Origin of the sequence: Conexibacter sp. W3-3-2 (assembly GCF_009707605.1) — a bacterium.
Classification (GTDB): Bacteria; Actinomycetota; Thermoleophilia; order Solirubrobacterales; family Solirubrobacteraceae; genus Paraconexibacter; species Paraconexibacter algicola.
Window position 1 is genome coordinate 449543 of sequence record NZ_WLYW01000001.1, and the last position, 224118, is coordinate 673660.

The following is a 224118-nucleotide window of genomic DNA, read 5'->3' on the forward strand; positions in this document are numbered from 1 at the left end:
CCGGGCGCTGCAGCTGTGCGGCCGCCACGCGGAGGCGCGACGGCCGCTGGCGCTCGCCGCCCAGCTGCGCCCGGAGCGCGCGGACTACCGCCGCTACCGCGACGCCGCCCGCCGTCACGCCGGGGACGACGCCCCGCCGTCCGCGGAGCCCGGCGCCGGCCCGGCGGCGTAGCGGGCCCAGGCGGCCTCCTCGACGAGCAGCCCGAGCAGCCGGTCGATCTCCGCCTCCTGGACGGCGACGGCGGGCAGGTCCCCGTGGATCCAGACGGCGCCCTCGCCGGTGTGGGCGAAGCGGACCAGGGAGCCGAGCCGGTTGCGGTGCAGCAGCGCCGACGGGTCGACGCGCCCGGGGCCGACGACCTCCGCCTGGGCGCGCAGCAGCCCGCCGCGCAGCGCGACGCCGACGTGCAGCGGCCAGCCGGCGCAGTCGACCGCCAGGCCCCACTCGCCGGGGGCGACGCGCCGCAACGGCACGCCCAGGTCGGTGAGCGTCTCGTGCACGATCGCGGTCAGCGTGGAGTCCATGCTGGTAGAGTCGCAGCACAGCTTTCCGTGCCGGCCCGGTGCCGGCGGCAGTTTCGGAACGTGGGCGCTCGCCCACGTTTTTTGTTTCCCAGGGAGGATCAGCCGGTGACCAAGGACATCCAGACGCAGGTGGAGACGACGCTCGCGTCGGCGATGCCCGACGTCGAGGTCCTGCTCGCCGAGGTCGTCGCCGGGGGGACGCTGCGGCTGTTCGTCGACCATCCCGACGGTGTGAGCCTCGCGCTCTGCGAGCAGGTCACCCGCGCCCTGGAGGACCTCCGCGAGCAGTACGCGCTGGAGGTGTCCTCGCCGGGCCGGGACCGGCCGCTGGTCAAGCCCGACCACTTCCGCCGCTTCCTCGGCCGCCGCGCCCGCGTGCGGACCCGTGAGGCGCGGGACGGCCACAAGAGCTTCACCGGCGAGCTGGTCGGCGCCGACGACCGAGAGGTCACGATCGCGGCCGAGACCGGCGTCGTCGCGATCCCGTACACCGAGATCCACCGATCGAACCTCGTGGAGGAGTAGCGAATGTCACGCGAGATCATCGAAGCCATCAAGGGCCTCGCCGCCGAGAAGAACATCTCGGACGAGAAGCTCATGGCCGCCCTGGAGGACGCGCTCCTCTCGGCGTACAAGAAGCTGCCGGGGGCGGCCCGCTATGCGCGCGTGGACGTCGACCCGGAGACGGGCGAGTTCATCGTGATGCGCTACCGCATCCCCAAGGACCTCGAGCAGGAGCTGCTCGTGCAGACGGTCGAGGAGGAGTCGTACATCGACCCCGAGACCGGCGAGCGCGTGGAGCCCGCCGACCCCGAGATCGACGCGGCGAAGTTCGAGCAGTACCGCGACCAGATCGAGGAGATCGACGACACGCCGGAGGACTTCGGCCGCATCGCCGCGCAGACCGCCAAGCAGGTCATCCTGCAGCGCATCCGCGAGGCCGAGCGCGACATGATGTTCGAGGAGTTCCGCGACCGCGTCGGCGAGCTCATCACCGGCGTCGTCCAGCAGAAGGACTCGCGCTACACGCTGATCCAGCTGCGCGACCGCGTCGAGGCGCTGCTCCCCAAGAGCGAGCAGGTCGACGGCGAGCGCTACGAGCACAACCAGCGCGTCAAGGCGGTCATCAAGGAGGTCTCGAACTCCACGAAGGGCCCGTCGATCATCGTCTCGCGTCGCGACGCGGACCTGATCAAGGCGCTGTTCGAGCTCGAGGTCCCCGAGATCGCCGACGGCCTCGTCGAGATCGCCGGCGTCGCGCGCGAGCCCGGCTACCGGTCGAAGATCGCGGTGGTCTCCTACGCCGACGGGGTCGACCCGGTCGGCGCCTGCGTCGGCCCGCGCGGCTCCCGCGTGCGCATGGTCGTGTCCGAGCTGCGCGGCGAGAAGATCGACATCATCCCCTACAACGACGAGCCTGCCCGCTTCGTCGCGAAGGCCCTGTCGCCCGCCCGCGTGCGCGAGGTCATCGTCGACGACGAGGCCCGTCAGGCCACCGTCATCGTCCCGGACGACCAGCTGTCGCTGGCGATCGGCCGCGAGGGCCAGAACGCGCGGCTCGCCGCGCGCCTGACCGGCTGGCGGATCGACATCAAGTCCGAGACCGACTTCGCGTCGACCGCGGACGACGAGGGCTTCGAGGAGCAGGTCCAGGACGGCGGCCGCTGCGCGGCGGTCCTGACCAACGGCCGTCGCTGCCCGAACGCGGCACTGGGCGGCTCCCCGTACTGCGGCCTGCAGCTGCACCAGGCGCTGAGCCGGTTCACGACCTCGTCGGTCGCGGTCCTCACGGGCCTGACCGACGCGGACGTCGCGTCGCTCGCCGACCCGGAGAAGTCGCAGGACGACGTGGCGGAGATCGTCGGGCGCGCCGAGGCGGCCTACGCCGAGGCAACCCCGGTCGAGCCCGTCGCGGACGACGAGCCGCTGCCGGACGAGGCGCCCGAGGGCGTCGCGGACGAGGCGCAGGCCGCCGAGGAGCCGCAGGAGGCCGCGGTCGCGGTCGCCGACGAGCCCGCCGCCGAGGAGTCCGCCCCCGAGGCGCAGGAGGAGCCGGCCGCCGAGGGCGAGGGATCGTCGTCGTAGCCCGGAGCCCGATCCGCACCTGCGTCGGCTGCCGGTCGACGCACCCACAGAACCAGCTCGTGCGCCTCGCGGCGCACGGGGGCCACGTCGTCCCCGATCCGGCCCGGGCCCTGCCCGGCCGGGGGGCGTACGTCTGCGGAGCGGCCTGCCTCGAGCAGGCCGTCAAGCGCCGCGCGTTGCCGCGCGCGTTCCGTCAGAAGGTGGCCATTCCCGTAGACCTCGTAGAATCGATTGGCTGATGGCTAAGAGACGTGTGTTCGAAATCGCGCAGGAGCGCGGGATGACCTCCAAGGAGGTCATCGAAGCGCTGTCCGGTGGCGGGATCGCCGTCCGGGCCGCCCAGTCGACGGTCGAGGACCGCCACGTCCTGCGGATCATGGGGCCGCCCCCGCCGCCGCCCGAGCCGGAGCCGGAGCCCGAGCCCACCCCGGAGCCCGAGCCCGAGCCCACTCCGGAGCCCGAGCCCACGCCGGAGCCCGCCGCCGCGGAGGTCGAGCCGACCCCGGAGCCGGTCGCGAAGACGCCCGAGCCGGAGCCGACCCCGGAGCCGGTGGCCGAGGCGCCCAAGCAGGCGCCCAAGCCCGAGCCGATCAAGGGCCCGAAGATCCTCTCGACGCCGGACGCCCCGAAGGCGCCCGCGCCGACCCCTGCGCCCGCCCCGACGCCGGCGCCCGCGGCGCAGACGCCGCCGCCGGCCGCGCCGACCCCGGCGCCCGCGACCCCGCAGGCGGCACCGCCCGCGGCCGCCCCCGCGCCGACGGCGCCGGTGACGCCCGCGCCGACCCCGGCGCCTCCGGCGGCGCCGGCGACCCCCGCCGTCGCGGCCTCGGCCCCGAGCGCGCCGGCCGCCCCGGCCGCGCAGCAGCCCGCCGCCCAGGCGCCCGCCACCGCGCAGCAGCCCGCCGCGCAGGCGCCCGCCGCCACGACGACCGAGGCGAAGGGCAAGCCGTCCGGCGAGGCCCCGACCCGCCCGGTGAAGACGCCGCGCGCGGACGTGCCGCAGCAGCCGGTCATCGGCGAGAAGCCCGCGCCCGGCGCCGGCCCGAAGATCCTGGCGCTCCCCGAGCCGCCGAAGAAGCCCAAGCGCGACGAGTCGAAGAACCTCCCGACGACCGGCCCCGGCGGCCGTCGCCGCGTGGTCATCGACTCGCAGGCCGCCCGTCGCGGTCCCGGTGGCCCCGGCGGTCCCGGTGGCCCCGGTCAGGGTCCGCCGCGCCGCCAGCGTCGCGGTCGCCGCCGTCGCGGGACCTACGACGACACCGTCCGCCCGCTGGACGAGGCCGCGCAGAAGCAGACCGACGTCTTCAAGATCAACTCGGGGTCCTCGGTCAAGGAGGTCGCGGAGTACCTCGGCGTGGCCGTGCCCGAGATCATCAAGAAGCTGATGACTCTCGGCGAGATGGCGACGCTCACGCAGACGCTGTCCGACGAGGCGATCCAGGTGATCGCCGACGAGTTCGAGAAGAAGATCGAGATCGTCCGCGCCGGTGACGCCGACGACGACATCCCGACCTTCGACGACGACGCCGCGGACCTCGAGGACCGCCCGCCGGTCGTCACGATCATGGGTCACGTCGACCACGGCAAGACGTCGCTGCTGGACGCGATCCGCAGCGCCGACATCGTCGGCGGCGAGGCCGGCGGCATCACCCAGCACATCGGCGCCTACCAGGTGCACCACGACGACAAGGTCGTCACGTTCCTGGACACCCCGGGTCACGAGGCGTTCACCGCCATGCGTGCCCGCGGCGCGAAGGTCACCGACATCGCGGTGATCGTCGTGGCGGCCGACGACGGCGTGAAGCCCCAGACGATCGAGGCGATCGACCACGCGCTGGCGGCCGAGGTGCCGATCATCGCGGCGGTCAACAAGATCGACAAGGAGGGGGCGGACCCCACGCGCGTCCGCACGGAGATGACCCAGCACGGGCTCCAGCCCGTCGAGTGGGGCGGCGAGATCGAGTTCGTCGACGTCTCCGCCAAGGCCCGCACCGGCCTCGAGGACCTCCTCGACACGATCCTGCTCACCGCCGAGGGCATGAACGAGGGCGATGGCCTGCAGGCCAACGCCGACACCGAGGCCTCCGGCGTCGTCGTCGAGTCCAAGCTCGACCCGGGCCGCGGCCCGGTCGCCACCGTGCTGCTGCAGCGCGGCACCCTGAAGGTCGGGGACGCCGTCGTGGCCGGCCCGGTCTGGGGCAAGGTCCGCGCGATGAACGACTACCACGGGCAGCGCATCAGCTCCGCGGGTCCCGGCGACCCGGTCGAGATCCTCGGGTTCGACGGCGTCCCGTCCGCGGGCGAGTACTGCCGCGTGGTCGACCACGAGCGGCAGGCGCGCAGCCTCGCCAACGAGCGCGCGGTGCGCCTGAAGGCCGAGGCGATCGCCCGGCGCTCGGGTCGCAAGCGCAGCCTCGACGACGTCTTCAAGGCGGCGCGCACGAGCGAGACGAAGGACCTCAACCTCATCCTCAAGGCGGACGTGTCCGGCTCGCTGGAGGCGTTCGAGGACGAGATCGCGAAGCTCCCGCACGAGGAGGTGCACGTCAACATCATCCTGTCGGGTGTCGGCGGCATCACCGAGTCGGACGTCATGCTCGCCGCGGCCTCCAACGCGATCATCTACGGCTTCAACGTCCGCCCGGTGGGCGACGCCCGGGCCGCGGCCGATCGCGAGGGCGTCGAGATCCGCAACTACGAGGTCATCTACCGGGCCCTCGACGAGCTGCGGGACGCGATGGAGGGCATGCTCGACGCGATGGACGTCGAGGAGACCGTCGGCACCGTCGAGGTCCGCGCGACGTTCAAGGCCTCCAAGGTCGGCACGATCGCCGGCTGCTACGTCACCGACGGCAAGGTCACCCGCGGCGGCCGCGTGCGGATCATCCGCGACGGCACCGTGGTGCACTCGACGACGGTCGACACGCTGCGGCGGTTCAACGACGACGTCCGCGAGGTCACGTCCGGGTACGAGTGCGGCATCGTGCTCACGAACTACCAGGACGTGCGCGAGGGCGACGAGCTCGAGGTCTACGAGACGCGCAAGGTCGAGCGGACGCTCGCGTAGCCGATGGGCGCGGGCCGCATGCGACGCGTGGACGAAGCGGTCCGCGAGGTCCTCTCGGACGCTCTCACCGGGGGTCTGAAGGACCCCCGGATCGGCTTCGTCACCGTCACCCAGGTGCAGACCAGCCCGGACCTGCGGCACGCGAAGGTGTTCGTCAGCGTGCTCGGGGACGAGACGGTGCGGTCGCAGACCATCGAGGGTCTGCGGTCCGCCCACGGCTACCTGCAGCGGCGTGTCTCCGCGCAGCTGCGGATCAAGAACACACCGCAGCTAGACTTCTTCCACGACGACACGCTCGACCGCGTGGAGCGCCTCAACGCGCTGATGCAGGACCCGCCGGAGCCGGCCGCGTGAGCGCCGAGCCCCAGCCCGTGGCGGCCGAGCCGACCGCGCGCGACCAGGCGCTCGCCGAGCTGCGCGACGCCGAGAAGTTCATCCTCGTCACGCACGAGAACCCCGACGGCGACGCCCTCGGCTCGCTCGTCGCGATGCACCGCGTGCTCGTGGCGCTCGGCAAGGACTCGGCGATGTTCATGGACGCCGACGAGTTCCCGCTGCCCTACGAGTACCGGTTCTTCCAGCTCGACGGGCTGATCTCCACGCCGCCGGACGACGTCGAGGAGCGTACGGTCGTGTTCCTGGACTGCGGCAACATCGACCGCAACCCGGCCGACGTGGTCAAGCGCGCCGACGCGCACATCCTCAACATCGACCACCACCACGACAACACGCGCTTCGGCACGGTCAACCTCGTGGTCGAGCAGGCGTCGTGCACCGCGGAGATCGTCTGGGACCTCATGCGCGCGCTCGGGGTGACCCCGACCCCGGACATCGCCGACGCCCTGTACGTCGGCCTCGTGACCGACACCGGCAAGTTCATGTACGAGAACACCGGGACGCGCGCGCACGTCATGGCCGCCGAGCTCATCGAGGCCGGGGTGGACGTCAACGCGATCTACCGGCGGCTCTACGAGGAGATGCCCTACGCGAAGCTCGAGCTGCTCGGGCGCGGCCTCGCGAACATCCAGCGCTTCGACGACGGGTCGCTGACCTTCACGCGCCTCAGCCGCGCCGACTACGAGGCGGCCGGGGCGGAGGAGAGCTACTCCGAGGGGGTCATCGACCACCTGCGCTGCGTGCAGGGCACCCGCGTCGCGGCCGTGGCGCGCGAGGTTCTGGCGCCCGACAACGTCCCGCCGCTGCGCAAGAAGGTGTCGCTGCGCTCCACCGACGGCACGGTCGACGTGTCCGTGATCGCGCGGGCGGGCGGCGGCGGCGGTCACCGGCAGGCGGCGGGCTTCACGACGACGATGTCCGACGACGAGCTGGTCGCGTTCCTGCGCGGGCAGGTCGCCGCGCAGCTCGCCTGACGTGCCGGCCCCGCCACCCGCCGACGGCGTCCTGCTGATCGACAAGCCCGCCGGGGTGACGAGCCACGACGTCGTCGCGCGCGTGCGCCGCTCCCGCGACCGGGCAAAGACCGGGCACGCCGGCACGCTCGACCCGTTCGCGACCGGCCTGCTGCTGGTCCTCGTCGGCCGGGCGACGCGCGCGCAGCAGTTCCTGATGGGGCTGCCGAAGTCCTACGAGACGGTCGCGCGGCTCGGCGCCACCTCGACCACCGGGGACCCGGAGGGGGAGATCGTGGAGACGGGCGCGGTCCCCCCGGACCCGCCGGAGCTCCCGGTGGGGCGTGTCGTGCAGACGCCGCCCGCGTACTCGGCGATCAAGATCGGCGGCGAGCGGGCCTACGCGAAGGCACGGCGCGGCGAGGTGGTCGAGGTCCCGCAGCGCACGGTCACCGTGACGCGGTTCGAGCAGCTCTGGCGCGAGGGGGACCGCGCCGCGTTCGCGATCGACTGCAGCTCGGGCACCTACGTGCGCTCCCTGGTCATGGACCTCGGCGACGCCTACTGCCTGGAGCTGCGGCGCACCGCGATCGGGCCGTTCTCGGTCCGGGACGCGGACCCCGAGCGGCTGCTGCCGCTCGGCGACGTGCTCGCGCGCGTCCTGCCGCAGGTGCCGCTGGACCCCGAGCGGGCGCGCCGCGCCGGCCACGGCGTCGCGGTGGAGGGCACGGCGCCGGACGGGGCGCCGCACGTGCTGCTGACCAACGAGGACGGCCCGATCGCCGTCGCGCAGCCACGTGACGGCGGTCTGCTCAAGCCCGTCGTAGGCTTCCGGGGATGAAGGTCACGCACCTGCCCGACGCGGAGCCCCGCGAGCGCCGGGTCGCGGTCGGCATGTTCGACGGCGTCCACCGCGGCCACCGCGAGGTCATCGCGGGCGCCGACACCGTCCTGACGTTCGACCCGCACCCGTCCTCGGTGGTCGCCCCGCACGCGGTCCCGCCGCTGTTGACGACCCTTGAGCGCAAGGCCGAGCTCGTCGGCGGGCTCGGCGTCCAGGAGCTCGTGGTGATCCCGTTCGACCGGGACTTCGCGTCCCGCAGCGCCGCGTCGTTCGTCGACGACGTGCTCGTCGGGGCGCTCGGCGCCACGCACGTCTCGGTCGGGGAGAACTTCGCCTACGGCCACAAGGCCCAGGGCACGACCGCGCAGCTGGAGGCCGACCCGCGGTTCGAGACCCGCGTGGTCCCGCTGCTGGAGGTCGGCGACGAGATCGTCAGCTCCAGCCACATCCGCGGCCTCATCCTCGGGGGCGCCGTGCGCTACGCCGACCAGCTGCTCGTGGAGCCGTTCGTGCTCGACGGGGAGGTCTCCCACGGCGAGAAGCGCGGGCGCACGCTCGGCTTCCCGACCGCGAACCTCGTGCCGCCCGACGGCTACGTCGTCCCCGGCCACGGCGTGTACGCGTGCCGCGTGCGGCTGCCGGACGGCAGCTGGCACGCCGCCGCGACGAACGTCGGCGTGCGCCCGCAGTTCGAGACCGGGCTCGGCGAGCTGATCGAGGCGTACCTCATCGACTTCGACGGCGACCTCTACGGCCAGCGGATCCGCGTCGAGTTCCTCGAGCGGCTGCGCGGCGAGAAGCGCTTCGACTCCGTCGAGACCCTCGTGGAGCAGATGCACGCGGACGTCGACCGGGCGCGGGACGTCGCCGCACAGCGCTCCTGACGCCCAGGCTGCTAGCCTCCCCCGTCGCATATGAGCACCCTGACCCCCGAGCGCAAGCAGCAGATCGTCGAGCAGTTCGGCGCGAACCCGCAGGACACGGGCAACACCCGCGTCCAGGTCGCGCTGCTGACGGAGCGCATCAACCTCCTCACGGAGCATCTGCGCACCCACAAGCACGATCACCACTCGCGCCGCGGGCTCCTCATGCTCGTCGGTCAGCGCCGCAACCTCCTGAACTACCTCGAGAAGAAGAACCTCGAGGGGTACCGCGCGCTCATCAAGGAGCTCGGCCTGCGCAAGTAGGCCGCGGCCGCCCGCCGGGCGGCCGTCCACCCGCCCGCTCCGCTAGGTTGCGGGCGTGTCCATCATCGCACCCGGAACCCCGGTCCCCGCCTTCACGCTCAAGCGTGGCGACGGCGGCGACTTCACGAACGCCGACCTCGAGGGGAAGACGACCGTCCTGGTCTTCTACCCGTTCGCCTTCAGCCCGGTCTGCAACGACCAGTTCCAGGTCTACGAGGAGGTCCTGGACGAGTTCACCGCCAAGGGCGCGACCCTCTACGGGGTCTCGACCGACGCGACGTGGTCGCAGGGCGCCTTCAAGGAGAAGCTCGGCGTCAGCATCGAGATGCTGTCGGACTTCGAGCCCAAGGGCGAGACGGCGAAGAAGCTCGGCGCCTACTTCGAGCCCGCCGGCATGACGAACCGCGCGCTCGTCGTGATCGGGCCGGACGGCGTGGTGGCCTGGTCGCACCTGGCCGACTCCCCGGGCGACCTGCCCGGCGCGAACCTCATCTTCGACGGCCTCGACGCCGTCTCCGCCTAGGCCGGGACCGCGGCGCGGCGGGCGATGTCCGCCGCGACCAGCGCCGGGGTGACGCGCGCGCGGTGCTCGAAGATCGCCTCGACGTCGCGGCGCACGAACAGCGTGTGCGCGAGGTCCCCGAGCGGGCCGAACCCGATCGCGTAGCGGACGGTGTCGGTCATCTCGGTGCGGTCGTCCCCGACCGGCTCGAAGGTGTGGGTGTGGTGCCACAGCGCGTACGGCCCGCGCAGCTGCGTGTCGACGAACGAGGGCGTGCGCGCGTCGGCGTCCCAGCGCTGGATCAGCGTCTGCCAGCGGATCGGCAGGCCGTGGATGCGCAGCCGGTACTCGATCAGGGTGCCGACGGCCATCTCGATCGGGGCCGGCGTGATGACCCGGAACCGCAGCAGCGGCGGGGTGATCGCCTCGAGGTTCGTGGCGTCGGCGAAGAACGGGAAGACCTCCGCCGGGGTCCCGTCGAGCACCTGGCGCCGCTGCAGGGTGTGGATGCGCATGCCCGCAGGCTACGGCCTCTAGGCTCTGGCCGATGACGGACCTGCGCAGCGCTCCCGCCCCGGGGCCGCGGGAGGACGACCACGTCCGGGGGCCCGCCGACGCACCGCTGGTGATCGCGTACGCCGACTTCTCCTGCCCGCGATGCGCGGTCGCCTGGGAGCGGCTGCGGGAGGCGGAGATCCGGCTCGTGTTCCGCCACTTCGCGCTGCGCACGAAGCACCCGCGCGCCGTCCCGCTGGCGCTCGCCGTGGAGGCGGCGGCCTGCCAGGGCCGCTTCTGGGAGCTGCACGACCGCCTGTACGCCGACCAGGGCCGCCAGGACGACCCGCACCTGTGGGCGCACGTGCAGGACCTCGGGCTCGACCTCGACCGCTTCGAGGCCGACCGCCGCTCCGACGCGGTGGCCGCCCGCGTCCGCGCGCACGTCACCGAGGCGCTGCGCGCCGGCGTGACCGCGACCCCGACGCTCGTGGTCGACGGCACGCTGCATCCCGGTGCTCCGGAACGCGCGTGGTTGCGCACGTTGCGCCGCCCGACCGACTACGCTTAAGCGGTTCGGATCCAAAGAGACGCAAAGACGCGGCCCGCCGACCGAAGGGCGAGGCCAGAAGGGACGTACCACATATGAGCAGCTTCGCTGCCACCACGGTCACCGTCGAGATCGGTGGTTCCACGATCTCGTTCGAGACGGGACGCCTGGCCAAGCAGGCCGGCGGCTCGGTCCTCGTGACCCAGGGCGACACGCTCGTCCTCTGCACCGCCACCGCCGGCGGTGAGCGCGACGTCGACTTCCTCCCGCTGACGGTCGAGGTCGAGGAGCGCCAGTACGCCGCGGGCAAGATCCCCGGCTCGTTCTTCAAGCGCGAGGGTCGCGCGGGCGAGAAGGCGATCCTCACCGCCCGCATGATCGACCGCCCGCTGCGCCCGCTCTTCCCCAAGGGCTGGCACCGGGAGACGCAGCTCGTCGCCGTGCCGATGAGCATCGACCACGAGCATCCCTACGACATCCTCGCGATGAACGGCGCGTCCGCCGCGCTGATGCTCTCGGACATCCCGATCCCGTTCCCGGTCGCCGCCGTGCGCATGGGCAAGATCGACGGCAACTTCGTCATCAACCCGCCCGAGGCGTCCCTCGAGGACGACGGCGACTCGACGCTCGACCTCATCGTGTCGGGCTCCGAGGACGCCATCCTCATGGTCGAGGCGGGCGCCGACCAGATCCCCGAGGCCGAGATCCTCGACGCGCTCGACATCGCCCACGACGCGATCAAGAAGATCTGCGCGGCGCAGCGCGAGCTGGCCGAGCAGTGCGGCAAGGAGAAGGTCGTCTTCGAGGCCAAGGGCGTCGACGAGGACCTCTACGCCAAGGTCAAGGCCGCGTACACCGACAAGCTCGACGCCGCGACCTCCATCGTCGACAAGATGGAGCGCCAGGACGCGTCGAAGGCCGTCATCGAGGAGATCGTCGCGGAGTTCGGCGGCGACGAGTCCGCCGACGACCACGCCGAGCGCAAGGCCGCCGCGAAGGCCGCGGCCGCGAAGCTCGAGAAGTCGATCATCCGCGAGCGCATCGCCGTCCACAAGAAGCGCCCCGACGGTCGCGGCGAGAAGGAGATCCGCCAGATCACGATCGAGGCGGGCCCGCTGCCGCGCACCCACGGCTCGGCGCTGTTCACGCGCGGCCAGACGCAGGCGATGTCCGTCGTCGCGCTCGGCACGCTCAAGGAGGAGATGCGGCTCGACACGCTCGGCCTCCAGACCAACAAGTACTACTGGCACCACTACAACTTCCCGCCCTTCTCGGTCGGGGAGGCGGGCCGCATGGGCGGCCCCAAGCGCCGCGACATCGGCCACGGGGCGCTCGCCGAGCGCGCGCTCGCCGCGGTCGTGCCGTCGATCGAGGAGTTCCCGTACACGATCCGCGTCGTGTCCGACATCCTCGAGTCCAACGGCTCCTCGTCGATGGCGTCGGTCTGCGGCTCCTCGCTGTCGCTGATGGACGCGGGCGTGCCGATCAAGGCGCCGGTCGCGGGCATCGCGATGGGCCTGATCAAGGAGGGCGACGACTACGTGGTCCTCACCGACATCGCCGGCGTCGAGGACCACCTCGGCGACATGGACTTCAAGGTCGCCGGCACCAAGGACGGCATCACCGCCCTGCAGATGGACATCAAGATCACGGGCGTGACCTTCGACATCCTGCGTGACGCGCTCGCCCAGGCCAAGGAGGCCCGCGAGGACATCCTCGGCCAGATGGCCGCCGTGATCGAGGCGCCCCGCGAGGAGCTCTCGCAGTTCGCGCCGCGCATCGAGAAGATCAAGATCGACCAGGACAAGATCGGTCTGCTCATCGGCAAGGGCGGCGAGACGATCCGCGGCCTCTGCGACGAGTTCGACTCGCAGATCACGGTCGAGGACGACGGCACCGTGCTGATCTACTCGGCCAACGGCGAGCTGGCCACCGCGCTCGTCGCGCGGATCCAGTCGATGACCAAGGAGGTCGAGATCGGCGACGAGTTCCCGACCGCGAAGGTCGTCAAGACGACGACGTTCGGCGCGTTCGTGGAGCTCGCCAAGGGCACCGACGGCCTGCTGCACATCAGCAACGTCTCCCCGGGCCAGCGCGTCGACACGGTCGAGGACGTCCTCAACAAGGGCGACGAGATCAGCGTCAAGGTCGTCGAGGTGGACCGCGAGCGCGGCCGCATCGGCCTGCGTCTCGCCGACGACCCGGAGATCGCCGGCAAGTCCAAGGAGGAGCTCGCCACGATCAAGGCCGAGCCCTCGCGCGGCGGCGGTGGCGGTGGGCGCGACCGCGGCGGCCGTGGCGGCCGTGACCGCGACCGCGGCGGCGACCGTGGCGGCGAGGGCCGGGGCTCCGGCCGCCCGCGCCACCGCAGCCGCGGCGACAGCGACCCGGACCGCGGCTGAGGCGGCGGACCCGGTCCCCGTGACCACGTTCGAGCACCGGCTCACCACGCTCGACTCCGGCGTGCGGATCGTGACCGAGGCCCTGCCCTCGGTCCGGTCCGCCGCCCTGGGGTTCTGGATCGGCACCGGCTCGTCGGGGGAGACCCACGACGAGGCGGGCCTGTCCCACCTCATCGAGCACATGCTGTTCCGCGGCAGCTCCCGCTACGAGTCGCTGGAGATCGACCAGATCTTCGACGGCTTCGGCGCCGAGCTGAACGCCGGGACGGGCAAGGAGACGACGTCCGTCTACACGCGGGTGCTCGACGAGCACTTCGGGACGGCGTTCGACGTCATGGCGGACATGGTCTGGCGCCCGCGCTTCGACGCGCAGGAGCTGGACGCCGAGCGCGAGATCGTGCTCGAGGAGATCGCCATGTACGAGGACGACCCGCAGGACAAGGTCTTCGACGTGCTCGGCGACGCCGTGTTCGGCGACCACCCGCTGGGCCGCGCGATCATCGGCCGGGCCGAGGTCGTCTCCGGCACGCCGGCGGAGGGCCTCGCGGCCTTCCACGCCGGTCGCTACACGCCCGGCAACGTCGTCGTGGCCGCCGCGGGTGCGGTCGACCACGACGCGATCGTCGAGCTCGTCCGCGCCGCCGAGGGTGGCGTGGCGGCGGGCGGGCCGGTGCCGTCCGCCCCGCCCGTGGGCGCGGCCGAGCAGCGGCTGCGCTTCCACGCCAAGGAGACCGAGCAGTACCACCTGTGTCTCGGCACGCACGGGATCGCCCGTGACGACGACCGCCGCTACGCGCTGCGGATCCTCGACACGATCCTCGGTGGCAGCTCGTCGTCGCGGCTGTTCGTCGAGGTCCGCGAGAAGCGCGGCCTCGCCTACTCGGTCTCGACGTTCTCCTCCGCGTACGCGCACGCAGGCCAGTTCGGCCTGTACGTCGGCACGCGGCCGGACAACGTCGAGAAGGCCCTGAAGGTCATCGGCGACGAGCTCTCGCGCGCGATCGAGGACCCGGCCACCGACGCCGAGCTGCAGCGCGCGAAGGAGAACGTGAAGGGCCGCATCGGCCTGTCGCTCGAGTCGACGACGGCCCGGATGAACCGGCTCGGCTCCGCGGTCCTGGCCGATATGCCGCTGCTGTCGCTCGACGAGATCATCGAGCGCCTCGACGCGGTCACCGTCGAGGACCTGCGTGCGCTCGCGGGCGAGCTCCTGGACCCGGCGCGGCTCAGCGCCGCCGGCGTCGGCGGCAGCGAGGGAGACGTTCCGCGCCGGCCTCGCGCACGTCTCCCCGAGCCTGGCGGAGGCGGCGTGACCGCTGCGGCCGACCCGATCCGCGTCGGCGTCGCCGGCGCGGCGGGACGCATGGGGGCGACCGTCGTCGCCGCCGTGCAGGGCGCGCCCGACATGGTGCTCGCCGGGCAGGCCGACCCGGCCCTCGGCGTGGCGCTCGAGGACATCCTCGGGGACGTCGACGTCGTCGTCGACTTCACCCAGCCGCACACCGCGACCGCCAACGCGCTCGCCTGCCTGCGGGCGGGCGTGCACATCGTCATCGGGACCAGCGGCTTCGACCTGCAGCCGCTCGTCGACCACGGTCGCCAGGAGGCCGCCAACGGGGTGACGCCCAACGCGCTGTTCTGCCCGAACTTCGCGATCGGCGCCGTGCTGATGATGCAGTTCGCCGCCGAGGCCGCGAAGCACATGGTCAAGGCGGAGATCGTCGAGCTGCACCACGACAAGAAGCTCGACGCCCCGTCGGGCACGGCGGCGCGGACCGCCGGGATGATGGCCGAGGCGACCGGGGGCCAGGCGCCGCCGATCCACTCGGTGCGCCTGCCCGGTCTCGTCGCCCACCAGGAGGTCCTGTTCGGCGGCGTCGGCGAGACGCTGACGATCCGTCACGACTCGCTGGACCGCTCCTCGTTCATGCCGGGCGTGCTGCTCGCGGTCCGGAAGGTCGGCGGGCTGACGAGCTCCCCGGTCGTCGGCCTCGAGCACGTCCTGTGACCGTCGCCCGCCCGCTCACCGTCGCCGACGCGCCGCACCTCGCGCGGATCCAGGTGCGTGCGTGGCACCACGCGTTCGGGGACGTCGTCCTGCCCGAGGAGACGCCGACGGTCGCCGACCAGACGGAGGCGTGGACGGTCGCGCTGACCGCCGACGTCGCCGGGTTCGCGGTGGACGTCGCCGACGTCGTCCGGGGCTTCGTCGCCTACGGCCTGGCGCGCGATCCGGACGCCCGCAACGACGGGCTGGGGGAGATCTACGCGCTGTTCGTCGACCCGACCGCTCAGGGCGCCGGGATCGGCGGGCTGCTGCTGCGCGAGGCGGTCGGCGCGCTGCGCTTCCGCGGCTTCGACGGCGCCGTGCTGTGGACGCTGGAGGCGGCGCTGGCCCGCGAGATGTACGAGCGCCACGGCTGGGTGCAGGACATCGAGGCGGTCCCGGACCACGGCGTCCTTCGCGTGCCGGAGGTCCGCTACCGGCTGGAGCCGCTGGCGTGACCCCGGCGCTCCCGCGGCCGGGGGCGGGCACACCGCTCGTCGCGGTGACCGACCACGCCGCGGAGCGCTTCCGCCAGCGCGTCGGCAGCCGCACCGGCGCGGTCGACGTCAAGCCCGAGGTCGTCGCGCGCGTCGCCCGCGCCTGGGCGGCAGGACGGGTCCTGGACCGTGCGCCCGCGGGCGCGACCGGGGCACGTGGGTCGCACTACGTCCGCGACGCCCGCGACCGCGGCGTGCTCTACGTCTGCCGCGACGCGGACGGCGAGCTGCTCGTCATCACGCTCTGGGAAGACCCGGACGCCGCGGGGCCCGCGGGCGGCCCGCGCGTGCCGCGCCGGTTCACCGACGCGCTGAAGGACACCGATCACGTGGTCGACGACCGTCGCCCCGAGGACCGCGGGCGGGGTCGTGGCCGCTGAGCCGCAGGTGCGGCTCGGGGCGCTGGCCCCGGAGTCGCTCGCCCCGGCCGTGCTCGCGCTCGTCCGCGCCGGGACGGCCCGCGAGCCCGCGCTCGCCCGCGACCTCAACGCGACGGTCGTGCTGCGCTTCCTCGAGGGGTTCCCGGCGGTGCGCCTGGAGTTCACCGGCGCGTCGGTCACGGTCGGCGACCACGAGATCCTCGGTGCTCCGCGGTCGGTCGACCTCACGGTCACGGGCCGCCTCCCGGACGTGCTGCTCCTCGTCTCCGTCCCGCAGACCGCGGGGCTGCCGCTGCCGTCCGGTCCGCGGGGTCGCGCCGCCGTCGCGCGGCTCGCCGACGGGCGCATCGAGCTCGACGGACCGCTGCGTCTCGGCCGCCGGCTGCTGACGCTGCTGGCGATCCCGGCCTGACCGGTCCGGGACCGGCCCGTCAGCCGACCTCGACGCCCGCGACGATCGACCGCTGCCCGGGGGTGGAGCAGCCCCACGCGTTCGCGCCGCTCATCACCGCGGTGGGACGGCAGCGCCAGCGCACGCCCCGGTAGCTGACCGTGACCGGGCGGGAGAACGCCGTCGTGCTCGAGCGCCAGTAGCGGCCGAGGACGGCGCGGGCCGTGCGGCAGGAGACGGAGCCCTTCGTCACCGAGACCGCGACGCGGGCGTCGGTGAACGGGCGCTTGACGGACCCGCAGGAGCGGTCCTGCGCGGCCGCGCCCGCCGGGGTGGCGAGGACCGCGGTCGCGACGGCGAGGAGCAGCAGGCGGCGCATGCCGCCGTCGTGCCCCTCCTCGCCGCGCCGCAAACGCCCGGCCGGGTCAGGCGCGCAGCTTGTAGCCGGACCGGAACAGGCGGTAGTTCACGGTCACGAGCGCCGCGACCGCGAGCGTCAGCAGCCCGAGCGACAGGGCGATGTTCGCCTCCGAGTAGCCGATGAACCCGTACCGGACGAGGTTGATCATGTAGTAGACCGGGTCGATGTGGGTGAGCGTCTGGAAGGGCTCGTCCAGCAGCGACGCGGAGTAGAACACCCCGCCGAGGAAGATCAGCGGCGTCAGCACGAACGTCTGGGCGAACGACACGTCGTCGAACTGCTCGGCACGCACGCCGACCAGGACGCCGAGCTGCGCGAAGAACATCCCGACCAGGAACAGCGACGGGATCAGCACGAGCGGGTGCTCGATCGGAATGCCGATGAGGATCGAGCTCGCCAGGAACGTCAGCGACGCGACGAGCATCCCGCGCAGGAAGCCCCCGAACGTGAACGCGAACAGGAGCTCCAGCGGGGAGGCGGGGGAGGAGAGCTGGTCGTCGATCGCGCCCTGCATCTTCTGCTGGAGGATCGACGACGAGTTGTTGGAGAAGGCGTTCATCGCCCAGGCCATCATGATCAGGCCGGGCACGATGAAGACGACGTAGTCGACGCCGTGCAGCTGGTCGATGCGCGACCCGAGCGCCGCACCGAACACGCTGATGTAGAGGAACGTCTCCAGCAGCGGGGCACCGAGCGTCTGGCGCTTGATCTTCATGAAGCGGTTGACCTCGCGCCGCAGCAGCGCGAAGAAGCGGATCTGCGCCGTGCTCATCGCAGCACCGCCTCGGCGCCCGCGCTGCGCGACAGCTCCTGCCGGCCGACGAGCTTCAGGTACGCGTCCTCCAGCGAGCTGGTCTCGTACTGCCGCGCGAGCTCCTGGTGGGTGCCCTCGGCGACGATCTCCCCGCCGTTGATGAAGGCGATGCGGTTGCACAGCTGCTCCGCCTCCTCGAGGTAGTGGGTCGTCAGGAGGATCGTCGTGCCCTCGGCGTTGATCTTCTGGACGTAGTGCCAGAGCTCCAGGCGCAGCTCGATGTCGACGCCCGCGGTGGGCTCGTCGAGGATCAGCAGCCTCGGGCGGTGCATCAGCGCCCGCGCGAGCACGAGCCGGCGCTTCATGCCGCCGGACAGCGTGCGGCTGCGGTCGTCCTTCTTCGCGGTGAGCGAGAACGCGTCGAGCAGCTCCTTCGTGCGCTCGCGACGGTCCTTCTTGCTCATCCCGAAGTAGCCGCCGTGGTAGTCGAGCGTCTCCTCGAGCGTCAAGAACCAGTCGATGTTCAGCTCCTGCGGGGAGAGGCCGACCGCGGCGCGCGCCTCGCGGTAGTCGTGGACCGCGTCGTGGCCGAAGACGCGGATGTCACCGGCGGTCGGCGTCGCGAGCCCGGTGGTGCAGTGGATGAGGGTGGACTTGCCGGCGCCGTTGGGACCCAGCAGCCCGAAGAACTCGCCGTCGGGGATCTCCAGGGAGACGCCCTTCAGCGCCTGGGTGCCGGTCTTGTACGTCTTGACCAGGTCGGTGATCCGCAGGGCGGGGGGAGGGGGAGCAGTCATTGCACGTACAACGGTACGCCCTCGAGTGCGCTCGAGGTCAAGCGGCGACGAGACCGGCGAGCCGCGTGTGCCGCGTCGTCGCGTCGCGCCGACCCGCCGCGATCTGCAGCGCCGACGGGTCGCCGACCAGGACGCACACCCGTTCGGCGCGGGTGATCGCCGTGTACAGCAGGTTGCGCGTGAGCATGATCGCGTGCCCGCGGAACAGCGGCACGACGACCGCCTTGGCCTGCGATCCCTGGGCCTTGTGGACGCTCGTGGCGTAGGCGAGCTTCAGCGTCCCGACCGACGCGACCGGCAGGCTCAGCGTGCGCCCGTCGTCGCCGCGCATGATCACCAGCGAGCGCTCGGTGTCGTTGTCGACGAGCACCCCGAGCTCGCCGTTCATCAGCTCGTGCTCGTGGTCGTTCTTCGTCTGCAGCACGCGGTCGCCGATCCGCAGCGCCGTCCCCGGGATCGCCTTGCCGTCCGGGTTCAGGCGGCGGCGCAGCTCCTCGTTGAACGCGTCGATCCCCAGCGGCCCCTTGTGCATCGGGGCGAGGATCTGCACGTCCCCGACCGGGTGCAGCTCGTAGTGGGACGGCAGCCGGGTGGCGGCGAGATCGCAGATCTCCGCGAACGCGGCCGCCGCCTGCGGTCGCTGGATGAGGAAGAAGTCGCGCAGGTCGCCCTCGCCCGGCACGGTCGGCAGCGGCTCCCCGTGGTTCATGGCGTGCGCCGCCCGGACGATGAGCGAGCGGGCGGCCTGCCGGAAGATCGCGGTCAGCCGCGTGGTCGGGACCACGCCGGAGTCGATGAGGTCCTCCAGGACGCGGCCCGGACCGACCGGGGCGAGCTGGTCGACGTCGCCGACGAGCAGCACGTGGGTGGCGGGGCCGACCGCGTCGAACAGCGCGCCCGCGAGCCGCACGTCGAGCATCGACGCCTCGTCGACGATCAGCACGTCGGCGCCCGGGATCGGATCCTCGTGGTCGCGCGTGAAGCCCTCGCCGGGCACGTACTCCAGCAGCCGGTGGATCGTCGTCGCGTCGACGCCCGCGACCTCGGCGAGCCGGCGCGCCGCCTTGCCGGTCGGCGCGCACAGGCGGACCTTCGCGGCGCCCTCGCGCAGGACGTCGACGAGCGCGCGCATCGCCGAGCTCTTGCCGGTGCCCGGCCCGCCGGTGAGGATCGACAGTCGGTGCGCGAGCGCGAGCTCGACGGCACCCCACTGCTCGTCGGTCGGCGTGAACGGCCCGCCGGTCGGCCGGACCGGCTCCTCGCGCAGCTCCAGGACGGGCTCGGCGGTCGCGAGCTCGTGCGCGTGCCGGGCGAGGCGCCGCTCGATCGCGGCGAGCCGCGCCTCGGCGACGCGGTCGTCCTCGTCGATCTCGATCAGGCCCTGCGCGGCGAGCACGTCGACGCGGGCGGCGGCGTCGACGTCCAGCAGCTCGGCGGCGCGCGCCAGCAGCGCGGCCCGCGGGAGGTAGCAGTGCCCGTCGAGCTCGGCGAGGTCGAGCGCGTGCAGCAGGCCGGCGTCCAGGCGCCCCTCGCTGTCGGCGGGCGTGCCGAGCGCGCGGGCCAGCGCGTCGGCGGTGCGGAAGCCGATGCCGTCCATCTGCGTGAGCGCGTAGGGATCGGCGCGCAGCTGCTCGATCGCGCCCGCGCCGAAGACCCGGTAGATCCGTGCCGCGACCGACGCGGGGACGCCGTGCGTCTCGAGGAACAGGCGCACCGCGCGCAGGGCCCCCTGGTCCTCCCAGGAGGCGACGGCCTCACGGACCTTCGCCCGCCCGATCCCGGGGACCTCCAGGAGCCGGGCGCGCGGGTCGGCGTCGACGACGGTGAGGACGTCGTCGCCGTGGCGCTCGTGCAGCCACAGCGCGCCCTTGGGACCGACGTGCTTGATCGCCCCGAGGTACGCGCGGATCGCCTGGCCGCTGACCGGCTCCTGCACGACGACGCGCCGGGCGTGGAACTGGCGGCCGTGCTTGGGGTGCTCCCGCCAGTCGCCGCCGAGCTCGACCGCCTCGCCCTCGTGCACGTGCCCGAGCGGCCCGGTGATCGTCGCCTGCTCCCCGTCGGGGGTGCGGCCGACGACGACCGCGAAGTCGCCGTCGTCGGCGCGCCAGCGGACCGCGACGATCTCGGCGGTGATCGTGTCGGGGGAGGGCGGCGCGACGGGGTCCGGCACCCGTCGAGGGTAGCGGCGGTCCCGGCGGGCTCAGGCCCGCCAGACGAACATGCCGCTGCGGACCTCGCCGTCGAGGCCGAGCCGCCGCACCGCGGCCGCGACGCCCGGGAACGCCGGGTTCTCGTAGTCGTGGAACACGACGAGCGCCCCGGGGGCCAGCCGCGGGCGCCACGCCCCGACCTCCTGCACCGTCGGCTCCTCCTCGTGGCTGGAGTCGACGAACAGCAGCTCGACCCGGGCCGGGGCCCGGGGATCGGCCGCCCCGTCGGCGCCCGCTGCCTGCACGAGCGTCAGTCGTGCGCGGGCGTTCGCGGGCAGGCAGCCCAGGTAGGCCGCGCGACCGTCCTGCTCGACGGGGTCGAACGACAGCACCCGCCGGGCGGGGTCGGCCGCCACCAGCGCCCCGGTCGTCCAGCCCGTGGCGGTCCCGAGCTCGACGACCTCCCGGCGGCCGTCGGCCAGTGCCAGCAGCGCGACGACGTCCTGCGCCGGGGTGCAGGACCGCAGGCTGAACCAGTCGCCGCGGCGCAACGCGCGCCCGTACACGCGCAGGAGGTAGAGCGCGGCCCGCGGCGGCGCGCCGCGGAGGGCCAGCGTGCGCCGCGCCAGCAGTCGCAGCTTGAGGGCGGGGGAGAGAGAGCGCTCGTCCACGCGCGGCAGGATGACGGATACGCTGGCGCCATGGGATTCCTCGACAAGGCCAAGGCGGTGGCCGAGCAGGCGCAGGCCAAGCTCGACGAGGCGCAGCGGAGCTTCAACGAGCAGCAAGCCGCGAAGGCGACGGCCCCGTCCGACGCGCCCGCGTTCCGCTACGACCAGCACGGCCGCAAGGTGCCCGTGGAGCCGGCGGGCACGGAGGCCGGCGCGCCCGTCCCGACGCCGCCCGCGACGGCTCCGGCGGAGGGGTTCGAGCCCGCCGCGAGCACCGCGCCGCCGCCCGCCGCCGAGCCGTCGCCCGCGCCGGCGCCGCCGGCCGCGGCCGCCCCGCCCACACCGGCGGCCCCGGCGCACGCCTCCGGCGACCCGCTGGCGCAGGGGCGCCCGGCCGTGCGCCCGCAGGACGTCCCGCCGGCCGTCACCGACGGCGACCCGCTCGGCCGCTAGACGGCCGGGGGCCGGTTCCCCGGTCAGGGTTGCGATACTGGGCGCATGGCCGGGCTCGGATCCATCCTCACCGCGATCGTCACCCCCTTCGCCGCCGACGGCAGCGTCGACGAGGACGCCTTCGTCGCCCTCATGGGTCACCTGGCGGACAACGGCTCCGACGGGGTCGTCGTCGCCGGGACCACCGGCGAGGCCGCGACGCTGAACGACGAGGAGCATCTCGCGCTCATCGGCCTCGCGGTCACCGAGCGGCCCCGGCCGGACTTCACGGTCGTCGGCGGCGTCGGCTCCAACGACACCCGGCACGCCATCCACCTCACCGAGCAGGCCTGCGCCCTCGGCGCGGACGCCCTGCTGAGCGTCAACCCGTACTACAACCGCCCCAACCGGGCCGGGATCGTCGCGCACTACCGCGAGGTCTCGCAGGCCGCCGACCGGCCGATCATCCTCTACAACATCCCGCAGCGCACGGGATCGGACATGCCCAACGATCTCCTCGCCGAGCTCGCGCAGCTCGACCACATCGAGGGCGTCAAGCAGGCCAACAACGACAACCTCGCGCTCGTCGACGGCCTCGAGCTGTACGCGGGCAACGACGACGTCCTCGCGCTCACCCTCGACCTCGGCGGCGCCGGCGGCATCCTCGTCGCCAGCCACGTCGTCGGACCCGAGATGCAGCGCATGGTCGCCGAGCCCGCCGAGCGCGCCGCCATCCACGCCTCGCTCGTCGAGGTCTTCGAGGCGCTCAGCGTGGCGCCCGCCGCGGTCTGCACCAAGGCCGCCCTCAACCTTCTCGGTCGCCCCGTCGGCGAGCCGCGCCTGCCCTACGTGGCCGCGAGCGCCGACGAGACCGCCACCATTCGCGCGATGCTCGAGCGTCGCAACCTCCTGGAGACCACATCCACATGAGCAGCACCCCTGTCCTTCGCGTCCTCCCGCTCGGCGGCCTGGGCGAGATCGGCAAGAACATGACCGTCGTCGAGTACGACGACCACATCGTCGTCGTCGACGTCGGCCTGCGGTTCCCGACCGCCGAGATGGTCGGCATCGACCTCGTCCTGCCGGACTTCAACTACCTCCGCGACCGCGTCGACGACATCGAGGCGATCGTCATCACCCACGGCCACGAGGACCACCTCGGCGCGCTCCCCTGGATGCTGCGCGAGCTCGGCGCCGACAACGCCCCGCCGATCTACGGCGGCCCGCTGACGATGGCGATGGCCCGCTCCAAGCTCGACGAGCACAAGCTCGGCAAGCTCGTGGAGTGCCACGACGTCAAGCCCGGGGAGGTCCTCGAGGTCGGCCCGTTCGACCTCGAGCTCGTGCACCTCACGCACTCGATCCCCGACATGCGCGCGGTCGCGCTGACCACCGACCTCGGCACCGTCCTCATCACCGGGGACTACAAGTTCGACCAGACCCCGGTCGACGGCAAGCCCGCCGACGTGCAGCGGCTCGCCGAGCTGGGCAAGCGCGGCGTCCTGCTGCTGTGCGGCGACTCCACCAACGCCGACCGGCCGGGCTTCAGCCCGTCGGAGTCGGTCGCCGGCCCGCACCTCACCGAGGTCTTCTCGCGCTGCGACGGCCGGATCGTCGTCACCTGCTTCGCGTCGAACATCCACCGCGTCCAGCAGGTCGTCGACGCTGCCAAGGCCAACGGCCGCAAGGTCTGCCTCATCGGCCGGTCGATGAAGAAGAACATCAACATCGGGCGGTCGCTCGGGCACATCCACGTGCCCGAGGGGATGCTCGTGCAGCCGCGCGAGATCGACGACTTCCCGGACGAGAAGATCGTCATCGTCTCGACCGGGTCCCAGGGCGAGCCGCTGAGCGCGCTGCGCCGCATGGCCTACCGCGACCACCACCAGATCGAGCTGCACGACGGCGACACCGTCGTCTTCAGCGCCACCCCGATCCCCGGCAACGAGCGCGCCGTCAACGACACGGTCGACCGGCTGTACCAGATCGGCTGCAGCGTCGTGACGACCGCGGACGCCCCGATCCACGCCTCCGGCCACGGCTACCAGGAGGAGATCAAGCTGATGCTCAACCTGACGAAGCCGACCTACGTGATGCCGTTCCACGGCGACCACAAGCGGATCAAGCTCCACGGCGAGCTGGCCCAGGCCGTCGGCGTCCCCGCGGAGAACGTGTTCCGCGGCCGCAACGGCCTGCCGCTGGAGATCGACGAGCAGGGCGCGCGCTTCGGCGAGCCCGAGAAGAGCGGCGTCATCTTCGTCGACGGCGTCGACCTCGGCGAGCCCGCCGACGCCGCGCTGCGCGACCGCCGCATGCTGTCGGCCGACGGCATCTTCGTCGTCGTCGCCACGATCAGCGAGCAGGACGGCACCTCGGTCGCCGACCCGGAGGTCATCTTCCGCGGCGTGCCGTTCAAGGACGAGGCCGACGAGCTCCTCGACGAGCTGCGCGACGTCGTCGACGACTCGCTCGAGAAGGCCGCCAAGGACCAGGTGCGCGAGATCGACCTGCTCCAGCAGCAGCTCCACGACGACCTCGCGGCGTTCGTCTTCCGCAAGCTCCGCCGGCGGCCGATGGTGCTGCCGGTCGTCGTCGAGGTCTAGCCCGCGGGCCGCACCGGGGGTCCGAGGAGCGAGGTCTCCCCGGGCTCCTCGTCCTGCTCGGGCGCCGCCGGCTCGACCGGCAGCGCCGGGAGCGTCACGACGAACCGGGTGCCGTGCGGCTCCCGGTCCTCCAGGCGCACGCCGCCGCCGTGCGCCTCGGAGACCGCCCGGACGATCGCCAGCCCCAGGCCCGTCGAGCCGCCGCGATCGCCCTCGCCCCGCACGAACCGCTCGAACAGCCGGCCCTGCACCGACGCGGGCACGCCCGGCCCGTCGTCCTGCACGACGAGCACGAGCCGCCCGGACGCGTCCCGCTCCACGATCGCGTCGATCCGCGTGCCGTCGGGCGTGTGCTTGACCGCGTTCTCCATGAGGTTGAGGACCAGGCGGTGCAGCTCGTCGCGGGCGCCCGACACCATCGCGCCCGCCGGGGCGTCGACGGCCAGCTCGTGCTCGCCGGCGACGGGCCCGAGCTCGGCCGCCGCCTCGACGACGACCTGGGAGAGGTCCAGCGGCACGTGCCGGACCTCCCGGCCCGCGTCGGCCCGGGCGAGCAGCAGCAGGTCGGCGACGAGCCGCCGCATCCGCTGCGAGGACCGCAGCGCCGACCGGGCCGCCTCGCCGCGCTCGCCGTCCAGCACCTCGGTGAGCAGCTCGAGGTTCGCCAGCACGCTCGTCAGCGGCGTGCGCAGCTCGTGCGAGGCGTCGGCGACGAACGCGCGCTGGCGCTGCAGCGTCTCCTCGGTCTCCGCGCGACTGGACTCGAGCGCCAGCAGCATCTCGTCGAGCGTGCGGGCGAGCTCGGCGACCTCGTCGGTGGCCTCCGGCACCTGCATGCGGCGGTTCGGGTCGCGGGTGCGCGCGATCTCCCGGGCGGTCTCGGTGAGCCGCCGGACGGGCCGCATCGCGTTCCCCGCGACGAGCAGGCCGGCCATCAGCGCGAACGCCGCGCCGCCCAGCACGCCCGTCAGGAGGAAGAACTTCACCCGGTCGATCGTCGCGTTGACCTCGGCGAGCTTGCGCGCGTACTGCACGAGGATGTAGCCGCCGCCCAGCAGCGGGAACGGGCGCGTCTCGACCCGGTAGCCGGCGACGTCGGTGCCGCCCTCGGGCTGCAGCCCGAAGTCCGGCGTGCGCCGCGGGAACGACTTCACGCGCGTGCCGTCCTGCGTCAGCACGCGGATCACCGCGTTGTCGGCGCTCGCGTAGAACTGCAGGTTCGGGCGCGAGAAGCGGACCGTCCCGGTCCCGAGGTCGTAGGTCGCCTCGATGCTGTTGCGCAGCTGGTCGGCCGCGCGCTCGGTCTGGTCGTCGAAGTCCGCGCGGATCCGCGTCGTCGTCAGGTGCCCGATCAGCACCGCGAACGACGTGAGGATCACGAGCGTGAGCACCGCGGAGCCGCCGGCCAGACGCCAGCGGATCGGGATCCGGTCGAGCCAGCCGAGCACGGGCACCTACGCGCGGAGCACGTACCCCGCGCCGCGGATCGTGTGCAGCAGCCGCGGCTCGCCGCCCGCCTCGAGCTTGCGCCGCAGGTTCGAGACGAACACCTCGATGGTGTTCGTCGTCGCGAACGGGTCGTAGCCCCAGACCTCCTCGAGCAGCCGCTGGCGCGGGACGACGATCCGCTCGTTGCGCATCAGGTACTCGAGCAGCTCGAACTCGCGCTGGGTCAGCTCGATCATGCGCTCACCGCGGGCGACCTCGTGCGTGTCCGGGTTGAGCGTCAGGTCCCCGGCGACCAGGGACGCGGACCCGCGCGGCGGGCGGCGGCGCAGCAGCGCCCGGATGCGCGCCAGCAGCTCCTGCCGCTCGAACGGCTTGACGAGGTAGTCGTCGGCGCCCGAGTCCAGGCCCTCGACGCGCGACTCGACCGCGTCCCGCGCGGTGAGGATCAGGATCGGCACGTCGTCGGCGCCACGCAGCCGCTTGGCGACCTCGATGCCGTCGAGCTTCGGCAGGCCGAGGTCGAGGATCACGACGTCCGGGACGTAGGCGCTCGCCGCGTCCAGGGCCGCCTCGCCGTCGGCCGCCGTGCGCACCTCGTAGCCCTCCATGCGCAGCGAGCGCTGGAGGACCTGGGCGATCTCCTCGTCGTCCTCGACGACGAGCACACGGGCCGGGCGGTCGGTCTCGGTCACCTCCCCATGGTAGATGGCCGGTCCTCGGAAACCCCGCGCTTTACGAGGATTTAGGCGCTCGCCGACGGCACGTCGCGGGCAGGGGACCCACCGCGCACGTCGAACCCACGACGCACGACCCATGGCCGCCACGAAGAATCCCAAGTCCCGCGCCGCGGGCGCGCGCACGTCCGCCGGCGCACGCTCCTCGGCGAAGTCCGGCGCCGCCGCGCGCCCGCGCGCCAAGAGCGGCGCGGCGAAGCCCCGCGCACGTCGCGCGGGCGGCCGCGCGCCGCGCGCGCCGATGCTCGAGCAGCACCACGTCGACCTGATCGGGCTCGCGCTCGTGGCCGCCGGCGTGTTCCTCGCCTTCCCGCTGTACCTGGAGTGGTACGGCGGCGCGGCGGGGGAGGCCGTCGTCGACGGGATCGAGCGGCTGGTCGGCCAGGTCTCCTACCTCGCGCCGGTCGCCGTCGCCGCCACCGGCATCGTGCTCGTGCTGCGCCCGGTGCTGCCGAGCGGCATGCGCCCGTTCAAGGCCGGGGCCGCCTGCCTGCTCCTGGCCACGACGCTGATGCTCGCGGCCGGCACGCTCGGGCTCGGCCCCGACGGCCCGAACGGCGACGTCTGGAACGCCGCGATCTACAGCGAGCGCGGCGGCATCCTCGGATCCGTGCTGTTCTGGGGCGCCTCCAGCGCGTTCTCCTCGATCGGCGCGCACATCATCGCGCTGTTCCTGCTGCTGGCCGGGATCCTGCTGCTCACGGGCGCCTCGGTCGCGGGCGTCGTGCAGGCCACCGCCAGCGGTGTCGCGGACACGACCCGCGCGCTGCGCACCACCCCGGCCCCGGCGCCTGCGCGGGACCGGACCTCCACCGGGACGGGCGCCACCCGGGGCGGCCGCGCAGGGAGCGCGCGCACGACCGCCGGCCGCGACCGCACGGTCGCCCCGATCGTGCCCCCGGAGCCCGAGGACAGCGAGCCCGCCGTGCGCGACGACCGCACCGGCCAGCTCGACGGAGCGCTGCGCTACCCCGACCTGTGGGGCGACGAGGACGCCCCGATCCGCGTCGAGCCGACCGTGGTCGACGAGCGCCCGCCCGCGCCGCCGGTCGACCTCGACGCCGACGTGGAGCCCGAGCTGCTCGCCGAGCTCGACCCCGAGCCCGAGCCCGCGCCGCCCGTGCCCGCCCCGCGCGCGCCCCGCGCGGCCGAGCCGGTCGTCGAGGAGGACGAGGACGTCGACGAGCTGCCCGTCGGCGAGCAGGCCGCGCTCGCGCTCGAGGACGGCCAGATCGAGTGGCACCGCCCGCGCGCGGCGATGCTCAAGCGCTCCAGCGCCCAGAGCCAGCGCCCCGACCACGCCGGCCAGGCGCAGACCGCCGAGGCGCTGATCGTCGCGCTGCAGCACCTCGGGATCGAGGCGAAGGTCGTCGGCACGGTCTCCGGCCCGCACATCACCCGCTACGAGCTGCGGCTCGCGCCCGGCGTGAAGATGAGCAAGGTCGCCAACCTCAAGGACGACCTCGCGTACGCGCTCGCCGCCACCGAGATCCGGATCCTCGCGCCGATCCCCGGCAAGACCGCGGTCGGCGTCGAGGTCCCCAACAAGCTCCGGCAGGTCGTCACGCTCGGTGACGTCTACGAGGACGCGCCCGACAGCTTCTCGCCGCTGACCGTGTGGCTCGGCAAGGACGTCTCCGGCAAGGCGATCCCCGCCGACCTGGCGAAGATGCCGCACCTGCTCGTGGCCGGCACCACCGGCGCGGGCAAGTCCGCCTGCGTCAACGGGATGCTCTCCTCGATCCTGCTGCGCGCGACCCCGGACGAGGTCCGGCTCGTGCTCGTCGACCCCAAGCAGGTCGAGCTCAACCACTACGAGTCGGTGCCGCACCTGCTGACGCCGGTGATCACGTCGCCGCGCAAGGCGGCCAACGCGCTCCAGAACCTCGTCAAGGAGATGGAGTGGCGCTACGGGATCATGGCGATGGCCAAGACCCGCTCACTGCCGGAGCTCAACAAGCACCGCCGTCACAACGGCGAGGCGCAGCTCCCGTACATCCTCTGCGTCATCGACGAGCTCGCCGACCTGATGATGGTCGCCCCGGGCGACGTCGAGGACTCGATCATCCGCATCGCGCAGAAGGCGCGCGCGGTCGGCATCCACCTGATCCTCGCGACGCAGAGCCCGCGCGTGGACGTCATCACCGGCATGATCAAGGCCAACGTGCCGTCGCGGATCGCGTTCGCGGTGTCCTCGCAGACCGACTCGCGCGTGATCCTCGACCAGAACGGCGCCGAGTCGCTGCTCGGGCAGGGCGACATGCTCTTCTCGCCGGTCGGCTCGAGCCGCCTGCAGCGCATCCAGGGCGCCTACATCGACGAGGCGCAGATCGAGAAGATCACCGGCTGGTGGGCCCGGCAGGGCGAGCCCGAGATCCGCGAGGACCTGCTCGAGGAGGTCGAGGAGGAGCCCAAGGAGGACGCCGGCGGTGCCGACGACGGGTTCGATCCCGACGAGGACCCGCTGCTCGGCGAGGCGATCCAGCTGGTCGTCGAGATGGGCACCGCGTCGACCTCGATGCTCCAGCGGCGCCTGCGGCTCGGCTACACGCGCGCGGGCCGGCTCATCGACATGCTCGAGCGGCGGGGGGTCATCAGCGGCTACGAGGGCTCCAAGCCCCGTCAGGTCCTCGTCACCGAGGGCGACCTGCCGCGCGTGCTCGCGGCGCTGGCCGAGCGCGGGGACGTCGCGGGGGCGCAGGAGACGCCCAGCGGACCGTCCCCGGCGGGCGGCGGACCCGACGTGGCGGAGATCCCGGACGCCGGCGAGATGCTCGGGGACTGAGCACCGGTAGCCTGCAGGGCCGATGGCGGACATCGGGGCCACCCTGCGAGAGGCGCGCATGCGCGCCCGGATCGACATCTCGGAGATCGAGGCCGAGACCAAGATCCGGGCGAAGTACCTGCGCGCGCTCGAGAACGAGGAGTGGGACCTGCTGCCGGGGCCGACGTTCGTCAAGACGTTCCTGCGCACCTACGCGGACGTCCTGGGCCTCGACTCCAAGCTCCTGGTGGAGGAGTACAAGCTCCGCCACGAGCGCCCGAACCTCACCGAGCTGCGGCCGATCGGGGCGCCGCAGCCCGGCCGCCGGCGCCCGCGCCCGCAGCCGACCGGCGTGCCCCGCGGCTACGTCGTCGGCCTCGTCGTCGTGCTGCTGCTCGGCACGCTGTACCTGCTCGGCCGCGGCGGCGGGGACGACGAGCCCGCGGTCGCCACGACGACGCAGCAGCGCACGACGACCGACGCGACGCGCCCCGCGGCCGACGCGACCCCCGCGCCCAGCGCGACCCCGGCGGCGACGGCGACCGCCACCCCGGCCGCGCGGACCGTCCGGCTGCGTGTGGTTCCGACCGGGCAGGTGTTCGTCTGCCTGACGGCCGCGGGCGGCCGCACGCTGATCGACGGGCAGATCCTCGACACCACGAGCCAGACCCGGACGTTCCGCTCCTCGCGGTTCCGGATCACGCTCGGCAACGCGGCCGCGCGGCTGCGGATCGACGGAAAGGACCGGGACGTGGCCGACAACGCCGAGGGCATCGGGTACGAGATCACGCCGGGCGGGAAGCGCCGCACGCTCTCGCCGGAGAACCGACCGGTCTGCGACGGCTGATGCCCCGCGCCGGCATCGTCGTCACCGGCACCGAGGTGCTGACCGGTCGCGTGGTCGACCGCAACGGCCCGTGGCTGGCCGAGCGCCTGCGCGACCTCGGGGTCGACCTCGCGCACATCGCGGTCGTCGGGGACCGCCCGGGGGACGTGGAGGCCGCCCTGCGGTTCTTCGCCGCCGAGGGCGTCGACGTCGTCTGCACGAGCGGCGGGCTCGGTCCCACCGAGGACGACCTCACCGCCCAGGTCGTCGGGGACTTCCAGGGCCGGCCGCTGGAGCATCAGCCCGCGCTCGAGGAGCGCGTCTGGGCGGTGGTCAGCGGCCTGCTCTCCCGCTGGCCGGGCCTCGACCAGGACGCGCTGCGCCAGTCCGCGCGCAAGCAGGCGATGGTGCCGCGCGGCGCAAACGTCCTCGACCCGGTCGGGACCGCGCCCGGGCTGGTCGTCCCGCCCCCGGACGGGGCCGCCGGCCCGACCGTCGTCGTGCTGCCGGGCCCGCCGCGCGAGCTGCAGCCGATGTGGCGCGACGCCGAGGCCGACCCGCTGTTCCGGGCGGCGATCGCGGGCGCGACGGTCTACGAGCAGCGGATGCTGCGCCTGTTCGGCATCCCGGAGTCGGAGATCGCCGAGACGATGCGGCAGGCGCGCGACGCGGGCGTCGACCTCGACGCGCTGGAGATCACGACGTGCCTGCGCCGCGGCGAGGTCGAGATCGTGACGCGCTACGAGCCGCAGGCCGCGGCGACGTATGCGGCGTTCGACGCGGCGGTCCGGGAACGGCACGCCGACACGCTGTTCTCCGACGACGGGACCTCGGTCGACCAGCAGGTCGCCGAGCTGCTGCGGTCCTCGGGACGCACGATCGCGACCGCGGAGTCGTGCACCGGCGGGCTGCTGCTCGGCCGGCTGACCGAGCTCGCGGGCTCGTCGGACTACGTGCTCGGCGGGGTCGTCGCGTACGCCAACGCGGTGAAGTCCGCGGTCGCCGGGGTGGACCCGGCGCTGATCGAGCGCGTCGGGGCGGTCTCGCAGGAGGTCGCCGAGGCGCTGGCCGACGGGGCGCGGAGCGTCACCGGCGCGGACGTCGGGGTGGGGATCACCGGGGTGGCCGGCCCGGGCGGCGGGACCGAGGAGAAGCCGGTGGGCCTGGTGTGGCTGTCGGTCGCCGTCGGCGACGGGCAGCGGCTGACGCGCAGCATCACGATCCCCGGCTCGCGCGCGGACGTCCGCGATCGCGCGACGACCGTGGGCCTGCATCTCGTGCGTCGCGCCCTCCTCGGCGAGTCCTGACGCGCCAGCTTTCTGCGCGCCCGCGTCCGCAGGATCGGCACGGAATCGATGCGAACACGTGTTTCCATGACACGTCCCGGTCCCTAGCCTCAGTTCCGTCCGAACCGAGGCCCATAGTCCCTCGGGCCCTACTGCGACGAGAGGTTTCACCGAGATGCCCGCAACTGCTGACGAGAAGGCCGCGAAGGCCCGCAACGACGCCCTCCAGGGCGCCCTCACCCAGATCGAGCGGCAGTTCGGCAAGGGCTCCGTCATGCGCATGGGGGACGAGGGCGCGCGCGTCCGCGTCGACGCGATCCCGACCGGCGCGCTGTCGCTGGACCTCGCGCTCGGCATCGGCGGCGTCCCGCGTGGCCGCATCGTCGAGGTGTTCGGTCCGGAGTCCTCCGGCAAGACGACGCTGATGTACCACGTCATCGCGGAGTGCCAGCGGATGGGCGGCGTCTGCGCGTTCATCGACGCCGAGCACGCGATGGACCCGCTGTACGCGCAGCGGATCGGCGTCGACATCGACGAGCTGCTCGTCTCGCAGCCCGACTACGGCGAGCAGGCGCTGGAGATCGCGGACATGCTCGTCCGCTCCGGTGCGGTCGACCTCATCGCGATCGACTCGGTCGCCGCGCTCACGCCGCGCGCCGAGCTCGAGGGCCAGATGGGCGACACGACCGTCGGCCTGCAGGCCCGCATGATGAGCCAGGCGATGCGCAAGCTCGCCGGCAACCTGAACCGGACGAACACGATCATCCTGTTCACCAACCAGATCCGCGAGAAGGTCGGCGTCATGTTCGGCTCGCCCGAGACGCAGCCGGGCGGTCGCGCGCTGAAGTTCTACTCGTCCCAGCGCCTGGACATCCGCCGCATCGAGACCCTCAAGGAGGGCACCGAGGCGGTCGGCAACCGGGTCCGCGTGAAGGTCGTCAAGAACAAGGTCGCGCCGCCGTTCCGCCAGGCGGAGTTCGACATCGAGTTCGGCAAGGGCATCTCGACCTCGGGCTGCATCCTCGACCTCGGCATCGAGAACGACATCGTCCAGAAGTCCGGCTCGTTCTTCTCCTACAACGGCGAGCGGCTCGGACAGGGCCGCAACAACGCCAAGGCGTTCCTCGACGAGCACCGCGAGATCGCGATGGAGATCGAGGCGAAGATCTACACGGCGCTCGGCATCGACCGGGACGGCAGCGGTGCGCCGCTCGACGAGCCGGTCGACGCCGGCCTGGCCGCCGAGGAGTCCGGCGTCCACGAGGGGCTCGAGGCGACCGCGAAGTAGTCCCGGGGCACCCGCGCACGTGACCCCCGAGCAGGAGCAGACCGCCGCCCGCGTGCTGGACCCGGCCGCCCGGTTCCAGCACGCGATCGACCTCGCGTACCGGTACCTCGGGTACCGGGACCGCACGGTGGTGGAGCTGCGCCGCCACCTCGAGTCCAAGCGGGTCGAGCCGCGCACGATCGACGAGGTCGTCGCGGAGCTGCAGGTCCAGGGCTACGTCGACGACGCGCGGTTCGCGGTCCGGTTCGCCGAGGACCGCCGCACGCTCGACGCGTGGGGCGCCGACCGGATCGAGCGCAAGCTCCTGCAGGCCGGCGTCTCGCCGGAGCACATCGCCGCGGCGCTCGCCGCGCAGGACGGGGAGGAGGAGCTCGACGCTGCCGTCGCGCTCCTGCGCCGCCGCTACCGCGACGCCCCCGAGACCGACCGCGAGCGCGAACGCGCGCTCGGCATGCTCGTCCGCAAGGGCTACGCGCTCGAGCTCGCCTACGACGCCGTGCGCGCCTTCGAGCGCGACCGACTCGTCGACTGACGCCGGGCCTGCAGGCGACCGCACAGCCGAGCGGGCGGGGTCGCACGCCGGCGGGCCAGGTTCGCGCGGTCGCGGGCGCGGCGGCGCCCGGCGGGTCGTGCGCCGCGATCAGGACGGGGCGGGGCGGGGCGGGGGCGTCATGAACGCGCGGCTTGCGCGGCGGCGAGGTCCTCGAGTGGACGGCTGATCCTTCCCGGAAGGACGAGGCGTCCACGGGCGCGGGGCGTGGCCGCGGCCAGCCCGCCGGATCCATGCCGCGGACGGCCACCATTGCCCGCGGTGGCGAGTGGGCCGCTGATCCTCCCCGGATGGATGAGGCGTCCACGACGCGGGCGCGATGCCACGCCCGTGCCCCGGCCGGTCGCGTACGTCGAGCCGCGCCCGTCCCGGCGGGGTGCGTCGGGCGGCGACCGAGGCCGTCCCGAGCCGCGTCGCCCGCGTGAGCGGGCCCCCGGGCCGGTCGCAGGCGGCACGCACGTGCGCGCCCGGGCCCGCGCCACACGGTGCCCGCCGGAACGCGTCGTGGACCGCGCACCCTTCCCGGAAGGACCAGGTGTCCACTCGGCGGAGACGAAACGCGCGTCCGGGCGACGGTTCGTCCAGCGGCGGGAGGCCGGGCGGTAGCATCGGCGGTGCGACGTACCGGACCGCCGGCGACCCGCCTGACCCACGCACCACCGCAGCACCCGACACCCGCAGGACCAGACACCCGAACCAGCCAGCGGCACCGCCGCCCGACCCCACCGACTCGCCCGGGCCCGAGGCCCGTCCGTCGCCTGAACGTCACACCGGAGACCGGCCACGCGACGTTCCCGCGAGGTCGGGGGAGGAACGGACATGGAACTCGTCATCGGCGCGATCGTCCTCGCGGCGGGTATCGTGGTCGGCGCATTCGTCGTCGGACGCGGACGCGGGCGCCCCGCCGCCACCGGCACGGAGCCAGCCGCGTCCAGCGCCGCCGTACAGGACACGCTCGTGCGCCGGCTCGACGAGCTCGACGCCCGCGAACGCGCGCTGCGCGAGCGCGAGGCCGCCCTCGACATCCAAGAGCGCGACGTGGAGAACCAGCTCGCCGCCGGACGCCGCGAGCTCGAGAACACGCTCGACACGCGCCAGCGCGAGCTCGAGAACGCGCTCGCCGCCCGCCGCCGCGAGCTCGACGACACGGTCGCCGCCCGCCAGCGCGACCTCGACGAGCTCGTCGCCCAGCGCGTCGCGGCCCTCGAGCGCCTGTCCGGGCTCACCGCCGGCCAGGCGCGGCAGGCGCTGCTCAAGGAGGTCGAGGACCAGGCCCGCCACGACCGCGCCCGCCTGCTGCGCCAGATCGAGGACGAGACCAAGCACGAGGCCGAGCGCCGCGTCCGCTCGATCCTCTCGGTCGCGATGCAGCGCCTCGCCGCCTCGCACGCCGCCGAGACGACCGTGTCGGTCGTGCAGCTCCCCGGCGACGAGATGAAGGGCCGCATCATCGGCCGCGAAGGCCGCAACATCCGCGCCCTGGAGAACCTCACCGGCGTCGACTTCATCATCGACGACACGCCCGGGGCGGTCGTGCTGAGCGCCTTCGACGGCGTCCGGCGCGAGGTCGCGCGCCTCACCCTGGAGAAGCTCCTGCAGGACGGCCGGATCCACCCGGCGCGCATCGAGGAGACCTACTACCAGGCCAAATCCGAGCTCGAGTCCCACATGCAGGAGGCGGGGGAGACTGCGGTCCTCGAAGCCGGCGTGCAGGGCCTCGACGTCGAGCTGACCCGCACGCTCGGCCGCCTGAAGTTCCGCACCAGCTACGGGCAGAACGTCCTCGCGCACTCCGTCGAGTGCGCGCAGCTCGCCGCGCTCATGGCCGACGAGCTCGGCGCCAGCGCCAAGACCGCTCGACGCGCCGCGCTGCTGCACGACATCGGCAAGGCCGTCAGCCACGAGATCGAGGGCCCGCACGCGCTCGTCGGCGGCGACCTCGCCCGCCGGCACGGGGAGCCCGAGGCCGTCGCGCACGCGATGGAGGCCCACCACAACGAGGTCGAGCCCCAGACCGTCGAGGCCGTCATCGTCCAGGCCGCCGACGCCCTCTCCGGCGCCCGTCCCGGCGCGCGCGGCGAATCGCTGGACCAGTACGTCAAGCGCCTGCGCGAGCTCGAGCAGCTCGCCGCCCGCCACGACGGCGTCGACAAGGTCTACGCGATGCAGGCCGGCCGCGAGGTCCGCGTGATCGTCGCGCCCGGCGCCATCACCGACCTCGATGCCACCGACCTCGCCCGCACCATCGCCCGCGAGATCGAGCAGGAGCTCGAGTACCCGGGCCAGATCAAGGTCACGGTGATCCGCGAGTCGCGCGCGGTCGACTACGCCCGCTGACCCCTCGCTACCCTGGGCGGGTGCAGAAGCGGTACCACGTGACCACCTTCGGGTGCCAGATGAACGAGCACGACTCCGAGCGGATGAAGGGCATGCTCGAGACGCTCGGGTACGCGGAGGTCGCTGAGCCCGACCAGGCCGACCTGATCCTGTTCAACACCTGCTCGATCCGCGAATCCGCGGACTCGCGCTTCATCGCGCACCTCGGGCACGCCAAGCGCCACAAGCGCAACAACCCCGACGTCCTCATCGGCGTCGGCGGCTGCTGGGCGCAGTCCGTCAAGGACGAGGTCTTCCAGCGCTTCCCGTTCGTCGACGTGGCGTTCGGTCCCGGCCAGATCCACAAGCTCGCCGAGTTCCTCACCAGCGACTCGCTCACCGCCCAGGGCTTCTTCGAGTTCGAGGACTTCCCCGCGCAGCTGCCGACCAAGCGCGCCCGCGACCTCCACGCGTGGCTGCAGATCAGCGTCGGCTGCAACATGAAGTGCTCGTACTGCATCGTGCCGAGCACCCGCGGCCGCGAGTCCTCCCGGCCCTTCGACGGGCTCGTGGAGGAGGTCACGCGCCTCGCCGCCGACGGCGTGCGCGAGGTCACGCTGCTCGGGCAGAACGTCAACGCCTACGGTCGCGACCTGCGGCCGCAGCGGCGCACGTTCGCGGAGCTCCTGCACGCCGTCGACGCCGTCGACGGGATCGAGCGCATCCGCTACACCAGCCCGCACCCGCAGGACATGAAGGAGGACGTGGTGCTCGCCCACCGCGACCTCGCCGGCGTCTGCCCGCACATGCACCTGCCGCTGCAGTCGGGCTCCAGCCGGATCCTCAAGGCGATGCGGCGCACCTACTCGCGCGAGCGCTACCTCGACCGCGTCGCGCTGATCCGCGAGCACGTCCCCGACACGTCGCTGACCACCGACATCATCGTCGGCTTCCCGGGGGAGACCGAGGAGGACTTCCAGCAGACGCTCGAGGTCTGCGAGGAGGTCGGCTACGACAGCGCGTTCACGTTCGTGTTCTCCCCGCGGCGCGGGACCGAGGCGGCCGAGATGACCGAGGGCCTCGTCCCGCACCCGGTGAAGATCGAGCGGATGGAACGGCTCGTCGAGGTCGTGCAGCGTCGCGCCACCGAGCGCGCGCAGCGGTTCGTCGGCCGGACCCTCGACGTGCTCGTGGAGGGCCCGTCGCGCAACGACCCCACGAAGCTCCGCGGCCGCTCCCCGCACAACAAGGTCGTGAACTTCACCGGGGTGGCCACGCCCGGCGACATCGTGCCCGTGCACATCACCGCGGCGACCAGCCAGACGCTCGCGGGCGAGGCCTCGCTGCTCGCGACCGCCTCGGCGCGCTGAGCATGGCCGAGCTACTGCTCGCCAGCTGCGCCGAGTTCCCGCGCCTGGACCCCGACAGCACGCCGCTGCTGCCGCTGCTGCACGATCGCGGCGTCGCCTGCCGCGTCGCGGCCTGGGACGACCCGCAGGTCGACTGGGCCGACGCCGACGCCGTCCTCGTCCGCTCCACCTGGGACTACGTCGACCGCCGCGACGCGTTCGTCGCCTGGGCGGACCGCCTCGAGGACGCCGGCGTGCGGCTGTGGCCCGGCGCCGACCTCGTCACGTGGATCACCGAGAAGTCCTACCTGCGCGGCCTCGAGGCCGGCGGGATCCGCACGCTCCCGACCGTCTGGGCGGGCCCGCAGGACGACCCCGTCGCGGCCGTCGCCGCGGTGCGCGACCGCGGCTGGGACGACGTCGTCGCCAAGCCCGTCGTCGGGGCGGGCGCATCGGGCCTGCGCCGCTTCACCGGGGTGCGCGACAGCCAGAGCGAGACGCTCGCGCTCATCGAGCACGTCCGGGAGCTCGCCCGCAGCACCGGAGGCGCGATGCTGCAGCCGTACCTGCCCGCGGTCGCCGGGGCGGGGGAGACGTCCGTCTTCTTCTGCGAGGGCGCCCTGACCCACGCGGTGCGCAAGACCGCGGCCGAGGGCGACTTCCGCGTCCAGGTCGAGCACGGCGGCACTGCGACCCGGGTCGAGCCGGGCCGCGACGAGCTCGACCTCGCGACGCTCGCCGTCGCCGCCGTCGCCGCGCGCGAGGGCACCGCACCGCTGATCGCGCGCGTCGACCTCGTCGGCGACCTCGACGGCCGCCCGGGCGTCATCGAGGTCGAGCTGATCGAGCCGTGCCTGTTCCTCGGCGTGGCGCCGGACGCGGCCGCGACGATCGCCGACGCGATCGCGCGCCGTCTCGGCGTGCGCTGACGGCCGCGCCCGCGCGCTCAGGCCGCCGCGACGTGCGGCGCCGCGGCCCCCGCCTCCTCGCCCGGAGCCGGCGGGGCGGGCTCCGGCGCGACGAGCGCCGCGGGCGGGGCGGGCCGCGCGGGCGCCGACAGGACCCGGACGTCGTCGGCGACGATCTCGGTCCGCGGGAAGATCCGGCCCTCGACCCCGTCGGTCCCGGCGATCCACTCCAGCCGTCCCTCGACGAGCACGGGCGCGCCCTCCTGCAGCTCCGCCACGCAGCGCTGCGCGAGCGCGCCCCAGACGAGCACGTCGAACTCGTTGCGCCGCCCGACCCAGGTCGGCTCCTCCTCCGGGTCCTTCGGCTTGACCTTCTGGACCGTCATCACGAGCAGGCGCAGGCGGCAGCGACCGTCCAGCGGCCGCGGGTCGGCGAGCAGCTCGCCCTCGAGCAGCACGCGGTTGATGTTCTTCGTTGCCATGGGACCTCCGTCGGTGGTGGGTGTCCCACCACTAGGTCCCGGGAGCGGGGATTCGCCCCCGGGTCAGCGCTTGTCGACCTGCCCGGCGGTCATCTCGCCCGCGATCTTCGACGCGCCCGCCAGCTCGCTGACGCGCGCCGCGGTCGCCGGGGCGATCCCCGCGACGAGCGTCCCGACGCGCATGCCCAGCGGGGCGACGTCGATCTCGCCGCGGTTGCGGACGATCGCGGTGACGACCGCGTCGGCGACCTCCTCCGGGCTGGACGTGCCGACGCCCCGCGGCAGCTCGACGCCCGCGTCGACGAACATGCCCGCGTCGCGGATGAACCCGGGGAAGACCACGGAGACCCCGATGTTCTTCGCCGCCATCTCGTGCCGCAGCCCCTGCCCGAAGCCACGCAGGCCGAACTTCGTCGCGTTGTACATCGACGAGTACGGGGAGCCGGTCTTGCCCGCGAGCGAGGAGATGAACACGAAGTGCCCGCCGCCGCGCGCCGCCAGCCGCTCCGTGTAGTGGCGGGTCATGAGGATCGGCACGCGGAGGTTCACGTCGAGCACGCGGTCGATCTCCTGCGGCGAGAACGAGGTGATCTCCCCGGTCCCCGGCAGCCCCGCGTTGGCGACGACGACGTCGACGTCCCCGGCCTCCTCCACGAGGCGCTCGGCGGCCGCGGGATCGGCGAGGTCGGCCGCGATCGCCCGCCCCCCGATCTCCTGCGCGAGCGGCTCGAGCACGTCGGTGCGGCGGCCCGTCAGCACGAGCGTGCCGCCCTCCCGGTGGAGGCGGCGCGCGATCGCATGGCCGATGCCGCCGGTCGCGCCGGTCAGCAGGACGGTCTTCCCGTGGAGGTTCACGGCGCCGATTCTGCCACGGCGGAATACTGCGTCCCGTGTCCCGGGAGCTGCTGGCGATCTTCGGTCCCACCGGGGTGGGGAAGACCGGGCTCGCGCTCGCGCTCGCCCGTCGTCTGCGGGACCGCGGCGAGCGGCCCGTCGCCGTCTCCGCCGACGCCCTGCAGCTGTACGCGGGCCTGCCGATCCTCACCGGGGCCGCCGACGCCGCCGAGCAGCAGCAGCTCGAGCACCGGCTCGTCGGGGTGCTCCCGGTGACCGAGACCTGCAGCGCCGCCCGCTACGCGCGGCTCGCGCACGCCGAGATCGACGCGATCCTCGCCGACGGCGGCACCCCGATCGTCGTGGGCGGCACCGGCCTCTACCTGCGCGCCGCGCTCGCCGACCTCGACCTCGCGCCCGCCCCGCCGCCCGGCCTGCGCGAGCGGCTGCTGGACCGCGTCGCCCGTGAGGGTCTCCCCGCCCTGCACGCCGAGCTGACCCGCGTGGCGCCCGAGCGCGCCGCGGCCGTGGACCCGCGGGACACCACGCGCGTCGTGCGGAGCCTCGAGCTGCACGCGATGGGCGCGCTGCCGCAGCGCACCGGGGAGAGCGAGCTCTGGACCGCGCGCACGCGGCACCCGACACGGCTCGTGGCGCTCGTGATGGAGCGCGAGGCGCTCTACGCGCAGATCGACGCGCGCGTCGACGCGATGGTCGCCGCCGGGGCCGCGCGGGAGGTCCGGGACGCCGACGCAGCCGGGGCGTCCGCCACCGCGCGCCGCGCGATCGGCTTCGACGCGCTGCTCGACGGGGACGTGGACCGGATGAAGGCCCAGACCCGCCGCTACGCCAAGCGGCAGCTCACCTGGCTGCGCAAGCTGCCCGGCACCGAGGTCGTCGACGTGACCGGCCGCGCCGCCGCGGACGTGGCCGCGCAGCTGCTCCCGTAGGGTCCGGGCATGCGCTTCGAGAAGTGGCAGGCCCTCGGCAACGACTACCTCATCGTCGAGGCGACCGACCTGCCGTGGCCGCTCACGCCGGAGCGCGTGCGGCGGCTGTGCGACCGGCACGTCGGGCTCGGCTCCGACGGCATCCTCGAGCTCTCCGCGCCGGACGAGCCCGGGTTCGTCGCCCGGCTGCGGATCTTCAACCCCGACGGCTCGGAGGCCGAGCTCTCCGGCAACGGGGCGCGCGAGGCGATCATGTACCTGCGCCGCCGCGGGTGGACGACCGCCGACCGGTTCTCGATCCAGACCGTCGCCGGCGAGATCCGCCCGACGATCACCGGCGAGACGACGTGCACGGTCGACATGGGCCGCGCGCACCTCACCTCCAAGGACTACCCGGACGGGCCCGCCGACGGCAGCGGCGAGGTGGCGGGCTTCGCCTTCCAGCACGTGTCGATCGGCAACCCGCAGTGCGCGATCCGCGTCGGGTCGGTCGCCGAGCTCGAGGCGCTCGACCTCCCCGCGATCGGGCCCGGGATCCAGCACGCGCCGATCTTCCCCAACCGCACGAACGTCTCGTGGTTCTGCGAGCTCGAGCCGGGCGTGATCCGGGCGCGGATCTACGAGCGCGGCGTCGGCGAGACGATGTCCTCGGGCACCGGGGCCAGCGGCGCCGCGGTCGCCTACGTGCTCCAGGGCGGCGACGAGGAGGTCACCGTGCACCTCGACGGCGGCGAGCTCACGGTCACCGTCTCCGAGGCGCTGCACGTCGACCTCGCCGGCTGGGCCGTCCCCGTCTACACCGGGGAGCTGAGCGGCGACCTGCTCGCCGAGCTCGCCGCGGGCTGAGCGGCCGACCGCCCGCGCGGTCAGACGACCTCGAGCCGTCCGCCACCCTCGGGGAACATCAGCGGCACCTCCGGGCGCGCACCGCGGATCGCGGCGAGGACCTCGCCGGGCTCGGCGTCGACGAGGTGCAGCGGGAAGCTCATCGCGTTCTTCGAGCGTCGCAGCATCCGGTGCAGGACGGGGTCGGCCACCCGCGCGCGGTCGACGAGGACCTCGAGACGATGCTGGAACTGGACCCGGTGGACCAGCACGCTCTCGACCGCGTCCCACGGCACCGTCGGCCACGCCCCGACCGTGAGCCCGCGGGGATCGATCGCGATCGCCACGGGGCTGCGCAGCTGCGGCACCAGCTTCCACACGATGAAGGCCCCGAGCGCCACCAGCGGCACGCCGAAGACGCTGCCGCCGAAGTTCGCGACGGGCACGAGCGCCACCCCGAGTGCGGTCAGCAGGAGGAAGCCGACGAGCTGGTAGATCTGGCGGTCGCGGCGCCACGCGAAGCTGCTCGTCGACGCGGCCCCGAGGCGGAGCTCCTGGACGATCTCCTGTCCGAGCGCGCGCTCGTCGTCGTCGGCACGGGCGGCCGCCCGGCGCGCGACCACCCGATCGGCGACCGACCACATCACCAGGCCACCCGCCAGCGGCACGAGATCCTGGGCGCCGTCGGACCCGAGACGCAGCCCGAGCAGCGCCTGGTTGACCGCGATGACCCACGTCGCCAGGCCGAGCACCGGCACGGTGCGGATGGCGACGAGGCGCCAGTATCCGACACGGCCCTCGAGCCCGACCGCGTCCACCGCAGGACGCCCGCGCTGCCACCGGTCCAGCAGCAGCCCGAGCGCCACCACGCCGAGCGTCACGCCGCCACTGCCCTCCGCGCTCGCGCCCGCGGCGTCGGCCAGGAGCCCCGCGGCGGTCGCCAGCAGCCCGATCCCGACGCAGACGACCACGTCGAGCGCGGTTCCGGAGCGGTTGTCGGCGGAGCGCATCACGGCCGGGTGTTCCCCGCGCGGGACCCTCGTACGCCTGCGCGCTGAGCTAGCCTGCCGGGTCGATGAGCACTGACACGCAGCAGAGCGCCTGGGGCGTCGGCCTCGCGACCCTGACGACCGACGGGCGCGTCCTGGACACCCTCTTCACGCGCTTCCACCTCGACGCCGGGTCCGCCGACGCGCAGGCCGCGGTCACGACCGCCAAGCACGAGGGCACCGGCACCAAGCCGCTGAACTTCGCGCAGGCGACGACGCTCGGTGGCGGCGGCCTGGCGGGCAGCATGGGGGAGGACGCGATCCGCGGCGTGCGGGTCGTCCCGGTCCTCACCGTGCTCCCGGACCTCGCCGCCGCACCCGCCGACGCCTACGACGCGTACCTGCGGCTGCACCTGCTCTCCGGCCGCCTCGTCGTCCCGCACGGCCTCAGCCTCGACGGCCAGTTCGGGCTGCTGACGAACGTCGCGTGGACGACGCTCGGCCCGGTCGATCCGGCCGAGATCGGCGCGGCGCGCCTGCGCGCCCGCGCGATGGGCGCCACCCTCACGGTCACGAGCATCGACAAGTTCCCGCGCATGACCGACTACGTGGTGCCGTCCGGCGTGCGGATCGCGGACGCCGACCGCGTGCGGCTCGGCGCGCACCTGGCGGAGGGCACGACCGTCATGCACGAGGGCTTCGTGAACTTCAACGCCGGGACGCTGGGCTCCTCGATGGTGGAGGGGCGCATCAGCGCCGGGGTCGTTGTCGGCGACGGCTCGGACATCGGCGGCGGCGCCTCGATCATGGGCACGCTGTCGGGCGGCGGCTCGACCGTCATCTCGATCGGGCAGCGCTGCCTGCTGGGCGCCAACTCGGGGCTGGGGATCAGCCTCGGCGACGAGTGCGTCGTGGAGGCGGGCACCTACGTGACCGGTGGCGCGCGCGTCACGACCCCGGACGGCGAGGTCGTCAAGGCGAAGGACCTCAGCGGCCGCGACGGCCTGCTGTTCCGTCGCAACAGCGAGTCGGGCGCGCTCGAGGTGCTGCCGCGCAGCGGCTCCTGGGGCGGCCTCAACGAGGCCCTGCACGCGAACTAGACGGGTCGGCCGCCGCGGCGCCGCAGGCGCTCGGCGGCCTCCGTGCACCGCTCGAGCGTGGGGACGAGCGCCACGCGCACGTACCCCTCGCCGGCGGGCCCGAAGTACGCGCCCGGCGTGACGACCAGGCCCGTCTCGTCCAGCAGCTCGGTCGCGAAGTCCTCCGAGCCCGTGACCCCCTGCGGCAGGGCCAGCCAGCGGAAGAACGTCGCCGGGCCGCCCGCGTCGCGCAGCCCGACGGCCTCGAGGCCCGGAGCGAGCACCGCGAGCTTGGCGCGGTACAGCGCGCGCACCGCGACGACGTGCTCCTCGTCGCCCCACGCGGCGACCGCCGCGCGCTGGACGAACTCCTGCGGCGCGACGCCGACGTTCGGCCGGTAGCGGCGCAGCGCCGCGACCAGGCGGGCGTCCCCGGCCGCGAACCCGGACCGGTAGCCCGGCATCGAGGACCGCTTGGAGAGCGTGTTGCAGACCAGCACGTTCTCGAGCGAGTCGAGCTGCAGGGCGCTGGCGGGCGGATCGCCGGTGAACCACAGCTCGCTGTACGCCTCGTCGCTGGCGAGCACGAAGCCGTGCTCGCGCGCGAGCGCCGCGGCGCGCTCGTAGAAGGCGAGCGGCGCGACGGCGGCGGTCGGGTTGTTCGGGTAGTTCAGCCACAGGATCGCGAGCCGTGATAGCTGCTCGGCGGTCAGCGCGTCCAGGTCGGGGAGGAAGTCACGCTCCGCGGTCAGCGGCAGCTCGAGGACCTCGCAGCCCGCGAACGCCGCCCCGCGCTCGGCGACCGGGTAGCCCGGGGAGGTCATCGCGACGAGGTCGCGGCCACCGCCCGCGCAGACCTCCGCGAGCGAGAAGACGAGCTCCTTGGAGCCGAGCGTCGGGACGATCTCGGTACCCGGGTCGACCGTGGCGCCGTAGCGCCGGTCGATCCACGCGGCGATCGCGTCGCGCAGCTCCGGCAGGCCGACGGCCAGCGGGTAGCCCGCGACGGGGTGGGCGCGGACCGCGTCGCAGAGCGCCTCGCGCAGGAACGCCGGGGTCTCCTCCCGCGGCTCGCCGACCCCGAGGTCGATGACGTCGACGCCCCGCGCGACCGCGGCGGCGCGCGCCTCGCCCAGGCGGACGAACGGATAGGTGCCCAGGCCGGTGAGGACCGGGTTCAGCGGCAGCGACGCGCTCACGGCCCGAACAGGAGCGCGTCGAGCGTCCGGTAGCAGCGCACGAGCGCCGCGACGGTCACGAGCTCGTCGCGGCGGTGCGCGTAGGACGGGTCACCGGGCCCGAAGTTCACGGCGTCCAGGCCGTGAAGCGCGAACTCCGCCACCGGGGTCCACGCCTGCTTGGGGTGGACCTCCAGGCCGCCGACCGCCACCAGGCGCTCGAGCAGCGGGTTGGCGTCGACCGCCACCACGGGCGCGGACGGGGCGTTGGAGAGGATCTCGAGCGTCTCGCCCTCGCCGCTGCACCAGGAGCGCAGCAGCGCGTCCGCGTCGGCGGCGCTGCGCCCGGGCGCGTAGCGCATGTTCACGTGCGCGTCGACGCGATCGGGGATGACGTTGTCGGCGATGCCGCCGGCGATCCGGACGACCGAGGCGACCTCGGTGAAGACGAGGCCGCCGAAGTCGTGGCGGATCGGGTCGACCGCGTCGAGACGCACGATCCCGCGGGCCGCCCGGGTCATCGCGCTGTCGGCCTGCCAGGGGCGGGCGGAGTGGCCGCTGCGCCCGTGGAAGGTCCAGGTGGCGTTGACGTTGCCCAGGCAGCCGGCGTGGATCTGGTTGTCCGTCGGCTCCATCATCAGCACGAGGTCCGCCTCGGCGAGGCCCGGCTCGCGCTCCAGTAGCGGCGTCAGCGCGCTCTCGCTGACGGGGAGCTCCTCGCGACCGAAGAACAGCAGCCGCACCCGGGCGCGCGCGGCGGCGGCGCGCGCCGGGTCGGCGGCGAGGTCGCGGCCGAGCTCGATCATCACCGCGAGCGCGCCGAGCATGTCGCTCGCGCCGAGCCCGTGGACGGCGGTGGCGTCGCGCCGGCCGGGCCGGTTGTCCTGCGCGGGAACGGTGTCGAGATGCCCGCCGAGCAGCAGCAGCGGCCCGTCCGCCGGGCCGGGCGGCTCGCCGATCACGCAGGTGTCCTGCGCGTCGCGGGCCGGGACGTCGCCCTCCTGGAGGACCGCGAGGACGTGGGCGGCGAGCGCGGCCTCGTCCCGGGACTCCGAGGGGATGTCGATGAGCTCGAGCAGCCGGGCGGCGAGACGCTCGCCGAGCTCGGCGTCGGACGAACCGTGGAGCACGACGCCACTCTATCGTTGGGGGTCGATGCGGTACTGCGGGATCGACGTGTCCGCCAAGCCCGGCAACCAGCAGCTCGTCACCCTGCACGAGCGGCGCGCCACCGACCGGACCGTCGAGCTCGTCACGACGTTCTACGCCCCGGGGGACGTCGACGCGGTCGTCCGCACCGTGCTGGGCTTCGGCCGCGGCGAGGTCGTCGTGGCGATCGACGCGCCCGTCGGGCCGCGCCTGGACCTGCTCGCCGCCGGCGAGCCGCTGCGCGAGCAGCTCGCCCTACCGACCGGTCGGTACGAGCGCTCCCGCGTGTGCGACGCGCTCCTGTTCCAGCGCAAGCTGCCGCTGTACCCGGTGCCCGCCGTCGGCCAGGCGCTCGCGCAGTGGGAGACGTGGATGACGCAGGGATTCGCCCTGTTCGACGCGCTCACCGACCTGGGGATCTACCGGCCGCCCGCGCACGGGCGGGTGATGGCGCCCGTCGGCGACGGCGCCGTGCAGCACGGCCGCGTGGTCGAGACCTACCCCGACGCGGTGTTCTGCGCCCTGCTCGGGCACCGCCCGTCGCCCAAGCGCACGCCCTGGGGGCTGCAGCAGCGCATCGCGGCGCTGAAGCTCCGCGGCGTCGTCGACGCCGACGGCGGCCTGTGGCACCGCACGCTGGACGAGCTCGACGCCTGCGCGGCCGCGTACGCGGCGTACACGCTGGCGACCGGTGCGGGCTCGTGGGTCGGGGACCCGCGGGAGGGCGTGATCCTGCTGCCGGTCCCGGAGCTCGCCGACAGCTACGAGAAGCTGCCGCCGCCCGAGCGCGCCGCGCTCGCCTGAGCGTGAGCGTGCCTCACCGCTCGACGACGACCGTCGTCGCCTTCACCACGGCGGACGCGGTCACGCCGGGCTCGAGGCCCAGGTCGTCCGCCGCCTCCCGCGACATCAGCGACACGATCCGGTAGGGGCCGCACGCCAGGTCCACCTGGGCCATCACGCCGTCGCGCTGCACGGAGATGACGACCCCGGTGAGGCGGTTGCGTGCGCTGGTGCGTCCCGCGGCGCCGGAGCGCTCCTTCAGCAGCCGGGCGAGCTCGGCGGAGGGGAGGACCCGCCGTCCGGCGGGGCCGCGCTCGAAGCGGACGCGACCCGCCTTCTCCCAGCGGCGCAGCGTGTCGATGCTGACCCCCAACGCCGTGGCGGCGGTGCCGATCGGGACGTGCTCGTCGAGGCTCATGGTGTCGGCTCCTGGGAAGCGGGGAACGCGTGGACGCTGTCGGCCGGGCCGTGCAGCGTGACGATCGTGCCACGCGCGGGGACCGCCTCGCCGGCCGGGACGAACGCGCTCAGCCCGCCGACGTGGACGCGGGTGCGGCCGCCGTCGTCGAGCGCGCTCTGCAGCGGACCCGTCACCCGCCAGGCGTCGTCGAGCCCGGCGCCGTCCCCGATGTGCAGCCGCAGGTTCCAGGGGTGCGCCCCGAGCGTGACGTCCCCCTGGTCGGACGGGCCCACGGGCGAGCGCCCCGTCCTGGAGCGCGACCGTGGTGCCGTCCACGCGGCCCTCGCAGACGTCGCCGCCGGTGAAGGTCACGACGAACGGGTGCTGCGGGGCGGCGACGAGCCGGGTGGCGGTGTCGACCTGGAGGACGTGCCCGCCGACGATCACCCCGATGCGGTCGGCCAGGGCGAGCGCATCGCGGTGGTCGTGCGTGACGAGGACGGTCGGCAGGCGCAGCGCGTCCAGCAGGTCGGCGAGCTCGCCGCGGACCCGCAGGCGGGTGTCGGTGTCCAGCGCGGAGAGCGGCTCGTCCAGCAGCAGCACGGCGGGCTCCCGGGCGAGCGCGCGGGCGAGCGCGACGCGCTGGCGCTCGCCGCCCGACAGCCGGCCGGGCCGCGCGCCGGCGAGATGGTCGATCCCGAAGCGCTGCAGCAGCTCGTCGGCGCGACCGGCCGCGCCGCCGCCGAACGCGACGTTCGCGCGCGCGGTCAGGTGCGGGAACAGCGCGTAGTCCTGGAACACGTAGCCGGTGCTGCGGCGCTCGGGCGCGAGATGCAGCCGCCGGGCCGCGTCCGCCCAGACCTCGTCGCCGAGGGCGACGCGTCCGTCGTCGATGCGTCGCAGGCCGGCGATCGCCCGCAGGATCGTCGACTTGCCGGCCCCGGACGGCCCGACGAGCGCGACGGTCTCGGCGTCGGCGTGCAGCCGCGCGGACACGCGCAGGTCCGGGAGGGTCACCGCGAAGTCGACGTCGAGCCCCGCCATGCGCCCACCCCCTTGTAGGCCAGCAGCACCACGGCGCTGAGGGTGACCAGCAGGACCCCGATCGCGAGCGCCGCGTCGAAGTTCGCGTCGAGCGTCTCGTAGACGGCGAGCGTCAGCGTCTGCGTCTCGCCGCGGACGCTGCCGGCGAACACGATCGTCGCCCCGAACTCGCCGACGCCCCGCGCGAAGCTCAGGACCCAGCCGGCGATCAGCCCGGAGATGGCCAGGGGGAGGGCGACCCGGGCGAACGTCCGGGCGGGCCCCGCGCCGAGCGTGCGGGCGGCGTCCAGCAGCGCCGGGTCGACGCCCTCGAAGGCGCTGATCGCCTGGCGCAGGTAGAACGGCGCGGCGACGAACGTGATCGCCAGCACGACCGCCCACTCCGTGAAGGGCAGCACGATCCCGGCCTGCTGGAGGTCGCCGCCGACCAGCCCGGTCGCCCCGAACGCGGCGAGCAGCGCGATCCCCGCGACCGCCGGGGGCAGCACCACGGGCAGCTCCAGCAGCGTGATCACCAGCGCGCGGCCGCGGAACCGGCGGGTGGCGAGCAGGTAGGCGGCCGGGGTGCCGAGCCCGAGGATCAGCGCGTTGCTGATCAGGTTCGTGCGGACGGTGACCCCGATCGCGTCCTTCACGAGCGGGTCGCCCAGCAGGGCGGGGACGCGACGCAGCGGCGCCTCGACCAGCAGTGCGACGACCGGGATCGTGACGAGCAGCGCGGCGGCGAGCAGGCAGACGCCGCAGACGATCGAGAACGCCGTGCGGCGTGCGAGCTGCGCGAGATCCACCGGGGCGGGAGCCTAGCCCCGCGCGGAGCGCTGCTTCGGCTTGGCCGGCACCCCGAAGCCCTCGGCGCGCAGGGAGCCGGCGTCCGCGGTCGGAGAGCACGCGGTTGACGAACGCCTGGGCGCCGCTCGTGTCGGCCCCCGGCCGGCGCACGATGCAGAGGTCGTAGCGGATCGGCGGCTGCGCGAACGTCGGCAGGTTGATCCGCTGGACGCGGTCGGCGGCGATGCGCGCGTCGGTGACGTAGGCGAGGCCGAGGTCGGCGGACCCGAGCGCGACCTTCGAGGTGATCCCGGTGACGCTCGACTCGCTGCTGACGCGGTTCTTCGCGAGGTCGTCGCTGAGCGCGAGTCGCTGCAGCATCCGGCGGGTGTAGGCGCCGATCGGCACGCCGGGCGTCCCGATCGCGACGCGCAGTCCACCGCGGGTGAGGTCGTAGATCGACCGGATCTTCGCCGGGTTGCCGCGCGGGACCATGATCACGAGCTTGTTGGTGGCGAAGGTACGCGGGGTGGAGCAGCGGCCCGCCCGGGCCAGCGCACGGGGCTCGCGCTGGCTCGCGGACGCGAAGACGTCGGCGGGCGCGCCGCGCTCGATCTGCAGCTGCAGCTGGTTGGAGCCGGCGAAGTTGAACCGGGGACGCCCGTCGATGCGGGGGAACGCCTCGCGCAGCGAGGCGGCGCCGTAGACGGTCACGGCGCCTGCGGCGGACGGCAGCGCGAGCGGCACCGAGCCGGTGACGAGGACGGCGGCGAGCGGGACGAGGTGGCGGCGGGACACGGGGACTCCTGCGTTGCGGTCAGCTGGGGACGGTCGAGACGAGGTAGGCGTCCAGGCGCGTTCCGGCGGCCTGGAGGTCGAGCGATGCGGGGAGCGCTCCGGCCCGGGGTGGCCGGCCACCGAGGCGCTGCAGGCCCGCGAGCTGCTCGGACTCCCCGGCGGCGATCCGGGCCAGCAGCAGCCGGGTGCCGGAGTCCTTGGCGAACGCGCTGCCGTCCAGCGCGGCGCCGACGACGAGCTGCTTGAGGGCGATCGCGGCGTCGGCGAACGCGCGACGCGACGCCAGCGCACCGCGGGGCAGGACGATCTCGAAGTCGTCCTTGCGCGGGGCCTCGTCCTGGAGGGGGTAGCGCAGCCGCTTGAGGTGCTCGGCGTCCGCCGCCCGCCAGGCCCGCAGGTGCGCGCGGTCGCGGCCGGTGAGGCCCGGGACGTCGGCGGCCCGGTCGAGCAGTGCGAGGTTGACCAGCTCGGCGGTGGCCAGCAGCTGGATCCAGGCGATGTCGTCGCCGACCGGGGCGGGCCCGAACCGGGCCGCGGCCGGGGTGGCGGCGAGGATCGGGGCGCCGGCGACGGCGGCCGCCCCGGCGCGCAGGAAGGAGAGGCGCGTGACCGCGCGAGTGCCTAGGTGATGCATAGGTGGATTGATCCTATCCCGCAGCGCCCGCGCGGTGTGCGACCCTTGGTGGAGATGGAACGCAGTCGCCACGGCCGGACGCAGCAGACCCAGAAGGCGGGGGGTGGGGCGGTCGCGGGCCAGCGGGCCAAGCAGCGCGCCTACTGCATCGCCGCGCTCGAGTCCGGGGACGACCTCTCCGAGCTGCGCGAGCTGCTGCGCACCGCCGGGGTCGCGGTCGTCGGGCAGACCGTCCAGCACCGCGAGGCGCCGCACCCCAACACCTATCTCGGGCCCGGCAAGCTCGAGGAGGTCAAGGCGCTCGCCAAGGCCGCCGACGCGAACGTGATCGTCTGCGACGACGAGCTCACCGCGCGGCAGGAGCGCAACCTCGAGGAGGCGATCGGCATCCCGATCGTCGACCGCACCGCGACGATCCTCGACATCTTCGCCTCGCACGCGAACTCGGCGGAGGGCAAGCTCCAGGTCGAGCTCGCGCAGCTGCAGTACAACATGGCGCGCATGCGGGGTCTGTGGACCCACCTGGAGCGCCTCGGCGGCGTGTCCAGCGGCGGGTTCGCGACCCGTGGCCCGGGCGAGTCCCAGATCGAGACCGACCGTCGGCTCGCCCGCACGCGCATGGCGGCGCTCAAGCGCCGGCTCGAGGAGGTCAAGGGCTCGCGCGCGACGATGCGCGCCGAGCGCGACCGCGCGCACCTGCCGCAGGTCGCCCTGGCCGGCTACACCAACGCGGGCAAGTCGACGCTGCTGAACCGGCTGACCGGGGCGGAGGTCGGCGTCCGCGACCGCCTCTTCCACACCCTCGACCCGACGACCCGCACGACGAAGCTCGGCGGTCGCCCGTACCTCTTCACCGACACCGTCGGGTTCATCCGCAAGCTGCCCCACCAGCTCGTCCAGGCGTTCGGCGCGACGCTCGAGGAGACCGTGCTGGCCGACCTGATCCTCCACGTCGTCGACGGGTCCGTCGAGGAGGAGGAGATGCTCGTCATGCTCGGGGCGGTCGAGGACGTGCTCGAGGAGATCGGGGCCGGGGAGCGCCCGCGCCTGCTCGTGCTGAACAAGGCGGACGCGACGAGCCCCGAGCGGCGCACCGAGCTCGCGCACACCCACCCGGACGCGGTGCTCGTCAGCGCCCGGACCGGCGAGGGCATCGAGGCGCTGACCGAGCGCGTCGCCGAGGAGTTCGAGCGCCGCCTGCGCGACGTCGAGCTGCTGCTGCCCTACAGCGAGGGCGCGCGCCTGGCGGAGCTGCACGAGATCGCCGGGGACCTCGCGCGCGAGGACACCGCCGAGGGCGTCCGCGTCCACGTCCGCCTGCCGGTGACGGTCGCCGAGCGCTACGGCCGCTGGGCCGTGGCGCCGTCCGCATGAACGACGGCGAGCTGCGGGTCCGCCGGCTCGACCCGCGCGCGCAGCTGCCCTCGCGCGCCCACGACGGGGACGCCGGCTACGACCTGCGGGCGCTCGACGCCGGCACGCTCGCCCCCGGCGAGCGGACGCTCGTGCGGACCGGGATCGCGATCGCGCTGCCCCGCGGCCACGCGGGGCTCGTGCTGCCGCGCAGCGGAACCGCGGTACGCCACGGGATCGCCCTGGTGAACGCGCCCGGCCTCGTCGACGAGGGCTACCGCGGCGAGCTGCAGGTGCTGCTGCTGAACACCGACCGCGTCGCCGCCTGGTCGTGGGAGGCGGGGGACCGGATCGCGCAGCTCGTCGTCACGCGCCCGGCCCTGCCGGAGGTCGTCGAGACCACGGAGCTCGACGACACCGCCCGCGGGGCGGGCGGGTTCGGCTCCAGCGGCCTGCGCTGAGACGGGCGAACCGCTACGCGGCGGGGACCGCCGTGACGATCACGTTGTCGCGGTAGTGGCCGCTCTGCTGGTCGAACGGGCCGCCGCAGGTGACGAGCACGAGCCGCTTGGGACCGCCGCGGGTGAAGATGCCGGTCGGCAGCGCCTCCTTGCGGACGGTCCGCACACCGGTGACGCGGTAGGTCCGCTCGCGGCGGTCCTCGGTGCGGACCACGATGCGGGTGCCGCGCCGCGCGCTGCGCAGCGGGTAGAAGGCGCCCGCGCCGCGCTTGGCGCTGTCCACGTGCCCGGCGATGAGGGTCGTGCCGGTCGCGTCACCGGGGGTCGCCCCGTCCCGCCACCAGCCGACCTTCGAGATGTCCTTCGGCACCGCGAGCGCGCCGCTGCCGGTGTCGATCGTCACCGGGCGCACCGCGGTGTCGACGCCGAGCGTGCGGATCGTGATGTGCGTGGGCTTGGGGAGGCTCTGCGCCGCCTTCCCGGTGACGAGGCGACCGGAGCTCGCGACGCGCGGGTCACCGCGGCCGGTGAGGATCAGCGGTGCGACGAGCGAGGTCTCGGCCTCCTCGCCGCAGCGGCCCTGCTCGGCGCTCATCAGCGGCGACGACGCGATCTTCTCGCGGTAGCTGTAGAAGCCGGCCTTCGTCACCTTCACCTTCTCGGAGGTGAACGACCCGTCACCGGGGACGTCGACGGTCCCCTTCCAGAACGGGGTGCCCTCGCAGCTGATCTCGCCGCGGGTCTCGAACGGCCCGAACAGCTCGAGCGTGATCTTCGCGGGCGTCTGGCCGAGCCCGGTGACCTTCAGCGTGTCGAAGATCGACGCGCCGGGCTTGACGACCGCGTTCGAGACGGTGGTCACGACCTCGGGCCTGGCCTTCGTGAGCGTCGTCTCGGCCGCCTCGCCGCAGGCGGTCAGGACGCCCTCGTAGGCCTCGGAGGCGACGATCGACTCGCGGTAGGTGTAGAGCCCGGCCCGCGGCAGCGTCACCGGGGCGGTCGTGTAGGTGCCGTCACCGGCGGCGGCGAACTGGCTCGTGTGGATCGGCGTGCCCGTGCACGTCATGTCCTCGCGCCGCTCGTACGGGCCCCAGAGCTCGACGTTGACGGTCGCGGCGAGCGCGCCGAGGCCGGTGATGACGACCTGGTCGGTGACCTGCGCGCCGGGCGCGGTCTCCTGCGCGCTGATCTGCGTGCGGATCGCGGGCCGGCCGCGCACGATCGTCGTCTCGGACACCTCGGCGCACGGGTGGTCGGCGGCGCGGGTGAACTCGGTGGCCGGGATCGTCTCGCGGTAGGTGTAGTAGCCGGGCTGGGTGAGCGTCACCGGGTCGGTGACGTACTCGCCGTCGGCGGCGGCCGGGAAGCTGCCCGTCCACACCGCGGGGCCGTCGCAGGTGATCTTGTCGCGGGACGGGAAGGGCCCGTAGAGCGCGGCGTTGACCGTGACGGCCTCGCCGGCGAGGCCCTCGACGACGACCGTGTCGGTCACCGCCGCACCGGGGTCGACGGCGGGCGCGGAGACCTGCGTGCGGACCCGCGGCTGGGTCTCGACCTTCACCGACTCCTCGGGCAGCGCGCACGGGGTCGTGAGCCCCTGCACGTCGGGCGTCGAGGGCACCGTCAGCTGGTAGCCGTACCAGCCCGGTCGGGTCAGCGTGGTGGGCGGGGTGGTGGAGTCCCCGTTGCCCGCCTCGTAGGTGTGCGTGGCGACGGGCAGGCCGTCGCAGCTGATCTCCGACTGCCTGCGGGCCGGGCCGTAGAGGCGCACCTCGACCTGCTGGCGCCACGAGGCGGGCGCGCCCGAGATCTTCACGGTGTCACGGCTCTGCTCGCCGACGAGCATCGTCGTCGGGGCGGCAGCCGTCGTGACCGCGACCTTCGCGGGGGCGACGCGCGCGGTGACCGCCCCCGCCACGGTCGCGGACTGGGCGGCGATGAGCCGCTGGCCGCTGCGCTGCGCGGCACCGCGCGTCGGCACGTAGAGCGCGGGGGTGGGGGCAGCGAGCTCCTCGGTGGTCGCGCGGATCTCGAGCTCGTCGGTCGCCTTCGCCGGCGTGAACGCGACGCGGACGTCGCCACGGCTGCCGGTGTCGACCGTGGCGGGCAGGCCGTCGACGCCACGCGTGGCGAGCCGGACGGTGACGCCCGGGACCGCGACCCCGGTGCCGGAGAGCACGCGGACGCGGAGCTTCGTGGCCTTGCCGACGGTCAGGCCGCCGGTGGGGAGCTCCGCCTTGACCGTGTACGGGCCGGCGTAGCGGCGTGCGTCGCGCGCGATCCGTTGCACCTGCCGCTCGACGGCGGGGCCGGCCGCGGCCGGCGAGGCCTCGCCGGGAGCGCCGTCGCCCATCTGCGCGTGGACGTAGAGCATGACCGCCGCCTGGTCGACGACGCTCTGCGTGCGCCCGTAGGCCCAGGTGGCGTACGAGAGGCGGCGCAGCGTCCCGCTGGTGACCGCGTCGCCCTCCCGGTTCTTCAGCCCGGCGGTCGAGCGCTTCTCGTAGCCGAACGCGGCCGACGGGTACCAGAACCGCAGGTCGATGCACCAGGTCGCGCCCTTGACGCCCGGGACGGCGCCGCGGTAGTCGCCGAACCACCGCAGGCCGTAGCGGTAGGTGTCGTACCTGCCGACCCCGAGCGTGTCGCAGACGTTGCGTCCGGCGCGGGAGCAGGGGTCATTCTGGTTGGGCGGCTCGGCCGCGCTGACCGTGGCCGGAACCGTGGCCAGGATCGCGCCGAGGAGCGCCAGGAGGGGGAGCAGGCGTCCGTGCATCACGCCGGGGGTTGTACACCCTTGTACAGACGGCACGCCGCGCCGGGCGAAAACCCCTGCTCAGACGGCGGTGCCTACGTCGGGTGACGTAGGCACCGCCGCGACGGCTACTGCAGGTAGCCGGCCTCGGTCAGGTACGCCTTGGCGACCGCCTCGGGCTTCTCCTTGTCGAGGTCCACGCGGGAGTTGAGCTCCTGCATGACCTCCGCGGTCAGGCCCTCCTGGACCTGCGTGATGACCTTCTCGAAGTCCGGCCCGGCGGCCTTCAGCGTCTCGTCCCGGACCACGAACGTCACGTTGTAGGGCGGGAAGAGGTTCTTGTCGTCCTCGAGCACGAGGAGGTCCTGCGCGGCGATCTGGCCGTCGGTCGTGAAGAGGATCGACGCGTCCGCCTGGCCCTTGGTGAGCACCTCGTGGCGCAGCGCGAGGTCGACCGGCAGGTACTTCTTGAACTTCGCGCCGTAGGTGCGCTCGAGCCCCAGGAGGCAGTCGGTGCGCTGGCGGCACTCGGGCGAGCCCGACATGGTCAGCTCCCCGCTCTTGGCGGCCAGCTGGCTGATCGTGGTGATGCCGAGCTCCTCGGCGCGCTTCTTCGTCATCCCGACCTCGTTGGCGTCGGTGAAGGGCGTCGGCGCCAGCGCGGTCAGGCCGTCCTCGGCGAAGCCCTTCTTCGTCTCCTCGTAGGCGGCCTGCTCGTCCTTGGGGATGTCGTCGGTCTTGACGTCGAAGAACGACGTGAGCGCCGTGCCGGTGTACTCGGGGTACGCGTCGACCTCGCCGCTCTTGACCGACTTGAACGCGATCTGCTCGGAGCCGAGGTTCAGCTCCTTCTTGACCTTGTAGCCCGCGGCCTGGAGCGCCTGCGCGTAGATCTCGCCGAGGATGAACTGCTCGGTGAAGTTCTTCGAGCCGACCGTGATCTCGGGCGTCGAGGCGTTCGCCGGGTTGGAGACGATCGCCTTCGCGGCGGTCGCGCTCTCGGTCGAGGTGGTCCCGCTGGAGGCGGGGGTGGAGCCGTCGTCCTCGTCGTCGCCGCACGCCGAGAACGCCAGGACGGCGACGAGGGCGAGCAGCGCCGCGAGGAGGCGACGCGTGGTGGACGTGTTCATGGGGTGACCGACACCTTCCTGCTGCTGGATGGACGGACCTGCGGCGCGCGGCGATCCGGACTGCGGATGCCGCGCGGGGTGACGCGACGCTGGAGCATCGCGAAGAGGAGCTCGGCGAGGACGGCGAGGACGGCGACCACGATGGCCGCGCCGAGCCGGCCGGCGTCGCCGTAGACCGAGGCGTTGATGATCGGGTCGCCGAGCGTCACGACGCCGGCGAGCGGCGCGATCGTGGCGGTCGCGACGACGTTGATCGCCGAGTTGCGGATGCCGCCGAACATCGTCGGGACGGCGAGGGGCAGCTCGACGCGACGCAGCACCTGCAGCTCGGTGAGGCCCATGCCGCGCGCGGCGTCGACGACGTCGGGCGAGACCTGCCGCACGCCGACGTAGGTGTTGCCGAGGATCGGCGGGATCGCGAGCAGCACGAGCGCGAGCGTGACGTTCGTGAAGCCGACGCCGACGTAGGCGACGAAGAACGCGATCAGCGCGAGGCTCGGGACCGCGCGGCCCGCGTTGGCGATGAACTGCGCGAGGAACGCGCCGCGCCCCGTGTGCCCGATGACGAGGCCGAGCGGGACCGCGACGAGCACCGCCAGCAGCATCGAGACGGCGCTGAGCTCGAGGTGCTTGCCGAGGAGGTCCAGCAGCTGGCTGCCGCCGATCTCCACGCCGCCGGTCTGGGACTCGCGGCTGCGGAAGATGAACTCGATCGCGTCGGCGAAGTCGTTCATGCGGGCACCGCCCGCCGCCAGCGCGTGAGCAGCCGCTCGATCCCGACGAACAGCGCGTCGAACAGCGCCGCGAGCAGCAGGCACAGGCCGCCCGCCACGACGATGTTGCTCTTGAACGTGAGGTCCGCGTAGATCGCGCCGCCCAGGCCGCCGGCGCCGGCGAAGAAGGCGAGCGCGGCGAGTCCCACCGAGGTCGTGGCGGCGACGCGCAGCCCGGCGACGATCTCCGGGACGGCGAGCGGCAGCTCGACCTTCCACAGCACCTGGCGGTCGGTCATCCCCATCCCGGCGGCGGCGTCGCGCGCCTCCTCGGGCACGTTGTCGAGCCCGAGCATGATGTTGCGGAAGATGATCAGCAGCGTGAACGCCGTGAGCGCGATCACGGCGGTGGTGATGCCGCGTCCCGTGACCGGGAGCAGCACGAGGAAGAACGCGAGGCTGGGGATCGTGTAGAGCACCCCGGTCACCGCGGTGATCGGTGCGACGAGCGCGCGACGGCGGTGCGCCAGCAGCGCGAGCCCGAACGCGATCGCGAAGCCGAACAGCACGGCGAGCGCCACGAGCAGGGCGTGCCGCACCGCCGGGTCGACGTAGCTGTCCCAGTTGTCGGCGATCCAGTCCGGGCAGAAGCCGTTGCGGGACTCGCACGTGCCCTGCGAGCGGTCGCGCAGCTGGACCTGCGCGAGCGGGATCGCGAAGGTCACTCGGCGAGCTCCGCCGGGCTGGGGACGGTCGCCGGGGATCCGGCGGCGAGCGCGTGGGAGATGACCTCGACGCTGAGCACGCCGGTGACGCGGCCCTGCGCGTCGACGACGGGGCCGTACTGCGTCTCGTGGGCCAGCAGGTCCGACAGGGCGTCGCGCAGGACGTCGTCCATGTCGAGCACCGGGGTGGCGCGCGAGCGCGGCTCGGCCGCGACGGTGTCGCCCGCGAGCGCGGCGTCGCGCAGCCAGCCGAGCGGGCGGCCGTCCTCATCGACGAGCAGCGGGTAGGGGAGGTCGGAGTCCTCGATCAGCGCGCGCGCCTCGGCGACCGGCTGCCCGACCCGCACGATCGGGGCGCGCCACAGGTCGATGTCGCGGACGCGCTGGAGGGCGAGGCGCTTGAGCGCGCGGTCGGCGCCGACGAAGTCCTCGACGAACGGGCTGGCGGGCGCCATCAGCAGGTCGGCGGGCGTGGCGAACTGGGCGAGGCGGCCGCCCTTCTGGAGGACGGCGACGCGGTCGCCCATCTTGATCGCCTCGTCGATGTCGTGGGTGACGAACACGATCGTCTTGCCGATCTCGCCCTGCAGCCGCAGGAACTCGTTCTGCAGCCGCTCGCGGTTGATCGGGTCGATCGCGCCGAACGGCTCGTCCATGAGCATCAGCGGCGGGTCGGCCGCGAGCGCGCGCGCGACGCCGACCCGCTGGCGCTGGCCGCCGGAGAGCTGCGCGGGGTAGCGGTCGCGCATCTCCGCGGGGTCGAGCCCGATGAGCTCGAGCAGCTCCTCGACGCGCGCCGCGATGCGCGCGCGGTCCCAGCCCAGGAGCTTCGGGACGGTCGCGATGTTCTCGCCGACCGTCTGGTGCGGGAACAGGCCGATCTGCTGGATCGCGTACCCGATCTCGCGGCGCAGCTGGGCGGGCTCGCGGTCGAGGATCGAGCGGCCGTCGAGGAGGATGTCGCCGCCGGTCGGCTCGATCATCCGGTTGACGAGCCGCATCGCGGTCGTCTTGCCGCAGCCGGACGGGCCCACGAGCACGCAGATCTCGCCCGCGGGCACCTCGAGGCTGAGGTCCTCGATCGCCGCCTCGGCCGCCCCGGGGTAGCGCTTGCTGACGTTGCGGAGCTCGAGGGTCGCGGCAGGCACGAATCCAACCCTACCCACCGGTCCGGTGGTGATTCCTGCGCGAGACGTCGCTCAGACGCCCGCGGCGCGGCGCGCGGAGGCGTGCGCGGCGTCCTCGAGCGTGTCGTCGAGGGCCGCCAGCGGCTCCTCGATGCCCAGGGCGCGGGCGACGAGCCAGTCGGCGAACCACACGTTCTTGGGCAGCAGCGGACCGTGCAGGTAGGTGCCGACGACCGCGTGCCCGTGGAGGATCCCTTCGTGCCCGCTCGTGCCGGTGTTGCCGTGGCCCTTGAGGACGCGGCCGAGCGGGGTCGCGGCCGGGCCGAGGTGCGTGCGGCCCCCGTGGTTCTCGAACCCGGCGAGCACGCGGCGGCCGCCGATCCCGCCGGCGGGGGGCAGGTCGACCTCGATCGCGACGTTCCCGATGAGCCGCTCGCCGTCGTGGCGGACGGTGTGCAGGTCGACGAGCCCGACGCCGGGGATCTCCTCCTCGCCGAGCTCGTAGGAGCGCCCGAGCAGCTGGTAGCCGCCGCAGACCGCGAGGATCGCGCCGCCGCGCGCGGCGTGGGCGTGGACCGCGTCGCGCTTGTGCGTGGCGAGGTCCTCGGCGACGAGCTGCTGGTCGCGGTCCTGCCCGCCGCCCAGGTAGAGGAGGTCGTGGCCGTCGGGGTCGATCTCGTCGCCGTGCCCGGCGCCGGTGAGCGTGAAGCCGATCCCCCGCCAGGCGCAGCGCTGCTGCAGCAGCAGCAGGTTGCCGCGGTCGGCGTAGATGTTCATGAGGTCGGGGAAGAGCGCGCAGACGCGCAGGGTCCGGTCAGCCACGGAGCACCACCACGGTGGAGCCGACGTACTCGTCGGTCTGGGGGATCGCGCGGTGCGGCAGCGGCTCGTAGCCGTGCTCGCGGGCCTCGGCGGCCAGCTCGTCGGGCGTGACGCGGTGCAGCACGACGGTGTTCGCGACGACGGCGCGGCGGCCGGCCCCGTCGACGGTCTCGCGGATGCGGTCGATCGCGAGGCGGTCGCCGAGGTCGCGCACGCGGACCGGCCGGCTGGCGTAGACGACGCCGCCGAGCTCGCGCATGTCCGGCAGCGGCGGCTCGGTGTGCTCCTCGTCGTAGGCGTCCATGGCGTCGGCGAGCGCGATCGCGACCGTGCCGCCAGGGGCGAGCACGGCGCGCGTGCTGGCGAGGAACCCGGCGCGCGCGGCCCGGCCGGGCAGCAGCTGCAGCGTCTGCATCGGCACCAGCACGAGGTGGAACGGCGGGCGGTCGGGCAGCGCGTAGGCGCTCGCGTCCGCCGCGACCGTCGGGATGCCGCCGCGGCGCTCGCGCAGGGCGGCGAGGAGCACCGGGTCGAGGTCCAGGGCGGTGACGTCGACGCCGTGGCGGGCGAGGTCGACGCTCACGCGGCCGGTGCCCGCCCCGACGTCCAGCACCGGGCCGCGGGCGGCGCTCGCCAGCTCGCGCCACAGCGGCAGGTCGATGTCGTAGCCGCCGCACTCCAGGTCGTGCCAGAGCACGACGAGCGCGTCGCCGGTGAGCGGGGTGGCGGCGGTCATCCGAAGCTGCTCCCGGCGACGCCGCGGCGCACGAGCTCCTCGCGCAGCGCGAGCATCGCCGTGTAGGTGGGGAGGGCGAAGAGGCGGCCCTCGCCGCCGTCCAGGGCCGCGTCGAGGCCGGCGGCGAGCCCGTCGACGACCGTGATGCGGTCGGTCGGGACCCCGGCGTACTTCAGCCGCAGCGCCATCTCGGGTGCGCGGGTGCCCGAGCAGGTGGCGCGCCGCACGCGCGGGGCCAGGACCTCGAAGTCGGCGTCCCAGATCCAGCTGACGTCGCGGCCGTCGGCGATGTTGTCGTTGAGCACGGCGAAGAGGTCGTGCTCGCCGTCCTCGAGCGCGAGCGTGTGGAGGACCTCGTTGGCGCCCGCGGGGTTCTTCACGAGCATGAGCGTGGTCTCGCGGCCCGCGATCGTGACGGTCTCGGCGCGGCCGAACGCGGCGCCGACGGCCTCCAGCCCGGCGACGACGTCGGCGAGCGGCGCGCCCAGCGCGCCGGCGAGCGCGGCGGCGGCGAGCGCGTTGTAGACGTTGTAGAGGCCGGGGAGCGGCAGCGCGACGGACGCCTCGCCCTCGGGGGTGACGAGCCGGAAGCTCGCGCCGCGCACGCCGCGCAGCACGACGTCGTGCGCGGTGACGGTGGGCGCCGGCCGGGCAGCCCCGCAGCGCTCGCAGCGGTAGTGGCCGAGGTGCCCGAGGAAGACGACGTCGTAGACGTACGCGGCGCCGCAGGTGCGGCAGTGGGTGGAGTCCGAGGCGTGCTGCAGGGTCTCGCGGGCCACCGCGGTGTCCTGCACGCCGAAGTACGTGACGCCGTCGGCGCGGGGCCGCCCGAGGTCGGCGACGAGCGGGTCGTCGGCGTTGAGGACGAGCGTCGTGTCGGGGACGGTGGTGACGAGCGTCGCCCAGCGGTCGGCGATGGTGTCGAGCTCGCCGTAGCGGTCGAGCTGGTCGCGGAACAGGTTGGCGAGCAGCAGCGCGCGCGGGCGCAGCTGCGGGACGACCCGGTCGAGCCAGAACTCGTCGACCTCGAACAGGCCGGTGTCGCCGTCCAGGCCGCCGCGGGTGGCCGCGCCCATGAGGGTCGCCGCGATGCCCCCGGCCATGTTCGCCCCGGCGCGGTTGTGGACGAGCCGGGCGCCGCCGTGCTCGAGGATCGACGCGACCATCGCGGCCGTGGTGGTCTTGCCGTTGGTGGCGGAGATGACGGCGCTGCCGTGCGGCAGGCGGGCCGCGAGACGGCCGATCGCGTCGGGCTGCAACCGCATCAGGACCTTGCCCGGCAGGCTCGTGCCGCCGCCCCGCCCGGCGCGGCGCGACACGGCCCCGGCGGCGCGGGCCACCGCGATCTTCGCGTCGAGTGCGCGGCCCGCCATCAGCGCGGGCCCTCGGGCAGGAGCACCTTCAGCGCGGCGGGGACGGCGCGCACGACGACGGGCAGCTCGCCGATCGGGTCGCCGTCGGCGTAGACGGTGAAGGGCCGGTCGGCGCTGATGCGGATCTCGCGGCCGCGGACGACGTCGACGCTCGGCTCGTCGACGTGGGTGCCCTTGAAGACCTTCGGCAGCGAGGCGGCGAAGCGGCGCTTGGGGATGTCCGCGGTGGTGACGACGTCGAGCAGGCCGTCGCGCAGGCTCGCCCCGGGCGCGAGGAACATGCCGCCACCGTAGGCGCTGGCGTTCGCGGCGGCGACGCTCCAGCCGCTGAACGTGCGGGTGGCACCGTCGACCTCGATCGTGAAGCGGGCGGGCTTCCAGGCGGCGAGGGCGCGCAGGGCGCCGTAGACGTAGACGAGGTTGCCGAGCCGTGCCGGGGCCTCGTTGGCGATGCGGTTGGCGTCGGAGTCGAACCCCAGCGAGGCGATGCCGATGAACGTGCGGCCGTCGACGTCGCCGACGTCGAGGTCGCGCTCGACGCCGTGGGCGAGGACGTCGCAGGCGGCGACCGGGTCCTGCGGGATGCCGCTGGAGCGGCAGAAGTCGTTGCCGCGGCCGCCAGGGACGACGCCGAGCACCGCGCCGTCGACGCCGCGCAGCGCCCCGGCGAGCGCGCCGACGAGCCCGTCGCCGCTGAGCGCGACCGCGACCTCGCCGGCCTGTGCGGCCGCACGGGCGAGCTCGGCGCCGTGCTCGAGGCTGCGCGTCGGCTCGGTGCGGAAGGGCACGCCGAGCTCGCGCAGCCGCGCCTCCACACGGGGCAGCGCCTTGAGTGCGCGGCCGCCACCGGAGGACGGGTTGACGATGAGCGCGACGCGGCGGTCCACGGACGGCATCTTGGCGGATCAGCCGCCGAGCACGAGATCCGCGAGCGTCGCGGCGACCGCGACGGGCGGCGGGTCGGCGGCGGCCGCCTGCGCGGCGGTCGTGACGCCGGAGAGCACGATCGCCCCGTCGATCCCGGCGGCGTGCGCGCCGTCGAGGTCGCTGTCCAGGCGGTCCCCGACCATCAGCGCGCGCCCGGGGCCGAGCCGGTCCAGGGCGGTGCGGAAAATGCCGGGGTCGGGCTTGCCGACCATCTCGGCCGTGACCTCGGCCGCGTACTCGAGGAACGCGGCGACCGCCCCGGTGCCGGGCCACGGGCCGTCGGGGGTGGGGAAGGTGCGGTCGCGGCCGCCGCTGAGCAGGTCGGCGCCCTCGAGCAGCGCCTGCGTGGCGCCCTTGAGCTCCTCGAAGGCGAGGTCCTTCGTGCCGGTGGCGACGACGACGTCGGCGACCGCCGCCTCCTCGGTGCCGTTGACGATCCGCGCGCCCGCGTCCTGGACGTGGCGCCAGATGGCGGGCGGGCCGATGACGTAGGCGGTCCGCCACTGCGGCCGGTCGGCGACGAGGAACTGCACGGCGGTCCCGACGGTGACGATCTCCTCGACCGACGCGCGGATCCCGGAGCGCCACAGCGAGCGCACGAGGTCCTCCGGCGTGTGCTCGGTCGCGTTGGTGACGAACGCGATCCGCTTGCCGGCGGCGCGGAGGGCGTCGATCGCCTCGGGGGCGCGCGGGGTCGGCTCGCGGCCGATCCGCACGCAGCCGTCGAGATCGAGCAGCACGTGGTCGTAGCCGCGCAGGAGGGGGGAGAGGCTCACGGTCGAGGACGGTATCCTCGGCGGCCGTGCGCCGACTCCTGATCGCCCTGCTCATCGTGCCGACCCTGGCCCTCGCGGCCTGCGGGGACGACGGCACCGTCGAGGAGGGCGACGCGGGCACCACCAGCACGGCGGCGCAGACGACGGCGACCGCGGACGCCACCGCGACGCCGGAGGCGGAGTCCGCCTCGGCGCTGCCCGAGGGCTGCACCGACGTCGACGCGCCGCAGCCCAAGGGCGAGCAGTCGCTCGACGCGCCGAAGGACCGGCTCGACGCCGGGAAGACGTACACGGTGACGTTCACGACGAACTGCGGCGCGTTCGACGTGCGGCTCGACGTGCGCGGCGCGCCGAAGACGAGCGCCTCGATCGCCGCGCTGGTGAAGGACGGCTTCTACGACGGCCTGACCTTCCACCGGATCGTGCCGGGCTTCGTCATCCAGGGCGGCGATCCGCTCGGCGACGGCCAGGGCGGCCCGGGCTACAGCGTCGTGGAGGCGCCGAAGTCCTCGGCGCGGTACACGAAGGGCGTGGTGGCGATGGCCAAGACGCAGATCGAGGACCCGGGCACGTCGGGCAGCCAGTTCTTCGTGGTCAGCGGTGACGACGCCGGGCTGCCGCCGGACTACGCGGTGCTCGGCAAGGTCACCAAGGGCCTGGGCGTCGTGACGCGGATCGAGAGCGTCCCGGTCGGTCCGGGCGACGTGCCGCTGGCGCCGGTCGTGATCTCGAAGGCGACCCTGAAGGTCTCCTAGCCGCCCTCCGCGGGCGGCGCTACGCGACGGACCTCAGAAGAGGCTGTCGGCGGGCTGCTGCGGCGGCGGGTCCAGGCAGTCCGGTGCGTCGTGCCGGGCGTCGTTGACGGCGAAGCCGACCGGGCGCGCCGCCGTCTGCGGCGCCGGGAGCGGGGCGAGCAGCTCGTGCAGCACCGGCGCCGGGGTGCCGTGGTCCAGCCAGGTGCGCTCGGCCTCCCGGGAGGGCAGGATCACGGGCATGCGGTCGTGGATGTCGGCGATCCGCGGGTTGGCGGTGGTGGTGATGATCGTGCAGCTGCGCAGCGGCTCGAGCTCGGGATCGGCGCCCGCGGGACGCCAGGTCGCCCACAGGCCGGCGAACGCGAACGGCTCGCCGTCGGCGCGGGTGATGTGGAACGGCTGCTTGCGGGATCCGGCGTCGGAGGGGTCGGGTGGCCGCCACTCGTAGAACCCGTCGGCGAGGATCAGGCAGCGTCGCTGCGCGAAGCCGTCGCGGAAGGCAGGCTTGTCGGCGACGCTCTCGGCCCGCGCGTTGATCATCCGGGCGCCGATCTTCGGGTCCTTGGCCCAGAACGGGACGAGCCCCCAGCGCAGCACGGAGCCGCGCGGGGTGCCCTCGCGGTCGGTGGTCACGGCGACGACGTCGTCGGTCGGCGCCACGTTGAAGCGCCGACGGATCTCGATGTCGCTCGCGACCGCGAAGCGCTCCCACAGGAGCGCCGGGTTGGTCGCGGCGAGCGTGTAGCGCCCGCACACGGTCGGCGGGGCGCTACCCGTTGCCGGCGGCCCGGGCCGCCAGCGCCTTCTTCTGCCGCTTGCGGCCGAAGAACGTCAGCCCGCCGAGGATCAGGGCGATGATCACGAGGCCGAGGAAGAACGCCCCGGCGGTCGAGATGCCGCCGAACGCGAGGCCGACGAGCTTGGCGAGCAGGAAGCCGATCGTCAGCAGCACGACGACGAGCAGGATGAGCAGGAAGATCCCGCGGATCCGGGCGCTGCGCGGGGCGCCGGGGGGCGGGGCGAGCAGGCCGGCGATGCGCAGCAGGAAGAGCTGGCGGCTGGACGGGGCCTGCTGGCCGAGCTTCTCCATCGCGGCCTTCAGGTCGTCGGGGCGGCGCTCGGCCATCGCGATCGACGCGTCGGCCATCCGGCGTAGCTGCATGCGCTCCTGGGGGCGCGCGGCGGCGACGGCCTTGCGGAAGTACTCGCGGGCGGCGACCGGGTCGTAGCGCTCGGCGGCGCGGGCGCCGAGGATCGCGAGCGCGGCGGAGCGGTACTTCTGCTCGCGCAGCAGCTCGTCGTCCGTCTTGGACTCGAGCGCCTGCATCTGGGCGATGGGGCTCTTCTGCTCCATGCGGACCTGTCGCTGCTTGGCCATGGACCGCAATCTACACTTGCGCGCCCATGACGCTCCCGCGCTCCGTCCTCGCCCTGCTCGCCGCGCTGCTGACGCTGGCGGTGGCCGTCCCGGCCGCGTCCGGGCAGTCCAACCCGTTCACGCCGCCGGCGCCGCTGGTGGCGCCCGAGGAGGCGACGCCCGTGCCCGCCCCGGTCCCGGAGGACGACGACGGGCTCGAGACGTGGCAGCAGGCGCTGATCTTCCTGGGCGGCTTCGCGCTCCTGGCGGGGATCGCGGTGGCGATCGTGGTCGACGCGCGGCGTCGTCGTCCGGTCACCGAGGAGGAGCTGCGGCCGAGCCGGGCGGCGCAGGGGGATGCCGAGCACCGGCGCGCGGAGCACCGCAAGCGCAAGGGCAAGCAGAAGACGCAGCGCGCGGCACGGAAGAAGAACCGGCCGAAGCGGAAGTAGGTGCGCAGTCAACGGTTGAAGTCCTCAACTGTTTCTGCCATGATGCGGGGCCACGATGCCCCGACCCTTCCCCGAGCCCAAAGGTCCCCCCGCCGTCGATCGATACGGGGCGCCCGTGCGGCCGGATCGCGGGGAGCTGCGCCGGATCGCCGCGCTGTTCCGCCCGTACCGCGCGCGGCTGGCCACGGTCCTCGGGCTGATCACCGTCTCCGCGGGCCTGGGGATGGTCTCGCCGTTCCTGCTGCGCGAGATCCTTGACCAGGCGATCCCCGAGGCGGACACGACGCTGCTCACCTGGCTCGTGGTCGGCATGGTCGTCATCGCGATCGTCACCGGGGCGCTGGGCGTCGCGCAGACCTGGCTGTCCAACGTCGTCGGCCAGCGGGTCATGCACGACCTCCGCGCCGCGGTCTACCGGCACCTGCAGCGGCTGTCGCTGGCGTTCTTCACCCGGACCCGCACCGGCGAGGTGCAGTCGCGCATCGCCAACGACATCGGCGGCGTGCAGAACGTCGTGACGAACACGGCGACCTCGCTGGTGTCGAACGTGACCACGGTGCTCGCGGTCACCGTCGCGATGATCCTGCTCGACTGGCGCCTGGCCGCGTTCAGCTTCGTGCTCCTGCCGTTCTTCGTCTGGCTGACCCGCCGCGTCGGCCAGGAGCGCAAGCGGATCACCGCGGTGCGCCAGGGCCGCATGGCGGACATGAGCTCGCTCGTGGAGGAGTCGCTGAGCGTCAGCGGCATCCTGCTCGGCAAGACCATGGGCCGCGGCCCCGAGCTGGCGCAGCGCTTCGAGCGCGAGTCCGCCGAGCTCGCCGACCTCGAGGTCCGCGCCCGGATGGCCGGCCGCTGGCGCATGGCCAGCGTGCAGATGAGCTTCGCGATCATGCCGGCGCTCGTCTACTGGTTCGCCGGGCAGTCGCTGGCGTCCGGCTCGGCGACGATCTCGATCGGCACGCTCGTCGCGTTCACGCAGCTGCAGACGCGGCTGTTCTTCCCGATCCAGTCGCTGCTGTCCGTCGCCGTGGACGTCCAGAGCTCCCTGGCCCTCTTCCACCGCATCTTCGAGTACCTCGACCTGCGGGTCGACATCGAGGAGGCCGACGAGCCGGTCGACCTCGGGGCCGACGGGCGGCGCGTCACCGGCCACGTCACGTTCGAGGACGTGCGGTTCGCCTACGACGAGGACGCCGCACCCACGATCGACGGCGTCAGCATCGACGTGCCGGCGGGCACGACGCTCGCGATCGTCGGGGAGACCGGCTCCGGCAAGACGACGCTCGGCTACCTGGTGGCGCGGCTCTACGACGCCGAGACCGGGCGCGTGACGATCGACGGCGTCGACGTGCGCGACCTGAGCTTCGCGTCGCTGGCCCGCACGGTCGGGATCGTCTCGCAGGAGACGTACCTGTTCCACGCGTCGATCGCCGACAACCTCCGCTTCGCGAACCCGGACGCCACCGACGAGGACCTGCGCGAGGCCGCGGCTGCCGCGCGGATCCTCGAGCTGATCGACTCGCTGCCCGACGGCTTCGACACCGTCGTGGGCGAGCGCGGCTACCGGTTCTCCGGGGGCGAGAAGCAGCGCATCGCGATCGCCCGCACGATCCTTCGCAACCCGCCCGTGCTCGTGCTCGACGAGGCCACCAGCGCGCTGGACAGCCAGACCGAGCGGCTCGTGCAGGAGGCGCTCGACCGGCTGGCCGAGGGTCGCACGACCATCGCGATCGCGCATAGGCTCTCGACCGTGCGCGACGCCGACCAGATCGCCGTGCTCGACCGGGGACGCCTGGCCGAGCTCGGGACCCACGAGGAGCTGCTCGCCACGGGCGGCCGCTACGCCGCGCTCGCCGCCCGTGCCGGGACGGCCGACGGCGCGGTGGTCGCGTGATCGGCCTGCGCGCGCTGCGCGTCGCCGGCACCACCGCCCCCTGGACCGCGCTCGGGTTCTCCGTCCGCCCCGAGCCGCTCGTGCCGGGACTCGACATCGGGACGACCTCGCTGGACCTCGAGCCCGCGGCCGCGGGCATCATCGGCTGGACGCTCGTCGGGGAGGGCCCGGCGCAGCTCGACGGGCTCCGCACGACCTGGATCGACGATCCCGGCCCGCTGCGCGCCACGCTGCACCCCAACGGCGCGACCCGCCTGGACCACGTCGTCGTCATGACCCCGTCGCTGCAGCGCACCACCGGCGCGCTCGGCGACGCGGGGCTCGAGCTGCGCCGCACGCGCGACGCCGGCACGCCGGACCGGCCGCTGCAGCAGGGCTTCTATCGGCTCGGGGAGGTCATCCTCGAGGTCGTCGGCGACGTGCCGCCCGAGGGGCCCGCGCGGTTCTGGGGCCTGGTCGCCGTGGTGCCCGACGTGGACGCCCTCGCGGGACAGCTCGGCCCGCGGCTGGTCGGCACGCCGAAGGACGCCGTGCAGCCCGGGCGGCGCATCCTGACGGTGCGCCGGGAGGCCGGCCTGCCGGTGCCGTTCGCCTTCCTCACGCCCGACCCGCGGCGCGGCTGACCGGCGCGTCGCAGGGCCGCGTGCGGTCCCTGCCGGTGCAAGAGATCCTGCAAAACGGGCGATTCGCCGCTGCTAGGTTCGCCGCGGCGCCGGGCTTGCCGCGGCGCCGACCGCCGCATGATCCCCGCCGCCGCCAGCCATCGGTCCGCCCGTCGCGGACACGGCCTCGCCCTGCTGCTCGCCGTCCTCGCCGCGTTCGCGGTGGGGTCGCCGGCCGTGCAGGCCAAGCCCCTGGAGAAGGGGGACCGCGGGGATCGGGTGGAGAAGCTGCAGCAGATGCTCGGGCTGCGTGCCGACGGCGTCTTCGGACCCGGCACCCTGCGGGCGGTCAAGCGCTTCCAACGCCGTCACCGCATCACCGCCGACGGGATCGTCGGCGCGGGCACGTGGCGGATGCTGCGCCGCGCCCGTGACGCACGTCGCTCCCGCAGCCGCGCCCGGGCCCGCGCGAGCGCCGGCGCCGGACAGGGCGTGTCGCGCAGCCGCAGCCGGGCCACGCGGATCCTGCAGCGGCGCCTGGGGATCACGGCCGACGGGGTCTTCGGGCCCGGGACCGAGCGGGCGGTCAAGCGGTTCCAGCGCCGGCGCGGGCTGACCGCGGACGGGGTCGTCGGTCCGGGCACCTGGCAGGCGCTCGGCGTCCGGGGGCGTCCGGTCCTCAAGCGCAGCCGCCGCGGCCGCGCGGCGGGCCGTCCCGGGGTGCCGGTCGCCGTCCTGCGCGCGATCGCGGCCGCGAACCGCATCGCCCGCTACCCGTACCGCTACGGCGGCGGGCATCGCAGCTTCACCGACAGCGCGTACGACTGCTCGGGCTCGGTCTCCTACGTGCTGCGCGGCGCGGGCCGCCTGCGGGCGCCGCTGGACTCGAGCGCGCTGATGTCCTACGGCTCGCCCGGGCCGGGGCGCTACATCACGATCTACGCGAACCCGGGACACACGTTCATGGTGATCCGCGGCCGCCGCTACGACACGACCGGGCGCTGGCAGACCGGGTCGCGCTGGCAGCCGGAGATGCGTCCCACGGGTGGCTACGTCGTCCGACACCCCCCGGGCCTCTAGCCGATGGCCGCGGCGAAGCGCCCTGTGCAGGGCATTTCGTCGCGATTTCGGCCGTGAACCAGTACGTTTGTCCCGGTCCCCGGGGGTTGGGGGCGACTCACACGAAGGGGCAACCATGAAGGACGCAACGGGCGGTAGGGCGCTCGACGGCGCGATCAGCGTCGTGGTGACGGACGACCACAAAGTGGTGCGTGAGGGGCTGCGCAGCTTCCTCGGCGCGGTCGGGGGATTCGACGTCGTCGGCGAGGCGTCGGACGGGGACGAGGCGGTGTCGCTGGTCGACGCGCTCGCCGCGGCCGGCAACGCGCCGCACGTGGTTCTGATGGACCTGCTGATGAGCCCGGGGGACGGGATCACCGCGACGCGGGCGATCAAGGAGCGTCACCGGGACATCGACGTGATCGCGATGACGTCGTTCGTCGACGAGTCGAAGGTCGTGGAGGCGCTCGACGCGGGCGCCACCGGGTACCTGCTGAAGGACGCGGAGGCCGACGAGGTCGCGGAGGCGATCCGGGCGGCGCGGCGCGGCGAGATCCACATCGATCCGGCGATGGCGAAGGTCCTGATGGGCAAGCTCCGCGAGCCGGAGGCGCCGAAGCCGCTGGACCAGCTCACCGACCGAGAGCGCGAGGTCCTCGCGCTCGTCGCGCGGGGCTTCGCGAACAAGCAGATCGCTGCGGACCTGGACATCAGCGAGCGGACGGCGCGCACGCACGTGAGCAACATCCTCGCGAAGCTCGACCTGCACTCGCGCACGCAGGCGGCGCTGTTCGCGGTGCGGGCCGGGTTGGTCGAGGTCTAAGCGCTTGGCCGGCGCGACACCTGAAGCTCCCGGTGTCGCGCGGTCCGGGACCACCGCGGGCCGACGGGCGGCGATCGACCGCGTCGAGGCGCTCGGCTTCAGCCTGACCGCGCTGCACGCGGCGCTGCTGGTCGTCGGTGGCGCCGTGCCGGGCTGGGGCTGGGTGCTGGTGGCGGCGCTGGTCGCCGTCACGGCGCCGTCGCTGGCGGGGGCGTGGATCGTCGACTGGCCGCTGCGCGTCGTGCTGCTGCTGGCGTGCTCGACGCTCGTCGTGCTGGCGGGCGACGAGGACGCGCAGGCGGCATGGACGTGGATGACGCTCGCGGTCGCGGTACCCGCGTTCCACGGCCGCCCGCCGCTGGCGAGCCTCTACGTGGCGCTGATCACGGCGACGACCACGACGGTCCTGGCGGCGGCGTCCGCGCCGTGGTCCGTGGCCGCGCCCGCCGCGGCCGCGGTCCTGCTCGTCGGGGCGCTGGCGACCGGTCTGGCCGACGGCCTGCGCGCCGCGGAGGGGGCGTCCGCGGTCCTGCAGTCGCGTGAGCGCCGGTTCGGCGCGCTGCTGCGCGACGCGGCCGAGGTGATCGTGCTGGTGGGCCCGGACCGCGAGGTGCAGTTCGTCAGCCCGGCGCTCGGCCGGGTGCTCGGCCACGCGGACACGACGGGCATGGGGGACGACTGGCTGGGGCTCGTGCATCCCGACGACCGTGCGACGGTGCTGCAGCTCGCCCGGCGCGTCCGGGCGATGCCGGGCACGCCGGTGAGCGCGGAGCTGCGCGCGCGGCACGCCGACGGCCGGCACGTCTGGATCCACCTGCGGGTCGTCGACCTGACCGCGAACCCGGACGTGGGCGGGATCGTCCTCTCGTTCCACGACATCAGCGACCAGAAGGACGCCGCCAGCGAGGAGCGGCTGCGGATCTCCCGCGACCTGCACGACTCGGTCTCGCAGGCGCTGTTCTCCATGACGCTGCAGTCCCGTGCCGCGCAGCTGCAGCTGGAGCGCGCCGGGCTCGACCCGCAGTCCCCTGCGCGCCGGACGGTGACCGACGTCGCGGATCTCGCGCGCGGCGCCCTGGCCGAGATCCGGGCGTTGATCTTCGAGCTGCGCCCGCGCGCCCTGGTGGAGGAGGGGTTCGTCAGCGCGGTGCGCAAGCACGCCGCCGCGGTGGGCTCGCGCCATCGCGTGGCGGTGGTCGTCGAGGCGCCCGCCGAGCGGATCCCGGTGGGGGAGGCGGTGGAGGAGCACCTGTTCCGCGTCATCCAGGAGGCGGTGGGCAACGCGGCCCGTCATGCGCACGCGGAGCGGATCACGGTCGACATCGCGACGGCGGGCGAGCCGCCGTGGGTCACGGTGACGGTGCAGGACGACGGGCGCGGGTTCGACCCAGCCGCCCGCTTCGACGGGCACTTCGGGCTGGAGACGATGCGCGAGCGGGTCGCCGTGCTGGGCGGTCAGCTGCGGATCGACAGCGCGCCAGGTGCGGGCACGACGGTCGCGGTGGCGATCCCGGCGGAGACGGGCGGCGCGCTCGTCACCCCGGCCCGCGGCAGCGCCTGAGCGGCGCCGCGGCGCCGTGGGATCAGGCGTCCAGGACGCCGCGCGCGACGGCGAACGCGGCCCCGGAGAGCTCGAGCTCGGGGTGGTCGAGCGCCCACTGCAGCGCCTGGCGGGCGACGTCGCGCGGGTCGCGCGCGCTCCAGAACGCGGGCGGACCGCCGGCCGGGTCGGGCTCGCGCACCCCGCCGAGCCGGACGACCTCGCCGAGCAGCGCCATCGCCTCCTGCTCCTCGTCCAGGCGTCGCGCCATGAGCTCCTCGACGTTGAGGGCGGACACGCGCACGCCCTCCGGGCCGAGGTCCTCGACGAGCACGAGCGGCAGGTGCACGGGCGCGAGCCCGATCAGGTCCCGGCTGGCGGCGACCGCGTCGGTGCGTCCGCCGAGACGGTTGAGCAGCGCGACGAGCGCGGTGGTCGAGGCGACGCTCACCGGTCGCTCCCGGGCGTGCGGCATCCCGCACCGGGACGGGTCGCATCGGGCATGGACGGGACGGGCGCGGCGCTCACCGCACCGAGTCTAGGCGCAGCGGGCCGCCCCTCGGGGCTCCCGGGCGCCCCGGCGCGCCTGGCGCACCGGGGCCGTGGGACTCAGGTCCGCCGGCGGGGGGCCTTGGCCGAGCGCGCGGGCTTGACGGTCACGCGACCGCTCGCGGCCCGCCGGCCGGCAAGGCTCGCCGTGACCGTGACGGGCAGCTTGTGGAAGCGGCCCAGCAGCTGCCGCGAGCGCTTGCTCAGCTTCAGCGTCACCACGGTGCTGCGGCCGGGCTGCAGCGTCCGGGTCGCGCGGGCGACGGTGACCGTGACGGTGCGGACCTTCGGGCGGGCGCGCAGACCGATCACCGTGTCGCCGCGGCGACGCTCACGCGTGGTGGCCTTCAGCGCCACCTTGCAGGTCCGTCCCGCCGCCGCGCTGCACCGCAGGGTCACGCGGACGGTCTTCGGGGTGGTGGAGAGCCGCACGAGTCCCAGCCGGGTCGGGACGACCACGGGCGCAGGCGTGGGCGTGGGCCCGCCGTCGTTGGCGGGCGGCCCCACCGGGGTGACGGGCGTGGGCGTGAGCGTGGTGAAGGTCCGGACCGGTCCGCGGAAGGTGTCGGCGGGGTCGGACCCGGAGGCGGGCCGCTCGATCCGGACCTGCGCGTAGTGGACCGTCCCGGGCGCGAGGCCCGTCAGCGACGCGGAGAGGGCGGGCGAGACGACCGACCCGGCTGCGACCGTGGCGGACTCACCGACCGGGGAGAGCGCATCCGGGCTGGTGCCGACGTAGAGCCGGGCGGTCCCGGCGCGTTCGTCGGTGGCGCTGCCGGTGAGCGTCGCGCCGGAGGTCGTGACGGCCGTCGCGGCGACGTCGGCGTCCTGCAGCCGTTCGACGGCGCCGAGATCGCAGGCAGTGCCCTGCGGGCGCATGGCGCCGCGTCGGTCGAGGCCTCCGCAGGCCGGGTCCGTCTCCGGCACCACGTCGAGGGCGGGGCTCCCCGGCGCGGGGCGCAGCAGCGGCACCGGGTCGGCGGTCGCAGGAATCAGGGGATCGGTGGAGATCGGCGCCCCGCACGACGCCGGGAAGCTCAGGCTCGGACCGTCGAGGCCGACGGGGACGGGGCCATCGCAGTTCGCGGCGCCGTTGGAGGAGGCGAGGACCGCGCGGAGCGTGGCGCTGCCGCCGGCGGGAACGTGGATGCCGGAGCCGACGGTCGTGGAGCCGGGCCGGTGGTTGTACGCCACGGTCGTGCCGTCGAGCGTCAGGGTGCCGGCCGCGTACGCGCCGTCGCCCAGACCGGCGGGCCGCGCGGGAACCTGGCCGGCCGCCGGGACGATGTCGACCCCGCGGTTCTCGGTGATGGTGCTGTCGCTGACCGCCATCGTGCCGCCGGGCTGCGGCGCCAGGCCGCCGCCGTGCCCCGCCGGACCGTCGTCGCCGCGCGCGCCGCCGGCGCCGGCGGCGCCGCCCTGCTGGGCCCGCGGCGCGTGCCCGTCTACGCGGGCACGGCGGCGGAGTCGGCCGCGGGCGCCATCTGCGGGGCGGGGGGCCGGCGCAGGAAGACGGCGACGGCGATCGCCAGGACGGTGAGGCCGACGCCGTAGGTCAGCGCGCGCTGGATGCCCTCCGACAGCGCGTCGGGGTTGGCGGTCCCGGCGTCGGAGACGGCGGTCGCCCGGCGGGTCATCACGGTGATGAAGATCGCGGTGCCCGCGGCACCGGCGACCTGCTGCATGGTGCTGACGATCGCGCTGCCGTGCGAGTAGAGCTGCGGCGGGACGGCGCCGAGCGCGGTGGTCAGCAGGGGGGTGAACATCATCGCCAGGCCCGCGCTGAGCACGACGTGGGCGAGCACGACGACGGCGAGCGAGGAGCCCTCGTCCAGGGTGGTCATGATCAGCAGCGAGGCGCTGACGACGACGGCGGCGGGGATGACGAGCGGCCGCGGGCCGACACGGTCGTACAGGCGTCCGACGACGGGGGAGAGGAGGCCCATGACCAAGCCACCGGGCAGGAGCAGCAGGCCGGTCGTGAGCGTGGAGACCTCCTGCACGTCCTGGAGGTACATCGGCAGCAGGATGACGGCGCCGAACAGCGCCATCATGCTCACGGCCATCAGCGCGGTCGCGACCGAGAAGATCGGGTTGGTGAAGCAGCGGATGTCCAGCAGCGCCCGCTCGCGCAGCGCCAGCTGCCGCATCCCGAAGCCGAGCAGGCCGACGACGCCGATGGTGATGGGGATCCAGGGGGCCAGCAGCGTCTCGCCCTGCGCCTGCTCGCCGATGCTCGAGAGCCCGTAGACGATCCCGCTGAAGCCGAGCGCGGACAGGCCGACGGACACGGCGTCGATGCGCATGACGCGCGGCTCGGTGACGTTCTCCACCCAGCGCGCGCCGAGGGCGAGCGACAGGAGCGAGATGGGCAGGACGATCCAGAACATCCAGCGCCAGTCCAGGCCGCTGAGGACGAGGCCGGAGATCGTCGGGCCGATCGCGGGGGCGACGGAGATGACGATCGAAACCGTGCCCATCATCGCGCCGCGCCGGGCCTCCGGCACGAGGTTGAGGATCGTGGTCATCAGCAGCGGCATCATCAGCGCGGTGCCGATCGCCTGGATGATCCGTCCGACCAGCAGGACGACGAATCCGGGGGCGAGCGCGGCGACCAGGGTGCCGGTGCTGAAGGCGATCATCGAGCCGAGGAACACCGTGCGCACGTGGAACCGCTGCAGGAGGAAGCCGGTGACCGGGATGACGACGGCCATGGTCAGGAGGAACGCGGTCGTCAGCCACTGCGCCGTGGTGGCGGGGATGTCGAGATCGTCCATGAGGCGCGGGAGCGCGACGCTCATGATCGTCTCGTTGAGGATCACGACGAACGTCGAGGCGACGAGCAGCGCGATCAGGCGCTTGTGCCCGGCGGGCAGCTCGGGGGCGTCGGTGGGGGCGGTGGCGGCGGAGGGACTCATAACGCTGCGCGCCATGATGGCACACTGTGCCAAGTAGGCAGGGGCTGCGGTACGATCCCCGGGATGGCCGCCGTCGACTCCCTCGACCTCCGCGAGCGTCGGCGCCTGCAGACGGCGCGGGAGATCAGCGACGCGGCGCTGGGTCTGTTCGAGTCGGTCGGCGTCGACGGCACGCGCATCGAGGACATCGCGCGCGAGGCCGGCATCTCGCCCCGCACGTTCTTCCGCTACTTCCCGACGAAGGAGCGCGCGGCGTTCTGCTCGGATCCCGAGGTCGAGCAGCTCGTCGACGGGATGGCGGCGACGCTGGACCCGGGCACGCCGCTGCTGCCACAGGTCGAGGCGATCTACGCGGCCGCGATGGCCGCCTACGACAACGGGCGCAGCCCGGGGGGACGGCGGGTCCTGCGGATGTGGCGGCTGGTCGATCGCGAGCCGACGCTCCGCGCCGCGGGCGTGGCCTACGAGGAGGAGCGGGCGCGGGCGCTCGCCGCCCGGCTGCGCGAGGCGCTGGGGACGGACGAGCGCGACCTGCGGCCCGAGCTCGTCGTCGAGGTGGTCGGCGCGAGCGCGCGGGTCGCGTTCCGCCGCTGGGCGGTCCTGCACGAGGCCGGCCGCGAGGCGGACCTCGTCACGCTCTACCAGGAGGCACGGGACCTGCTGCGCTCCCTCCCGGGAACTCCACCTGGGGCATAACATGAACGTTGTGTATGTTCATGTTGTTGCGCGGTGATCAGCGCCGCGCCCGACCCAGGGGAGACCTCGCCATGAGCACCACCCGCCTCGCCCTCGGCGCGACCCGCGCCCTCGTCGGCCTTGCCGCCTGGACCGCCCCGGACCAGACCGTGACCGTCTTCGGCATCGACCGCGAGCGCCACGACCGCTTTGTCAGCCGACTCTTCGGCGCCCGGGACTTCGCGCTCGGCGCGTCGGTCCTGGCGGCCGATCCGCAGCACCTGCGTGCCGCCACCACCGTTGGGGTCCTCGTGGACTCCGTCGACGCGATCGCGGGCTTCGACGAGTACCGCCGCGGCACGCTCTCCACGCGCGCGTTCGTGCTCGGGCCGTGCGGTGCCGTCCTGCTGGCGGTCCTCGGGGTGCTCGTCCTGCGCGAGGAGTCCGCGGGTACCGTGGCCGGGTGACCGCGCCGCTGCCGTACCGCCATCTCCTCAAGCGCGAGCCGACGCAGGCGCGCAGCCGCGCTCGTGTCGAGGCGATCCTCGACGCGGCCGCGGGCCTGCTCGCCGACGGCGACCGCGAGGCGGTGACGGTTCGCGACATCGCTGCGGGCGCGGGCGTGCCGACCGGGACCCTCTACCAGTTCTTCGAGGACAAGCCGGCCGTGCTGCAGGCCCTGGCCGTGCGGTACGTGCACCGCACGCCCGACGTGCTCGGCGCGGCGCTCGCGCGCCCGGACCGCGACTGGCGCACCGTGCTGCCGGCGGTGGTCGACGGCTTCGCCGAGCTGCTGCGCCGCGAGCCCGCGATGCGCGTGCTGTGGCTGCACAGCACCCTGGAAGCGGCCACCGTCAGCCTCGCCGACGCCGCCGACGACCAGCTCGCCCGCGACCTGGCGCGGCACCTGCGCCAGATCGCGCAGGCGCCGGACGCCGAGCCGGAGACCGCGCCGGGCTGGCGGGTGCTGATCAGCGTCGTGTCGAGTCTGCTGCGCGGCGCCTTCCTGCTGGACCCGGCCGGTGACGAGGCGACCCTCCGCGAGGCGCGACGGGTCGCCACCGTGTACGCGGGCACGCTCCTGGGCCTGGTCGCCCAGCCCTGAGCGGGCTCCCGCTAGGAGACGCCGCCCCGATCGGCCGGCGGGCGGGCGACGCGATAGCGCTCGTAGATCACCTGGTCGAACGTCCGGACCTCGACGAGGGTGAGCGGCACGCGGCGGTCCACCGCGGGCAGCAGCGGGGTCCCGCCGCCCAGCACCGCGGGACCGCGGAACAGGCGCAGCTCGTCGACGAGCCCCTGGGCGAACGCCTGTCCGGCGAGATCCGCACCGCCGATCTCGACGTCGCCACCGGTCTCCTGCGTCAGGCGGGCGAGCTCCTCCTCGAGTGTCCCGGCCGCCAACCGCGTGTTCGTGCCCTGCACGGCATCCAGCGTGCGGCTGAACACGACCTTCGGGAGCGCCGCCCACGTGTCGGCGAACGCCGCGTCCGCCGCGGTCCGTCGCATCGCGGGATCGGTCTCCCAGACCAGCATCGTCTCGTAGAGCCGCCGACCCAGGAGCATCGCCCCGAGCTCACCGACCCGTTCGAGATGGAAGGCGAACAGCTCGTCGCTCGGGACGGACCAGTCGATCGCGCCGTCGCGGTCGCTGATGAAGCCGTCGACGGACACGCCCATGGAGACGAGCAACATCAGACGGACCTGCGCGGACGCGGTGCAGCAGAACGGGACATCATGCGGAAGGGCTCCTTCGGTCGGTGAGGCGGTCGAGAGTCAGGACTGCCGAACCCGCAGAATCTCATCGGCCGGGCGCGCCGGCTCCCATTTTTCGCGACGGGGGTTAGGTGTCGGCGCGCCGCGTGAAAACTGACCTGCCGCTCGCATCGCGCCCCTGACGGCAGGTTCGCGTCCGGAGCCCTCGCCGCGCGTGCCGGACTAGGTGGACTAGCAGAAGTATCCTGGGGCGATGAAGCCGGTGAAGATGCATGAAGCGAAGACCAACTTCTCGAGACTGATCGCGCTCGTGGAGTCGGGTGAGGAGGTCGTGGTGCAGCGCGGTGACCTTCCCGTGGCACGCATCGTTCCGTACTCCGAAGCGACGGAGCGCCGCGCTGGCGCTCTGAAAGGCCAGATCACGATTGGGTCGGACTTCAAGGAGATCCCCGAGGGGTTCGAGGACGACCTAACGTGAGCGCCTGGCTCGTCGATACTCACGCGCTGTTGTGGTTCCTGGCCGACGACTCGAACCTCTCGGCCGCCGCGAAGACCACGATGGAATCCGGGGCCGAGGTGCTGCTGGTGAGCACGGCATCCTTGTGGGAGATTGCGATCAAGTCGGCGCTCGGGAAGGTCGTTGTCCCGGACGACCTGCCGGGCATTGTGCGAGCCGAGGGCTTCCAGTCGCTCGCGGTCACTCCAGCGCACGCCTGGGCAGTTCGAGACCTCCCAGTCGGGCCGCACAAGGACCCGTTTGGCCGGCTTCTCGTTGCGCAAGCGTGCACGGAAGGTCTGTCGATCATCAGTAGTGACGAGCAGTTCGACCAGTACCCCGTCACGCGTCACTGGTGATCTCGGCGGAGGCGGCCCGACTCGGCTGTGGCGCCACACGGGCACTGGTTTCCGTCGAGGCGTTACATAACATCGATTATCGAGCGTGGTAACCGAAGCACAGTAGTCATCGATCCCCGGGTGATCCCGGCGGAGACCTGTGTCGCGGCCCTACGACCGACACCGACCCCCACCGCGACGACGGTCACTCGATCAGCCCGAAGCCGAGCTCCGCGTCGGGGTTGTTGACCGGCGCCGGACCGGTGAACGTGATCGGCTTGCCCTTCGTCTGGAAGAAGACGGGCTTCGAGAAGCGCGCCCGTCCGTCCACGCCCGTGCAGCCGACGACCGCGTTCTGCTCACGCGGCACGTCCGTGAAGACGGCGGTGCGCTCGTCGATGTCCACGGACTGGCTCGTGGTGCGCCCGTCCTTCAGCTTCAGCAGGGCCGACACGCGCACGAGATCGTCGTCCTCGCGCTTCCAGGTCAGGCGGATCGTCGAGCCGCGCCGACGGACCCGGCAGGTCTCCATCGGATCGACCTCGCTGACGCGTCCCAGGCGGAACCGCGTCACCGGGACCTCGTACTGCGGGACGCCGTCTGCGTCGTCGACGAGCGCCACGACCGTGTGCAGCCCGGTCGTCGGGAGCGGCGTGAACGTCCGGCTGCTCTTGGCCAGCGTGCTGGTCCCCAGCTCCTGCTGCTGATCACCGACGCGCTCGACGTACCGCAGCCGGCGCCCCTCGCCCTTCTCGACCGCGAACGTCAGCTTCGCGTCCCCGTCGCTGCCGAGCCCGACGCGGCCGTCGACCTCGGGCTCCGGAGCGGGCTCGGCCTCGCCGATGCTCGCGAGCGGGTCGGAGCCGGGAAGCAGCTCCACGTTCCAGGTGCCGGCCTGCGGCTTGAACAGCGTGACGACGGTCGCCCGGTTGGCCGGGTCCTTGGCGAGCATGAACCGGCCGTCGAGGACCCCGCCGTCCGGCGCCTCGGGCGTCTCCACCCGCTGACCGCCGGGGCCGACGAGCGCGATGCGCGGCGGCGCGGTCGCGCCGACGAACTCGAAGGTCTTCGCGTCGAGCCCGGCCGCCACGGTGAGCGGCGTCGGCCCCGCCTGGGCGGCGCGGGCGCGTGCCGGCCGGCGCTTGGCCGGGCGCATCCCGCACGCCCGCGACATCACGCGGACCTCCCCCGTCTCCCACATGTACGCCGACCCGGCCTGGAAGCCGACCGGGCCGACACAGGAGACGAGCGCCTTGTCGCTGATCCGGACGTGGACCGCCATCGGGACGCCGAAGACCGTCACCTTGCCGGTGCCGGCCCCGAAGAACGCCTTCGGGGTGACGTACCCGCGGACCTCGAGATCCAGGGACGGGAGGAAGCCCAGCCGCAGGACCTGCGGCGGAAAGCCGAAGCCGCCGCTGAACGAGGTCGATTCGGGCGTGATCGCCAGGCGGCCCTGCGCGATCGTGAACAGGCCCAGCTTCAGGACGGCCGGCCCGAACGTCAGCTCGCTCGGGATCGGCCCGTCACTCTTGCGGTACCCGGCGGTCACCGAGGCGTCGAGGCTCGCGACCTCCAGCCGCGCCCCGACCGGCCGGAAGAAGATCGACGGCCCGAACGTCACCCCGGCGGAGCCCGTGAGCGAGAACGGGTCGACGGTGGCGCCGATCCCGAGCCGCTGGAGGAAGATCGGCAACGGCGCGGCGAACGGGATCGGCTTGTTGAGCCCGTCGAGCTGCACCGACGCGCCCTTCAGGCCCCAGTTCGCGAACTCCCACGTCCCGGTGACGGTCGGTGAGCGGTCCAGGACGGCCTGTGCGGTGCCTGGCGCCCGGACGGCCACCTCGGCCCGGACGGTGGCGCTGAGGTCGGTCGAGGCCGTGATCGACGCGTCACGCAGCTCGAGCGTTCCCATCGAGATGCGCGCGAAGCGCGTCGTCGGGCCGCTGAACCCCACCTTGCCCTTGAGGTCCACGCCGCCGGCGTTCGTCGCGAGGATCGTGACCTCGGTACCGAGCTCGAGGCCCGTCGGGAGCTTCGCGCCGAACACCTTCTCGGGCAGCGGCGGCGTGACGCCGACCGTGAGCGACACGCGGCCGGTGCCGTAGGCGCCGTCATGGGTGAACTCGAACGCGGGTCGCACGTTCGTGAGCAGCATGCTCTTGAAGAACCCGACCTTCCCCCCGGGCGCCGGCGCCTGCACGAGGTCCTTCGTGTTCACCGGCGGCATCGGCAGCTCGACGGTGCGGCCCGACGTCAGCGGGATCCCGCTCAGGCGCCGGCTGAACGGCAGCTCCATGCGGACGCCCCGATCGGTGGAGATCACCGGGAACTTGTTGTTCGCGTCGACCGGATAGTCGCCGGGGATCGCCCGCAGGAAGATGCGCACCGGTCCCGTCGAGCTCAGCGTGTCGCCCTGCTGGTTCAGCACGATCCGGCCCGACTGCGGGACCAGCTCGAGGCCGTTGAGCCGCACGAGCGTCGGGGACTCGTAGCTCGCCTTCTCCGGGTCGAAGATGAAGCAGTCCGAGAACGCCTCGATCGGGCCGAGCTGGACGCTCTTGGTCTTGTCCCACTCCTCGCAGGTGGTCTTGCGCGCCGGGCCGCTGCTGCGGTCGCAGCGGCGGTAGAAGAGCGCGGACTGCTCGGGCGTGCCGTACGAGTTGGCGTGGTTGCTGCAGTAGCCGCTGGGTTCGAAGTCCGACGCGTTGCCCTGGTAGGGCCGGAAGCCGGAGGCCCGCGCCCGGACGCTGCGGCTCCTGGCCCGGGCGGGCTGGCGGTCCAGGAAGCTGAAGGTCACGGGCTTGCCCTCGACCGGCGCGCAGCCCTCGGCCGACGCCTTCAGGGCGAGCTTGACGCTCAGCGGCTCGGTCAGGCCGGCCAGCCGCTTGCGGGCGCTGGCCTTCAGCGGCAGGGTCAGGGTCTCCTCCCCGTCGCCGGTCGAGATCATCGAGCCGCTCGCGAGCGTCCCGAGGCCCTTGGCGGTCACCTCTCCCGAGATCCGCCAGCCGATCCCGGCGACGTCCATGTCGACCTCGAGCTCTCGGTCGCCGACCGCGAAGTCGGTGCGGTACGCGCCGGGCACCCAGAGGCTGACGCCCGACGGGCAGGCGGGAGCCGGCGGACGCGACGTCGGTCCGGGGCCCGGAGCCGGGTCGGCGCCCGGGCCGGGCGTGGGCTGCGGCGACGGCGCGGGCGGCGTCGGGAGCGCGCTGCGCTCCGCGGTCTGCCAGTCCGGCTGGAAGTCGCCGGCGATCGGCTTGTTCGTGAGGTTCGTGACGCCGGTGCCGTCGGCGTTCATCGCGTAGATCTCGTAGTCGCCGTCGCGATCGGACGAGAACAGGATCTTCCTGCCGTCCGGCGACCACGACGGCTCGAAGTCGGTGTCGGACGCGTTGCTGGTGATGTCGACCGGGTTCGTGCCGTCGGCGTTCATCACGAAGACGTCGTAGTCGGGGCCGTTGCGCTCGCTGGTGAACGCGAGCTTCGTGCCGTCCGGGGACCACGCCGGGTGGATGTCGTAGCCGGCCGTGAGGGTGAGGTGGTGGAGCTCTCCCCCGTTCGGGTCCATCGTCCAGATGTCGTAGTTCCCGGCGACGAGGCGGTCGGAGATGAACGCGATCCGGGAGCCGTCGGGCGACCAGGTGGGGTTCTCGTTGGATCCCGGGCTGTCCGTCAGCTGCCGCAGGTCGGTCCCGTCGGCGGCGATCGTGTAGATCTGGTTGCTGCCCGTGCGGTTGGAGTAGAAGACGATGCGGGACCCGTCGGGCGACCAGCTGGGCGAGAACTCCGCGGAAGCGGGCAGGTTGGTCACGTTCACGGGCGCCGAGCCGTCCGCCGCGACGGTATAGATCTCGCGGTTCCCGTCTCGCGTCGTCTGGAACGCGAGCCTCGTCCCGTCCGGCGACCATCGGGGCGAGAAGTCGTCGGCGGTGTTGGTCGTCAGCCGCGTCTGCCCCGTGCCGTCCGCGTTCATCGTGTACAGCTCGCGACCGCTGTGGTCCCGGTTCGAGGTGAACGCGATCTTCCCATTGGTCCCCGGGACCACCCGGGCGTGCGACGCGGCCGGGGACGCCGGGGCGTCGCCGACGCCGAGCGCGGCGAGGAGCAGGGCGGCGAGAGCTGGACCGGCACTCGGGAGAAGGCGCACCCGCGCACTATAGGCCCACCTTCCGGACGATCGCGAGCCGTCGTCCGGCACACGGCCTGGCCGGACCGCGCGCCGGGGAGCGCCGACCCGTCGCAACCTCCCCGGCGCCCTACGATCGGCCGGTGCGACATCGACCTCTCCCCTCCCCGCCGCTCTCCGGCCAGGTGCTCCTCGTCAGCGGGGCCGCCGGCGGGATCGGCGCGGCGACCGCCCGCGCGCTCGCGGCGCGCGGGGTCCTGCTCGCGCTGACCGACCGCGACGAGGCCGCCGTCCGCGCGCTCGCCGCCGAGCTTCCCGGCGCGAGCGCCCACGTGCTCGACGTGACCGACCGGTCGGCCTGCATCGACGTCGTCGCCGCCGTGACCGCCGCGCACGGACGGCTCGACGCGGTCTGGGCCAACGCCGGGATCTCCGTGTACGGGCCACTGGACCTCGTCGACGCCGACACGTGGGACGCCGTGCTGGACGTCAACCTCCGCGGCGCGGCGAACCTCGTCCGCGCCGCGCTGCCCGCCGTGATGCAGGCGCGCGGGTACGTCGCGCTCACCTGCTCGGTCGCCTCGTTCGTCCACCAGCCCGGGCACACCGCCTACGCCGCGTCCAAGGCGGGCCTCGAGGCGCTCGGCGACAGCCTGCGCAGCGAGCTGACCGGCACCGGGGTCCGGGTCGGCACCTTCCACCCGGGCTGGATCGCCACCTCGCTCGTGGCCGAGAAGGAGGACCACCAGCCCGCCTTCCGGCGGTTCCGCGAGGCCGTCCGCCCGCCGTTCAACACGATCCACCCGGTCGACGCGATCGTGCCCGAGATCGTCGGCGCGTTCGAGCACCGCCGCGCGCGGCTCGTGTTCCCGCGCGTGCACTGGCTCGCCCACGCGCTGCGGCCCGTCGCGCACACGCGCGCGCTCAGCGCGGGCGTGCGCGCCGCCGCCCCGGAGATCCGGCGGCTGTACGCCGAGCAGCTCCAGGCCCGGCAACGCTGAACGGGCATCGTCACCCGCGCCCGACGGAGTCCCCCGGCGCCATATTCCCTGGTAGTTCGATCGAGTTTGCCAGGATTACCGCATGTCCTCTCCCGAGCAGACCGCCACCCCGATCGCCGACGGCGTCGCCACCGTCCGACTCGAGCTCGAGGCCAACGTGCCGCCGGAGCTCCTCGGCGCCTTCGACGGCCAGGCCGAGGCGCTCGCGCAGCGCGGCGCACCCGACGCCCCCGGCGTCGGCGACCAAGCCCCGCGCTTCACGCTCCCCGCCTCCGACGGCACCACCGTCTCCCTCGACGAGCTGCTCGCCGACGGCCCCGTCGTGCTCGCCTTCTACCGCGGCGCCTGGTGCCCCTACTGCAACGTCCAGCTGCGCGCCTACCAGCAGGCCCTGCCCGAGTTCGCGGCCCGCGGTGCCAGCCTCGTCGCGGTGTCCCCGCAGCGTCCCGACGAGGGCGAGGCGCTGCGTGACGCCGCCGCTCTCGGCTTCCCCGTCCTCACCGACGCCGGCGCCGCCGTCGCCGCCGACTACGGCCTCGCCTTCGAGATCACAGCGACCGAACAGGAGCCGTTCGTCACCGCCGGGATCGAGGTGGCCGGCTCCAACGCCGACGGCAGCTGGCGCCTGCCGACCCCGGGCACGTTCGTCATCGGCCAGGACGGCACGATCCTCCACGCGGCGATCGACGGCGACTTCCGGCGCCGCGCAGAGCCCGCCGTGCTGCTGCGCGCGCTCGACGACGCCGCCGGCGCATGAGCGTCACGCTCCACTGGTTCCTGCCGACCAACGGGGACTCCCGCAGCGACCTGAGCCTCGGCAACGCGGTCGGGATCGACAGCGGGCGCGCCGGCGGGTCCGGCGACCGCGCACCCGACCTCGGCTACCTCGGGCAGATCGCCCGGGCGGCCGAGGCCCACGGCTTCACCGGCGCGCTCACCCCGACGAGCTCCTGGTGCGAGGAGGCGTGGGTCACCACCGCCGCGCTCACGCAGCTCACCGAGCGCTTCCGCTTCCTCGTCGCGTTCCGCCCCGGCCTCCTCGGGCCGACCCTCGCGACCCAGATGGCGGCCACCTACCAGCGCCTCAGCGGCGGGCGGCTGCTGCTGAACGTCGTGGTCGGCGGGGACGACGCCGAGCAGCGCCGCTTCGGCGACCACGTCGTCAAGGACGACCGCTACGCGCGGGCGGGCGAGTTCCTGGAGATCTTCCACCGTCTCTGGGACGGCGAGCCCGTCACGCACCGCGGCCGGTTCTTCGACGTCGAGGACGCCCAGGTCATCCCCCACGCGGTCAAGCCCGCCGTGTACCTCGGCGGCTCCTCCCCCGCCGCCCTCGAGGTCGCCGCCACCCGGGCCGACGTGTACCTGACCTGGGGCGAGCCGCCCGCGCAGGTCGCCGAGAAGCTCGACCGCGTCCGGGCCACGGCCGACGCCGCCGGCCGCGAGCTGCGCTACGGGATCCGCCTCCACGCCATCGCCCGCGACACCGAGGAGGAAGCGTGGGCCGAGGCCGACCGGCTGCTCGCCGGCCTCGACCCGGAGCAGATCAGGCGCGCCCAGGAGATCCAGCGGGCCTCGCAGTCCGTCGGGCAGGCGCGCATGGCCGCCCTGCACGGCGGACGGACCGACGACCTCGTCGTCTCCCCGAACCTCTGGGCGGGCGTCGGCCTCGTCCGCGGTGGTGCGGGCACCGCGCTCGTCGGCTCGCACGAGCAGATCGCCGACCGCATCGCCGAGTACCACGACCTCGGCATCGACGAGTTCATCCTCTCCGGCTATCCGCACCTCGAGGAGGCCTACCGCGTCGGCGAGGGCGTCGTCCCGGTGCTCCGCGACCGCGGCCTGCTGCCGTGAGCGACACGACGACCGACTCCGGCACCGTCCCGCGGCTGGCCGACGAGCCCGCGGTCCTCGCGGCCGCCGACGCGCTCGCCGCCGAGCTCGCGACCGGCGCCGCGGAGCGCGACCGCAGCGGCGAGGTGCCCCGCGCCGCCCTCGCCGCACTCGACGCCAGCGGCCTGCTCGCGATCACCGTGCCGCGCGAGCACGGCGGCATCGGCGGCGGCCCCGTGCTGCTCGCCGAGGTCGTGCGCCGTCTCGCGGTCGCCGACCCGGCCGTCGCCCAGGGACCACAGGCGCACTTCCTGTTCGTCGACGTCCTCGCCGCCATCGGCACCGACGAGCAGCGCCGCCGGCTCTTCGCCGACGTGCTCGCCGGACGGCGGATCGGGAACGCCCTCGCCGAACGCGGCGTCGCCCACGCGCAGGACCTGAAGACGCGGCTGCGCGCCGACGGCGCGGACGGCTACCGGCTGACGGGCACCAAGGGCTACGCGACCGGTGCCCTCACCGCCGCGTGGATCGCGATCTCCGCCCTGGACGAGGACGACCGCCTGCGGATGGCGCTCGTGCCCCGCGAGACCCCGGGCGTCACGCTCGACGAGGTCTGGCACGCGATGGGCCAGCGCGCCACCGTCAGCGGCGGGGTCGTGCTCGACGACGTCGCCGTCCCCGCCACTAAAGTCCTGGACTACGCCGCCCTGTTCGCGGCACCCCAGGTGGTCGGGGCCCGCGCCCAGCTCGTGCACGCGGCCATCGAGGTCGGCATCGCCCGGGCCGCCGTGGACGACGCGGCCTGGTTCCTGCGCGAGAAGGCCCGGCCGTTCTCCGAGGCCGTCGCGCGCGGCCTGGTCACCAGGGCGTCCGACGACCCGTACGCGCTGCACCGGCTCGGCGAGCACGGTGCCCGCGCCAGCGCCGCCGAGGCGCTGCTCGAGCGGGCCGCCCGGCGCCTGCAGGAGATCCCGCTGCGCCCCGCCGACGACACCACCGCGGCGGTCGGCTCGCTGGCCGTCGCGGAGGTCAAGGCGTTCGCCAGCGAGGCGGCCGTCCAGGCGGCCAACGACCTGTTCGCGATCGGTGGCACGTCGGCGACCGACCGGCGCCTGGGCCTCGACCGGCACTGGCGCAACGCCCGCACGCACAGCGTGCACGACCCCGTCGCCTGGAAGTACCACCACCTCGGCGGGTACCTCGTGGACGGGCGCGTCCCGCCCAACCACGGGCAGATCTGACGCGGCGGCGCGGCGGGCGGGCGACTCGCCCGCCCGCCGCCCGCTCGCGGCTACCGGCGCTTCGCCGCCGGACGGCGGAGCTTCAGCGTGCGGGTCACGCTGGTCCTCCCGATGGTCGCGGTCGCCGTCACGGCGGTCGTCCGCCCGGCGCGCACGAGCTTGCGGCCCTGCGCGTTCAGCGTCAGGCGGACGCTGACCGTGCCGCCGGCCGCCGCCCGGAACGCGGCCCGGGCGACCGTCACCCGCACGGTCCGCCGCTTGCCCTTCACCCGCTGCGTGGCGCGGACGGTCAGCGTGACGATGCCCACGCAGGCCGTCGTGCCCGTGCACCGCAGCGCCACCGCCGCGCGGTTGCGCGCGTCGAGGCGCAGCGTCGACGGTCCGCCGAACGCGAACGCCGTCCGCGGCGGGGTCGTCGTGCCGCCGCCCGGCGTCGTGCCGCCGCCACCGGCCGGGGTCGACCCGGTGGCGGTGCCCGTGCCGGACCCGGGATCGGTCGGCGGGGTCGGCGGCGCGGGCGGCGCCGGCGGGACCCGCGCCGGCACCGTGAACAGCTCGCGGCCCGGGATGTCCTGGGTGGCGACGAGGACCACGCGGTCACCCGCCTGCGCGAAGCCGCGCGGGGTCGAGGACTCGCTCCCCGGACGGATGTCCGTCGGGGTGGTGCTCGCGGGCGTGCCGTCGCTGGTCCACAGCTCCTCGCCGACCGCGGCCGTGCGGGCGCCGAAGTGCAGGCGGTCACGGATGACCCGCAGGCCGGTCACGCCACCGTCGGTCGTGCCCGGGGCGGTGTCCGCCAGCAGCGAGGTGCCCGCCGCGGTCCCATCGGTGACCCAGGGCTCGCTGCCCGCCGTCGGGGTGCGGATCAGGAACACGAGCCGGTCCCCGACGACCGTCAGGGAGCCCGGGAAGGTCCCGGCGGTGGGCGTCGGGATGTCGGTGACGCGGACGGTCCCGGCGGCGGTCCCGTCGCTCTTGAAGATCTCCCAGCCCTCTGGCCCCCCGTCGTTGGCGGCGAAGAACACCGTCGAGCCGACGGCGACGAGCTCGTAGGGACTGGACCCGCCCACCCCGGGGCGGATGTCCTTGACGCGCACGGTGCCCGCCGCGGTGCCGTCGCTCTTCCAGAGCTCGGTGTCGCGCCCGTCGAGGCCGTCACCGGCGGAGGCGAAGAAGAGCGTCGACCCGACCGCCACCATCTCCCCGCTCCCGGCCGCCACGGGACCCGCGTCGGTCGGGCGCTGGATGGGCCTGATCTTGACCGGCTCGCTCGCGCCCCTCGGCAGCTTCCAGAAGGCCGCGGCGTCGGTCTGGTCGGAGCCGAAGAGGTACAGCGCGTCGCCCATGACCGTCAGCGAGATGGGAAAGAACCCGAAGGTCGCCGGTGCCGCGGGCGGCACGCTCTTCACGATCGAGACCCCCGTGCCGTCGCTGGCGCGCAGATCGACCTGCGAGCCGCTGGGCACGGCCGGGACGACCACGCCGAAGTAGAGCTTGCCGTCGAAGGCGACGGACGACGTGATGCTCGGGCTCTGCGCGCCCGGAACCTGGTCGGCGACCAGGCGGGTGCCGTCGGTGGTGCCGTCGGTCACCCACAGCTCCGTCCCCGTCGCGCCGTCGTTGGCCGTGAAGAACAGCTTCGACCCGACCGCCCGCAGCGGCCGCGGGTCGCTCCCGGTGGCTCCGGGCCGGATGTCCCGCAGGAGCCTCGTGCCGTCGCCGGTGCCGTCGGTCACGTGCAGCTCCGGGCCGAGGCCGCCCGTGTCGGCGACGAAGTACGCCTTGTCGCCCGCCGTGGTCAGGAACGGGTCGACGCCGTCGCGGAAGGTCGACGGCGTCCGCTGGTTGAGGTCGCGCACGAGCCGCGTGCCCGCCGTCGTCCCGTCGGAGACCCACGGCTCCCCGCCCGTCGACGGCGTGCTGGTGCGGAAGTAGACGCGATCGCCGAAGCTCACCGCGGCCCGCGGCGCCCCCGACGGGTCGAGCTGGCGGGTCCCCGCCGCGGTCCCGTCGCTGAACCACAGGCCACCGGAGGCCGTCGGACCCTCGGCCGCGAAGACGACCCCGTTGGGCACCGCCAACAGCGCACGACCCTGACCGAAGTCGGGGGTCGGGTTGTACGCCACCGAGGTGACGGTCGTCGTGCCGCCGGACGTGCCGTTGGAGACGTGGAGGCGCACGCCGGTGCCGTCGTTGGCGAGGAAGAACAGCTTGTCGCCCACGACGACGAGGCTCTCCGGGTTGGACGCCCCGACGTCCGGGTTGATGTCCTTGACGAGCGTCGTGCCGGCCGCGGTGCCGTCGGAGGTCCACAGCTCCCGCTCGGTCGTCTCGTCCCCGGCGTGGAAGTACAGCTTGCCCTGGAGCACCACCGGGAACCGGGGGTCACCGCCGTCGGGACCCTGGCGGATCTCCTTGACCAGCGCGACGGTCGGCGTCGTCGTGGCGAGCCCGTCCACCTTCCAGAGCTCGTTGTTGTTGGGCGCGTCGCTGGCGTTCAGGTACAGGACGCCGTTCAGCACCACGGGACTGCTCGGGTCGCTGGAGCCGGGTCCCGGGTTGATGTCGGTCAGCCGCTCGGTGCCCGGGGCGGTGCCGTCGGTACGCCACAGCTCCCGGCCGTTGGTGCCGTCGTCGGCGGTGAAGTACACCTTCGAGCCGATGCGCATGAGGTCCTGCGGCCCGGAGCCGTCGGGGCCGGTGCGGACCGGCAGTGGCGTCGTGCCGGACGCCGTGCCGTCGCTGATCCACAGCTCGCGGCCCTCGTTCGGCGCCTCGGCCGCGAACACGAACGTCGAGCCGTCACCGAGCGCCGTGAACTGGTCGGGGTTGCTGTCGCCGGACGCGAGGTCCTTCAGCTGGAAGGTCCCGGTGGCCGTGCCGTCGGTGCGCCACAGCTCGCGGCCGCCCGTGCCCTCGTTGGCGGCGAAGTAGACGACGTCCCCGGACGGCGTGGTCACCGTGCCGAACGACGTCGGGTCCGCGGCCGCGGTCCCCGTGCCGATCGCCTTCACGAGCGTCGTGCCCGCGGCGCTGCCGTCGGTGATCCAGATGCCCCGGTCCCCGCCCGGGATCCCGGCGGCGAAGACGTGACGCGTGCCGAGCTTCGCGAACCCCGACGGGTCCGACGACCCCGGGGGCGTGAGCCGGAAGTCCTTCAGCAGCGTGGGCGGCCCCTCCAGCGTGACCGCAGCGGATGGCGCGGGCGCGGCGAGACCGAGCGCGACGAGTGGCGCGAGCGCGCGGACGGCGAGACGACGCGTCGGCGACGCGCCGCGACGAAGAGACGACATGGAACCCCCTGGTTGGAACCGACCACACCGACCGCACCCCTGCGGGTCGGTGCACCACCGTGAATTCCATCACACCGGAATGCGCGGCGTGCCATCGACGCCCCGGCCACCGGTGCCGGGCGCGTCGGCGCTCGCGGCCACCCGCTCAGGCCGGGGGCGGCGTCCAGCCGGCGCGCAGCCGGTCGGCGTAGGCGGCGAGCCCACGCGCGGCCGGGGTCTCCTCCCCCAGCGTCCACGCGTGCGCGGCGAGCGCGGCCGCGAGCTCGTCGGGACCGTCGCCGAGGTCCAGCCGGGCGCGGATCAGGTCCTGCAGTGCCCGGCCCGGGTTGGCGGCGGCGATCGCCGCGTCCAGCGCCTCGTCGAGATCGTCCATCGCGGTCCCATCATCGCGCAGACGCGGCTAGGGTCGGCGCCATGACCGCCCGGCTCGCCCGTTGTCTCGTCGTCCTCGCCCTCCCCGCCGCGCTCGCGTGCGTCGCGACCCCGGGGCCCGCGGTCGCGGCGGCGCCCGCCGGGACGACCGTGGTGACGCAGGCGCGCTCGGGCGACGTCGTCACGATCGCGCGCGGACGGACCCTCGAGCTGCGGCTCACCGCCTGCCTGGCGAGCTGCGGCTTCCGCTACGAGACCGTGCGGCGCCCCGACCCGTCGGTGCTGCGGTTCCGCTCCTCCCGCGTCGAGACCCCGGAGCAGCCGCAGGACGGTCCGCCGGTCGTCGGTGGGTCCAGCACCAAGGTCGTGCGCTACCGCGCGACCGGCCGGGGGACGACGCGGCTGGCCCTGCGGCTCGTCGGCCCCGACGGGACCGTCGACCAGCGCTTCCGGCTGACCGTCCGCGTGCGCTGAGCGCCGCCTCCGGGCCCGTCCCGGGAGCCGGCCCCACCACCTTGACGCAACGAGTTGACACGGTGGAAAGTCGAGCTGTAGCGTCTGCCGCGGAGAGGCCCCGCACCGTGCGGGCACGGACCAGCGAGAGAGGGAGACGATGGGCACCATCACGTTCGTCGAGTACGACGGCACCACGCACGAGATCGAGCTCGTCGACGGGTCGTCGCTCATGCAGCTCGCGACGAGCAACGGCGTCCCCGGCATCGACGGCGACTGCGGCGGCGAGGCCTCGTGCGGCACCTGCCACGTCATCGTCGACGAGGCGTGGGCCGCGAGGACCGGCACCCGCTCTGAGGAGGAGAGCCAGATGATCGAGATGTCCCCCGAGTGCGCGCCGAACTCGCGCCTCGCGTGCCAGATCACGGCGACCCCGGACCTCGACGGTCTGACGGTCCGCCTCCCCGAGTTCCAGATGTAGCGCAACGGCACCCCGACCGAGGCAGGCGAACGCAGACATGACCCCCATCGACACCGTGCTCGACCAGGCGCTGACCCGCGTCACCGACAAGGTGCAGGCGACCATCCCCGTCGACCGGCAGGTGCGCGCGGCGCACCTCGTGAAGAAGGCGAAGCGCTTCGCGGGTCTCGAGACCCCGCTCGTCTTCACCGAGGAGCCGATCCCCGACCCCGCCGACGTGCCGCTGACCGAGATCGACCTCAGCAACCCGTTCATGAACCGGCAGGGGAAGTGGTACCCGTACTTCGCGCGGCTGCGCGACGAGGCGCCGGTCCACTACCTGGCCGACAGCCCGTTCGGCCCGTTCTGGTCGATCACGCGGTACGCGGACATCCAGGCCGTCGACTCCAACCCGAAGGTCTTCTCCGCCGAGCCGTACATCGTGCTCGGGCAGCCGCCGCTGGAGATCGAGATGTTCATCGCGATGGACCCGCCCAAGCACGACGTGCAGCGCAAGGCCGTCCAGGGCGTCGTCGCGCCGCGCAACCTCAAGGAGATGGAGGGCCTCATCCGCGAGCGGGTGCAGGAGGTCCTCGACTCCCTGCCGACCGACGAGCCGTTCGACTGGGTCGACCGTGTCTCGATCGAGATCACCGGCCGCATGCTCGCGACGCTCCTGGACTTCCCCTACGAGCAGCGCCGCAAGCTCACCTACTGGTCGGACACCATCAGCGGGACCGCGGAGGGCACGGGCGGCACCACGCACCAGGACGAGATGTTCGCCGCCGGCGAGGAGCTCGCCCGCAGCTTCGTCGCGCTCTGGCACGACAAGGCGGCGCGCCGGGCCGCGGGCGAGCCCGACGGCTTCGACCTCATCACGCTGATGCAGACCTCCGAGGACACGAAGGACCTGATCAAGAAGCCGATGGAGTTCCTCGGCAACCTCACGCTCCTGATCGTCGGCGGCAACGACACCACGCGCAACTCGATGACCGGCGGCGTCCTCGCGCTCAGCCAGAACCCCGACCAGTTCGAGAAGCTGAAGGCCGACCCGTCGGTGATCCCGAACATGGTCTCGGAGATCATCCGCTGGCAGACCCCGCTGGCCTACATGCGTCGCGTCGCCAAGGAGGACGTCCACTTCGGCGGGCAGTTCATCCGCAAGGGCGACCAGGTGATCATGTGGTACGCGTCGGGCAACCGCGACGAGCGCAAGTTCGAGAACCCCGACGCCTTCCTCATCGACCGCCCGAACGCGCGCAACCACATGTCGTTCGGCTTCGGCGTGCACCGCTGCATGGGCAACCGCCTGGCCGAGATGCAGCTGCGGATCCTCTGGGAGGAGCTGCTCGCGCGGTTCGACCGCATCGACGTCGTCGGCGAGCCCGAGTACGTGCAGTCGAACTTCGTCAAGGGCTACTCGAAGATGATGGTGCAGCTGACCGCCCGGAGCGCGCCGCAGGAGAGCGCCGAGCCCGCCGAGGAGCCGGCCGCCGCCTGAGCGGCGCCGTCGACGGAGGGCAGCAACGATGGGCGCGGAGCGGATCGTCGTCGTCGGCGCAGGCCACGCCAGCGCGCAGCTGTGCGCGAGCCTGCGCCAGGACGGCTGGGCCGGCGAGATCCTGCTCGTCGGCGACGAGCCCTCCCTCCCCTATCAGCGACCGCCGCTGTCGAAGACGTACCTGGCCGGGGCCACGACCCTCGACGAGCTGCTGATCCGCCCGGCGGACTTCTACGACAAGCAGCAGGTCACGTTCCGGCAGGGCCGCGTCACCGCGATCGACCGTGCGGCCCGCACGGTCGCGCTCGACGACGGCGGGACGCTCGCCTACGACCGGCTCGTGCTGTGCCTCGGCGCGCGGCCGCGCCGCCTGACGATCCCCGGCAGCGACCTCGCCGGGGTCCACCAGCTGCGGGACGCCGCGGACATCGAGGCGATCCGCGGGAGCCTCGCCGACACGCGGCGCGCGGTGATCGTCGGCGCCGGCTACATCGGCCTGGAGGCGGCCGCGTCGCTGCGCAAGCTCGGCGTCGACGTGACCGTGCTGGAGGTCGCCGACCGGGTCCTGCAGCGCGTCACCGCACCGGAGGTCTCCGCGTTCTACGAGCGCGTGCACCGCGAGGAGCAGGTCGACGTGCGCGTCGGGACCGCGGTGCAGGCGCTCGAGGGCGACGGCCGCGTGCGCGGCGTGCGGCTCTCCGACGGCTCCACGCTCGACGCCCAGCTCGTCATCGTCGGCATCGGCGTGGTGCCGAACGTCGAGCTCGCCCGGGACGCCGGACTCGCCGTCGACGACGGCATCGCCGTCGACGCGCACGGTCGCACCGAGGATCCGGCCGTGTTCGCGGCCGGGGACTGCGCGAGCGGCTTCCACGCCCGCTACGACCGGCGCCTGCGTCTGGAGAGCGTGCCGAGCGCCGTCGAGCAGGCCAAGCTCGTGTCGGGCGCGATCTGCGGCATCGAGAAGCCCGGCGGGGCCCTGCCCTGGTTCTGGTCGGACCAGTACGACCTGAAGCTCCAGATCGCGGGCCTCAGCACCGGCTACGACGAGGTCGTGCTGCGCGGCGATCCTGCCGAGGGCCGGTCGTTCGCCTGCTTCTACTACCGCCGCGGTGCGCTGATCGCCGCCGACTGCGTGAACCGGCCGCAGGAGTTCATGTTCAGCAAGCGCGCGATCGGGCAGGGCCTCTCGCCGCAGCCCGCCGAGCTCGCCGACCCGGACACCGCGCTGGCCGCCCTGCTGCGCGCCCCGGCCGCCGGCGCCGGCTGAGCGCCGCCGCAATCTGACACCCCGTCTTGTCACTGCGACAAGCCGGGCAGTACGCTCTACCGATGGCCGTTCTCTCCCGTCGCGCGCAGGTCGCCGGAGCGCGTCGCGCGACCGAGGACGCACTCCTCGAGGCGACCCTCAGCCTGCTCGCCGAGGGCCTGCCCTTCGCCGAGCTGTCGATCGACCAGATCGTCAAGCGCGCCGGCCTGTCGCGGCCGACGTTCTACTCGTACTTCCGCGACAAGCGGGCGCTGGTCCTGCGGCTCGGCGTCGAGTTCGAGGAGGACCTCGCGAAGGTCGCGGTGCCGTGGCTGGAGTCCGCCGACGGGGACGTGCGCGACACGCTCGAGGGCGTGCTCGCCGTCTTCCAGAAGCACGCGACGACGCTCAGCGCCGTGGTCGAGGCCGCGACCTACGACCCCGACGTCGCCGAGTTCTGGGGCGCCTTCCACGCCCGCTTCCGCCCCGGCGGCGAGGCGCGCGTGCGGGCAGGCAACCCGGACCTCGACGAGGAGTCGGTCCGCGCCCGCGCGTACACGCTGATCTACATGACCGAGAGCTCGATCACGACGCAGGTGCTGCGTCCGGCGGTCGACGCCGACGCGCTCATCACCCAGCTCGCGTTCATGTGGGACGCGGCGACCGGCGGCTGAGCCGCACCGCGCGCCGGCGGGACCCCGGGCGACCGGAGCCCCGCCGCACCGCCGGGCTAGATGAAGCGGCGGGTGACCCGGAAGCCGAGCGTGATCGTGCCCGGGGCCACGAGCGCCGAGCCCTGGAACTCCGCGCGCAGCTGGTAGCGGCCCGACGACCGCGCCGTGAAGCGCTTGGTCAGCACGCCGTTCTTCGCCGTGACGGTGCCGATCGTGCGGTACTTCCCGGACTTGCGCAGTCGCAGCCGGACCTTGCCGTTGACGTTCTCCCGGAACTTCAGCCGGATCCGGTAGCTCGGACCGCGGTTGTCGATGTAGCGGGTCGAGTCGAGGTCGAACGGGCCCTTCACGTCGACGAACTGCGGCGCCGTCCACGGCGTGTACGCCGGCGTGGAGCCGCCCTTCGCGCGGGTCGTGAACGTGTAGCGGCCGGGTGCCGGGAACGTCACCTGGGCGGCCCCGTTGAGCGAGAACAGCGAGTCGGTCGGCGTGGCGCCCGAGATCCCGACCGTCGGGTCGAAGACGCCGAAGTTCTTGTAGAGGATCTCCTGGCGGGCGTTGACGGTCACGCCGGTCGGGAACGAGTAGGTCTTGCGCGCGAACGAGCCGGGGTCGCGCGTCAGCAGCGGCGTCGTCGGCGTCTGGATCGCGGCCGCCGCGTTGATCGTGAACTGGCCGGTGGCGCCGCCCGTCGTGGGCGTCGCGCACGCGTTGTCGCTGTAGAGCGTCGTCGTCATCGTGTACGTGCCGTTGCCGACGTACTGGACGAGCCGGGCGATCGGCCCGAACTGGAGCTTCAGGCACGCGTTGTCGACCGCGACCGGCGCCCCGTTCGGCCCGACCACCGTGTACTTGTAGTACTTGGGCAGGTCCTCGCTGGCCGCGACGATCGTCACCCGCGGCTCGACGTTGGTGATCGCGAGGCCCGGTGTGATGTTCGTGTAGACGCTGCCGTCGTTCTGCACCTGCTGGGTGACGGTCGCGGAGGCGGCGGCGGGGACGGCGAGGGTCAGGATGCCGGCGGCGAGCGCCGCGCGGCGGATGGGGGAACAGGTGGGCACCTGAGCTCCTTCTCACGTGGTTTGGTCGGCACGCTACAACCCCGTTTTGCGCAGCGAGTCGCGGTCGCCGACGGATGCTGACGCGCCATCTGCGCGGGGGCTGGCTCAGCCCGTGTGGGTGCCGGCCGCGTCGGCGGCCAGCGCGAACAGCTCGCCCATCGCCTCCGCGGGCGACTCGTCCTCCCCGGGGACCCAGCGGCCCTCGGCGACCGCCTCGCGCGCGGCGCGCACCCGGTCCTCGAGCGCCCCGGGCGCGGGCGGGGCCGCGCACCGCATCGCCGTCCACACGAGCTGCTCGGCGACCGTGCGTCGCGTCCCGGCGGACACGCCGTCGGCGGCCAGCACGCCGCCCAGCACGGCCGCGGCGGCGGTCAGCTGGACCGCGCCCGCGTCGGCGTGGAGCGCGAGCGCGGCGACGAGCGGGTCGGGCCAGCCGTCGTGGGTGGCGGCGTCGACCTGCTCCATCGCGGCGGCGGCGAACGAGACGTCCATCGCAGGCGGATACGGGCGTGGCCCGGACCGGGATCGGCGGGCCGTCCACGCGGGGCTGGCCGGTGACCGGGGCGGCCAGGCCGGGGTAGGGTCGCGCCATGGCTCCCGTCTACGCCCTGAACCTCTTCGACCTCGCTCCCAACGACGACTACAAGGCGTACTCGCGGCGCTCCGTCGACGCGGTCGGCAAGCACGGCGGGCGGGTCGTCGCGCTGGGCCGGCTCTCCGAGGACACCGCCAGCAGTGGCGACGTGCCGCCCCGCCAGGCCATGGTGCTCGTGGAGTGGCCGAGCGCCGCGGCGTTCGAGGCGTTCAAGGCCGACCCCGACCACGAGGACCTGCACCCGCTGCGCGAGGGTGGGACCGAGCACTACCTCTGGTGGGCCTACGACAAGCTCGAGGACCTGCGCCCGCTGCTCAACGACCGCTGAGCTGAGGCTCCCGGCGGGCCCGTCGCGACGACACCGACGGCCGTCGATGCGCCAGGTGACGAACCGGTCGGGAGACCGGTGTGTCGTCCGGGTCGTCGCGCCACCGCCTGGCCGTACAGATCGTCCGGACAGGTCGTCCCGCAGGGCGGAAGCGTCGACCACGACGACAGTTTTCGCGCCCTCCCCGCATCCCCGGGCACCCGTGAGGACCGCGAGCGCGTCCTCGGCCCGCCCCCGGGCGCAGGGCCGTCGGCGGGCGTCGTCCGTCCACCACCGCGCAACGTCCGGGCGATCCGCCCTCCGGGACGCGCCGTACCCGGGCCATTCCGTCCCGCCGTTCCCGAGGAGAGCACATGCCGGCCCTGCTGTTCGGCTCCATCAGCACCGTCGCGGACACGTCCGAGATCCAGCGCGAGGCGTTCAACGCGGCCTTCCGCGAGCACGGACTCGACTGGCACTGGGACCGCGACGCCTACCGCGAGCTGCTCGCCTCCAGCGGCGGTGAGCAGCGCATCGCCGACCAGGCCCGGGCCAGCGGCGAGACCGTCGACGCCGCCGCCGTCCACGCGACGAAGACCGCCCGCTTCCAGCAGCTGCTCGCCGAGGCGCAGCTGCGACCGCGGACCGGCGTCACCGAGACCATCCGCGACGCCAAGGCCAGCGGCTTCGGCGTGGCGTTCGTGACCACCACCTCGGCCGCCAACGTCGCCGCCGTCCTCGCCGCCGTGGAGGCGGACCTGCCCGCCTCCTGGTTCGACGTCGTCCTGGACCTCTCGCACGTCGAGCACCCCAAGCCCGACGGCGACGCCTACCGGCACGCGCTGCGCGCCCTCGGCGAGCCCGTCGAGCAGTGCCTCGCGATCGAGGACAACGTCGGCGGCGTCGCCGCCGCGGCCGACGCCGGCGTGCGCTGCGCCGCGTTCCCCAACGCCAACACGGCCGGACACGACTTCACCGCCGCGACCGCCGTCGTGGACCACCTCGCCTTCGACGACCTGCGGGCCCTCCTCCCCGCCTGACCCCACCCTCCCTCTCCCCCTCGAGAAAGAGCCCCCCACCATGAGCAGCAGCACGCCGCAGGCGACCTTCACCGCGACCGACCGCGCCTTCCACGTCGAGGGCTACGAGCGGATCGACTTCAGCCTCCTCTACGTCGACGGGGTCTTCTCCCCCGAGAACCCCGAGCTGGCCGACACCTACCGGTCCTTCGGGCGCTGCCTGATGGTCATCGACGAGAAGGTCCTCGGGCTCTACCGCGACCAGATCGACGCGTACTTCGCCCACCACGACATCGCGCTGACGCTCGTCCCGGTCGGCATCCGCGAGACCGAGAAGTCGCTGCGGACGCTCGAGCGGATCGTCGACGCGTTCGGCGAGTTCGGGCTGCTGCGCAAGGAGCCGGTGCTCGTCGTCGGCGGCGGCCTCACCACCGACGTGGCCGGCCTGGCCTGCGCCACGTACCGGCGCGGCACGAACTACATCCGCATCCCCACGACGCTCATCGGCCTCGTCGACGCGAGCGTGGCGATCAAGGTCGCGGTCAACCACGGGCACTACAAGAACCGGCTCGGCGCCTACCACGCCTCGCAGCAGGTGCTGCTCGACTTCTCGTTCCTCGCGACGCTGCCGGAGGACCAGATCCGCAACGGCATGGCGGAGCTCGTCAAGATCGCCGTCGTCTCGCACGAGCCGCTCTTCCAGATGCTCGAGGAGCACGGCGAGGCGCTGCTGGAGTCGCACTTCGGGTTCGTCGGCGGGACGCCGGAGCTGCGCGAGATCGGCCATCGCGTCACCTACGACGCGATCCACGCGATGCTCGAGCTCGAGGTCCCGAACCTCCACGAGCTCGACCTCGACCGTGTCATCGCCTACGGGCACACCTGGAGCCCGACGCTCGAGCTCGCGCCGCAGGAGCCGATGTTCCACGGCCACGCGGTGACGATCGACATGGCCTACTCGGCCACCGTCGCGCAGCAGCTCGGGCACATCACGGTCGAGGACCGCGACCGCGTGCTGGCGCTCATGAGCGGCCTCGGCCTCGCGATCGACAGCCCGTACCTGACGCCCGACCTCATCGCCCGCGGCACCGAGTCGATCATCCAGACCCGCGACGGTCTCCTGCGCGCGGCGCTCCCGAGCCCGATCGGCACGACGTTCTTCCTCAACGACGTCACCCACGAGGAGCTCACCCGCATGCTGCACGTGCACCGCGAGCTCTGCGCGGCGCTCCCGCGCGAGGGCGACGGCGTCGAGATGTGGACCTCCGCCCCCGCCGGCGGGGCACGGTAGGGCCCCGACGATGACCGGCCGGACCGACGCCGCGACCGCACCGCGCCCCGTCACGCCGGGCGGGATCCTCGCCGCCCGGCTCGCGGAGGTCTGCGAGCGGGTCGCGGCGTCGGGCGGGCAGGACGACGCGCTGCTCGCCGAGCTGCGAGAGCTCCGCGACCTGGCGGCCGGCCTGGACCCGTACGTGGAGGCGGTGACCACCCCGGAGTCCCCGGCCCTCGCCGCGCTCGCCCGGCGCACCCGTGAGCACGACTGGGACGCCCTCGACGGCCCGCTGGAGCAGGAGATGCTGTCCGGGCACGTCGAGGGGCAGTTCCTCAGGACGCTCGTGCACGCGACCCGCGCCCGCTCGATCCTCGAGGTCGGGCTCTTCACCGGGTATTCGGCGCTCGCGATGGCCGAGGCGCTGCCGGCGGACGGGCGGCTCGTGGCGCTCGAGCTCGACCCGGGCGTCGCGGCGCTGGCCCGGGAGTGCTTCGCGGCCTCCCCCGCCGGCGCGCGGATCGAGGTCCGGGTCGGACCGGCCGCGGACGGCCTGGCGGACCTCGCCCGGGCCGGCGAGCGGTTCGACCTCGTGTTCGTCGACGCCGACAAGGGCGGCTACCGCGCCTACCTCGACGCGCTGCTCGACGGTGACCTGCTCGCCGAGCACGCACTGGTCTGCGTCGACAACACGCTCATGCAGGGCGAGCCGTGGACCCGCGATGGCGCGGACGCCTCGCCCAACGGCGCGGCGATCGCCGCGTTCAACGCCGCGGTCGCCGCCGACCCGCGCGTCGAGCAGGTGCTCGTGCCGCTGCGCGACGGCGTCACGCTGATCCGCCGGGTGGCGTGAGCGGCACGCTGCGCACCGACGCGCGCACCGCGGCGACCCTCGGGCTGCTGACCCTCGCCCTGCCGCTGAACGCCGCGCTGACCGGCGCGGCGCTCGCCCGCGGCGCGATCCGCCGGGCCCGCGGCGTCCCCGCACCACCACGGGCGACACCGGCCGCCCAGCCGCGCACGGTGCTGCTCAGCGGCGGGAAGATGACGAAGGCGCTGCAGCTGGCCCGCTCCTTCCACGCCGCCGGGCACCGCGTCGTGCTGGTCGAGGCCCCGAAGTACCGCTGGAGCGGCCACCGCTTCTCCACCGCGGTCGACGTCTTCCGCACCGTCCCGCCCCCGGAGGACCCCGGCTACGTCGACGCGCTCGTGCAGGTCGTGCGCGAGGAGGGCGTCGACGTGTACGTGCCCGTCTGCAGCCCGGTGTCGAGCCTGCACGACGCGCGCGCCCGGGCCGCCCTGGACGGGCTCTGCGAGGTCGTCCACGGCGACGAGGAGACGATCGCCGGCCTCGACGACAAGGCGTCGTTCACCGAGCTCGCCGCCTCGCTCGGCCTGCCGGTCCCCGAGGCGCACCGCATCACCGATCCCGCGCAGGTCCTCGACGTGCCGGCCCCGCAGGACGGCGGCCACTACGTCCTGAAGAGCATCCCCTACGACCCGGTCCATCGGCTCGACCTGACCCCGCTGCCGCGCCCCACCCGGCAGGAGACGCGCGCGTTCGTCGCCGACCTCCCGATCTCCCCGGAGCAGCCCTGGGTGCTGCAGCGGTTCGTCGACGGCCAGGAGTACTGCACCCACACGACCGTGCGGGACGGTCGCGTGCGCGTGCACCTGTGCTGCGAGTCCTCCGCGTTCCAGCTCAACTACGAGATGGCCGACGTGCCCGAGATCGACGCGTGGGTCCGCGAGCTCGTCGGGCGGCTGCGGCTCACCGGGCAGTACTCGTTCGACTTCCTGCGCTCGCGCACCGACGGTCGCGTGTACGCGATCGAGTGCAACCCGCGCACGCATTCGGCGATCACGATGCTGCACGACCACCCCGACGTGGCGCGCGCCTACCTGGAGGACGACGACCTGCCGCCGGTCCGGCCGCTGCCCGGCAGCCGCCCCACCTACTGGCTGTACTGGGAGCTGTGGCGGCTGCTGTCCCGCCCGCGGACCGCGCCAGAGCGCCTGCGCACCCTGTGGCGCGGCACCGACGCGATCTTCGACTGGGACGACCCGCTGCCGTTCCTGCTCGTGCACCACCTGCAGATCCCGTCGCTGCTGCTCGGCAACCTCCGCGCGCACCGGCCGTGGGTGCGGATCGACTTCAACATCGGCAAGCTCGTCGAGCCCGCCGGGGACTGACCCGGTGCCCGTGCGCGTCCTGCACCTCGTCGGCTCGGCGCAGAGCCCGTTCCTGCAGGAGCTCTCGCACCTCTACGCGCGCGACGCCCTCGAGGTCCTCGACGTCCCCGGCTACGAGCACCACGTCGCCGCGGTCGCCCCGGACGGGTCGTGGCGGTTCCCCGGCGCGACGCTCGACCCCGACGCGCTCGCCGCCGCCCCGGCGCTGCCCGTCGCCCGCGCGCTCGCGCAGATCGCGGAGCTGGCGCCCGACGTCGCCGTCCCGCAGATGTTCTGCCGCAGCGGCATGACCGACCACCGCGCGCTGCTGCGCGTGCTCGGCGTGCCGGTGCTCGGCAACCCGCCGGAGGCGATGGCGCTGACCGCCGACAAGGCCCGCGCGAAGGCGGTCGTCGCCGCCGCCGGCGTGCGCGTCCCCGCCGGGGTCGCGCTGCGCGCCGGCGATCCGCTGGACGGGCTGCCGGAGCTGCCGGTGGTGGTGAAGCCCGCGGCGGCCGACAACTCGCACGGCGTCGCGCTCGTCCGTCACCGCGACGAGCTGGCCGGGGCGGTGGCCGCCGCCTTCGCGCACGACGACGAGGTGCTCGTCGAGGCGTACGTGCCGCTCGGCCGCGAGGTCCGCTGCGGCACGCTCGTCCGCGACGGCGAGCTCGTGGTCCTGCCGGTCGAGGAGTACGCGCTGGACGAGATCCGCACGGCGGACGACAAGCTCGGACGGCGGGACGACGGCGACCTGGCGCTCATGGCGAAGACCGAGGACCGGGCGTGGATCGTCGCCGCCGACGACCCGGTCCTCCCGGCGGTGCACGAGGCGGCCCGCCGCTGCCACCGGGCGCTCGGCTGCCGCCACTACGGGCTGTTCGACCTGCGGATCGACCCGGCGGGCGAGCCGTGGTTCCTGGAGGCCGGGCTGTACTGCTCGTTCGCGCGCAGCAGCGTGCTCGCCGTCATGGCCCGGGCCGCCGGGATCGACGGACCGCAGCTGTTCGCCACCGTGCTCGCGCAGGCCCGGCGGGACGGGACGGCCGCCTAGCGGCGCCTCAGCGGGCGCGCCGCACGATCCGGCTGGCCACCGTGCGGCCGCGGACGTCGCGGACGACGACCCGGACCGTGCGGTGGCGCCGGGGAACCCGCAAGCGGACCGTCACGGTCCGGGCGCGGGAGGCCCGGAACGGACGCGCGGCGAGCCGGCGCCCCGCGGTCGTGCGGACCTCGACCCGGCCGCGGCACGCGCGGCGGCAGCTGACCGCCGTCGTGACGCCGGTGGCGGTCCGCCGCGCGGAGCGCAGGCCGACCGTCGGCGGCAGCACCTGGACGGTGGCCGTGTCACCGAGGACGCTGCCGGGGCCGGCGGTGGCGGTGGTCGTGACCGTGGCGGTGTTCGTGACGGTCCGGGACGCGGGCGAGCCGTCGACGGTGCGGACCCCGAGGCACAGGAGGTGCAGCGTGCCGGAGCGCTCGACGCCACCCGGGTTGTCGAGGCGGAAGACGCGGACCTTCGGCTGCGGGTCGTTGCCCAGCGCGTGCAGCCCGTCGTCCAGCCGCCAGCCGGCCACGATGCCCTTCTCGGCGTCCCCGCAGGACACCGTCACGTCGCGGCGGGCGCCGGCCGGAACGGTGACCGGCTGCGTCACGGGCCGCAGGGACAGGGTCGCCGTCCGCCTGTCGACCGCGGTCGTCGTCGGCGACAGGCAGCGCACGGAGACCGTGACCGTCGCACCGGCGGGCGCGACGTCGAGGTGCAGGACACGCCCGGCGAGCCCGTCGGGCACCGACGCCGCGACCGTCGCGGTGCCGCTCACCACGCGCACCGACGGGGCGATCGCGATCTGCCCGGCGTCGCAGGCGACGGGCACCGTCGCGCGACCGGCGGGCAGCGTGCGCGCGACCTCGACCGGCGCCGAGACGACGAGTGCCCGGCCGCCCGTCGTGCGCTGCGGCAGGCAGACGACCAGCAGCTTGCCCTGCGCCTGCCCCGTGGTGCCGTTGCGCACCTCGACGGTGTAGCGGCCGTCGCTGCCGAGCGTCGGGCCGAGCACCGCGACGTCCGCCGCAGCGCCCGCGCCCTGGTCGGTCGCGTCGAGGCGGAAGGCGGCGTCGGAGGGGAAGCTGCCCGCGGCGCACCCGAGCGTCGCCGTGGCGGTCGACCCGCCGGCGACGGAGACGTGCTGCTCGGCCTTGGCGACGGTCAGCTCGTCCCCGGCGCCGCCGGTCGGGAGCGCGTCGGCGCGCGCGGTGACGGTCACGGCCCGCGACCCCCGGGCGCGAGCGTGCCGAGGGCGCAGCGCACCGCGTTCGCCGTCCGGGTGCAGGGTGCCGAGACGGCGGTGACCGTCAGCCCGTCGGGCACGTCGTCGGCGACGCGCACGTCCGTCGCGTCGGCGGTGCCCGTGTTGCGCACGGTGATCGTGAACGTCACGGTCTCGCCGGCGGGCACCGAGGAGCGGTCGGCGACCTTCGTCGTCGTGAGCACCGCCTGCGCCACGGGCGTCGGGGTCGGCGTCGGCGTCGGGGTCGGGGTCGGCGTCGGGGGCGGGGGTGCGAGCTCCGGGACGCACCCGGAGGCCGGGAACTCGTAGCGGTGCGTCTCGAAGTTCGAGCGGAACGACGCGGCGATGACCTGTCCGTTGTTGTGCCCGACCGCGGACGCGACGACCGCGGCGCGCGGTGCGAGGACCGTGCCGCCGAACGCCGAGCCCGTCCGCAGGTCGACCGCGGTGGCGTCGGGCAGGTTCCAGATCGTCCGCGCGACGCGGTTGGCGACCGGCGCGTCGTCGGGCTGGCGGAACGTGGCACCGTCGCGGAAGCGGGTCTCCCCCTCGATCGTCACGGACCCGGCCCCGACGACCGTGATCAGCGCGGTCGCACCGGCGGGCACGTCGACGAACGTCGCGCGGATCCCGGTCAGCTGCGCCGGGGTGACGCGGAAGAGGTTGAGCCGCGGGTCGCTGCCGCGCAGCCACAGCACGTTGCCGCCCAGCGCGGTGCCCGTCGTGACGGAGTCGACGACGTCCGCCGTCCCGGTCGCGGCGAGCGCGCCCCAGGCGTCGGATCGCGCGCGCAGGTCGGTGAAGGCGGCGGCGAAGTCGATCGGGTTCGTCGCGAGGTACGAGCCGCCACCGTTGAAGTTGACGTTCCCGGTCCGGGTGCCGATGAACGCGCTGCCGCGCTGGAGGTTGAACGAGCCGCCCGTCCCGGCGACGACGAGCGTCGGGACCGACGGGCCGCCGGTCAGCCGCGTGCCGACGGTCATCCCTCCGGCGGGCAGGTTGCCACCGTAGGCGATCGATCCCTCCGACTCCGAGCCGCGCTGGCCGTCGCCGGCGACGAACTCGGTCCAGCCCGTCGCGGCGCCCAGCGGCGTGGAGCCCGCCAGGCAGTCGGGCGCCACGGCGGAAGCGGGCGCGGACGAGAGCACGAGGGCGAGCGCGAACGCGCACGTCGTGCCCGTGAGGGCGAGAAGGAGTCGGAGCATGATCTGGACCGCGGCCGCTTGGACGGTCCGCTCGCCGCAGCGTGGCACGCGTTCGGGCGTCGGACGGCAGGACGACGGTATGAATGGCGTGAGAGGCGCCCCGTCGGGGTATGGCGCCCGCGATGCGACGCCCCCTCCCGCTCCTGCTCCTCGCCGCCCTGCTGCTGCTCGCGGCCGGTGGCACCGCCTCACCTGCCGGCGCCGCCTGTACCCAGGGCTCCAAGAGCGACGCCGCGAAGGTCCAGCTCTGGGCCGAGAAGGGCTGCGGCGGCCAGACCATCCAGGTCGGCTTCACCGGGGAGGACGACCGGCCCGACTTCCGCGCGTTCCTCGCGCGCTCCGGCGAGACGAGGAACGTCAACAACGACCCCTCCTCGCTGGGCGTCGCGGGCGGCTGGTGCGCGCGGCTGTTCGACCCGCTCAACTACGGCGACGGCGACACCGGCTCGTTCTGCGCGGTCGGCCGCACCACCTACTTCGACATCGGGGCGCTCAACGACCGCGCGTCGTCGATGCGCGTCTGTCCCGAGACCGACCGCGGCCTCTGCAACCGCGTCCCGAAGAGCAACACCACCCCGGAGCCGGAGCCGACCCCCACCCCCACGCCGGAGCCGTGCGCCGACCCGACGGTCTGCGAGGTCCCGCCGGACCCGTGCCTCGAGGACCCCACGGTCTGCGAGAGCCCGCCGTGCGCCGACCCCTCCTGCGACCCGGGGACCGACCCCGGAAGCACCGAGGAGCTCGGTCCCAACGACGGGCTGCGCTTCGACCGGCCGGGCCGCGGCTGCCGCGGCGGGTCGAGCTCCGGCGCCCGCGCGCTGCGGACCTGGCTGCGCGAGGAGAGCGGCGTCCCGATCCGCCGTATCGAGCAGATCTACCGCTGCGGCAAGCGGCCGCGCAAGGGGCAGCGCCGTGACCTGCACTCCGAGGGCCGGGCGGTCGACGCCGTCCCGACCTCCGAGGCGGGGGCGCTCGACCTGATCGAGCAGCTGCTCGCCGACGACTACTCCCTGGCCCGCCGCATGGGCGTGCAGGAGATCATCTACGACGGTCGCGTCTGGTCCTCGGCCAACCCGACGCGGCAGCTGCGCCGCTACCGCGGCCGCTCACCGCACCGGCGCAGCGTGCACATCGGCCTGAACAAGAAGGGCGCCGCGATGCGCACGTCGTTCTGGGACGGCCGCTGAGCGGCGGGCGCGTGCGCCACGTCGCCCGCGCCGCAGGTGTCGGACGACCGGGGATCGGGGTAGATCGGCCCGGATGCGCTCGATCCTCGCCGTCTCCCTCGCCGTCTGCGCCGCGCTGCTGACCGCCGTCGCCCCCGCCTCCGCCGGCACGCTCAGCCGCAGCGGCAACGTCTACACCTTCACCGCCGCGCCCGGCGAGACGAACCAGATGAGCGCCTACACGACGTTCTCCCGGGGCCAGTGGGACGTGGTGATCAACGACACCAACCCGATCACGCCCGCCGCGGGCAGCGGCTGCGCGGCCGACGCCTCCCCGTCGGGCCGCTCGATGCGCTGCCAGTTCGGCACGAACCCGAACGTCCACCCGGGCTTCGCGATCGACCTCGGCGACATGGACGACGCCGCCACGCTCACCAGCCCGGGTGACCCGGGCGCGATCGCGGGCGGCCCCGGCAACGACACGCTCGCCTCCTACGGCGGCGCCGACGTCCTCGACGGCGGGCCGGGCGACGACACCTTCTATCCCGAGAACGGGGTCGGGTCGACCGTCGTGCCCCCGACCCGCGGCGCCGACACCCTGATCCCCGGCGACGGCCGCGACGAGCTCGTCTACACGGCGACCGGCCAGCCGCTGACGCTGACCTTCGACGGCAAGCCCGGCGACACCCCCGACGGCGACAACGTCTTCGCCGGCTTCGAGCGCGTCACCGGGACCGAGTTCGACGACACGATCGTCGGCACCGACGCCGACGACTACGCCGAGGGGGCCGCGGGCAACGACGTGCTCGTCGGCGCCGGCGGCGCCGACAACCTCATCGGCGGGGCCGGGAACGACACGCTCGACGGCGGCGCCGGCCGCAACTCCCTGATCGGCGAGGGCCAGGACGATCGCATCATCGGCGGCCCCGACTCCGACTTTGTCTTCGGCGACGGACCGAACACCCCGGCCGGGCAGGAGGGCAACGACCGCCTCGAGCTGCGCGACGGGGTCGGCGAGACGGCCGACTGCGGGCCCGGCACCGACGTGCTCGTCGCCGACCAGAACGACCGCGACCAGGGCACGACCTGCGAGACGATCGACCGCGCGACCGTGCCGACGCCGCCCCCGGCGGCCACCCCGCTGCCCGGCCCCGGGACGACCCCGACCGCGACCGGCGGGATCGTCCTGCGCTCCACGACGCTGCGCCGGCCCTCGAGCCGCCGGATCCGCGTCGCGCTGCGCTGCACCGCCGTCACGACGTGCGTGGGGCGGCTGACGGTCCGCACGCGCGGCACCCGCCCGCGGACGATCGCGACCCGCACCTACCGCCTGGCCGCCGGACGCGCGTCCACGGTGACCCTGAAGGTCGGCCCCGGCGGGCGCAGCCGCCTCGGCTCCGGGCGCGCCCGCCGGGTCGCGGTGAAGCTCACGCCGCGCGGCGGCCGGTCGATCCTGCGGCGCGCCGTGGTGCGCCGCTCCTAGGCGCGCCGGGCGGGCGCGCGCCCGCCCACCCGCTCCTCGATGATGCAGGGGTGCGCGACGTCGACGTGGTGATCATCGGGGCCGGCGCGGCCGGTCTCATGTGCGCGCTGACCGCCGGCCGGCGCGGCCGCCGCGTGCTCGTGATCGAGCGGTCCAACAAGCCCGGCAAGAAGATCCTCATGTCGGGCGGCGGGCGCTGCAACTTCACGAACATGTACGCGGAGCCCGCCAACTACTTCTCCCAGGCGGAGAACCCGCACTTCTGCAAGTCCGCGCTGGCCCGCTACACGCCCTGGGACTTCGTCGCGCTCGTCGCCGAGCATGGCGTCCCCTACCATGAGAAGAAGCTCGGGCAGCTGTTCTGCGACAACCGCTCCAAGGACATCCTCGGCCTGCTGCTCGAGGAGTGCCGGCGCGCCGCGGTCGAGCTGCACGTCTCCACGTCGGTGCAGCGGATCGAGCGCCAGGAGGACGGCTACCGGCTCGACACGGACCTCGGCCCCGTGCGGGCCCCGTCGGTCGTCGTCGCGACCGGCGGCCTGTCGATCCCGACGCTCGGCTCGACCGGGTTCGGCTACGAGATCGCCGAGCAGTTCGGGCACCGCGTCCTCCCCACCCGAGCGGGCCTCGTGCCGTTCATCATCACCGACCAGCTCAAGGAGCTGTGCGTCGAGCTGACCGGCACGTCGGTCGCCGCCGTCGTGCGCTGCGGCGAGCACAGCTTCCGCGAGAACGTCCTCTTCACCCACCGCGGCCTCAGCGGGCCGGCGATCCTCCAGATCTCCTCGTTCTGGCACCTCGGGGACGCCGTCGAGATCGACCTGCTGCCCGACCGTGACGCGCTCGACTGGCTGCAGGAGCGTCAGGCCGCCCGGCCCGACGGAGAGCTGCGGACCGTCCTGGCGGAGGTCTTCACGAAGAAGATGGCCGCGCAGCTGGCCGACCGCTGGTTCGGCTCGCGCCCGATGAAGCAGCACACGCCCGCCGAGCTGCGGGAGATCGCCGGGCGGCTCGCGCACTGGGAGGTCGTCCCCGCCGGAACGGAGGGCTACCGCACCGCGGAGGTCACGCTCGGCGGCGTCGACACCGCGGAGATCTCCCCGCGCACGATGGAGTCGCGCCGCGCGCCCGGCCTCTACTTCGTCGGCGAGGTGCTCGACATCGCCGGGCACCTCGGGGGCTTCAACTTCCAGTGGGCGTGGGCCTCCGGGCACGCCGCCGCGCAGGTGGTCTAGGCCCCCCATAAGATCGGGCGGATGTCCAAGCGCTCCGCCCCGCCCACCGCCCGCGTCGGACTCGTCGGCGCCGGACAGCTGGCCCGGATGTCCCACCAGGCCGCGATCGGCCTCGGCGTGCAGGTCGTCGCGCTCGGCTCCGCCGCCGACTCCGCCGCCGGCGCCGCGGGCGCCCGGCTGATCGAGGGCTCCGGGCACGACGCGGGTGACCTGCGCGCGCTCGCCGAGGCGGTCGACGTCGTCTCCTACGAGATCGAGCACGTCGACCTCGACGCGCTCGAGGCGCTCGCGCAGGAGGGCGTCGTCGTGCGACCGCACCCGCGGGTCATGCGCCTCGCCGCCGACAAGGCGCACGCGCGCGCCGAGTTCGTGCGGCTCGGCTTCCCGGTGCCCGACCACACGCTCGTCGACGACGCGCAGCAGCTCGCCGCGGCCGGCGACACGCTCGGCTGGCCGCTCGTGCTGAAGACCCCGACGGGCGGCTACGACGGGCGCGGCGTGTGGGTCTGCGACGACCTCGCCGAGGCGACCGGCGTGCTCGAGCAGGTCGGTCGCACGATGCTCGCCGAGCGGCTCGTCGCGATCGACCGCGAGATCGCGGTCATCGTCGCCCGCCGACCGGGCGGGCAGGTCGCCACCTTCCCCGTCCTGCGCACCTACCAGGAGGACGGCATCTGCCGCGAGGTCGTCGCCGCCGCCGGCGACGCGGAGCCCGCCGCGGTCGCGCTCGCCGAGCGCCTCGCCGAGGCGGTCGGTCTCGAGGGCCTGATGGCGGTCGAGCTGTTCGACGAGGGCGGCGAGCTCCTCATCTGCGAGCTCGCGCTGCGCCCGCACAACACCGGGCACCTGTCGATCGACGGCTGCGTGACCTCCCAGTTCGAGCAGCACCTGCGCGCCGTCCTGGACTGGCCGCTCGGCGACCCGGCGCTCGTCGCGCCGGCCGCCGCGATGGTCAACGTGCTCGGCCCCGCGGACGGTGGCGACCCGGCGCGCGGCCTCCCCGACGCGCTGGCGGTCCCCGGGGCGCACGTGCACCTGTACGGGAAGGCGCCGGCCGCGGGCCGTAAGCTCGGCCACGTGAACGCCACCGGCCCCGATCCCGACACCGCCCTCGCGACGGCCCGTGCGGCCGCGGAGGCCCTGGCATGAGCGCCCCGCGCGTCGGGATCGTCATGGGCAGCGACTCCGACCTGCCGGTCATGGAGAAGGCCGCCGTCGCACTGGCGGAGCTCGGGATCCCCCACGAGGTGCGGGTCGTGTCCGCCCACCGCACGCCGCAGGCGATGATCGAGTACGGGGAGCAGGCCGAGGCGCGCGGCCTCGAGGCGATCATCGCCGGGGCCGGCGGCGCCGCGCACCTCCCGGGCATGCTGGCGGCCGTCACCGTCCTCCCGGTCATCGGGGTGCCCGTGCCGCTGCGCTACCTCGACGGCCTCGACAGCCTGCTGTCGATCGTGCAGATGCCCGGCGGGGTCCCGGTCGCGACCGTCGCGGTCGGCAACGGCCGCAACGCCGGGCTGCTCGCCGCACGGATCCTCGGCGCGACCGATCCGGCGCTGCGCGAGCGCCTGCGCGAGGTGGCGCAGGCCAGCGCGCAGGTCGCCACCGACGCGGACGCGCGCGTCCGCGAGCTGCACCCGCCGGGCTGAGCGGCCCCGCTCAGCGGGCGGCCGCCCAGACCGCCCAGAGCGGGTCGCCGTCGCCGTGGGGTGGCGTGCGCAGGTCGGCGCTCGGTGGCCCGAAGCCGTCGGTCAGCTCGAAGTAGCGGCGCACGATCGCGACGCGCTCGGACTCGCGCGCGGCGAGCCATCCCCGGATCGCCTTGGTCGGGAAGCAGCGGTTGGAGAACGTGCAGACGAACAGGCCTCCGGGTCGCAGCACCTGGGCGACCTCGGCGAAGACCTCCAGCGGCGAGGTCAGGTAGTCGACGCTCACGCAGCAGACCGCGTGGTCGAAGCTGTCGGCGTCGAACGGCAGGTCCGGCACGGCGTTGAGGTCGTGCACGACGCAGCGGGACGCGGCGCCGTTGGCGCGCAGCTCCGCCTCGTTCATCCCGAGCACGACGAGCTCCTCCGGCGGCACGTGGAAGTGCGAGACCCACGAGGACATGAGGTCCAGCACGGTCCCGCGATCGACCCCGAGCTCCTCGTACAGGTCGCCGACCGCGCGGACCGCCTCGTCGTCGATGTGGTGCACGAGCCGCTCGGGCAGGTAGAACGCCGCGTCGGGCGACGGGTCGAGCCGGTCGAAGAACCCGGGAGGAAACGCGCTCATCCCTCCAGGGTCGCGGACGCGGGGCGCGCCGACGCGCCATCGACGCCCGCCACCCCGGTTGGTTGCGCGTGCAAGCGGGTACTCCTCGATCGTCGCATCCCCCCTCATCACGACACCGAAGGAGCACCCATGACGGATCTCGCAGGCAAGGCCAAGGAGACCACCGGCAAGCTGACCGGTGACGACGATCTCAAGCGCGAGGGCCAGGTCGACCAGGCGGTCGACAAGGTCAAGGAGACCGCCGAGAAGGTCACCGACAAGGTCAAGGACGTCCTCGGCAAGTAGCCCGTCGTCCCGGGTCGGCGGCGCCCCGTCCGGCGTCGCCGCCCGCCACCTCTTCCCCCATCAGGAGGCCACCATGTACCAGCTGCTCGGACGCATCACCTGGAAGATCCTCAAGCTCGTCGCGCCGCCCCTGGCGCGCAAGCTCCAGTACCGCCTGACCGGCGAGCACCCGCCCCGCCGCTCGCTGCTGCGCCGCGTGACGGCGCGGGGTGCGCGGTGAGCCTGCTGCGGCGTCCCGCCTCGCGGGTCGCGGCCAAGCGGGTCGTCCCGTGGCTCATCGCCCTGGACGTCGGCCGCGAGGCCCACTCGCACGTCACCTCGCGCCTGTCCCCCACCGAGCGGCGTCAGCTGTTCGAGCTCGTCAAGCGCAGCGGCGGTCGCCCGAGCACGCTCTCGGCGCGCGACCGCCGGCAGCTGCAGCGGCTCGTCGACCGGCTCGACCTCAGCGGCCTGGCCAAGCACTCGGTCGGCGCCGCGATCACCGGGCGACGGCACCACGGCCGCGGCCGTCGCCGCCGCTGAGCCCCTCGTCGGCCCGGTCCGGTGACCGGGCCGGCCCCCGTCCACCGTCGCGTACCATCGGATGATCGCCAGCCTCGCCGCCCGCACCCCCGACGACCTCGAGGACGAGCTGCAGGACGCCCGCTCCTCGCTCCGCTACTGGGAGCGGCGCCTGCGTGCCACCGGCCGGGGCCCGCGCCACCGGCGCCGCCGCCGCGAGGCGCAGCAGCACGTGGTCCGCTGGACCGCGCGGGTGCACGAGCTCGAGCGCCGGCGGTTCGGCACCGGGGCGCGCGGCGCGCTCGTCCAGCTGGTCGAGGAGCAGCGGCTCCCCGCGGTCGTGCGGCACCGCGGGCGCACGGTCGCGCGCCGCACCCGCACCGTGCTCGTCGTCGGCTCGGTCGCCGTCGGCGTCACCCTGCTGGCGGTTCTCGCGGCCGTGCTCGTGACGGCGCTCCGCGTCGTCGGCGTGCTCTGACTCCACGAGCGCTCAAGGTTCGCCCGGCGGCTGCCGACACCGGCAGGGACGGCCGGAACGACCAGCCCGGCGGTCACCGACCACCGTTCCCCCTCCGAGAGGTCTCCCCGTGTCGCTCGCCCTGATCGTCGTCGTGCTGCTGACCGTCGCCCCGCTGCTGCTGCTCGTCTGCGACCTCGTCTCGCCGGTCAAGCCGACCCTCGGCGACCGCTCCGCCTAGCGCCCGGCCGTTCCGTCGCGCTCAGGTCCGGCCGAACGCGACGGTCCGGACCACCGGCTCTCCCGCGAGGTCCGAGGCGTCGAGGTCGACGCGCACGAGCAGCGAGAAGTCCCGGTTGGCGTCGGGATCCAGGAGGATCTGGCGCACCTCCCACTCCTGCGGGCCGCGCGTCACGAGCAGCAGCTCGGGCGAGCGGGCGTCCGGCCCGGTCTCGATCCACTCGTACTCCTCCCAGAGGGCGTCGAGACCCGCGGCGAAGTCGGCGCGCGTCACCGTCGGCCGGGTCGGCGGGTCGGTCAGCTGCCCGGCCGCCGCCTCCAGCGCCGCGAGCCCGTCGGCGTCATCGCGCGCGATCAGCTGCACGCGCTGGAACAGCGCGTTGCGGACCATCCGGGTGAACGCCCGCTCGTTGCCGGTGATCGGTCGCGGGGGCGGCGCCGGGGCGCCGGCCGCCGCGCGCTCGACGGCGTCCGGGTCGGTGAGCGCCTCCCACTCGTCCAGCAGGCTCGAGTCGGTCTGGCGCACGGTCTCGCCGAGCCAGTCGATCAGCTCGTCGAGCTCCGCGGTGCCGAGCTCGTCGGGGATCGTCTGGCGCAGCGCCCGGTACGCCCCGCTGAGGTAGCGCAGCACGAGCCCCTCCGAGCGGGCCAGGCCGTAGGCGGCGACGAGCTCGGTGAAGCTGCGGCCCGACTCCCACATGTCGCGGACCACGGACTTCGGGGAGAGGTCGGACTCGCGCAGCCACGGTCGCGTCTCGCGGTAGGCGCGCAGCGCGTCGCGCAGGCCCTCCCCGAGCGGCTGCGGGTAGGTGACCTCCTCCAGCAGCGCCATGCGCTCCTCGTACTCGATCCCCTCCTCCTTCATCGCGGCGATCGCCTCGCCGCGCGCCTTCCCGGCCTGCGCCTTCAGCACCGGGAACGGGTCGTCGAGGATCGCCTCGACGACCGAGACGAGGTCCAGTGAGTAGGTCTCCTCGTCGGGATCCAGCAGCGTGAACGCGTGCAGCGCGAACGACGCGAGCGGCTGGTTGAGCGCGAAGTCCTCCTGGAGATCGACGGCCAGGCGCAGCGTGCGGCCGTCCTCGTCGGGTTCGGGCAGCCACTCGAGCACGCCGGCGGCGAGCAGCTCGTCGCCGAGCGCGACGGCCTGCTCGAGCAGGCGCGCGCGACCGCGCTCGTCCTCGTGGTTGTCGGTCACGAGGACGCGCATCGCCTCGATCGGGTCGGCCGGCTGGTGGACGACGTTGAGGATCGTGGAGTGGTCGACGCGCAGCTTGGACTGCAGCGGCTCGGGTGCGGCCTCGCGCAGCCGGTCGAACGTCTCCTCGGTCCAGGAGATCTCGCCCTCCGCCGGCTTCTTCGTCTGGACCTTGCGGCGCTTCTTCGGGTCGTCCCCCGCCTTCTGCAGCGCCCGGTACCGCTCGATCACGTGGTCGGGGGCCTGCACGACCACGGTGCCCGCGGTGTCGAACCCGGCGCGGCCCGCGCGCCCGGCGATCTGGTGGTACTCGCGCGCCTTCAGCAGCCGTGACTTCGTGCCGTCGTACTTCGCGAGGCTCGTGAGGACCACGGTGCGGATCGGGACGTTGATCCCGACCCCGAGCGTGTCGGTGCCGCAGATGACCTTCAGCAGCCCCTGCTGCGCGAGCTGCTCGACGAGCCGCCGGTAGCGCGGCAGCATCCCCGCGTGGTGGACGCCGATGCCGCCCCGCACGAGCTTCGACAGCGTCCGGCCGAAGCCCGCGGTGAAGCGGAACGCGCCGAGCTCGTCGGCGATCGCGTCGCGCTCCTCGCGGCTGCAGAGCTTCGCCGACAGGAGCGCCTGGGCGCGCTCCATCGCGGCGGCCTGCGTGAAGTGCACGACGTAGATCGGGGCCTGGTCCTCGGCGACGAGGTCCTCGAGCAGCTCGTGCAGCGGCTCCAGCGACCAGCGGTGCGTCAGCGGCACGGGCCGCGGCGCGTCGGCGATCAGCGCGGTCTCGCGGCCGGTGCGGCGCGTGAGGTCGTCGGCGATGGCGCGGACGTCGCCGAGCGTCGCGGACATCAGCAGGAACTGCGCGTCGGGGAGCGTCAGCAGCGGCACCTGCCACGCCCAGCCACGCTGCCCGTCGGCGTAGAAGTGGAACTCGTCCATCACGACCTGTCCGACGTCCGCTCCCGCGCCCTCGCGCAGCGCGATGTTCGCGAGCACCTCGGCGGTGCAGCAGATCACCGGGGCGTCGGCGTTGACCGACGCGTCACCGGTGAGCATCCCGACGTTCTCGGCCCCGAAGGTGCGGCACAGCGCGAAGAACTTCTCCGACACGAGCGCCTTGATCGGGGCGGTGTAGAACGTGCGCCGGTCCTCGGCGAGGGCGGCGGCGTGTGCGGCGACCGCCACGAGCGACTTGCCCGAGCCCGTCGGTGTGGAGAGGACGACGTTCGCGCCGCTGAACAGCTCGATCGCGGCCTCGTCCTGGTGGGGGTAGAGCTCCAGGCCCTCGTCCGCCGCCCAGGCGGTGAAGGCGTCGTAGAGCGCGTCGGGGGTCGGCTCGTCGGGGAGCGCGTCGAGCAGCGTCACGCGGACGGCTCGGGGCGTGGACGGCGCGGGGTCGGGCTGGGTGGGGTCGGGCGGACCACGTCCCGCACCGTACCGACCGCCACCGGCGGGACGGGTCCGGGAGCCGGCCGCGGCTACGCCGCCAGGCGCAGATGGCGGCGCCGCCGCCGGCGCGCGGCGGGCAGCGGGACGCCGTCGAGCGTCGCGTCGAGCCGGGCGGCGACCGAGGCGTGCGCGGTCTCGAGCACGCGGCGGCTGCGGCCCCGGTCCATCGGGTTGAGGCCCATCGCGCGGAGGTCCGCGGGGGCGGGCGTCAGGAGCGCCGCGTGCATCCCCGCGGCGCGCAGCCGGTCGAGCTCGCGGCCGGTCCGCGCTGCGGTCGCCGTCCGGGCCAGGCCGTAGACGGCCGTGTCGAGCAGCGGCCCGCGCTCGCGGGCGGAGAACGGCGTCAGCACGAGGACGGTGTCGAGCGGTTCCCCGGCGAGCAGGTCCGCGTTCGTCAGCGAGCGGATCCCGCCGTCGACGTAGCGACGACCGCCGATCGTCACGGGCCGGTAGTACGACGGCACGGCGCAGGAGGCCGCGACCGCGTCGGCGACGGTGGCCGCGGGCGCCCCGTCCCGGCCGAAGGTCACGAGCCGCCCGGCGCGCACGTCCCAGGTGTGCAGCCACAGGCGCCGGTCCGCAGGCCAGCCCGAACGTGCCGCCGCGTGCGTGAGCCCGCGGATCTCGTCGCTGCTGCGCACGCCGCGGGGCAGCAGGCCGGTGAGCGCGCCGAGCCGCCCGCGCGGGCCGCCCCGCAGGAGGCTGCTGGAGGCGAGCCCGAGGGACCCCGGGAGCGGGAGCGCGAGGCCCTCCGGGCCGCGGCCCGCGGTGGCCGCGACGATCGCCTCGCGCAGCAGCCCGGGGTCCTCGGCGAAGGCGAGCAGGTCGCACGGGTCGTGTCCGGCGGCGAGCACGGTCGCGGCGACCGCGCCGGCGGACGTGCCCGCGATCAGGTCGGCGTCCGCCGGGTCGTAGCCGTGCTCCCGCAGGGCACGGAGGGCGCCGGCGAGCCAGGCGATCCCGGTGATGCCGCCCGCTCCGAGGACGAGCCCGACCCGCGGGCGGGCGGTGCGGGGACGGACGGGAGCACGCAGCGGCATGAGCTGCGGTATCCCGCGGCCCGGACGTGGTTACCGGCCGACCCCCGACCGGGGGGATCGTGGCGTCGGCGTTCAGCCGACGATCGCGCCCACGACCGACAGGAGCGCCCCGATCCCGGCCGTGACGCCGGCGGCGATCAGGCCGAGCCGGGCGCGCCCCGCGCTCTTGAGGCTCTCGCCGAGCCGCTCCTCGACGGTGCCCTCGCAGACCTGCAGCCGGTGCTCGGCGTCGGCCACGAGCGTGGTGCCCGCCATCCGTCCGGCGACGAGGACCGGCACCCCGTCGGGCAGCACGTCGATCCGGGTCTCGACGTAGTGGTCCCGGCGGTCGGCGGTCATCTGCGTGAGCCCGGCGAGGATCGTGGCCGCCAGCCCGCCCTCGCCCGAGGCGGCCCCGGCGGAGGCGGCGACCCGGTCGGCGCGCGACTGCAGCAGATCGCCCTCGACGTCGAGGTCGCGCAAGGTGATCGTGAGGTCCCGGCCGCCGTCGCGCACGACGAACGGCGCGGTGCTCTCGCGGCTGGAGATCGTGTTGGAGCGCTCCTCCCAGCGATGGTCCGGACCGCTGTCGTTGCCGCTGCGGTTCACCCGCACGCGCTCCTCCCAGTGCTCGGTGACGGTCTCGCGCCACCAGGCGGCGGGCGTGCCGAGCGTCGGGTCCTTCTGCGGCGCGCCGTCCGGACCGGCGGGCGCGACGGTCGTGCCGGTGACCGCCACGGCGATGCCGTCGCCGGCGTCGAGCGCCGTCTCGATGTCGACGGCGGCGACCGCGGTCCACCAGCCGGCCGTCTTGTCGGAGGACCGCTTCCAGAAGAAGCACACGACGGCGGCGACGACGCCGACCGCCAGAAGGGTGAGACCGATGGCGAGCACGCGCGCAGTGTCCCAGACCGTCCGGTGGGCTAGCGTTCGCGGCGATGACCGAGCTCCCGCAGTGGCCCCCGGACTGGGTGGAGGAGCACGCGCTCGCCGCCGAGCAGACGATCGCGGCCACCGACGACCTGGCGCTCGCGACCGCGCTGCGCGCCGACGATCGCGTGCTCATCTCGGTGAGCTGGCCGGGCGGACGGCGCTACCTGTACGTGGATCCGGTCGGGGCCGAGGCGCCGCGCGCGCTGCGGGCCGGCGACGAGCCGCAGGACGCCGAGCTGCGCCGTCAGCTCGACGCGATGTGGTCGCAGGCGCTCGGGCTCGCCAAGCAGTTGATCGACGGCGATCTGCAGGTCGGGCCGGACGGCCCGCAGCCCGGGAAGAAGCGCCGCTGGCGCCGCTGAGCGCTGCCGTTGGACAGAAGTCCGAGGATTCCCGCGGCCCATCGCCCTAGAATGTCGCGCCTTGTCCTCCTCATCTCGTCTCCGCCGTCAGCGGGCGGCAGCCGCCTCCACGCCCCTCCGCCGGCCGGCCAAACCCCGACCCGAGCCGAGCTTCGGCCAGCGCGCGCGGTACGCGTTCGACGCGTCGATGTCGCGCGGCCCGAGCGCCCTGATCGGCTACCTCGGGCTCGCCGTGCTGCTGATGGTCGTCGTGACCGCGGCGGTCGCGCTGATCTTCGGCGCCGGCCCGACGGACAACCCGATCACGGCGGCGTACAACGCGCTGCTGCACACGATCGACTCCGGCACGGTCGCGGGCGACACCGGCACCGGCTACATCATCCTCGGACTCTTCGTCACGGCCGGCGGCATCGTGATCTTCAGCGCGTTCATCGGCGTGCTCGCCACGACGCTCGACGAGCGGCTCGCCGAGCTGCGCAAGGGCCGCTCGAGCGTCCTCGAGAAGGACCACACGCTGATCCTGGGCTGGTCGGACACGATCTTCACGATCCTCTCGGAGCTGTCGATCGCCAACGAGAGCGAGCGCGACCCGGTCGTCGTCATCCTCGCCGAGAAGGACAAGGTCGAGATGGAGGACGCGATCCGCGAGCGCATCGAGGACATGCGCGGGACGAAGATCGTCTGCCGCACGGGCAGCCCGATCAACCTGCGCGACCTCGCGATCGTCAACCACCACGACTGCCGTTCGATCATCGTCCTGTCCCCCGAGGAGGAGGACCCGGACACGAGCGTCATCAAGACGATCCTCGCGCTCACCCGCGGCCCGGACCGCCGCGAGGAGCCGTACCGGATCGTCGCGGAGATCGAGCACCCCTCGAACATCGAGGCCGCGTACCTCGTCGGCGGCGACGAGGCGGTCATCGTCGACAAGGGCGACACGATCGCCCGGCTGATCGTGCAGGCATCGCGGCAGGCGGGCGCCGCCGCGGTCTACGTCGAGCTGCTGGACTTCGACGGCACCGAGATCTACTTCCGTGACGACCAGTCGTTCACGGGCCGCACCTACGGGGAGGCGCTGCTGGCGTACGAGGAGTGCGCCGTGATGGGGGTGCGCACGGCCGAGGGCGTCACGATCAACCCCGACGCCGCGACGGTCATCGGCGCGGGCGACGAGCTCATCGCGCTGGCGGACGACGACAGCGTGCTCGTCGCGGCGCAGGCGCCGACCGTCGCGCCGGACGAGGCGCGCGTCGTACGGGCGGAGTCCCCGCCGGAGTCCCCCGGCGGGCGCTGATCATCGGGGTCAACCGGCGGACCGCCCCGGTGCTCCGCGAGCTCAACGCGTTCTCCGCGCCGGGCTCGGAGGTCGTGCTGCTCGGCCCCGACGAGCAGCGCATGGTCCGGGCGATCGCCCGGGCGGGCACGATGACGAACCTCACGACCTCCACGATCGAGGGCGTCCCGACGGACCGCTCGACGCTCGAGGCGGTCGACGTCCCCTCCTACGACCACGTGATCGTGATGAGCGACGACGACCTCGTGCCGCAGCGCGCGGACGCCCGGACGCTCGTGACGCTGCTGCATCTGCGCGAGCTGACCGACAAGGCCGACAAGCACGTGACGATCGCGTCGGAGATGCTCGACGAGGGCAACCGCGAGCTCGCCCAGGTCACGAAGGTCGACGACGTGATCGTCAGCGAGCAGATCGTCAGCCTGATGCTCGCCCAGATCAGCGAGAACGAGCACCTCGCCGAGGTGTTCGACGTGCTGTTCAGCGCGGAGGGCTCGGAGGTGTACCTGCGGGACGCCTCCACCTACGTGACGCCCGGCGAGCCGGTGTCGTTCGCGACCCTCGTGGCCGCCGCGCGGGAGCGCGGCGAGACGGCGATCGGCTACCGCGACGCGTCCGCGGCCGAGGACGCCGCGGAGGCCTACGGCGTGCGGATCAGCCCGCCGAAGTCGGCGCTCTTCCCCTGCACGGGCCGCGACAAGCTGATCGTCCTCGCCGAGGACTGAGACGGGCCCCGCCGGGCCGCCGACGCGGTCCGGCTCAGCTCGCGCCCGCGCCGGCGGCAGCGCGCCGGGCGCGCAGCCCGCGGTACAGGAGGAACGCGGCGGTGCCGAGCACCGCGAGCGCCAGCAGCGGCTTGCTCAGCGGGCCGATCACGTCGCCGACCTCCTCCCAGCGGGAGCCGAGCGCCATGCCGATGCCGACGAGCACGCAGTTCCAGATCAGCGAGCCGAGCGTCGTCAGCGCCACGTACTTCACGCGGCCCATCCGCAGGACGCCCGCGGGCAGTGACACGAGGCTGCGCACGCCGGGGATGCAGCGGCCGACGACCACGACGATCGCGCCGCGGCGCTCGAACCACTCCTCGGCGTGCTCGAGCCGGCGCAGGTCCTGCCGGGCGACCTTCAGGAACCGCTCGGCGAACGGCCGGCCGCCGCGGGCGGCCGCCTCGTACAGGAGCATCGCGCCGACGACCGAGCCGAGCGTGCTCGCGAGCACGACCTGCACGAGACCGAACTCGTCGATCGCCACGAGGTACCCGGCGAGCGGCAGCACCGCCTCGGACGGGATCGGCGGGAACACGGTCTCGGCGAACATCAGCAGGCCGAGGCCGAGGTAGCCGAGGTCACGGAGGATCTCGGTGATGGACAGGCCGAAGACGGTGACGCCGAGCATCGGGGAGGAAGTGTGGCAGCCCGCGCGGTGGGCGGGCGTGGCGCACCGTCGCGGCCGCGACGCGCTACCGTCGACGGACCCGATGATCGTGTGTCACCGACCCGTCCCGCCCGTCCGATGAAGGGCCTGCTCGTCGTCCTCGCGCTGCTGGTCGTCAGCGGCGCCGTCGGACTGCTCGTCACCCGCGTGCTCGCCGGGCGCCAGCTCGGCACCGGCTCCCCGTACTGGACGATCGGGGAGCGGGAGTCCGGTGGGCTCGTCGTCCTCGCGCTGCTGCCGCCGGCCAGCGCCCCGGGACCGCCGCTGATCCTCGCCGAGCTCGACCCGTCGGCCGAGGACTTCGACGAGCAGCTCGACGATGCCCGGGCGCGGGCGGCCCGCGAGGCGGTCGCCCGCAACCGGCCGCTCGAGGCGCTCGAGGGCGCCTGAGGCCCGCCGCCGCTCAGGCGGCGGCGCGCAGCTCCTGCGCCTCCCAGCGCGCGACCGGCGTGCGACCCCAGCGCGCGCGCACGGCGTGGCGCATGAGCGTGTCGAACACCTCCGGCACCGGCCGCGGGGCGACGCCGATCGTGCGCCCGCGGGACAGGTCGAAGCTCCCGCGCACCCGGAAGTACGGCAGGAACGCGCCGGCGTACCGCTCGATGTCCGGGGCCTCCCCGATCGCGACGAACCGCGGCGGCTCGATCCCGAAGTGCCCGACCGCGAGGTCGACGAGGTCCTGCGCGGTCGGCGCGAGCTCGCCCGCGGCGGCGTGGAACGTGCCCGTCCGGCGCTCCTGGCAGGCCAGGCGCAGCAGGGCGTCGGCGACGACGTCGACGGTCACGACGTCGGCACGGCCTCCAGGGTCGCCGGGGATGACGGGCAGCAGGCCGCGGGAGAGCGCCTGCAGCGGCCAGTAGATGACGTTGAACGCCGGCGTCCAGCCGGTGTGCGCGTCCCCGACGACGATGCTCGGGCGCAGCACGCAGTGCGGCAGGCCGCTGGCGGCGACGACCGCCTCCGCCTCGAGCTTCGTGCGCTCGTAGGTGTTGCGCGAGGTCTGGCCGACGTCCCCCTCGTGCTCGTGCGCGACGCCGGGACGGTCACCGGCGACGTACGCGGTCGACACGTGCACGACGCGGTCGAGGTCCGGCGCGAGCGCGGCGAGCTCGAGCACCGTCCGGGTGCCGTCGACGTTGCTGCGCCGCGCGTCCGGCAGCGGCAGCGTGAACGCGACCGACGCGGCGCAGTGGACGACCGTGTCGACCCCGGCGACGAGCGCCCGGCGCTGCGCCTCGCTGCGGCCGAGGCCGGGCTGCTCGAGGTCGGCGGCGACCGCCCGCACGCGGTGGCGCAGCGCGCCCGCGTCCGGACCCAGGAGCGTGGCGAGCACCGTGTCGAGCCGCCCCTCGGCGGCCGCGTCGTCGGCCGCGCGCACGGGCGCGAGGACGGTCCGGTCGGTGCGCGTCAGCAGGCGGTGGAGCAGCTCCATGCCGAGGAAGCCGGTCGCGCCGGTGAGCAGGATCTCGCGCTCGCGCGCGCTGGCAGGCGTCATGTGCCGCCCACGGCTATCAGGGCGCGGGCGGCCGTGACAGGGCCTGCGGGCCGAGGACCCGCCGTTCGGATGAGGCCGCTCAGCGCGGTGCCGCGTCGCGGACCGCGGCGGCCGCGGCCTCGGCGGCGCTCACCTGCAGCGCGAACGGGTCGGCGACGACCGTCCCGTGGGCGAGCGCGAAGACGACGTCGCCGTCGTACGGGGTGGCGACCGGGTGCACGGCGCGCGCCACGCCCGAGGTGGCGGCGCGGGCGAGCAGCCAGGCGCCGGTGCGGTCGACGGCCGCGTCGGTCATGACGCAGACCAGGACGGTCGCCTCCCGCCCCTCCCCCGGCGGCTGGAACGCCGCCCCCTCCCGCAGCAGCTCGACGGTCCGCCGCGTGCGCCCGGCGGCGTCGCGCGCCCCGGCCAGGACGGTGCCGTCCGCGGCGACGATCTCCCCGACGGGGTTGGCCACCGCGATCGCGGTGACGAGCGCCCCGGCGCTGTCGTCGCTGGCGACGCCGATCCCGGTGCGGGTGAAGCCCTCGGGCCCGAGCAGCTTGCCGGCCGCCACGCCCGCTCCCGCTCCGACCGGGCCGCGCCCGGGGACTGCGGCGCTCGCCGCGTCGCACGCGGCGCGCCCGGCGGCGGCGTCCGGGCGGCCCGCCGGGTCCAGCGCCCCCGCATCGAACACGACCGCCGCGGGCACGAGCGGGACGCGGACGCCGCTGCGGGTCAGGTGGCCGTGGTCGCGCTCGGCCAGCCAGCGCACGACGCCGTCCGCCGCCGCGAGCCCGAAGGCACTGCCGCCGGTGAGCAGGACGCCGTGGACGTCGCGCGGCGCGCTGGAGGGCGCGAGCACGTCGGTCTCCCGGGTCCCCGGGCCGCCGCCGCGGACCTCGGCGCCCGCGGTGGCGCCGCCGGGCGCGAGCACCACGGTGCAGCCGGTGTGCCCGGCCGGGTGCGTCCAGTGGCCGACGAGGAAGCCGTCGGGCAGCCGCGTCGCGGTCACGGCCCGGTCTGCGGCGGCGGGACGACCCAGACGCCCCAGAACGGGATCCCGTCCTGCGCCTGGAACTCGGCGGCGTCCTGGAGCACGCCGGCCAGCCGCGGGTCGCGCGGCCCGTCGACGACGACGAGGTACCCGGGCGCCTCGTGCCAGGAGAGGTCGCGCAGCGCGTCGGTGAGCGCGTCGAGCGTCGAGCCGACCCAGTCGGGGAACTGCAGCGGCCCGGCGAAGCGCGCGACGAGGTCCGCGCTGCCCGGGTGGTCGTGCAGGTCGACGTCGACGATCGTGAAGCCGAGCTCGTGTGCCTGTGCGCGCAGCGTGTCGAGCCGGTCCTGCAGGACCGGGACGGGCGTGGAGGTCGCGGCGGTGGCGGGGTCGGTGAGGACGCTCATGGCAGTTGCTGGCTGGCGATCGGGGTGAAGCTGTCGTAGTGGTCGCGGCTGTAGTAGGAGACCTCCGGCGGGTCGCCGCCGGTGACGATCCGCCGGGCGCCCCGGTCCGGCGATCCCGGGGTCGGGACCGTGTACTCGCGGTAGTAGCCGCGCGGGCGCTCGGGCAGGAGTCCCTCGCGGTTGGCGAAGACGCTGCCGTCCTGGCGGTAGCGGAACGGCCCGCCGGTGCGGATCGCGCGGAGCACGGCGGTCGCCTCGGGCGGCAGGACGGCGTACTCGGTGGTCGTGGTGGTCGTGCGGCGCCCGTCGTCGCCCCCCGACACCGCGGCGACCACGATGACCGTGAGCGTGAGCACGAGGCCCAGGACGGTGCGCAGGCTCGTGCGGCTCACGCGGCGACCTCGGCGGCGCGCACACCGTTCAGGGAGCCGACGACGACGAGCTGGTCGGCGCGGCGCAGGGTCTCGAGCTCGAGCCGCTCGCGACGCGCGACCGGCAGTCGCGCCGCCGCGACGGCGTGGCGGCGGCGGTCGTCCAGCGGCGGGCCGACGAGCGTCCCGTCGCGCACGATCAGCACGGTCTCGCCGACCGGCTCGAGGACCTCGCCGTCCTCGTCCAGGAGCAGCGGCAGCGCCCCCTCCCCCGCGCGCTCGCGCAGGTCGTCGGCCAGGCGCTGGTCGGCCCAGTCGTGCGCCCCGAGACCGCCGGGCAGCACGAACGGGACGAGCCGCACCGGCGGGCCGCCCGGGACGGGCGGCCGGAACGGGCGGGAGCTCACGCGCGTGCGGCCGTCCGGGAGGACGACGACCCGCGCGCGGGCCCCGGCGGCGCCGAGGCCGAGCATGCGCGAGCGCAGCTCCGGGTCGGGCGCGGTGTCGTACAGGCTGCGGGCGCTCGCGGCGAGGTCGGCGAGGTGCGCGTCGAGCTCCTGCGCCGCGCCGGCGGCGACGAGCACGGTCGCGCCGACGCCACGGTCGGGGTCGGGCCGGCCCGGGCCGTCGGGTCGCAGCGCGTCCTGCACGTCAGCTCAGCGAGGTCGCCAGGACGGACACGAGCGCCAGCAGCGAGCTGATCAGCAGGAGGCCGGCGGCCATCGTCTGCAGCAGCCGGTCCTCGTCGCTGAGACCCAGGCCGACGAGGGCGCGCTGCGCCCGCCGGTAGACGAGGCCGCTGGCCCCGGCGACGACCGCGAAGACGAGGAACGGACCGGCCGTCCCGCCGATCAGCGCGATCCCGAGCAGCGCGACGAGCGCGACCACGGTCGCGGCCCCCAGGTAGAGCGCCAGCACGCGGCGCGGGGCGGGCAGCCGTCCGAGGCCCTTCTCACGCCCGGGCTGCGACCGGTCGGGGCGCGGCTCGCGTGGCGGACGCGGACCGGGCGGACGACGTGCGCGAGAGCGTTTTCCCATCGCCCGGGACGGTATCGCGCCGGTCGCATGACCGGCGTGCGCCTCGGGTATGCCGCGCCCATGCGCCACCGGTCCTCCTCGCTCGTCCTCGCGGCCGCCGCTCTCGCCGGCGCGGCCCTCGCCCCCACACCCGCCTCCGCGGCGTCGCGGTCGTGGTCGGACTGCGGCCGCGCCGCCACCACCGAGGCGGCGGTCCAGGCCGGTCTGCCCGCGCGCCTGGACGCGGACCGCCGGCTGACGCAGCTGCTCGACCCCAGGCGCCCGTCGACCGTCTACACCACCGCCTCGCAGGCGCTGTGCGCCGACTACGACGGGGACGGCGACGTCGACCGCCTCGCGCTGCTGCGCTGCTGCACGGTGTCCTCCCCGTCCCCGTTCGCGGTCCTGCGCAACGACGGCGGGCGCTTCGCGATCGCCTACGCGCGGCTCTCCGACCCGGTGTTCCGGCTCTCCCCGGGCCGTCGCCGCACGCTCGTCGAGCGGACGCCGGTCTACGCGGCGGGCGACCCGAACTGCTGCCCGTCGCGGCTACGGGAGCGGCGGATCTCGTGGACGGGCGAGCGGTTCCGCAGCACGACGCGGATCGTGCGGGCGCCGCGCTGACGCCCGCCCGGCCCTGTCGGCCCGCGGGCCGGCTCAGAGCAGCGCGCGGCGCAGGTCGCCGAGCACGCCCGCGAGGTGGGCGCAGAACCGTGCGGCGGCCGCTCCGTCGATGACCCGGTGGTCGTAGGAGAGCGACAGCGGCAGCATCAGCCGCGGCTGGAACGCCTCCCCGTCCCACACGGGCTTCATCGCGCTGCGCACGACGCCCAGGACGCACACCTGCGGCGGGTTGACGATCGGCGTGAAGCCGGTGCCGCCGATGCCGCCGAGCGAGCTGATCGTGAACACCGCGCCGCTCATCTCCTTGGGCGACAGCTTCCCGGCGCGGGCCTTCCCCGACAGCTCGGTCAGCTCGCCCGCGAGCTCGAGGATGCCCTTGTGCGGCACGTCCCGGACGACGGGGACGACGAGGCCGTTGGGGGTGTCGGCGGCGAAGCCGATGTGCAGGTCCGGCTTGACGACGAGCTCGTCGCCGTCGAGCGAGGACGCGAACTTCGGGAACGCCCGCAGCGACACCGCGGTCGCCTTCAGCAGCAGGGCGACCATGGTCACCTTGACGTCGGACTGCTCGGCGTTCAGCTGCTTGCGGAACGCCTCGAGCTCGGTGATGTCCGCGTCCTCGTGGTGGGTGACGTGCGGGATCGTCTGCCACGCGCCCTGGAGGTTCTTCGCCGACGCCTTCTGGATGCGGGACAGCTCCAGGCGCTGCACCTCCCCGGGCGCGACGTCGGTGCGGACGTGCGTCGTGCCGGTGCCGACCCCGGCCGCCTCGACGTCGTCGCGGGTGATCCGGCCACCGCGGCCGGAGCCCTTGACGGTCGTGAGGTCGACGCCGAGGTCGCGGGCGACCCGCCGCGCGATCGGGGAAGCGTGGACGTCGGCGTCGTCGGCCGGCTCGGCCTGCGGCTGCGCCGCCGCTCGCGCGGGGGCGGCGGAGTCCGCGGACGCGGCCGCCGGCGCCGCCTCGGCGGCCTGCTCGGGCTCCGGCTCCGGCGTCTCGTCCGGTGCGTCGGCGGCCCCGTCGGACGGCTCGAGCATCAGCAGCACGGTGCCCTCGGAGACCGTGTCGCCGACCTCGACCTTCAGCTCCTTGACGACCCCGGCCATCGGGGCGGGGACCTCGAGCGTCGCCTTGTCGGACTCGATCTCCACGAGCGGGTCCTCGACGGCGACCGTGTCCCCGACGGCCACGAGGATCGCGACGATCGGGATGTCGGAGAAGTCCCCGATGTCGGGGACGGCTACCTCGGTCAGCGACGCCACGGGACCTCCAGGTCGGGATCGATGTCGTACTCGGCGATGGCCTTCGCCGCGTCCTGCGCGCGGCCGAGGGCGTGGAGCGCCCCGACGACCACGTGGTGGCGGTCCACCTCGAAGAACCGGCGCAGCGCCCGGCGGTAGTCGCTGCGGCCGAAGCCGTCGGTGCCCAGGACCGTGCAGCGGCGACCGTCCAGCAGCGGCCGGATGAGGTCGGGGACCGCGCGCTGGTAGTCGGTCGCGATGACGACCGGCACGTCGGGGGTGCCGAGCGTCTCCTCGACGAACGACATGTGCGGCTCGTCGGTCGGGTGCAGGCGGTTGTGGCGCTCGACCGCGTAGCCGTCACGGGCCAGCTCCGTGAACGAGGTGACGCTGAAGACGTCCGCCTCGACGCCGTACTGCTCGCGCAGCAGCTCGGCGCCCGCGAGCACCTCACGCAGGATCGTGCCGGAGCCCAGCAGCTGCACGGCGGCGGGACCGTCGGCCTCCCGCACCCGGTGCATGCCGCGCAGGATGCCCTCCCGGGCGCCCTCGGGCAGCGCGGGCTGCGGGTAGTTCTCGTTCATCAGCGTGATGTAGAAGAAGACGTCCTCCTGCTCGGCGACCATCCGGCGCAGGCCGTCCTGGACGATCACCGCGACCTCGTAGCCGTAGGCCGGGTCGTACGCGACGCAGTTGGGGATCGTGTGCGCGACGAGGTGACTGTGGCCGTCCTCGTGCTGCAGGCCCTCGCCGTTGAGCGTCGTGCGGCCCGCGGTGCCGCCGAGCAGGAAGCCGCGCGCGCGGCTGTCCCCGGCCGCCCAGGCGAGGTCGCCGACCCGCTGGAACCCGAACATCGAGTAGTAGATGTAGAACGGGATCATCGGGACGCCGTGGTTGGCGTACGAGGTCGCGGCCGCGATCCACGAGGCCATCGCCCCGGCCTCGTTGATGCCCTCCTGGAGGATCTGCCCGGCCTTGTCCTCCTTGTAGAACATGAGCTGGTCGGCGTCCTCGGGCTGGTAGAGCTGCCCGACCTGGCTGAAGATCCCGAGCTGGCGGAACATGCCCTCCATGCCGAACGTGCGGGACTCGTCGGCGACGATCGGCACGACGTGACGGCCCAGCGCCTTGTCGCGCACGATCGCGGCGAGGACGCGCACGAACGCCATCGTGGTGGAGATCTCGCGGTCGCCGCTGCCGTCCAGGACGGTGCGGAACGCCTCGAGGTCCGGGACCTCCAGCGGCTCGCCGGTCGGCTTGCGGACCGGCAGGCTGCCGCCGAGCAGCTTGCGGCGCTCGGCGAGGTACTGCATCGTCGGCTCGTCGGCGTCGGGCTTCACGAACACCTTGCGGCGGACGTCGTCGTCGCTGATCGGCAGGTCGAAGCGGTCGCGGAAGGCCAGCAGGGCCTCGTCGTCCATCTTCTTCTGCTGGTGGGTGATGTTCTGGCCCTCGCCGGCCTTGCCCATCCCGTAGCCCTTGACGGTCTTGGCGAGGATCACGGTCGGCTGCCCGGTGTGCGCGACGGCGGCGGCGTAGGCGGCGTGGATCTTCGCGGGGTCGTGCCCGCCGCGGTTGAGCGCCCAGATCTCCTTGTCGCTCATGTCCTTGACCATCTCGCGCAGCTCCGGCGAGGCGCCGAAGAAGTGCTCGCGCACGAACGCGCCGTCGCGCGCCTTGTAGGCCTGGTAGTCGCCGTCGAGCGCCTCCTGCATGCGGCGGCGCAGCAGCCCGTCGGTGTCGCGCTCCAGCAGCGGGTCCCAGCGCGACCCCCAGATGACCTTGATGACGTTCCAGCCGGCCCCGCGGAAGTTCGTCTCGAGCTCCTGGATGATCTTCCCGTTGCCGCGTACGGGGCCGTCGAGCCGCTGCAGGTTGCAGTTGACGACGAAGACGAGGTTGTCGAGCTTCTCGCGGCCGGCGAGGGACAGGGCGCCCATCGACTCGGGCTCGTCCATCTCCCCGTCGCCCATGAACGCCCAGACCTTGCGCGCGGTCGTGTCGCTCAAGCCGCGGCCGCTGAGGTACTTCATGAACCGCGCCTGGTAGATCGCCATCAGCGGGCCGAGGCCCATCGAGACGGTCGGGAACTGCCAGAAATCCGGCATCAGCCACGGGTGCGGGTACGACGACAGCCCCGGGCTGCGGTGGTCGCTCTCCTGGCGGAAGCGGAGCATCCGCTCCTCGGGGATGCGGCCCTCGAGGAACGCGCGCGCGTAGATCCCGGGAGAGGAGTGGCCCTGGATGTACACGAGGTCGCCGCCGTGCGCGGCCGACGGCGCGTGCCAGAAGTGGTTGAAGCCGACCTCGTAGAGCGTCGCGGCCGACTGGAACGAGGCGATGTGGCCGCCGAGCTCGGAGGACTCGGCGTTGGCGCGGAGCACGAGGGCCATCGCGTTCCAGCGGATCAGCGAGCGGAGGTCGTGCTCGACCTGCGGGTCGCCGGGCATCGGCGGCTCGGCGGCGGCCGGGATCGAGTTGACGTACGGCGTGCTCAGGTGGTTGCGCAGGGGGACGCCGGCCTCGTGCGCGGCGTTGCGCACCGCGTCGAGCAGCGTGCGGGCGCGGTCGGCGCCGTCGCGGGCGACGACGTCCCGCAGCGACTCGATCCACTCCTGCGTCTCCTGGGGGTCGATGTCTGGCTCGCTCACGGTCTCTGACGTTACGGGACCCGTGGGACCGGCCGTGAAGGATTCCTGCAACCGACTTACACGAGTGGGGTACAGTGTCAAGCGGGCCGACGGAGAGCGGCTCATCTGTCCAAGCGAGGGAGCAGCCGTCCGATGGCCACCGCCACCCACGACCACCACCATCACCACCACCACGACGACGCCGAGGCAGTGCCCACCCCGGCCTGGACCGACGGCAAGCGCTACGCGTGGCTGCTCGGGCTGATCGTCCCGCTGTCCCCGTTCATCGCCTGGGGCGTCGACGCCGCCTGGTCGGTCCCGGCGATCTGGTTCATCGGCCCGGTGCTCGTGTTCGTCCTGATGCCGATCCTCGACACGGCGATCGGCACCGACGAGGAGAACCCGCCCGACAGCGTCATCAAGTGGCTCGAGAACGACCGCTACTACCGCTGGTGCACCTACGCGTTCCTGCCGCTGCAGTACGGCGCGCTGATCCTCGCCGGCGCCCTGTGGTCCTCGGGCGACCTCGGTCCCGCCGCGCTCGTCGGCCTCACCTGGACCGTCGGCCTCGTCAACGGCATCGGCATCAACACCGCCCACGAGCTCGGCCACAAGCGCGCGAGCCTCGAGCGCTGGCTCAGCAAGGTCGCGCTCGCCCCGACGTTCTACGGGCACTTCTTCATCGAGCACAACCGCGGCCACCACGTCCGCGTCGCCACCCCCGAGGACCCGGCGTCCTCGCGCCTGGGCGAGAGCTTCTGGGCGTTCCTGCCGCGCACCGTCGCCGGCTCGTTCAGCTCGTCCTGGGAGCTCGAGAAGGAGCGCCTGGCCCGCACCGGCCGCGGTCCGTGGACGATCCACAACGACATCCTCAACGCGTGGCTGATGACCGTCGTGCTGTTCGGCGGCCTCGCCGTCGCCTTCGGCCCCGTCGTCCTCCCCTACCTGCTGGTCCAGGCGGTGCTCGGCTTCTCGCTGCTGGAGGTCGTCAACTACCTCGAGCACTACGGCCTGCTGCGCGAGAAGCGCGAGGACGGCCGCTACGTGCGGACCGCCCCGGAGCACAGCTGGAACGCCAACAACGTCGCCTCCAACGTGTTCCTCTACCACCTGCAGCGCCACAGCGACCACCACGCCAACCCGATCCGCCGCTACCAGGCCCTGCGCCACTTCGAGGAGGCCCCGCAGCTGCCCACCGGGTACGCGGGCATGATCGTGCTGGCCGCGATCCCGCCGCTGTGGCGCCGCGTCATGGACCCGCGCGTCCTCGCCCACTACGACGGCGACGTGACGCGCGCGAACATCCACCCGCGCAGGCGGGCGAAGGTCCTGGCACGGTACGGGGCATGAGCCGCCACGTCTGCCCCGGCTGCGGGTACGTCTACGACGAGACCACCGGCCACCCGCGCGAGGGGTTCCCGCCCGGCACGCCGTGGTCGGCGATCCCCGACGACTGGGCCTGCCCGGACTGCGCGGTCCGCGACAAGGCCGACTTCGAGCCCGCGGCGTGACGCGCCGCGCCCCGTACGCGCAGGCCGCCAAGGAGCTGCTGCGCGAGTCGCTGCTCGACGGTGCGCGCGAGCTGCTCGCCGAGCGCGACTGGGCCGACGTCACGATGGCGCAGATCGCGGCGGCGGCCGGGGTCAGCCGCCAGACGGTCTACAACGAGTTCGGCTCGCGCGAGGAGTTCGCCCAGGCGCTCGTCGTGCGCGAGGCCGAGCGGTTCGTCGCCGCCGTCCACGAGGCGGTGCGCGCCAACGCCGCGGACCCGGTGAAGGCGCTCGCCGCCGCGTTCGAGGTGTTCCTGCTGGCCGCCGAGGAGGACCCGCTCGTGCGCGCGGTGCTCACCGGCCAGGGGAGCGAGGAGCTGCTCGCGCTCGTCACCACGCAGGGCGAGCCGGTGCTCCAGCGCGCCACCGAGCAGCTGCAGGCGGTCGTCCTCGAGCACTGGGACGGCCTGCGCCCGGCGCAGGCGCGGCTGCTGTCCGAGGCCGTCGTGCGCCTCGCGATCAGCTACGCCACGCTGCCGAGCGGCCCGTCGGCGATGACCGCCGCGCAGGTCAGCGCGCTCCTCGGCCCGTTCGTGCGCGACGCCCTCGGCACCTGACCGCGCGCCCCGGGGCCGGGCTCGGTCAGAGCGCCGCGCGGATGGCGGTCTCGAAGCTGCGGAAGCCGAACGAGCCCTCCAGGCGAGCCGCCACCGTGCCGTCGCGGCGGATCGTGAACAGCCACGGCTCGGTCGGCAGGCCGAACGCCTCCAGCGGCGGGCGCAGCCCCTTGGCGAGGTCGTTGTCGACGTAGACCTCCTGGTGGATGAACGCCATCCGGTCCCCGTACTTGGCCTTGAGCTGCAGCTCGATGTCGACGACCGGGCCGCAGACGCGCGACTGGCACAGCTGCGGCGTGGCGAACAGCAGCGCGACGGGCTTCCTGCCCAGGACGTCCTTCAGCGACTCGTCGTGCAGGTCCGACGGCGGGATGCGCGTGTCGATCGACGCGACGTCCCCGCCGGCGGAGGCGACGGTGTCGGTCTCGACGGCCGGCGCCTTCTCGCCCGGGGCGACGACCGGGTCCTTGGCCGGGTCGATGACCTCGATCTGCGAGGGCGCCCCGACCAGGTCGCCGTTCACCTCGCTGACCACGAGCACCCGGTAGGCCCCGGGCTGCGCGGCCTGCACCTGCGCGGTGTACACGGCCGCGAACGGGTCCTTCTCGCTGGCGGCCTGTCGGCTGCGGAACGGCGGGTCGGTGACGAGCAGGTCGGCGGGCGCCGGGAACGGCCCGATCGCCTTCGCGTTCTCCGACCGGGCGAGGTACACGACCGTGGGCGCGTAGACGAACGCGTTCTCGCCGTCGATGACGCCGAACGCCAGCCGCGGCTTCGGCGTCGGGAAGATCGTCGTCGCCAGCCCGACCGTCGTGCCGGTCCCGTCGAGGCCGTCGGCGAGCTCGCGCAGCGTGCGGCCGTCGGCCTGCGGGAAGCGGGACACGTCGACGTTCGTCGCCTTCGCGAGCTCGGCCCGCAGCGTCGCCGAGGCGGGTCCGCGCGGGGCGCGGTCACCGCCCCCGTCCTCGTCGGAGCCGCAGGCCGCCACCGCGGTCCCACTGAGCGCGGCGAGCAGGACGGCGAGGACGCGGCGTGCGGGCATGGACACATGATCCCTGACGGCCCGGCGTGGCGGGCCTGTACCCTTGGGGAACGACGGGCCGCCTACTCGACCTGGACCTTCGAGGTCCGACCGCGCCACGCACCCGGCCTCGTGCCGGGTGGCCAGTCCGGTGGTCGGGAGTGTCACGCCGCCCAGGCAGACACGATCATCAGTCCTGGGACGTTTGTAGTTCGAGGTGGCCATCGTCGGGCGCCGGGCGGGTCCTCCGGGACCCGCCCACAGCCCGCCCGGCCTGCGTCGGTCGTCAGGGCGCGAGCAGCCGCATCGCCGCGTCGACCGCGTCCGGGGCGAGGTCCAAGAGCTGCTCGGGATGGCCGGCGAGCACGCGGTCGTACGCGAGCGCCTCGACGGCGCCGAGGAGCGCGAGGAGCCGCGCCCGCGGCGGTGGCAGGTCCGCGCGGCCGACCCGCTCGAGCGCGGCGGCGAACACGACGAGGAACTGGTCGAGCGCCTCGGCGCGCCGCTGCAGGGCGACGTTCCCGGCGCCGCGGATCTCGATCAGGAACGTCCGCGCCGCGGTCGGGCGCCCGGCGAACCACGCGAAGTACGCGACCGCGGCCTGCTCGATCCCGTCCTCGAGCGTGGTGACCTGCGCCAGCGACCGCCCGAGGTCGGTCATCAGGGCCTGCACGACCGACTCGTACGCCTCCAGGAAGCACTCCTCCTTGCCGGGGAAGTGCGCATAGAAGGTCGACAGCGAGACCCCGGCCGTCCGGGCGATCTCCCCGACCTTCACGCCCGCGTAGCCGTGCTCGGCCACGAGCTCCACGAGGGCGTCGAGCAGGCGCGTGCGCTGCGAGCTCGCGACCACCTCCCCGCCAGGAGAGTGCCGGCCGCGGGGCAGCGGCCGCGGCGGTGGCTCGTCCGGATTGACCGCGCGCATCGTGCGACATTTGACCAGACCCGGAGGTCGGGACGGCCAGGACCTCCGGATTGGCGCGGACGACCTCTACCCGAGCGCGTGCCCGAGCCGCCGGAGCGCCTCGTCCAGCTCGGCGTCCGGGAGGGCCAGCGACAGGCGCGCCCAGCCCGCCCCGCGCGCCCCGAACCCCTCCCCGGGTGCGACCGCGACCCGCGTGCGGTCGAGCAGCCGCCGGGCGCTCCAGTCCTCCGGCAGCCGCCACCACGCGTAGAACGTGCCCTGCGGTGCCTCGATCCCGGGAAGCCCGGCCGCGACGAGCCGGTCGCGGCGCGCCGCGTAGACGGCCGCGCGATCGGTCACCGTCGACTGGTCGCCGTCGAGGGCCGCCGCGAGCCCCTGCTGCAGGGCGGTGAAGACGCCGGCGTGCACGTGGTCCAGGAGCAGCTGCACGCGCGCCACGACCTCGGCGTTCCCGACGACGAAGCCGATCCGCCAGCCCGCCATGCCGTGGACCTTGGAGGCGGACCACAGCTCGACCGCCACGTCCGCCGCCCCGTCGAGCTCGAGCACGCTCCGCGCCCGGCGCCCGTCGAAGGCGAGGAACCCGTAGGCGAGGTCGTGCACGAGCGTCAGGCCGTGCGCGTGCGCGCGCTCGACCGCGGTGCGCAGCGTGGCGTCCGTCGCCAGCACCGCGCAGGGGTTGGACGGGTAGTTCAGCACCGCGACGGTCGCCGCGGCGAGGTCCGCGGCGGCGACCGCGTCCCAGTCGGGCTGCCAGCCGGCGCCCTGCTCCAGCGGCAGTGCGACCGCGCGGGCACCGGCGAGCGCGACGCCGCTGGGGTAGTCCGGGTAGCCGGGGTCGGGCAGCAGGACCGCGTCGCCGCGCTGCGCGAGCGCGAGCGCGAGCAGCGTGATCGCGGTCTTGGTGCCGGGCACGACCGCGACCTGGCGGTCGGGGTCCAGCGTTACGCCGTGGTCGGCCGCGTAGCGCCGGGCGATCGCCTCGCGCAGGGCGCGCTGACCGTCGAAGGGCGGGTAGCCGTGGACCGCCGGGGTGGCGGTCTGCCCGAGCGCCTCGGCGACCGCGGCGAGCGCGTGGGCCGGCGGCGGCAGGTCGGGGTTGCCGCGACCGAGGTCGATCACCGGCGGGCCGGGCGTGGCGGCGCGCGGCGGCCACCGCGGCGAGGATCCCGGTGAAGAACTGCGGGGGCAGGCGCTCCAGCCGGTCGGGTCGGGGCACCCCGGCAACCTAGCGTTCACGAGATCCGGTCGTGCGCCTGCCAGCCTGCCGGGGATGCGGTCCCTCGGACACCTCCCGGTGCTCGCGCTCGCGCTCGCCGGGGCCGCCGGGATCGTCGTCCTCGCCGGGGTGCTGCCGCTGCCCGACCCGTACCCGGCGGCGCGCGACGCGGTCGACGAGCTCGGCGCCTGGACCTACCTGCTCGTCGGGGCGGTCGTGCTGCTGGAGACGAGCGTCGGGCTTGGGATGCTCTCGCCCGGCGAGGCCGTGATCGCGGTCGCGGGTGCGGCGGCGGCCGCGGGCGTCCTGGACCCGGTGGTGCTCGTGGCGGTCGCCTGGTGCTGCGGCGTCGCGGGCGACACGCTCAGCTGGGCGCTCGGCCGCCGCTACGGGCAGGCCGCGCTGCCGCGCATCGGCCGGCGGATCGGGCTGACGCCCGCGCGGGTGGACCGCGTCGCCGCGCGCGTGGCGCGGGGCGGCGGCTGGGTGCTGATCGCCGGGCGCTTCGTCGGCCCGGTGCGCGTGCTCGCCCCGTTCCTGTGCGGCGCCAGCGGCATGCGCTACCGGAAGTTCCTCCCGTTCGACGTGGTCGGGATCGCGCTGTGGGCGGGCACGTACCTGGCGATCGGCTGGGCGTTCTCCGACGCGCTGGAGTCCGCGACCGGGCGCGCCGGGCAGATCGGCATCGCCGTGCTGCTCGCGGGCGGGATCGTGGTGCTGGCGCTGCGGCGCGTCAGCCCGGCGCCGGGACCGTCGCCGACGCCGGATCCGGCTCGCCCCGCCTGAGCGCCCGCAGCCGCGCGCCCCGCGCGACCTCGCGCTCGATCAGCCGGTCGGCGAGCTGCTGCGCGGCGTCCGGGGGCAGGTGGTGGCCGAGCGCGAGGTTGACCGCCAGCGGCAGCTCGACGCGGTAGTCGTGCGCGGCGGCCTGCGGCAGGTCGGACGTCCAACGGGTGGCGCGCAGGAGGTCGAAGACGAGCTGCAGGAACGTGATGCCCGGCACCCAGCGCAGCCCGTCCGGGCCGCCGTCCTCGTGCAGGCGCTCGTCGAGCCACTCCGGGCGCCGCCACAGGACGTCGAAGCCGCTGAACAGGACGACCGGGTCGACCCGCCGGTCCAGGAACGCGAAGCGCAGCGCGCGGGCAGCGGCCGGGTCGGCGTCGAGCAGCTCCCGCGTGGAGACGAGCGCGACCCGCTCGTCGCGGGGCACCCGGTCCTTCTGGAACGCGCGGCGCAGCCCCGAGAAGAACGGCGTGCCGGCCCACAGGGCGCGGTCGACCCCGGCGGCGTCGAGCGCGGCGACGCCACCGTCCTTGAAGACCTCCTGGCTGGCCCACGCGCCGAGGCTCTCGCCGTAGACGACGACCTCCGGGCGGTGCGGCCGGTCCGCCAGCCGGGCGGCGAGCTCGGCCAGCACGGCGCGGTGCGTGTCGCGCGCGACCGGCACCTTGAACGGCATCGCGAGCGTCGGGCGGTCCCAGTACTGGACGCAGACGCTCGCGACGTCGCCGCGGCAGAGCACCTCCTCGGCGTCCAGCGGCACGGGGTTGACGAACCCGCGCAGGGTCGCCGACCAGACGACGACCCGCCCGCGGTCCAGGCCGCCGAGCCGCTCGAGCTCGTCGATCGCGAGCCGCGCGCGTTCCTGCACGGTCGGGGCGCTGCCGACGCCGACGAACACCCGGACGGGATCGACCGCCGGGCCCCCGTCGGGCCGAAGCGCGCGGATGTCCGCGGCGGGGACCGCGCAGGCGAGGAACCGCGTGCCCTCGAAGTCCAGGCCCTCGCGCGGGACGGCGCTCCCCGCGCCGCCGGAGACGGTCGGCAGGAACGCGCCGCCCACCGGCGGGTAGGCGGTCATCCGCGGTCGGTGGCGGCGCGGGTCGGTGCGCTTCCACGCCCACCAGCCGCTCGCGCCGAGCGCGACCGCGCCCGCGAGCGCCACCCGGTCGACCGGCTCGCGTCGCTCGCGGACGGGGGCGAGCGCTCCGAGCAGCGCGCCGATCCCGGCGACGCGGGCGCCCGTGCCGACCGCGGCGACGAGGTCCGACGGGCTGGACGGCAGCTCCGCGAGGGTCGCCGCGGCCCCGATCCCGGCGACCGCCAGCCGGGCCTCGGACTCGCTGCCCAGCCGCTCGGCCAGGCGCAGCACCGCGACCTCCGTCACCGCGCCCGCCCCGGCGCCGAGGACCACCGCGCCGACCGTCACGGCCGCCTGGTCGCGGCGGCGGCGGCGCAGCAGCGACGGCGTGAAGGAGGCGGCGAGCGCGACCGCGGCCATGATCCGCGCGGTGTCGCGGCGCTCGAAGGTGGTGCTCACGGCCGCGATGCTGCCACAGGACGCGGCGCCGACGGTTAGCCTCCGCCGAACGCCGGCGTTCACCCGGTGTTCACCCCGGTCCCCCGCCCTCTCTGACAGGTTCCCGCGCCCGTGAGCGATCTCTCCTCCCCCGTCACCCGCCGCACCGTCGTCGGCGGCGCCCTCGCCACCGGCGGCGCCGTGCTCCTCGGCGGCCCTGCCGCGCTCGCCGCCAAGCCGCCGCGCCGCCGCATCCGCGAGCCGCTGCTCACCGACGGCAACTTCCACCTCGGGGTCGGCTCGGGCTTCCCGGGCACCGACGAGATCACCCTGTGGACGCGCGTCGAGGGCGTCGAGCGCAACAGCCGCGTCCGCCTGGAGGTCGCCCGCGATCCCGACTTCCGCCGCACGGTGCTGCGCCGCGACGTGCGCGTGCCCGTCGTGCGCGACGCGACCGTCCACGCGCGGCTGAAGGGCGGGCCGCTGCGGCCCGGCGAGGAGTACTACTACCGCTTCACCACGCGGCGGACCGCGTCGGACGTCGGCCGCTTCCGCACCGCGCGCCCGGCCGACTCGCGCGAGCCGGTGCGGATCGGGTTCTTCTCCTGCCAGGACTACCAGGCGGGCTACTACCCGGCGCACGCGGCGCTCGCCGCGCAGGACGACCTCGACCTCGTCGTCTGCCTGGGGGACTACGTCTACGAGCAGACCTTCTACGACGGTCCCGCCGACCGCAAGGACACGCTCGGCGCGGCGAAGGACGGCTTCGTCCTGACGCTCCCCGAGTGGCGGGAGAAGTACCGCCTCTACAAGGCCGACCCGAACCTCCGCAAGCTCCACGCGGCGCACCCGTTCATCGCGATCTGGGACGACCACGAGGTCGAGGACAACTACGCCGGGGAGCGGCGCGACACCGCCAAGGGCCAGGACGCCCCGTACGACATCCGCGAGCGGCGCCGCAACGGCTACCTCGCGTTCTTCGAGTACATGCCGCGGCTGCGCGCCAAGCCGGTCGACTTCCGCATCTACGGCAGCGTGCCGCTCGGCGCCACCGCCGAGCTGTTCCTGCTCGACCAGCGTCAGTACCGCGACCCGCAGGCGTGCACGGGCCAGATCGTCGTGCCGTGCCCGGACGCCGAGACGGGGCGGCGCACGTTCCTCGGGGCCGAGCAGAAGGCGTGGTTCAAGCGTGCGGTCACCGACTCGCGGGCGCAGTGGAAGGTCGTCGCCAACCAGCTGATGATCATGGCCGTCGACTCGGTCCCCGGCACGACCATCAACGTCGACGCGTGGGACGGCTACGGCGCGGAGCGGCGCGAGATCCTCGAGCACTTCCGGGCCCGCGGCGTGCGGGACCTGACGTTCATCACCGGGGACATCCACACGTTCTTCGCGGGGACGGTCCACACCAACGGCCGCGCGAACACGCCGGCGGTCGGGACGGAGTTCGTCGGCGGCTCGATCACCTCGCTGGGGTTCGAGGACATCATTCCCGAGGCCACCGCGCGCGAGACGATCAAGGCGGCGCTGCGCACCACCAACCCGCACATCTCCTACGCGGACTTCCAGCACCGCGGCTTCGGTCGGCTGGAGGCCCGCACCGACGGGCTGCGCGTGGAGTACCACTCCGTCGACGCGCTGGACCCGGCCGCCCGGCCGGTGCGGCAGGCCGCGTTCTCGGTCGCGCCGGGCGACACGACCGTGCGCCCGGCCTGACCTCCGCGGCGCGGCTCAGGGGCGGCGCAGCGCGATCGTGCGCGTGCGCCGGACGCCGCGCAGCACGAACCGCACGGTCAGGGTGCGCGCCCCGGGCGCGACCCGCACGGTGACCGCCCGGCCGCTGCGGACCGTCCGCCCGCCCGGGAGGACGAGGCGCCGCGTCACGCTGCGGCGGGTCCCGTCGGCGGCGAGCAGCACCAGCCGCGGCGTGAACCGCACGAGGCCGCCGCGGACGGTCACGCGCGCCGGCGTGAGCAGCACGCGCGGCGCGGTCGGGCCGTCGGCGGGCGTCGCCGCCGCGCCGGCGGCGGGGACGGGTGCGAGCGCGGCGCCGGTGACGCGCGCGGACGGCAGCTCGGCGATCACCCCGTCGAAGCCGACGCTGAAGAGGCGCCCGGCGGAGAAGCCGCTGCGCCCGTGCCCGAACGCGACGGCGCTCGGGGTGCGCAGCCCGGTGGCGATCGCGCAGAACCGCGGCGCGGCCGTGTCGACCCGCCACACCTCCCCCGGGACCTGGGCGGCGACGTAGAGCCGGTCGGCGCCGTCGATCGTCATGCCGTCGAGGCCGGCGGCGACCCCGTCGAGCGGCGGGGTGGCGAAGGTCCGCACCTGCGAGGAGTCGCGCAGGTCGATCCGCGTGATCGCCGCGGGCTGGAAGGTCTGGGCGGCGTAGAGGTGGCGCTGCGCACGGTCGATCGCCAGGCCGTTGGCGCTGAACACGGACGCCCAGCGCAGCTGGACGGTGCCGTCGGGGCCGACACGGTCGATGCCGAACCCGACGTCGCTGGAGGCGTACACGGCGCCGTCGTCTGCGCGCACGATCCCGTTGACCATCTGCAGGCCGGCGGCGACGGTCTCGACCACGCGCGTGGCCGGGTCGACGCGCAGCAGCCGGGCGACCGGTCGCAGGTTGCCCTGCAGGCCGGGCACGAGCCCGTCGCCCTGGCCGACGAGGATCCGGCCGCGCTCGTCGATCGCCAGCCCGCCGGGCGCGTCGATGCCGCCGGCGATCGTCTCGGGTGCCGCTCCGGGCGCGTCGAGGCGGCGCAGCTCGCGGGCGGTGGTGTCCGTGTAGTACAGGCGCCCGTCGGCGTCGACGATCGCCGACTCGAGCACCCCCTGCCCGGTGAGGACCGGGGTCGCGGGCGCGGCGCCCTCGGGGCAGCGGTCGATCGCCTGCGCGGCCGGGGCGGCGAGCGCCAGCAGGCCGGCGGTGGCGAGGAGCGACCGGCGGACGGTGCGGATCGGGGTCATCGGGCCTCCACGTAGAGGGACTGGGCGCTCGTGCCGAGCGCGCCGTGGAGGTCGGAGAGCCGCGAGGCGGCCAGCCCGATCCCGGCGCCGTCGATCACCGTGCGGGCGTCGAGCTGCACCCACTCCCCCACGGGCTCGCGCTGGAGCTGCACGGTCAGGTCGGTGTTGACGAACAGGTGGGTGCGGAAGTCCAGGGCGCTCGAGACGCCGTTGCCGAAGTCCGCGGCCATCGCGACGAGCGCCAGCGGCGAGGCCGCCTCGTCGTCGACGAGCGGCCGGGCGGCACGGAACCAGGTGACCGCGGGACCGGGCTCGAGGAAGTCCCCGTGCACGAACCGCAGCTCCATGCCCGTGACGCCGAAGCCGGTGTCCGCCTCCCCCATCGGGACCATCGGCGCGAGCGGGTGCGCGAGCGGGTCGGGGCCGCCGGGGACCTCAACGGGGCCGGTCGCGCGCGCCGCGTCGGGGACCGGGACGGGCGGGTCGGCGACGCGGTGGCGCACCGCTCGCGCCCGCAGCACGACGGGGCCGCCCGCGACCGCGAGCTGCGCCTCGACGAGCTGGAAGCGACGGCCCGGCTTGACCAGCGCGGCGGAGACGGTCAGCGGGGCGAGCGGGACGGGACCGAGGAACTCGTAGGCGAGCCGCAGGACCGCCATGCGCGTCCCGTCGGTGCCGGAGGGCACCGCGGCGATCTCCCGGGCGAGCAGGCCGGCGGGCGCGCCGCCGTGGAGCTGCGCGTCGTCCCACGGGCCGCGGGCGTGCCCGGACGGCACGTAGGTGCCGCCCTCACGCGTGAAGATCGGCTCGGTCACGCGTCCTGCGCGCCGAGGGCCTTGCGGCGCATCGACCACATCTGCGCCGAGCGCTCCATCTCCAGCGCCGCGCCCCAGGGCAGCGCGGGCGGCCCGAGCTCGGTGCGCAGGGACAGGGTGGTGCGGCGCGCGAGCTCCGGGTCGCGGGCGGGGACGGCGGCGAGCTCGAGGGCCCGCGCGTCGACCGCGTCGGCGTCGAGCGCCTCGTAGGCGAGCCCGGCGGCGACGGCCTGCTCGCCGGTGATGCGCTCGCCGAACAGCGCCAGTGCCGCGGTCGTCTCGCGGGCCCCGGTGCGGCCGAGCAGCACGCCGTGCCCACCACCGGGGTGCAGCCCGATCGGGATGAAGCCGGAGGCGAGCTTCGCGTCGCGGGCGACGATCCGCAGGTCGGTCGCGAACGCGAGGTTCATGCCCGCGCCGACGGCGCCGCCGTGGATCGCGGCGATCGTCGGGACCTGCAGCTCCCCGACGCGGTGGAACGCCCGGTAGATCGTGCCCATGCCGGTGAACGCGTCGGGCGCCGCCGGGTCCTCCCCGGCGCGGGCGAGCGTCGCGCGCTCGCCGCCGGCGCAGAAGTAGCCGCCCGCGCCGCGGACGACGACCGCGCCGACGGTCGGGTCCGCGTCGAGCTCCTCGCAGGTGTCGATCATGGCCTGGGCCATGGCGATGGTGAGGGCGTTGCGGCGGTCGGGGGCGTCGAGCGTGAGGACGGCGACGCCGCCGTGGCGCTCGAGGGTCAGGTCGGTGAGCGGGCTCATCGCCCGGGACGCTATCCGCTGAGCAGGTCCTCCACGGTGCCGCCGCGTCGCTCGCGTCGGACGACGAGCCGCAGGCCCGACCAGGTCGCGTCGACCGCGCAGACCTTCGTGTCCACGAGACCGTGCGGTAGCGCGATCTCGCGGACGACGTCCTCGGTGACGTCGGTGGGGACCTTCGAGGCCCGCTTGGGCCAGCAGACCCACCAGGCGCCCGCGGGGAAGATCGTCCGGGTGACCGGCTCGCGGTCGGCCTCGAGCCGGGCGCGCTCGGTGCGGAAGGTCAGCACGACGTCCGCTGCGGCCACGAGCGTCGCGTGCAGGCGGACGTCGGCGGGGAGCGGCCCGAGCCCGTGCTCGACGAACCCGGCGGGCGCGTCGAGCACGCAGACGACGTGCCCGGCCTTGATGGCGAGCTTCTGGGCGAGCGGGCGACCGGAGTACCCGGCCGGGGTGGTGCTCATCGCGCGGTGCGCGCGAGGTCGGCGATGACCTTCGAGAGCCGCCCGCCGGACCAGGCGATCGGGCTCTCCCCCTCCTCCTCGACGACGAGCTCGGCGCCGGGGATCGTGTCCGCGTAGGCGATCGCCACCGCCAGCGGGTGGCCGGGATCGGCGCTGTCGCGGTCGCCGACGACGACGGTCGGCGCCCCGATCCAGCCGAGGTCGGCGAGCGTGTCGAACGGCGCCGAGCGCGGGACGGCGCGCAGCGCGTCGGCGAGCGCGTCGGGGTGCTCGTGGCGGGACAGCCGCTGCTCCAGCACCTTCAGGACGGTCTCGCGCCACTCGGGCTTCACGCCGGGGTCGCCGTAGGCGGCGACGAACCCCTGCACCCCGCCGCTGCGCAGGCCGTCGGAGAGGCGGTCCCAGCGCGCGAGGTCCTTCGTGCGCGACGCCTCGGGGGCGGCGCCGTCGTGTGCGGGGGTGATCAGCACGAGCCCGGCGACGCGGTCGGGGTGGTCCAGCGCGAACCGCAGCGCGGTGTGCGCGCCCATCGACGCCCCGGCGAGGACGGCGCGGTCGAGGCCGGCCTCGTCCATCACGCGGCCGAGGTCCTCGGCGAGCAGCGGGTAGGTGTAGGCGTCCGGGGACGGTGCGGGATCCGATGCCCCGTGGCCGCGCGCGTCGTAGGCGACGACCCGGAAGCCGCCGCGCTCGAGCGCCCGCGAGCCGTGCACGACGTAGCGGTGCGTGGCGGTGAGGCCGTGCAGCAGGACGACGGCGGGGCCGTCGCCCGCCGAGACGACGTGGAGGTCCGGACCGGGCATCACCGCAGCGTAGTCTGCAGGCATGACCGTGATCGACGTGACGGAGGCGACCTTCCAGGCGGAGGTCGTCGAGCGCTCCGCGACGACCCCGGTGGTCGTCGACTTCTGGGCCGAGTGGTGCGGGCCGTGCCGGCAGCTCGGGCCGATCCTCGAGCGCGAGACCGCCAAGCACGGCGGGCAGGTCGTGCTGGCGAAGATCGACACCGACGCCAACCCGGGGATCTCGCAGAGCTTCCAGATCCAGGGCATCCCGGCGGTCAAGGCGTTCCGCGACGGGCAGGTCGTCGACGAGTTCGTCGGCGCGCAGAGCCCGGCGATCGTCGAGCGGTTCTTCCGCAAGCTCGTGCCGTCGGAGGCGGACGCGCTGGCGCGCAGCGGCGACGAGGCGGACCTGCGCCGCGCCCTCGAGCTCGAGCCGGGTCGCGCCGACGCGGCGCTCGCGCTCGGCGGGCTGCTGCACCGTCGCGGCGACGCGCAGGAGGCGCTCGGGATCCTCGAGCAGGTCCGCGGCAACTTCGCGGCCGAGGGGCTGGCCGCGCGGATCCGGCTCGAGCAGGACCCGGGCCCGTTGGAGCTCGACGCCGCGTGGGCGGCGCTGGACGGCGGCGACCCCGAGACGGCGCTCACCGCGCTGCTTGAGGGCATGGCGGTCGCGCCCGACCGCAAGGACGACCTGCGGCAGGCGGTCATCGGGATCCTCGACCCGCTCGGGGTCGACCACCCGCTGGCGCGCGACGGGCGCCGCCGGCTCGCCGCCGCGCTGTACTAGCCCGCCGGAGCCGCCCGCTCAGGCCGGGTTGGTGGCGCCCGCGCAGTGGGCGGTGACGAGCGCGGCGGTCTGCTCGGGCCGCTCCCACCAGAACAGGTGCCCGACGTCCGCGAACCGCTCGAAGCGCGCCCCGGGGATCGCGTCGGCGATGAGGACGCCGTTGGCGACCGGGAGCATCAGGTCGGCGTCGCCGTGGACGACGAGCGTCGGGGCGGTGATGGCGCCGAGCCGGGCGAGCGTGTCGTGCGCCCCGACCGCCTGCATCTGCAGCATGATCGTGGCGATCGGGGCGGGCGTCGCGGTCGCCATCGCCAGGAACGCGGGCCAGTGCGCCTCGTCGGCCGCGAACGTCGGGGAGACGTTGATCTCGTAGCCGGTGCGGATCGCGCGCTCGCGGTCCCCGGACATCATGCCCTCGGACAGCCGCTGGATCGTCTCGGGGGCGGCGAGCGACGCGCCTTCCCCGCCGCTGTAGGTGCAGCCGAGGGTGAGCGAGCGCACGCGCTCGGGGGCCTTCAGCGCGAGCTCCTGCGCGACCATGCCGCCCATCGAGATGCCCATGACGTGCGCGGAGGCGTGGCCGAGCGCGTCGAGCAGCGCGAGCGCGTCGTCGGCGAGGTCGACGATCGAGAACGGCTCGGCCGCCGGGTCGGAGCGGCCGATCCCGCGGTGGTCGTAGGAGATCGTGGCGAGCGCGGGATCGAGGGCGGACAGGAACGGCTCGCCCCAGGAGGCGTGCGTGCCGCTCATGCCCTGGATCAGCAGCAGCGGGTCGCCGCTGCCGCGCTGCACGACGTGGAGGGTCCGGTCGCCGATCGGGATGCGCTCGCTCATGCCGCAGACCCTAGACCTCGAGCGCGAGCTGGTCGCCGCGGCCCGCGTTGGCGGCGGCCTCGTGCGCGAACGACGCCATGCGCACGCCGAGCAGGCGGACCGGCCGGGCGGGCGCGTAGGCGCGCAGGAGCTCGACGGCGACGCCCGCGACGCGGTCGGGCTCGGCGGTGTACTCGGGGATCGTGCGCGCCCGCGTGACGGTCGTCCAGTCGTCGAGCCGGACCTTGATGGCGATCGTGCGGGCGCGGCGGTCCTGGCGGGTCAGGCCGTCGCAGAGCTCGGCGGCCATGCGGCGCAGGTGCTCCTCCATCTCGTGGGGCTCGCGCACGTCGACGTCGAACGTCCGCTCGCGGGACTCGCTGACGGCGATGCGCTCCTCGCTGACCGGCGCGTCGTCGAGGAACGCGCCGCGCCGTCGCAGCCAGGGGCCCTGGTTGGTGCCGAAGCGGTCGGCGAGGATCTCGTCGGGCGTCGCGGCGAGCTGCGCGAGCGTCTCGATGCCCAGCGCGGCGAGCCGCTCCACGGTCTTCGGCCCGATGCCGGGCACGAGGCCGGGCGAGGCGTCCGCGAACCGCCGGACGGCCTCCTCCCGCTCCAGGACGAGGAACCCGCGCGGCTTCTCGGCGTCCGAGGCGACCTTCGCGACGAGCTTGCTCGGCCCGATGCCCACGGACGCGCTGAGCCCGGTGGTCTCGCGGATGCGCTGGACGAGGCGGCGCATCTCGGCCTTCGGCGAGAACAGGCCCGTGAGGTCGAGGTACGCCTCGTCGAGCCCGACGACCTCGACGGTGTCGACGGTGGCCCGGACGAGGCCCATCACCGTCCGGGAGACGGCCCGGTAGGCCTCGAAGTCCGGCGGCACGAGCACCGCGTCGGGGCACAGGCGCCGGGCCTGCGCGGTCGGCATCGCCGAGCCGACGCCGAAGCGGCGCGCCTCGTAGCTGGCGGTGGTGACGACCGCGCGCGGACCGTCACCGCTGACGATGACCGGCAGGCCGCGCAGCTCGGGGCGGCGCTGCAGCTCGACCGACGCGTAGAACGCGTCGATGTCCAGGTGGGCGATCCGGCGGCTCACGTCGCCGCCGATGGTACGCCGCGGACCCGACGGGATGCGAACACACGTACGTGTCCCCGTCCCGTCGGGTCCGGCCGGGTCGCCCCGGCCCGGCGGTCAGACGGTCGAGAGGACCGTGCCGGTGGAGCCGAAGCCCAGCGCGCGCTTGGTCGCGCCGGTGAGGTCGTACTCGCGCCCGCCGACGTAGGGGCCGCGGTCGATGACGGGCACGGTGACGCTGCGCCCGCGCAGGCGGAAGGTGACCTTCGTGCCGCACGGAAGCGACTTGTGCGCGACGCCGAGGGTGCCGTAGCCGAGCGTCTGGCCGCAGGCGGTGCGCCCGCCGTAGAACCCCGGGCCGTACCAGGACACGAAGACGCGCCGGTAGACGTTGAGCCGTCCGAGCGTGCGACGCGTGGCGGTGGTGGCGCGGTCGGCGCCGACGCGCACGCGCATCGACATGCGCCCGATCCGCGCGGTCCGCCAGGACAGCGCGTAGCGGCCGCCACGCGAGGTGGCGTCGCGGTCGACCGTGCGCCACGTGCCGCCGCGGCGCACCTGCAGGCGCACGACGCGGCCGGCGGCGGCGGGCAGGACGGTGCCGGAGACGGTCGCGGCGCGGCCCGCGACGACGTCGCGGCGGACCTTGGTGGTCCGCAGCGCGGCGGCGACGCGGACGGCGAGCTCGCGGCTCGTCGTCGGCGCGGCGGCCGTGGGGCCGGCGGCGACGGCGGTGGCGGGCCGGCCGGCGAGCACGACGCGCAGCGCGCCGTTGCGGCGCACCGTGGCGCGCAGGCGGTAGCGCCCGGCCTTGTCGGTCTCGTCCTGGGCGACGGCGCTCCACTGGCCGCCGCGCGGGCGGTACTCGAGCACGACGGGCTGGACGGTGCCGCTCTGGGCGATCCGGCCGCTGACGGTCACGCGGGAGCCGTAGCGGACGTGGGAGTCGTGGAGCGAGGCGGAGACGGGCGCGGCGCTGGCGGTTGCCTGCGGCGCGGTCGTCTGGGGGGACTGCGCGGACGCCGTGGCGGGCACCACGGCGAGGGACAGCGCGCCCGCGGCCGTGACGGCGCGGGAACGCGAGATGGACGGCTTCATCGCCGTTGACCTCCTGCGAAACGCTTCTGCCGCCTACGGGGTTAGCTGTCGGGCTCGCAGCCCGCCGGGAGCGCTTCTGACGCTCCTCGACAGGACGCTACGGCTGCATCAGCGGCCGATTCGCCCCAGCCTCCACCGGGATTCCCGGCGGTGGCGAGTGGGTCCCCCGCTCGTCCCCGCAGTGGGCGGAGACGACTCGGCGATCGAACAATCGTTCGCAAGAGTACAGCAGAAACGCCCCGTCGATGTGACGGGGCGCACACAGTCCACGAGCCTGCACATCGCCAGGTGCAGGGGTTTTCCGCCGGGGACGGCCGCCCGGGCGGTCGTCCGGGGTGCCGGCGCCGGCGCTCAGGCGGCGGCGTACGACGGCTCGAGCTGGCGCCCGATCTCGTCGCGGAGCTTGGCGAGCCCCAGCCGGATGCGGCTCTTGGCCGTGCCGAGCGGCACGCCGGCGCGGCGGGCGATCTGGTCGGCGGTCAGCCCGCCCCAGTAGGCGAGGACGACGGCCTCGCGCTGGGCGTCGGGCAGGACCCGCAGGGCATCGCGGACGATCCGGCGGTCCCCCTCGCGCTCGGCGACCTGGTCGGGGCGCTGGTCGTACCGCGGGGCGTCCATCGAGACGACGACCTTGAGGCGGTCCGTCGCGCGGCCGGCGGCCTGCGACTCGCGCCAGAGGTCCAGCGCGCGGCTGCGGGCCATCAGGCGCAGGTAGCTGCCCAGCTCGCCACGGCGGGCGTCGTACTTGCCCGGGTTGCGCCAGACGCGGAGGAAGACGTCCTGGGCCACGTCCTGGGCCTGGGCGTCGTTGCCGAGGATGCGGTACGCGGCACCGTAGACACCACGGTGGTGCTCTTCGTAGATGCGGGAGAACGTGGTCTGATCGGCGAGGTTCATGGCGGGCGGCTTTCGTTCAGCTGGGGGGCGTGGTGCGGAACTACCCGCCACCTTACACAACCATGCACAGAACCTTCAACAGATTCGTGATTTGTTGTTGAAGGCTTGTGAAACGTTTCGCGTTGCGGACGCCGTGCGATCCTTCGCGTCCCATGCGGATCGCACTCGCCCAGCTGAACCTGACGGTCGGCGACCTCCCCGGCAACGAGGAGAGGATCGCCCGCTCGATCGACGAGGCCGCGGCCGCCGGGGCGCAGCTGGTCCTCTTCCCCGAGCTCGCGATCACCGGCTACCCGCCGGAGGACCTCCTGTTCAAGGAGCACTTCCTCGCGGACGCGCGCGCGGCGGTCGAGCGGCTCGCCGCCCGCACCCGCGGGATCGTCGCGATCGTCGGCTTCCCCGAGCGGGCGGACGACGTCTACAACGCCGCAGCCGTCCTCGCCGACGGGGCCGTGCAGGGCGTCTACCGCAAGATGCGCCTGCCCAACTACGGGGTCTTCGACGAGGTCCGCTACTTCCAGGCCGGGGACCGCCCGATGATCGTCGACGTCGACGGCGTCCCCGTCGGCCTCACGATCTGCGAGGACCTGTGGGTCCCGGGCCCGCCCGCCACCGACGAGGCGCTCGCCGGCGCGCGCCTGATCGTCAACCTCTCCGCCTCCCCCTTCCACGCGGGCAAGGGCGCCGAGCGCGAGCGGATGCTCCAGCAGCGCGCCCGCGACCACCTGGCCCCCGTCGCGTTCTGCGCGCTCGTCGGCGGCCAGGACGAGCTGATCTTCGACGGCCACAGCGTCGTGCTCGACCACGAGGGCCGCGTCGTCGCCCGCGCGCCGCAGTTCGAGGAGACCCTCCTGCTCGCCACCGTCGACACCCGTGCGGCCGGCAACGCGCGCCTGCGCGACACCCGCCCGCGCCTGGCGGTCCGCGAGCACCGGCCGACCGTCGAGACGATCGCGACGCTCACCACGGCCGCCCCGTCGGACGCCACCGGCGGCCCGGCCGCGCCCGCCGACGCCCCCGACGGCACGGTCGCCGCGACGCTGGACGCCGAGGCCGAGGTCTACGGGGCGCTCGTGCTCGGCACGCGCGACTACGTCGAGAAGAACGGCTTCCGCCACGTCGTGCTCGGGCTCTCCGGCGGCATCGACTCGACGCTCGTGCTGCTCGTCGCCGTCGACGCGCTCGGCCCCGAGCGCGTCAGCTGCGTCGTCATGCCCTCGCGCTACTCCTCCGACGGCACGCAGGGCGACGCCCGCACGCTCGCCGCCAACCTCGACGTGCGGCAGCTCGAGCTGCCCATCCAGGGCCCGATGGTCGCCTACGAGGAGCTGCTCGCCGAGACCTTCGCCGACCGCGAGCCGGACCTCACCGAGGAGAACCTCCAGGCCCGCATCCGCGGGAACCTGCTGATGGCCCTGTCGAACAAGTTCGGCTGGCTCGTGCTGACGACCGGGAACAAGTCCGAGATGTCGGTCGGGTACTCGACGCTCTACGGCGACAGCGCCGGCGGCTTCGCGGTCATCAAGGACTGCCCCAAGCAGCTCGTCTACGCGCTGACCGCGTGGCGGCGCCGCCGCGACGCCGCCGACCCGGTCCCGGAGTCGATCGTCAGCCGGCCGCCGTCGGCGGAGCTGCGCCCCGACCAGCGCGACGACGACTCGCTGCCCCCCTACGAGATCCTCGACGCGATCCTCGAGGGCTACGTCGAGCGCGACCTCGGCCGCGAGCAGCTCGTCGCGCGCGGCTTCCCCGCGGCGGACGTCGACCGGGTCATCCGGCTCGTCGACCTCGCGGAGTACAAGCGCCGCCAGTCGCCGCCCGGCATCAAGATCACGCCGCGCGCGCTCGGGCGCGATCGGCGCCTGCCGATCACCAACCGCTACGGCGGCTGAGCGGGCGCCGGACCGGCCGGCGCCCCGCGCCGGTCAGGCCGGGTCGCCGTGCGTCTCGCGCACGCGCGCGGCGACCTCGGGCGGCATCGGCCGGACCGCGATCGTCATGCGGATGATCGCGCACAGGCGGTCCTGCTCGTCGGTGATGTCGACCTCCCACACCCACGTCGTGCGGCCACGGTGGCGGCGTGTGGCGGTCGCGCGGATGACCGACCCGAACACGGGTCGCAGGAAGTTCGTCTGGTTGGAGAGCCCCTGCGCCATCTCGCCGTCGTGGATGACGACCCGGGCGGTCCCCATCGACGTGATCGCCTCGGCGATCGACGCCAGCAGGCCCCCGTGGACGAGCCCCATCGGCTGCTTGTGGTGGTCCTGGATGTCGACGTGCGCGCGCACGAGGTCGTCGCGCTGCTCGTCCACGACGAGGCCGTAGAGCGCGTCGAAGGTGCGCTCGTAGGCCACGGGGGTCGGGAGATCGCTCATCCCCGGCACCCTAGTTCACCGCCTCCCCCGCCCCGGGGGTGCGGCGCGGCCGGGTCCGACGCGCGGCGGGGGCCCGTCCCGCTAGGCTCCGCGCCCTATGGCGCGCGTGGACGACCTGCCGGCCGATCAGAAGGCCGTCATCCAGCTCCTGCTCAAGCAGGGCAAGACCTACGACGAGCTCGCGGCGCTGCTGCGGCTCGACGGTGCGGGGGTCCGCGACCGTGCGCTCGACGCCCTCGACAGCCTCGGTCCCGACGACACCGGCGACCTCGAGTCCGAGCGCCAGGACGACATCTCCGACTTCCTGCTCGGGCAGCAGACCGCGTCACAGCGCGCGGCGACCCGCGAGTTCCTCGAGACCTCGGCCGCCGGGCGCGCGTGGGCGCGGGTCGTCGCGGCCGAGCTGCGCCCGATCGGCGGCGACGCGCTCCCGGACATCCCGGCGGGCGGCCGCGAGGTCGACGAGGCGTTCGACGCGCTCGAGGCGCGCAAGGTCGCCCGCCAGGAGCGCGCGAAGTCCTCGCGGCTGGGCGGGCTGCTCGTCCTCATCGGCGTCGGCGTCGCGATCGCGGTCGGCGGCGTGCTGCTGATCGGCGGTGGCGACGACGAGAGCGACGACACGCCGACGACGACGCAGGCGGCGTCCACCGGCCCGACCGGCAGCCCGTCGGTCGACGCGCAGATCAACCTGACGGCGGCCGTCCAGGGCTCGAAGGCCCTCGGCGTCGCGCAGGTCCTCTCCCAGGACGGGCAGCGCGCGCTGGCCGTCACGGCGCAGGACCTGCAGCCCAGCTCCCGCTACGTCGTGTGGCTCTACAACTCCCCGTCGGACGCGCAGTTCCTCGGGTTCGCGCCGCCGGTCGGCGACGACGGTCGCCTCAGCGGCCTGGCGCCCGTGCCGACCGAGGCCACGAAGTTCCGCCAGCTCGTCATCACCAAGGAGAAGGTGGACCGCCCGAGCAAGCCCGGCACGATCGTGCTCCGCGGCCAGCTCGACCTCGGCGGCAACTAGCCGCCCGGGCCGGTCGCGTCCGGCGCCGCCTCAGGCGGCGTCGGCGTGCAGCCGCTCGAGGCCGTCGAGCGCCTCGTCCAGCAGCGTCCGCGACGCCTTGCGGACCATCGGGCCGCCGAGTCGCGAGACGCCCTTCATCCTCGTCGTCTGCACGACGGTGACCTTCGTGCCGGCGGACTGCGGGTCGAGCCGCACCTCGATGCTGGACGCCTCGAGCAGGTTCTCGAACGGCGTGCCCTCGACCTCCTGCGCCCAGCCGGCGCGGGTCGGCTCGTCCAGGGCCGTCAGCCGGAAGTCCGCACGCACGCTGCGCCCGCGCTCGGTCGTCATCACCTGCGTGAAGGAGCTGTCGTCGACCGCCTCGACGCGCAGGACCCGCGGCCACCAGCGCGGCAGGTGGTACGGGTCGCCGACGATCGTCCACAGCTCCTGCGGGGTGGCCGGGATGACGCGGGAGCGCTTGGTCGTGGGCACGGGCGGCTACTCGCTCTCGTAGGTGACCAGCGCGTGGACGGGGCGCGGCTCGAGCGCGGCACGGCCGGGCAGGAACGCGAGCTCCACGAGGAACGCGCAGCCCGCGACGGTGCCGCCGAGCTGCTCGACGAGCTCGCACAGCGCGCGGGCGGTCCCGCCGGTGGCCAGCAGGTCGTCGTGGACGAGGACGCGCGCCCCGTGGGCGACGGCGTCGCTGTGCAGCTCCAGGGCGTCGGTGCCGTACTCGAGCGCGTACTCGGCCCGGACGGTGGTGTGCGGGAGCTTGCCCGGCTTGCGGGCGAGCACGAAGCCGCAGCCCAGCTCGCGGGCGAGCGCCGGTCCGAGCAGGAAGCCGCGGGCCTCCGCCCCGATGACGACGTCCGGGGCCAGCGGGCGCGCCGCCGCGGCGAGGCCGCGGACGGCCGCGTCGAGCGCCACGGGGTCGGCGAGCAGCGTGGTGATGTCCTTGAAGCCGATGCCGGGCGACGGGAAGTCCGGGATCTCCCGGATCGCCGCGCGCAGGTCGACGGCTTTCGGGTCGGGCGTGCTCACCCGGCGATCTTGCGCAGGTCGCGGATCAGCAGCAGGTGCTTGAGGTGCGTGGTGACCGCGGCGAGGTTCTCGAGCGCCTCCAGCGCCTCCTTGCGGCGCTCGACGTTGCGCGAGCGCAGCGCCGGCGCGAGCAGCTGCTGCAGCAGCGCGGCCTCGCGGTCGGCGGAGGTGCGGAACACGCGCAGGTTGCGCCCGCCGACGCCGTAGCGGGCGAGCTCGGCGACGGCGCGCACGATCTCCCGCTCGGTCTCGTCGTAGTACTTCGTGCCGGCGCGGAGGTCGCCGCGGATGACGCCGTACTCCTCGAGCTCCTGCACGAGCTTCGGGTCGGCGCGGGTCTCCTCGACGACGTCGGCGAGCGAGTACATCGGGGCGTTGGGGCTGACGGTGACGCTCGTGCGGCGGCGGGCGCGCGGGTCGGCGCCGGGGCCGGACGGGGCCGGGGTGGCGCGCTCGTCCTCCTGGGCGCGGCCGGAGGCGAGCTCCTGGCGGATGACGCGCAGCGGCAGGAACTCGTCGCGCTGGAGCCGCAGGATCGTGCGCAGCCGCTGGACGTCGGAGGCGCTGTACAGCCGGTAGCCGCCGGGCGTGCGCCGCGGCTGCAGCAGCTTCTGGTCCTCGAGGTAGCGGATCTTCGAGATCGAGATGTCGGGGAACTCGGTCTGCAGCGACTTGCAGACCGCCCCGATCGTCATCGACTTGCGCGGCCGCTCGGACGGCTCGGGGTCGGGCTCGCCGGGACCACCGATCGGGTCGAGGTGCGGCTCGGCCACCGACATCAACGGGTGAGGAACGTGAGCTTGTACTTGCCGATCTGCAGCTCGTCGCCGTCGGCGAGGCGCTGGCTCTCGATCCGCTGGCGGTTCACGTAGGTGCCGTTGAGCGACCCGAGGTCGTCGAGGTGCCAGTCGGCGCCACGACGGACGACGAGCGCGTGGTCGCGGGAGACGGTGACGTCGTCGAGGAAGACGGCGGAGTCGGGACGACGGCCGATCGAGTGGCGCTCGCCGTCGAGCGGGAAGCTCTCGCCGACCCGCCCGCCGCCGGCGCGGATGACGAGCGCCGCGCCCTGCGCGACGACGTCGTCGAGGTCGACGGGGATGAACTCCCCGGTCTCCCCCACGCGGTAGGTCGCCGTCTGGGACTCCCCGGACTCCGCGGTGCCGGTCGCGCCGATGTACGCGCCGCACTTCTGGCAGTAGTTCGCGCCCTCCGCGTTGACGAAGGCGCACTCGGGGCAGTGGACGGCCACGTTGCTCGCTTCCCTCCCTGGGGCTCGGGGCTAGACGCCCGTGTCCTCGCCGGCGGCGCGGCCCGCGAGGATGTCGGTCAGGCGCTGCACGTCGGCCCCGGTGATGACCTCTTCACCGGTCTCGTGCTTCTTGCGCAGCCGGTTGACGAGCTCGGCGCGGAGGATGTCGATCTTCCCGTGGAGGATCCGACGCTTGTAGGAGATGTCGATCTCCTCCTCGGTGAGCTGCTGGATGAGGTCCTTCAGCTCCTGGTCCGACAGGGACCCGAGGTCCGGGAAGGTGTCCATGCGTGATCTCGCTCCTGCGCGCGGTGGGTGGAAGGTGTCCGCGGCCGCGCGAGCATACCAGCGGGCTCCGAAGGGTCAACCAGAGCTTGAGGGTGCACCGTTCCGTGCAGCGATCTGGCGGCGCGCCTCACGGATGTACAGGACGGTCGCGGTCCAGCCCAGGCCGAGGCCGAGCACGAGGCTCGCCACCGCCAGCCAGTGCAGGTCGACGAGCGCGAAGAAGATCGCCCCCATCGTCGGTCCGACCGCGAGCCGCCCGGGCCAGTTGATCCGCAGCGTCGCGCCGCGCTTCAGCGCGTAGCGGCCGCCGAACAGCATCAGCACCTCGCGCGCGACGACGAGCGCCAGCGCCCAGCGGGGCAGCAGCTCGAAGTTCCAGACCACGACGACGCCGGAGATCACGAGCATCCGGTCGACGATCGGGTCCAGCAGCGCGCCGAACCGCGAGTACTGACCGGTGATCCGTGCTGCGAACCCGTCGAGGTAGTCGCTCCAGCCGATGACCGCGAAGATGATCGCCGGCAGCGCGTCGGTCCCGGACTCGGAGCCGAGCGCGAGGACGAGGAACACGGGGATCAGCAGGGCCCGCACGAAGCCGATCGCGTTCGGGATCGTCCAGACGTTCCAGGGCGCGTCCTCGAGCGTGGCGCGGGGCGGCGGGCCCGAGCGGTCGAGCCCGAACAGCCGCCGCGCGGTCATGCGGATGTCCTCGGTGCGCTCGAGCGTCGTCTCGCGCGCCTGCTCGACGCGGCCGCGCGCGGTGTCGCGCGCCTGCTCGACGCGCTCGCGCGTGTTCTCGCGGGCCTGCTCGACGCGTTCGCGCGGCGTCAGGGGAGGGTCGCCCACAGCTCCTGCACCGCCTCGGCAGCGCCCGCGACGGGGACGCCCTCCTCGTGGTCGACCTGGCCGCGGCGACCCTGCGCCTCAAGCCGGCCCGACTCCAGCGAGCGGCGGCCGAGCGTCAGCCGCAGCGGGCAGCCGAGCAGCTCGGCGTCGGCGAACTTCGCGCCGGCGCCACCGTCACGGTCGTCGTACACGACCTCGATGCCCGCCTCCTGCAGCTCGGCGTAGAGGGCGTCGGCGGCCTCGCGCTCGGGCGACCCGGCCTTGCCGAGCGACACGAGCTCGACGTCCCACGGCGCGATCGCCTTCGGCCACGCGATCCCGCGCTCGTCGGCGAACTGCTCGACCGAGGCGGCGGCGATCCGCGCGGGCCCGATGCCGTAGCAGCCCATGACGACCGGCTGCTGCTTGCCGTCCGGGTCCAGGTAGGTGGCGCCCAGCGGCTCGGAGTAGCGAGTGCCGAGCTGGAAGATGTTGCCGATCTCGATCGCCGGCTCGATGCGGACCGGGACCCCGTCGACGGTGTCGCCGAGCACGACCTCGCGCACGTCCCCGCGCGTGAAGCCGAAGTCGCGGCCGGGCCGCACGCCCTGGAGGTGCACGCCCTCCTCGTTGGCGCCGGTCGTGTACGAGGCGCCGTCGTCGTCGCGGACGGCGAGGTCGAGCAGCACGTCGACCTGCGCGCCGACCGGGCCCAGCGAGCCGGGCGGGCCGAGCCGCTCGCGGATCTCCTCCTCGGTGGCGGGCCGCCACGGCGCGCCGAGGTGGTTGCGCAGCTTCGTCTCGGAGATCTGGTGGTCGCCGCGCACGAGCACGAGCAGGAACCGGTCCTCCCCCGCGACGACCGGGAACGACTTCATCTGCGCCCCGTGCGGGATGCCCAGCAGCGAGGAGACGGCCTCGATCGTGCGCGCTCCGGGCGTCTCGACGCGGACCGGGGCGTCCAGCGGGGCGGGCAGCTCGACGACCTGCGCGTCGGCGCTGGCGATCTCGAGGTTCGCGCTGTAGGCGCCGGCGATGACGACGTCGTCCTCCCCCGCGGCGCACGGGGCCATGTACTCGTGCGCCATCGTGCCGCCCATCATCCCGACGTCGGAGCGGCACTCGACCCACTCCAGGCCGCAGCGGTCGTAGATGCGGGCGTAGGCGCCGCGGTGGTGCTCGTAGGTCTCCTCGAGGCCCGCCTGGTCGCGGTCGAACGAGTAGGCGTCCTTCATGACGAACTCGCGCGTGCGCAGCACGCCGGCGCGCGGGCGCGGCTCGTCGCGCTCCTTCGTCTGGAAGTGGTAGAGGACCTTGGGGAGCTCGCGGTAGGACTTCACCACCTGGGCGACGTGGAAGGTCACCGCCTCCTCGTGGGTCATCGCGAGCACCATGTCCGCGTCCTTACGGTCGCGGAGGCGCATCAGCTCAGCGCCGACGGTGTCGTAGCGGCCGGAGCGCTTCCACAGCTCGGCGGGCAGCAGGACCGGCATGAGCATCTCCTGCCCGCCGATCGCGTCCATCTCCTCGCGGACGATCTGGACGATCTTCTGGTGGACCCGCCAGCCGGCCGGCAGCCAGCTCCACAGGCCCGCGCCGATCTGCCGCACGAGCCCGGCGCGCACCATCAGCTGGTGCGAGAGGGCCTCGGCGTCGGCGGGCGGCTGGCGCTCGGTGGGCAGGAGCAGGCTGGAGAGACGCGTCATCGGCCGGGCAAGCGTATCCGCGTTGCGACGGCGTCAGCCGCGCGCCACGCGCTCGCAGCCGCGGACGCGGTCGCGGCGGTCGACGCGGGCCTGGTCCGAACCGCGACCGCAGTCGACGGTCTCCGCGGTGCGGTCGCGCGCGTCGACGCGGTCGTCGCCGTCGCCGGCCTCGACGCGGTCCACCCCGGGGCCCGGCAGCAGGAGGTCCGCCCCGGCGCCGCCGAGCAGCCGGTCCCGTCCGAGCCCGCCGCGCAGGGTGTCGGCGCCCGGGCCGCCCTCCAGCCGGTCGTTCCCGGCGGCCCCGGCGAGGCGGTCGTCCCCGGTGCCGCCGTCCAGGACGTCGCTGCCCGGCCCGCCCTCCAGGCAGTCGGGGCCGTCGCCGCCGCGCAGCAGGTCGCGGCCCGCCCGGCCGATCAGCCGGTCCCCGAAGCCGGTGCCGTTCAGGACCTCGTCGTCCCCGGTCCCGGTCTGGACGTTCGCGCACGGAGCGACGGTGAACGGGCGCGCGGCGGGCGCGACGCTCTCGGCGGTGAGGCGGGTCTGCGCGGCGGCGGACTCGTCGCCGGCGACGAGCTCGGTCCCCCGCGCGCTCGCGCGCGCCTGTGTGCGGGCGACCGCGTCGACGGGCCCGGACAGCGTCACGGTGACCCTGACGGCGTCCCCGGGCGCGAGCCGGCCGAGCGCGCAGCGGGTCACGACGTCGGCCGTCGGCGCGCACGCCCCGGGGGCGTCCACGGCGGTCGGCGTGGCGCCCTCGACGGACTCGAGGTCGAGGACGGCCGCCTCGGCGGGGCTGGCGCCGCGGTTGCGAACGACGTAGACGTGGCTCAGCGGCCGCCCGGCGACCGCGTAGGCGGGCGCCGACGCGCTCGCGACGAGGTCGATGGCGCAGGCGCCGACGCGCGCGGGATCGGCGGGGCAGTCGTCCTGGGTGAGGTCGCCGTGGCCGTCCCCGTCGGCGTCGGGCTCGAGGTCGCCCGCGAGCTGGAGGTCGCCCGGGGAGCCCGCCGCCGCGTCGGGGGCGCGCGACGGCGCGCCGACCGGCCAGGCCGGAGGCTCCGCGACGACCGCGGCCGCACCCGTGACCGCGGAGGCGACGGCGATCGGCGGCAGCGTCGCGCCGCGGACCGCGAGCAGGTCGCCCTCGCGGACCGCGAGCCGCACCGGCCAGCGCTGGACCCCGGTGCCGCCGTCGAGCGCCCGGCCCGCGGCGGCGGCGACCGGGCGCAGCAGGCCCGCCCCGTCCGGGCGCAGGACGCGAACCTGGAGCTCGTCGGTGGCCCCGGCGGCGGCCCGCAGCCGGATCGCGACGAGGACGCCGTCGCGTGGCATGCCCGCCGGACGGCCGGCGGCGTCGCGGACGAGCGCGACGGTGCAGGCGGTCGCGTCGGCGCCCGGGCACGGCTGCCCTCCGGCGCCGGCGACCGCGACGAGGGTCGGCTGCCCGACCGGCTCGGCGGCGGCAGCGGCCGCCGGGACCGCCGCGGCGACGGCCAGGAGGAGCGCCAGCGGACGGGCGCGGAAGGCGATGCGTGGGACCCCCATCGGCCGGGGATGATGACCGCTGGCCCGGTCGGCGCGCGGCGGCGTCCGGGGCAGCGCGACGCCGAGGGATAGGCTTGGCGTGCGTACCACCCGACACACCTCCAGGAGAACTCCATGGCCTTCACCGTTCCCCCCGCTCCCCTACGCCTTCGACGCGCTCGAGCCGCACATCGACGCGCAGACGATGGAGATCCATCACGACAAGCACCACCAGGCCTACGTCGACAAGCTCAACGCCGCGGTCGAGGGCACCGAGTGGGCCGACAAGTCGATCGAGGAGATCGTCGCGAACCTCGACAGCCTCCCCGACGACAAGAAGGGCCCGGTCCGCAACAACGGCGGCGGCCACTACAACCACAGCCTGTTCTGGGAGTCGCTGAGCGGCTCCGGCGGCGGCGCCCCCGATGGGGAGCTCGGCGCGGCGATCGACGAGGCGTTCGGCTCGTTCGACGCCTTCAAGGAGCAGTTCGAGGCGGCCGGCGTCGGCCAGTTCGGCTCCGGCTGGGCGTGGCTCGTGCTCGACGGCGGCACGCTCGCGGTCACCAGCACCCCGAACCAGGACTCGCCGCTCACCGCGGGCAAGACCCCGCTGCTGGGCAACGACGTCTGGGAGCACGCGTACTACCTGAAGTACCAGAACAAGCGCCCGGACTACCTGAAGGCGTTCTGGAACGTCGTCGACTGGGCGAAGGTCGCGGAGCGCTTCGCCGCCGCGAAGTAGCAGTCGTCCCGGACATCGCGCGCCGTCCGTCCACCCCGGCGGGGCGGCGGCGCGCCCCCGGAACTCCGACGCTACTCTCGTGTTCCGACCCGCGGGAACGGTCGCTCCAGGCCGCCCGCCCGTCCGAGCACCCGACCTGAAGCCGGAGCCCGATGTCCCACCGCCGCACCACCGCCCGCCGCAGCCTCGTCCTCGGCCTCGTCGGCCTCGGCCTGCTCGCGCCGTCCGGCGCCCAGGCCGCCCAGAACCAGCTGGGGATCATCCAGGACGACGACCTCCTCGTGTACCGCGACGACGCCACGCGTGACGCGGCGATGCGGCAGATGAAGGAGATCGGGGTCGACGTCGTGCGCGTCACCCTGCTGTGGGATCGCGTCGCCGAGGGCGCCCGCGACACGAAGGCGCTGGACAAGCGGTTCCGCAAGCTCGGTGCCGACGACCCGCGCGCCTACCCGAAGCTCAACTGGGACCGCTACGACCGGCTCGTGCGCGCCGGCAAGACGTTGAAGATCGGCGTCCTGTTCAACATCACCGGTCCCGGCCCGAAGTGGGGTCACGGCAAGGCGCCGGCCGGCACGAAGTCCGCGGTCGCGAAGGCCTGGAAGCCGAAGGAGCGCGAGTACTACAAGTTCGTGCAGGCGGTCGGCAAGCGCTACAGCGGCAAGTTCAAGGACGAGAACGACGGGCGCCAGCGGCTCCCGAAGGTCCAGCTCTGGTCGCTGTGGAACGAGCCCAACCAGGCCGGCTGGCTCGCGCCGCAGTGGGAGAACAACAAGCCCGCCTCCCCCGCGCTCTACCGCAAGCTGTGGTTCTTCGGCCGTCGCGCGCTGACCTCCACCGGGCACGGCGGCGACCTCATCCTCGCGGGCGAGACGGCGCCGATCGGCGTCGCCGAGCAGACCGCGAAGTCGCCGATGCGGCCCAAGCGCTTCCTGCGCGAGTTCTTCTGCCTGGACGGCAACGGGGCCGGCTGCACCGACTTCGACAAGGAGGGCCCGGTCCAGGCCACCGCGTGGGCGCACCACCCGTACACGAAGAAGAACGCGCCGTTCCAGCGCGAGTCCGACCCGGAGGCGCTGACGCTCGCGAACATCGACGAGCTCGGCGCGCTGCTCGACGAGGCGGCCGCGAAGGGCCGGGTCAAGCAGGGCCTGCCGATCATGTCGACGGAGTTCGGCTACGAGACGAACCCGCCGGACCCGTTCCAGGGCATCTCGCTGGCCGACCAGGCCCAGAACATCGTCCTCGGCGAGTTCCTCACGTACAACAACCCGCGGATCCTCGGCCACTCGCAGTTCCTGCTGCGCGACGTGTCGCCCGTGCGCAAGCACAAGAAGGACTCCAAGGCCTACTGGTTCACCTACCAGTCCGGCCTGTTCAACCGCACCGGCACCGCGAAGCCCGCGGCGGGCGCGTGGTCGTTCCCGCTGACCGCGTTCACCACCGCGGTCGTGGACCCGGCCACCGGCCTGCGTGACGTCTCCGTGTGGGGCATGCTGCGCTTCCGGCCCAACGACCGGCCCGCCGGCGCCCAGGACCAGGTCACGATCCAGTGGCTGTCGGCGGACGGCACGAGCGGCTGGCTGCCGGTCGGGCCCGGCCCGGTCACGGTGACCAACGGCCACGGCTACTTCCAGGCGGCGGTGCAGACGCCCGGCCCGGGCTCGATCCGCGCGGTGTGGTCGAACCCGAACGAGAAGCCGTTCGTCGCGGTCAGCACGATCGGCAAGATCGGCTGAAACTCCGCAATCCGGGGGACCGCGTAGCGTTCCAGCTTCGATGCAGCGGTTCCTGATCTCCCTGGCGGCGGCCTGCGCGGTCGCCGCCACCATCGCGACCCCGAGCCAGGCGGGCAAGCAGCAGCTGTCGGTCTTCCAGGACGACCGGCTGCTCGTGCTGTCCGGTGACAGCACGCGCGAGCGGACGCTCGACGACCTGCAGGAGCTCGGGGTGGACACGATCCACTCGGTCGCCTTCTGGCACAAGATCGCCCCGGCCCCGACCTCCCGGCGGCGGCCCAGCGGCTTCGACGGCAGCGACCCGGCGGCCTATCCCGCGGAGTTCTGGGACAAGTACGACGGGCTCGTGCGCGGCGCGTCGGTGCGCGGCATGGACCTCATCCTCAGCCCGTCGGCGCCGATCCCCTCGTGGGCGTCGGGCTGCCCGACGACGCGCCTGGCGCTGCGCCGCACCTGCCGCCCGAATCTCACGCAGTTCAAGCGCTTCGTCGCTGCGCTTGGCACGCGCTACTCCGGCGAGTACGCGGACGAGAACCAGGGTCGCGGCACGCTCCCGCGGGTCACCCGCTGGTCGGTGTGGAACGAGCCCAACCAGGGCGGCTGGCTCACCCCGCAGTACGCGCGGGTCAAGGGCCGCGTCGTGTCCGTCAGCCCGGTGATCTACCGCGGGCTCGTGCGCTCGGCGCTGAAGGCGCTGCAGCAGACCGGGCACGGCTCCGACGACATCCTGCTCGGCGAGACCGCGCCGCTGGGGCGTCGCACCGGCTCGCTGTCGACCCGTCCGACGCCGCCGACCGAGTTCCTGCGCGACCTGCTGTGCCTCGACGCGCGCGGGCGCAAGCTCACCGGCAGCCGCGCACAGACGATGGACTGCCGGGGCTTCACCCGCATCGGCGTCAGCGGGGTCAGCCACCACCCGTACACGCGCGGCGGCAGCCAGCCCCCGACGGCGAAGGGTCTGCCGACCGAGATCACGATGTCCTCGGCGTCGCGCCTGAAGGCGATCCTGACCGCCGCGGGCCGTCAGCAGCGCCTGCGCAGCGGCCTGCCGATCTGGTACACGGAGTACGGCTTCCAGACCAACCCGCCGGACGAGCTGTTCGGGGTGTCCCTCGAGGAGCAGGCGCGGTTCATCAACCAGAGCGACTTCCTCGCCTACCAGGACCGCGCCGTGCGCTCGGTCGCCCAGTACGAGCTGCGTGACGAGGCGAACCTCGCCTCGTTCCAGACCGGCCTGCGGTTCAACGACGGCCGCCCGAAGCCCGCGTTCGCCGCGTACCGGCTGCCGATCTGGGTGGCCCGCTCGACCGGCGGCCGGCTGCGCGTCTGGGGCCAGGTGCGCCCGGCGGCCGACGACGCGCTGGAGGACGTCGAGGTGCAGAACGACCCCGACGGGAGCGGCGACTTCAGCACCGTGGAGACGGTGCAGACGACCGACGCCAAGGGCTTCATCGACGTGCGCGTGCCGTCGCGCGGCGGGACCTGGCGGTTGCGCTGGACCCCCAAGGACGGCGGCGCGACCGTCACCTCGCGCGTGGCTCGCGTCGGGGGCTGACGGGCGCGCGATGGGGCGGTCCGGGCTGCGCGCCGCGCTCGGGCTGCTGCTCGTCCTGCTGACCGGCCTGTCCGTGCCGGCGGCGGCGCCCGCGGCCCGGGACCTCGAGGTCGGGATCGCCGACGACGCGGTCTTCCTGCACCGTCCGGCGCAGGCCCCGCGGATCGTGCGCCGCTGGAAGGCGCTCGGGGTCGAGGTCGCGCGCGTCCACGCGCGCTGGATCGTCATCGCCCCCCGCCCCCACGACCGGCGCCCGCCGCGCGGCTTCAACGCGACGGCGCACACCGACCCGGGCTACAACTGGGCGACACTCGACCTCGCGGTCGACACGCTGCGGGCCGCGGGGATCCGGCCGATGGTCTCGATCACCGGGTCCGGGCCCCTGTGGACCAGCCTCGAGCCCCGACGGGGCAACCACCGCTGGAAGCCCGATCCGGCACAGTTCGCGGCGTTCGCGCACGCGGTCGCCACCCGCTACCGCGGCCGGGTGCACCGCTACATCGTCTGGAACGAGCCCAACCAGGCGGCCTGGCTGCAGCCGCAGTTCACCTGTCGAAGCGGGCGGTGCGCCCCGTTCTCCCCGCACCACTACCGGCGGCTGTACCGCGCCGCGTACGACGCGGTCAAGCGGGTCGACCCCGGCGCGCAGGTGCTGACCGGGGCGCTCGCGCCCAAGGGCTCCAACCCGCGCCGGCCGAACGCCGCGATGCGCCCGCTGACCTTCCTGCGCGCGATGTCGTGCGTCTCCGAGAGCTACCGGCGGCTGCGCAGCGGCGGCTGTCCGCGGCAGGGGGCGCTGCGCAGCGGCGGCTGTCCGCGGCAGGGGGCGCTGCGCACCGACGGCCTCGCCTACCACCCGCACGGCGTGCAGCGCGCCCCCCGACCAGCGCAACCCCCAGCGCGACGAGGCCGGGCTCGCCGACCTGCCGCGGCTGAAGGCCGCGCTCGACCGGTCGGTCGCCCGGGGCATCCTGCGCGGCCCGTCGCGGCGCCGCCCGCTGGACCTCTACCTGACCGAGTACGCGTACCAGACCAACCCGCCCGACCGGGCGATCGGCGTGTCGCTGGCCAAGCAGGCCCGCTGGCTGGCGCAGTCCTCCTACCTCGCGTGGCGCGACCCGCGCGTGCGCACGCTCGCCCACTACGAGTGGCGCGACGAGAAGATCTCGCGCAAGGCGCCGACCGGGACACGGGCGTACGCCTCGTGGCAGTCCGGGCTCCTCTTCGCCGACGGCCGCCGCAAGCCCGCGCTCGCCGTCTTCCCGAACCCGCTCTGGGCGTTCACGAGCGGTGCGCGCGTGCGCCTGTGGGGCCAGGTCCGGCCGGGCGAGGGCCGCACCGGCGTCGTCGTGCTGCGCCGGCGCGCCGGGTCCCGCACCGCCCGACCGGTCGCGCGGGTGCGGACCGACCGCCGCGGCGTGTGGACCACGTCGCTGTCGCGGCGCGGTGCGCGCCGCGGCGACACGTACGCGTTCCGCTACGTGCTGCCGCCCGCCGTGACCGGCCGGGCGACCCCGCTGCGGCGGACGACGCCCGCGCTGCGCCCGGCGGGCGTCCGGCCGCGGACGCGCTGACGACCGACAGGCCCCTAGGCGCGGGTGAAGCGCCGGCCTGCGGTCGGCGAGCTCTGCTCGTCGACCGCGGCCGCGGCCTCCTCGGCCTCCTTCTTGGCCTGCTCGGCCTCGAGCGCGGCGAGCCGCTCGGGCGTCATCGCCTCCGCGTCCTCGTTCTCGGCCAGCCACTGCTTCGCCTCGGCGGCGGCGCGCTCGTCGACGACGACGGTCTTGCCCGCCTCGTAGTAGCGGTCGATCTCGGCGAACAGCTCCTCGACGAGCCGGTCGGTCGGCACCTTCTTCAGCGGCTCGCCCTTGGAGAAGATCATCGCCGCGTCCTTCGCGCCGGTGATCCCGAAGTCCGCGTGGCGGGCCTCGCCGATGCCGTTGACCGCGCAGCCGAGGATCGACACCTCGATCGGGTCCGCGTAGGCCTCCAGGCGCCGCTCGACCTCGGCGACGACCGAGTCCATGTCGAACTGCAGCCGCCCGCAGGTCGGGCACGCGATGAGCACCGGGCCGCGCTCGCGCAGCTTCAGCGCCTTGAGGATCTCCCAGCCGACCTTGACCTCCTCCTCCGCGTGGAAGGTGGAGAGCGAGATCCGGATCGTGTCGCCGATGCCGTCGGCCAGCAGCGTGCCGAGGCCGACGGCGCTCTTCAGCGAACCCGACCACTTCGTGCCCGCCTCGGTGACGCCGAGGTGCAGCGGGTACGGGATCTTCTCGGCCATGATGCGGTTCGACGCGATCGTGTTCGGCACGCTCGTCGACTTCATCGACAGCTTGAAGTTCTCGAACTTCAGCGACTCCATCAGCGCGACGGTCTCGAGGCCCGCGGCGACGAGCGCGTCGACCGGGTTGGTGAACTCGAGCTCGCGCAGGTGCTTGGGCAGCGACCCGGAGTTGACGCCCACGCGCAGTGGGACGTCGGCGCGGCGGGCGGCCTCGACGACCTCGGCGACCTTGTCGGGCCCGCCGATGTTGCCCGGGTTGATCCGCACGCAGTGCGCGCCCGCGTCGATCGCCTTGAGCGCGAGCGTGTGGTTGAAGTGGATGTCGGCGATGATCGGGATCGGCGACTCGGCGACGATCGTCTTCAGGGCCTCGACGTCCTCGTCGCGCGGGACGGCGACTCGGACGAGGTCCGCCCCCGCCTCGGCGACGCGGCGGATCTGCGCCATCGTCTCCGGCAGGTTCGCCGTCTCCGTCTTGGTCATCGTCTGGACGGCGACGGGGGCGCCGCCCCCGATCGGGACGCCGCCGACGTGGATCTGGCGCTGGGAAGCCATATGCCCAGTGTACGCCCGTTAGGGTCTCGGCCGATGACCGCGCAGCCCGTCAACCTCCACGACTACGAGGCGCTGGCCGCGGAGCGGATGCCGCCCGGACCGCACGCCTACTACGCGGGCGCCGCCGGGGACGAGCGCACGCTGCGCGACAACCAGGAGGCGTTCGCGCGTCACCGCCTGCTGCCGCGGTGCCTCGTGGACGTCAGCGGCGTCAGCGCCGCGACGACCGTGATTGGCACGCCGGTGTCGATGCCGGTGCTCGTCGCGCCGACCGCGCTGCAGAAGCTGGCGCATCCGGACGGCGAGGAGGCGATGGCGCGGGCCGCGGCGCGGGCGGGCACGATCATGACCGTCTCGACGATCGCGACGACGCGCCCGGCGGACGTCGCCGCCGCCGCGCCCGACGCGCCCCGCTGGTTCCAGGTGTACGTCCTGAAGGACCGGGGCGTGACCCGGGCGCTGGTCGACGAGGCGATCGACAGCGGCTACCGCGCGCTGGTGCTGACCGTCGACGCGCCGCGCGCGGGCCGGCGCGAGCGCGACCTGCGGGCCGGCTTCTCGGTCCCGCCCGGGATCGACATGCCGGCGGTGTCGGCGGCGCTGGGCTCCACCACCGGGATCGACGCGGCAGGGTTCTTCTCGCTGATGGACCTGACGCTCACGTGGAAGGACCTCGAGCGGCTCGTGCAGGACAGCCCCGTGCCGGTGCTGGTCAAGGGCATCCACCACCCGGCCGACGCGGACCGCGCGGTCGAGCACGGGGCGGCGGGCGTGATCGTCAGCAACCACGGCGGCCGCCAGCTCGACGGGGTGCCCGCGAGCATCGACATGCTCGGGCCGGTGGTCGACGCGGTCGGCGACCGCGTCGAGGTGCTGATGGACGGCGGGGTGCGCCGCGGCACCGACGTGCTCACGGCCCTGGCGCTCGGCGCCCGCGCGGTGCTCGTCGGCCGCCCGATGCTCTGGGGGCTGGTGGCCGACGGCGAGGACGGCGCGGCCCATGTGCTCGAGCTCCTGCGCGCGGAGCTCGAGCTGGGCATGACGCTGCTCGGGACGCCCGGGCCGGGCGACGTCTCCGCCGCCCACCTGGCGCCCTGAGCGGTCGCGGTCGCTAGTCGACGTACATCGCGTCGATCGTCTCCGCGTACTTCGCGTCGATCGGCCGGCGCTTGAGCTTCATCGTCGGGGTCAGCTCGTCGCCGCCGGGCAGCCAGTCGCCCGGGACGATCGTGAACTTCTTGATCTGCTCGACCCGGGCGAGCTTCTCGTTGGCCTGGGCGACGGCCTCCTCGACCGCGGCACGGACCTGCTCGTTCCCGGCGAGGGCCTCCAGCGACGTGTCCTCGATCCCCTGCTGCGAGGCCCACAGCGGCGCGAAGTCGGCGTCGAGGACGAGCAGCGCGGTGTTGTAGCGGCGCGCATCCCCGATGCAGCAGGCCTGGGCGATCAGCGGCGAGGAGCTCTTCAGCGTCGCCTCGATGTTCGCGGGCGACATGTTCTTGCCGGCCGCGTTGATGATGATCTCCTTCTTGCGGTCGACGATCTTCAGGTAGCCGTCCTCGTCGAGCGTGCCGATGTCGCCGGTGTGCAGCCAGCCGTCGGCGTCGATCGTCTCCGCGGTCTTCTCGGGCTGGTTGCGGTAGCCGAGCATGACCATGCCGCCGCGCACGAGCACCTCGCCGTCCTCGGCGATGCGGATCTCGGCGCCGGGCGCCGCGGGGCCGACGGTCCCGATCTTGATCCTGTCGGGCGGGTTGCAGGTGCCGGCGCCGCAGGTCTCGCTCATGCCCCAGAGCTCGGCGAGCGGGATGCCGATCGCGTGGAAGAACTCGAGGACCTCGACGGGCGTCGGGGCGGCCCCGACGTTCACGGCGTTGATCTGGTCGAAGCCGAGCATCGCGCGGATCGGCGCGAACATCGCCTCGTCGGCCTTGGCGACCGCGGCGGCGAGCTCCTCGGGGACGGGCTCGCCCGCCTGCTCGAGGCGGACCTTCTGGATCGCGGCGGCGAGGGCGCCCTCCGCCTTGGCGCGCTCCTCGGGCTCGCGGGAGGCGATCTGCGTCTCGAGCCCGGACTTCAGCTTCTCCCAGATCCGCGGGACGGCGAAGAACCAGTTGGGCCGCACCTCCGGCAGGTACCCGAGCACCTGGCGCGGGTCGGGACAGCAGGTGATCGTGAAGCCGAAGACGATCGGGAGGTAGTGGTGCGCGGCGCGCTCGGCGATGTGCGCGGCGGGCAGCCACGAGATGACGCGGGCGCCCTCGGGGAACTGCACGAGCGCCTCGATGCCCACGACGGCGGCGAGGAGGTTGCGGTGCGCCAGCTGCACGCCCTTGGGCGGGCCGGTCGTGCCCGAGGTGTAGATCAGGGTGAGCACGTCGTCGCCGTCGAGCTCGGCGACGGACGCCTCGACGTCGAAGTCCGGGTTGGACCCCTCGACGGCGGACAGCGGCGTCGTGCCCTCGGGGGCGTCGCCGTCGATGACGATGACGTGCTCGAGGCTCGGGAGGCTCTTGCGCGCCTCGAGCACCTGCGGCAGGAAGGCCTGCTCGGTGACGAGCACGCGCGCGTTCGCGTCGGAGACGACGAACTCGATCTGCTCGGGCGTGTACTGCATGTAGATCGAGAACGGCGTGGCGCCGACCATCATCGCGGCGACGTCCACGAGGTGGAACTCGGGGCGGTTGATGAGCAGGATCGCGACGCTGTCGCCCTTGCGCACCCCGAGTCCGGCGAGGCCGCCGGCGAGGGCGTCGACGCGCTGCTGCAGCTCCCCCAGGTCCAGGCGACCTCGTCGCCCATCGTGCGGATCGCGGTCTCCCCCGCGCGCTGCGTGGCGGTGATCCGGAAGGCCTCGGCGATCGACCGGGCGTCGACGGCCCGCCGGCCGGCGGTGCTGCTCTCCATGTGGGTGCTCCCTCTCCGTGTCCGGGACGCCGCCACGCGGCCCCCGCTCTCGGCCGCCAGCGTACCGGAGCCCGGGGTCCGCCGTCACGAAGATGACGCAGGCGTCACCTTGCCCGGACAGGGCGTCCGGTCAGTTGATGCCGAACCCCTCGCCGCGCAGGCGCCCGATGTCGTTCGTGAGGCCGATGGCGAAGATGAAGATCACGAGCACGAAGCCCACGACGCTCGCGCGCTCCATGACGCTGAACGGGATCGGCTTGCGCCGGATCTTCTCCGCGGTCGCCCAGAAGATGTGCCCGCCGTCGAGCGGCAGGAACGGGAACAGGTTCACGATCGCCAGCGACAGCGAGATGATCGCGAGGATGTTCACCGTCTGAACCCAGGAGACCTCGACCGACTGCCGGGTCGTCTCGTAGGAGCCGACGACGCCCGAGACCTCCTTGCGCGCCTCCGCGTCGTAGAACAGCCGGGTGATCGCCTCGACGGTGCCGGTGGTGATGTTCCACATGTCGGTGACGCCCTCCTTCGCGGCGCCGCCGATGCCGAACGTCTTCTCCTGCGTGCCGAAGCCGAAGCCCAGCCGGGTGCGCTCGAGCGCCCCGTCGTAGCGGGGGTCACCTCGACCGCGACGCGGCGGCCGTCCCGCTCCACGACGAGCGCGACCGGCTCGGCCGCCGAGCAGCCGGTGATCTGCTGGGCCGGGCAGCGGTGGGTCGAGACCTGCCGGGAGATCTCCTCGGTGCTCGACACGGGCCGCCCGTCGACCGAGACGACGCGGTCCCCGGGCTGCAGCTTGCCCTGCGCGGGCGCGCCGGGCTCGATCGCCTCGACCCGTGTCGTCGGCTCGAGCAGGGTCTGGGTCGCATAGAGGCCGGTGAGCACGACGAACGCGATCAGGACGTTCATCAGCGGGCCCGCGGCGATGACGACGATCCGCTTCCAGACGGGCTGGCGGTAGTAGGCGCGGTGGGCGACCTCCTCCGGCACGTCCTCCTCCGGGTTCATCCCGGTGATCTTCACGTAGCCGCCGAGCGGGATCGCCCCGATGCCGTACTCGGTCTCGCCGCGGCGGACCTTCGCGAGGATCGGCGGGAAGAACAGCGCGAACCGCTCGACGCGCATGCCGACGGCCTTGGCGGCGGCGAAGTGCCCGAACTCGTGCAGGACGATCAGCGCGGCGAAGCCGACGAAGGCGATGACCCAGCTCACGCGGCGACCTTCTCGACGAGCTCGGCGGCGACGGCGCGGGCCTCGCGGTCGGCCTCGTAGAGCGTCTCGAAGGCGCGGATCGGGGCGCTGCCGAGCGCGTCGAGGGCCCCGGCGATCACGTCGGGGATCCCGAGGAACGGGAGTCGGCCACCGAGGAAGGCGTGGACCGCGATCTCGTTGGCCGCGTTCAGCACGCAGGGCGCGGTGCCGCCCGCGGTGCCGGCCTCGATCGCCATCCGCAGGCACGGGAACGCCTCGGTGTCGACCGGCTCGAACGTCAGCGACCCGACCTCGGCGAGGTCGAGCGGCCGCAGCGGCAGCGGCACGCGCTGCGGGTGGTGCAGCGCGTAGGCGATCGGGGCGCGCATGTCGGGATGGCCGAGGTGCGCGAGCGCCGCGCCGTCGACGAGCGTGATCAGCGAGTGGACGATCGACTGGGGGTGCACGACGACGCCGATGCGCTCGTACGGCGTGCCGAACAGGTGGTGGGCCTCGATCACCTCGAGGCCCTTGTTCATGAGCGTGGCGGAGTCGATCGTGATCTTGCCGCCCATCGCCCAGGTCGGGTGCGCAAGCGCCTGCTCGATCGTGACGCCCTCGAGCTCGGCGCGGCTGCGGCCGCGGAACGGGCCGCCGGAGGCGGTGAGCACGAGCTTCTCGATCGAGTCGAGGCCGCCGGTGGCGTGCTCGCCGTGGACGAGCTGGTGGATCGCCGAGTGCTCGCTGTCGACCGGCAGGATCTGGGCGCCGGTCGCCTCGGCGAGCGCCATGACGAGCTCGCCGCCGACGACGAGCGACTCCTTGTTGGCGAGCGCGAGGTCGATGCCCTCGCCGAGCGTCGCGACCGTCGGCCCGAGCCCCGCCGATCCGACGAGCGCGTTGAGCACGAGGTCGGCGCCGGACTCGAGCACCAGCTGGACGAGACCCTCGGGGCCGCGCAGCACCTCGCCGTCGGTCCAGGCTTCCGCGGCCTGCGCCGCGAGGTCCGGGTCGGTGACCGCGATCCGCGGCACCCCGTGCTGGACGGCCTGCTCGACGAGCTGCCTCCAGTTCGTCTGGGCGCTGAGCCCGACGACCTCGAGGTCGTCGGAGCGCGAGATCACGTCCAGGGCCTGGGTCCCGATCGACCCGGTGGACCCCAGCAGGAGGATGCGGCGGGACACCCCAGGGATGATGGCAGCCCGGCCGTCACCGGCCCGTCACGGGCCGGTCGGCGGTGCCCCGGCCGTGATGGCCGGGGCATGCCGGGGATCTAGACGAGCGCGGGCTCGCGGACCGGCGCGGGCGTCGGGACGACGTCCAGGCCGCCCTCGCGGCGCATCGTCGCCCAGAGCTCGTCGCGCGAGCGCCCGGGGACCGCCACGTAGCGGAACATCCGCGGCAGCGTCCAGGCCAGCGCGGGCTCGTCGTCCTTCACGCCCTGCAGGTAGTGCAGCAGCGCGATGAAGAAGCAGGCCTCCACCATCATCATCGCCGCGGCGATCCAGCGCAGCGCCTCCGGCATCCCGGAGTTGTGCGCGATCAGGTGGATCCAGCCGACGGTGAAGTAGGTGGCCGCCATCCCGTAGGACGGAGCCATCACCAGCAGCCACTTGCGGCCGCCCTTCAGGCGCGGCACGCCGTAGGCGAGGATCGAGCCGACCGCGACGAACGAGGCGCTGTTGATGAACGCCCACCAGTACGGGAAGCCGAGGAACTCGAACGGCTGGATGCCGTAGTACGTGTAGACCCCGAGGTTGATGCCGATGGTCTCCATGACGGCGTCGAGGATCCCGCCCATGGCGAAGAGCATGAAGTAGTGCTTGCGCTTCGCCCCGTTGCTGATGACGAAATAGCAGAAGTACGACATCAGGCCCAGGAAGGCGACGTAGCAGAGGGGGATCAACAGCGGGACCGAGACCCCGAAGTTCGTGTAGACCATCTGCAGGTTCGGGGCCCAGTGCAGGTGCCCGAGCATGTCGAGCATCGCCTCTTCGAACGAGCAGATGAAGCCGCCGACGATCACGATGATCGGCAGCCAGTGCCCTTGACGGGCGGACCGGATGGCCCACGGCAGCGCGAACAGCACGACGGCCGCTCCCGCGATGAAGAAGAAGGCGATCTCGGCACCGCCGCTGGCCGGGTCGAGTGCCGGCTGATCCGAGGGGATGACGTTGGGCGGGTAGCCCTCCTCACCCAGCAACGGGTTCCATTCGTTCCACCAACTGGTCGCGCTCATGGGCGCGAGCCTAACCAGAATCGAACACCGTGTACAGACAAACGAACAAATTGTTCGATGCCGGGTGTCGGGCTACATCAGCGCGAGCCAGACGTAGTAGCCGACGACGATGCTGAAGAGCACCGCGTCGAGACGGTCGAGCGCGCCGCCGTGCGCCCCGAACAGCGTCCCGGTGTCCTTCGTTCCCGCGTCCCGCTTGAGGTAGCTCTCGAACAGGTCGCCGACCGGGGCGGCGAGGCCGACGCAGGCGCCGAGGATCAGCGCGTCCGTGCCGGACAGCCAGTCCTGGTAGAGCCCGGCGGCCCAGGTGGCGACGATCGCGGTGACGAAGCCGATCGCCAGGCCCTCGACCGTCTTGTTCGGGGAGATCGCCGGCGCGAGCTTGCGGCGCCCGAACTGGCGGCCGCCGAGGTAGGCGCCCGTGTCGCCGAGGAACGTGCCGACGAGCACGTCGACGATGATCGCGCCGCCGTGCGGGAGGTCGCGCAGCAGGATCGCGTGCGCGAGACCGAGCCCGATCCACGTGACCCCGAGGATCGTCACCGAGATCGCCGGCGCCCCGCCCTTCGGCTGCGCCGCGGTCAGCACGAACACGACCGGGAAGGTCGCCACGAGCGCGATCATCACGTGCGTCGAGTCGCCGAAGAACGCGGCGAGCGACAGCGCGATCACGCCGATGAAGCCGCCCAGGCGCGACGGGTGCGCCTTGTCGAACATCTGGAACAGCTCGTGCAGGCAGACGAGCCCGAGCCCGATCAGGCCGAGCGTGAAGAAGATGTCGCCCAGCGCGACGATCGTGATCGCGAAGATGATCGCCGGGATCGCCACGATGATCCGCGCCGTCAGGTCGCTGCGCTGCGGCCGCTCGCGGGCGGCGCGGCTCGCCACGCTCACCGCCCCCCGAAGCGCCGGACGCGGTCGCTGTACTGGTCCAGCGTGCGGCGGAACGCGTCGCGGTCGAAGTCCGGCCACAGCTCGTCGGCGAAGACGAGCTCGGAGTACGCGGACTGCCACAGCAGGTAGTTCGAGAGGCGCTGCTCGCCCGAGGTGCGGATGACGAGATCCGGCTCGTGCATCTCCGGCGCGTAGAGGAGCTTGGCGAAGTCCTCCTCGGTGCCGCCGGTGAAGCGGGCGGCCGCGTCGACGATCTCGGCCCGGCCGCCGTAGTTGAACGCGATGAACAGCGTGATCCGCGTGTTGTCCGCGGTCTGCGCCTCGGCCCAGTCCATGAGCTCCAGCAGCGCCGGCGTGATGCGGTCGCGGCGGCCGATGAACCGCATCCGCACGCCCTGGGCCTTGAGCTCCGGCGTCTCGGTCTGGATGCGCTGGGCGAACATCCGCATGAGGCCGGTGACCTCCTGCGCGGAGCGCGTCCAGTTCTCGGTCGAGAACGAGTAGACCGTGAGCTCCTCGATGCCCCACTCGGCCGCGTCGCGCAGCCGCGCCTTCACGGTGTCGGCGCCGGCGCTGTGCCCGTCGTTGACGGGCAGCCCCCGGGCCTCGGCCCAGCGCCCGTTGCCGTCGGTGATGATCGCGACGTACCGCGGCGCGACGGCTGCGCCCGGCATCAGACCTCGAGGATCTCGGCTTCCTTGGCCTTCAGGACCGCGTCCAGCTGCGCGACGCTCGCGTCGGTGAGCTTCTGCAGCTCGCCCTCGCCGCGGTGCTCGTCGTCGGCGCCGACCTCGCCCTCGTCCTTGAGCTCCTTGAGGTCCTGCATGACGTCGCGGCGGACGTTGCGCACGGCGACGCGGCCCTCCTCGGCGATGCTGCGCACGAGCTTGACCATGTCGCGGCGGCGCTCCTCGTTGAGCTCCGGCACGCTCAGGCGGATGAGCCGGCCGTCGTTGCTCGGGGTCAGGCCGAGGTCGGCCTGCATGATCGCCTTCTCCACCGCGGGGATGGAGGACTGGTCGAACGGCTGGACGGTCAGCAGCCGCGCCTCGGGCGCGTTGACGGTCGCCAGCTGCTTCAGCGGCGTCATCGCGCCGTAGTAGTCGACCACGATGCGGTCCAGGAGCGCCGGGCTCGCGCGGCCCGTGCGGACGGTGCCGAACTGGCCGGTCGTCGCCTCCACGGACTTCGTCATGCGCTCGCGCGCGTCGGCCAGCAGCTCGTCGATCAGCTCACTCATGCGTTCCTCAGCCCTCCGTCGCGACGAGGGTTCCGACGCGCTCGCCGCACACTATCCGGTCGATGTTGGACTCGTCGTCCATGTTGAACACGTGGATCGGCAGCCGCTGCTCCATGCAGATCGTGAGCGCCGTGGCGTCCATGACCTTGAGGCCGCGCTGCAGCGCCTCCATGTGCGAGATCTCGGGGATGAACGTCGCGTCCGGGTCGGTGCGCGGGTCCCCGGAGTAGACGCCCTCCACCCCGTTCTTGGCCATCAGCAGCGCGTCGGCGTGCATCTCCCGCGCGCGCAGGGCGGCGGCGGTGTCGGTCGTGAAGAACGGGTTGCCGGTGCCGGCGGCGAAGATCACGACGCGGTGCTTCTCGAGGTGGCGCATCGCGCGGCGACGCAGGTACGGCTCGGCGACCTCGGCGATCGTGATCGCCGACACCACGCGCACGTGGATGCCGAGCTTCTCCAGCGCGTCCTGCAGCGGCAGGGCGTTGAGCACCGTCGCGAGCATGCCCATGTAGTCGGCGGTCGCACGGTCCATGCCCGCGGCGGCACCGGTCATGCCGCGGTAGATGTTCCCGGCGCCGACGACGATCGCGACCTCGACGCCGCGGTCGTGGATCGCCTTGACCTGCGCCGCGACGGCCTGCAGGCGCTCGGGATCGGTGCCGTAGTCGAGGGAGCCCATGAGGGCCTCCCCCGACAGCTTCAGCAGGATCCGCTTGAACGCGGGCGTCGCGGCGTCGGTCACGGTGTGGGCAACCTACCCGGGCTACTCGCCGACCGCGAACCGGGCGAAGCGGCGGATGACCACGTTCTCCCCGGTCGTCGTCGACAGGTCCGCGCGGAGCTGCTCGATCGTCTTGCCGTCGTACTTGTCGGCGTTCACGTGCACCTGGTCGAGCAGCACGATCTCGGCGAGCCACTTGTTCAGCATGCCCTCGACGATCTTCGGCCGGATGTTCTCCGGCTTGTCGGCGACCTGCTGCTCGAAGATGGCGGCCTCGGCGTCCTTGACGTCCTGGGGCACCTCGTCACGCGACACGTACTTCGCGGTCGGGGACGCGGCGACGTGCATCGCGATCTCCCGCGCGAACGCGACGAAGTCCTCGTTGCGGGCGACGAAGTCGGTGTTGCAGTCGACCTCGACGATGACGCCGACCTTGCCGTTGCTGTGGATGTAGGACTGCACGGTGCCCTCGGCCGCCTCGCGGTCCGCGAGCTTGCCGAGCTTCTTGCCCAGCTTGACCTTCAGCAGCTCCTCGGCCTTCGCGGCGTCGCCGCCGGCCTCGGTCAGGGCGTTCTTGCAGTCCATCATCCCGGCGCCGGTCTTCTGACGCAGCGCCTTGACGTCCTGGGCGGTGAACTCAGCCATTCGGGTTCTCCTGCGCGGCCGGGGCGGCGGGCGCGCTCTCGGGGGCGGGGGTCGGGGTGGCCTCGGCGGCGGGCGCCGCGACCGGGGCGGTCGGGGCGGCGGCGGCCTGCTCGGCGGCGGCCTTGGCGGCCTCCTCGGCCTCCTTGCGGGCGCGCAGCTCCGCCTCGCGACGGGCGCGCTCCTCGGCCTCGGCCTGCTGACGGGCCTGCTCGGCCGCCTGGAACTGGCCGCGGCCCTGGGCGACGACGTCGCCGATCGCCTTCGTGATCGCCACGCAGGAGCGGATCGAGTCGTCGTTGCCCGGGACGACGTAGTCGATGCCGTCCGGGTCGCAGTTGGTGTCGACCATGCCGATGATCGGGATCCGCAGGCGCCGGGCCTCCTTCACCGCGATCTCCTCGACCTTGAGGTCGATGACGAACATCGCGTCCGGCGGACGCTGCATGTTCTTCACGCCGCCGAGGTTGGCGCGCAGCTTCTCGAGGTCGGCCTGCGCGGCCATGCGCTCGCGGGTCGGCAGCAGCGCGAGCTGGCCCTCCGCCTCGTAGCGCTCGAGGTCGTGCAGCCGCTTGATGCGGTTGCTGATGGTCTGGAAGTTCGTCAGCAGGCCACCGAGCCAGCGGTGGTTGACGTACGGCTGACCGCAGGACTCCGCGATCTCCTTGATGCCGTCACGGGCCTGCTTCTTCGTGCCCACGAAGAGCACGACGCCGCCGCGGTGCGCGACGGTCCCGGCGAACTCCTGCGCGTCGGCGAGCAGCTTCTGCGTCTTGAGGAGGTCGATGATGTAGATGCCGCCACGCTCACCGTGGATGAAGCGGCGCATCTTGGGGTTCCAACGGCGCGTCTGGTGACCGAAGTGGACTCCGGCCTCCAGCAGCTCCTTGATGCCGACGTCGGCCATGGGTGCTGCTCCCTTTGTGGTTCGAGGTACTGGTCGGTGCTGCGCCCGTCGGATCGCGGCACGAACCCGGCGTGATGGTCTGCCGGGCAGGGCGGCCGCGAGGCTCCCGACGGGGTCGGGAATCGAAGAAGCGCAAGTGTACGCAAGTTCTGCTCACGCCGGTCGTTGGGGAGAGTGCGGGTCGGCCCCCCTTCCCCTACCTCCGGCGGACCGGCCCGCATGAGCCGCGGTGACCGGCGGCGCGCCCTCGCGGCGCGCCGCCGCACCACGCGGGCGATCAGGCCGTGGCGGCCGCGCGCGAGCGCGGCCTCGAGGTCCGCGGGAAGCGGTGAGACGACGTCGACCTCGGCCCCCGTGCCCGGGTGGACGAAGCGCAGCCGGGTGGCGTGCAGGAACTGGCGGTCGAGCCCGTACAGGCCGGGGCGACCGTACTCCGGGTCGCCGCAGACCGGATGGCCGATGGCCTGCAGGTGCACGCGGATCTGGTGGGTCCGACCGGTCTCCAGGCGCACGCGCAGCAGCGACGAGGCGGGCAGGGCGCGCTCGAGCTCGAAGTGGGTGCGCGCCTCGCGCGCGTCGGCGCTGTCGGTGGACATGCGGGTGCGCACGCGCCGGTCGCGGCCGATCGGCGCGTCGATCGTGCCGGTGCGCGCGGGCGGCCGGCCGTCGACGAGCGCGAGGTACTCGCGGGTGATCTCGCGCTCCTGCAGCAGCTCCTTCAGGGCGCGGTGCGTCTCGTCGCTCTTGGCCACGACGAGCAGGCCGCTGGTGTCCTTGTCGAGTCGGTGCACGATGCCCGCGCGCCAGGCCTCCTCGCCGCCGGCGGCCCGCCCGGCGAGCGCCTGGGCGAGCGTGCCGTGGCGGTTGCCGCGCGCCGGGTGCACCACGACGCCGGGCGGCTTGTCGACGACGAGCAGGTCGTCGTCCTCGTAGGCGACGCCGAACGTGGCGGGCGGCCCCTCATCGTCGGGGACGGGCTCGCGCACGGGGTCCTGCGCGACGTCGACGGCGATGCGCTCCCCGGTGCGGACCCGGTGGCGCTTGCGGACGACCGCGCCGTCGACGGTGACCGCGCCCGCCTCGATCAGGCGGGTGGCGCGGCTGCGGGAGCCCAGCGGCTCGGCGAGGAACGCGTCCAGGCGCTCCCCCCTCCCAGTCAGACGGGACCAGCTGCTCCATCGGCCTCGATCGGCTCCTCGTCGCGGCGTCGGTCGCTCATCTCCACCACGGCGATGAGCGCGATCACACCGCAGGTGATCGCCATGTCGGCGACGTTGAACGCCGGCCACGACGGCAGCTTCAGGAAGTCCGTCACGGCCCCCAGGGCGACCCGGTCGATGATGTTGCCGACCGCCCCGCCGACGAGCAGGCCCGTCGGCAGCCAGACGCCGGGCTGATGGGCATGGGTCGCGAAGTACGCGAGCAGGCCTCCCAGCGCGATCGCGATGACGATGATCACGACCGTCTGGCCGCCGCCGGCGAAGGCGCCGAAGGCCACGCCGCGGTTCTCGACGTGGACGAGCTTCAGCAGCGGGAAGATCGGGTCGCTGCTGCCCTGCTCGACGCCGCGGCGGACGAGGACCTTCGTCAGCTGGTCGACGGCGAGGACCGCGAGCAGGACGACGCCCGCCAGGCGCCAGGATCGGGCGGCGGCCCCGCTCACGCGTGCTCGACGATGCCGGCGAGCAGGTTCCCGGCGATCTGCAGGACGAAGATCGCCACGATCGGGCTGAGGTCCAGCGGACCGAGCGGCGGGATGAACCGCCGGAAGAGGTTGAGGTACGGCCCGACGGTGTCGTTGAGGAAGCCGAGGATCGCGCTGCCGGTGCGGTTGTACGGCATCCGTCCCCCGAACCCGAAGAAGAGCTGGGTGAGGATGTAGGCGATGATCAGCAGGACGTAGACGTAGGTCAGGGTCCGGATGAACCCCCCGATCTCCTCCTGGATGGTCGCGAGCACGAGGGTGGCGGTCATCGGCGTTCTTTCTGCAGCACGGCGTCGAGGGCGTCGGAGAAGGCGGTGCGCAGCCCGGCCCGCTCGAGGGCGTCGAGCCCCCGCGCGGTCGACCCGCCGGGCGAGGTGACCTCACGCCGGACGGTCAGCGTGTCGTAGTCCTTGTGGCGCAGCAGCGCCGCGGTCCCGGCCATCGTCTGCACCACGAGCTCCTGGGCGACGTGGACGGGCAGGCCGGCGCGGACGCCGGCGTCGATCTGGGCCTCGGCGACGAGCGCCATGTACGCGGGCGCGTTGGCCATCAGGCCCATGGCGACGTCGACCTGCGCCTCGGGGACGCGGACGGCGGTGCCGAGCTCCGCGACGAGCTCCGTCACCGCGGTGCCCAGCGGGTCGTCGAGCGCGCCGTCGCCGTCGTCGGCGAGCAGCACGACACCGGCGCGGACCTCGACCGGCGTGCTGGGCATCAGCCGCACGACCGGCCGGTCGGGGTACGCGTCACGCACGTCGGCGAGCGGGACCCCGCCGAGGATCGAGACGATCGCGCGGGCCTCCCCCGCGATCTCCCGGGCAACCTCGCGCAGCTGCCCCGGCTTGTGGCAGAGGACGACGACGTCGGCGCGGCGGGCGAGCTCGAGGTTCGAGGCGATCGCCTCGCCCCCGGTCTGCGCGGCGAGCGCGCGGGCGCGCTCGGGCAGGGCGTCGCTGCACAGCACGGGCCGTGCCCAGCCGCGCGCCATGGCGCCCGCCATGTTCCCGGATCCGATCAGGCCGATCTGCATCGCTCGCGAAGAGTACGGGTCGCGGGTGGCGCGGCGCTCAGCGGAAGCGCCCGCGCACCGCGCGCACGGCCTGGGCGCCGAGCAGCAGCGGCAGGCGCCGTCGCGCGCCGTGCAGCGCGTCGTCGATCGCGGCCCGCGCGGCGGCGCCGTGCAGCGGCGGCCCGTGTCCCATGAGCAGCGTCTCGGGCTCCAGGCGTCCGAGCGCGCCCGGCGGGAGCAGGCGGCGGGCCGGGTGCACGCCGACCGTCTCCCCGGGCGCCGCGAAGTCGGGGGCGCCGACGAGCGCCTCGGCGACGACGAGGACGCGGTGCTCGGGCAGCCACAGCGCGTCCTCCTTCCAGAACGGCAGGTGCCACTGCGGCAGGACCTCGAACGGCAGGGCGGCCCCGTCGAGCGGCACGCGCAGGTGCGGGACGCCGAGGCGCTGGGCGATCGCGGCGCAGTCGCGCGGGTGGCGGTCCAGCAGCTGCAGGACCCCGGCGGGCGTGCCGAGCTCCGCGACCGCGGCCTCGACCTCCTCGCCGTCGGGCGGGTCGATCAGCCAGACGCCACCGCCGGCGAGCACGGCGTGCCCGGCGCGCTGCATCCAGGCCGGCGAGGGATGGATCCAGGACCGCGTGACCGGGCCGGGCCCGACGAGCGGGCTCACGACTGGTTGAAGAAGCCCTTCTCGATCAGCTCGGCGCGCTCCTCGGCGCTGATCTCGACGTTGCGCGGCGTGAGCATGAAGACCTTGTCGGCGATCCGCTGCATGCCGCCGTCGAGCGCGTACGTCAGGCCGGAGGCGAAGTCGATCAACCGCTTGTTCAGGTCGTTGTCGGTGCTCTGGAGGTTCAGCACGACGGGGATGCCGTCCTTGAACTTGTCGGCGACCTGCTGGGCGTCGTTGAAGCTCTTGGGGATGACGAGGTGCACGCGCACGTCGCGGCTGCGCGTGCTGCTGCCGCCGACGGCCCGCAGCTGCGTCGTCTTCGGCGCGCGGCCCGCGGGCTCGTCGTCGCTGAAGATGTCGTCGAAGTCGTCGCGGCGCCGGCGGCTGTTCAGGCGCCGGACGTTCGGGCGCTCCCGGTAGCGCTCCTCGAGCTCCGCCTCGGGCGCGTAGTCGTCGACGATCTCGTCGTCGTACGCGGGATCGCGCTCCTCGGCGAGACCGAAGTAGACCATCGTGCGGTGCCAGCTGTCGCGAAGAGCCATAGCTCCCCAAGAGTACGCGGTCGCTCGCGTTTTCCCTGCACGCGGGCTCAGCGATACAGGCGGGTGCCGACCCGCACGACGGTCGCGCCCTCCTCCACGGCGATCGCGAAGTCCTGCGTGGTGCCCATCGAGAGCTCGCGCAGCCCGTGCTCGCGGGCGAGGGCCGCGAGCGCCGCGAACCACGGGCGGCTCTCCTGGGGGTCGTCGGCGAGCGGCGGCATCGTCATCAGGCCGCTGACGGGCAGCGGGCAGCGGGCGAGGAACGCGGGGAGCTCCTGCGGGTCGATGCCGCTCTTGCCCTCCTCGCGCGCGATGTTCACCTCGACGAGCACGCCGACCGGCGCGTCGAGCTTGCCGAGCTCGCGCAGCGCGCTGTCGCTGCCGACCGAGTGGATGCGCCGCACCAGCGGGGCGAGGCCCCTGACCTTGCGGCTCTGCAGGTGCCCGATGAAGTCCCACGTGACGGGACCCAGGCCCTGCTCCTCCCAGGCGCGTGCCTTGCGCTCGAGCTCCTGCGCGCGGTTCTCCCCGAGGACGGTGACGCCCGCGGCGGCGAGCACGGGCAGCTCCTCGATGGCCACGTACTTCACGGCGGCGAGCAGCTCCACCTCGGACGGGTCGCGCCCGACCCGCGCGCAGGCGTCGGCGATCTCGGCGCGGACGCCGTCGGCCGCCGCGCGCACGCGGTCGGCGTCGAGCCCGCGGATCAGGTCCGCCATGCGATCCCCATCTGTCGTCCGGTGGTGCCGCCGTCGCGACGGTGGCTGAAGAGCATCCCGGCGGGCGCGCAGAGCGTGCACAGCCCGACGTCGTGGACGGTGGCGACGCCCGCGTCCCGCAGCCGCTCGGCGGCGATCGCCTTGAGGTCGATGCGGCGGCCGTCGCGGACCGCGTCGCCGTGCTCGGCGAACGCCTCGCGGACCTCGTCCCCGACCTCGTAGCAGCAGCCCCCGGCCCCGGGCCCGATGACGGCGACCATCGGGGCGTGGTCGGCGACCTGCGCGTCGCGCACCGATTCCACGGCGACGTCGACGACCCCGGCGGCGAGCCCGCGCCAGCCGGCGTGCGCGGCGGCGACCGCGCCGTGGCCGAGGACGAGGATCGGCAGGCAGTCGGCGGCGAGGACCGCGACGGCGACGTCCGGGCGATCGGTGATGAGCGCGTCGGCCTCCGGCGGGTCCTGGCGCGGGTCGGCGGCGCGGCCGGGCCGCGCGTCGATCGAGACGACCGCGGTGCCGTGGACCTGGCGCGCGGAGGCGATCGGCCGCCCGACGAGCCGCGTGACGGCGGCGCGGTTGGCGTCGACGGCCGCCGCGTCGTCCTCCGTCCACGGCCCGAGGTTGAGGCTGTCGTACGGCGGGTGGCTGACGCCGCCGCGCCGGGTCGTGAAGAGCACGTGGCCCCCCGGCAGGTCCGCGGTGATGTGGTCGCCGCTCCAGCGGAACGGCGCCGGCAGCTCGCTCATTCCCGCGACAGCCTAGTGCCGAGCGCGACCGCGAGCTGCGACGCCCGGTCGGGCGCCTCGTCCTCCAGGCACGCGTCGAGTGCGGCGGCGAGGCGGGCGCCGAGCTCCGGGCCCTGCGGGACGCCCGCGGCGAGCAGGTCGGCGCCGCTGATCGCCAGGCGCCGGTGGCGCAGGTCGTCGATCCAGCGGCGGGCCTGGTCGCCGCCGGCGAGCGCGACGACCTCGACGGGCACGCCGCGGGCGGCGCGGCCGATCTCGGTGGCGGTCCGGGCGCGCCGCAGCGGCGTGCGGACCATCTCGCGGGAGCCGGCGGCCACGACGTCCCGGTCCGCGGCGGGGAACGCGAGCTCGTCGAGCCACCGCACGACCTCGGCGGCCGGCATCGGCTCGACGCACGCGGCGAGGGTCAGCAGGTCGGCGCGGCCGTCGGGCGGCAGCAGCGCGAGCGCGTCGGCGAGGCGCGGCGGCGCCGTGGTGAGCGCGTCGGGCAGCAGCCGCGCGTTGAGCGCCCGGGCCTGCGCGAGCACCGCGAGCGGGTCCGGCTCGCGCAGCGCGTGGCGCAGCTCGTTGCCCGTCCGCGTGCCGCTGACCGTCGTCGGGTCGGCGGCGGCGGCGAGCGCGCGCGTGTGCGGCTCGACCGCGAAGCCGAGCCGGGCGGCGTACCGCGCCGTGCGCCACAGGCGCGTGGGGTCATCGCGGAAGCTCGCGTCGTGCAGGACCCGCAGGACGCCGGCCTCGAGGTCCTCCACGGCCCCGGGGGCGCCGCGCAGCTCCGGGTTCCCGGCTCCCACGCGCAGCGCAAGCGCGTTGACGGTCAGGTCGCGGCGCAGCAGGTCCTCGTCGATCGACGCGGGCTGGACCTCCGGCAGCGCCCCCGGGTGCGCGTAGGTCTCGCGGCGGGCGCGGACGACGTCGTGGGCCTGCGTCGCCCCGGCCGGGACGACGGTCGCGGTGCCGAAGCGGTCGTGCTGCACGACGCTGCCGGGCAGGGCGGCGAGGACCGCGGCGGGGTCGCCCTCCACCACGAGGTCGAGCTCGCGCGGCACCCGGTCCAGCAGGACGTCGCGGACGGCACCGCCGACGACCCACAGGCCCGGCACGTCGGCGAGCGCGTCGAGCAGCGGCGCCGCCCCGGGGGCGGCGCGCAGGGCCTCGAGGACGTCGGCCGGGGGGCGCACGCACGAAGTGTCCCCGCTACGGTGAGCCGATGCCCTCGCGCCCCCGGCGACGGAGACGCCTGGTCCTCGCGGTGCTCGCCGCGCTCACCGTCCTGGTCGGGGGCGGCGGCCTCGCCGTGCTGCTGCTCGGCGGCGGCGAGCAGGGCGACGTGGTCAACACCGACGTGGAGTTCCGCGACGAGGCGCCCGAGGCGCCGCCCGTGCGCGCGCCCGCCTCGGAGGGGCCGTCGGCGTTCAACTGGCCGGTCTACGGGTTCACGAAGTCCCGCACCCAGTACCTGCCGGTCGACAAGCCGCTGCGGCCGCCGTTCGAGCGGCGCTGGAAGCTCGGCGGGAAGATCCTGCTCGAGTTCCCGCCGGTCCTCGGCGCCCGCTCGATGTACCTGCTGAAGAACAACGCGGCGCTCTACGCCTTGGCGCGGCAGACGGGCAAGGTCCGCTGGAAGACGAAGCTCGGCCACCTCGCCGCCTCCTCGCCGGCGGTCGCGCACAACACGGTCTACTCGGTGATCCTCGAGCGCGGGAAGGGCATCCGCAAGGGCCGGGTCGTCGCGGTCTCGGCCAAGGACGGCCGCACGCGCTGGTCGCGCAAGCTGCCCAGCCGCGCCGAGTCCTCCCCGCTGCTGCATCGCGGCTCGCTGTACTTCGGGACCGAGAACGGCACCGTGTACGCGCTGGACGCCTCCGACGGCAGCGTCGAGTGGACCGCGAAGGCCGCGGGCGCGGTGAAGGGCGCCCTCGCCCTGGAGGGCGACCGGCTGTTCATGGCCGACTACGGCGGCGCGGTGCAGGCGCTGCGGCTGCGCGACGGCAAGCGCCTGTGGCGCACCGAGACGCGCGGCGGGCGCTTCGGGCTCTCGGCGGGCAACTTCTACTCGACGCCGGCGGTCGCGTTCGGCCGCGTCTACGTCGGCAACACCGACGGCGGGGTGTACTCGTTCTCCGCGCGGACCGGCAAGCTCGCGTGGCGCAAGGAGACCGGCGGGTTCGTCTACTCCTCCCCCGCCGTGGCGGAGGTCCCGGGGACCCGGCCCACGGTGTACATCGGCTCCTACGACAAGAAGCTCTACGCGCTTGACGCGCGCACCGGCCGGCCGCGCTGGACGAAGAACGTCGGCGGCCGCATCTCCGGGGGCGTGACGGTCATCGGGGACCTCGTGTTCTCCTCGACGCTCGAGGGCCGCACGACCGCGGTCACGGCCCGGTCGGGCCGCACGATCTGGCGGTTCGGGCGCGGCAAGTTCAACCCGGTCGTGTCGACCGGGCGCGGCCTGTTCGTGATGGGCTCGACGAGCATGTTCGCGTTCGACGGTCGCCCGGGCTCCTCCTCGGGCGATGCGCCGAAGGCGCGGCCGCTCACGGCCGCCGAGCGGCGCCGCGTGATCGGCCGGCGCGTCGCGCGGCGCAAGCAGGCGCAGGCCCGCGCGCTGGCCCGGCGCGTCGCCGCCCGACGGGCGGCGGTCGCCCGCCGCAACGACCTGCGCCGTCGCGGGGTGCGGTTCTGCTTCCGCTCGGACGGCCGACGGGTCTGCCGGGTGCCCGAGCCGCTGGTGTGCGTGCGAGGCGCGGACGGCCGCACGACCTGCCGGGCGCGCCGGCCGGTCGTCTGCTTCACCGACGCGGACGGCCGCAAGGTCTGCCGCGCGCGCCGCGGGTAGCGGCGCGAAGACCGTCAGTCGACGGGCGGGCGGACCGGCACGCCCGCGTCGAGCAGGTGGCGCTTGGCCTCGCCGACGGTGTGCTGCCCGTAGTGGAAGATCGAGGCGCAGAGCGCCGCGTCGGCGCCGGCCTGCAGCGCGTCGACGAGGTGGTCGAGCGTCCCGGCGCCGCCGGAGGCGATGACGGGCACGCCGACCGCGGCGCTGACCGCCGCCGTCAGCGGCAGGTCGTAGCCGTCGTTGGTGCCGTCGCGGTCCATGCTCGTGAGCAGGATCTCCCCCGCCCCGCGCTCGACGCCCTCCCGGATCCAGTCGACGACGTCGCGGCCGGTGGGCGTGCGGCCCCCGGCGACGTACACCTCCCAGCCGGTGCCGTCCGCGCGGGCCTTGCAGTCGACCGCGAGCACGACGCACTGGGCGCCGAACACGTCGGCGAGCTCGCCGATCAGCTCGGGGCGCGCGACCGCGGCGCTGTTGATCGAGACCTTGTCGGCGCCCGCGTCCAGGACCCCCTGGGCGTCCGCGACCGAGCGGATCCCGCCGCCGATCGTGAACGGGATGAAGACGTTGTCGGCGGTGCGGCGCGCGAGGTCGACGATCGTGTCGCGCTTCTCGTGCGTGGCGGTGATGTCGAGGAAGACGAGCTCGTCGGCCCCGGCCGCGTCGTAGCGCTCCGCGAGCTCGACGGGATCGCCGGCGTCGCGGATGTCGACGAAGTTCGTGCCCTTCACGACGCGCCCGGCGTCGACGTCCAGGCACGGGATCACGCGCTTGAGGTGCATCAGTCCCGGCCGGGCTGGAACAGATCGGTGCGACCGCCGGGACCGGACGCACGGCGCGGCGGCACCAGCGCGTCGTGCGCCTGCGCGATCGTGAACTTCTGCTCGTAGAGCGCCTTGCCGACGATGACCCCGAACAGGTTCACCTGGCGCAGGCCGGCCAGCGCGGAGAGGTCCTCGACCTTGCCGATGCCGCCGGAGTAGATGAAGCGCCCCTTGACGACGGCGGCGATGCGGTTGACCTCGTCGAGGTCGGGGCCCTGGAGCATGCCGTCGCGGTCGACGTTCGAGTACACGAACGAGCGCACGCCGCGGTTCTGGAGCTGCTCGATGACCGCCTCGGCGGGGATCGTCGTCGTCTCCTGCCAGCCGTGCGTGGAGACCATGCCCCCGCGCGTGTCGACGGACACGATGACCCGGTCGCGGTAGGCGCCGAGCACGTCGTCGAGGAAGTCGACGTCGGTGAACGCGGCGGTGCCGAGGATCACGCGCTCGACCCCGGCCTCGAGCGCGGCGGACACGGACGCGAGCGACCGCAGGCCGCCGCCGAGCTGCACGGGCACCTGGATCTCGGAGGTGATCCGCTCGATGTGCTCGAGGTTCTGCGGCGCCCCGGACTTCGCGCCGTCGAGGTCGACGATGTGCAGGTAGCGGGCGCCGGCCTTGACCCAGGCGCGCGCCGCGTCGAGCGGGTCGTCGTCGTAGACGGTGGTGTCGGCGAAGTCGCCCTGCTTGAGGCGGACGGCCTTGCCGCCGTAGATGTCGATGGCGGGGTAGAGGATCATGCGGGGACCGGGGGATTCGGCTGCGCCGACGGGGCGCAGAGGCGGGCGAAGTTCGCGAGCATCGCGAGGCCGTGCGTGGAGGACTTCTCGGGGTGGAACTGCGCCCCGAAGACGTGGTCGCGGCCGACGACGCTCGCGAACGGGACGCCGTAGTCGCTGGTGCCGAGCGTGACGTCGGGCGCGGAGGGCCGCGGGACGTAGCTGTGCACGTGGTAGAAGGTCGCGGGGTCGGGCAGGCCCGCGGAGATCGGGGACGGCCGCTCCCAGCGGACCTCGTTCCAGCCGATGTGCGGGAGCTTCAGCTGCGGGTGCGCCGGGCCGGGGTCGAGCGCGACGACCTCGCCGGGGAGCAGTCCGAGGCCCTCGGCGCCGCCGTGCTCGACGGAGCGCTCGAACAGCAGCTGCATGCCGAGGCAGGCGCCGAGCAGCGGCGTGCCGCCGGCGACGAGGTCGCGCAGCAGCGTGACGAGGCCGAGCGCACGCAGCCGCTCCATTGCGGCGGGGAACGCGCCGACGCCGGGCACGAGCAGGCCGTCGACGGTGCGCAGCTCGTCGTGGTCCCCGGTGATGCGCGCACGGACGCCGACCCGCTCGAGCGCCTTCTCGACGCTGCGGCGGTTGCCCATCCCGTGGTCGACGACGGCGATGGTGGGCGCGGGCACGGGCGGGGTCATCCGGTGAGCGTGCCCTTCGTGGACGGGACGCCGGGCTCGGTCGGGTCGATCGCGATCGCGGCGCGCAGCGCCCGGGCGAAGGCCTTGAACAGCGCCTCGATGATGTGGTGGGCGTTGGTGCCGGCCTCGGCCTGCAGGTGCAGGGTCAGCTTCGCCGACCCGGCGACCGCGCGGAAGAACTCCTCCGCGAGGTCGTGGTCGAAGTTCCCGATGCCGCCGGGCGGCAGGATCGCGTGGAAGGCGCAGTAGGGCCGCCCGGAGATGTCGAGCGTGCAGCTCGCGCGCGCCTCGTCCATGGGGACGACCGCGTGGCCGTAGCGGTAGATGCCGCGCCGGTCGGCGAGCGCGCGGTCGAGCGCCTGCCCGAGCACGATGCCCGTGTCCTCGACGGTGTGGTGCGCGCCGGTCTGCAGGTCGCCGGTCACCTGCACCTCGAGGTCCAGGCGTGCGTGCCGGGCGAGCAGGTCGAGCATGTGGTCGAAGAAGCCGACCCCGGTGACGCGCGTGCCCTGCCCCGACCCGTCGAGGCCGAGCGCGAGCGTGACGTCGGTCTCGGCGGTCCTGCGGCTGATCTCGGCGCGGCGCTCGCTCACGGACGTCCATTCTGTCGCAGGGTCATCGATCGCGCGTGCTCGGTGAAGCCCTCGGCGGTCGCGATCGCCGCGCCGGGCCCGGCGAGGGCGTCGGCGGCGTCCCCGATCCGCACGACGCTCATGCGCCGCCGGAAGGTCCGCGGGCCGAGCGCGCTGCCGAACCGCGCGCCGCCGCCGGTCGGCAGCGAGTGGTTGGAGCCGGCGACGTAGTCGCCGAAGGCGGTGCCCCCGGCGGTTCCCAGGAACGTGCAGCCGGCGCAGCGGATGTCGTCGACGAGCGCCTCCATGCTGGGTCCGACGAGCTCGAGGTGCTCGGGCGCGAACGCCTCGCTCAGGGCGATCGCGTCGGCGGCGTCGTGGGCGAGCACGGTCGCGGCGACCGCCTCGGTCTCGAAGACGCCGAGCTCCGCGTGCAGCTCGTCCAGGAGCGCGAGGTCGTCGGAGACCAGCACGACGATCGTGCCCTCCCCGTGCTCGGCCTGCGCCCGCAGGTCGGCGAGCACGAGCTGCCGGTCGACGGACCCGTCGGCGCAGACGACGACGTCGGAGGGGCCGAGGAAGCCGTCGATGCCGACGGCGCCGGAGACCTGGCGCTTGGCCTCCTGCACCCACAGCCCGCCGGGACCGGCGATGACGTCGACGCGCTCGATCGTCTCGGTGCCGTGGGCGAGCGCGGCGATCGCGTGGGCGCCGCCCATCGCGTAGGTCTCGGTGACGCCGAGCAGCTCGCAGGCGCCCCGGATCACGGGGTGCATGCCGGGCGCGCACACGACGATCTCCTCCACCCCGGCCTCCTGGGCGGTGACGACGCCCATGACGACGGTGCTCGGGTACGGGTTGCGGCCACCGGGGACGTAGATCGCGGCGCGGCGCACGGGCAGCTCGCGGATCTCGACGGTGTGGCCCTGCGGGAGCGTGACGCTGGTGCCGCTGCCGACCTGGGCCCGCGCGACCGCGCGGACGTTGGCGATCGCGACCTCGAGGCCCGCGCGGACGTCCTGCGGCAGCGGGGCCGGCTCGGCGGGCGGGCGGTCGAACCGCTCGACGTACTTGGCGAGGGCGGCGTCGCCGCCGTCGCGCACGGAGGCGACGATCTCTCCGACGAGGCCGGTGACCGACGCCGCGCCGGGGGTCAGGGCGCGGATCGCCTCGACGGTGGCGCGGTGGTCGGGGCCGGCGGTGAACCGCTCAACGCGCACGGATCCGCTCCACGAGGTCGTCGATGGCCTGGGCCTTGAGCTTGTGCGCGACGGGGTTGGCGATCAGCCGCGCGGTGGCGACGAACAGCCGCTCGCGGATGACCAGGCCGTTCTCGCGCAGCGTCGTGCCGGTCGCGGTGAGGTCGACGATCGCCTCGCTGAGCCCGGTCAGCGGCGCGAGCTCGACGGCGCCCTTGACCTCGACGATCTCGACCTGCCGGCCGGTCTCCTCGAAGTGGCGCTGGGCGATCGCGTAGTACTTCGTCGCGATCCGGGTGACCCCGAGGCGCCGCAGCGCCTCGACCATCGGGTCGCCGCCGGGCTCGTCGACGCTGGCGACGACCATCTCGCAGCGCCCGTACCCGAGGTCGAGCAGCTCGTACACCTCGCGCTCGGACTGCTCGAGCAGGACGTCCTTGCCGGTGATGCCGATGTCCGCCGCCCCGGCCTCCACGTAGGTGGGGACGTCGCTGGGCCGCATGGTGACGATCCCGACGTCCTCGAAGAGCAGCTTGCGGTCGTTCTCGCGGACCTCGGTGGTGTCGACGCCCAGGGCATCGAGCAGGTCGAGCGTGTCCCCCATCAGCGCGCCGCGCGGGACGGCGATGGTGAGGCCGTTGTTCGGGCTCATGCGGTGGCCTCCGTCTCCGCGACCAGGGCGAGGTGGACCTTGTCGACGCCGAGCGCGAAGCCGACGGCGGGCGCGTCGGCTCCGAAGCGCGCGAGCAGGTCGTCGTAGCGGCCGCCGCCACCGAGCGGCATGCCGACGCCGGGGGCGTAGACCTCGAAGACCGCACCGGTGTAGTAGCCACGGTCGCGCAGCAGGCCGAGGTCGAAGATGACCCGGTCGGCCGCCTGCGCGTCGAGGCCGTCGAGGACGCCGCGCAGGCCGGTGGCGGAGTCGGTGGCGGGCCCGGCCGGCAGGTCGGCCAGCAGGTCGGCGCCGCCACGCAGCTGCGGGATGCGGGCGAGCGCGTCGGCGCTCTCGGCGGGCAGGCCGAGCGCCGCCACGCGCGAGCCGAGCTCGACGAGATCGCGGCGCACGAGCGCGTCCAGCAGCCCGTCGCGCGCCTCCTCGGGGACCGCGTAGGCCTCCAGCAGCGCCGGGTAGAGCGTCGCGTCCCCGAGCCCGATGCGGTAATCGCGCAGGCCGGTGGCGTCGAGCGCGGCGCAGAGGACGTTGAGGACCTCGGTGGTGCCGCCGGGCGCCCCGGCGCCGAGCAGCTCGATCCCGGCCTGGAGCGTCTCGCGCATCTGGCCGCGGTGCGGCGTCACGCCGCGGTAGACGTGCGCGAAGGTGCTGAGCCGCAGCGGGAACGCGGCGGGCGCGTAGCGGGTGGCGGCCAGGCGCGCGATCGGGACGGTGAGGTCGGAGCGCAGCAGCAGCACCTCGCCGTGGTCGTCGAACAGGCGGTAGACCCCACGGCCGCCGTCGACGCGGCCGACGACGGACTCGTACTCGATCGCGGGCGTCCAGACCTCGCCGTAGCCGGCCCGCTCGAAGACGCCGCGCATCGCCTCGGTGATGGCGCGCAGCTCCCGGCTCTCGTCGGGGAGGACGTCGCGGGTGCCGCTGGGAAGGGGGTGGATCATGGGGACCTCGGAGTGTGACGGGCGCCCGCGCGCACCGTCCTCCCGGTCCACGTGGGGCTCGGACGGTTCAGGACGAATGGTGGGGCTCGACCGGCACGCGGTCGATCTTCGCACCCAGCTCGCGCAGGCGCTCGTCGATCCGCTCGTACCCCCGGTCGATCTGCCGGATGTTGTGGATCTCGCTGCGGCCGTCGGCGCACAGGGCGGCGATGAGCATCGCCATGCCGGCGCGGATGTCCGGGCTCTCGACGCGCTCGCCGCGCAGGCGCGCCGGGCCGGCGACGATGGCGCGGTGCGGGTCGCAGAGCGTGATGTCGGCGCCCATGAGCACGAGCTTGTCGGTGAAGACGAGGCGGTTCTCGAACATCCACTCGTGGATCAGCACGGAGCCTTCGCACTGGGTGGCCAGCGCGACGGCGATCGAGGTGAGATCGGCCGGGAACGCGGGCCAGGGGCCGTCCTGGACCTTGATCTTGTGCTCGCCGACGTCCCGGCCGGTGATGAGCTTCTGGCCGCCGGGGACGAGCACGTCCGCCCCGTCGACCTCGCTGCGCAGGCCGAGCTTCTCGAAGACGAGGCGGATCATCCGCAGGTCGTCCGGAACGGTGTCGACGATCCGCATCTCGCCGCCGGTCACGCCGGCGAGCGCCATGAAGGAGCCGATCTCGATGTGGTCCGGGGACACCTCGTGGGTGCAGCCGCCGAGCTCGTCGCGGCCGCTGACGATCATGACGTTGGAGCCGACGCCCTGGATGTCGGCGCCCATCTTCTGGAGCATCCGCGCGAGGTCCTGGACGTGCGGCTCGCACGCGGCGTTGCCGATGACCGTGACCCCGGGGGTCAGGGCGGCGGCCAGCAGCGCGTTCTCGGTCGCCATGACCGACGGCTCGTCCATGAAGACCTCGCCGGCGCGCAGGCGACCCTCGGGGCCGGTCGCCTCGAGGACGATGTCGCGGTCGTGGTCGTAGCGGGCGCCGAGCGCGACGAACGCGTCGAGGTGCGGGTCGAGCCGCCGCCGGCCGATGACGTCGCCGCCGGGGGCGGCATCTCGCAGCGGCCGAAGCGCGCGAGCAGCGGTCCGGCGAGCAGGAAAGAGGCGCGGATCCGCTCCGCGTTCTCGCGGTCGATGGCGGACTCCGCGGTGACGGCGGCCGCGTTGAGCGCGACCTCGTTGGCGCCGCGCCACTCGACGGTGACGCCGAGCCCGGCGAGCACCGCGAGCATCGCCTCGACGTCGCGGATGCGCGGAACGTTGCGCACGACGACCTCCTCGGAGGTGAGGACCGAGGCCGCGAGGATGGGCAGGGCGCCGTTCTTGTTGCCGGCCGGCACGACCGTGCCGGACAGCGGGACGCCGCCGTCGATGACGAACTTCTCCATGGTGCGAGGGGCCTGCGCGGGGAAGGGGGAGCCCGCGGGCTGGGCTAGGGTAACAGCCATGTCCGTGCCCCTTTCGCGCGACGCCGCCTGGTCCCTGCTGAGCGAGTGGGTGCAGTCGCCGTCCCTGCGCCGTCACTGCCGCTGCGTGGAGCTCGCGATGACCGCGGCCGCCCGCGAGCGCGGCCTCGACGACGCCGAGGTCGAGCTGTGGGCCGTCACCGGCCTGCTGCACGACATGGACTACGAGCGGCATCCGGACATGGACGCGCCCGACGGCCATCCGCGAACGGCGTTGCGGGTCCTCGAGGAGCTGGACGCGCCGCCGGAGCTCGTCCGCGGCATCGCGTCGCACGCCGACTTCCTCGGGGTCTCGCGCGACAGCGAGCTCGAGAAGACCCTGTTCGCGGTCGACGAGCTGAGCGGCTTCGTGGTCGCGGTGGCGGCCGTCCGGCCGGAGGGCCTGCGCGGCATGACCGCCAAGTCCGTGAAGAAGAAGCTGAAGACGCCCGCGTTCGCGGCGGCGGTGAGCCGCGACGACATCCGCGAGGGCGCGGCAGCCCTGGGCGTCGAGCTCGACGATCACATCCGCTTCGTGATCGGCGCGCTGGAGCCGCACGCCGCCGAGCTCGAGCTCGAGGGCGACGCCGGGTCGTGACGCTCGGGGGCGCCCGCTACCGGCGGGTGCTCGCGACTCCGGGGGTCGCCCCGCTGTACGCGTTGACCGTCCTGGGTCGCGTGCCGATCGGGCTGGTGACGATCGCGCTGGTCCTGTTCCTGCGCGAGGAGACCGGATCGTTCACGGTCGCCGGACTGGCGGCGGCGGGGTACGCGCTGGGCACCGGGCTCGTCGCGCCGTTCCTGGGACGGCTGATCGACCGGCTGGGCCAGCGGCCCGTCCTCCTCCCGCTCGCCGTCGTGCACGCGACGAGCATGGCCTGCCTGGTGCCGTTGGGGCACGCGGACGTCCACCCCGCCGTGCTGGTCGCGGTCGCATGGGTGACCGGCGCGACCGTCCCGCCGCTGTCGAGCGCGCTGCGCGCCCTGTGGCCGACGCTCCTGGGCGAGCAGCGCGACGAGCTGCTGCCGGCCGCGCTGGCGCTCGACGCGATCGCGATCGAGCTGATCTTCGTGACCGGTCCGCTGCTGGTGGCGGCCGCGGCCGCGGTCCTCGTGCCCGAGGCGGCGCTGCTCTTCGGGGCGGCGCTCACGCTCGCGGGGACGGTCGCATTCGTGGCGCAGCCGGCGTCGCGCGCGACGGGGCCGTCGGTGCGGACCGGGGATCACGGCCTGCTGGGCGCGATGGCGGCACCGGGGGTCCGCGCGGTGGTGCTGTGCACGGTGCCCGCCGGGTTCTGCTTCGGGGCGACGGAGGTCGCGCTGCCGGCGTTCGCGCGCGCGGAGGGCGCCCCGGACGCCGCGGGCCTGCTGCTGGCGGCATGGGCGCTGACGAGCGCCGCGGGCGGCTTCGCCTACGGGGCGCGGTCGTGGACGTCGCCGGTGGCGCAGCGCTGGCCGCTGCTCCTGCTGGGGTGCGGCGTGACGTTCCTGCCGCTCGCGCTGGCGCCGTCGGTCGCCGTGATGGTGCCGCTGGCGATGGTCGCGGGCTGCTGCATCGCCCCGGCGATCACGGCGGGGAACGAGCTCGTCGGGCGGCTCGCCCCGTCGGGGGTCGGGACGGAGGCCTACACGTGGGTGACGATGGCGCTCGTCGGCGGGATCGCGGGCGGCAACGCGGTCGCGGGCGCGCTGGCGGAGGGGCCGGGCTGGCGGGCCGCGGTGCTGACCGCGGCGATCGTCGCGCTGGCGGGCGGTGCGCTGGCCACGACCCGGCGTCGAGCGCTGGTCGCCGCTCCGTCCCTGTCCGGCGCCGAGGCGCCTCGCTAGGGTGGATCGCCATGAGCGACCGGCTGAAGATCATCATCCTCGAGGGCGACGAGACCGGTCAGGAGCTGCTCGAGCAGGCCGTGCGCGTGCTCGCTCCCGACGTCGTGGACCTCGAGCTCGACCTCGAGCGGTTCGACCTGTCGCTGGAGCATCGGCGCGCCACCGACAACCAGGTCGTCTCCGACGCGGCGCAGGCGATGCGCGAGTGCGGGCTGGGGATCAAGGCGGCGACGATCACGCCGGAGGGCAAGGACGACGTCGGCTCCCCGAACCGGCTGCTGCGCGAGGGGATCGACGGCAAGGTGATCGTGCGGACCGGGCGGCGGATCCCGGGCATCACGCCCGTCGGGGGGACCTACCACCCGATCAGCGTCGTGCGCATGGCGGTCGGCGATGCGTACGGGGCCGAGCAGTGGCGCGAGGGCGAGGAGGGGTCGCCCGACGAGGTCGCGTTCCGCACCGAGCGGATCTCCCGCAGCGTGTGCCGCGCGGTGTCCGACTACGCGTTCCAGACCGCCCGGAAGATGGGCGGCAAGGTCTACGGCGGTCCGAAGTGGACGGTCTCCCCCGTCTACGAGGGCATGCTCAAGGAGGAGATGGACGCGGCGGCCGAGCGCTACCCGGACGTGACCTACCGCCCGGTGCTGATCGACGCGACGTACGCGGGGCTCGTGTCGGGCGCGACGGAGACGCCGCTGGTGATCCCGGCGCTGAACCGCGACGGCGACTGCCTGAGCGATCTGGTGATGCCGATGTTCGGGTCGATCGCGGGCGCCGAGAGCGTGCTGCTGGCCTTCGACGAGGACTACACGACGACGGTCGCGATGGCGGAGGCGCCGCACGGCACCGCTCCGGCGCTGATGGGCAAGGACGTCGCGAACCCGATGGCGATGATCCTGAGCTGCGCCGCGGTGCTGCACCACGCCTCGACGGCCGGCGCGGGCGCGAAGGCGGAGCGGGCCTCGCGCGCGATCTACGAATCGGTGCTCGAGGCGACGGCGGCCGGGGTGCGCACGCCGGACCTGGGCGGCCATGTCGGCACCACGGAGTTCACGAGCGACGTGATCGCCCGGATCCGCACGAAGATCGAGGTCTGGTCTTCGCTGGGCTCCACGGTCTAGCGGCGCCGTCGGCGCAGCCGCGCGGCGCGCTGGACCTCGACCGAGGCGAGGTGCCGCCGGCGTCGGCGGTGGTAGAGCTTGCGCTGCAGGTAGAGCGTGACGACACCGGCGAGGAGAATGCCGGCGACGTTCACGGCGAGCTGCTGCACGGACCCCGAGAAGCCGTCCCAGTCCTCGTACGCGGCGGTGATGCCGATGTTCGCCGCCGCGGGGATCGTCGTCACCGAGATCAGGACCCCGATCAGGGCGCCGGACTTCTGCGTCGTGAGCGACAGGACGCCGGCAGCCCCGGCGCACGCGGCGACGAAGAAGGCGAGGAAGTCGGGGTTGGAGATGATCGACGACAGGTTGTGGTCGGCCTCGGAGAACACGTCGGGGGTCACGCCGGTCAGGCGGAACGCCTGCGAGGCGAGGTAGGCGGCGACGATCGCGACGGGGAAGCCGACGAGCAGCGCCCCGAGCGACTTGAGCGCGAGGCGCTGTCGCCACTGCACGAACGCGACGCTGAAGCCGGCGATCGGCCCGAACTCGGGGCCGACGACCATGGCGCCGACGATGAGGATCGGGCTGTCGAGGAAGATGCCGACGGCGGCGATCAGCGACGCGAGCACCATGAAGGTCAGGTACACGCCGGAGAGGGTGGCGCTCTCGGAGGTCTTGGCCTCGACGTCCTCCCAGATCACCGCGTCGGATGGGCTGCCGGGCGCGATGCGCTCCGCCTCCTCGGCGACGCGCGAGAGCGCCGTGTCGACGATCTCGACGGCGATCGAGCCGTCCTCGTCGATCCGCAGCCGGCGCAGGTCGGAGAGGACGACGCTCGCGTCCTCGCGTGCGACGTCGCAGAGCACGACGTCCCCGACGGGGCTGCGCGCCGCTCCGGGCAGGACGATGATGCTCGTCACCGCGGGCGTGCACTCCAGGACCTCGAGAACGTCGTCGACGCGCCCGTGCGGCACGACCAGCCGGAGATGAACCACGCAAACAGCGTACTTCCGCGCAAGATCCGTTGCAGCTTCGCAGGGCGAAATCCGCATGGACAAGCCAAAAACGAGCGATCAGACCACGGGGAACATCCGTTCGCCCCATTCCGTCCGCCCACCGCCGTACCGTTGCGAACACATGTTCTCCCCCACGCTTGGAACCCCCGCCGCCACGAGCTCCCTGCGGAGCGTCGTGCGCCGGGCCGTCGACGCGGTCGTGAGCTTCGCCCTGCTCGAGGATCTCGACGATCCGAAGAGCCCGCCCGTCATCGTCGACCATCGCGAGCGCTCGCGCCGCCCGGGGCCGTCCGCCCCGCGCCGTGATCGTCCCCGGCGCCCGGGTGCGCCTCTCGCGGCCGAGCAGCACTGCACCGCGCCGTCCTCGGCCCGGTCGCGGCAGCGACATCCACACGTCCCCGTGTGACGTCGTGGCCTGGGAGGGCCACCGGAGATCCAGAACGCTGTGCCGGAGGGCCGCCGTGGGGGCGGCCCTCCGTCGTTGTCGGCTCGGCCGCCGACACGTACCTCGTCGTCCGCCGGGCAGCGCACCGGCCGCTGACCTCGACGTTGGGCGGCATCGCCCGTCGACGAGCACTCCGAAGGCGCCCGGGCCCCGACCTCGAGCACGCCCTCCCACCACAAGCCCAGGATGCCCGCCGCCGGACCGGCCGGCACGCCACCGCCCCTGCTCGGGCTCGCCTCGACCGCCGCGGAACCGCACCGGCCCCAACCGGCCGATCACCAAGGCGCGCTGTGTGCTTGGTCCGGGTGTGGGGTGCGGTCGTGAGCGACATCCGGTGCGCGCCCGGAGGCCGCGTGCCGCAGCGAGCGGCCGGACCCCACACCGTCACCGAGAACACCGCGCTGCCGCCACCGCCCCTCACCCTCGTCACCGAGCTCCGCCTGCACCGCCGAACGCGCCTGCGGGGCGGGGAGCGTGCCCTGATGCCACCGCACGACGACGGCGTGGAGCAGCCGCCCTTGCGGCGCGAGGTGCGGTGCCGCTGCCGCCGCCCAGCGCTGCAGCGGCGTACGCCTGCCCAGGCGACGAAGGCGTGCAGTGCCCCACCTCGGGCCGGAACGCACGCACAGCCGGAACACGGCCCGGGTGTGGGGTGCGGTCGTGAGCGACATCCGGTGCGCGGCCGGAGGCCGCGTGCCGCAGCGAACGACCGCACCCCACACCCCCGACCACCGCCACGAAGAGACAACTGACCCCAGGAACGACGAAAGGCCGCCCCTTTCGGGACGGCCTTTGCGTCAATTTAAACCGGCGGCGACCTACTCTCCCAGGCCCTTGCGGGCCAAGTACCATCGGCGCTGAGGGGCTTAACTGCTCTGTTCGGAAAGGGAAGAGGTGTTTCCCCCTCGCCATAACCACCGGAAACTCGTGAGAGCACCCACCCGGGGTCCTTCAAAACTGCACAGTTCGCCACACTACGGGTACCACTGAAAAAATATCCGTCAAGCCCTCGACCCATTAGTACCGCTCACCTTCACGCCTCACGGCGCTTCCAGATGCGGCCTATCAACCTGGTGGTCTACCAGGGGTCTTACCCTCTCAAGGAGGTGGGAGAACTCATCTTGTGGCCGGCTTCCCGCTTAGATGCTTTCAGCGGTTATCCGATCCGGACGTAGCTAGGCTGCGATGCCCTTGGCAGAACAACAGCTACACCAGAGGTCCGTTCACCCCGGTCCTCTCGTACTAGGGGCAAATCCACTCAATTCTCCAACGCCCACGGCAGATAGGGACCGAACTGTCTCACGACGTTCTGAACCCAGCTCGCGTACCGCTTTAATGGGCGAACAGCCCAACCCTTGGGACCTACTTCAGCCCCAGGATGCGACGAGCCGACATCGAGGTGCCAAACCGGGCCGTCGATGTGGACTCTTGGGCCCGATAAGCCTGTTATCCCCGGAGTACCTTTTATCCGTTGAGCGACGGCACTTCCACTTGCTACCGCCGGATCACTAAGACCTGCTTTCGCACCTGCTCGACCTGTCGGCCTCACAGTCAAGCTCCCTTGCTGCCTTTGCACTCTTCGCACGATTTCCAACCGTGCTGAGGGAACCTTTGTGCGCCTCCGTTACATTTTGGGAGGCGACCGCCCCAGTCAAACTACCCGCCTGGCACTGTTCCCCGCCCGGATTCACGGAGCGGAGTTAGATGTCCAATACACCAAGGGTGGTATCTCAAGGATGGCTCCACACCAGCCGCAGCCGATGCTTCAAAGCCTCCCACCTATCCTGAGCGAAATGGACCGAACACCAATACCAAGTTGTAGTAAAGGTTCACGGGGTCTTTCCGTCTAGCCGCGGGTACTCGGCATCTTCACCGAGACTGCAATTTCACCGAGCCCCTCGTTGAGACAGCGTTCAAGTCGTTACGCCATTCGTGCAGGTCGGAACTTACCCGACAAGGAATTTCGCTACCTTAGGACCGTTATAGTTACGGCCGCCGTTTACCGGGGCTTAGCTTCGATGCTTCGGGGCAAGCCCTAACATCTCCACGTAACCTTCCGGCACCGGGCAGGCGTCAGCCCCTATACGTCGTCTTTCGACTTAGCAGAGACCTGTGTTTTTGGTAAACAGTCGCTTGAACCTATTCACTGCGGCCCCCTCAGGCTCCACCCGCGAGGGGCTTCACCTTACTGGGGCGCTCCTTATCCCGAAGTTACGGAGCAATTTTGCCGAGTTCCTTAACGAGGGTTATCTCGATCACCTTAGTATTCTCTACTTGCCCACCTGTGTCGGTTTTGGTACAGGCACGCGCAATCTCCCTAGAGGCTTTTCTTGGAGGCATGGCGTCAAGGACTCGCCGGCTCATAAGCCAGCTGGCATCGTGTCTCGGCTTAAAGGGCCCCGCATTTGACTAGGGCCCAACCTACGCACTTACCCCAGGACGACCATCGCCTGGGATCCTCTAGCCTTCCCCGTCCCCCCATCGGTCAAACGATCACGACGTGGTACAGGAATATCAACCTGTTGGCCATCGACTACGCCTTTCGGCCTCGCCTTAGGTCCTGACTAACCCTGGGCAGACGAACTTTACCCAGGAACCCTTGGGCAATCGGCGGAGGGGATTCTCACCCCTCTTTCGTTACTCATGCCAGCATTCTCACTTCCCATGCCTCCACGGCTGGCTTACGCCGCCGCTTCACTGGCATAGGAACGCTCTCCTACCGCGCGATCAAAGATCGCACCCGCGGCTTCGGTGGTTAGCTTGAGCCCCGTTACATTATCCGCGCCCGAACACTTGACCAGTGAGCTGTTACGCACTCTTTCAAGGGTGGCTGCCTCTAAGCCAACCTCCTGGTTGTCTATGCACTCGGACATCGTTTGCCACTTAGCTAACACTTTGGGACCTTAGCCGGCGGTCTGGGCTGTTTCCCTTTCGACGCTGAAGTTTATCCCCCAGCAACTGACTCCCAGGGTAGACATAATGGTCTTCGGAGTTTGCCTGAATTTGGTAACCTGGTGGGGCCCCGCGTCCAAACAGTGCTCTACGGCCACAATGCAATTTACCTGAGGCTATACCTAAATATATTTCGGAGAGAACCAGATATCACTGAGTTTGATTAGCCTTTCACTCCGACCCACAGGTCATCCGCCCAGTTTTCAACCTAGGTCGGTTCGGTCCTCCACGAGGTCTTACCCCCGCTTCAACCTGCCCATGGGTAGCTCACTCAGTTTCGGGTCTGCCGCGTACGACTCAAGACGCCCTATTAGGACTCGCTTTCGCTACGGCTCCGCTCATCGCTTAACCTTGCCGCACACGAGCAACTCGCTGGCTCGTTATGCAAAAAGCACGCCGTCACATCACGAGGATGCTCCGACCGCTTGTAGGCACACGGTTTCAGGTACTATTTCACTCCCCTTCCGGGGTACTTTTCACCTTTCCCTCACGGTACTAGTCCGCTATCGGTCACCTAGGAGTACTTAGCCTTGGAGGGTGGTCCCCCCAGGTTCAGTCCACGTTTCACGTGTGTGGACCTACTCAGGAACGCTTGACAGCAGGTCATGAGGTTTCGCGTACGGGACGGTTGCCCTCTCTGGTGCACGGTTCCACGTGCTTCCGCTACCACATGACTTTGTAACTGCTGCCTGGCCGACCATGACCAGGAACAAGCGCCCTACAACACCGGACACGCAACGCATGGTCGCTTACACGAGCCCGGTTTGGGCTGATCCCTTTTCGCTCGCCACTACTCAGGGAGTCTCGGTTGATTTACTTTCCTCGGGGTACTGAGATGTTTCACTTCCCCCGCTTACCTTCCACTGGCCTATGTGTTCAGCCAGCGATGACGCCGCATTACCAGCGCCGGGTTTCCCCATTCGGAAATCCGCGGGTCAAAGGCTATTCAACGCCTCACCGCGGCTTATCGCAGTCGTTCACGTCCTTCATCGGCTCTAGGTGCCTAGGCATCCACCGTGTGCCCTTACTATCTTGACGGTGATCAACCGAACGGACAGGGTTAGTCCCCGTTCGGCTGGTGATACCCGTAAACCCGATGCGCTTATCGAAGCATCGGGCTTGTGGCTACTGTGCAGTTTTCAAGGACCGCCGAGAGGGCTGGTGCCAGGCCGGCGCAGCACGGTGGCTGGCCGACGGGCGCCGGTCTCTCACAACTCAACAGCATGCAAGCCTCGTGATCGAGCGGTATTGCCGATCAGGGCAGGCCAGGTTCGGTCGACATGCTAGGCCGATCAGGCGTAGCTGGCCGGTCCAGACGTCGGTGCTCACGAAGAGCGGTGACGCCGGCCTTGAGCGCGTTTCCGATCGGGTGCCCGAAGGCACTCCCTAGAAAGGAGGTGATCCAGCCGCACCTTCCGGTACGGCTACCTTGTTACGACTTCACCCCAGTCACGAGCCCCACCTTCGACGGCTGCCTCCCTTGCGGGTTAGCCCACCGGCTTCGGGTGTTGCTCACTCCCGTGGTGTGACGGGCGGTGTGTACAAGGCCCGGGAACGTATTCACCGCGGCAATGCTGATCCGCGATTACTAGCAACTCCACCTTCATGCAGGCGAGTTTCAGCCTGCAATCCGAACCGAGACGCGCTTTAAGGGATTCGCTCCACCTCGCGGTATCGCAGCCCTCTGTACGCGCCAATGTAGCACGTGTGTAGCCCTGGACATAAGGGGCATGATGACTTGACGTCATCCCCACCTTCCTCCGGTTTGTCACCGGCAGTCTCGCATGAGTCCCCAACTAAATGCTGGCAACATGCGACGGGGGTTGCGCTCGTTGCGGGACTTAACCCAACATCTCACGACACGAGCTGACGACAGCCATGCACCACCTGTGAACCTGCTCCGAAGAGAAACCCTGTTTCCAGGGCGGTCAGGTACATGTCAAGCCCAGGTAAGGTTCTTCGCGTTGCGTCGAATTAAACCACATGCTCCGCTGCTTGTGCGGGCCCCCGTCAATTCCTTTGAGTTTTAGTCTTGCGACCGTACTCCCCAGGCGGGGCACTTAATGCGTTAGCTTCGGCACGGAAGGAGTCGACACCTCCCACACCTAGTGCCCATCGTTTACGGCGTGGACTACCAGGGTATCTAATCCTGTTTGCTCCCCACGCTTTCGCGTCTCAGCGTCAGTCACGTCCCAGAGTGCTGCCTTCGCCATTGGTGTTCCTCCTGATATCTGCGCATTTCACCGCTACACCAGGAATTCCACACTCCTCTTCCGGACTCGAGCTTGGCAGTATCAACCGGCATCCCAGGGTTGAGCCCTGGGCTTTCACAGCTGACTTACCAAGCCGCCTAAACGCGCTTTACGCCCAATGATTCCGGACAACGCTTGCACCCTACGTATTACCGCGGCTGCTGGCACGTAGTTAGCCGGTGCTTCTTGTGAAGGTACCGTCACTCCGGCCGGCTATTCACCGGCGAAGCTTCGTCCCAACTGAAAGGGGTTTACAACCCGAAGGCCTTCTTCCCCCACGCGGCGTTGCTGCGTCAGGCTTTCGCCCATTGCGCAAGATTCCCCACTGCTGCCTCCCGTAGGAGTCTGGGCCGTGTCTCAGTCCCAGTGTGGCTGATCGTCCTCTCAGACCAGCTACCCATCGTCGCCTTGGTAGGCCGTTACCCCACCAACAAGCTAATGGGCCGCGGGCCCATCCCGATGCGGAGGCCGAAGCTTCCTTTCCTCGCTCCCCTTAGAGGGAGAGAGCACATTTGGTATTAGCTCCGGTTTCCCGGAGTTGTCCCAATCATCGGGGCAGGTTACCCACGTGTTACTCACCCGTTCGCGGCTCTGCCACCGGGCAAGCCCGGTTTCGTCGCTCCACTTGCATGTGTTAAGCACGCCGCCAGCGTTCGTCCTGAGCCAGGATCAAACTCTCCGTGAAGAACTTCACTAAGAGTCTGTCTGACATGTTCTGGAGCCGCCATACACAAATGCGGCTCCGTCTGACAGGGTTACTACTGGCACTTCTCTATTTGTTGCCCACCGGCCGTCCCGAAGGACCCCGGCGGGTCGAACCTGGACGTACATTCCAACTCCGGCTAGACCAGAGCGAAAGGTACGCATGCTGTTGAGTTGTCAAAGACCGCTGCGCCTCTCGCAGTGAGGGGGACTCCCTCTTGCAGACGCTCGCCCCGGTGATGTTCCCCCGGGGCGACGGGGCCGAGGAGACTATCACGCTCCGACACTTTGGGTCAACTTCGCCCGGTGTGTGCGGCGCGCCGTCTCAACGGCGGAGCGGAAAGGTAGCACGGGGTTTTCCAGCGTGCGTTCCGGGTGAGGCCGATTTCTTGGGCCCGATGGGCCAAGACGGCTCTACCACGGGGCTAATCCGTGAGTTTCAGGCGCGTAAACGCTCGCTTTCCGACCTGGAGGACCTTCCCGTCCAGATCGGAGGCCGGCAGATCGAGCCCGTCCGCGGGCACCACGCTGCCGTCCAGCTTCACGCCGCCGCCGGCCAGGAGTCGCCGGGCCTCGCCCCGTGAGCGCCCGAACGCCTCCGCGATCACCGCGGGGAGATGGACGCTTCCCGCGTCGGGCGCCACCGAGAACGTCGGGACGTCGTCCGGGACCGCCTTCGCCACGAACACCGCGTCGAAGCGCTCCTGCGCCGCGACCGCGGCGTCCGTGGAGTGGAAGCGCTCCACGATCGCGCGCGCGAGCGCGCGCTTCGCGTCTCGGGGACCGGTGCCGTCGGGCGGGTCCGGCACGGCGAGCAGCGTACGCCAGGTCGCCATCGCCTCGTCCGGGATCGAGAGCGTGCGCCCGTACATCTCGTCGGGCGCCTCGGTCACCCCGATGTGGTTGCCCAGCGACTTGCTCATCTTGTCCACGCCGTCGACCCCCGGGAGGATCGGCAGGGTCAGGATGCTCTGCTCCGGCACGCCGAAGTGGCGTTGCAGGTCGCGCCCGAGCAGGAGGTTGAAGGTCTGGTCGGTGCCGCCCAGCTCGACATCGGCACGGATCGCGACCGAGTCGTAGCCCTGCATCAGCGGGTAGAGCAGCTCGAGCACCGAGATCGGCTGGCGCGCGGCGAACCGCTTGGCGAAGTCGTCGCGCTCCAGCAGCTGCGCCACCGTCGTCGTCCGCGCGATCCGGAAGAGCTCCTCCATCTTCATGTCGAGCCACTCGCCGTTGAACCGCACCTCGAGGAGGTCCGGGTCCTCGCGCAGCACCCTGAACGCCTGCTCCTGGTAGGTCCGCGCGTTCGCGTCGATCTCCTCGCCGGACAGCGCGGGACGGGTCGACGAGCGACCGCTCGGGTCCCCCACGCGCGCGGTGTAGTCGCCGACGATGAGCACCACCCGGTGGCCGAGGTCCTGGAACTCGCGGAGCTTCTGCAGCACCACGGTGTGCCCCAGGTGCAGATCGGGCGCGGTCGGGTCCAGCCCGAGCTTCACGCGGAGCTGGCGTCCCTCGCGGGCGGCCTCCTCCAGGCGGCGCTGCAGCGCACCGTCCGGCAGCGCTGCCACGGTGTTGCGGGTCAGGAACGCGGCGTCGGAGGCGGGATCGGGCATCGGCCCCGATGGTAGACTCATCGCTCCGCCGGAGCCGGTTGCCGCCCACGTTCCGACGCCTCTCCCCCGACCGACCGCGCGAGCGCACGCGTGGCGCGCGACGTCGCGGAGCACCCCACGATGAGCGACTTCGAGGGCACGAACATCACCCCGCTTCCGGTCGAGCCCGCCCCGGGCCGCCGGCGCCGCCCACGCGTGAAGTGGTTCCGGCTGCTGCTGCTGCTCGTGCCGCTCGGGCTGCTCGCGGTCGTCTCCACGGTCTTCGGGATGATGATGGCCGTCGCGTCGGACCTGCCGGACCTCGAGAACCGGCCCGAGTACCGCGAGAAGGGCGGCGCCCGGAACTCGGTGATGGTCGACATCCGCGGCCGCGAGCTCGGCCTGCTCGCCAGCAACCAGAACCGCATCATCCTCACCGACAGCAGCGACATCTCGCCGTACATGAAGTCGGCGATCATCGCAGTCGAGGACGAGCGGTTCTACGAGAACTCCGGCGTCGACCTGCGCGGCATCGGCCGCGCGTTCGTCAACGACGTCATCAAGGGCGGGGCCCGCCAGGGCGGCTCGACCATCACGCAGCAGTTCGTGAAGAACGCGATGGACGCGCAGGACGAGCGGACCGTCTTCCAGAAGCTGCGCGAGTCCGCGCTCGCCTACCACCTCACGCGCAAGTGGTCCAAGGACAAGATCCTGCGCGAGTACCTGAACTCGATCTACTTCGGCAACGGCGCCTACGGCGTCGAGGCCGCGGCGCGGACCTACTTCGGCAGCGACCCCAACCACCAGGGCTGCGGGACCGAGAAGCGCCCGTGCGCGAAGGAGCTCGAGCCGCACGAGGCAGCGCTGCTGGCCGGCGTCGTCGCCTCACCATCCGGCTACGACCCGACGGTGAACCCGCGTGACGCCGAGACCCGCCGCAACATCGTCCTCGACAAGATGCTCGAGCAGGGCCGCATCAGCGCGACCCAGCACCGCGAGGCGGTCGCGGCCCCGCTCTACGGCGGCGAGGTCGCCCCGCCGAGGGTCGAGTCCAAGGCGCCCTACTTCACCTCCTGGGTGCGCCAGCAGCTCGTCGACAAGTTCGGCGCACGGCGCGCGTTCGAGGGCGGGCTGCGGATCCGCACGACGCTCGACCTCGATCTGCAGCGCGAGGCGCAGCGGGCCGTGGATGCGTTCCTGCCCAACCCGACCGGGCCCACGGCCGCGCTCGTCGCGATCGACAACCGCTCCGGCGAGGTGCGCGCGATGGTCGGCGGGCGCGACTACGACACCGCCCCGTTCAACCTCGCGACCCAGGGCCAGCGCCAGCCCGGATCGTCGTTCAAGCCCTTCATCCTCGCCGAGGCCCTGCGCCAGGGGATCGGGCCCGGGTCGCTGTGGCCGTCGCGCAAGCGCGAGTTCACCGTGCCGGGCACCGACGGCCAGGAGAAGTTCGTCGTCAACAACTTCGACGACAACTACTCCGGGGTCTCGACCCTCGCGCGCGGACTGACCTTCTCCGACAACGCCGTCTACGCAGCCGCCGGCATCAAGGTCGGCACCCGCAAGGTCGCCCGGCTGGCCCGGCGCATGGGCATCCGCACCCCGGTGTCGGACAACTACGCGATGACGCTCGGCGGGCTCAAGCAGGGCGTCACGCCGCTGGACCTCGCCCACGCGTACGAGACGTTCGCCGAGAAGGGCCTGCGCGTGTACGGCACGCTGGGCACGAGCAACCAGGGCCCCGTCGCGATCCGCGAGGTCGAGAACGCCGACACGAAACGCTGCGTGACGCTCGCCGGGACCGACCGCTGCGTGAAGAAGAACCGCCGCAAGACGCGCCGCGTCCTGTCCGAGGAGGTCGCCGAGACCGCCACGTCGATCATGTCGACCGTCGTCACGCAGGGGTCCGGCAAGCGGGCCGCCTTCGGCCAGTTCGCCGCCGGCAAGACCGGCACCACCGAGAACTTCGGCGACGCGTGGTTCGTCGGCTTCACCGACCGGATGACCGTCGCCGTCTGGGTCGGCTACCCCGACGCCTTCAAGCCGATGGAGACGGAGTTCGCCGGCGAGCCCGTCGCCGGCGGCACCTTCCCGGCCCAGATCTGGCGCGAGTTCATGATCAGCGCCAACCGCGTGATCGACGAGCGCGTCGCCGCGGAGCGCAAGGCCAAGGGCCTGCCGCCGAAGACCCAGACGACCACGGTGCCGCCCGTCGCGACGCCCGGGACCGCCGCCCCGACCACCGGAAGCGCCGGGGCCGCCGACGCCGACACCGCGGAGCCCGAGGGCGACACCGGCGGCGGGAACGGCGGCGGCGAGGCCCAGCCGCAGACCGGCGCCGGCCAGCAGCAGGCGCAGCCCGCCGACCCGGCCCCGGCCCCGGCGGCCACCCCGCCGCCGGTGGCGACCCCGCCGCCCGCCGCCACCCCGGCCGCCCCGGCCGACGGCGGCGCCGGGGGAGCCGTCCCACCGACGCCCTGACGCCGGCGTCCCGCTCGGGCCCGGGTCAGCCGGTGCCGGGGTGCAGCAGCCCCGGCGGGTACGGGCGGGACACCCGCCGGCTGCCGCGCAGGCAGAAGCGCCACGGCAGCTCGACCGCCTTCGTGATGCCGATCCGCGTCCCGGTGACGAGCTCCGGGACCACTCCCGGCTCCCGGGCGCGGATCCGCACCGGCCCGTCGACGAGCGACGTCGCGTTCTCGGTCAGCTCGATTCCCAGGGCCTGCGTGAGCTTGCCCGGCCCGTTGCAGAGGTCGCGCTCGTGGACCGGGCCGCGGCGGGCGCGCATCAGCTCCACCCCCGCGGTCGGGTCGAGCGCGCGGACGAGCACCGCCGCGCCCACGTCCTCCCCCTCGCAGACCGCGTTGATCAGCGCGTGGATCCCGTAGGAGCGGTACACGTACGCGGTCCCGGGCGCCGCGAACAGCGTCGAGGTGCGGGCCGTCAGGCCGACGTAGGCGTGGCACGCCGCCTCCGTGTGGTGGTACGCCTCGGTCTCGACGATGCGCCCCGCGGTCTCGCCGTGGACGAGCTCGCAGCCGACCAGGTCGCGCGCGACCTCCAGGACCGGACGGTCGTAGAACGCGGCGTCGAGGACCGCGCCGCTCACGCCAGCTGCGCGCGCGCCAGGTCCAGCTGCTCGCGCACCCGGGCCAGCGCGGTCCCGCCCTCGGAGACCTTCGACTCCAGCCACGAGGACTGCTCGAACACCGCTGCGGCGTCGTCACCGAGCTCGGCGACCGTCACGTCGGCGAGCGTGCGTCCCTGCTCCACCGCCTCGCGGACGAGCCGCGCGACGACGCCGTGCGCCTCGCGGAACGGCGTGCCCCGCACGACGAGGAAGTCGGCGAGGTCGACCGCCGCGATCATCTGGTCGGAGGCCGCCGCCGACATCGCCTCGCGGTGGAACTCCGCCGTCTCGAGCATCCCCTGCGCCGCGGCGATGCAGATCTCGACCGTGTCGACCGCGTCGAACAGGTGCTCCTTGTCCTCCTGGAGGTCCTTGTTGTAGGTCAGCGGGAGCGCGTGGATCACGCCGTGGAGCGCCGCCTGGTGCGCCCACACGCGCGGCGCCTTGCCGCGCAGGAGTTCCGCCGCGTCCGGGTTCTTCTTCTGCGGCATGATCGAGGACCCCGACGACCACGCGTCCGACAGGGTCATGAAGCCGAACTCGGTGCTCGCCCACAGGACGATCTCCTGGCCCAGGCGGCTCAGGTGCGTCGCGCAGACCGACAGGGCGTGCAGCAGGTCCAGCGCGAAGTCCCGGTTGGAGACGCTGTCGACGGAGTTCGCGGTCACGCCGTCGAAGCCGAGCTCGGTGGCGACCATCCGCCGGTCCGTGTCGAAGTTCACGCCCGCCAGGGCGCCCGCGCCCAGCGGCAGCTCCGCGGTCGCGTCGAGGACCGCGCGGAAGCGCGCGATGTCGCGCGTGGTCATCCAGAAGTACGCGAGCAGGTGGTGCGAGAGGTACACCGGCTGGGCGCGCTGCAGGTGGGTGTAGCCCGGCAGCGGCCAGTCGAGATGCGCCTGCGCGACCTCGAGCACGACCCGGCGCAGCGCCTCGAGCTGCCCGATGATCCGCTCCGCGCTGTCCCGCGTGAACATCGCCAGGTCGGTGATCACCTGGTCGTTGCGGGAGCGACCGGTGTGGAGCTTGCCGCCCGGAGCGCCGACGATCTCCGTCAGGCGCCGCTCGACCGCCATGTGGATGTCCTCGTCGTCCTCGCGGAAGGGAAAGCTGCCGTCGCGCAGCTCGGCCTCCACCGCGTCGAGCCCCGCGAGGATCGCGGTGAGGTCGTCGTCCCCGATGATCGAGCGCGCCGCGAGCATCCGCGCGTGCGCGCGGGACTGGGCGACGTCGAACGGCCACAGCCGCCGGTCGAACGACAGCGACGTGTTCATCGCCTGGAAGGCGGGATCCTGGGGCAGCGAGAAGCGCGACATGGACGCCGCAGGTTAGTGGCAGACGGGCCGCGCCCGCCGCTCAGCCGCGCGCGAAGCCGTCGGCGATCTGGGCGACCTGGGTCGCCAGCACGAACCCGAGCAGGTACAGGGTCGTCCCCCACCCCACCCAGCCGCCGCTGTCGCGCCGGCCGAAGCGGCCGCGCGCCCGGTGGTCGTGCACCGCGGCGGGCACGAAGCAGAGGAGCCCGAGCGCCATCAGCACCCACGGCGTCCAGCCGCTCACGAGGTACGCGGCGTCGAACGAGAAGTTCGCGGCGATCCGCGCCACGAGGTCGTGCCACAGCAGCACGGGGAGCGCGGCGGCGAGGACGAACCCCGCGACGGCCGAGCCCCGCCCGCTCATCCCCGCAGCACCTCGGCGAGCACCGCGGCGACACGGTCGACCTGACCCTCGGTCATCTCCGGGAAGAACGGCAGCGCCACCGAGCGGGCGGCGACGTCCTCGCAGACCGGGAACTCGCCCTCCCGGTGCCCGTGCACCTCGCGGTAGTAGCTCATCAGGTGGATGGCCGGCAGGTACGGCTTGCTCTGCACCCCGCGGGCGCGCAGGTCGCGGATCACCTGGTCGCGGTCGCGCTCGCGCGGGACCTGCACGACGAACACGAACCAGCCGCGGCGCTCGCGGTCGCGGTCCTCGCACGGCAGACCCAGCCCCACGTCCGCCGCCAGCGGTGCGAGCGCCTCCCGGTACGCGGCGGCGACCCGCGCGCGGTCCGCGAGCATCCCGTCGAGCCGGTCGAGCTGCGCCAGGCCGACCGCCGCCTGCAGGTCGCTGAGCCGGTAGTTGAAGCCGAGCCGGTCGTGGTCGAGCCAGCCCATGTCGGGGGCGCGGCCCTGGTTGCGCTCGCTGTCGATGCGCGCCTTCATCGACGCGTCCCCCATCGTGACCAGCCCGCCCTCGCCCGTGGTCAGCTGCTTGTTGGCGTAGAAGCCGAAGGCCGCGGGATGGCCGCGCCCCCCGACCGGGACGCCCTCGCGGTCCAGGGCGCCGAGCGCCTCGCAGGCGTCCTCGACGATCGGCAGCCCGAGCCGCTCGAACGCCGGCAGGTCGGCGGGATAGCCGAAGATGTGGACCGGCAGGACCGCGGTCGTGCGCTCGGTCACCGCGGCCGCCGCCGCGGCCGGGTCGAGGTCGAGCGTGACCGGGTCGATGTCCGCGAACACCGGGGTCGCGCGCTCGAACACGATCGCGTTGGCGCTCGCGACGAAGCTGAACGGGGACGTCACGACCTCGTCGCCGTCCCGCACGCCGACCGCGCGCAGCGCCAGGTGCAGCCCGGCCGTGCCGCTCGACACCGCGCTCGCGTGGCGCGCCCCGACCTTCTCGGCGAAGCGCCGCTCGAACTCCGGGCCGGTCGGTCCGAGCGACAGCTGCCCGGAGCGCAGCACCGCGAGGACGCGCTCCTCCTCCTCCCGGCCGATCACCGGCTTGGCGACCGGGATCTCCTCGCTCATGCGCGGCGACCCGTGGTCGCGGGATCGCCGTCCGCGTCGGCGGCCGGCGCGGGCTCGCGCGGCGCCTCCGCGTACTCGAAGGACTCCACGAGCGCCTGCCACGAGGCGGCGATGACGTTCTGCGCCACCCCGATCGTGCCCCACGTGCGCCGGCCGTCGGTGCTCTGCACGAGCACGCGCGTCGTCGCGCCGGTGCCATGGTGCTGGTCCAGCAGCCGGACCTTGTAGTCCGTCAGCTCGATGTCGCGCAGGTGCGGGTGGAACTCCGCCACGACCGAGCGCAGCGCCGCGTCCAGCGCGTTGACCGGCCCGTTGCCCTCCGCGGAGCGCACGTAGCGCTCACCGCCGACCCAGATCTTGATCGTCGCCTCGCACTCGACGTGGCCCTGGGCGTTCTGGTCGACGATCGTGCGCCAGGACTCGAGCACGAACAGCGGCTCGTGCCCGCCCAGCTCCTTGCGCAGCAGCAGCTCGAAGGAGCCGTCGGCGGCCTCGAACTGGTACCCGTCGGCCTCCAGCTCCTTGACCCGGTCGATGACCCGCTGGGCCGTCGCGTCGTCGATCTCGAGGCCGGCGGCCGCCGCCTTCTCGCTGACCGTGTGGCGGCCGGCGAGCTCGGAGACGATCAGCTGGCGCTCGTTGCCGACGAGCTCGGGCTCCATGTGCTCGAAGGTCGAGGCGTCGGCGCGGACCCCGGCGACGTGCAGGCCGCCCTTGTGCGCGAAGGCGTTGCGTCCCACGAACGGCTGGTTGGGGTCCGGGGCGAGGTTCAGCAGCTCGTCGACGAAGTGCGCGGTCGCGGTCAGCTTCTCGATCCGGTCACCGGGCAGGACGTCGTAGCCGAGCTTGAACTGCAGGTTGCCGATGATCGACACGAGGTTCGCGTTGCCGGTGCGCTCGCCGATGCCGTTCATCGTGCCCTGCACCTGCGTGGCGCCGTTGAGCACCGCGGCGAGCGTGTTCGCGACGCCGCACTCGAGGTCGTTGTGGCAGTGGATGCCGACCGCGACGTCACGGCCGAGCGCGGCGACCACCTCGCCGACCGCGGTGCCGACCTGGTGCGGCAGCGAGGAGCCGTTGGTGTCGCACAGCACGACCCGCTCGGCCCCGCCGCGCGCGGCGGCCCGCAGGCACTCCAGCGCGTACTCCTCGTTGGCCCGCCAGGCGTCGAAGAAGTGCTCGGCGTCGTAGATGACGCGCTTGCCGCACCCGACGAGGAACGCGACCGACTCCTCGATCATCGCGAGGTTCTCCTCGCGTCCGACCTTCACGACCTTCTCGAGGTGCAGGTCCCAGGTCTTCCCCACGAGCGTGCAGACCGGCGCGAAGCACTCGGCGAGGATCCGGAGGTTCTCGTCGTCCTGCGCCGCCACACCGCGCCGTCGGGTCATCCCGAACGCGACGATCTGCGCGTGCTCGAAGCGCTCCTGCGCGAGCAGGCCGAAGAGCTCGAGCTCCTTCGGGTTGGACGCCGGGAAGCCGGCCTCGATCAGGTCGATCCCGAGCTCGTCGAGCCGGTGGGCGACGCGGACCTTCTCGCGTGCGGTGAGGGACATGCCCTCCCCCCTGCATGCCGTCGCGCAGGGTGGCGTCGTAGAGCTGGACGGTGGAGTTCATCGGTCGGTGGTTCCTGGGGTACGGAGGTGGTCACGGGCGGGTGGCGGCGGCGGCCGTCGTCCCGCGCGGATCACCCGCGCCGGATCAGGCCGCCCCGGGAATTCGCCGGACCGCCGGCGCCGCCACGGACCGCACGTCAGGCCTCGACCGGGGCGGTCGCGGGCACCGGGTCCAGCCAGTCGCGGTACTGCGGGGCGCGCCCGTAGAGCGCGTCCTCGAAGGCGGACTGCACGGCCTTGGTGATCGGGCCCGGCTTGCCGGTGCCGACCGGGTGGTCGTCGATCTCGCGGATCGGGGTCAGCTCGGCGGCGGTGCCGGTGACGTACACCTCGTCCGCGAGGTACAGCTCGCCGCGCGCGATGTCGCGCTCGACGAGCTCGTAGCCGAGGTCGCGGGCGATCTGGATCGCCGAGCGCCGGTTGATGCCGTCGAGGATCGACGCGGTCAGCGGCGGCGTGTGGATGACGCCGTCGCGCACGACGAAGATGTTCTCGCCGGAGCCCTCGCAGACGTGGCCCTTGTCGTCGAGGAGGATCGCCTCCTCGTAGCCGGCCTTGTGCGACTCGATCTTCGCGAGCACCGAGTTCAGGTACTGGCCCGACGCCTTGGCCTGCGGGATCAGCGAGTCGGGGCTGATGCGCCGCCACGAGCTGATCTTCGCCCGCACGCCGTTGGCCTTCCCCTCGTCCCCGAGGTAGGAGCCCCACTCCCAGACGGCGATCGCGACGTCCACCGGCGCCTCCAGCGGGAACAGGCCCATGGTGCCGTAGCCGCGGTAGACGAGCGGGCGGATGTAGCAGGAGCGCATCCCGTTGCGGGCGATCAGCTCGAGCGTCGCCTGCCGGATCTGCTCCGGCGTGAACGGGATGTCCATGTAGTACAGCCCGGCGCTGCGGTACAGCCGGTCGACGTGCTCCTGATGGCGGAAGACCGCCGGCCCGATCTCGGTGTCGTAGCAGCGCACGCCCTCGAACACGCCCGTGCCGTAGTGCAGGCCGTGCGTGAGGACGTGGATCTTCGCGTCCTCCCACTTGACGAACTCGCCGTTCATCCAGATGAGGTCGGCCTGCTGCACGTGTCGTCCTTGGTCGTCGGGATCGGGGCTTCAGAGGTACTTGCGGACCGCGGCGTACGCCTCGTCGGTCCCGGCGGTGCCGCCGAGATCGCGGGTCCGCAGGCCGGCGTCGAGCGCCTGGTCCACCGCCGACTCTAGCGCGGCGGCCTCCGTCTCCATAGCCAGACCGTGCCGCAGCAGCATCGCGGTGGAGAGGAACATCGCCAGCGGGTTGGCGACGCCCTGGCCGGCGATGTCCGGCGCCGAGCCGTGCACCGGCTCGAACAGGCCCGGGCCGTCCGGGTTGCCGAGCGACGCGCTGGGCAGCATGCCGAGGGAGCCGGAGAGCATCGCGGCGGCGTCGGAGAGGATGTCCCCGAAGAGGTTCTCGGTGACGATGACGTCGAACTGCGTCGGGTTGGCGATGAGCTGCATCGCGCACGAGTCGACGAGCTGGTCCTCGAGCTGCACGTCGGCGAAGTCGGCGCCGTGGACCTCGTGGACGACCTGGCGCCACTGGCGCGAGGTCTCCATGACGTTCGCCTTGTCGACGGAGTGCACGAGGTTGCGGCGCCCGCGCGCGGCCTCGAACGCGACGCGGGCGATCCGGTCGACCTCCTCGACCGTGTAGTGGCAGAGGTCGGACGCGTCGGTCTCGGTGCGGGTCTTCTCACCGAAGTAGATGCCGCCGGTCAGCTCGCGCACGACGAGCATGTCGGTGCCGTCGAGGATCTCGCGCTTGAGCGCCGAGCTGTCGTACAGCGCCGGCAGCGGCCGGACCGGGCGGAGGTTCGCGTAGAGCCCGAGCGCCTTGCGGATGCCGAGCAGGCCCTGCTCGGGGCGCGGGGCGCTGGGATCGGTCGTGTCCCACTTGGGGCCACCGACGGCGGCGAGCAGCACCGCGTCGGAGGCCTTCGCGGCGGCGAGGACCTCGTCGGTGAGGGCGGTGCCGTGCGCGTCGATGGAGGCGCCGCCGAAGACGTGCTCCTCGACCTCGACGCCCGGGACGAAGTGCTCGAGCAGCTCGACGGCGGGGGCGCAGATCTCCGGCCCGATCCCGTCGCCGGGCAGCGTGACGATCTTGGTCATGTGGTCCTCCGTCAGACCTTCGTGGTGTCCGGGCCCGAGCGCTCGCGCGCGGCCTCGTAGGCGGCGATGCGGTCCTCGCTCTGCAGCGTGATCGAGATGTCGTCCAGGCCGCCGATCAGCCGGCGCTTGATCTCCGGGTCGATCTCGAACGGGAACTCGTCGACGGTCTGCGCCTCGAGGTCGACCTTCGCGCTGCCGCGCCGGACGATCTCGTCGCACTGCTCCTTGGGAAGCTCGATCGGGAGGACCCCGTTCTTCGTGCAGTTGTTCTTGAAGATGTCCGCGAAGTTCGGGGAGATCAGGGCACGGAAGCCGTAGTCCATGAGCGCCCACGGGGCGTGCTCGCGGCTCGACCCGCAGCCGAAGTTCGCGCCCGCCACGAGGATCGGGTTGGCGGGGAGGTCGTAGCCGTTGGCGCGCCACTCGTGGAAGCAGTACTCGCCGAAGCCGGTGCGCTCGACGCGCTTCATGAACCGCGCGGGGATGATCTGGTCGGTGTCGACGTCCTCCTGGTCGATGACCGTGACCGGTCCCTCGACGACGTTGATCGGCTCCATGGCTAGCCCTCCTGGTTCCACTGACGGATGTCGACGAAGTGCCCCTCGATCGCCGCGGCGGCGGCCATCTGGGGGAGACGAGGTGGCTGCGGGCGCCGCGGCCCTGCCGGCCCTCGAAGTTGCGGTTGGACGTCGAGGCGACGCGCTCACCGGGCGCGGCGACGTCGGGGTTCATGCCCAGGCACATCGAGCAGCCCGCGACGCGCCAGTCGAAGCCGGCCTCGATGAAGACCTTGTCGAGGCCCTCCTCCTCGGCCTGCTTCTTCACCTGCTGGGAGCCGGGGACGACCATCGCGATGACGCCGTCGGCGACCTTGCGGCCCCCGATCATCGACGCGGCGGCGCGGAGGTCGCCGATGCGGCTGTTCGTGCAGGAGCCGATGAAGACGCGGTCGAGCTTGATCTCCGTCATCGGGGTGCCGGCCTGCAGCGCCATGTACTCCAGCGCGCGCTCGTCACCGGCGTCCTGCGGCTCGGGAACGGTGTCGGTGACCTGCACGACCATCTCCGGCGTGGTGCCCCAGGTGACCTGCGGGCTGATCGCGCTCGCGTCGACGGTGATGACCGTGTCGAACGCGGCGCCCTCGTCGGTCTTCAGGTCGACCCAGGAGGGGTCGATCTCGACGCCGCGCTCGCGCAGGTACGCGAAGGTCGTCTCGTCGGGGGCGATCATGCCGGCGCGGCCGCCGCCCTCGATGGTCATGTTGCAGACGGTCATGCGGCCCTCCATCGAGAGCTTCTCGATGGCCGGGCCGGCGAACTCGACGACGTGGCCGGTGGCGCCGTTGACGCCCATCTGGCCGATCGTCGCGAGGATGAGGTCCTTGGCGGTGACGCCCGGGCCCAGCTCGCCCTCGTAGCGGATGAGCATCGACTTGGGCTTCTTCTGGCCGAGCGTCTGGGTCGCGAGGACGTGCTCGACCTCGGACGTGCCGATGCCGAAGGCGAGGGCGCCGAACGCGCCGTGCGTGGCGGTGTGCGAGTCGCCGCAGACGATCGTCATGCCCGGCTGGGTGACGCCGAGCTCCGGACCGATGACGTGGACGATGCCCTGCTTGTCGGAGCCCAGCGAGTAGACCGGGACGCCGAACTCGGCGCAGTTCTCCTCGAGCTTCTCGACCTGCTTGCGGGAGAGCTCGTCCTTGATCTTCGCAGCGACCGGCGTGCCGTCGGTCGGCGTGTTGTGGTCGGCCGTGGCGAGCGTGCGGTCCGGACGCCGGACGGGGCGGCCCGCGAGGCGCAGGCCGTCGAAGGCCTGGGGGCTGGTGACCTCGTGGACGAGGTGGAGGTCGATGTAGATCAGACCCTCCGCGACCTCGTGCAGGTCCCAGATCTTGTCGAACAACGTGCTGGCCATCGGGCACTCTCTCCTTAGCTGCGTCGCAGGCCCGCCGACAGGACCGCCAGGAGGGCGGCGTCGTCGGGTCCGGGGTTCTCGAAGTGGTGGGGCAGGTCGGCGTCGAAGGTGACGCAGTCGCCGGCCGACAGCTCGTGGCGCTCGGTGTCGACGACGAGGACGACGGTGCCGCGCTCGACCAGGGCGGTCTCGCGGCTGCCGGGCTCGTGCATCGGCGGGTCGCCCTCCCGGCCGGTGCGGGCGCCGGGCTTCAGCTCGTGGCGGGACAGCTCGGCGCGCTGCCCGGGCAGCGGGGCGGTGAGGACCTCGAAGCGGTGCCCGCCCTCGGCGGTGCCGCCGCGACGGCCCTCCCCGGCCTTGACGACCGTGACGCTGCCGGACTCGTCCAGCCGCAGCAGCTGCGAGAGCCGCAGGTCCAGGCCGGCGGCGATCTTCGCGGCGACCTGCAGGGTGGGGCTGGTCTCGCCGCGCTCGACCTGGCTGAGCATCGGGGCGCTGACGCCGGAGCGCTCGGCGAGGTCGCGCAGGGACAGCGACATCGCCTCGCGCAGGGCGCGGACGCGGGGCCCGACGTGGGCCTGGCGCTCGAGCTCTTCAGGGGCGGCGGTCACGGTCCGGCGTACGTTATCACGTACAACCGTTTTCGGGGGCCGATCAGGCCGTCGGCAGGACCGCGGACGCCGGGAGCGGCGCGGTCAGTCCGCGGGGACGGCCGAGCAGCTGCAGCACGAGCGCCGTGTCGGCGATCGCCACCCCGGTCAGGTGCCCGTCGCGCGTGGCGAAGTCCTCGACGATCGCCGCGAGCGCCGCCGCCAGGCCCGGCGTGTCGCGTGCCGCCAGCGCCTGCACCGCGTCCGCCGCGCGCGCGAACGGCGGCGGGCCGCCCCGCATCGCGGCCGTCGCGTCCGGGAGCCGGTCGTCCTCGCGCAACGTCAGCGCCGCGAGCGCGGCCGCCCACCCCGCCGCCGGCGAGGACGGGCCGCCGACGGCGTCGAGCGCGTCGAGCGTCGCCCGCGACTGCTCGCGGGCGAGGACCTCGTCCCCGCTCAGCACCGCGGCCTTCACGCGGCCGACGAGCCGCCCGAACGCCTCCGGGGGCGCGGCGTCCCACGACGCCGCGTAGGTCCGGGCGGCCTGCGCGAACGCCGCGCGGGCCGCACCGGGATCCCCGTCCATCCAGGCCCGGTGGGCGTCGCCGTCGAGGGCGACCGCCCGGGCCTGGAGGACGCGGTGGAGCTCGGGCTCGTCGGACATGGCCGCGAGTCTCGCAGCGCCCGGCCCCGAGCGCGAGGGCTACCGGACCGTGAGCGCCTTCAGCAGCCGCGGCACCGCGCGCGAGCCGACCCGGCCGGTCGCGGTGAAGCGCCCCGTGGCGAGGTCGATGCGCCCGAACGTCGAGAACCGGGCGCCGGGCGAGCGCAGGCTCGCGTAGGCCGTGTTCGAGGTGCCGCTGATGTCGAAGCCGATCGGGTTCGTGAACGCGCGGCCGAGCGAGCCGATCGTCTTCAGCCCGCCGTCGTTGGGCGGCATCTGCAGCAGCAGCGCGTCGCGGCGGCTGTCGAGGTTGAACAGCTGCGTCGTCGTCGCCCCGGCCACGTTGTTCGTGTACGCGGAGCCGCCGACGAACGCGGGCGTGCCCTCCCCCTGGTCGCCGGCGTTGTACTTCAGCGGCCCGTCGGTCGCGGCGACCGCGCCGGTGTCCGGGTTCAGGCGCAGGTTCTGGCCGTTGGACGTCGTCAGGCGGATGCGGTCCACCGTCGGGTTGAAGTCGAACCCGACCGCGCTGCCCGACAGCGCCGGGGTGAACGCCGCCATCCCGATCGGGGTCACCTGCCCGGTCCGCGGGCTCAGCGTGTAGAGCCGGCTCGCCGAGGAGACCGCGACGAGCGCGCCGGTCGCCGGCCGACGGTCCAGGCCGACGATCGTCTCCCCCGCGGCGAGCCCGCGGACCGCGCGGGCCTTCGCGCTCCCGGGCGTCGCGCTGTCGAAGGTGACCACCCGATCGTTGGCGTCGATGCCGACCATCGTCTCCGCCTGGGCGGCGCCGGCCGGGAGGACGGCGAGGAGGGCAGCGGTGGCGGCGGTTGCGCGGGCGCGCGAGGACAGGGTCATGGGGCTCCTGGGGAACGGGGACGGGGAACGTGTGCGGTGACCGTCTCCTTCCTTCTTCGCAGGTCGGGCCCCGAGAGTTCACCCGCCGCCCGGGAAGCGGCAGAGCGTCCGCACGAGGATCCGGGCGGTCGCGAGCGCCTCGGCCACGACCACGTGCTCGTCGACGCCGTGGATCGCGTGCGGGCGCGGACCGACCATCACGGTCGGGATGCCGCGCGCCGCGAACAGCCGCATGTCGGCGCCCCAGGGCACGCCGCCGGGCGCGGCGCCGCCCCGCTCCTGCGCGGTCGCCTCGAGCACCGTCCGGGCGAGCGGATGCTCCGGGGACGTACGGGCGCTCGCGAACCGGGCGCCCGGCCAGGTCAGCGTGACGGGCGGCAGGCCGTCACCGTCGAGCGCCGCGACCACCGCCGCCTCCACCGTCGCGCGCGCCTGCTCGACCGACTCGCCCACGCGGACCGGTGCTCGCCCCTCGAAGGTCAGCCGGTCGGGCACCGTGCTCGCCCACTCGCCCGCGGCCAGCCGCCCGACGAGCACCGGGTACGGGAGCGCGAGCGCGGCCATCAGCGGGTCGTCGACCGCGGCGTTGAGCCGCACCTCGAGGGCGGCGAGGGCGGCGTGGACGCGCACGTAGCGGTCGATCGCCGACACGCCCTCGCGCCGGAACGCGGCGTGGGCGCCGACGCCGCGCACCTCGCCGCGGAAGGTGATCGCCCCCGCCTGCGCGCAGACGACCGCGAAGGCGGTCGGCTCCGGGATCACGCAGCCGTCGTAGCGGGCGTCCGCGCGCAGCGCCGCGAACGCGCCGAGGCCGCCGTCCTCCTCGGAGGAGACGGCGAGCAGCACCGGGTCGCACGGCGGCCGGACGCCCGCCCGGTGGACGGCGGCCAGCGCGTGCAGCGCCGCGACGACGCCCGCCTTCATGTCCGCCGAGCCGCGCCCGTGCAGCCGCCCGTCGTCCACGGTCGCCGACCACGCGCCGTGCCTCCAGCGCGCGGTGCCCGCGGGGACGACGTCGACGTGGGCGCACAGCCCCAGGCGCGGTCGGCCGCGATCGACGAGCGCCCCGGGCAGCCCGGCGCGCAGGCCGAGCAGCTCGTCGCGCTCGCCGTCCTCCCCCGGCTGCTCGGGGTCGGCGCGCACCGCGGCGAGATCGTGCGTGTCGAGCGCCGTCTCGAGCCCGAGCGCGCGGGCGCGCTCGGCGAGGTGCTCGAGGGCGGCGCGCTCGTCGCCCGTGACGCTCGGGATCCGGACGAGCGCCGCGAGGTCCGCGACGAGCTCGTCCGGGTCCAGGGCCGCCAGCGCGGCGGCCTCCGGCGCGCTCACGGGGTCGAGAGCAGCGCGGCGCGGTCCTCCTGCGGGGCGTCGGCGGCCAGCTGGGCACGCCGCACCGCTGCGCTCAGCGCGCGGACGTACGCGGTGCCGCCGGCCTCGAGGATGTCGGTCGCGACCGCCTGCCCGGCGCCGGTGACCCGCTCGCCCGCGAGGACGCCGGGCGTGTGGTGGGCGATCGCCGCGTCGGGGTCCCCGAGCTCGACGACGACGCTGACCTCGCCGAGCGCGTCCTGCCCGCCGGTCACGGCGTCGACGCGGAACTCGCGCAGCCGGGCGTCGATCCCCGTGGCGGCGTTGATCGCCCGGAAGACCGCGTCGACCGGCCCGTCGCCCGTGAAGCTGCCCTCGATCGAGCGGCCGTCGGGCGTGGAGACGCCGACCCGGGCGTGCGGCGGGCGCTGCGAGGACGCCTCGACCTCGAACCACTCCAGGCCGTAGCCGGGGATCTCGGCGCGCAGCTCGTCGGTGACGAGCGCCTCCAGATCCATCGCGGTGACCTGCTTCTTCTTGTCCGCCAGCTCCTTGAAGCGCTTGAACGCGGTGTTCAGCGTGGCGCCGTCGACCGGGTAGCCGAGGTCCTCCAGCGCCTGCTTGAGCGCGTGGCGGCCCGAGTGCTTGCCCAGCACGAGCGAGTTCGTGTCCAGGCCCACGGTCCGCGCGTCCATGATCTCGTAGGTCGTGCGCTCCTTCAGCACGCCGTCCTGGTGGATGCCGGACTCGTGCGCGAACGCGTTGCGGCCCACGACCGCCTTGTTGGGCTGGATCACGTAGCCGGTGAGGCGGCTGACGAGGCGGCTGGTGCGGGCGATCTCCGTCGTGACGACGTCGCAGTGCAGGCCGAGCTCCTCGCCGCGGGTGTGCAGCAGCATCACGAACTCCTCGAGCGAGGCGTTGCCCGCGCGCTCGCCGATGCCGTTGATCGCGCCCTCCACCTGACGCGCGCCCGCGAGCACGCCGGAGAACGAGTTGGCGACCGCGAGCCCGAGGTCGTCGTGGCAGTGCGTGGACAGGACGGCCTTGTGGAGGTCCGGGACCAGCTCGTAGAGACGCGTCAGGAACGCGGCATACTCGGCCGGCATCGCGTAGCCGACCGTGTCCGGGATGTTGATCGTCGTGGCGCCCTCGTCGAGCGCGATCTGCAGGACCTCGGCGGTGAACTCGACGTCCGCGCGCGTGGCGTCCATCGGCGAGAACTCGACGTCGTCGCACAGCGCCTTGGCCTGCGCGACCGACGCGCGGGCGAGGCCCTTGACGTCCTCGCGGGTGGCCTGGAGCTGGTGCTCGATGTGGATGTCGGAGGTCGAGACGAACGTGTGGATGCGCGGCCGCTCGGAGTCCTTGACGGCCTCCCAGGCGCGGTCGATGTCCGCCGGGTTCGCGCGGGCGAGGCCGGCGATGACCGGGCCCTGCACCTGGCGGGCGATCGCCTGGACCGCCTCGAAGTCGCCGGGCGAGGCGATCGGGAAGCCCGCCTCGATGATGTCGACGCCCAGGCGCGCGAGCTGGTGGGCGATCTCGAGCTTCTCGGTGGTGTTCAGCGAGATGCCGGGCGACTGCTCGCCGTCGCGCAGGGTCGTGTCGAAGATCAGGACGCGACCGGTGTCGTCGCGCTCGGGTACGTCGGGGGACATCGTGGGTTCACTGCTCCTTGTCGGGCTCGTACTCGGACTCTTCCAGATGGGTTCGCGGCATCAGCGGCCGCCACGCACTATTCCCCCGAGGGGGGAGGAGGAGAAGTCGGAGGTCGAGCAGGTGCAGCACCGGCCACGGAGGCTAGCACCGGGGGTCCCGGCCGCCAAGCGGACCGTGCTACGGGACGAGGACGACCTTGCCGACGTTGCGTCGCTCGGTGAGGATCCGGTGCGCCTCGGGCGCCTGCGCGAACGGGACCGCGTCCGAGACGACCGGCTGCACCGTCCCGTCGTCGATCAGCGCGCGCAGCGGCGTGATCCACGGCTCGAGCGTTCCGCGGTCGTCCCAGAGTCGCAGCATGTTCAGGCCGATCAGCGCCTTGGACTCCCCCATCGCGTCCATCGCGTTGATGCCGCGGATCATCCGCAGCGCCTGGGGTGCGGCCTTCAGGAGGTTGCGGCGCTCGCCGTCGACGACGGAGCTGGCGCCGAACGCGACGAGCCGTCCGCCCGGGCGCAGCATGCCGTAGCTGCGGGCCAGCGACGCGCCGCCGATCGCGTCCATGACCAGGTCGAACGGCGGCAGGCCGCGCTCCCACCCCTTGCGGGTGTAGTCGTGCGCGACGTCCACCCCGAAGCCGCGGATCGCCTCGTGCTTGTGGGGCGAGGCGGTGCCGTGGATCTCCGCGCCGACGCTGCGGGCGATCTGCGTGGCGGCGATCCCCACCCCGCCGGCGGCCGCGTGCAGCAGGACGCGCTCGCCGGCGCGCAGGCTGCCGAAGCCGACCAGGCCGGCCCACGCGGTCGCGTAGTTCACCGGGATCGCGGCGCCCTGCTCGAAGCTCAGGCCGTCGGCGAGCGGCACGACGTCGCCCGCCCCGACCACGACCTCCTCCGCGTAGCCGCCGAAGCGGGTGCCCGCGAGGACCCGCTGACCGACCGCGAGGCCCTCGACGTCGTCGGCGAGTTCGGTGATCTCGCCGCTGACCTCGTAGCCGACGACGGCGGGGACCGGGGGCGCGTCCGGGTACAGGCCCAGGCGCGCCATCAGGTCCGCGAAGTTCACGCCCGCCGCGCGGACCGCGACGCGCACGCCGCCCGGCCGCATCACGGGGGCGGGACGCTCCTGGACCTGCAGGACGTCGGCGTCCCCGTGACGGGTGATGACGATGGCGCGCATGCGCGCCAGCCTACCGACGGTCAGGCGTCGCCCGGCACACCGGAGATCTGCCCCGGGGCCACCACCTCGGGCCGCCGGGCCCAGAAGCCCTCGCCGCCGCTGCGCGCCCGCAGCACGAGGGCGATGACGAGCCCGAGGACCAGCGAGCCGACGCCGATCACGAACGGCGGGCCGACCCCCAGCCAGGAGGAGCCCAGGTCGGACGCCGCCGGGTCGCTGAGGTCGATCGCCGACTTGACGAAGATGTAGGTCAGGAACACGCCGCCGACGAACGGGGCGAGCCCGACGAAGAAGAAGTTGCTGACCGAGCGGGTCAGCTCCTTGCGGTGGTACCAGACGCAGGCGAACCCGTTCATGCCGTAGTTGAACGCGATCAGGAAGCCCAGCGACGTCAGCGCGTCGAACAGGAAGTTCTGGCTGAGCGTGTTGAAGACCACGTAGAACAGGGTCGCGAGGGTCGCGACGAGCACGGTGCCGACGTGCGGGGTCTGCCACGACGGGTGGATCGCGGCCAGGCGCTTGGGCATGGCCCCCATGCGCGCCATCGACAGCGAGGTCCGGGAGGACGGCAGGATCGTCGTCTGGGTCGACGCGAGCGCCGAGGTGAGCACCGCGAGGATGAGGAACTTGCCGAACGCCGTGCCGAGCGCGTCGTCGGCGATGACCGCGATGACCGACGGGTCGTCCTCGAAGTCCCCGAAGAGGCCGGTCCCGGCGTAGGCGACCATCGCGACGGACACGAGCAGGTAGACGCCGAGCAGGATCACGGTCGACAGCAGCGCCGCCTTGCCCGGGCCGGAGGAGGAGTCGGCGGACTCCTCGTTGACCGCGACCGCGGAGTCCCAGCCCCAGTAGATGAAGATCGCGATCAGCAGGCCCGCGACGACCGCGCTGGACCCGCCGTCCGCCGCGAACGGCGAGAACCACGAGAGCTCCGGGTCGACCGAGCTCGGGGTGGCGTCCCCGGTGGCGACCTGGACGAGCACGACGACCGCGAACGCGACGAGCGCGGTGATCTGCAGCGCGATCATCACGAACTGGGTCATCGCGCTGAGCTCGATGCCGCGGATCGCGATCGCGGTCATCGTCACGATGTAGAAGACCGCGAGGACCATGACGGCCGCCTTGGAGTCGGCGGCGCCGTCCATCCCGAGCAGCAGGTACGTGAACAGCGAGGCGACGTCGGCGAGCGAGCCGATGACGATGACGCCGGCCATCAGGATCGCCCAGCCGGAGACCCAGCCGAGGACCGGACCCATCGCCCGGGTCACCCACGCGAACGTCGTGCCGCAGTCCGGGTCGACGCGGTTCATGTAGTAGTAGGCCGTCGCGACGCAGACCATCGGGACGAACGCCAGCAGCATGATCCCCGGTGTCTGCAGGCCGACCGCGAGGACGAGACCGGCGATCACCGCGGCGATCGAATAGGCCGGGGCGGTCGAGTCGACGCCGATCACGACGCCCGAGACGAGGCCGAGGGCCCCCTTCTTCAGGCCGGGTTCCTCGTTCGCCTCAGGGGCGATCGTGGTGCTGCTCATCAGGTGGTCCCTCCTCGTCGTCCTGCGGTGGCGGCGAGCCTAGGGAGCGCGTTGGACGACACGCAAGGGCAGCTTGTCCAGCCCGGCGCGCCACGTGGTCGGTTTCGCGCCGGGATGGACGGTGGCGCGCCACGCGGCGCGCCGGAACGTCAGAACGTGATCGAGCGGCCCGTCGCGAACTCGGGGCCCGCGAGCAGCTGCTGCAGGACGTCCGCGGGCGTCGCGCGGTCGGTCGTCATGACGATCGCGGCCATCCCGTCGGGATGGTCGCCGGACTCGGTCCGGCCGACGGCCGCCTGCCCGATGTTGACGTCCGCGGTCCCCAGGGCGGTGCCGACGCGGCCGATCATGCCCGGCACGTCCTGGTAGCGGAACAGCAGCAGGTGGTCCTCGAGCTGCACGTTGAACCGCTCACCCCAGACCTCGAGCAGGTGCGGGCGGTTGCGACGGCCGAGCGTCGTGCCGACCACGCGCGAGCGCTGGCGGCCGCTGTCCGACACGACCGTGACGCGCACGAGGTCGGTGAAGTCACGGGCGCTGCCGCGCTTGGACTCCTGGATCTCGATGCCGCGCTCCTTCGCGAGCTCGGGAGCGTTGACCTCGTTGACGTCCTCCTCGGTGTGACCGCTCAGCGCGCCGAGCAGCACGTTCAGCACGAGCGGCCGCGTGTCACGCTCGGCGATCCGCCCGAGGAACTCGATCTCCAGCCGGTCGACGGAGCCGCCGTCGGCGACGCTCACCGCGAGCTTGCCGAGCTTGCGGCACAGCGGCAGGAACGGCCCGAGGACCTCGAGGTCCTCCGCGCCGACCGCCGGGACGTTCACCGCGGTCGTCACGGCGCCGCCGGTGAGGGCGGCGACGACCTGCTCGGCGGCCTGGAAGCCCGCCCGGTCCGTCGCCTCCGCCGTGGACGCCCCGAGGTGCGGGGTCACGACGACGTTCTCGCGGCCGAACAGCGGCGACTCGGTCATCGGCTCGGTGCGGAAGACGTCGAGCGCCGCCCCCGCGACCTTGCCGCTGTCGAGCGCGGCGACGAGGTCCTCCTCGACGATCAGCGGGCCGCGCGCGACGTTGAGGATCCGCACGCCGTCCTTGCACTTGGCGAACGCCTCCGCGTTCAGCCAGCCCTCGGTCTCCGGCGTCTTGGGCAGGTGGATCGTGATGAAGTCGGCGACGGCGTACACGTCGTCGGAGGTCTCCGCCTTCTCGACGCCCATCTCGCGGTAGCGGTCGGCGGCCACGTAGGGGTCGTAGGCGACGACCTTCATGCCGAAGCCCTGGGCGCGCTCGGCGACGAGCTGGCCGATGCGGCCGAAGCCGAGGACCCCGAGCGTCTTGTCCATCAGCTCGACGCCCGAGTACTTGCTGCGGTCCCAGCGGCCGGCGACGAGCGCGGCGTGCGCCTGCGGCACGTTGCGGGCCAGCGCGAGCAGGAGCGCGAGCGTGTGCTCGGCCGCGGTCACGACGTTGCTCTGCGGCGCGTTGGCGACGACGATGCCGCGCTTGGTGGCGGCGGGGACGTCGACGTTGTCGACGCCGACGCCGGCGCGGCCGATCGCCTTGAGGTTCGTCGCGCCCTCGAGCACGTCGGCGGTGAGCTTCGACGCGGAGCGGATGAGGACGCCGTCGTAGCCGCCGAGCTCGGCGGCGAGCTCGCCGTCCGCCCAGTCGGTCTTCACGGTGACGTCGAAGTGCTGCTTGAGCAGGTCGACGCCGGAGTCGCCGATCTTCTCGGCGACGAGCACCTTGATCTCGGGGTTGGTCATGCGCTGAGGGCCTCCACGACGTGGTCGATGCTCCTGGTGAGCTGCTGCACGTCCTCGGGATCGATCGCCGGGAACATGCCGATGCGCAGCTGGTTGCGGCCGAGCTTGCGGTACGGCTCGGTGTCGACGATCCCGTTCGCGCGCAGGGTCTTGGCGACCGCGGCGGCGTCGACGGACTCGTCGAAGTCGATGGTGCCGACGACCAGCGAGCGGTTCGCGGTCTCGGTCACGAAGGGGCTGGCGAACGCCGAGGCCTCCGCCCAGCCGTAGAGGATCTCGCTGGAGCGGCGCGAGCGCGCGACCGCGAAGTCCTCGAGGCCGCCGCCGTCGTTCATCCACTCGACCTGGGCGGCGAGCAGCACGAGCGTGGCGAGGGCCGGCGTGTTGTAGGTCTGGTTCTTGCGGCTGTTGTCGAGCGCCGTGGTGAGGCTGAGCGACTCGGGCAGCCAGCGGTCGGTCCGGGCGCCGATCTCCTCGATCCGCGCGATCGCCCGCGGGCTGACGAGCGCGAGCCACAGGCCGCCGTCGGCGGCGAAGCACTTCTGCGGCGCGAAGTAGTAGACGTCGGCCTGCGCGGCGTCGAGCGGCAGGCCGCCCGCGCCCGAGGTCGCGTCGATCACGACGAGCTGGTCGTCGGTCGCGTCGGCCGGGCGGACGACGTCGACCATCGCGCCCGTGGAGGTCTCGTTGTGCGCCCAGGCGAGGATGTCGGCGGACGGGTCGCTCGTCGGGGCCGGGGCCGAGCCGGGGTCGGCGCTCACCACGACCGGGTCCTGCAGGAACGGGGCGCCCTTGGTGACGGAGGCGAACTTGCTGGAGAACTCGCCGAACGTGAGGTTCAGCGAGCGCTCGCGCACGAGGCCGGCGGCCAGCGCGTCCCAGAAGACGGTGGTGCCCCCGTTGCCGAGCATGATCTCGTAGCCGTCGGGGGCCGAGAACAGCGTCGAGAGGCCGTCGCGCACGCGGCCGACGACGTCCTTGACCGGCGCCTGCCGGTGGCTCGTGCCGAGCACGTCCCGGTGCGCCTCGAGCGCGGCGAGCTGCTCCGGGCGGACCTTGCTGGGCCCGCAGCCGAAGCGGCCGTCGGCGGGCCTCAGGTCGGCGGGGATGATGATCTCGGGCGGCGTCACTGGGGGCACTCCTCGTGGGATCGGATCGGATCGAACGTGGTGCCCAGGCGCGCGACGGGTCCTGCTCGGTGTCGTCGCTCCCCGGTGGTGAACCCCACCCGTACGGCGCCAGTCGCGACGACGGCGCCAACACTAGCGAACGGGCGCGCCGACGCACGTGACCGACTCGTGACCGCCGTCAGGCGCGCGGGCGCACGTACGCCCACCAGAACAGGAGGTAGACCGGGAAGCTGAAGACGATCCCGACGTAGAAGCCGGTCCGCCACCACTCCGCGGCGCGCGGGTGCCCCGTGCGGGGCGGGTCGAGCGCGAGCTGCGCCACGAACGGCCCGGTCGCGACGAGCGCGATGAGGCCCGCGACGACCATGAACGGCAGGTACGGCACCGCGCCGGTCGCCGCCGCGATCCAGATCGGCGGCAGGGACGCGGCGTGGAGGACGGCGAGCCGGCGCAGCCGCTCGGGGCGGGGCGCCGGCTGCCGCACGGGACCGGCTAGCCCTGGGCGAACCCGGAGTCGTCGATCCAGGCCATCATCTTGCGCAGCTCCTTGCCGGTCGTCTCGATCGGCTTGGCGGCCTGCTCGGCGCGCATGCGCTTGAAGTTCTCCTGGCCGGCGCGGTTCTCGGCGATCCACTCGCGGGCGAAGTCGCCGTCCTGGATCTCCTTGAGGATCTTCTTCATCTCGTCGCGCGTGGCCTGCGTGATGACGCGCGGGCCGCGGGAGTAGTCGCCGTACTCGGCCGTGTTGGAGATCGAGTACCGCATGCCGGCGAGACCCTTCTCGTACATGAGGTCGACGATGAGCTTCAGCTCGTGCAGGCACTCGAAGTACGCCATCTGCGGGTCGTAGCCCGCCTCGACGAGCGTGTCGAACCCGGCCTGGACGAGCTCGGAGGCGCCGCCGCAGAGCACGGCCTGCTCGCCGAAGAGGTCGGTCTCGGTCTCGTCCTTGAAGGTCGTCTCGAAGACGCCGCCGCGCGTGCAGCCGATGCCCTTGGCGTACGCGAGCGCGAGCGCCTGCGCGCCGCCGGTCGCGTCCTGGTGGATCGCGATCAGGCCGGGGACGCCCGAGCCCTCGAGGTACTGGCGGCGCACGAGGTGGCCGGGGCCCTTGGGGGCGGCGAGCGCCACGTCGACGCCCGCGGGCGGCTCGACCTCGCCGTAGAGGA

217 protein-coding genes, 3 rRNA genes, 5 pseudogenes and 2 riboswitches (2 of these 227 only partly in view) are annotated in these 224118 nt (G+C 73.5%); of the genes and pseudogenes, 94 read left to right on the forward strand and 131 right to left on the reverse strand.

What is annotated here, in order from left to right; all coding sequences use genetic code 11:
• Positions 1-172, forward strand: the end of a protein-coding gene (locus GKE82_RS02225) for a hypothetical protein (RefSeq protein ID WP_107571005.1). Its footprint begins 236 nt before the window's first position; the window shows 172 of its 408 coding nt (coding positions 237-408); the start codon falls outside the window, past its left edge; it ends in the stop codon at positions 170-172.
• Here GKE82_RS02225 and GKE82_RS02230 read toward each other — a convergent pair.
• Positions 115-525: a hypothetical protein gene (locus tag GKE82_RS02230; protein ID WP_107571006.1), complete on the reverse strand. Its 411-nt coding sequence runs from the start codon at positions 523-525 to the stop codon at positions 115-117. The two genes, GKE82_RS02225 and GKE82_RS02230, sit on opposite strands and share 58 nt — an antisense overlap.
• Before the next feature lie 105 nt (positions 526-630).
• Between GKE82_RS02230 and rimP the strand changes: the two genes are divergently transcribed.
• Genes rimP through GKE82_RS02280 form a run of 10 tightly spaced genes read left to right on the forward strand, consistent with a single transcriptional unit; the run spans position 631 to position 9580 of the window.
• On the forward strand, positions 631-1050 hold the full coding sequence (rimP, locus tag GKE82_RS02235) for a ribosome maturation factor RimP (RefSeq protein ID WP_233243939.1): 420 nt from the start codon (positions 631-633) through the stop codon (positions 1048-1050).
• Positions 1051-1053: 3 nt separating this feature from the next.
• Entirely contained in the window at positions 1054-2610 is a 1557-nt protein-coding gene (gene nusA, locus GKE82_RS02240; protein WP_107571007.1) for a transcription termination factor NusA, read from the forward strand.
• Between the two features lie 11 nt (positions 2611-2621).
• Positions 2622-2849, forward strand: coding sequence for a YlxR family protein (locus GKE82_RS31175; protein ID WP_375337033.1), 228 nt, complete (start codon positions 2622-2624; stop codon positions 2847-2849).
• Entirely contained in the window at positions 2849-5677 is a 2829-nt protein-coding gene (infB, locus tag GKE82_RS02250; protein WP_154732198.1) for a translation initiation factor IF-2, read from the forward strand. The genes GKE82_RS31175 and infB overlap by 1 nt, the downstream gene beginning before the upstream one ends.
• An 18-nt stretch (positions 5678-5695) precedes the next feature.
• Positions 5696-6031 carry a 30S ribosome-binding factor RbfA gene (gene rbfA / locus GKE82_RS02255; RefSeq protein WP_107571174.1) on the forward strand — a complete coding sequence of 112 codons (336 nt, stop codon included), beginning with the start codon at positions 5696-5698 and terminating at the stop codon, positions 6029-6031.
• On the forward strand, positions 6028-7047 hold the full coding sequence (locus GKE82_RS02260) for a bifunctional oligoribonuclease/PAP phosphatase NrnA (RefSeq protein ID WP_233243940.1): 1020 nt from the start codon (positions 6028-6030) through the stop codon (positions 7045-7047). The genes rbfA and GKE82_RS02260 overlap by 4 nt, the downstream gene beginning before the upstream one ends.
• Position 7048: 1 nt before the next feature.
• Entirely contained in the window at positions 7049-7867 is an 819-nt protein-coding gene (truB, locus tag GKE82_RS02265; protein ID WP_309233341.1) for a tRNA pseudouridine(55) synthase TruB, read from the forward strand.
• Positions 7864-8754: a bifunctional riboflavin kinase/FAD synthetase gene (locus GKE82_RS02270; RefSeq protein WP_154732199.1), complete on the forward strand. Its 891-nt coding sequence runs from the start codon at positions 7864-7866 to the stop codon at positions 8752-8754. Before truB ends, GKE82_RS02270 begins: the two co-directional genes overlap by 4 nt.
• A 30-nt stretch (positions 8755-8784) precedes the next feature.
• Entirely contained in the window at positions 8785-9057 is a 273-nt protein-coding gene (gene rpsO, locus GKE82_RS02275; protein ID WP_107571013.1) for a 30S ribosomal protein S15, read from the forward strand.
• Positions 9058-9112: 55 nt separating this feature from the next.
• Entirely contained in the window at positions 9113-9580 is a 468-nt protein-coding gene (locus GKE82_RS02280) for a redoxin domain-containing protein (RefSeq protein WP_107571014.1), read from the forward strand.
• On the opposite strand, the gene GKE82_RS02285 is transcribed toward GKE82_RS02280, so the two are convergent.
• Positions 9577-10074: an SRPBCC family protein gene (locus tag GKE82_RS02285; RefSeq protein WP_154732200.1), complete on the reverse strand. Its 498-nt coding sequence runs from the start codon at positions 10072-10074 to the stop codon at positions 9577-9579. The genes GKE82_RS02280 and GKE82_RS02285 overlap by 4 nt on opposite strands.
• 32 nt (positions 10075-10106) lie before the next feature.
• Between GKE82_RS02285 and GKE82_RS02290 the strand changes: the two genes are divergently transcribed.
• The 6 genes from GKE82_RS02290 to GKE82_RS02315 all read left to right on the forward strand — a co-directional run bounded on the left by GKE82_RS02290 (position 10107) and on the right by GKE82_RS02315 (position 16342).
• Positions 10107-10625, forward strand: a complete 519-nt coding sequence (locus tag GKE82_RS02290) for a DsbA family protein (RefSeq protein WP_154732201.1) — start codon at positions 10107-10109, stop codon at positions 10623-10625.
• Between the two features lie 74 nt (positions 10626-10699).
• Positions 10700-13006, forward strand: a complete 2307-nt coding sequence (locus tag GKE82_RS02295) for a polyribonucleotide nucleotidyltransferase (RefSeq protein WP_154732202.1) — start codon at positions 10700-10702, stop codon at positions 13004-13006.
• A gap of 19 nt (positions 13007-13025) precedes the next feature.
• Positions 13026-15014 carry a 4-hydroxy-tetrahydrodipicolinate reductase gene (gene dapB / locus GKE82_RS30520; protein WP_154732203.1) on the forward strand — a complete coding sequence of 663 codons (1989 nt, stop codon included), beginning with the start codon at positions 13026-13028 and terminating at the stop codon, positions 15012-15014.
• Positions 15011-15511 (forward strand): GNAT family N-acetyltransferase, encoded by a 501-nt coding sequence (locus tag GKE82_RS02305; RefSeq protein ID WP_154732204.1) that lies wholly within the window; start codon positions 15011-15013, stop codon positions 15509-15511. Before dapB ends, GKE82_RS02305 begins: the two co-directional genes overlap by 4 nt.
• Positions 15508-15930, forward strand: a complete 423-nt coding sequence (locus GKE82_RS02310; protein ID WP_154732205.1) for a hypothetical protein — start codon at positions 15508-15510, stop codon at positions 15928-15930. The genes GKE82_RS02305 and GKE82_RS02310 overlap by 4 nt, the downstream gene beginning before the upstream one ends.
• Positions 15920-16342 carry a hypothetical protein gene (locus GKE82_RS02315; protein WP_154732206.1) on the forward strand — a complete coding sequence of 141 codons (423 nt, stop codon included), beginning with the start codon at positions 15920-15922 and terminating at the stop codon, positions 16340-16342. Before GKE82_RS02310 ends, GKE82_RS02315 begins: the two co-directional genes overlap by 11 nt.
• A gap of 19 nt (positions 16343-16361) precedes the next feature.
• On the opposite strand, the gene GKE82_RS02320 is transcribed toward GKE82_RS02315, so the two are convergent.
• From GKE82_RS02320 to GKE82_RS02340, 5 genes are read right to left on the reverse strand one after another with little or no spacing between them, the layout of a single operon-like run.
• Complete coding sequence (locus tag GKE82_RS02320; protein WP_154732207.1) at positions 16362-16700, reverse strand: hypothetical protein; 339 nt, start codon at positions 16698-16700, stop codon at positions 16362-16364.
• A gap of 46 nt (positions 16701-16746) precedes the next feature.
• On the reverse strand, positions 16747-17514 hold the full coding sequence (locus tag GKE82_RS02325; protein WP_107571023.1) for an ABC transporter permease: 768 nt from the start codon (positions 17512-17514) through the stop codon (positions 16747-16749).
• Entirely contained in the window at positions 17511-18293 is a 783-nt protein-coding gene (locus GKE82_RS02330) for an ABC transporter ATP-binding protein (protein WP_107571024.1), read from the reverse strand. The genes GKE82_RS02325 and GKE82_RS02330 overlap by 4 nt, the downstream gene beginning before the upstream one ends.
• A gap of 37 nt (positions 18294-18330) precedes the next feature.
• Positions 18331-20466, reverse strand: coding sequence for an ATP-dependent RecD-like DNA helicase (locus GKE82_RS02335; RefSeq protein WP_154732208.1), 2136 nt, complete (start codon positions 20464-20466; stop codon positions 18331-18333).
• Positions 20467-20496: 30 nt separating this feature from the next.
• The gene (locus GKE82_RS02340; protein ID WP_196189030.1) at positions 20497-21117 is read right to left on the reverse strand and encodes a class I SAM-dependent methyltransferase; all 621 of its coding nucleotides are present in this window, start codon (positions 21115-21117) and stop codon (positions 20497-20499) included.
• A 30-nt stretch (positions 21118-21147) separates the two neighbouring features.
• Between GKE82_RS02340 and GKE82_RS26765 the strand changes: the two genes are divergently transcribed.
• The 3 genes from GKE82_RS26765 to GKE82_RS02355 are packed head-to-tail and all read left to right on the forward strand — an operon-like array spanning position 21148 to position 24152.
• Positions 21148-21570, forward strand: coding sequence for a hypothetical protein (locus GKE82_RS26765; protein ID WP_196189031.1), 423 nt, complete (start codon positions 21148-21150; stop codon positions 21568-21570).
• 45 nt (positions 21571-21615) lie between these two features.
• Positions 21616-22479, forward strand: coding sequence for a 4-hydroxy-tetrahydrodipicolinate synthase (dapA, locus tag GKE82_RS02350; RefSeq protein WP_154732211.1), 864 nt, complete (start codon positions 21616-21618; stop codon positions 22477-22479).
• Positions 22476-24152, forward strand: coding sequence for a ribonuclease J (locus GKE82_RS02355; protein ID WP_107571028.1), 1677 nt, complete (start codon positions 22476-22478; stop codon positions 24150-24152). Before dapA ends, GKE82_RS02355 begins: the two co-directional genes overlap by 4 nt.
• Here the strand turns inward: GKE82_RS02355 and GKE82_RS30525 are convergent.
• Both GKE82_RS30525 and GKE82_RS02365 read right to left on the reverse strand, forming a co-directional pair.
• A complete protein-coding gene (locus tag GKE82_RS30525; protein ID WP_154732212.1) occupies positions 24149-25606 on the reverse strand; it encodes a HAMP domain-containing sensor histidine kinase in 1458 nt (485 codons plus the stop codon). The genes GKE82_RS02355 and GKE82_RS30525 overlap by 4 nt on opposite strands.
• Positions 25607-26293, reverse strand: a complete 687-nt coding sequence (locus tag GKE82_RS02365; protein ID WP_284690359.1) for a response regulator transcription factor — start codon at positions 26291-26293, stop codon at positions 25607-25609. It abuts the gene before it with no gap.
• Positions 26294-26414: 121 nt separating this feature from the next.
• Here GKE82_RS02365 and GKE82_RS02370 point away from each other — a divergent pair, with 121 nt between their 5' ends.
• The 8 genes from GKE82_RS02370 to GKE82_RS02405 all read left to right on the forward strand — a co-directional run bounded on the left by GKE82_RS02370 (position 26415) and on the right by GKE82_RS02405 (position 37643).
• Positions 26415-29120 (forward strand): DNA translocase FtsK, encoded by a 2706-nt coding sequence (locus GKE82_RS02370; protein WP_154732214.1) that lies wholly within the window; start codon positions 26415-26417, stop codon positions 29118-29120.
• A gap of 22 nt (positions 29121-29142) precedes the next feature.
• Positions 29143-29946, forward strand: a complete 804-nt coding sequence (locus tag GKE82_RS02375) for a helix-turn-helix transcriptional regulator (protein ID WP_107571032.1) — start codon at positions 29143-29145, stop codon at positions 29944-29946.
• Entirely contained in the window at positions 29943-31232 is a 1290-nt protein-coding gene (locus GKE82_RS02380) for a competence/damage-inducible protein A (protein ID WP_154734956.1), read from the forward strand. The genes GKE82_RS02375 and GKE82_RS02380 overlap by 4 nt, the downstream gene beginning before the upstream one ends.
• A 154-nt stretch (positions 31233-31386) precedes the next feature.
• Positions 31387-32499 (forward strand): recombinase RecA, encoded by a 1113-nt coding sequence (gene recA, locus GKE82_RS02385; protein WP_107571033.1) that lies wholly within the window; start codon positions 31387-31389, stop codon positions 32497-32499.
• A 19-nt stretch (positions 32500-32518) separates the two neighbouring features.
• Positions 32519-33031, forward strand: coding sequence for a regulatory protein RecX (locus tag GKE82_RS27760; protein WP_154732215.1), 513 nt, complete (start codon positions 32519-32521; stop codon positions 33029-33031).
• A gap of 837 nt (positions 33032-33868) precedes the next feature.
• Positions 33869-35386 (forward strand): ribonuclease Y, encoded by a 1518-nt coding sequence (gene rny, locus GKE82_RS02395; protein ID WP_154732216.1) that lies wholly within the window; start codon positions 33869-33871, stop codon positions 35384-35386.
• A gap of 20 nt (positions 35387-35406) precedes the next feature.
• Positions 35407-36735: a tRNA (N6-isopentenyl adenosine(37)-C2)-methylthiotransferase MiaB gene (gene miaB, locus GKE82_RS02400; protein ID WP_309233342.1), complete on the forward strand. Its 1329-nt coding sequence runs from the start codon at positions 35407-35409 to the stop codon at positions 36733-36735.
• A gap of 2 nt (positions 36736-36737) precedes the next feature.
• Positions 36738-37643 (forward strand): RimK family alpha-L-glutamate ligase, encoded by a 906-nt coding sequence (locus GKE82_RS02405; RefSeq protein WP_154732217.1) that lies wholly within the window; start codon positions 36738-36740, stop codon positions 37641-37643.
• A gap of 17 nt (positions 37644-37660) precedes the next feature.
• On the opposite strand, the gene GKE82_RS02410 is transcribed toward GKE82_RS02405, so the two are convergent.
• A complete protein-coding gene (locus GKE82_RS02410; RefSeq protein ID WP_154732218.1) occupies positions 37661-38104 on the reverse strand; it encodes a single-stranded DNA-binding protein in 444 nt (147 codons plus the stop codon).
• A gap of 63 nt (positions 38105-38167) precedes the next feature.
• Positions 38168-38959, reverse strand: a complete 792-nt coding sequence (locus GKE82_RS02415) for an SDR family oxidoreductase (protein ID WP_107571038.1) — start codon at positions 38957-38959, stop codon at positions 38168-38170.
• A gap of 35 nt (positions 38960-38994) precedes the next feature.
• Here GKE82_RS02415 and miaA point away from each other — a divergent pair, with 35 nt between their 5' ends.
• Positions 38995-39888: a tRNA (adenosine(37)-N6)-dimethylallyltransferase MiaA gene (miaA, locus tag GKE82_RS02420; protein ID WP_107571039.1), complete on the forward strand. Its 894-nt coding sequence runs from the start codon at positions 38995-38997 to the stop codon at positions 39886-39888.
• A gap of 9 nt (positions 39889-39897) precedes the next feature.
• Positions 39898-40734 (forward strand): diaminopimelate epimerase, encoded by an 837-nt coding sequence (dapF, locus tag GKE82_RS02425; RefSeq protein ID WP_107571040.1) that lies wholly within the window; start codon positions 39898-39900, stop codon positions 40732-40734.
• Positions 40735-40754: 20 nt separating this feature from the next.
• Here the strand turns inward: dapF and GKE82_RS02430 are convergent, their stop codons facing one another.
• Positions 40755-41723 (reverse strand): hypothetical protein, encoded by a 969-nt coding sequence (locus GKE82_RS02430; protein ID WP_154732220.1) that lies wholly within the window; start codon positions 41721-41723, stop codon positions 40755-40757.
• A gap of 65 nt (positions 41724-41788) precedes the next feature.
• Here GKE82_RS02430 and dapD point away from each other — a divergent pair, with 65 nt between their 5' ends.
• Positions 41789-42802, forward strand: coding sequence for a 2,3,4,5-tetrahydropyridine-2,6-dicarboxylate N-succinyltransferase (gene dapD, locus GKE82_RS02435; protein ID WP_154732221.1), 1014 nt, complete (start codon positions 41789-41791; stop codon positions 42800-42802).
• Here the strand turns inward: dapD and GKE82_RS02440 are convergent.
• The gene (locus GKE82_RS02440; RefSeq protein WP_196189032.1) at positions 42799-43980 is read right to left on the reverse strand and encodes an aminotransferase class I/II-fold pyridoxal phosphate-dependent enzyme; all 1182 of its coding nucleotides are present in this window, start codon (positions 43978-43980) and stop codon (positions 42799-42801) included. The genes dapD and GKE82_RS02440 overlap by 4 nt on opposite strands.
• Complete coding sequence (gene dapE, locus GKE82_RS02445) at positions 43977-45089, reverse strand: succinyl-diaminopimelate desuccinylase (protein ID WP_154732223.1); 1113 nt, start codon at positions 45087-45089, stop codon at positions 43977-43979. Before dapE ends, GKE82_RS02440 begins: the two co-directional genes overlap by 4 nt.
• Positions 45090-45114: 25 nt before the next feature.
• On the opposite strand from dapE, the gene GKE82_RS02450 reads away from it, so the two are divergent.
• A complete protein-coding gene (locus GKE82_RS02450) occupies positions 45115-45912 on the forward strand; it encodes a DUF429 domain-containing protein (RefSeq protein WP_158276971.1) in 798 nt (265 codons plus the stop codon).
• 13 nt (positions 45913-45925) lie between these two features.
• On the opposite strand, the gene GKE82_RS27765 is transcribed toward GKE82_RS02450, so the two are convergent.
• From GKE82_RS27765 to GKE82_RS02480, 4 genes and pseudogenes are all read right to left on the reverse strand, one after another.
• A complete protein-coding gene (locus GKE82_RS27765) occupies positions 45926-47335 on the reverse strand; it encodes an ATP-binding cassette domain-containing protein (protein ID WP_230316075.1) in 1410 nt (469 codons plus the stop codon).
• Complete coding sequence (locus GKE82_RS02470) at positions 47305-48123, reverse strand: ABC transporter permease (RefSeq protein ID WP_309233343.1); 819 nt, start codon at positions 48121-48123, stop codon at positions 47305-47307. The genes GKE82_RS27765 and GKE82_RS02470 overlap by 31 nt, the downstream gene beginning before the upstream one ends.
• A gap of 67 nt (positions 48124-48190) precedes the next feature.
• Positions 48191-49021: pseudogene (gene modA / locus GKE82_RS31180) on the reverse strand (molybdate ABC transporter substrate-binding protein); the annotation flags it as partial.
• Positions 48921-49535, reverse strand: coding sequence for a hypothetical protein (locus GKE82_RS02480; protein ID WP_154732225.1), 615 nt, complete (start codon positions 49533-49535; stop codon positions 48921-48923). The gene GKE82_RS02480 and the pseudogene modA, both read right to left, overlap by 101 nt.
• Positions 49536-49589: 54 nt before the next feature.
• On the opposite strand from GKE82_RS02480, the gene hflX reads away from it, so the two are divergent.
• Positions 49590-50909: a GTPase HflX gene (hflX, locus tag GKE82_RS02485; RefSeq protein WP_154732226.1), complete on the forward strand. Its 1320-nt coding sequence runs from the start codon at positions 49590-49592 to the stop codon at positions 50907-50909.
• Positions 50906-51349, forward strand: coding sequence for a dUTP diphosphatase (dut, locus tag GKE82_RS02490; RefSeq protein ID WP_154732227.1), 444 nt, complete (start codon positions 50906-50908; stop codon positions 51347-51349). Before hflX ends, dut begins: the two co-directional genes overlap by 4 nt.
• 13 nt (positions 51350-51362) lie before the next feature.
• On the opposite strand, the gene GKE82_RS02495 is transcribed toward dut, so the two are convergent.
• The 10 genes from GKE82_RS02495 to GKE82_RS02540 all read right to left on the reverse strand — a co-directional run bounded on the left by GKE82_RS02495 (position 51363) and on the right by GKE82_RS02540 (position 62433).
• Positions 51363-54125 carry a class F sortase gene (locus GKE82_RS02495; protein WP_230316368.1) on the reverse strand — a complete coding sequence of 921 codons (2763 nt, stop codon included), beginning with the start codon at positions 54123-54125 and terminating at the stop codon, positions 51363-51365.
• Between the two features lie 107 nt (positions 54126-54232).
• Positions 54233-55234 (reverse strand): glycine betaine ABC transporter substrate-binding protein, encoded by a 1002-nt coding sequence (locus GKE82_RS02500; RefSeq protein ID WP_154732229.1) that lies wholly within the window; start codon positions 55232-55234, stop codon positions 54233-54235.
• On the reverse strand, positions 55231-55968 hold the full coding sequence (locus tag GKE82_RS02505) for an ABC transporter permease (protein ID WP_107571053.1): 738 nt from the start codon (positions 55966-55968) through the stop codon (positions 55231-55233). The genes GKE82_RS02500 and GKE82_RS02505 overlap by 4 nt, the downstream gene beginning before the upstream one ends.
• Positions 55965-56672, reverse strand: coding sequence for an ABC transporter permease (locus tag GKE82_RS02510; protein ID WP_154732230.1), 708 nt, complete (start codon positions 56670-56672; stop codon positions 55965-55967). Before GKE82_RS02510 ends, GKE82_RS02505 begins: the two co-directional genes overlap by 4 nt.
• Complete coding sequence (locus tag GKE82_RS02515) at positions 56669-57820, reverse strand: ABC transporter ATP-binding protein (protein ID WP_309233345.1); 1152 nt, start codon at positions 57818-57820, stop codon at positions 56669-56671. The genes GKE82_RS02510 and GKE82_RS02515 overlap by 4 nt, the downstream gene beginning before the upstream one ends.
• A gap of 51 nt (positions 57821-57871) precedes the next feature.
• The gene (locus GKE82_RS02520; RefSeq protein ID WP_107571056.1) at positions 57872-58621 is read right to left on the reverse strand and encodes a type 1 glutamine amidotransferase; all 750 of its coding nucleotides are present in this window, start codon (positions 58619-58621) and stop codon (positions 57872-57874) included.
• On the reverse strand, positions 58614-59357 hold the full coding sequence (locus GKE82_RS02525; protein ID WP_107571057.1) for a class I SAM-dependent methyltransferase: 744 nt from the start codon (positions 59355-59357) through the stop codon (positions 58614-58616). The genes GKE82_RS02520 and GKE82_RS02525 overlap by 8 nt, the downstream gene beginning before the upstream one ends.
• Positions 59354-60730, reverse strand: coding sequence for a Mur ligase family protein (locus GKE82_RS02530; protein ID WP_154732231.1), 1377 nt, complete (start codon positions 60728-60730; stop codon positions 59354-59356). Before GKE82_RS02530 ends, GKE82_RS02525 begins: the two co-directional genes overlap by 4 nt.
• Complete coding sequence (locus GKE82_RS02535; RefSeq protein WP_154732232.1) at positions 60730-61626, reverse strand: diacylglycerol kinase family protein; 897 nt, start codon at positions 61624-61626, stop codon at positions 60730-60732. The genes GKE82_RS02530 and GKE82_RS02535 overlap by 1 nt, the downstream gene beginning before the upstream one ends.
• Before the next feature lie 9 nt (positions 61627-61635).
• Complete coding sequence (locus tag GKE82_RS02540; protein ID WP_154732233.1) at positions 61636-62433, reverse strand: HAD-IIA family hydrolase; 798 nt, start codon at positions 62431-62433, stop codon at positions 61636-61638.
• Between the two features lie 26 nt (positions 62434-62459).
• Between GKE82_RS02540 and GKE82_RS02545 the strand changes: the two genes are divergently transcribed.
• The gene (locus GKE82_RS02545) at positions 62460-63188 is read left to right on the forward strand and encodes a peptidylprolyl isomerase (protein ID WP_154732234.1); all 729 of its coding nucleotides are present in this window, start codon (positions 62460-62462) and stop codon (positions 63186-63188) included.
• Between the two features lie 33 nt (positions 63189-63221).
• On the opposite strand, the gene GKE82_RS02550 is transcribed toward GKE82_RS02545, so the two are convergent.
• Together GKE82_RS02550 and GKE82_RS02555 are read right to left on the reverse strand one after the other, a co-directional pair.
• A complete protein-coding gene (locus GKE82_RS02550; protein ID WP_309233347.1) occupies positions 63222-63944 on the reverse strand; it encodes an SOS response-associated peptidase in 723 nt (240 codons plus the stop codon).
• 13 nt (positions 63945-63957) lie between these two features.
• Positions 63958-64566, reverse strand: coding sequence for a hypothetical protein (locus tag GKE82_RS02555; RefSeq protein WP_107571062.1), 609 nt, complete (start codon positions 64564-64566; stop codon positions 63958-63960).
• Positions 64567-64592: 26 nt separating this feature from the next.
• Between GKE82_RS02555 and GKE82_RS02560 the strand changes: the two genes are divergently transcribed.
• The 6 genes from GKE82_RS02560 (at position 64593) to GKE82_RS02590 (ending at position 70936) form a co-directional block, all read left to right on the forward strand.
• Complete coding sequence (locus GKE82_RS02560) at positions 64593-64997, forward strand: hypothetical protein (protein ID WP_154732235.1); 405 nt, start codon at positions 64593-64595, stop codon at positions 64995-64997.
• Between the two features lie 55 nt (positions 64998-65052).
• Positions 65053-66891, forward strand: coding sequence for an ABC transporter ATP-binding protein (locus tag GKE82_RS02565; RefSeq protein ID WP_154732236.1), 1839 nt, complete (start codon positions 65053-65055; stop codon positions 66889-66891).
• The gene (locus GKE82_RS02570) at positions 66888-67514 is read left to right on the forward strand and encodes a VOC family protein (protein ID WP_107571065.1); all 627 of its coding nucleotides are present in this window, start codon (positions 66888-66890) and stop codon (positions 67512-67514) included. The genes GKE82_RS02565 and GKE82_RS02570 overlap by 4 nt, the downstream gene beginning before the upstream one ends.
• Positions 67515-67631: 117 nt before the next feature.
• On the forward strand, positions 67632-68573 hold the full coding sequence (locus GKE82_RS30345; RefSeq protein ID WP_154732237.1) for a peptidoglycan-binding protein: 942 nt from the start codon (positions 67632-67634) through the stop codon (positions 68571-68573).
• A 115-nt stretch (positions 68574-68688) separates the two neighbouring features.
• Positions 68689-69375 (forward strand): response regulator transcription factor, encoded by a 687-nt coding sequence (locus GKE82_RS02580; RefSeq protein ID WP_107571067.1) that lies wholly within the window; start codon positions 68689-68691, stop codon positions 69373-69375.
• 4 nt (positions 69376-69379) lie between these two features.
• The gene (locus tag GKE82_RS02590; protein ID WP_196189033.1) at positions 69380-70936 is read left to right on the forward strand and encodes a PAS domain-containing sensor histidine kinase; all 1557 of its coding nucleotides are present in this window, start codon (positions 69380-69382) and stop codon (positions 70934-70936) included.
• Positions 70937-70958: 22 nt separating this feature from the next.
• Here the strand turns inward: GKE82_RS02590 and GKE82_RS02595 are convergent, their stop codons facing one another.
• The 3 genes from GKE82_RS02595 to GKE82_RS02605 all read right to left on the reverse strand — a co-directional run bounded on the left by GKE82_RS02595 (position 70959) and on the right by GKE82_RS02605 (position 74397).
• Positions 70959-71366: a hypothetical protein gene (locus GKE82_RS02595; RefSeq protein ID WP_107571069.1), complete on the reverse strand. Its 408-nt coding sequence runs from the start codon at positions 71364-71366 to the stop codon at positions 70959-70961.
• A 158-nt stretch (positions 71367-71524) separates the two neighbouring features.
• Entirely contained in the window at positions 71525-72796 is a 1272-nt protein-coding gene (locus GKE82_RS02600) for a choice-of-anchor Q domain-containing protein (protein ID WP_154732238.1), read from the reverse strand.
• A 113-nt stretch (positions 72797-72909) separates the two neighbouring features.
• Entirely contained in the window at positions 72910-74397 is a 1488-nt protein-coding gene (locus GKE82_RS02605; protein WP_154732239.1) for a DHA2 family efflux MFS transporter permease subunit, read from the reverse strand.
• A 48-nt stretch (positions 74398-74445) separates the two neighbouring features.
• Here GKE82_RS02605 and GKE82_RS02610 point away from each other — a divergent pair, with 48 nt between their 5' ends.
• The 3 genes from GKE82_RS02610 (at position 74446) to GKE82_RS02620 (ending at position 76162) form a co-directional block, all read left to right on the forward strand.
• On the forward strand, positions 74446-75078 hold the full coding sequence (locus tag GKE82_RS02610; RefSeq protein WP_154732240.1) for a TetR family transcriptional regulator: 633 nt from the start codon (positions 74446-74448) through the stop codon (positions 75076-75078).
• 71 nt (positions 75079-75149) lie between these two features.
• A complete protein-coding gene (locus GKE82_RS02615; protein WP_107571073.1) occupies positions 75150-75524 on the forward strand; it encodes a hypothetical protein in 375 nt (124 codons plus the stop codon).
• Positions 75521-76162, forward strand: a complete 642-nt coding sequence (locus GKE82_RS02620; protein ID WP_154732241.1) for a TetR/AcrR family transcriptional regulator — start codon at positions 75521-75523, stop codon at positions 76160-76162. Before GKE82_RS02615 ends, GKE82_RS02620 begins: the two co-directional genes overlap by 4 nt.
• 11 nt (positions 76163-76173) lie before the next feature.
• Here GKE82_RS02620 and GKE82_RS02625 read toward each other — a convergent pair whose 3' ends face one another.
• A complete protein-coding gene (locus GKE82_RS02625) occupies positions 76174-76752 on the reverse strand; it encodes a dihydrofolate reductase family protein (protein ID WP_154732242.1) in 579 nt (192 codons plus the stop codon).
• Between the two features lie 274 nt (positions 76753-77026).
• Between GKE82_RS02625 and GKE82_RS02630 the strand changes: the two genes are divergently transcribed.
• Both GKE82_RS02630 and GKE82_RS02635 read left to right on the forward strand, forming a co-directional pair.
• Positions 77027-77251, forward strand: a complete 225-nt coding sequence (locus GKE82_RS02630) for a type II toxin-antitoxin system Phd/YefM family antitoxin (protein ID WP_107571076.1) — start codon at positions 77027-77029, stop codon at positions 77249-77251.
• On the forward strand, positions 77248-77628 hold the full coding sequence (locus tag GKE82_RS02635) for a type II toxin-antitoxin system VapC family toxin (protein WP_309233349.1): 381 nt from the start codon (positions 77248-77250) through the stop codon (positions 77626-77628). Before GKE82_RS02630 ends, GKE82_RS02635 begins: the two co-directional genes overlap by 4 nt.
• Positions 77629-77812: 184 nt before the next feature.
• Here GKE82_RS02635 and GKE82_RS02640 read toward each other — a convergent pair whose 3' ends face one another.
• On the reverse strand, positions 77813-81757 hold the full coding sequence (locus GKE82_RS02640) for a PD40 domain-containing protein (RefSeq protein ID WP_154732243.1): 3945 nt from the start codon (positions 81755-81757) through the stop codon (positions 77813-77815).
• A gap of 122 nt (positions 81758-81879) precedes the next feature.
• Between GKE82_RS02640 and GKE82_RS02645 the strand changes: the two genes are divergently transcribed.
• The 4 genes from GKE82_RS02645 (at position 81880) to GKE82_RS02660 (ending at position 85811) form a co-directional block, all read left to right on the forward strand.
• Entirely contained in the window at positions 81880-82737 is an 858-nt protein-coding gene (locus tag GKE82_RS02645; protein WP_196189034.1) for an SDR family NAD(P)-dependent oxidoreductase, read from the forward strand.
• A gap of 82 nt (positions 82738-82819) precedes the next feature.
• Positions 82820-83494 carry a peroxiredoxin-like family protein gene (locus GKE82_RS02650; protein ID WP_154732245.1) on the forward strand — a complete coding sequence of 225 codons (675 nt, stop codon included), beginning with the start codon at positions 82820-82822 and terminating at the stop codon, positions 83492-83494.
• A complete protein-coding gene (locus GKE82_RS02655) occupies positions 83491-84591 on the forward strand; it encodes an LLM class flavin-dependent oxidoreductase (RefSeq protein WP_154732246.1) in 1101 nt (366 codons plus the stop codon). The genes GKE82_RS02650 and GKE82_RS02655 overlap by 4 nt, the downstream gene beginning before the upstream one ends.
• Entirely contained in the window at positions 84588-85811 is a 1224-nt protein-coding gene (locus GKE82_RS02660) for an SfnB family sulfur acquisition oxidoreductase (RefSeq protein WP_309233350.1), read from the forward strand. Before GKE82_RS02655 ends, GKE82_RS02660 begins: the two co-directional genes overlap by 4 nt.
• Before the next feature lie 50 nt (positions 85812-85861).
• Here GKE82_RS02660 and GKE82_RS02665 read toward each other — a convergent pair whose 3' ends face one another.
• The gene (locus tag GKE82_RS02665) at positions 85862-89104 is read right to left on the reverse strand and encodes an ELWxxDGT repeat protein (protein ID WP_154732247.1); all 3243 of its coding nucleotides are present in this window, start codon (positions 89102-89104) and stop codon (positions 85862-85864) included.
• A 145-nt stretch (positions 89105-89249) separates the two neighbouring features.
• Positions 89250-89477, reverse strand: a complete 228-nt coding sequence (locus GKE82_RS02670; protein WP_107571081.1) for a hypothetical protein — start codon at positions 89475-89477, stop codon at positions 89250-89252.
• Between the two features lie 41 nt (positions 89478-89518).
• On the opposite strand from GKE82_RS02670, the gene GKE82_RS02675 reads away from it, so the two are divergent.
• The 5 genes from GKE82_RS02675 (at position 89519) to GKE82_RS02695 (ending at position 93813) form a co-directional block, all read left to right on the forward strand.
• Complete coding sequence (locus GKE82_RS02675; RefSeq protein ID WP_154732248.1) at positions 89519-89950, forward strand: protease inhibitor I42 family protein; 432 nt, start codon at positions 89519-89521, stop codon at positions 89948-89950.
• A 139-nt stretch (positions 89951-90089) separates the two neighbouring features.
• Entirely contained in the window at positions 90090-90410 is a 321-nt protein-coding gene (locus tag GKE82_RS02680) for a 2Fe-2S iron-sulfur cluster-binding protein (RefSeq protein WP_107571083.1), read from the forward strand.
• Between the two features lie 37 nt (positions 90411-90447).
• Positions 90448-91890 carry a cytochrome P450 gene (locus tag GKE82_RS02685; RefSeq protein ID WP_107571084.1) on the forward strand — a complete coding sequence of 481 codons (1443 nt, stop codon included), beginning with the start codon at positions 90448-90450 and terminating at the stop codon, positions 91888-91890.
• A gap of 28 nt (positions 91891-91918) precedes the next feature.
• Complete coding sequence (locus GKE82_RS02690) at positions 91919-93160, forward strand: NAD(P)/FAD-dependent oxidoreductase (protein ID WP_154732249.1); 1242 nt, start codon at positions 91919-91921, stop codon at positions 93158-93160.
• A gap of 62 nt (positions 93161-93222) precedes the next feature.
• Positions 93223-93813: a TetR/AcrR family transcriptional regulator gene (locus GKE82_RS02695; RefSeq protein WP_154732250.1), complete on the forward strand. Its 591-nt coding sequence runs from the start codon at positions 93223-93225 to the stop codon at positions 93811-93813.
• Positions 93814-93869: 56 nt separating this feature from the next.
• Here GKE82_RS02695 and GKE82_RS02700 read toward each other — a convergent pair whose 3' ends face one another.
• Positions 93870-94874: a hypothetical protein gene (locus GKE82_RS02700; RefSeq protein ID WP_107571087.1), complete on the reverse strand. Its 1005-nt coding sequence runs from the start codon at positions 94872-94874 to the stop codon at positions 93870-93872.
• A 105-nt stretch (positions 94875-94979) separates the two neighbouring features.
• Positions 94980-95366: a hypothetical protein gene (locus GKE82_RS02705; protein WP_107571088.1), complete on the reverse strand. Its 387-nt coding sequence runs from the start codon at positions 95364-95366 to the stop codon at positions 94980-94982.
• Between the two features lie 98 nt (positions 95367-95464).
• On the opposite strand from GKE82_RS02705, the gene GKE82_RS02710 reads away from it, so the two are divergent.
• The 6 genes from GKE82_RS02710 to GKE82_RS02735 all read left to right on the forward strand — a co-directional run bounded on the left by GKE82_RS02710 (position 95465) and on the right by GKE82_RS02735 (position 101294).
• Positions 95465-95797 (forward strand): DUF1330 domain-containing protein, encoded by a 333-nt coding sequence (locus tag GKE82_RS02710; protein WP_107571089.1) that lies wholly within the window; start codon positions 95465-95467, stop codon positions 95795-95797.
• Between the two features lie 353 nt (positions 95798-96150).
• Positions 96151-96816, forward strand: coding sequence for an HAD-IA family hydrolase (locus GKE82_RS02715; protein WP_154732251.1), 666 nt, complete (start codon positions 96151-96153; stop codon positions 96814-96816).
• Positions 96817-96856: 40 nt separating this feature from the next.
• A complete protein-coding gene (locus GKE82_RS02720) occupies positions 96857-98086 on the forward strand; it encodes a sedoheptulose 7-phosphate cyclase (RefSeq protein ID WP_154732252.1) in 1230 nt (409 codons plus the stop codon).
• Between the two features lie 10 nt (positions 98087-98096).
• A complete protein-coding gene (locus GKE82_RS02725; RefSeq protein ID WP_154732253.1) occupies positions 98097-98921 on the forward strand; it encodes an O-methyltransferase in 825 nt (274 codons plus the stop codon).
• Positions 98918-100261, forward strand: a complete 1344-nt coding sequence (locus tag GKE82_RS02730) for a hypothetical protein (RefSeq protein ID WP_309233352.1) — start codon at positions 98918-98920, stop codon at positions 100259-100261. The genes GKE82_RS02725 and GKE82_RS02730 overlap by 4 nt, the downstream gene beginning before the upstream one ends.
• Positions 100262-100265: 4 nt before the next feature.
• The gene (locus GKE82_RS02735) at positions 100266-101294 is read left to right on the forward strand and encodes a hypothetical protein (protein WP_309233353.1); all 1029 of its coding nucleotides are present in this window, start codon (positions 100266-100268) and stop codon (positions 101292-101294) included.
• Positions 101295-101301: 7 nt separating this feature from the next.
• Here GKE82_RS02735 and GKE82_RS02740 read toward each other — a convergent pair whose 3' ends face one another.
• Positions 101302-102507, reverse strand: coding sequence for a hypothetical protein (locus GKE82_RS02740; RefSeq protein WP_154732254.1), 1206 nt, complete (start codon positions 102505-102507; stop codon positions 101302-101304).
• The gene (locus GKE82_RS02745) at positions 102504-103736 is read right to left on the reverse strand and encodes a choice-of-anchor A family protein (RefSeq protein ID WP_154732255.1); all 1233 of its coding nucleotides are present in this window, start codon (positions 103734-103736) and stop codon (positions 102504-102506) included. The genes GKE82_RS02740 and GKE82_RS02745 overlap by 4 nt, the downstream gene beginning before the upstream one ends.
• Positions 103737-103858: 122 nt before the next feature.
• Here GKE82_RS02745 and GKE82_RS02750 point away from each other — a divergent pair, with 122 nt between their 5' ends.
• From GKE82_RS02750 to purE, 5 genes are all read left to right on the forward strand, one after another.
• Positions 103859-104923: a hypothetical protein gene (locus GKE82_RS02750; protein ID WP_154732256.1), complete on the forward strand. Its 1065-nt coding sequence runs from the start codon at positions 103859-103861 to the stop codon at positions 104921-104923.
• Positions 104924-104996: 73 nt separating this feature from the next.
• Positions 104997-106385, forward strand: a complete 1389-nt coding sequence (locus GKE82_RS02755; protein WP_154732257.1) for a calcium-binding protein — start codon at positions 104997-104999, stop codon at positions 106383-106385.
• Positions 106386-106435: 50 nt separating this feature from the next.
• Positions 106436-107620, forward strand: a complete 1185-nt coding sequence (locus tag GKE82_RS02760; RefSeq protein ID WP_309233354.1) for an NAD(P)/FAD-dependent oxidoreductase — start codon at positions 106436-106438, stop codon at positions 107618-107620.
• A gap of 21 nt (positions 107621-107641) precedes the next feature.
• Entirely contained in the window at positions 107642-108769 is a 1128-nt protein-coding gene (locus GKE82_RS02765) for a 5-(carboxyamino)imidazole ribonucleotide synthase (RefSeq protein WP_107571099.1), read from the forward strand.
• Positions 108766-109269, forward strand: a complete 504-nt coding sequence (purE, locus tag GKE82_RS02770; protein WP_107571100.1) for a 5-(carboxyamino)imidazole ribonucleotide mutase — start codon at positions 108766-108768, stop codon at positions 109267-109269. Before GKE82_RS02765 ends, purE begins: the two co-directional genes overlap by 4 nt.
• Before the next feature lie 10 nt (positions 109270-109279).
• On the opposite strand, the gene GKE82_RS02775 is transcribed toward purE, so the two are convergent.
• Positions 109280-109894 carry a class I SAM-dependent methyltransferase gene (locus tag GKE82_RS02775; protein ID WP_154732258.1) on the reverse strand — a complete coding sequence of 205 codons (615 nt, stop codon included), beginning with the start codon at positions 109892-109894 and terminating at the stop codon, positions 109280-109282.
• A 129-nt stretch (positions 109895-110023) separates the two neighbouring features.
• Between GKE82_RS02775 and GKE82_RS02780 the strand changes: the two genes are divergently transcribed.
• The 4 genes from GKE82_RS02780 (at position 110024) to GKE82_RS02795 (ending at position 111158) form a co-directional block, all read left to right on the forward strand.
• Positions 110024-110179 (forward strand): CsbD family protein, encoded by a 156-nt coding sequence (locus GKE82_RS02780; RefSeq protein WP_107571102.1) that lies wholly within the window; start codon positions 110024-110026, stop codon positions 110177-110179.
• Between the two features lie 73 nt (positions 110180-110252).
• A complete protein-coding gene (locus GKE82_RS02785; protein ID WP_154732259.1) occupies positions 110253-110399 on the forward strand; it encodes a hypothetical protein in 147 nt (48 codons plus the stop codon).
• Positions 110396-110701, forward strand: a complete 306-nt coding sequence (locus tag GKE82_RS02790) for a hypothetical protein (protein WP_107571103.1) — start codon at positions 110396-110398, stop codon at positions 110699-110701. The genes GKE82_RS02785 and GKE82_RS02790 overlap by 4 nt, the downstream gene beginning before the upstream one ends.
• Positions 110702-110762: 61 nt before the next feature.
• Positions 110763-111158, forward strand: a complete 396-nt coding sequence (locus GKE82_RS02795) for a hypothetical protein (protein ID WP_107571104.1) — start codon at positions 110763-110765, stop codon at positions 111156-111158.
• Between the two features lie 241 nt (positions 111159-111399).
• On the opposite strand, the gene GKE82_RS02800 is transcribed toward GKE82_RS02795, so the two are convergent.
• The 3 genes from GKE82_RS02800 to GKE82_RS02810 all read right to left on the reverse strand — a co-directional run bounded on the left by GKE82_RS02800 (position 111400) and on the right by GKE82_RS02810 (position 115934).
• The gene (locus tag GKE82_RS02800) at positions 111400-113937 is read right to left on the reverse strand and encodes a DUF3516 domain-containing protein (protein ID WP_309233355.1); all 2538 of its coding nucleotides are present in this window, start codon (positions 113935-113937) and stop codon (positions 111400-111402) included.
• Between the two features lie 113 nt (positions 113938-114050).
• Complete coding sequence (locus GKE82_RS27780; protein ID WP_154732260.1) at positions 114051-115061, reverse strand: patatin-like phospholipase family protein; 1011 nt, start codon at positions 115059-115061, stop codon at positions 114051-114053.
• A 72-nt stretch (positions 115062-115133) separates the two neighbouring features.
• On the reverse strand, positions 115134-115934 hold the full coding sequence (locus GKE82_RS02810) for a hypothetical protein (protein ID WP_107571107.1): 801 nt from the start codon (positions 115932-115934) through the stop codon (positions 115134-115136).
• Between the two features lie 44 nt (positions 115935-115978).
• Between GKE82_RS02810 and GKE82_RS02815 the strand changes: the two genes are divergently transcribed.
• The 3 genes from GKE82_RS02815 to GKE82_RS02825 all read left to right on the forward strand — a co-directional run bounded on the left by GKE82_RS02815 (position 115979) and on the right by GKE82_RS02825 (position 118351).
• Positions 115979-116335, forward strand: a complete 357-nt coding sequence (locus tag GKE82_RS02815; protein ID WP_154732261.1) for a hypothetical protein — start codon at positions 115979-115981, stop codon at positions 116333-116335.
• 187 nt (positions 116336-116522) lie between these two features.
• Positions 116523-117629, forward strand: coding sequence for a hypothetical protein (locus GKE82_RS02820; RefSeq protein WP_154732262.1), 1107 nt, complete (start codon positions 116523-116525; stop codon positions 117627-117629).
• Between the two features lie 29 nt (positions 117630-117658).
• Positions 117659-118351, forward strand: coding sequence for an NAD-binding protein (locus tag GKE82_RS02825; RefSeq protein ID WP_196189035.1), 693 nt, complete (start codon positions 117659-117661; stop codon positions 118349-118351).
• Positions 118352-118385: 34 nt separating this feature from the next.
• Here the strand turns inward: GKE82_RS02825 and GKE82_RS02830 are convergent, their stop codons facing one another.
• A complete protein-coding gene (locus GKE82_RS02830; RefSeq protein WP_107571110.1) occupies positions 118386-119021 on the reverse strand; it encodes a DedA family protein in 636 nt (211 codons plus the stop codon).
• 90 nt (positions 119022-119111) lie between these two features.
• On the opposite strand from GKE82_RS02830, the gene GKE82_RS02835 reads away from it, so the two are divergent.
• Entirely contained in the window at positions 119112-119450 is a 339-nt protein-coding gene (locus tag GKE82_RS02835) for a hypothetical protein (protein ID WP_154732264.1), read from the forward strand.
• A gap of 13 nt (positions 119451-119463) precedes the next feature.
• Here GKE82_RS02835 and GKE82_RS02840 read toward each other — a convergent pair whose 3' ends face one another.
• From GKE82_RS02840 to GKE82_RS02865, 6 genes are all read right to left on the reverse strand, one after another.
• Positions 119464-120555, reverse strand: coding sequence for an SDR family oxidoreductase (locus GKE82_RS02840; protein WP_154732265.1), 1092 nt, complete (start codon positions 120553-120555; stop codon positions 119464-119466).
• 79 nt (positions 120556-120634) lie between these two features.
• Positions 120635-121549, reverse strand: coding sequence for a P1 family peptidase (locus GKE82_RS02845; protein WP_309233356.1), 915 nt, complete (start codon positions 121547-121549; stop codon positions 120635-120637).
• Positions 121546-121938, reverse strand: a complete 393-nt coding sequence (locus tag GKE82_RS02850) for a barstar family protein (protein ID WP_107571114.1) — start codon at positions 121936-121938, stop codon at positions 121546-121548. Before GKE82_RS02850 ends, GKE82_RS02845 begins: the two co-directional genes overlap by 4 nt.
• Positions 121935-122261, reverse strand: a complete 327-nt coding sequence (locus tag GKE82_RS02855) for a ribonuclease domain-containing protein (protein ID WP_375337034.1) — start codon at positions 122259-122261, stop codon at positions 121935-121937. The genes GKE82_RS02850 and GKE82_RS02855 overlap by 4 nt, the downstream gene beginning before the upstream one ends.
• A gap of 65 nt (positions 122262-122326) precedes the next feature.
• Positions 122327-122959, reverse strand: a complete 633-nt coding sequence (locus GKE82_RS02860) for an aminotransferase class IV (protein WP_107571115.1) — start codon at positions 122957-122959, stop codon at positions 122327-122329.
• A 1-nt stretch (position 122960) separates the two neighbouring features.
• Positions 122961-123347 carry a hypothetical protein gene (locus tag GKE82_RS02865; RefSeq protein ID WP_154732266.1) on the reverse strand — a complete coding sequence of 129 codons (387 nt, stop codon included), beginning with the start codon at positions 123345-123347 and terminating at the stop codon, positions 122961-122963.
• A 27-nt stretch (positions 123348-123374) separates the two neighbouring features.
• Between GKE82_RS02865 and GKE82_RS02870 the strand changes: the two genes are divergently transcribed.
• Positions 123375-123950, forward strand: coding sequence for a hypothetical protein (locus GKE82_RS02870; protein ID WP_107571117.1), 576 nt, complete (start codon positions 123375-123377; stop codon positions 123948-123950).
• Positions 123951-123983: 33 nt separating this feature from the next.
• On the opposite strand, the gene GKE82_RS02875 is transcribed toward GKE82_RS02870, so the two are convergent.
• Positions 123984-125213 (reverse strand): 2-oxo acid dehydrogenase subunit E2, encoded by a 1230-nt coding sequence (locus GKE82_RS02875; protein WP_107571118.1) that lies wholly within the window; start codon positions 125211-125213, stop codon positions 123984-123986.
• Positions 125201-127843 carry a pyruvate dehydrogenase (acetyl-transferring), homodimeric type gene (aceE, locus tag GKE82_RS02880; RefSeq protein ID WP_375336983.1) on the reverse strand — a complete coding sequence of 881 codons (2643 nt, stop codon included), beginning with the start codon at positions 127841-127843 and terminating at the stop codon, positions 125201-125203. Before aceE ends, GKE82_RS02875 begins: the two co-directional genes overlap by 13 nt.
• A gap of 132 nt (positions 127844-127975) precedes the next feature.
• On the opposite strand from aceE, the gene GKE82_RS02885 reads away from it, so the two are divergent.
• Genes GKE82_RS02885 through GKE82_RS02895 form a run of 3 tightly spaced genes read left to right on the forward strand, consistent with a single transcriptional unit; the run spans position 127976 to position 129929 of the window.
• On the forward strand, positions 127976-129172 hold the full coding sequence (locus GKE82_RS02885) for an alkane 1-monooxygenase (protein ID WP_154732268.1): 1197 nt from the start codon (positions 127976-127978) through the stop codon (positions 129170-129172).
• Positions 129169-129333, forward strand: a complete 165-nt coding sequence (locus tag GKE82_RS02890; protein WP_154732269.1) for a rubredoxin — start codon at positions 129169-129171, stop codon at positions 129331-129333. Before GKE82_RS02885 ends, GKE82_RS02890 begins: the two co-directional genes overlap by 4 nt.
• Positions 129330-129929 (forward strand): TetR family transcriptional regulator, encoded by a 600-nt coding sequence (locus tag GKE82_RS02895; RefSeq protein WP_196189036.1) that lies wholly within the window; start codon positions 129330-129332, stop codon positions 129927-129929. The genes GKE82_RS02890 and GKE82_RS02895 overlap by 4 nt, the downstream gene beginning before the upstream one ends.
• Positions 129930-129954: 25 nt before the next feature.
• Here GKE82_RS02895 and GKE82_RS02900 read toward each other — a convergent pair whose 3' ends face one another.
• The 3 genes from GKE82_RS02900 to GKE82_RS02910 all read right to left on the reverse strand — a co-directional run bounded on the left by GKE82_RS02900 (position 129955) and on the right by GKE82_RS02910 (position 132997).
• Complete coding sequence (locus tag GKE82_RS02900) at positions 129955-130971, reverse strand: hypothetical protein (RefSeq protein ID WP_154732271.1); 1017 nt, start codon at positions 130969-130971, stop codon at positions 129955-129957.
• A 265-nt stretch (positions 130972-131236) separates the two neighbouring features.
• Positions 131237-131803, reverse strand: coding sequence for a TetR/AcrR family transcriptional regulator (locus tag GKE82_RS02905; RefSeq protein ID WP_196189037.1), 567 nt, complete (start codon positions 131801-131803; stop codon positions 131237-131239).
• A gap of 138 nt (positions 131804-131941) precedes the next feature.
• Entirely contained in the window at positions 131942-132997 is a 1056-nt protein-coding gene (locus GKE82_RS02910; RefSeq protein WP_196189038.1) for an aminotransferase class I/II-fold pyridoxal phosphate-dependent enzyme, read from the reverse strand.
• A gap of 151 nt (positions 132998-133148) precedes the next feature.
• On the opposite strand from GKE82_RS02910, the gene GKE82_RS02915 reads away from it, so the two are divergent.
• A complete protein-coding gene (locus GKE82_RS02915; protein WP_154732274.1) occupies positions 133149-133880 on the forward strand; it encodes a DedA family protein in 732 nt (243 codons plus the stop codon).
• Here the strand turns inward: GKE82_RS02915 and GKE82_RS02920 are convergent.
• A complete protein-coding gene (locus GKE82_RS02920) occupies positions 133828-135414 on the reverse strand; it encodes an alpha/beta-hydrolase family protein (protein ID WP_154732275.1) in 1587 nt (528 codons plus the stop codon). The two genes, GKE82_RS02915 and GKE82_RS02920, sit on opposite strands and share 53 nt — an antisense overlap.
• Positions 135415-135525: 111 nt before the next feature.
• Between GKE82_RS02920 and GKE82_RS02925 the strand changes: the two genes are divergently transcribed.
• Complete coding sequence (locus GKE82_RS02925; protein WP_154732276.1) at positions 135526-137109, forward strand: alkaline phosphatase; 1584 nt, start codon at positions 135526-135528, stop codon at positions 137107-137109.
• A gap of 15 nt (positions 137110-137124) precedes the next feature.
• Here GKE82_RS02925 and GKE82_RS02930 read toward each other — a convergent pair whose 3' ends face one another.
• Genes GKE82_RS02930 through GKE82_RS02950 form a run of 5 tightly spaced genes read right to left on the reverse strand, consistent with a single transcriptional unit; the run spans position 137125 to position 141203 of the window.
• Positions 137125-138366, reverse strand: coding sequence for an SMP-30/gluconolactonase/LRE family protein (locus GKE82_RS02930; RefSeq protein WP_154732277.1), 1242 nt, complete (start codon positions 138364-138366; stop codon positions 137125-137127).
• The gene (locus tag GKE82_RS02935; RefSeq protein WP_196189039.1) at positions 138363-139181 is read right to left on the reverse strand and encodes a thioesterase family protein; all 819 of its coding nucleotides are present in this window, start codon (positions 139179-139181) and stop codon (positions 138363-138365) included. The genes GKE82_RS02930 and GKE82_RS02935 overlap by 4 nt, the downstream gene beginning before the upstream one ends.
• Positions 139178-139939 carry an enoyl-CoA hydratase/isomerase family protein gene (locus GKE82_RS02940; RefSeq protein WP_154732279.1) on the reverse strand — a complete coding sequence of 254 codons (762 nt, stop codon included), beginning with the start codon at positions 139937-139939 and terminating at the stop codon, positions 139178-139180. Before GKE82_RS02940 ends, GKE82_RS02935 begins: the two co-directional genes overlap by 4 nt.
• Positions 139940-139950: 11 nt before the next feature.
• Positions 139951-140400 carry a DUF3052 family protein gene (locus GKE82_RS02945; RefSeq protein ID WP_154732280.1) on the reverse strand — a complete coding sequence of 150 codons (450 nt, stop codon included), beginning with the start codon at positions 140398-140400 and terminating at the stop codon, positions 139951-139953.
• Positions 140397-141203, reverse strand: a complete 807-nt coding sequence (locus GKE82_RS02950) for an alpha/beta fold hydrolase (RefSeq protein ID WP_154732281.1) — start codon at positions 141201-141203, stop codon at positions 140397-140399. The genes GKE82_RS02945 and GKE82_RS02950 overlap by 4 nt, the downstream gene beginning before the upstream one ends.
• 22 nt (positions 141204-141225) lie before the next feature.
• Here GKE82_RS02950 and GKE82_RS02955 point away from each other — a divergent pair, with 22 nt between their 5' ends.
• Positions 141226-141972: a tetratricopeptide repeat protein gene (locus GKE82_RS02955; RefSeq protein WP_154732282.1), complete on the forward strand. Its 747-nt coding sequence runs from the start codon at positions 141226-141228 to the stop codon at positions 141970-141972.
• Positions 141973-141990: 18 nt separating this feature from the next.
• Here GKE82_RS02955 and GKE82_RS02960 read toward each other — a convergent pair whose 3' ends face one another.
• The 4 genes from GKE82_RS02960 to GKE82_RS02975 all read right to left on the reverse strand — a co-directional run bounded on the left by GKE82_RS02960 (position 141991) and on the right by GKE82_RS02975 (position 145855).
• The gene (locus GKE82_RS02960) at positions 141991-142806 is read right to left on the reverse strand and encodes an alpha/beta fold hydrolase (protein ID WP_154732283.1); all 816 of its coding nucleotides are present in this window, start codon (positions 142804-142806) and stop codon (positions 141991-141993) included.
• 10 nt (positions 142807-142816) lie between these two features.
• Positions 142817-143881, reverse strand: a complete 1065-nt coding sequence (gene dinB / locus GKE82_RS02965; protein ID WP_154732284.1) for a DNA polymerase IV — start codon at positions 143879-143881, stop codon at positions 142817-142819.
• Positions 143882-143977: 96 nt separating this feature from the next.
• Positions 143978-144958, reverse strand: coding sequence for a septal ring lytic transglycosylase RlpA family protein (locus GKE82_RS02970; protein ID WP_154732285.1), 981 nt, complete (start codon positions 144956-144958; stop codon positions 143978-143980).
• Positions 144959-144974: 16 nt separating this feature from the next.
• A riboswitch (cyclic di-AMP (ydaO/yuaA leader) is annotated at positions 144975-145170 on the reverse strand.
• A 139-nt stretch (positions 145171-145309) separates the two neighbouring features.
• On the reverse strand, positions 145310-145855 hold the full coding sequence (locus tag GKE82_RS02975) for an RNA polymerase sigma factor (RefSeq protein WP_154732286.1): 546 nt from the start codon (positions 145853-145855) through the stop codon (positions 145310-145312).
• Between the two features lie 152 nt (positions 145856-146007).
• Here GKE82_RS02975 and GKE82_RS02980 point away from each other — a divergent pair, with 152 nt between their 5' ends.
• Positions 146008-147747 carry an NAD+ synthase gene (locus tag GKE82_RS02980; protein WP_154732287.1) on the forward strand — a complete coding sequence of 580 codons (1740 nt, stop codon included), beginning with the start codon at positions 146008-146010 and terminating at the stop codon, positions 147745-147747.
• Between the two features lie 33 nt (positions 147748-147780).
• On the opposite strand, the gene GKE82_RS02985 is transcribed toward GKE82_RS02980, so the two are convergent.
• Positions 147781-148230, reverse strand: coding sequence for a PaaI family thioesterase (locus GKE82_RS02985; protein ID WP_154732288.1), 450 nt, complete (start codon positions 148228-148230; stop codon positions 147781-147783).
• A 97-nt stretch (positions 148231-148327) separates the two neighbouring features.
• Here GKE82_RS02985 and GKE82_RS02990 point away from each other — a divergent pair, with 97 nt between their 5' ends.
• Positions 148328-149242, forward strand: coding sequence for a hypothetical protein (locus GKE82_RS02990; RefSeq protein ID WP_154732289.1), 915 nt, complete (start codon positions 148328-148330; stop codon positions 149240-149242).
• A 30-nt stretch (positions 149243-149272) separates the two neighbouring features.
• On the opposite strand, the gene GKE82_RS02995 is transcribed toward GKE82_RS02990, so the two are convergent.
• From GKE82_RS02995 to GKE82_RS03030, 8 genes are all read right to left on the reverse strand, one after another.
• Positions 149273-149716, reverse strand: a complete 444-nt coding sequence (locus tag GKE82_RS02995) for an SRPBCC family protein (protein ID WP_107571142.1) — start codon at positions 149714-149716, stop codon at positions 149273-149275.
• A gap of 6 nt (positions 149717-149722) precedes the next feature.
• The gene (locus GKE82_RS03000) at positions 149723-150268 is read right to left on the reverse strand and encodes an adenine phosphoribosyltransferase (protein ID WP_107571143.1); all 546 of its coding nucleotides are present in this window, start codon (positions 150266-150268) and stop codon (positions 149723-149725) included.
• Positions 150265-151041, reverse strand: a complete 777-nt coding sequence (locus tag GKE82_RS03005) for a MerR family transcriptional regulator (RefSeq protein ID WP_309233360.1) — start codon at positions 151039-151041, stop codon at positions 150265-150267. The genes GKE82_RS03000 and GKE82_RS03005 overlap by 4 nt, the downstream gene beginning before the upstream one ends.
• Positions 151042-151046: 5 nt before the next feature.
• Complete coding sequence (locus GKE82_RS30530; protein ID WP_107571145.1) at positions 151047-151520, reverse strand: FHA domain-containing protein; 474 nt, start codon at positions 151518-151520, stop codon at positions 151047-151049.
• Positions 151521-151550: 30 nt separating this feature from the next.
• Positions 151551-151808, reverse strand: a complete 258-nt coding sequence (locus tag GKE82_RS03015) for a hypothetical protein (protein WP_107571146.1) — start codon at positions 151806-151808, stop codon at positions 151551-151553.
• Positions 151809-151883: 75 nt separating this feature from the next.
• Positions 151884-152654 (reverse strand): CDP-alcohol phosphatidyltransferase family protein, encoded by a 771-nt coding sequence (locus GKE82_RS03020; protein ID WP_233243948.1) that lies wholly within the window; start codon positions 152652-152654, stop codon positions 151884-151886.
• Positions 152636-154339, reverse strand: coding sequence for a proline--tRNA ligase (locus GKE82_RS03025; protein WP_154732290.1), 1704 nt, complete (start codon positions 154337-154339; stop codon positions 152636-152638). The genes GKE82_RS03020 and GKE82_RS03025 overlap by 19 nt, the downstream gene beginning before the upstream one ends.
• Before the next feature lie 33 nt (positions 154340-154372).
• Positions 154373-155884, reverse strand: coding sequence for a calcium-binding protein (locus GKE82_RS03030; protein WP_154732291.1), 1512 nt, complete (start codon positions 155882-155884; stop codon positions 154373-154375).
• 79 nt (positions 155885-155963) lie between these two features.
• Here GKE82_RS03030 and GKE82_RS03035 point away from each other — a divergent pair, with 79 nt between their 5' ends.
• From GKE82_RS03035 to GKE82_RS03045, 3 genes are all read left to right on the forward strand, one after another.
• Positions 155964-156605 carry a superoxide dismutase gene (locus GKE82_RS03035; RefSeq protein ID WP_309233361.1) on the forward strand — a complete coding sequence of 214 codons (642 nt, stop codon included), beginning with the start codon at positions 155964-155966 and terminating at the stop codon, positions 156603-156605.
• Between the two features lie 152 nt (positions 156606-156757).
• Positions 156758-158344, forward strand: coding sequence for a hypothetical protein (locus tag GKE82_RS03040; protein ID WP_154732292.1), 1587 nt, complete (start codon positions 156758-156760; stop codon positions 158342-158344).
• Between the two features lie 40 nt (positions 158345-158384).
• Entirely contained in the window at positions 158385-159899 is a 1515-nt protein-coding gene (locus tag GKE82_RS03045) for a hypothetical protein (RefSeq protein ID WP_154732293.1), read from the forward strand.
• On the opposite strand, the gene GKE82_RS03050 is transcribed toward GKE82_RS03045, so the two are convergent.
• Positions 159868-160110 (reverse strand): hypothetical protein, encoded by a 243-nt coding sequence (locus tag GKE82_RS03050; protein WP_154732294.1) that lies wholly within the window; start codon positions 160108-160110, stop codon positions 159868-159870. The two genes, GKE82_RS03045 and GKE82_RS03050, sit on opposite strands and share 32 nt — an antisense overlap.
• A gap of 847 nt (positions 160111-160957) precedes the next feature.
• Between GKE82_RS03050 and GKE82_RS03055 the strand changes: the two genes are divergently transcribed.
• Positions 160958-161473, forward strand: a complete 516-nt coding sequence (locus GKE82_RS03055; protein ID WP_154732295.1) for a hypothetical protein — start codon at positions 160958-160960, stop codon at positions 161471-161473.
• Between the two features lie 14 nt (positions 161474-161487).
• Here GKE82_RS03055 and ispG read toward each other — a convergent pair whose 3' ends face one another.
• Complete coding sequence (ispG, locus tag GKE82_RS03060) at positions 161488-162741, reverse strand: flavodoxin-dependent (E)-4-hydroxy-3-methylbut-2-enyl-diphosphate synthase (RefSeq protein WP_107571152.1); 1254 nt, start codon at positions 162739-162741, stop codon at positions 161488-161490.
• A 33-nt stretch (positions 162742-162774) separates the two neighbouring features.
• Here ispG and GKE82_RS03065 point away from each other — a divergent pair, with 33 nt between their 5' ends.
• Positions 162775-163839, forward strand: coding sequence for an alpha-hydroxy acid oxidase (locus GKE82_RS03065; RefSeq protein ID WP_154732296.1), 1065 nt, complete (start codon positions 162775-162777; stop codon positions 163837-163839).
• Positions 163840-163852: 13 nt separating this feature from the next.
• On the opposite strand, the gene GKE82_RS03070 is transcribed toward GKE82_RS03065, so the two are convergent.
• The 20 genes and pseudogenes from GKE82_RS03070 to GKE82_RS03160 all read right to left on the reverse strand — a co-directional run bounded on the left by GKE82_RS03070 (position 163853) and on the right by GKE82_RS03160 (position 180051).
• The gene (locus GKE82_RS03070; protein WP_309233362.1) at positions 163853-165736 is read right to left on the reverse strand and encodes an AMP-binding protein; all 1884 of its coding nucleotides are present in this window, start codon (positions 165734-165736) and stop codon (positions 163853-163855) included.
• Positions 165737-165778: 42 nt separating this feature from the next.
• Positions 165779-166156 (reverse strand): site-2 protease family protein, encoded by a 378-nt coding sequence (locus GKE82_RS29695; RefSeq protein WP_375336984.1) that lies wholly within the window; start codon positions 166154-166156, stop codon positions 165779-165781.
• A gap of 266 nt (positions 166157-166422) precedes the next feature.
• Positions 166423-166857 (reverse strand): annotated as a pseudogene (locus tag GKE82_RS29700) (site-2 protease family protein); the annotation flags it as partial.
• Positions 166854-168020 (reverse strand): 1-deoxy-D-xylulose-5-phosphate reductoisomerase, encoded by a 1167-nt coding sequence (gene dxr / locus GKE82_RS03080; protein ID WP_309233363.1) that lies wholly within the window; start codon positions 168018-168020, stop codon positions 166854-166856. The gene dxr and the pseudogene GKE82_RS29700, both read right to left, overlap by 4 nt.
• A gap of 89 nt (positions 168021-168109) precedes the next feature.
• Positions 168110-169075 carry a hypothetical protein gene (locus tag GKE82_RS03085; protein ID WP_107571157.1) on the reverse strand — a complete coding sequence of 322 codons (966 nt, stop codon included), beginning with the start codon at positions 169073-169075 and terminating at the stop codon, positions 168110-168112.
• Positions 169076-169147: 72 nt separating this feature from the next.
• Positions 169148-169969: a phosphatidate cytidylyltransferase gene (locus GKE82_RS03090; RefSeq protein WP_154732298.1), complete on the reverse strand. Its 822-nt coding sequence runs from the start codon at positions 169967-169969 to the stop codon at positions 169148-169150.
• Positions 169966-170643, reverse strand: coding sequence for a polyprenyl diphosphate synthase (uppS, locus tag GKE82_RS03095; protein ID WP_107571475.1), 678 nt, complete (start codon positions 170641-170643; stop codon positions 169966-169968). Before uppS ends, GKE82_RS03090 begins: the two co-directional genes overlap by 4 nt.
• Positions 170643-171200, reverse strand: a complete 558-nt coding sequence (frr, locus tag GKE82_RS03100) for a ribosome recycling factor (RefSeq protein ID WP_107571483.1) — start codon at positions 171198-171200, stop codon at positions 170643-170645. The genes uppS and frr overlap by 1 nt, the downstream gene beginning before the upstream one ends.
• 16 nt (positions 171201-171216) lie before the next feature.
• Positions 171217-171951, reverse strand: a complete 735-nt coding sequence (gene pyrH / locus GKE82_RS03105; RefSeq protein ID WP_107571474.1) for a UMP kinase — start codon at positions 171949-171951, stop codon at positions 171217-171219.
• 21 nt (positions 171952-171972) lie between these two features.
• Positions 171973-172575 (reverse strand): elongation factor Ts, encoded by a 603-nt coding sequence (gene tsf / locus GKE82_RS03110; RefSeq protein ID WP_107571473.1) that lies wholly within the window; start codon positions 172573-172575, stop codon positions 171973-171975.
• Positions 172568-173479 (reverse strand): 30S ribosomal protein S2, encoded by a 912-nt coding sequence (gene rpsB, locus GKE82_RS03115; RefSeq protein ID WP_107571472.1) that lies wholly within the window; start codon positions 173477-173479, stop codon positions 172568-172570. The genes tsf and rpsB overlap by 8 nt, the downstream gene beginning before the upstream one ends.
• Positions 173480-173790: 311 nt before the next feature.
• Positions 173791-174732 (reverse strand): annotated as a pseudogene (locus GKE82_RS03120) (RluA family pseudouridine synthase); the annotation flags it as partial.
• Complete coding sequence (lspA, locus tag GKE82_RS03125; RefSeq protein ID WP_107571470.1) at positions 174636-175142, reverse strand: signal peptidase II; 507 nt, start codon at positions 175140-175142, stop codon at positions 174636-174638. The pseudogene GKE82_RS03120 and the gene lspA, both read right to left, overlap by 97 nt.
• On the reverse strand, positions 175139-175453 hold the full coding sequence (locus tag GKE82_RS03130) for a YggT family protein (RefSeq protein ID WP_154732299.1): 315 nt from the start codon (positions 175451-175453) through the stop codon (positions 175139-175141). Before GKE82_RS03130 ends, lspA begins: the two co-directional genes overlap by 4 nt.
• Positions 175450-176214, reverse strand: coding sequence for a pyrroline-5-carboxylate reductase (locus GKE82_RS03135; RefSeq protein WP_154732300.1), 765 nt, complete (start codon positions 176212-176214; stop codon positions 175450-175452). The genes GKE82_RS03130 and GKE82_RS03135 overlap by 4 nt, the downstream gene beginning before the upstream one ends.
• 37 nt (positions 176215-176251) lie before the next feature.
• Positions 176252-176863, reverse strand: coding sequence for a hypothetical protein (locus GKE82_RS03140; RefSeq protein WP_309233365.1), 612 nt, complete (start codon positions 176861-176863; stop codon positions 176252-176254).
• Positions 176860-177408: a cell division protein SepF gene (locus tag GKE82_RS03145; protein WP_107571467.1), complete on the reverse strand. Its 549-nt coding sequence runs from the start codon at positions 177406-177408 to the stop codon at positions 176860-176862. Before GKE82_RS03145 ends, GKE82_RS03140 begins: the two co-directional genes overlap by 4 nt.
• 47 nt (positions 177409-177455) lie before the next feature.
• Positions 177456-178127, reverse strand: a complete 672-nt coding sequence (locus GKE82_RS03150; protein ID WP_154732301.1) for a YggS family pyridoxal phosphate-dependent enzyme — start codon at positions 178125-178127, stop codon at positions 177456-177458.
• A complete protein-coding gene (pgeF, locus tag GKE82_RS03155) occupies positions 178115-178873 on the reverse strand; it encodes a peptidoglycan editing factor PgeF (protein ID WP_154732302.1) in 759 nt (252 codons plus the stop codon). Before pgeF ends, GKE82_RS03150 begins: the two co-directional genes overlap by 13 nt.
• The gene (locus GKE82_RS03160; protein ID WP_154732303.1) at positions 178870-180051 is read right to left on the reverse strand and encodes a CCA tRNA nucleotidyltransferase; all 1182 of its coding nucleotides are present in this window, start codon (positions 180049-180051) and stop codon (positions 178870-178872) included. Before GKE82_RS03160 ends, pgeF begins: the two co-directional genes overlap by 4 nt.
• A 29-nt stretch (positions 180052-180080) precedes the next feature.
• Between GKE82_RS03160 and GKE82_RS03165 the strand changes: the two genes are divergently transcribed.
• Positions 180081-181709, forward strand: coding sequence for a PQQ-binding-like beta-propeller repeat protein (locus GKE82_RS03165; protein ID WP_154732304.1), 1629 nt, complete (start codon positions 180081-180083; stop codon positions 181707-181709).
• A gap of 14 nt (positions 181710-181723) precedes the next feature.
• Here the strand turns inward: GKE82_RS03165 and hisF are convergent, their stop codons facing one another.
• The 8 genes and pseudogenes from hisF to murA form a co-directional block, all read right to left on the reverse strand.
• The gene (hisF, locus tag GKE82_RS03170; RefSeq protein ID WP_107571462.1) at positions 181724-182491 is read right to left on the reverse strand and encodes an imidazole glycerol phosphate synthase subunit HisF; all 768 of its coding nucleotides are present in this window, start codon (positions 182489-182491) and stop codon (positions 181724-181726) included.
• Positions 182491-183273 (reverse strand): 1-(5-phosphoribosyl)-5-[(5-phosphoribosylamino)methylideneamino]imidazole-4-carboxamide isomerase, encoded by a 783-nt coding sequence (hisA, locus tag GKE82_RS03175; protein WP_107571461.1) that lies wholly within the window; start codon positions 183271-183273, stop codon positions 182491-182493. The genes hisF and hisA overlap by 1 nt, the downstream gene beginning before the upstream one ends.
• Positions 183270-183947, reverse strand: a complete 678-nt coding sequence (gene hisH, locus GKE82_RS03180; RefSeq protein ID WP_154732305.1) for an imidazole glycerol phosphate synthase subunit HisH — start codon at positions 183945-183947, stop codon at positions 183270-183272. Before hisH ends, hisA begins: the two co-directional genes overlap by 4 nt.
• Entirely contained in the window at positions 183944-184540 is a 597-nt protein-coding gene (hisB, locus tag GKE82_RS03185) for an imidazoleglycerol-phosphate dehydratase HisB (RefSeq protein WP_107571459.1), read from the reverse strand. Before hisB ends, hisH begins: the two co-directional genes overlap by 4 nt.
• A complete protein-coding gene (gene hisD / locus GKE82_RS03190; protein ID WP_233243966.1) occupies positions 184537-185739 on the reverse strand; it encodes a histidinol dehydrogenase in 1203 nt (400 codons plus the stop codon). Before hisD ends, hisB begins: the two co-directional genes overlap by 4 nt.
• The gene (hisG, locus tag GKE82_RS03195) at positions 185729-186370 is read right to left on the reverse strand and encodes an ATP phosphoribosyltransferase (protein ID WP_107571458.1); all 642 of its coding nucleotides are present in this window, start codon (positions 186368-186370) and stop codon (positions 185729-185731) included. Before hisG ends, hisD begins: the two co-directional genes overlap by 11 nt.
• Positions 186367-187332, reverse strand: a complete 966-nt coding sequence (gene hisZ, locus GKE82_RS03200) for an ATP phosphoribosyltransferase regulatory subunit (protein ID WP_154732306.1) — start codon at positions 187330-187332, stop codon at positions 186367-186369. The genes hisG and hisZ overlap by 4 nt, the downstream gene beginning before the upstream one ends.
• Positions 187333-187399: 67 nt before the next feature.
• Positions 187400-188712, reverse strand: a pseudogene (gene murA / locus GKE82_RS03205) (UDP-N-acetylglucosamine 1-carboxyvinyltransferase).
• A 58-nt stretch (positions 188713-188770) separates the two neighbouring features.
• Between murA and GKE82_RS03210 the strand changes: the two are divergent.
• Genes GKE82_RS03210 through GKE82_RS03220 form a run of 3 tightly spaced genes read left to right on the forward strand, consistent with a single transcriptional unit; the run spans position 188771 to position 191717 of the window.
• Complete coding sequence (locus tag GKE82_RS03210) at positions 188771-189367, forward strand: HDIG domain-containing metalloprotein (protein WP_154732307.1); 597 nt, start codon at positions 188771-188773, stop codon at positions 189365-189367.
• Positions 189364-190596: an MFS transporter gene (locus tag GKE82_RS03215; protein WP_154732308.1), complete on the forward strand. Its 1233-nt coding sequence runs from the start codon at positions 189364-189366 to the stop codon at positions 190594-190596. Before GKE82_RS03210 ends, GKE82_RS03215 begins: the two co-directional genes overlap by 4 nt.
• 11 nt (positions 190597-190607) lie before the next feature.
• Complete coding sequence (locus tag GKE82_RS03220) at positions 190608-191717, forward strand: isocitrate/isopropylmalate family dehydrogenase (RefSeq protein ID WP_154732309.1); 1110 nt, start codon at positions 190608-190610, stop codon at positions 191715-191717.
• Here GKE82_RS03220 and GKE82_RS03225 read toward each other — a convergent pair.
• Positions 191714-192694, reverse strand: coding sequence for a DUF389 domain-containing protein (locus tag GKE82_RS03225; protein ID WP_309233367.1), 981 nt, complete (start codon positions 192692-192694; stop codon positions 191714-191716). The two genes, GKE82_RS03220 and GKE82_RS03225, sit on opposite strands and share 4 nt — an antisense overlap.
• Positions 192695-192836: 142 nt before the next feature.
• Here GKE82_RS03225 and GKE82_RS03230 point away from each other — a divergent pair, with 142 nt between their 5' ends.
• Entirely contained in the window at positions 192837-193121 is a 285-nt protein-coding gene (locus GKE82_RS03230; RefSeq protein WP_154732311.1) for a hypothetical protein, read from the forward strand.
• An 844-nt stretch (positions 193122-193965) separates the two neighbouring features.
• Here the strand turns inward: GKE82_RS03230 and rrf are convergent.
• From rrf to tyrS, 4 genes are all read right to left on the reverse strand, one after another.
• A 5S ribosomal RNA gene (rrf, locus tag GKE82_RS03235) occupies positions 193966-194082 on the reverse strand.
• A gap of 75 nt (positions 194083-194157) precedes the next feature.
• A 23S ribosomal RNA gene (locus GKE82_RS03240) occupies positions 194158-197150 on the reverse strand.
• Positions 197151-197502: 352 nt separating this feature from the next.
• Positions 197503-199049 (reverse strand): 16S ribosomal RNA (locus tag GKE82_RS03245).
• Together the 16S, 23S and 5S rRNA genes form the textbook arrangement of a ribosomal RNA operon.
• A gap of 442 nt (positions 199050-199491) precedes the next feature.
• Complete coding sequence (tyrS, locus tag GKE82_RS03250) at positions 199492-200682, reverse strand: tyrosine--tRNA ligase (protein ID WP_230316079.1); 1191 nt, start codon at positions 200680-200682, stop codon at positions 199492-199494.
• A gap of 120 nt (positions 200683-200802) precedes the next feature.
• Here tyrS and GKE82_RS03255 point away from each other — a divergent pair, with 120 nt between their 5' ends.
• Positions 200803-203145 (forward strand): transglycosylase domain-containing protein, encoded by a 2343-nt coding sequence (locus GKE82_RS03255; RefSeq protein ID WP_154732313.1) that lies wholly within the window; start codon positions 200803-200805, stop codon positions 203143-203145.
• A 25-nt stretch (positions 203146-203170) separates the two neighbouring features.
• On the opposite strand, the gene GKE82_RS03260 is transcribed toward GKE82_RS03255, so the two are convergent.
• From GKE82_RS03260 to ilvC, 20 genes and pseudogenes are all read right to left on the reverse strand, one after another.
• Positions 203171-203773, reverse strand: a complete 603-nt coding sequence (locus GKE82_RS03260) for a DNA-3-methyladenine glycosylase (RefSeq protein ID WP_309233368.1) — start codon at positions 203771-203773, stop codon at positions 203171-203173.
• Positions 203770-205107: an argininosuccinate lyase gene (gene argH / locus GKE82_RS03265; RefSeq protein WP_154732314.1), complete on the reverse strand. Its 1338-nt coding sequence runs from the start codon at positions 205105-205107 to the stop codon at positions 203770-203772. Before argH ends, GKE82_RS03260 begins: the two co-directional genes overlap by 4 nt.
• Positions 205108-205147: 40 nt before the next feature.
• The gene (locus GKE82_RS03270; RefSeq protein WP_154732315.1) at positions 205148-205471 is read right to left on the reverse strand and encodes a hypothetical protein; all 324 of its coding nucleotides are present in this window, start codon (positions 205469-205471) and stop codon (positions 205148-205150) included.
• On the reverse strand, positions 205468-206583 hold the full coding sequence (locus tag GKE82_RS03275) for a DegT/DnrJ/EryC1/StrS aminotransferase family protein (RefSeq protein WP_154732316.1): 1116 nt from the start codon (positions 206581-206583) through the stop codon (positions 205468-205470). The genes GKE82_RS03270 and GKE82_RS03275 overlap by 4 nt, the downstream gene beginning before the upstream one ends.
• Positions 206580-208139, reverse strand: coding sequence for a citramalate synthase (gene cimA, locus GKE82_RS03280; RefSeq protein ID WP_230316080.1), 1560 nt, complete (start codon positions 208137-208139; stop codon positions 206580-206582). Before cimA ends, GKE82_RS03275 begins: the two co-directional genes overlap by 4 nt.
• Before the next feature lie 197 nt (positions 208140-208336).
• Positions 208337-209275: a branched-chain amino acid transaminase gene (locus GKE82_RS03285; RefSeq protein WP_309233369.1), complete on the reverse strand. Its 939-nt coding sequence runs from the start codon at positions 209273-209275 to the stop codon at positions 208337-208339.
• A gap of 30 nt (positions 209276-209305) precedes the next feature.
• Positions 209306-210343 carry a 3-isopropylmalate dehydrogenase gene (gene leuB, locus GKE82_RS03290; RefSeq protein WP_154734979.1) on the reverse strand — a complete coding sequence of 346 codons (1038 nt, stop codon included), beginning with the start codon at positions 210341-210343 and terminating at the stop codon, positions 209306-209308.
• An 11-nt stretch (positions 210344-210354) separates the two neighbouring features.
• Positions 210355-210900: a 3-isopropylmalate dehydratase small subunit gene (leuD, locus tag GKE82_RS03295; RefSeq protein ID WP_154734980.1), complete on the reverse strand. Its 546-nt coding sequence runs from the start codon at positions 210898-210900 to the stop codon at positions 210355-210357.
• A 2-nt stretch (positions 210901-210902) separates the two neighbouring features.
• Positions 210903-212257 (reverse strand): annotated as a pseudogene (leuC, locus tag GKE82_RS03300) (3-isopropylmalate dehydratase large subunit).
• A gap of 14 nt (positions 212258-212271) precedes the next feature.
• Positions 212272-212868: an XRE family transcriptional regulator gene (locus GKE82_RS29710; protein WP_309233370.1), complete on the reverse strand. Its 597-nt coding sequence runs from the start codon at positions 212866-212868 to the stop codon at positions 212272-212274.
• Positions 212869-212911: 43 nt separating this feature from the next.
• On the reverse strand, positions 212912-213511 hold the full coding sequence (locus GKE82_RS03310) for a hypothetical protein (RefSeq protein WP_154732317.1): 600 nt from the start codon (positions 213509-213511) through the stop codon (positions 212912-212914).
• Positions 213512-213550: 39 nt separating this feature from the next.
• Positions 213551-214369, reverse strand: coding sequence for a DUF4394 domain-containing protein (locus GKE82_RS03315; RefSeq protein WP_154732318.1), 819 nt, complete (start codon positions 214367-214369; stop codon positions 213551-213553).
• Positions 214370-214447: 78 nt separating this feature from the next.
• The gene (locus GKE82_RS03320; RefSeq protein WP_154732319.1) at positions 214448-215695 is read right to left on the reverse strand and encodes a M20/M25/M40 family metallo-hydrolase; all 1248 of its coding nucleotides are present in this window, start codon (positions 215693-215695) and stop codon (positions 214448-214450) included.
• The gene (locus GKE82_RS03325) at positions 215692-217335 is read right to left on the reverse strand and encodes a 2-isopropylmalate synthase (protein WP_154732320.1); all 1644 of its coding nucleotides are present in this window, start codon (positions 217333-217335) and stop codon (positions 215692-215694) included. Before GKE82_RS03325 ends, GKE82_RS03320 begins: the two co-directional genes overlap by 4 nt.
• 178 nt (positions 217336-217513) lie before the next feature.
• Entirely contained in the window at positions 217514-218515 is a 1002-nt protein-coding gene (locus tag GKE82_RS03330; protein WP_154732321.1) for a zinc-binding dehydrogenase, read from the reverse strand.
• Between the two features lie 20 nt (positions 218516-218535).
• Complete coding sequence (locus tag GKE82_RS03335) at positions 218536-220053, reverse strand: APC family permease (protein ID WP_154732322.1); 1518 nt, start codon at positions 220051-220053, stop codon at positions 218536-218538.
• Positions 220054-220202: 149 nt separating this feature from the next.
• Positions 220203-221819, reverse strand: coding sequence for a phosphoglycerate dehydrogenase (gene serA / locus GKE82_RS03340; protein WP_107571433.1), 1617 nt, complete (start codon positions 221817-221819; stop codon positions 220203-220205).
• Positions 221816-222949: a phosphoserine transaminase gene (serC, locus tag GKE82_RS03345; protein ID WP_309233371.1), complete on the reverse strand. Its 1134-nt coding sequence runs from the start codon at positions 222947-222949 to the stop codon at positions 221816-221818. The genes serA and serC overlap by 4 nt, the downstream gene beginning before the upstream one ends.
• 34 nt (positions 222950-222983) lie before the next feature.
• Positions 222984-223075, reverse strand: a riboswitch (ZMP/ZTP riboswitch).
• A 52-nt stretch (positions 223076-223127) separates the two neighbouring features.
• Positions 223128-223433: a hypothetical protein gene (locus GKE82_RS03350; protein WP_154732323.1), complete on the reverse strand. Its 306-nt coding sequence runs from the start codon at positions 223431-223433 to the stop codon at positions 223128-223130.
• A gap of 8 nt (positions 223434-223441) precedes the next feature.
• On the reverse strand, positions 223442-224118 hold the 3' portion of the coding sequence (ilvC, locus tag GKE82_RS03355) for a ketol-acid reductoisomerase (RefSeq protein ID WP_349016830.1). The gene runs 334 nt beyond the window's last position; only the last 677 of its 1011 coding nucleotides appear in the window; its start codon lies beyond the right edge, outside the window — the gene reads right to left on this strand; the stop codon is at positions 223442-223444.

Bases quoted from the DNA above. Each gene is read 5' to 3' on its own strand.
- GKE82_RS02230 (WP_107571006.1), bottom strand. From the start codon at position 525: ATGGACTCCACGCTGACCGCGATCGTGCACGAGACGCTCACCGACCTG.
- nusA (WP_107571007.1), top strand. From the start codon at position 1,054: ATGTCACGCGAGATCATCGAAGCCATCAAGGGCCTCGCCGCCGAGAAG.
- infB (WP_154732198.1), top strand. From the start codon at position 2,849: ATGGCTAAGAGACGTGTGTTCGAAATCGCGCAGGAGCGCGGGATGACC.
- rbfA (WP_107571174.1), top strand. From the start codon at position 5,696: ATGCGACGCGTGGACGAAGCGGTCCGCGAGGTCCTCTCGGACGCTCTC.
- GKE82_RS02270 (WP_154732199.1), top strand. From the start codon at position 7,864: ATGAAGGTCACGCACCTGCCCGACGCGGAGCCCCGCGAGCGCCGGGTC.
- rpsO (WP_107571013.1), top strand. From the start codon at position 8,785: ATGAGCACCCTGACCCCCGAGCGCAAGCAGCAGATCGTCGAGCAGTTC.
- GKE82_RS02285 (WP_154732200.1), bottom strand. From the start codon at position 10,074: ATGCGCATCCACACCCTGCAGCGGCGCCAGGTGCTCGACGGGACCCCG.
- GKE82_RS02290 (WP_154732201.1), top strand. From the start codon at position 10,107: ATGACGGACCTGCGCAGCGCTCCCGCCCCGGGGCCGCGGGAGGACGAC.
- GKE82_RS02295 (WP_154732202.1), top strand. From the start codon at position 10,700: ATGAGCAGCTTCGCTGCCACCACGGTCACCGTCGAGATCGGTGGTTCC.
- GKE82_RS02320 (WP_154732207.1), bottom strand. From the start codon at position 16,700: ATGCGCCGCCTGCTGCTCCTCGCCGTCGCGACCGCGGTCCTCGCCACC.
- GKE82_RS02325 (WP_107571023.1), bottom strand. From the start codon at position 17,514: ATGAGCACGGCGCAGATCCGCTTCTTCGCGCTGCTGCGGCGCGAGGTC.
- GKE82_RS02330 (WP_107571024.1), bottom strand. From the start codon at position 18,293: ATGACTGCTCCCCCTCCCCCCGCCCTGCGGATCACCGACCTGGTCAAG.
- GKE82_RS26765 (WP_196189031.1), top strand. From the start codon at position 21,148: ATGGGATTCCTCGACAAGGCCAAGGCGGTGGCCGAGCAGGCGCAGGCC.
- dapA (WP_154732211.1), top strand. From the start codon at position 21,616: ATGGCCGGGCTCGGATCCATCCTCACCGCGATCGTCACCCCCTTCGCC.
- GKE82_RS02355 (WP_107571028.1), top strand. From the start codon at position 22,476: ATGAGCAGCACCCCTGTCCTTCGCGTCCTCCCGCTCGGCGGCCTGGGC.
- GKE82_RS02370 (WP_154732214.1), top strand. From the start codon at position 26,415: ATGGCCGCCACGAAGAATCCCAAGTCCCGCGCCGCGGGCGCGCGCACG.
- GKE82_RS02375 (WP_107571032.1), top strand. From the start codon at position 29,143: ATGGCGGACATCGGGGCCACCCTGCGAGAGGCGCGCATGCGCGCCCGG.
- recA (WP_107571033.1), top strand. From the start codon at position 31,387: ATGCCCGCAACTGCTGACGAGAAGGCCGCGAAGGCCCGCAACGACGCC.
- rny (WP_154732216.1), top strand. From the start codon at position 33,869: ATGGAACTCGTCATCGGCGCGATCGTCCTCGCGGCGGGTATCGTGGTC.
- GKE82_RS02405 (WP_154732217.1), top strand. From the start codon at position 36,738: ATGGCCGAGCTACTGCTCGCCAGCTGCGCCGAGTTCCCGCGCCTGGAC.
- GKE82_RS02410 (WP_154732218.1), bottom strand. From the start codon at position 38,104: ATGGCAACGAAGAACATCAACCGCGTGCTGCTCGAGGGCGAGCTGCTC.
- dapF (WP_107571040.1), top strand. From the start codon at position 39,898: ATGCGCTTCGAGAAGTGGCAGGCCCTCGGCAACGACTACCTCATCGTC.
- GKE82_RS02430 (WP_154732220.1), bottom strand. From the start codon at position 41,723: ATGCGCTCCGCCGACAACCGCTCCGGAACCGCGCTCGACGTGGTCGTC.
- dapD (WP_154732221.1), top strand. From the start codon at position 41,789: ATGAGCACTGACACGCAGCAGAGCGCCTGGGGCGTCGGCCTCGCGACC.
- GKE82_RS02450 (WP_158276971.1), top strand. From the start codon at position 45,115: ATGCGGTACTGCGGGATCGACGTGTCCGCCAAGCCCGGCAACCAGCAG.
- GKE82_RS27765 (WP_230316075.1), bottom strand. From the start codon at position 47,335: ATGGCGGGGCTCGACGTCGACTTCGCGGTGACCCTCCCGGACCTGCGC.
- GKE82_RS02480 (WP_154732225.1), bottom strand. From the start codon at position 49,535: ATGCATCACCTAGGCACTCGCGCGGTCACGCGCCTCTCCTTCCTGCGC.
- hflX (WP_154732226.1), top strand. From the start codon at position 49,590: ATGGAACGCAGTCGCCACGGCCGGACGCAGCAGACCCAGAAGGCGGGG.
- dut (WP_154732227.1), top strand. From the start codon at position 50,906: ATGAACGACGGCGAGCTGCGGGTCCGCCGGCTCGACCCGCGCGCGCAG.
- GKE82_RS02495 (WP_230316368.1), bottom strand. From the start codon at position 54,125: ATGCACGGACGCCTGCTCCCCCTCCTGGCGCTCCTCGGCGCGATCCTG.
- GKE82_RS02500 (WP_154732229.1), bottom strand. From the start codon at position 55,234: ATGAACACGTCCACCACGCGTCGCCTCCTCGCGGCGCTGCTCGCCCTC.
- GKE82_RS02505 (WP_107571053.1), bottom strand. From the start codon at position 55,968: ATGAACGACTTCGCCGACGCGATCGAGTTCATCTTCCGCAGCCGCGAG.
- GKE82_RS02525 (WP_107571057.1), bottom strand. From the start codon at position 59,357: ATGACCGCCGCCACCCCGCTCACCGGCGACGCGCTCGTCGTGCTCTGG.
- GKE82_RS02530 (WP_154732231.1), bottom strand. From the start codon at position 60,730: ATGGCGGGCCGCGCACTCGACGCGAAGATCGCGGTGGCCCGCGCCGCC.
- GKE82_RS02535 (WP_154732232.1), bottom strand. From the start codon at position 61,626: ATGCCGTCCGTGGACCGCCGCGTCGCGCTCATCGTCAACCCGTCCTCC.
- GKE82_RS02555 (WP_107571062.1), bottom strand. From the start codon at position 64,566: ATGGCCAAGCAGCGACAGGTCCGCATGGAGCAGAAGAGCCCCATCGCC.
- GKE82_RS02560 (WP_154732235.1), top strand. From the start codon at position 64,593: ATGACGCTCCCGCGCTCCGTCCTCGCCCTGCTCGCCGCGCTGCTGACG.
- GKE82_RS02565 (WP_154732236.1), top strand. From the start codon at position 65,053: ATGCCCCGACCCTTCCCCGAGCCCAAAGGTCCCCCCGCCGTCGATCGA.
- GKE82_RS30345 (WP_154732237.1), top strand. From the start codon at position 67,632: ATGATCCCCGCCGCCGCCAGCCATCGGTCCGCCCGTCGCGGACACGGC.
- GKE82_RS02580 (WP_107571067.1), top strand. From the start codon at position 68,689: ATGAAGGACGCAACGGGCGGTAGGGCGCTCGACGGCGCGATCAGCGTC.
- GKE82_RS02600 (WP_154732238.1), bottom strand. From the start codon at position 72,796: ATGGCGGTCAGCGACAGCACCATCACCGAGAACCGCGGGGTCGACATC.
- GKE82_RS02605 (WP_154732239.1), bottom strand. From the start codon at position 74,397: ATGGCGCGCAGCGTTATGAGTCCCTCCGCCGCCACCGCCCCCACCGAC.
- GKE82_RS02610 (WP_154732240.1), top strand. From the start codon at position 74,446: ATGGCCGCCGTCGACTCCCTCGACCTCCGCGAGCGTCGGCGCCTGCAG.
- GKE82_RS02615 (WP_107571073.1), top strand. From the start codon at position 75,150: ATGAGCACCACCCGCCTCGCCCTCGGCGCGACCCGCGCCCTCGTCGGC.
- GKE82_RS02625 (WP_154732242.1), bottom strand. From the start codon at position 76,752: ATGTTGCTCGTCTCCATGGGCGTGTCCGTCGACGGCTTCATCAGCGAC.
- GKE82_RS02630 (WP_107571076.1), top strand. From the start codon at position 77,027: ATGAAGCCGGTGAAGATGCATGAAGCGAAGACCAACTTCTCGAGACTG.
- GKE82_RS02650 (WP_154732245.1), top strand. From the start codon at position 82,820: ATGTCCTCTCCCGAGCAGACCGCCACCCCGATCGCCGACGGCGTCGCC.
- GKE82_RS02655 (WP_154732246.1), top strand. From the start codon at position 83,491: ATGAGCGTCACGCTCCACTGGTTCCTGCCGACCAACGGGGACTCCCGC.
- GKE82_RS02665 (WP_154732247.1), bottom strand. From the start codon at position 89,104: ATGTCGTCTCTTCGTCGCGGCGCGTCGCCGACGCGTCGTCTCGCCGTC.
- GKE82_RS02670 (WP_107571081.1), bottom strand. From the start codon at position 89,477: ATGGACGATCTCGACGAGGCGCTGGACGCGGCGATCGCCGCCGCCAAC.
- GKE82_RS02675 (WP_154732248.1), top strand. From the start codon at position 89,519: ATGACCGCCCGGCTCGCCCGTTGTCTCGTCGTCCTCGCCCTCCCCGCC.
- GKE82_RS02680 (WP_107571083.1), top strand. From the start codon at position 90,090: ATGGGCACCATCACGTTCGTCGAGTACGACGGCACCACGCACGAGATC.
- GKE82_RS02685 (WP_107571084.1), top strand. From the start codon at position 90,448: ATGACCCCCATCGACACCGTGCTCGACCAGGCGCTGACCCGCGTCACC.
- GKE82_RS02690 (WP_154732249.1), top strand. From the start codon at position 91,919: ATGGGCGCGGAGCGGATCGTCGTCGTCGGCGCAGGCCACGCCAGCGCG.
- GKE82_RS02695 (WP_154732250.1), top strand. From the start codon at position 93,223: ATGGCCGTTCTCTCCCGTCGCGCGCAGGTCGCCGGAGCGCGTCGCGCG.
- GKE82_RS02705 (WP_107571088.1), bottom strand. From the start codon at position 95,366: ATGGACGTCTCGTTCGCCGCCGCCGCGATGGAGCAGGTCGACGCCGCC.
- GKE82_RS02710 (WP_107571089.1), top strand. From the start codon at position 95,465: ATGGCTCCCGTCTACGCCCTGAACCTCTTCGACCTCGCTCCCAACGAC.
- GKE82_RS02715 (WP_154732251.1), top strand. From the start codon at position 96,151: ATGCCGGCCCTGCTGTTCGGCTCCATCAGCACCGTCGCGGACACGTCC.
- GKE82_RS02720 (WP_154732252.1), top strand. From the start codon at position 96,857: ATGAGCAGCAGCACGCCGCAGGCGACCTTCACCGCGACCGACCGCGCC.
- GKE82_RS02725 (WP_154732253.1), top strand. From the start codon at position 98,097: ATGACCGGCCGGACCGACGCCGCGACCGCACCGCGCCCCGTCACGCCG.
- GKE82_RS02745 (WP_154732255.1), bottom strand. From the start codon at position 103,736: ATGCTCCGACTCCTTCTCGCCCTCACGGGCACGACGTGCGCGTTCGCG.
- GKE82_RS02750 (WP_154732256.1), top strand. From the start codon at position 103,859: ATGCGACGCCCCCTCCCGCTCCTGCTCCTCGCCGCCCTGCTGCTGCTC.
- GKE82_RS02755 (WP_154732257.1), top strand. From the start codon at position 104,997: ATGCGCTCGATCCTCGCCGTCTCCCTCGCCGTCTGCGCCGCGCTGCTG.
- GKE82_RS02765 (WP_107571099.1), top strand. From the start codon at position 107,642: ATGTCCAAGCGCTCCGCCCCGCCCACCGCCCGCGTCGGACTCGTCGGC.
- purE (WP_107571100.1), top strand. From the start codon at position 108,766: ATGAGCGCCCCGCGCGTCGGGATCGTCATGGGCAGCGACTCCGACCTG.
- GKE82_RS02775 (WP_154732258.1), bottom strand. From the start codon at position 109,894: ATGAGCGCGTTTCCTCCCGGGTTCTTCGACCGGCTCGACCCGTCGCCC.
- GKE82_RS02780 (WP_107571102.1), top strand. From the start codon at position 110,024: ATGACGGATCTCGCAGGCAAGGCCAAGGAGACCACCGGCAAGCTGACC.
- GKE82_RS02785 (WP_154732259.1), top strand. From the start codon at position 110,253: ATGTACCAGCTGCTCGGACGCATCACCTGGAAGATCCTCAAGCTCGTC.
- GKE82_RS02795 (WP_107571104.1), top strand. From the start codon at position 110,763: ATGATCGCCAGCCTCGCCGCCCGCACCCCCGACGACCTCGAGGACGAG.
- GKE82_RS27780 (WP_154732260.1), bottom strand. From the start codon at position 115,061: ATGCCGCTGCGTGCTCCCGTCCGTCCCCGCACCGCCCGCCCGCGGGTC.
- GKE82_RS02815 (WP_154732261.1), top strand. From the start codon at position 115,979: ATGACCGAGCTCCCGCAGTGGCCCCCGGACTGGGTGGAGGAGCACGCG.
- GKE82_RS02820 (WP_154732262.1), top strand. From the start codon at position 116,523: ATGTCGCGCGGCCCGAGCGCCCTGATCGGCTACCTCGGGCTCGCCGTG.
- GKE82_RS02830 (WP_107571110.1), bottom strand. From the start codon at position 119,021: ATGCTCGGCGTCACCGTCTTCGGCCTGTCCATCACCGAGATCCTCCGT.
- GKE82_RS02840 (WP_154732265.1), bottom strand. From the start codon at position 120,555: ATGACGCCTGCCAGCGCGCGCGAGCGCGAGATCCTGCTCACCGGCGCG.
- GKE82_RS02850 (WP_107571114.1), bottom strand. From the start codon at position 121,938: ATGAGCGTCCTCACCGACCCCGCCACCGCCGCGACCTCCACGCCCGTC.
- GKE82_RS02865 (WP_154732266.1), bottom strand. From the start codon at position 123,347: ATGGGAAAACGCTCTCGCGCACGTCGTCCGCCCGGTCCGCGTCCGCCA.
- GKE82_RS02870 (WP_107571117.1), top strand. From the start codon at position 123,375: ATGACCGGCGTGCGCCTCGGGTATGCCGCGCCCATGCGCCACCGGTCC.
- GKE82_RS02885 (WP_154732268.1), top strand. From the start codon at position 127,976: ATGGCCACCGCCACCCACGACCACCACCATCACCACCACCACGACGAC.
- GKE82_RS02890 (WP_154732269.1), top strand. From the start codon at position 129,169: ATGAGCCGCCACGTCTGCCCCGGCTGCGGGTACGTCTACGACGAGACC.
- GKE82_RS02900 (WP_154732271.1), bottom strand. From the start codon at position 130,971: ATGCCCGCACGCCGCGTCCTCGCCGTCCTGCTCGCCGCGCTCAGTGGG.
- GKE82_RS02915 (WP_154732274.1), top strand. From the start codon at position 133,149: ATGCGGTCCCTCGGACACCTCCCGGTGCTCGCGCTCGCGCTCGCCGGG.
- GKE82_RS02930 (WP_154732277.1), bottom strand. From the start codon at position 138,366: ATGACCCCGATCCGCACCGTCCGCCGGTCGCTCCTCGCCACCGCCGGC.
- GKE82_RS02940 (WP_154732279.1), bottom strand. From the start codon at position 139,939: ATGAGCCCGCTCACCGACCTGACCCTCGAGCGCCACGGCGGCGTCGCC.
- GKE82_RS02945 (WP_154732280.1), bottom strand. From the start codon at position 140,400: ATGAGCACCACCCCGGCCGGGTACTCCGGTCGCCCGCTCGCCCAGAAG.
- GKE82_RS02950 (WP_154732281.1), bottom strand. From the start codon at position 141,203: ATGCCCGGTCCGGACCTCCACGTCGTCTCGGCGGGCGACGGCCCCGCC.
- GKE82_RS02955 (WP_154732282.1), top strand. From the start codon at position 141,226: ATGACCGTGATCGACGTGACGGAGGCGACCTTCCAGGCGGAGGTCGTC.
- GKE82_RS02960 (WP_154732283.1), bottom strand. From the start codon at position 142,806: ATGAGCGAGCGCATCCCGATCGGCGACCGGACCCTCCACGTCGTGCAG.
- GKE82_RS02970 (WP_154732285.1), bottom strand. From the start codon at position 144,958: ATGAAGCCGTCCATCTCGCGTTCCCGCGCCGTCACGGCCGCGGGCGCG.
- GKE82_RS02975 (WP_154732286.1), bottom strand. From the start codon at position 145,855: ATGAACCTCGCCGATCAGACCACGTTCTCCCGCATCTACGAAGAGCAC.
- GKE82_RS02980 (WP_154732287.1), top strand. From the start codon at position 146,008: ATGCGGATCGCACTCGCCCAGCTGAACCTGACGGTCGGCGACCTCCCC.
- GKE82_RS02985 (WP_154732288.1), bottom strand. From the start codon at position 148,230: ATGAGCGATCTCCCGACCCCCGTGGCCTACGAGCGCACCTTCGACGCG.
- GKE82_RS02990 (WP_154732289.1), top strand. From the start codon at position 148,328: ATGGCGCGCGTGGACGACCTGCCGGCCGATCAGAAGGCCGTCATCCAG.
- GKE82_RS03015 (WP_107571146.1), bottom strand. From the start codon at position 151,808: ATGGACACCTTCCCGGACCTCGGGTCCCTGTCGGACCAGGAGCTGAAG.
- GKE82_RS03025 (WP_154732290.1), bottom strand. From the start codon at position 154,339: ATGACGCGTCTCTCCAGCCTGCTCCTGCCCACCGAGCGCCAGCCGCCC.
- GKE82_RS03030 (WP_154732291.1), bottom strand. From the start codon at position 155,884: ATGGGGGTCCCACGCATCGCCTTCCGCGCCCGTCCGCTGGCGCTCCTC.
- GKE82_RS03040 (WP_154732292.1), top strand. From the start codon at position 156,758: ATGTCCCACCGCCGCACCACCGCCCGCCGCAGCCTCGTCCTCGGCCTC.
- GKE82_RS03045 (WP_154732293.1), top strand. From the start codon at position 158,385: ATGCAGCGGTTCCTGATCTCCCTGGCGGCGGCCTGCGCGGTCGCCGCC.
- ispG (WP_107571152.1), bottom strand. From the start codon at position 162,741: ATGGCTTCCCAGCGCCAGATCCACGTCGGCGGCGTCCCGATCGGGGGC.
- GKE82_RS03065 (WP_154732296.1), top strand. From the start codon at position 162,775: ATGACCGCGCAGCCCGTCAACCTCCACGACTACGAGGCGCTGGCCGCG.
- GKE82_RS29695 (WP_375336984.1), bottom strand. From the start codon at position 166,156: ATGTGGAACATCACCACCGGCACCGTCGAGGCGATCACCCGGCTGTTC.
- GKE82_RS03085 (WP_107571157.1), bottom strand. From the start codon at position 169,075: ATGAGCGCGACCAGTTGGTGGAACGAATGGAACCCGTTGCTGGGTGAG.
- uppS (WP_107571475.1), bottom strand. From the start codon at position 170,643: ATGCCGGGCGCAGCCGTCGCGCCGCGGTACGTCGCGATCATCACCGAC.
- tsf (WP_107571473.1), bottom strand. From the start codon at position 172,575: ATGGCTGAGTTCACCGCCCAGGACGTCAAGGCGCTGCGTCAGAAGACC.
- rpsB (WP_107571472.1), bottom strand. From the start codon at position 173,479: ATGGCCGACGTCGGCATCAAGGAGCTGCTGGAGGCCGGAGTCCACTTC.
- GKE82_RS03130 (WP_154732299.1), bottom strand. From the start codon at position 175,453: ATGACCGCCACCCTCGTGCTCGCGACCATCCAGGAGGAGATCGGGGGG.
- GKE82_RS03135 (WP_154732300.1), bottom strand. From the start codon at position 176,214: ATGCAGATCGGCCTGATCGGATCCGGGAACATGGCGGGCGCCATGGCG.
- GKE82_RS03145 (WP_107571467.1), bottom strand. From the start codon at position 177,408: ATGGCTCTTCGCGACAGCTGGCACCGCACGATGGTCTACTTCGGTCTC.
- GKE82_RS03150 (WP_154732301.1), bottom strand. From the start codon at position 178,127: ATGGCGGACCTGATCCGCGGGCTCGACGCCGACCGCGTGCGCGCGGCG.
- pgeF (WP_154732302.1), bottom strand. From the start codon at position 178,873: ATGAGCGAGCTGCCGGCGCCGTTCCGCTGGAGCGGCGACCACATCACC.
- GKE82_RS03165 (WP_154732304.1), top strand. From the start codon at position 180,081: ATGCCCTCGCGCCCCCGGCGACGGAGACGCCTGGTCCTCGCGGTGCTC.
- hisF (WP_107571462.1), bottom strand. From the start codon at position 182,491: ATGCACCTCAAGCGCGTGATCCCGTGCCTGGACGTCGACGCCGGGCGC.
- hisA (WP_107571461.1), bottom strand. From the start codon at position 183,273: ATGATCCTCTACCCCGCCATCGACATCTACGGCGGCAAGGCCGTCCGC.
- hisH (WP_154732305.1), bottom strand. From the start codon at position 183,947: ATGACCCCGCCCGTGCCCGCGCCCACCATCGCCGTCGTCGACCACGGG.
- hisG (WP_107571458.1), bottom strand. From the start codon at position 186,370: ATGAGCCCGAACAACGGCCTCACCATCGCCGTCCCGCGCGGCGCGCTG.
- hisZ (WP_154732306.1), bottom strand. From the start codon at position 187,332: ATGATCCACCCCCTTCCCAGCGGCACCCGCGACGTCCTCCCCGACGAG.
- GKE82_RS03210 (WP_154732307.1), top strand. From the start codon at position 188,771: ATGTCCGTGCCCCTTTCGCGCGACGCCGCCTGGTCCCTGCTGAGCGAG.
- GKE82_RS03220 (WP_154732309.1), top strand. From the start codon at position 190,608: ATGAGCGACCGGCTGAAGATCATCATCCTCGAGGGCGACGAGACCGGT.
- GKE82_RS03230 (WP_154732311.1), top strand. From the start codon at position 192,837: ATGTTCTCCCCCACGCTTGGAACCCCCGCCGCCACGAGCTCCCTGCGG.
- tyrS (WP_230316079.1), bottom strand. From the start codon at position 200,682: ATGCCCGATCCCGCCTCCGACGCCGCGTTCCTGACCCGCAACACCGTG.
- GKE82_RS03255 (WP_154732313.1), top strand. From the start codon at position 200,803: ATGAGCGACTTCGAGGGCACGAACATCACCCCGCTTCCGGTCGAGCCC.
- argH (WP_154732314.1), bottom strand. From the start codon at position 205,107: ATGTCGCGCTTCTCGCTGCCCCAGGATCCCGCCTTCCAGGCGATGAAC.
- GKE82_RS03270 (WP_154732315.1), bottom strand. From the start codon at position 205,471: ATGAGCGGGCGGGGCTCGGCCGTCGCGGGGTTCGTCCTCGCCGCCGCG.
- GKE82_RS03275 (WP_154732316.1), bottom strand. From the start codon at position 206,583: ATGAGCGAGGAGATCCCGGTCGCCAAGCCGGTGATCGGCCGGGAGGAG.
- cimA (WP_230316080.1), bottom strand. From the start codon at position 208,139: ATGTCCCTCACCGCACGCGAGAAGGTCCGCGTCGCCCACCGGCTCGAC.
- leuB (WP_154734979.1), bottom strand. From the start codon at position 210,343: ATGACCAAGATCGTCACGCTGCCCGGCGACGGGATCGGGCCGGAGATC.
- leuD (WP_154734980.1), bottom strand. From the start codon at position 210,900: ATGGAGCCGATCAACGTCGTCGAGGGACCGGTCACGGTCATCGACCAG.
- GKE82_RS03310 (WP_154732317.1), bottom strand. From the start codon at position 213,511: ATGTCCGACGAGCCCGAGCTCCACCGCGTCCTCCAGGCCCGGGCGGTC.
- GKE82_RS03315 (WP_154732318.1), bottom strand. From the start codon at position 214,369: ATGACCCTGTCCTCGCGCGCCCGCGCAACCGCCGCCACCGCTGCCCTC.
- GKE82_RS03325 (WP_154732320.1), bottom strand. From the start codon at position 217,335: ATGTCCCCCGACGTACCCGAGCGCGACGACACCGGTCGCGTCCTGATC.
- GKE82_RS03330 (WP_154732321.1), bottom strand. From the start codon at position 218,515: ATGCGCGCCATCGTCATCACCCGTCACGGGGACGCCGACGTCCTGCAG.
- GKE82_RS03335 (WP_154732322.1), bottom strand. From the start codon at position 220,053: ATGAGCAGCACCACGATCGCCCCTGAGGCGAACGAGGAACCCGGCCTG.
- serA (WP_107571433.1), bottom strand. From the start codon at position 221,819: ATGACCAACCCCGAGATCAAGGTGCTCGTCGCCGAGAAGATCGGCGAC.